This is a genomic window from Rhizobium sp. Pop5 (assembly GCF_024721175.1).
Taxonomy (GTDB): Bacteria; Pseudomonadota; Alphaproteobacteria; order Rhizobiales; family Rhizobiaceae; genus Rhizobium.
This window is the reverse complement of the sequence record NZ_CP099399.1, coordinates 394,674-625,359: the sequence shown is the minus strand read 5'-3', so window position 1 is coordinate 625,359 and position 230,686 is coordinate 394,674. Positions and strand designations below refer to the sequence as shown.

The 230,686-nt window shown below is 60.3% G+C and carries 199 protein-coding genes, 2 tRNA genes and 6 pseudogenes (2 of these 207 only partly in view); 79 read left to right on the top strand and 128 right to left on the bottom strand.

Annotation, left to right across the window (positions count from 1 at the left end):
- The 11 genes from NE852_RS05195 to NE852_RS05145 form a co-directional block, all read right to left on the bottom strand.
- Positions 1-939, bottom strand: the 5' portion of a protein-coding gene (locus NE852_RS05195; protein WP_008529357.1) for a methyl-accepting chemotaxis protein. The gene continues 885 nt to the left of window position 1, outside the view; only the first 939 of its 1,824 coding nucleotides appear in the window; its start codon is at positions 937-939; the stop codon falls past the left edge of the window.
- Between the two features lie 415 nt (positions 940-1,354).
- On the bottom strand, positions 1,355-1,816 hold the full coding sequence (locus NE852_RS05190) for a plant virulence effector HPE1-like domain-containing protein (protein ID WP_008529358.1): 462 nt from the start codon (positions 1,814-1,816) through the stop codon (positions 1,355-1,357).
- Between the two features lie 93 nt (positions 1,817-1,909).
- Positions 1,910-3,193: a phosphoribosylamine--glycine ligase gene (gene purD / locus NE852_RS05185; RefSeq protein WP_258156262.1), complete on the bottom strand. Its 1,284-nt coding sequence runs from the start codon at positions 3,191-3,193 to the stop codon at positions 1,910-1,912.
- A 65-nt stretch (positions 3,194-3,258) separates the two neighbouring features.
- The gene (locus NE852_RS05180; protein WP_258156261.1) at positions 3,259-5,193 is read right to left on the bottom strand and encodes a DUF2207 domain-containing protein; all 1,935 of its coding nucleotides are present in this window, start codon (positions 5,191-5,193) and stop codon (positions 3,259-3,261) included.
- 38 nt (positions 5,194-5,231) lie between these two features.
- Positions 5,232-6,494, bottom strand: a complete 1,263-nt coding sequence (locus NE852_RS05175) for a 3-phosphoshikimate 1-carboxyvinyltransferase (RefSeq protein ID WP_008529368.1) — start codon at positions 6,492-6,494, stop codon at positions 5,232-5,234.
- 90 nt (positions 6,495-6,584) lie between these two features.
- Positions 6,585-7,136, bottom strand: a complete 552-nt coding sequence (locus NE852_RS05170; RefSeq protein ID WP_064837023.1) for a LemA family protein — start codon at positions 7,134-7,136, stop codon at positions 6,585-6,587.
- A gap of 114 nt (positions 7,137-7,250) precedes the next feature.
- Entirely contained in the window at positions 7,251-8,996 is a 1,746-nt protein-coding gene (locus NE852_RS05165; protein WP_008529377.1) for a DUF2207 family protein, read from the bottom strand.
- 174 nt (positions 8,997-9,170) lie between these two features.
- A complete protein-coding gene (locus tag NE852_RS05160) occupies positions 9,171-9,722 on the bottom strand; it encodes an AAA family ATPase (protein WP_008529378.1) in 552 nt (183 codons plus the stop codon).
- Entirely contained in the window at positions 9,719-10,675 is a 957-nt protein-coding gene (locus NE852_RS05155) for a glycine--tRNA ligase subunit alpha (protein ID WP_052034558.1), read from the bottom strand. Before NE852_RS05155 ends, NE852_RS05160 begins: the two co-directional genes overlap by 4 nt.
- Before the next feature lie 96 nt (positions 10,676-10,771).
- Positions 10,772-10,963, bottom strand: coding sequence for a membrane protein (locus NE852_RS05150; RefSeq protein ID WP_008529380.1), 192 nt, complete (start codon positions 10,961-10,963; stop codon positions 10,772-10,774).
- An 18-nt stretch (positions 10,964-10,981) separates the two neighbouring features.
- A complete protein-coding gene (locus NE852_RS05145; RefSeq protein WP_008529381.1) occupies positions 10,982-11,842 on the bottom strand; it encodes a S49 family peptidase in 861 nt (286 codons plus the stop codon).
- Between the two features lie 170 nt (positions 11,843-12,012).
- Between NE852_RS05145 and NE852_RS05140 the strand changes: the two genes are divergently transcribed.
- Positions 12,013-13,353 carry an Nramp family divalent metal transporter gene (locus NE852_RS05140; RefSeq protein WP_008529382.1) on the top strand — a complete coding sequence of 447 codons (1,341 nt, stop codon included), beginning with the start codon at positions 12,013-12,015 and terminating at the stop codon, positions 13,351-13,353.
- Positions 13,354-13,477: 124 nt separating this feature from the next.
- Here NE852_RS05140 and NE852_RS05135 read toward each other — a convergent pair whose 3' ends face one another.
- Entirely contained in the window at positions 13,478-14,248 is a 771-nt protein-coding gene (locus NE852_RS05135; protein ID WP_258156259.1) for a tRNA1(Val) (adenine(37)-N6)-methyltransferase, read from the bottom strand.
- 7 nt (positions 14,249-14,255) lie between these two features.
- Positions 14,256-14,483, bottom strand: a complete 228-nt coding sequence (locus NE852_RS05130) for a DUF2007 domain-containing protein (protein ID WP_008536951.1) — start codon at positions 14,481-14,483, stop codon at positions 14,256-14,258.
- A 108-nt stretch (positions 14,484-14,591) separates the two neighbouring features.
- Here NE852_RS05130 and NE852_RS05125 point away from each other — a divergent pair, with 108 nt between their 5' ends.
- The 4 genes from NE852_RS05125 to moaB all read left to right on the top strand — a co-directional run bounded on the left by NE852_RS05125 (position 14,592) and on the right by moaB (position 19,078).
- Entirely contained in the window at positions 14,592-15,608 is a 1,017-nt protein-coding gene (locus NE852_RS05125) for a polyprenyl synthetase family protein (protein ID WP_258156258.1), read from the top strand.
- Between the two features lie 133 nt (positions 15,609-15,741).
- The gene (locus NE852_RS05120; RefSeq protein ID WP_008529398.1) at positions 15,742-17,574 is read left to right on the top strand and encodes a tetratricopeptide repeat protein; all 1,833 of its coding nucleotides are present in this window, start codon (positions 15,742-15,744) and stop codon (positions 17,572-17,574) included.
- A gap of 56 nt (positions 17,575-17,630) precedes the next feature.
- Entirely contained in the window at positions 17,631-18,527 is an 897-nt protein-coding gene (locus tag NE852_RS05115; protein WP_008529399.1) for a 4-(cytidine 5'-diphospho)-2-C-methyl-D-erythritol kinase, read from the top strand.
- On the top strand, positions 18,527-19,078 hold the full coding sequence (moaB, locus tag NE852_RS05110) for a molybdenum cofactor biosynthesis protein B (protein ID WP_008529400.1): 552 nt from the start codon (positions 18,527-18,529) through the stop codon (positions 19,076-19,078). Before NE852_RS05115 ends, moaB begins: the two co-directional genes overlap by 1 nt.
- 37 nt (positions 19,079-19,115) lie before the next feature.
- Here moaB and NE852_RS05105 read toward each other — a convergent pair whose 3' ends face one another.
- A complete protein-coding gene (locus NE852_RS05105; RefSeq protein WP_258156256.1) occupies positions 19,116-19,430 on the bottom strand; it encodes a hypothetical protein in 315 nt (104 codons plus the stop codon).
- 191 nt (positions 19,431-19,621) lie between these two features.
- Positions 19,622-20,140: a glycosyl transferase gene (locus tag NE852_RS05100; RefSeq protein WP_258156255.1), complete on the bottom strand. Its 519-nt coding sequence runs from the start codon at positions 20,138-20,140 to the stop codon at positions 19,622-19,624.
- A 139-nt stretch (positions 20,141-20,279) separates the two neighbouring features.
- Between NE852_RS05100 and NE852_RS05095 the strand changes: the two genes are divergently transcribed.
- Positions 20,280-21,437, top strand: a complete 1,158-nt coding sequence (locus tag NE852_RS05095; protein ID WP_008529412.1) for a PA0069 family radical SAM protein — start codon at positions 20,280-20,282, stop codon at positions 21,435-21,437.
- Positions 21,438-21,699: 262 nt separating this feature from the next.
- Positions 21,700-22,389, top strand: a complete 690-nt coding sequence (locus NE852_RS05090; RefSeq protein WP_008529415.1) for a ribonuclease HII — start codon at positions 21,700-21,702, stop codon at positions 22,387-22,389.
- A 457-nt stretch (positions 22,390-22,846) separates the two neighbouring features.
- On the opposite strand, the gene NE852_RS05085 is transcribed toward NE852_RS05090, so the two are convergent.
- The 9 genes from NE852_RS05085 to NE852_RS05045 form a co-directional block, all read right to left on the bottom strand.
- On the bottom strand, positions 22,847-23,338 hold the full coding sequence (locus NE852_RS05085) for a F0F1 ATP synthase subunit B (RefSeq protein ID WP_008529417.1): 492 nt from the start codon (positions 23,336-23,338) through the stop codon (positions 22,847-22,849).
- A 3-nt stretch (positions 23,339-23,341) separates the two neighbouring features.
- A complete protein-coding gene (locus tag NE852_RS05080; protein WP_258156253.1) occupies positions 23,342-23,965 on the bottom strand; it encodes a F0F1 ATP synthase subunit B in 624 nt (207 codons plus the stop codon).
- A gap of 78 nt (positions 23,966-24,043) precedes the next feature.
- Positions 24,044-24,271 (bottom strand): F0F1 ATP synthase subunit C, encoded by a 228-nt coding sequence (locus NE852_RS05075; RefSeq protein WP_003588243.1) that lies wholly within the window; start codon positions 24,269-24,271, stop codon positions 24,044-24,046.
- A 67-nt stretch (positions 24,272-24,338) separates the two neighbouring features.
- Positions 24,339-25,091 (bottom strand): F0F1 ATP synthase subunit A, encoded by a 753-nt coding sequence (locus NE852_RS05070; RefSeq protein WP_008529420.1) that lies wholly within the window; start codon positions 25,089-25,091, stop codon positions 24,339-24,341.
- 63 nt (positions 25,092-25,154) lie between these two features.
- Positions 25,155-25,493 carry an AtpZ/AtpI family protein gene (locus NE852_RS05065; RefSeq protein WP_008529423.1) on the bottom strand — a complete coding sequence of 113 codons (339 nt, stop codon included), beginning with the start codon at positions 25,491-25,493 and terminating at the stop codon, positions 25,155-25,157.
- 272 nt (positions 25,494-25,765) lie between these two features.
- Positions 25,766-26,977 carry a cell wall hydrolase gene (locus tag NE852_RS05060; RefSeq protein ID WP_205621957.1) on the bottom strand — a complete coding sequence of 404 codons (1,212 nt, stop codon included), beginning with the start codon at positions 26,975-26,977 and terminating at the stop codon, positions 25,766-25,768.
- 281 nt (positions 26,978-27,258) lie between these two features.
- On the bottom strand, positions 27,259-29,157 hold the full coding sequence (locus tag NE852_RS05055) for a potassium transporter Kup (RefSeq protein WP_258156251.1): 1,899 nt from the start codon (positions 29,155-29,157) through the stop codon (positions 27,259-27,261).
- Positions 29,158-29,175: 18 nt separating this feature from the next.
- Positions 29,176-30,153 carry a magnesium transporter CorA family protein gene (locus tag NE852_RS05050; RefSeq protein WP_258156250.1) on the bottom strand — a complete coding sequence of 326 codons (978 nt, stop codon included), beginning with the start codon at positions 30,151-30,153 and terminating at the stop codon, positions 29,176-29,178.
- Positions 30,154-30,561: 408 nt separating this feature from the next.
- A complete protein-coding gene (locus NE852_RS05045) occupies positions 30,562-31,743 on the bottom strand; it encodes an Mrp/NBP35 family ATP-binding protein (RefSeq protein ID WP_008529437.1) in 1,182 nt (393 codons plus the stop codon).
- Positions 31,744-32,086: 343 nt separating this feature from the next.
- Between NE852_RS05045 and NE852_RS05040 the strand changes: the two genes are divergently transcribed.
- Positions 32,087-32,353 carry a hypothetical protein gene (locus NE852_RS05040; RefSeq protein WP_258156249.1) on the top strand — a complete coding sequence of 89 codons (267 nt, stop codon included), beginning with the start codon at positions 32,087-32,089 and terminating at the stop codon, positions 32,351-32,353.
- Here the strand turns inward: NE852_RS05040 and NE852_RS05035 are convergent.
- From NE852_RS05035 to NE852_RS05025, 3 genes are read right to left on the bottom strand one after another with little or no spacing between them, the layout of a single operon-like run.
- Positions 32,346-33,080 carry an autoinducer binding domain-containing protein gene (locus tag NE852_RS05035; RefSeq protein ID WP_008529441.1) on the bottom strand — a complete coding sequence of 245 codons (735 nt, stop codon included), beginning with the start codon at positions 33,078-33,080 and terminating at the stop codon, positions 32,346-32,348. The genes NE852_RS05040 and NE852_RS05035 overlap by 8 nt on opposite strands.
- A 38-nt stretch (positions 33,081-33,118) precedes the next feature.
- On the bottom strand, positions 33,119-33,289 hold the full coding sequence (locus NE852_RS05030) for a hypothetical protein (RefSeq protein WP_258156248.1): 171 nt from the start codon (positions 33,287-33,289) through the stop codon (positions 33,119-33,121).
- Between the two features lie 37 nt (positions 33,290-33,326).
- Positions 33,327-34,124 (bottom strand): IclR family transcriptional regulator, encoded by a 798-nt coding sequence (locus NE852_RS05025; RefSeq protein ID WP_008529442.1) that lies wholly within the window; start codon positions 34,122-34,124, stop codon positions 33,327-33,329.
- 105 nt (positions 34,125-34,229) lie between these two features.
- Between NE852_RS05025 and NE852_RS05020 the strand changes: the two genes are divergently transcribed.
- From NE852_RS05020 to NE852_RS05000, 5 genes are all read left to right on the top strand, one after another.
- A complete protein-coding gene (locus tag NE852_RS05020; RefSeq protein WP_008529443.1) occupies positions 34,230-34,991 on the top strand; it encodes an SDR family NAD(P)-dependent oxidoreductase in 762 nt (253 codons plus the stop codon).
- Positions 34,991-35,908 (top strand): 2-dehydro-3-deoxygalactonokinase, encoded by a 918-nt coding sequence (locus NE852_RS05015; RefSeq protein ID WP_258156247.1) that lies wholly within the window; start codon positions 34,991-34,993, stop codon positions 35,906-35,908. The genes NE852_RS05020 and NE852_RS05015 overlap by 1 nt, the downstream gene beginning before the upstream one ends.
- 13 nt (positions 35,909-35,921) lie before the next feature.
- A complete protein-coding gene (locus NE852_RS05010) occupies positions 35,922-36,554 on the top strand; it encodes a 2-dehydro-3-deoxy-6-phosphogalactonate aldolase (RefSeq protein ID WP_037172271.1) in 633 nt (210 codons plus the stop codon).
- A 4-nt stretch (positions 36,555-36,558) separates the two neighbouring features.
- A complete protein-coding gene (locus NE852_RS05005; RefSeq protein ID WP_258156246.1) occupies positions 36,559-37,446 on the top strand; it encodes an SMP-30/gluconolactonase/LRE family protein in 888 nt (295 codons plus the stop codon).
- Positions 37,447-37,676: 230 nt separating this feature from the next.
- On the top strand, positions 37,677-38,282 hold the full coding sequence (locus NE852_RS05000) for a PRC-barrel domain-containing protein (RefSeq protein WP_008529455.1): 606 nt from the start codon (positions 37,677-37,679) through the stop codon (positions 38,280-38,282).
- Between the two features lie 83 nt (positions 38,283-38,365).
- Here NE852_RS05000 and NE852_RS04995 read toward each other — a convergent pair whose 3' ends face one another.
- Both NE852_RS04995 and NE852_RS04990 read right to left on the bottom strand, forming a co-directional pair.
- On the bottom strand, positions 38,366-39,730 hold the full coding sequence (locus tag NE852_RS04995) for a bifunctional diguanylate cyclase/phosphodiesterase (RefSeq protein WP_258156245.1): 1,365 nt from the start codon (positions 39,728-39,730) through the stop codon (positions 38,366-38,368).
- Positions 39,731-39,856: 126 nt separating this feature from the next.
- A complete protein-coding gene (locus tag NE852_RS04990; RefSeq protein ID WP_008529459.1) occupies positions 39,857-41,581 on the bottom strand; it encodes a response regulator in 1,725 nt (574 codons plus the stop codon).
- A 255-nt stretch (positions 41,582-41,836) separates the two neighbouring features.
- On the opposite strand from NE852_RS04990, the gene mutL reads away from it, so the two are divergent.
- On the top strand, positions 41,837-43,639 hold the full coding sequence (gene mutL, locus NE852_RS04985) for a DNA mismatch repair endonuclease MutL (protein WP_258156244.1): 1,803 nt from the start codon (positions 41,837-41,839) through the stop codon (positions 43,637-43,639).
- A gap of 67 nt (positions 43,640-43,706) precedes the next feature.
- Positions 43,707-43,937 (top strand): DUF2093 domain-containing protein, encoded by a 231-nt coding sequence (locus NE852_RS04980; protein WP_008529466.1) that lies wholly within the window; start codon positions 43,707-43,709, stop codon positions 43,935-43,937.
- Between the two features lie 120 nt (positions 43,938-44,057).
- Here NE852_RS04980 and NE852_RS04975 read toward each other — a convergent pair whose 3' ends face one another.
- The 3 genes from NE852_RS04975 to NE852_RS04965 all read right to left on the bottom strand — a co-directional run bounded on the left by NE852_RS04975 (position 44,058) and on the right by NE852_RS04965 (position 46,873).
- Positions 44,058-44,975 (bottom strand): sugar ABC transporter substrate-binding protein, encoded by a 918-nt coding sequence (locus NE852_RS04975; RefSeq protein ID WP_008529467.1) that lies wholly within the window; start codon positions 44,973-44,975, stop codon positions 44,058-44,060.
- Between the two features lie 78 nt (positions 44,976-45,053).
- Positions 45,054-45,818, bottom strand: coding sequence for an ATP-binding cassette domain-containing protein (locus tag NE852_RS04970; protein WP_008529468.1), 765 nt, complete (start codon positions 45,816-45,818; stop codon positions 45,054-45,056).
- Complete coding sequence (locus tag NE852_RS04965; RefSeq protein ID WP_205621958.1) at positions 45,815-46,873, bottom strand: ABC transporter permease; 1,059 nt, start codon at positions 46,871-46,873, stop codon at positions 45,815-45,817. The genes NE852_RS04970 and NE852_RS04965 overlap by 4 nt, the downstream gene beginning before the upstream one ends.
- A gap of 99 nt (positions 46,874-46,972) precedes the next feature.
- Here NE852_RS04965 and NE852_RS04960 point away from each other — a divergent pair, with 99 nt between their 5' ends.
- Entirely contained in the window at positions 46,973-47,857 is an 885-nt protein-coding gene (locus tag NE852_RS04960; RefSeq protein WP_008529470.1) for a GntR family transcriptional regulator, read from the top strand.
- 36 nt (positions 47,858-47,893) lie between these two features.
- Here the strand turns inward: NE852_RS04960 and lpxK are convergent, their stop codons facing one another.
- From lpxK to NE852_RS04930, 6 genes are all read right to left on the bottom strand, one after another.
- Positions 47,894-48,955 (bottom strand): tetraacyldisaccharide 4'-kinase, encoded by a 1,062-nt coding sequence (lpxK, locus tag NE852_RS04955; protein ID WP_258156243.1) that lies wholly within the window; start codon positions 48,953-48,955, stop codon positions 47,894-47,896.
- Positions 48,956-49,045: 90 nt separating this feature from the next.
- Positions 49,046-49,768: an HAD family hydrolase gene (locus NE852_RS04950; protein ID WP_008529480.1), complete on the bottom strand. Its 723-nt coding sequence runs from the start codon at positions 49,766-49,768 to the stop codon at positions 49,046-49,048.
- A 17-nt stretch (positions 49,769-49,785) separates the two neighbouring features.
- Positions 49,786-51,099 (bottom strand): lipid IV(A) 3-deoxy-D-manno-octulosonic acid transferase, encoded by a 1,314-nt coding sequence (waaA, locus tag NE852_RS04945; protein WP_008529481.1) that lies wholly within the window; start codon positions 51,097-51,099, stop codon positions 49,786-49,788.
- A 171-nt stretch (positions 51,100-51,270) separates the two neighbouring features.
- Positions 51,271-51,513, bottom strand: coding sequence for a DUF4170 domain-containing protein (locus tag NE852_RS04940; protein WP_008529482.1), 243 nt, complete (start codon positions 51,511-51,513; stop codon positions 51,271-51,273).
- A 63-nt stretch (positions 51,514-51,576) separates the two neighbouring features.
- Complete coding sequence (locus tag NE852_RS04935) at positions 51,577-52,386, bottom strand: 3'(2'),5'-bisphosphate nucleotidase CysQ (RefSeq protein ID WP_008529483.1); 810 nt, start codon at positions 52,384-52,386, stop codon at positions 51,577-51,579.
- 16 nt (positions 52,387-52,402) lie between these two features.
- On the bottom strand, positions 52,403-53,749 hold the full coding sequence (locus NE852_RS04930; RefSeq protein ID WP_008529484.1) for a TldD/PmbA family protein: 1,347 nt from the start codon (positions 53,747-53,749) through the stop codon (positions 52,403-52,405).
- 119 nt (positions 53,750-53,868) lie between these two features.
- Here NE852_RS04930 and NE852_RS04925 point away from each other — a divergent pair, with 119 nt between their 5' ends.
- The 3 genes from NE852_RS04925 to NE852_RS04915 all read left to right on the top strand — a co-directional run bounded on the left by NE852_RS04925 (position 53,869) and on the right by NE852_RS04915 (position 56,648).
- A complete protein-coding gene (locus NE852_RS04925; protein ID WP_008529486.1) occupies positions 53,869-55,680 on the top strand; it encodes a monovalent cation:proton antiporter-2 (CPA2) family protein in 1,812 nt (603 codons plus the stop codon).
- Positions 55,681-55,793: 113 nt separating this feature from the next.
- Complete coding sequence (locus NE852_RS04920; RefSeq protein ID WP_008529488.1) at positions 55,794-56,165, top strand: VOC family protein; 372 nt, start codon at positions 55,794-55,796, stop codon at positions 56,163-56,165.
- Positions 56,166-56,168: 3 nt separating this feature from the next.
- Positions 56,169-56,648 carry an EVE domain-containing protein gene (locus NE852_RS04915; protein WP_008529490.1) on the top strand — a complete coding sequence of 160 codons (480 nt, stop codon included), beginning with the start codon at positions 56,169-56,171 and terminating at the stop codon, positions 56,646-56,648.
- Here NE852_RS04915 and NE852_RS04910 read toward each other — a convergent pair.
- From NE852_RS04910 to NE852_RS04900, 3 genes are read right to left on the bottom strand one after another with little or no spacing between them, the layout of a single operon-like run.
- Entirely contained in the window at positions 56,637-57,518 is an 882-nt protein-coding gene (locus NE852_RS04910; RefSeq protein ID WP_008529492.1) for a patatin-like phospholipase family protein, read from the bottom strand. The two genes, NE852_RS04915 and NE852_RS04910, sit on opposite strands and share 12 nt — an antisense overlap.
- A 14-nt stretch (positions 57,519-57,532) precedes the next feature.
- Positions 57,533-58,093: a 16S rRNA (guanine(966)-N(2))-methyltransferase RsmD gene (rsmD, locus tag NE852_RS04905; protein ID WP_008529494.1), complete on the bottom strand. Its 561-nt coding sequence runs from the start codon at positions 58,091-58,093 to the stop codon at positions 57,533-57,535.
- Complete coding sequence (locus NE852_RS04900; protein WP_258156242.1) at positions 58,074-60,083, bottom strand: pseudouridine synthase; 2,010 nt, start codon at positions 60,081-60,083, stop codon at positions 58,074-58,076. Before NE852_RS04900 ends, rsmD begins: the two co-directional genes overlap by 20 nt.
- Positions 60,084-60,173: 90 nt before the next feature.
- Between NE852_RS04900 and NE852_RS04895 the strand changes: the two genes are divergently transcribed.
- Positions 60,174-60,611, top strand: coding sequence for a nucleoside deaminase (locus NE852_RS04895; RefSeq protein WP_037172284.1), 438 nt, complete (start codon positions 60,174-60,176; stop codon positions 60,609-60,611).
- 48 nt (positions 60,612-60,659) lie between these two features.
- Here NE852_RS04895 and NE852_RS04890 read toward each other — a convergent pair whose 3' ends face one another.
- The gene (locus NE852_RS04890) at positions 60,660-61,289 is read right to left on the bottom strand and encodes a hypothetical protein (protein WP_008529502.1); all 630 of its coding nucleotides are present in this window, start codon (positions 61,287-61,289) and stop codon (positions 60,660-60,662) included.
- Positions 61,290-61,420: 131 nt separating this feature from the next.
- Positions 61,421-64,327, bottom strand: a complete 2,907-nt coding sequence (gene ileS / locus NE852_RS04885; RefSeq protein WP_008529503.1) for an isoleucine--tRNA ligase — start codon at positions 64,325-64,327, stop codon at positions 61,421-61,423.
- Positions 64,328-64,681: 354 nt separating this feature from the next.
- On the opposite strand from ileS, the gene NE852_RS04880 reads away from it, so the two are divergent.
- Together NE852_RS04880 and NE852_RS04875 are read left to right on the top strand one after the other, a co-directional pair.
- Positions 64,682-64,945, top strand: a complete 264-nt coding sequence (locus NE852_RS04880; RefSeq protein ID WP_008529504.1) for a type II toxin-antitoxin system prevent-host-death family antitoxin — start codon at positions 64,682-64,684, stop codon at positions 64,943-64,945.
- A complete protein-coding gene (locus tag NE852_RS04875; RefSeq protein ID WP_008529505.1) occupies positions 64,942-65,400 on the top strand; it encodes a type II toxin-antitoxin system VapC family toxin in 459 nt (152 codons plus the stop codon). Before NE852_RS04880 ends, NE852_RS04875 begins: the two co-directional genes overlap by 4 nt.
- 26 nt (positions 65,401-65,426) lie before the next feature.
- On the opposite strand, the gene NE852_RS04870 is transcribed toward NE852_RS04875, so the two are convergent.
- Together NE852_RS04870 and NE852_RS04865 are read right to left on the bottom strand one after the other, a co-directional pair.
- Positions 65,427-66,410, bottom strand: coding sequence for a bifunctional riboflavin kinase/FAD synthetase (locus NE852_RS04870; RefSeq protein ID WP_008529506.1), 984 nt, complete (start codon positions 66,408-66,410; stop codon positions 65,427-65,429).
- Between the two features lie 14 nt (positions 66,411-66,424).
- Positions 66,425-67,273 (bottom strand): TIGR01459 family HAD-type hydrolase, encoded by an 849-nt coding sequence (locus NE852_RS04865; protein ID WP_008529507.1) that lies wholly within the window; start codon positions 67,271-67,273, stop codon positions 66,425-66,427.
- Positions 67,274-67,601: 328 nt separating this feature from the next.
- Between NE852_RS04865 and groES the strand changes: the two genes are divergently transcribed.
- Complete coding sequence (gene groES / locus NE852_RS04860) at positions 67,602-67,898, top strand: co-chaperone GroES (protein ID WP_004675403.1); 297 nt, start codon at positions 67,602-67,604, stop codon at positions 67,896-67,898.
- A 71-nt stretch (positions 67,899-67,969) separates the two neighbouring features.
- Positions 67,970-69,607 carry a chaperonin GroEL gene (gene groL, locus NE852_RS04855; protein WP_008529514.1) on the top strand — a complete coding sequence of 546 codons (1,638 nt, stop codon included), beginning with the start codon at positions 67,970-67,972 and terminating at the stop codon, positions 69,605-69,607.
- Positions 69,608-69,777: 170 nt separating this feature from the next.
- Here groL and NE852_RS04850 read toward each other — a convergent pair whose 3' ends face one another.
- Together NE852_RS04850 and NE852_RS04845 are read right to left on the bottom strand one after the other, a co-directional pair.
- Positions 69,778-70,200 (bottom strand): DUF4279 domain-containing protein, encoded by a 423-nt coding sequence (locus NE852_RS04850; protein WP_128623565.1) that lies wholly within the window; start codon positions 70,198-70,200, stop codon positions 69,778-69,780.
- Positions 70,201-70,244: 44 nt separating this feature from the next.
- On the bottom strand, positions 70,245-70,589 hold the full coding sequence (locus tag NE852_RS04845; RefSeq protein WP_008529516.1) for a hypothetical protein: 345 nt from the start codon (positions 70,587-70,589) through the stop codon (positions 70,245-70,247).
- A gap of 596 nt (positions 70,590-71,185) precedes the next feature.
- Between NE852_RS04845 and NE852_RS04840 the strand changes: the two genes are divergently transcribed.
- On the top strand, positions 71,186-71,632 hold the full coding sequence (locus NE852_RS04840; RefSeq protein WP_008529520.1) for a hypothetical protein: 447 nt from the start codon (positions 71,186-71,188) through the stop codon (positions 71,630-71,632).
- A gap of 104 nt (positions 71,633-71,736) precedes the next feature.
- Here the strand turns inward: NE852_RS04840 and NE852_RS04835 are convergent, their stop codons facing one another.
- Positions 71,737-72,189 carry a hypothetical protein gene (locus NE852_RS04835; RefSeq protein WP_008529522.1) on the bottom strand — a complete coding sequence of 151 codons (453 nt, stop codon included), beginning with the start codon at positions 72,187-72,189 and terminating at the stop codon, positions 71,737-71,739.
- 146 nt (positions 72,190-72,335) lie between these two features.
- Positions 72,336-73,046: a glutathione S-transferase family protein gene (locus tag NE852_RS04830; RefSeq protein WP_008529524.1), complete on the bottom strand. Its 711-nt coding sequence runs from the start codon at positions 73,044-73,046 to the stop codon at positions 72,336-72,338.
- A gap of 212 nt (positions 73,047-73,258) precedes the next feature.
- Here NE852_RS04830 and NE852_RS04825 point away from each other — a divergent pair, with 212 nt between their 5' ends.
- Complete coding sequence (locus tag NE852_RS04825) at positions 73,259-73,702, top strand: DoxX family protein (protein ID WP_008529526.1); 444 nt, start codon at positions 73,259-73,261, stop codon at positions 73,700-73,702.
- Between the two features lie 78 nt (positions 73,703-73,780).
- Here the strand turns inward: NE852_RS04825 and hisG are convergent, their stop codons facing one another.
- The 3 genes from hisG to hisS all read right to left on the bottom strand — a co-directional run bounded on the left by hisG (position 73,781) and on the right by hisS (position 77,292).
- Entirely contained in the window at positions 73,781-74,476 is a 696-nt protein-coding gene (hisG, locus tag NE852_RS04820) for an ATP phosphoribosyltransferase (protein WP_008529528.1), read from the bottom strand.
- The gene (locus NE852_RS04815) at positions 74,473-75,594 is read right to left on the bottom strand and encodes an ATP phosphoribosyltransferase regulatory subunit (protein WP_008529530.1); all 1,122 of its coding nucleotides are present in this window, start codon (positions 75,592-75,594) and stop codon (positions 74,473-74,475) included. The genes hisG and NE852_RS04815 overlap by 4 nt, the downstream gene beginning before the upstream one ends.
- 174 nt (positions 75,595-75,768) lie before the next feature.
- Positions 75,769-77,292, bottom strand: coding sequence for a histidine--tRNA ligase (gene hisS, locus NE852_RS04810; protein WP_258156240.1), 1,524 nt, complete (start codon positions 77,290-77,292; stop codon positions 75,769-75,771).
- A gap of 129 nt (positions 77,293-77,421) precedes the next feature.
- On the opposite strand from hisS, the gene NE852_RS04805 reads away from it, so the two are divergent.
- The 3 genes from NE852_RS04805 (at position 77,422) to NE852_RS04795 (ending at position 79,044) form a co-directional block, all read left to right on the top strand.
- Entirely contained in the window at positions 77,422-78,183 is a 762-nt protein-coding gene (locus NE852_RS04805; RefSeq protein ID WP_037172291.1) for a hypothetical protein, read from the top strand.
- Positions 78,184-78,240: 57 nt separating this feature from the next.
- Positions 78,241-78,609: a hypothetical protein gene (locus NE852_RS04800; RefSeq protein WP_008529539.1), complete on the top strand. Its 369-nt coding sequence runs from the start codon at positions 78,241-78,243 to the stop codon at positions 78,607-78,609.
- 75 nt (positions 78,610-78,684) lie between these two features.
- On the top strand, positions 78,685-79,044 hold the full coding sequence (locus NE852_RS04795) for a DUF305 domain-containing protein (protein ID WP_008529540.1): 360 nt from the start codon (positions 78,685-78,687) through the stop codon (positions 79,042-79,044).
- A 186-nt stretch (positions 79,045-79,230) separates the two neighbouring features.
- Here NE852_RS04795 and NE852_RS04790 read toward each other — a convergent pair whose 3' ends face one another.
- Entirely contained in the window at positions 79,231-80,280 is a 1,050-nt protein-coding gene (locus tag NE852_RS04790) for an aldo/keto reductase (RefSeq protein ID WP_008529541.1), read from the bottom strand.
- Positions 80,281-80,518: 238 nt separating this feature from the next.
- Between NE852_RS04790 and NE852_RS04785 the strand changes: the two genes are divergently transcribed.
- Positions 80,519-81,223, top strand: coding sequence for an HAD family hydrolase (locus NE852_RS04785; protein ID WP_008529542.1), 705 nt, complete (start codon positions 80,519-80,521; stop codon positions 81,221-81,223).
- Positions 81,224-81,238: 15 nt separating this feature from the next.
- Here NE852_RS04785 and NE852_RS04780 read toward each other — a convergent pair whose 3' ends face one another.
- The gene (locus NE852_RS04780; protein WP_008529543.1) at positions 81,239-81,745 is read right to left on the bottom strand and encodes a hypothetical protein; all 507 of its coding nucleotides are present in this window, start codon (positions 81,743-81,745) and stop codon (positions 81,239-81,241) included.
- Positions 81,742-82,371, bottom strand: a complete 630-nt coding sequence (locus NE852_RS04775) for a DNA-3-methyladenine glycosylase I (RefSeq protein ID WP_258156239.1) — start codon at positions 82,369-82,371, stop codon at positions 81,742-81,744. The genes NE852_RS04780 and NE852_RS04775 overlap by 4 nt, the downstream gene beginning before the upstream one ends.
- Before the next feature lie 227 nt (positions 82,372-82,598).
- On the opposite strand from NE852_RS04775, the gene NE852_RS04770 reads away from it, so the two are divergent.
- The 3 genes from NE852_RS04770 (at position 82,599) to NE852_RS04760 (ending at position 84,971) form a co-directional block, all read left to right on the top strand.
- Positions 82,599-83,348, top strand: coding sequence for a L,D-transpeptidase (locus tag NE852_RS04770; RefSeq protein ID WP_008529550.1), 750 nt, complete (start codon positions 82,599-82,601; stop codon positions 83,346-83,348).
- Positions 83,349-83,483: 135 nt separating this feature from the next.
- Entirely contained in the window at positions 83,484-84,176 is a 693-nt protein-coding gene (locus tag NE852_RS04765; RefSeq protein ID WP_008529552.1) for a L,D-transpeptidase, read from the top strand.
- Positions 84,177-84,296: 120 nt separating this feature from the next.
- A complete protein-coding gene (locus NE852_RS04760) occupies positions 84,297-84,971 on the top strand; it encodes an outer membrane protein (protein WP_008529556.1) in 675 nt (224 codons plus the stop codon).
- Between the two features lie 153 nt (positions 84,972-85,124).
- Here NE852_RS04760 and NE852_RS04755 read toward each other — a convergent pair whose 3' ends face one another.
- The 4 genes from NE852_RS04755 to NE852_RS04740 all read right to left on the bottom strand — a co-directional run bounded on the left by NE852_RS04755 (position 85,125) and on the right by NE852_RS04740 (position 89,964).
- The gene (locus NE852_RS04755) at positions 85,125-85,565 is read right to left on the bottom strand and encodes a hypothetical protein (RefSeq protein WP_008529558.1); all 441 of its coding nucleotides are present in this window, start codon (positions 85,563-85,565) and stop codon (positions 85,125-85,127) included.
- A gap of 45 nt (positions 85,566-85,610) precedes the next feature.
- Positions 85,611-86,921 carry a glycolate oxidase subunit GlcF gene (glcF, locus tag NE852_RS04750; protein WP_008529560.1) on the bottom strand — a complete coding sequence of 437 codons (1,311 nt, stop codon included), beginning with the start codon at positions 86,919-86,921 and terminating at the stop codon, positions 85,611-85,613.
- A gap of 398 nt (positions 86,922-87,319) precedes the next feature.
- Complete coding sequence (gene glcE, locus NE852_RS04745) at positions 87,320-88,528, bottom strand: glycolate oxidase subunit GlcE (RefSeq protein ID WP_037172304.1); 1,209 nt, start codon at positions 88,526-88,528, stop codon at positions 87,320-87,322.
- On the bottom strand, positions 88,525-89,964 hold the full coding sequence (locus tag NE852_RS04740) for an FAD-linked oxidase C-terminal domain-containing protein (protein WP_258156238.1): 1,440 nt from the start codon (positions 89,962-89,964) through the stop codon (positions 88,525-88,527). The genes glcE and NE852_RS04740 overlap by 4 nt, the downstream gene beginning before the upstream one ends.
- Positions 89,965-90,111: 147 nt before the next feature.
- Between NE852_RS04740 and NE852_RS04735 the strand changes: the two genes are divergently transcribed.
- A complete protein-coding gene (locus tag NE852_RS04735) occupies positions 90,112-91,008 on the top strand; it encodes a LysR family transcriptional regulator (protein ID WP_008529569.1) in 897 nt (298 codons plus the stop codon).
- Positions 91,009-91,026: 18 nt separating this feature from the next.
- Here the strand turns inward: NE852_RS04735 and NE852_RS04730 are convergent, their stop codons facing one another.
- Positions 91,027-91,878 (bottom strand): LysR family transcriptional regulator, encoded by an 852-nt coding sequence (locus tag NE852_RS04730; protein ID WP_008529570.1) that lies wholly within the window; start codon positions 91,876-91,878, stop codon positions 91,027-91,029.
- Between the two features lie 147 nt (positions 91,879-92,025).
- Here NE852_RS04730 and NE852_RS04725 point away from each other — a divergent pair, with 147 nt between their 5' ends.
- The gene (locus tag NE852_RS04725) at positions 92,026-93,030 is read left to right on the top strand and encodes a zinc-dependent alcohol dehydrogenase family protein (protein WP_008529571.1); all 1,005 of its coding nucleotides are present in this window, start codon (positions 92,026-92,028) and stop codon (positions 93,028-93,030) included.
- A gap of 3 nt (positions 93,031-93,033) precedes the next feature.
- Here the strand turns inward: NE852_RS04725 and NE852_RS04720 are convergent, their stop codons facing one another.
- A complete protein-coding gene (locus NE852_RS04720; RefSeq protein WP_258156237.1) occupies positions 93,034-94,191 on the bottom strand; it encodes an adenosylhomocysteinase in 1,158 nt (385 codons plus the stop codon).
- 96 nt (positions 94,192-94,287) lie between these two features.
- Positions 94,288-95,166: a LysR substrate-binding domain-containing protein gene (locus tag NE852_RS04715; RefSeq protein WP_008529573.1), complete on the bottom strand. Its 879-nt coding sequence runs from the start codon at positions 95,164-95,166 to the stop codon at positions 94,288-94,290.
- 263 nt (positions 95,167-95,429) lie between these two features.
- Between NE852_RS04715 and NE852_RS04710 the strand changes: the two genes are divergently transcribed.
- The 5 genes from NE852_RS04710 to NE852_RS04690 all read left to right on the top strand — a co-directional run bounded on the left by NE852_RS04710 (position 95,430) and on the right by NE852_RS04690 (position 100,905).
- Positions 95,430-95,960 (top strand): NUDIX hydrolase, encoded by a 531-nt coding sequence (locus NE852_RS04710; RefSeq protein WP_008529575.1) that lies wholly within the window; start codon positions 95,430-95,432, stop codon positions 95,958-95,960.
- A 63-nt stretch (positions 95,961-96,023) separates the two neighbouring features.
- Entirely contained in the window at positions 96,024-97,520 is a 1,497-nt protein-coding gene (locus NE852_RS04705) for an inorganic phosphate transporter (RefSeq protein WP_008529577.1), read from the top strand.
- Between the two features lie 103 nt (positions 97,521-97,623).
- Positions 97,624-98,361: a 16S rRNA (uracil(1498)-N(3))-methyltransferase gene (locus NE852_RS04700; RefSeq protein ID WP_008529578.1), complete on the top strand. Its 738-nt coding sequence runs from the start codon at positions 97,624-97,626 to the stop codon at positions 98,359-98,361.
- Between the two features lie 148 nt (positions 98,362-98,509).
- Positions 98,510-99,883 carry a glutamate--cysteine ligase gene (locus NE852_RS04695; RefSeq protein WP_008529579.1) on the top strand — a complete coding sequence of 458 codons (1,374 nt, stop codon included), beginning with the start codon at positions 98,510-98,512 and terminating at the stop codon, positions 99,881-99,883.
- A 155-nt stretch (positions 99,884-100,038) separates the two neighbouring features.
- Entirely contained in the window at positions 100,039-100,905 is an 867-nt protein-coding gene (locus tag NE852_RS04690) for a DUF937 domain-containing protein (protein WP_258156236.1), read from the top strand.
- Positions 100,906-100,993: 88 nt separating this feature from the next.
- On the opposite strand, the gene NE852_RS04685 is transcribed toward NE852_RS04690, so the two are convergent.
- Positions 100,994-101,296: a DUF1127 domain-containing protein gene (locus NE852_RS04685; protein WP_008529589.1), complete on the bottom strand. Its 303-nt coding sequence runs from the start codon at positions 101,294-101,296 to the stop codon at positions 100,994-100,996.
- Between the two features lie 204 nt (positions 101,297-101,500).
- Between NE852_RS04685 and NE852_RS04680 the strand changes: the two genes are divergently transcribed.
- Entirely contained in the window at positions 101,501-102,457 is a 957-nt protein-coding gene (locus NE852_RS04680) for a LysR substrate-binding domain-containing protein (protein ID WP_258156235.1), read from the top strand.
- A 6-nt stretch (positions 102,458-102,463) separates the two neighbouring features.
- On the opposite strand, the gene NE852_RS04675 is transcribed toward NE852_RS04680, so the two are convergent.
- The 5 genes from NE852_RS04675 to NE852_RS04655 form a co-directional block, all read right to left on the bottom strand.
- The gene (locus NE852_RS04675) at positions 102,464-103,108 is read right to left on the bottom strand and encodes a TetR family transcriptional regulator (protein WP_258156234.1); all 645 of its coding nucleotides are present in this window, start codon (positions 103,106-103,108) and stop codon (positions 102,464-102,466) included.
- Between the two features lie 331 nt (positions 103,109-103,439).
- Positions 103,440-103,856, bottom strand: a complete 417-nt coding sequence (locus tag NE852_RS04670) for an MAPEG family protein (RefSeq protein WP_008529596.1) — start codon at positions 103,854-103,856, stop codon at positions 103,440-103,442.
- A 106-nt stretch (positions 103,857-103,962) separates the two neighbouring features.
- Complete coding sequence (locus NE852_RS04665; RefSeq protein ID WP_008529598.1) at positions 103,963-104,517, bottom strand: hypothetical protein; 555 nt, start codon at positions 104,515-104,517, stop codon at positions 103,963-103,965.
- 2 nt (positions 104,518-104,519) lie between these two features.
- Positions 104,520-106,004, bottom strand: a complete 1,485-nt coding sequence (gene guaB, locus NE852_RS04660; RefSeq protein WP_258156233.1) for an IMP dehydrogenase — start codon at positions 106,002-106,004, stop codon at positions 104,520-104,522.
- Between the two features lie 384 nt (positions 106,005-106,388).
- The gene (locus tag NE852_RS04655; RefSeq protein ID WP_008529603.1) at positions 106,389-107,381 is read right to left on the bottom strand and encodes an MBL fold metallo-hydrolase; all 993 of its coding nucleotides are present in this window, start codon (positions 107,379-107,381) and stop codon (positions 106,389-106,391) included.
- 245 nt (positions 107,382-107,626) lie between these two features.
- Between NE852_RS04655 and NE852_RS04650 the strand changes: the two genes are divergently transcribed.
- Positions 107,627-109,051, top strand: coding sequence for a DHA2 family efflux MFS transporter permease subunit (locus NE852_RS04650; RefSeq protein WP_258156232.1), 1,425 nt, complete (start codon positions 107,627-107,629; stop codon positions 109,049-109,051).
- Positions 109,052-109,059: 8 nt separating this feature from the next.
- Here NE852_RS04650 and NE852_RS04645 read toward each other — a convergent pair whose 3' ends face one another.
- The 3 genes from NE852_RS04645 to NE852_RS04635 are packed head-to-tail and all read right to left on the bottom strand — an operon-like array spanning position 109,060 to position 111,785.
- Positions 109,060-109,443, bottom strand: a complete 384-nt coding sequence (locus tag NE852_RS04645; RefSeq protein ID WP_008529610.1) for a VOC family protein — start codon at positions 109,441-109,443, stop codon at positions 109,060-109,062.
- A gap of 56 nt (positions 109,444-109,499) precedes the next feature.
- Complete coding sequence (locus tag NE852_RS04640; protein ID WP_008529611.1) at positions 109,500-110,219, bottom strand: RlmE family RNA methyltransferase; 720 nt, start codon at positions 110,217-110,219, stop codon at positions 109,500-109,502.
- 9 nt (positions 110,220-110,228) lie between these two features.
- On the bottom strand, positions 110,229-111,785 hold the full coding sequence (locus NE852_RS04635) for a Ppx/GppA phosphatase family protein (protein ID WP_008529612.1): 1,557 nt from the start codon (positions 111,783-111,785) through the stop codon (positions 110,229-110,231).
- A gap of 244 nt (positions 111,786-112,029) precedes the next feature.
- On the opposite strand from NE852_RS04635, the gene NE852_RS04630 reads away from it, so the two are divergent.
- Positions 112,030-112,103, top strand: a tRNA-Gln gene (locus NE852_RS04630).
- A gap of 139 nt (positions 112,104-112,242) precedes the next feature.
- Here NE852_RS04630 and NE852_RS04625 read toward each other — a convergent pair.
- Positions 112,243-112,509 (bottom strand): hypothetical protein, encoded by a 267-nt coding sequence (locus NE852_RS04625; RefSeq protein ID WP_008529616.1) that lies wholly within the window; start codon positions 112,507-112,509, stop codon positions 112,243-112,245.
- A gap of 223 nt (positions 112,510-112,732) precedes the next feature.
- Between NE852_RS04625 and NE852_RS04620 the strand changes: the two genes are divergently transcribed.
- Entirely contained in the window at positions 112,733-114,163 is a 1,431-nt protein-coding gene (locus tag NE852_RS04620) for an MBOAT family protein (protein ID WP_008529617.1), read from the top strand.
- A 4-nt stretch (positions 114,164-114,167) separates the two neighbouring features.
- Positions 114,168-115,400 (top strand): alginate O-acetyltransferase AlgJ, encoded by a 1,233-nt coding sequence (locus NE852_RS04615; RefSeq protein ID WP_008529619.1) that lies wholly within the window; start codon positions 114,168-114,170, stop codon positions 115,398-115,400.
- A 102-nt stretch (positions 115,401-115,502) separates the two neighbouring features.
- Here NE852_RS04615 and NE852_RS04610 read toward each other — a convergent pair whose 3' ends face one another.
- From NE852_RS04610 to NE852_RS04535, 16 genes are all read right to left on the bottom strand, one after another.
- Positions 115,503-116,267: a glycosyltransferase gene (locus NE852_RS04610; RefSeq protein WP_008529622.1), complete on the bottom strand. Its 765-nt coding sequence runs from the start codon at positions 116,265-116,267 to the stop codon at positions 115,503-115,505.
- The gene (locus tag NE852_RS04605; protein ID WP_008529623.1) at positions 116,264-117,364 is read right to left on the bottom strand and encodes a glycosyltransferase family 1 protein; all 1,101 of its coding nucleotides are present in this window, start codon (positions 117,362-117,364) and stop codon (positions 116,264-116,266) included. Before NE852_RS04605 ends, NE852_RS04610 begins: the two co-directional genes overlap by 4 nt.
- Positions 117,348-119,141 carry a capsular biosynthesis protein gene (locus tag NE852_RS04600; protein ID WP_258156231.1) on the bottom strand — a complete coding sequence of 598 codons (1,794 nt, stop codon included), beginning with the start codon at positions 119,139-119,141 and terminating at the stop codon, positions 117,348-117,350. Before NE852_RS04600 ends, NE852_RS04605 begins: the two co-directional genes overlap by 17 nt.
- Before the next feature lie 295 nt (positions 119,142-119,436).
- Positions 119,437-120,357, bottom strand: a complete 921-nt coding sequence (locus NE852_RS04595) for a glycosyltransferase family 2 protein (protein ID WP_008529633.1) — start codon at positions 120,355-120,357, stop codon at positions 119,437-119,439.
- On the bottom strand, positions 120,354-121,049 hold the full coding sequence (locus NE852_RS04590; RefSeq protein ID WP_008529634.1) for a bifunctional 2-polyprenyl-6-hydroxyphenol methylase/3-demethylubiquinol 3-O-methyltransferase UbiG: 696 nt from the start codon (positions 121,047-121,049) through the stop codon (positions 120,354-120,356). Before NE852_RS04590 ends, NE852_RS04595 begins: the two co-directional genes overlap by 4 nt.
- A 13-nt stretch (positions 121,050-121,062) precedes the next feature.
- Complete coding sequence (locus NE852_RS04585) at positions 121,063-122,397, bottom strand: ABC transporter ATP-binding protein (RefSeq protein ID WP_008529635.1); 1,335 nt, start codon at positions 122,395-122,397, stop codon at positions 121,063-121,065.
- A gap of 2 nt (positions 122,398-122,399) precedes the next feature.
- Positions 122,400-123,224, bottom strand: a complete 825-nt coding sequence (locus tag NE852_RS04580; protein WP_008529637.1) for an ABC transporter permease — start codon at positions 123,222-123,224, stop codon at positions 122,400-122,402.
- A 38-nt stretch (positions 123,225-123,262) separates the two neighbouring features.
- A complete protein-coding gene (locus NE852_RS04575) occupies positions 123,263-125,308 on the bottom strand; it encodes an FkbM family methyltransferase (RefSeq protein WP_008529639.1) in 2,046 nt (681 codons plus the stop codon).
- Positions 125,305-126,186 carry a bifunctional 2-polyprenyl-6-hydroxyphenol methylase/3-demethylubiquinol 3-O-methyltransferase UbiG gene (locus NE852_RS04570; RefSeq protein WP_128623567.1) on the bottom strand — a complete coding sequence of 294 codons (882 nt, stop codon included), beginning with the start codon at positions 126,184-126,186 and terminating at the stop codon, positions 125,305-125,307. Before NE852_RS04570 ends, NE852_RS04575 begins: the two co-directional genes overlap by 4 nt.
- Positions 126,183-127,871, bottom strand: a complete 1,689-nt coding sequence (locus NE852_RS04565) for a capsule biosynthesis protein (RefSeq protein ID WP_164841429.1) — start codon at positions 127,869-127,871, stop codon at positions 126,183-126,185. Before NE852_RS04565 ends, NE852_RS04570 begins: the two co-directional genes overlap by 4 nt.
- 10 nt (positions 127,872-127,881) lie before the next feature.
- Positions 127,882-128,853 carry a GDP-mannose 4,6-dehydratase gene (locus NE852_RS04560; protein ID WP_008529644.1) on the bottom strand — a complete coding sequence of 324 codons (972 nt, stop codon included), beginning with the start codon at positions 128,851-128,853 and terminating at the stop codon, positions 127,882-127,884.
- A gap of 110 nt (positions 128,854-128,963) precedes the next feature.
- Positions 128,964-130,886 carry a transketolase C-terminal domain-containing protein gene (locus tag NE852_RS04555; protein WP_037172341.1) on the bottom strand — a complete coding sequence of 641 codons (1,923 nt, stop codon included), beginning with the start codon at positions 130,884-130,886 and terminating at the stop codon, positions 128,964-128,966.
- A 3-nt stretch (positions 130,887-130,889) separates the two neighbouring features.
- Entirely contained in the window at positions 130,890-131,660 is a 771-nt protein-coding gene (locus NE852_RS04550) for an acylneuraminate cytidylyltransferase family protein (protein ID WP_037172343.1), read from the bottom strand.
- 2 nt (positions 131,661-131,662) lie between these two features.
- The gene (locus NE852_RS04545; RefSeq protein WP_008529648.1) at positions 131,663-133,123 is read right to left on the bottom strand and encodes an aldehyde dehydrogenase; all 1,461 of its coding nucleotides are present in this window, start codon (positions 133,121-133,123) and stop codon (positions 131,663-131,665) included.
- Between the two features lie 2 nt (positions 133,124-133,125).
- Positions 133,126-133,938, bottom strand: a complete 813-nt coding sequence (locus NE852_RS04540; protein ID WP_008529650.1) for an SDR family oxidoreductase — start codon at positions 133,936-133,938, stop codon at positions 133,126-133,128.
- A gap of 147 nt (positions 133,939-134,085) precedes the next feature.
- The gene (locus NE852_RS04535) at positions 134,086-135,114 is read right to left on the bottom strand and encodes an N-acetylneuraminate synthase family protein (protein ID WP_008529651.1); all 1,029 of its coding nucleotides are present in this window, start codon (positions 135,112-135,114) and stop codon (positions 134,086-134,088) included.
- Between the two features lie 649 nt (positions 135,115-135,763).
- Here NE852_RS04535 and gmd point away from each other — a divergent pair.
- The 6 genes from gmd (at position 135,764) to rfbA (ending at position 141,426) form a co-directional block, all read left to right on the top strand.
- Positions 135,764-136,846, top strand: a complete 1,083-nt coding sequence (gene gmd, locus NE852_RS04530) for a GDP-mannose 4,6-dehydratase (RefSeq protein WP_008529652.1) — start codon at positions 135,764-135,766, stop codon at positions 136,844-136,846.
- Between the two features lie 4 nt (positions 136,847-136,850).
- Positions 136,851-137,807 (top strand): GDP-L-fucose synthase, encoded by a 957-nt coding sequence (locus NE852_RS04525; RefSeq protein WP_008529653.1) that lies wholly within the window; start codon positions 136,851-136,853, stop codon positions 137,805-137,807.
- 225 nt (positions 137,808-138,032) lie between these two features.
- Complete coding sequence (rfbC, locus tag NE852_RS04520) at positions 138,033-138,599, top strand: dTDP-4-dehydrorhamnose 3,5-epimerase (RefSeq protein WP_008529658.1); 567 nt, start codon at positions 138,033-138,035, stop codon at positions 138,597-138,599.
- Between the two features lie 13 nt (positions 138,600-138,612).
- Positions 138,613-139,668, top strand: a complete 1,056-nt coding sequence (gene rfbB / locus NE852_RS04515) for a dTDP-glucose 4,6-dehydratase (protein ID WP_258156230.1) — start codon at positions 138,613-138,615, stop codon at positions 139,666-139,668.
- A gap of 1 nt (position 139,669) precedes the next feature.
- On the top strand, positions 139,670-140,563 hold the full coding sequence (rfbD, locus tag NE852_RS04510; RefSeq protein ID WP_258156229.1) for a dTDP-4-dehydrorhamnose reductase: 894 nt from the start codon (positions 139,670-139,672) through the stop codon (positions 140,561-140,563).
- Positions 140,560-141,426, top strand: a complete 867-nt coding sequence (rfbA, locus tag NE852_RS04505) for a glucose-1-phosphate thymidylyltransferase RfbA (RefSeq protein ID WP_008529666.1) — start codon at positions 140,560-140,562, stop codon at positions 141,424-141,426. Before rfbD ends, rfbA begins: the two co-directional genes overlap by 4 nt.
- A 21-nt stretch (positions 141,427-141,447) precedes the next feature.
- On the opposite strand, the gene NE852_RS04500 is transcribed toward rfbA, so the two are convergent.
- From NE852_RS04500 to NE852_RS04490, 3 genes are read right to left on the bottom strand one after another with little or no spacing between them, the layout of a single operon-like run.
- Positions 141,448-142,257: an anti-sigma factor gene (locus tag NE852_RS04500; RefSeq protein ID WP_008529667.1), complete on the bottom strand. Its 810-nt coding sequence runs from the start codon at positions 142,255-142,257 to the stop codon at positions 141,448-141,450.
- On the bottom strand, positions 142,254-142,859 hold the full coding sequence (locus tag NE852_RS04495) for an RNA polymerase sigma factor (protein WP_008529668.1): 606 nt from the start codon (positions 142,857-142,859) through the stop codon (positions 142,254-142,256). Before NE852_RS04495 ends, NE852_RS04500 begins: the two co-directional genes overlap by 4 nt.
- Positions 142,860-142,907: 48 nt before the next feature.
- The gene (locus tag NE852_RS04490; RefSeq protein ID WP_008529669.1) at positions 142,908-143,444 is read right to left on the bottom strand and encodes a tetratricopeptide repeat protein; all 537 of its coding nucleotides are present in this window, start codon (positions 143,442-143,444) and stop codon (positions 142,908-142,910) included.
- A 171-nt stretch (positions 143,445-143,615) separates the two neighbouring features.
- Here NE852_RS04490 and NE852_RS04485 point away from each other — a divergent pair, with 171 nt between their 5' ends.
- From NE852_RS04485 to NE852_RS04475, 3 genes are all read left to right on the top strand, one after another.
- Positions 143,616-144,668, top strand: coding sequence for a type III polyketide synthase (locus NE852_RS04485; protein WP_258156228.1), 1,053 nt, complete (start codon positions 143,616-143,618; stop codon positions 144,666-144,668).
- Positions 144,665-145,168 (top strand): isoprenylcysteine carboxyl methyltransferase family protein, encoded by a 504-nt coding sequence (locus NE852_RS04480; RefSeq protein ID WP_037172370.1) that lies wholly within the window; start codon positions 144,665-144,667, stop codon positions 145,166-145,168. Before NE852_RS04485 ends, NE852_RS04480 begins: the two co-directional genes overlap by 4 nt.
- 73 nt (positions 145,169-145,241) lie before the next feature.
- Positions 145,242-146,489, top strand: a complete 1,248-nt coding sequence (locus NE852_RS04475) for an FAD-binding oxidoreductase (protein ID WP_008529676.1) — start codon at positions 145,242-145,244, stop codon at positions 146,487-146,489.
- Here NE852_RS04475 and NE852_RS04470 read toward each other — a convergent pair.
- The 8 genes from NE852_RS04470 to NE852_RS04435 form a co-directional block, all read right to left on the bottom strand.
- Positions 146,479-147,018, bottom strand: a complete 540-nt coding sequence (locus NE852_RS04470) for a gluconokinase (protein WP_008529677.1) — start codon at positions 147,016-147,018, stop codon at positions 146,479-146,481. The two genes, NE852_RS04475 and NE852_RS04470, sit on opposite strands and share 11 nt — an antisense overlap.
- A gap of 31 nt (positions 147,019-147,049) precedes the next feature.
- A complete protein-coding gene (locus NE852_RS04465; RefSeq protein WP_258156227.1) occupies positions 147,050-148,003 on the bottom strand; it encodes a peptide ABC transporter ATP-binding protein in 954 nt (317 codons plus the stop codon).
- Entirely contained in the window at positions 148,000-149,016 is a 1,017-nt protein-coding gene (locus NE852_RS04460; RefSeq protein ID WP_008529685.1) for an ABC transporter ATP-binding protein, read from the bottom strand. Before NE852_RS04460 ends, NE852_RS04465 begins: the two co-directional genes overlap by 4 nt.
- A complete protein-coding gene (locus NE852_RS04455; protein ID WP_008529686.1) occupies positions 149,016-149,906 on the bottom strand; it encodes an ABC transporter permease subunit in 891 nt (296 codons plus the stop codon). Before NE852_RS04455 ends, NE852_RS04460 begins: the two co-directional genes overlap by 1 nt.
- A gap of 9 nt (positions 149,907-149,915) precedes the next feature.
- Positions 149,916-150,920, bottom strand: a complete 1,005-nt coding sequence (locus NE852_RS04450; RefSeq protein WP_008529687.1) for an ABC transporter permease subunit — start codon at positions 150,918-150,920, stop codon at positions 149,916-149,918.
- Positions 150,921-151,007: 87 nt separating this feature from the next.
- Positions 151,008-152,603, bottom strand: a complete 1,596-nt coding sequence (locus tag NE852_RS04445; RefSeq protein WP_008529688.1) for an ABC transporter substrate-binding protein — start codon at positions 152,601-152,603, stop codon at positions 151,008-151,010.
- 338 nt (positions 152,604-152,941) lie between these two features.
- A complete protein-coding gene (rirA, locus tag NE852_RS04440; protein WP_008529689.1) occupies positions 152,942-153,424 on the bottom strand; it encodes an iron-responsive transcriptional regulator RirA in 483 nt (160 codons plus the stop codon).
- A 246-nt stretch (positions 153,425-153,670) separates the two neighbouring features.
- Positions 153,671-155,167, bottom strand: a complete 1,497-nt coding sequence (locus NE852_RS04435) for a CoA-acylating methylmalonate-semialdehyde dehydrogenase (RefSeq protein ID WP_008529698.1) — start codon at positions 155,165-155,167, stop codon at positions 153,671-153,673.
- A gap of 177 nt (positions 155,168-155,344) precedes the next feature.
- Between NE852_RS04435 and NE852_RS04430 the strand changes: the two genes are divergently transcribed.
- On the top strand, positions 155,345-155,659 hold the full coding sequence (locus tag NE852_RS04430) for a putative quinol monooxygenase (RefSeq protein WP_008529699.1): 315 nt from the start codon (positions 155,345-155,347) through the stop codon (positions 155,657-155,659).
- Positions 155,656-156,537: a LysR family transcriptional regulator gene (locus NE852_RS04425; protein WP_008529700.1), complete on the top strand. Its 882-nt coding sequence runs from the start codon at positions 155,656-155,658 to the stop codon at positions 156,535-156,537. The genes NE852_RS04430 and NE852_RS04425 overlap by 4 nt, the downstream gene beginning before the upstream one ends.
- Here the strand turns inward: NE852_RS04425 and NE852_RS04420 are convergent.
- From NE852_RS04420 to NE852_RS04390, 7 genes and pseudogenes are all read right to left on the bottom strand, one after another.
- On the bottom strand, positions 156,534-156,704 hold the full coding sequence (locus tag NE852_RS04420) for a hypothetical protein (RefSeq protein WP_008529701.1): 171 nt from the start codon (positions 156,702-156,704) through the stop codon (positions 156,534-156,536). The two genes, NE852_RS04425 and NE852_RS04420, sit on opposite strands and share 4 nt — an antisense overlap.
- A gap of 48 nt (positions 156,705-156,752) precedes the next feature.
- Positions 156,753-157,190, bottom strand: a complete 438-nt coding sequence (locus NE852_RS04415; protein WP_258156226.1) for a DUF4174 domain-containing protein — start codon at positions 157,188-157,190, stop codon at positions 156,753-156,755.
- Positions 157,191-157,629: 439 nt separating this feature from the next.
- Entirely contained in the window at positions 157,630-158,313 is a 684-nt protein-coding gene (locus NE852_RS04410; RefSeq protein ID WP_037172384.1) for a response regulator transcription factor, read from the bottom strand.
- A 37-nt stretch (positions 158,314-158,350) separates the two neighbouring features.
- Entirely contained in the window at positions 158,351-159,127 is a 777-nt protein-coding gene (fabG, locus tag NE852_RS04405; protein WP_008529710.1) for a 3-oxoacyl-ACP reductase FabG, read from the bottom strand.
- Entirely contained in the window at positions 159,124-160,833 is a 1,710-nt protein-coding gene (locus tag NE852_RS04400; RefSeq protein ID WP_037172385.1) for an acetolactate synthase catalytic subunit, read from the bottom strand. Before NE852_RS04400 ends, fabG begins: the two co-directional genes overlap by 4 nt.
- Before the next feature lie 2 nt (positions 160,834-160,835).
- Positions 160,836-162,197 carry an aspartate aminotransferase family protein gene (locus tag NE852_RS04395; RefSeq protein ID WP_008529714.1) on the bottom strand — a complete coding sequence of 454 codons (1,362 nt, stop codon included), beginning with the start codon at positions 162,195-162,197 and terminating at the stop codon, positions 160,836-160,838.
- Between the two features lie 106 nt (positions 162,198-162,303).
- A pseudogene (locus NE852_RS04390) lies at positions 162,304-163,001 on the bottom strand (GntR family transcriptional regulator).
- A gap of 239 nt (positions 163,002-163,240) precedes the next feature.
- Between NE852_RS04390 and NE852_RS04385 the strand changes: the two are divergent.
- The 4 genes from NE852_RS04385 (at position 163,241) to NE852_RS04370 (ending at position 167,191) form a co-directional block, all read left to right on the top strand.
- Positions 163,241-164,350, top strand: coding sequence for an ABC transporter ATP-binding protein (locus tag NE852_RS04385; protein WP_008529718.1), 1,110 nt, complete (start codon positions 163,241-163,243; stop codon positions 164,348-164,350).
- 1 nt (position 164,351) lies between these two features.
- Positions 164,352-165,260 carry an ABC transporter permease gene (locus NE852_RS04380; protein WP_008529719.1) on the top strand — a complete coding sequence of 303 codons (909 nt, stop codon included), beginning with the start codon at positions 164,352-164,354 and terminating at the stop codon, positions 165,258-165,260.
- 70 nt (positions 165,261-165,330) lie between these two features.
- On the top strand, positions 165,331-166,101 hold the full coding sequence (locus tag NE852_RS04375; protein ID WP_008529720.1) for an ABC transporter permease: 771 nt from the start codon (positions 165,331-165,333) through the stop codon (positions 166,099-166,101).
- 34 nt (positions 166,102-166,135) lie between these two features.
- On the top strand, positions 166,136-167,191 hold the full coding sequence (locus tag NE852_RS04370) for an extracellular solute-binding protein (RefSeq protein WP_258156224.1): 1,056 nt from the start codon (positions 166,136-166,138) through the stop codon (positions 167,189-167,191).
- Between the two features lie 48 nt (positions 167,192-167,239).
- Here the strand turns inward: NE852_RS04370 and NE852_RS04365 are convergent, their stop codons facing one another.
- On the bottom strand, positions 167,240-168,481 hold the full coding sequence (locus NE852_RS04365) for an aminotransferase class I/II-fold pyridoxal phosphate-dependent enzyme (RefSeq protein ID WP_008529726.1): 1,242 nt from the start codon (positions 168,479-168,481) through the stop codon (positions 167,240-167,242).
- A 124-nt stretch (positions 168,482-168,605) separates the two neighbouring features.
- Positions 168,606-169,289 (bottom strand): response regulator transcription factor, encoded by a 684-nt coding sequence (locus NE852_RS04360; RefSeq protein ID WP_008529728.1) that lies wholly within the window; start codon positions 169,287-169,289, stop codon positions 168,606-168,608.
- Positions 169,290-170,020: 731 nt separating this feature from the next.
- Between NE852_RS04360 and NE852_RS04355 the strand changes: the two genes are divergently transcribed.
- Positions 170,021-170,935 carry a nucleotidyltransferase and HEPN domain-containing protein gene (locus NE852_RS04355; protein WP_008529729.1) on the top strand — a complete coding sequence of 305 codons (915 nt, stop codon included), beginning with the start codon at positions 170,021-170,023 and terminating at the stop codon, positions 170,933-170,935.
- A gap of 72 nt (positions 170,936-171,007) precedes the next feature.
- On the opposite strand, the gene traA is transcribed toward NE852_RS04355, so the two are convergent.
- Entirely contained in the window at positions 171,008-175,648 is a 4,641-nt protein-coding gene (traA, locus tag NE852_RS04350; protein WP_258156223.1) for a Ti-type conjugative transfer relaxase TraA, read from the bottom strand.
- Positions 175,649-175,986: 338 nt separating this feature from the next.
- Here traA and NE852_RS04345 point away from each other — a divergent pair.
- Both NE852_RS04345 and NE852_RS04340 read left to right on the top strand, forming a co-directional pair.
- Positions 175,987-176,217, top strand: a pseudogene (locus NE852_RS04345) (nucleotidyltransferase domain-containing protein); the annotation flags it as partial.
- Between the two features lie 334 nt (positions 176,218-176,551).
- Positions 176,552-177,725 (top strand): annotated as a pseudogene (locus NE852_RS04340) (integrase core domain-containing protein).
- Between the two features lie 44 nt (positions 177,726-177,769).
- Here the strand turns inward: NE852_RS04340 and NE852_RS04335 are convergent.
- A tRNA-His gene (locus NE852_RS04335) sits at positions 177,770-177,846 on the bottom strand.
- Positions 177,847-177,977: 131 nt separating this feature from the next.
- Positions 177,978-178,427 carry a phasin gene (locus NE852_RS04330; RefSeq protein ID WP_008536628.1) on the bottom strand — a complete coding sequence of 150 codons (450 nt, stop codon included), beginning with the start codon at positions 178,425-178,427 and terminating at the stop codon, positions 177,978-177,980.
- A 212-nt stretch (positions 178,428-178,639) separates the two neighbouring features.
- Here NE852_RS04330 and NE852_RS04325 point away from each other — a divergent pair, with 212 nt between their 5' ends.
- Positions 178,640-182,461, top strand: a complete 3,822-nt coding sequence (locus tag NE852_RS04325) for a PAS domain-containing sensor histidine kinase (protein ID WP_008536629.1) — start codon at positions 178,640-178,642, stop codon at positions 182,459-182,461.
- A gap of 134 nt (positions 182,462-182,595) precedes the next feature.
- On the opposite strand, the pseudogene NE852_RS04320 reads toward NE852_RS04325, so the two are convergent.
- Positions 182,596-183,356 (bottom strand): annotated as a pseudogene (locus NE852_RS04320) (IS5 family transposase).
- Positions 183,357-183,777: 421 nt separating this feature from the next.
- Between NE852_RS04320 and NE852_RS32710 the strand changes: the two are divergent.
- The 3 genes and pseudogenes from NE852_RS32710 to NE852_RS04305 form a co-directional block, all read left to right on the top strand.
- Positions 183,778-183,981, top strand: a complete 204-nt coding sequence (locus NE852_RS32710) for a hypothetical protein (RefSeq protein ID WP_374991999.1) — start codon at positions 183,778-183,780, stop codon at positions 183,979-183,981.
- Complete coding sequence (gene tnpB / locus NE852_RS04310; RefSeq protein ID WP_008536630.1) at positions 183,978-184,322, top strand: IS66 family insertion sequence element accessory protein TnpB; 345 nt, start codon at positions 183,978-183,980, stop codon at positions 184,320-184,322. The genes NE852_RS32710 and tnpB overlap by 4 nt, the downstream gene beginning before the upstream one ends.
- A gap of 73 nt (positions 184,323-184,395) precedes the next feature.
- Positions 184,396-185,792 (top strand): annotated as a pseudogene (locus NE852_RS04305) (IS66 family transposase); the annotation flags it as partial.
- Between the two features lie 308 nt (positions 185,793-186,100).
- Here NE852_RS04305 and NE852_RS04300 read toward each other — a convergent pair.
- Positions 186,101-187,891, bottom strand: a complete 1,791-nt coding sequence (locus NE852_RS04300) for a recombinase family protein (RefSeq protein ID WP_008536633.1) — start codon at positions 187,889-187,891, stop codon at positions 186,101-186,103.
- Complete coding sequence (locus NE852_RS04295) at positions 187,878-188,057, bottom strand: hypothetical protein (RefSeq protein WP_025393262.1); 180 nt, start codon at positions 188,055-188,057, stop codon at positions 187,878-187,880. The genes NE852_RS04300 and NE852_RS04295 overlap by 14 nt, the downstream gene beginning before the upstream one ends.
- Positions 188,058-188,363: 306 nt before the next feature.
- Between NE852_RS04295 and NE852_RS04290 the strand changes: the two are divergent.
- Positions 188,364-188,573: pseudogene (locus NE852_RS04290) on the top strand (transposase domain-containing protein); the annotation flags it as partial.
- 60 nt (positions 188,574-188,633) lie between these two features.
- Here NE852_RS04290 and NE852_RS04285 read toward each other — a convergent pair.
- From NE852_RS04285 to NE852_RS04270, 4 genes are all read right to left on the bottom strand, one after another.
- A complete protein-coding gene (locus NE852_RS04285; RefSeq protein ID WP_258156222.1) occupies positions 188,634-199,037 on the bottom strand; it encodes a M10 family metallopeptidase C-terminal domain-containing protein in 10,404 nt (3,467 codons plus the stop codon).
- A gap of 115 nt (positions 199,038-199,152) precedes the next feature.
- The gene (locus tag NE852_RS04280; RefSeq protein ID WP_008523529.1) at positions 199,153-200,607 is read right to left on the bottom strand and encodes an HlyD family type I secretion periplasmic adaptor subunit; all 1,455 of its coding nucleotides are present in this window, start codon (positions 200,605-200,607) and stop codon (positions 199,153-199,155) included.
- Entirely contained in the window at positions 200,604-202,751 is a 2,148-nt protein-coding gene (locus NE852_RS04275; protein WP_008523530.1) for a type I secretion system permease/ATPase, read from the bottom strand. The genes NE852_RS04280 and NE852_RS04275 overlap by 4 nt, the downstream gene beginning before the upstream one ends.
- A 386-nt stretch (positions 202,752-203,137) precedes the next feature.
- A complete protein-coding gene (locus NE852_RS04270) occupies positions 203,138-205,090 on the bottom strand; it encodes an acetoacetate--CoA ligase (protein WP_008523531.1) in 1,953 nt (650 codons plus the stop codon).
- Between the two features lie 293 nt (positions 205,091-205,383).
- Here NE852_RS04270 and NE852_RS04265 point away from each other — a divergent pair, with 293 nt between their 5' ends.
- Together NE852_RS04265 and NE852_RS04260 are read left to right on the top strand one after the other, a co-directional pair.
- Positions 205,384-207,273, top strand: coding sequence for an AsmA-like C-terminal region-containing protein (locus NE852_RS04265; protein ID WP_008523532.1), 1,890 nt, complete (start codon positions 205,384-205,386; stop codon positions 207,271-207,273).
- Positions 207,274-207,369: 96 nt separating this feature from the next.
- Entirely contained in the window at positions 207,370-207,588 is a 219-nt protein-coding gene (locus NE852_RS04260) for a hypothetical protein (RefSeq protein ID WP_008523533.1), read from the top strand.
- Position 207,589: 1 nt separating this feature from the next.
- Here the strand turns inward: NE852_RS04260 and NE852_RS04255 are convergent, their stop codons facing one another.
- From NE852_RS04255 to NE852_RS04235, 5 genes are all read right to left on the bottom strand, one after another.
- Complete coding sequence (locus NE852_RS04255; protein ID WP_008523534.1) at positions 207,590-208,408, bottom strand: ABC transporter permease; 819 nt, start codon at positions 208,406-208,408, stop codon at positions 207,590-207,592.
- Between the two features lie 3 nt (positions 208,409-208,411).
- Positions 208,412-209,323 carry an ABC transporter permease subunit gene (locus NE852_RS04250; protein ID WP_008523535.1) on the bottom strand — a complete coding sequence of 304 codons (912 nt, stop codon included), beginning with the start codon at positions 209,321-209,323 and terminating at the stop codon, positions 208,412-208,414.
- A gap of 4 nt (positions 209,324-209,327) precedes the next feature.
- Entirely contained in the window at positions 209,328-210,470 is a 1,143-nt protein-coding gene (locus tag NE852_RS04245; protein WP_258156221.1) for an ABC transporter ATP-binding protein, read from the bottom strand.
- Positions 210,471-210,561: 91 nt separating this feature from the next.
- On the bottom strand, positions 210,562-211,659 hold the full coding sequence (locus NE852_RS04240; RefSeq protein WP_008523540.1) for a polyamine ABC transporter substrate-binding protein: 1,098 nt from the start codon (positions 211,657-211,659) through the stop codon (positions 210,562-210,564).
- A gap of 126 nt (positions 211,660-211,785) precedes the next feature.
- Positions 211,786-213,195 (bottom strand): short-chain fatty acyl-CoA regulator family protein, encoded by a 1,410-nt coding sequence (locus tag NE852_RS04235; protein ID WP_008523542.1) that lies wholly within the window; start codon positions 213,193-213,195, stop codon positions 211,786-211,788.
- Positions 213,196-213,386: 191 nt separating this feature from the next.
- On the opposite strand from NE852_RS04235, the gene aceA reads away from it, so the two are divergent.
- The 3 genes from aceA (at position 213,387) to NE852_RS04220 (ending at position 216,193) form a co-directional block, all read left to right on the top strand.
- On the top strand, positions 213,387-214,676 hold the full coding sequence (aceA, locus tag NE852_RS04230) for an isocitrate lyase (protein ID WP_008523544.1): 1,290 nt from the start codon (positions 213,387-213,389) through the stop codon (positions 214,674-214,676).
- A 21-nt stretch (positions 214,677-214,697) separates the two neighbouring features.
- Positions 214,698-214,934 carry a hypothetical protein gene (locus tag NE852_RS04225; protein WP_008523546.1) on the top strand — a complete coding sequence of 79 codons (237 nt, stop codon included), beginning with the start codon at positions 214,698-214,700 and terminating at the stop codon, positions 214,932-214,934.
- Between the two features lie 155 nt (positions 214,935-215,089).
- Entirely contained in the window at positions 215,090-216,193 is a 1,104-nt protein-coding gene (locus NE852_RS04220; protein WP_008523548.1) for a helix-turn-helix transcriptional regulator, read from the top strand.
- A 3-nt stretch (positions 216,194-216,196) separates the two neighbouring features.
- Here the strand turns inward: NE852_RS04220 and NE852_RS04215 are convergent, their stop codons facing one another.
- The gene (locus NE852_RS04215; RefSeq protein ID WP_258156220.1) at positions 216,197-217,066 is read right to left on the bottom strand and encodes a LysR family transcriptional regulator; all 870 of its coding nucleotides are present in this window, start codon (positions 217,064-217,066) and stop codon (positions 216,197-216,199) included.
- Between the two features lie 89 nt (positions 217,067-217,155).
- Here NE852_RS04215 and NE852_RS04210 point away from each other — a divergent pair, with 89 nt between their 5' ends.
- Positions 217,156-217,392 (top strand): hypothetical protein, encoded by a 237-nt coding sequence (locus NE852_RS04210; RefSeq protein ID WP_128623500.1) that lies wholly within the window; start codon positions 217,156-217,158, stop codon positions 217,390-217,392.
- On the opposite strand, the gene NE852_RS04205 is transcribed toward NE852_RS04210, so the two are convergent.
- The 4 genes from NE852_RS04205 to NE852_RS04190 form a co-directional block, all read right to left on the bottom strand.
- The gene (locus NE852_RS04205; protein WP_258156219.1) at positions 217,365-219,212 is read right to left on the bottom strand and encodes a methyl-accepting chemotaxis protein; all 1,848 of its coding nucleotides are present in this window, start codon (positions 219,210-219,212) and stop codon (positions 217,365-217,367) included. The genes NE852_RS04210 and NE852_RS04205 overlap by 28 nt on opposite strands.
- 177 nt (positions 219,213-219,389) lie before the next feature.
- A complete protein-coding gene (locus NE852_RS04200; protein ID WP_008523580.1) occupies positions 219,390-221,921 on the bottom strand; it encodes a HAMP domain-containing methyl-accepting chemotaxis protein in 2,532 nt (843 codons plus the stop codon).
- Positions 221,922-222,230: 309 nt separating this feature from the next.
- A complete protein-coding gene (locus NE852_RS04195) occupies positions 222,231-222,374 on the bottom strand; it encodes a hypothetical protein (protein WP_008523583.1) in 144 nt (47 codons plus the stop codon).
- A gap of 199 nt (positions 222,375-222,573) precedes the next feature.
- Positions 222,574-223,794 carry an NAD(P)/FAD-dependent oxidoreductase gene (locus NE852_RS04190; RefSeq protein ID WP_258156218.1) on the bottom strand — a complete coding sequence of 407 codons (1,221 nt, stop codon included), beginning with the start codon at positions 223,792-223,794 and terminating at the stop codon, positions 222,574-222,576.
- 88 nt (positions 223,795-223,882) lie between these two features.
- Between NE852_RS04190 and NE852_RS04185 the strand changes: the two genes are divergently transcribed.
- From NE852_RS04185 to edd, 5 genes are all read left to right on the top strand, one after another.
- Positions 223,883-225,319: a glutamine synthetase family protein gene (locus NE852_RS04185; protein ID WP_258156217.1), complete on the top strand. Its 1,437-nt coding sequence runs from the start codon at positions 223,883-223,885 to the stop codon at positions 225,317-225,319.
- Between the two features lie 10 nt (positions 225,320-225,329).
- Positions 225,330-226,628, top strand: a complete 1,299-nt coding sequence (locus NE852_RS04180) for an FAD-binding oxidoreductase (protein WP_037170778.1) — start codon at positions 225,330-225,332, stop codon at positions 226,626-226,628.
- A gap of 135 nt (positions 226,629-226,763) precedes the next feature.
- Entirely contained in the window at positions 226,764-228,239 is a 1,476-nt protein-coding gene (gene zwf / locus NE852_RS04175; RefSeq protein WP_258156216.1) for a glucose-6-phosphate dehydrogenase, read from the top strand.
- Between the two features lie 10 nt (positions 228,240-228,249).
- Entirely contained in the window at positions 228,250-228,948 is a 699-nt protein-coding gene (pgl, locus tag NE852_RS04170) for a 6-phosphogluconolactonase (protein ID WP_008536823.1), read from the top strand.
- Between the two features lie 68 nt (positions 228,949-229,016).
- On the top strand, positions 229,017-230,686 hold the 5' portion of the coding sequence (gene edd / locus NE852_RS04165) for a phosphogluconate dehydratase (RefSeq protein WP_258156215.1). The gene runs 151 nt beyond the window's last position; 1,670 of the gene's 1,821 nt are visible here — the first part of the coding sequence; its start codon is at positions 229,017-229,019; its stop codon lies beyond the right edge, outside the window.

Below are 230,686 nucleotides of genomic sequence, written 5' to 3'. Positions count from 1 at the left end.
GGTGAGATCGCCGCGGGCGATCAATTCCAGCGCCTTGCCAATCGTCGCCACGACGCTGGCTTGGAGCGCTGCTTCGTCCTGCTGTTGGCGCAGGTTGTTTTCGCGCTCGCTTTCGAGCGCCAGCTGCTGGGCCGCCTCGCGATCCGACATCGCATGGCGTTCCCTGATCTTTTCCTGCAATGACTGCGTGGCCTTCGCCATCATACCGACTTCATTGTTCATGCCGGTATGCGGGATGGCAATGGAAACGTCCTCCTCGGAGACAGCCTTGAGCGCCGCATGGACGTTGTTGAGAGGCCTCGATATGCCGCGAATGACGAAATAGGCGGCGGCCATGGCGAGGAAGAACAGAACGATGCTGCCGGAGAGTGCGGTAAGGATCGTGCTGTTCACCTGAGCATCAAGATCGTCCATGTAGACGCCGGTCACGACGACGACCTTCCAGGGATCGAAGGCCTGTGCATAGGCCGTCTTACGAAAATCACCGGCAGGCTGGCCCGGTTTGGCCGTGGAATAATATTCGACGAGACCACCGCCCTGCTGCCCGAGCTTTACCAGCTCTTCGCGGTAGAGCTTGCCTTTGCTGTCCGGCTGGCCTTTGTTGACCTGACCAACTTTCGCGGCATCATAGTGGAACATCATCTGGATATCGTAGCTATAGCCAAAGAAGTAGCCATCGGGGTCGTATTTCATCGCATTGACCGTGGCGTAGGCCTGCTTCTGGGCGTCTTCCAGCTTCATTTCACCTGACGTGACTTTTGCCTGATAAAGCTTGAGAACGGAGACCGCCGACTGAACCTCGGCGCGGAGCATGTCGTAGCGCTCCTGATAAATCGCATTGACCGAGGAGCGGATCTGCAGGGATGTGGCGATGGCAAACGCCACCATCAGGCCAATGACCAGCAATATAAGCTGCTTCGATATCTTTAGATTTTTCATGATTCCTCGCAACGGGAATGGGGCAAGTACATTCCGGTGCGGTCTTCTACCGCCTGTGCGAGCGCGCAAGGAGACGACACGTCTACCACTGCTAAATAACATGCTGCGACCGGCGAGTGAGAATTGATGCCGACCCTATAAGAAAGCTTTAATTTAACTCAAAACGATACGATTTTTCCCTAAAAATCTGGGGGATAAATTAAAGGCAAATCCGCGTTTTTTCACCCGCCGTTCAAACATCGCTCGTTTTCGAGTTCTCAAGCTACCGGGGCGCCTCAAAACGAGAATGCACCCCCGCTTCTCTTCGAGGGTGCATTCGGTCCACCAGAGGTGGAACCCCAAGCGATCGAAACCTTGATCGGGCAGGGGCAGGGAACTTTTGCTGAACCGCTAAACACTTTTGCTGTAATTGCTTCTAAAATCGCAGCTTGAATTCGGAAGCTTCGAGAGCGGCCGGCTGTTCAGCCACGCCTGCCACAACAGGCTTGGCATCACTGCCGATCACAGCCGCGGTCGTCGCGTTCATGTCAATGCCCTCGGCAGGCACGGCCGAGGGCTCGGCAGCAACCAGTGCTTCAGGGGTTGCCTTGCTGACGAAGAGGACGGGCGAGCCGCCCATCCAGCCTTCGGTGCGATAGACCTTCTTTTCGCCGCCGACATCGCGGACCTCGCTTGCCTGGACGACACCGGGCTTCAGCTCCGGCACGGTGTAGTCCTTCTTGGTCACGTCGGCGTGAAGCGGTGGGCAATTGGCGCAGAATTCGGTGACGATGCTGCTGTCAGCCTTGGGGGCAGCCTTGCCGATCACCTCAATAGAGGATGCCATCGCCGAGCCTGCCGTCAGCAGGATTGCCGCACCGAAGAAAATCTGACGCATCAACGCTACTCCGCCTCACTATAAGAGCGGTATAGCGCAGCTTTGTTTCCATCCCGTCAGGGGAAAGGGTAAAAATTTAAAGAACGCGGCACTTTATACTTTGTCCGAGCCCGTTTCGCGCTCGATCGCTCGCCAGCCGATGTCGCGCCGGCAGAAGCCGTTTTCCCACCTTACCCTGTCGAGCAGCGCGTAGGCGCGGTCCTTGGCCTCGGCGACGGTGCCGCCCGTGGCGGTGACATTCAGCACGCGGCCGCCGGTTGCGACCAGCGCGCCGTCCTTCAGGGCCGTGCCGGCATGAAACACCTTCTCGCCCTCGCCTGCCTCAGGCAAGGAGAGGATCGGCGTGTTCTTCTCGTAGGCGGCGGGATAGCCCTCGGAGGCCATGACCACCGTCAGTGCCGGATCGTCGTTCCATTCGGCTTCGACCTGATCCAGGGTGCCGTTTGCCGCAGCCAAAAGCAGAGGCAGAAGATCGCTCTTCAGCCGCATCATCAACACCTGGCATTCGGGATCGCCGAAACGGACATTGTATTCGATAAGTTCCGGCCCCTTCTTCGTGATCATCAGCCCGGCGAAAAAGACGCCGGAGAAGGGGTGGCCGCTCTCGGCCATGCCGCGCATCGTCGGCTCGATGATCTCCTTCATGGTGCGCTCGACCATCTCGGCGGTCATGACGGGCGCCGGCGAATAGGCGCCCATGCCGCCGGTATTGACGCCGGTATCGCCCTCGCCCACCCGCTTGTGGTCCTGGGCGGTTGCGAGCTGCAGTGCGTGCTTTCCATCGCAGAGGCAGAAGAAGCTCGCCTCCTCGCCGTCGAGATAGGCTTCGACGACAACTTCGGCACCGGCCGCGCCAAAGGCCCCCTCGAAGCAGTCATCAACGGCGGCGAGCGCCTCGTCCAGCGTCATCGCCACCGTCACACCCTTGCCGGCGGCAAGGCCGTCGGCCTTGACGACGATCGGCGCACCCTGGGCGCGGATATAGGCTTTCGCCTTCGGCGCATTGTTGAAGCGCTGGTAGGCGCCAGTCGGAATGCCGTAGCGGGCGCAGATATCCTTGGTGAAGCCCTTGGAGCCCTCGAGCTGGGCGGCGGCGGCGGAAGGACCGAAAACCATAAGGCCATCGGCGCGCAGCCGGTCGGCGAGGCCCGCGACCAGCGGCGCCTCAGGGCCGACGACGACGAAATCGATCGCCTTGTCGCTGCAGAAGGCGGCGACCGCTTCGTGATCCTCGATATTCAAGGGCGCAAGGACGGCATGTTCGGCGATGCCGGGATTGCCGGGTGCGGCGTAGAATTCGCTCATCAACGGCGATTGCGCCAGCTTCCAGGCGAGCGCATGCTCGCGTCCGCCCGATCCGATCAACAGAACCTTCATGCGCGACCCTTTCCTTTTCCGTCTGGCGGTTAAGGGCCAAGGGCCGAAAGGTCAAGCGGGAAAGCTTACCAACCCCCGCCTCCGCCGCCTCCACCCCCTCCGCCGGAGGAGCCGCCGCCGGAAAAACCGGAGGATGAACTCGACGGCGGCGGCGAGGGAATCGTCGAGGCGATGGTGGACGCCATCGACGAGGAAAAGCCGCCGATGCGATCGGAGAAGCTGCCGCTGTTGAAATTGCCGGAATACCAAGTGGGCGCATAGGCCGCCGCTGCACCGGCGGCAGCTGCCGCAAGCCATGTTTCGAAGGTACGCGACCAGGGCTTTTCGACGCCGAGCGCTACCGCATAGGGAAGCAGCGTCTCGAAATGCCGTGGCGACATTTCAGGTGCGCCTGCCGTGTTCATCCGGTCCTTCTCGGCAAGAGTGAGATATTGGCGCAGGCCGTCAATGCCATCCATCATCTTGGCGCCGAGCGGGGTCGGCGCACCCATGATGAAGAAATAGAGGATATTCAGCAGCACGATGCCGCCGACAGCAAACAGCATCGGCGTTTCGTGCAGCTCCACCAGCGACGAGGCGAGCGTCAGGACCATGACGGCAAGAATGCTGATGCCGACGAAAACGCCGACCGCCGCGGCGATGACGGCCATGATCTTGCCGAACAGCGACTTGCCGCGATGCAGCGATTTGACCAGGCCGGCAGCGAAGACCGCAACGAAGACCGAGATGGCGATCGGAATCAGCATCAGCGCGATCGTGTCGGGCTCTAGCGAGCCAAAGACAAACAGCGCCACCAGGGCGGCGGCGCTGAGCGCGATGCCGCCGCTGGTATAGCCGAGATTGGAATTGTAATATTTGCCGCGGTGCTCCTTCTCGATCGCCGAGCGGAAGGCTTGGCCGACGGATTTCACCCGCTCGCCATTCGCCTTGTCGATCGTCAGCGTCGAGCCGGCGCCGCCTGCTACCTTCAGCAATTCGGCTTCTCCGGCCTGGAATTTCTCCTTGCCGAACGGCTTGCCGGTGCCGCGGACGATAATCGAATCCTTGAGATCACCGAGCGTCACGAAACCGCGGACCGCAAGATTGAGCGCAGAAGCGGCAAGCGCCGTCCAGCCTCCGCCGGAGAAGCCCTTATTATCGATATAGTTGACCAGCGCCGGTGAAATGCCGTCAGGCGCATCCCAGCGAGGCACGACGACACCGCGGGCCGGATCGCGGCCGACCTTCAGCCATGCGCGCGTGTAGTAGGCGAAGACGAGGACCAGTCCGCCGAAGCCGATGAAATAATTGCGGTTGTCCTTGAACCACCATGTGCTTTCCATATCCGCGCTCGGCGGATCGATGGAACCCTTCGGCATGCGGATCGCAAAGGTCAGGCCCTCATTGGCATCGAGAGGAGCGGTTGTGGAGAAGATCGGGCCGGCGCTCGTCTCGCTGACGCGGGCATTCTTTCCCGTGGCGCCCTGCGGGCCGGTGAAGAAGATCGTCTGCGTGGCGGCAACACCCGACGGCAGCTTCACCGTCGCCGTTGCCGAGCGGATCGGGAAGATCCAGCCATTGCCGGTCACGTTCCAATAGAGTTCGTCGTGATCGTCGAAATAACGGATCTGGCGGTTCGTCCTATAGGTGAAGACATATTGATGATGGCCTGGTGTGACCGTCACATCGGCGGAACCGGCATAGATGCGGATGCCGCCTGATATCGACTCGGTGTGCCAAGGCTCCTCCTCGCCATCCCGCCTGACCGATATCACATCGAAATCGACGCTGCGGCGACGGCCTTCAGCATCGGTGAAATAGAGCGGAAAATCCCGGAAGATACCGTGATTGATCCGGTTGCCTTCGGCATTGACGGTGATCGTTTCCGCCACCGTCATTGCGCCGCTCTTTTCCAGCGTGATATCTGAGGCGAAGCTGTCGATGACTTCGGCTGCAAAAGCCGCCGGCGCGGCAAGCATCAGCATCAGTGCAGCGCAAAATCCGAAAAACCGACGCCCCATCCCTGTCTCCCCGCCGGCAGCCTCAGCCGCGTGTTCCGTCAATCATTGTCCTGATATGTCACGCCGAGCGCTGCGAGCGTCCGCCAATAGGCCGGGAAGGTCTTGCCGACGCAATCGGGATCGAGAATGGTGATGCCGTCGATCTTCAGCCCCGCGAGAGCGAAGCTCATGGCAATGCGATGATCGGCGAAGCTGTCGATCTCCGCCGGCAGACGCTGGCCGACGAGAGCTGGGTCGGAATGAACGATCAGATCGTCACCCACCTCGACGGCCAAGCCTTCGCGGATATTGTTGAGCCCGGTGGACAGGGCGCGGATGCGGTCGCATTCCTTGACGCGCAGGTTGGCTATGCCGACGAAGCGGACCGGCGTCTCGTTGAAGGCGGCAAGTACCGCAATCGTCGGAACGGCGTCCTGCATCTGCGAACCATCGATTTCAGCCGGCAGATGCGGGAACTTCGCGATCGTCTCGTAAGCCTTGGCATCCGGCTGGGTGAAGGCATCGTTCGGCACGCCGAGATCGATCTTGCCATCGCTCAGCACTTCAGCGGCCCAGAGATAAGTCGCGGCAGATGCATCCGGCTCGATAACGAAATCGGCAGCGCGGTAACCGGTCGGCTCGACGCGCCAGGTGACGGGGCTTGTTTTCTCGACCCTGGCGCCGAAAGCCTTCATCGCCGCCGTGGTAAGATCGATATAGCCAAGCGCGCCGATATCCTCGCCAACGAGTTCGATGTCGACCGGACGGTCGCCGCCGGCTGCCATCATGAGCAGCGCCGAGACATATTGGCTGGACAGCCCGCCATCGATCAGGATTCGGTCGGCCTCAAAGCGACCTGTGCCCCTGACGGTGACCGGCGGGCAGCCGGTTTCGGCGGCCACGTCGATGCCGAGCGTGCTCATCGCCTCGACCAGCGGGCCGATCGGTCGTTTGCGCATGTGCTCATCGCCATCGACGATGACGGTGCCGTCGACCAGAGCTGCAGCCGCTGTCAGGAAACGTGTCGCCGTGCCGGCATTGCCGAGGAAGAGCGGCGATTTCGGCGGCAAGAGCTTGCCGCTGCCGGTGACGACGAAGGTGGTGTCGTCGGGCTCGTCGATCGAAACACCCATGGCGCGCAGCGCATCGGCCATGTAGCGCGTATCGTCGCTCTTCAGGGCTCCCGTCAACCGGCTCGTACCCTTGGCAAGGCCGGCGAGCAGCAAGGCGCGGTTGGTGATCGACTTGGAACCCGGCGGCATCGCGCGGCCCGAAAGTGGCTTGCCCGGCGGGATGATCGTGAGTTTGGCTGTGCGTGTCATGCTATGTCTTCCGTCCATGAGGCGCGCCTTATCGGCCGCAGTCTGCCCTTGCTCTTAATGGTTTTCTCGCAAAGGCAAAATGCCGGATCGTCAGAATTTCACGCTGGGAACGGCGCGATCGGCCTCGTTGGTGATCTCGAAATAGTCCCGCTTGGCAAAACCGAACTGGCCGGCGACGAGATTAGAGGGGAAGCTCTCGACCTTGACGTTGAGATCGCGAGCGGCACCATTGTAGTAACGCCGCGCCATCTGCAGCTCGCCTTCCATGGTTTCGAGCGAGGCCTGCAACTCGGCGAAGTTCTGGTTGGCCTTGAGATCGGGATAGGCCTCGGCGAGCGCGATGACCCGGCCGAGCGCCTGGCCGAGCAGCCCTTCCGCCTGCGCCCTGCCGGCGACATCGCCTGCTGGCACGGCCTGCGCCTTGTTGCGGAGCGCAACCACCTCTTCGAGCGTCGACTTCTCATGGGCGGCATAGCCCTTGACCGTCTCGATCAGGTTCGGGATCAGATCGGCGCGGCGCTTGAGCTGCACATCGATGCCCGACCAGGCTTCCTCCGCCATCTGCCGGGAACGAACCAGGCCGTTGTAGATGAAGACGACGTAGAGCGCGATGACGACGATAATTGCGAGTATGACATACATGCAGGCGGGCTCCCCGATTTGATCATCGCACGTTAGTGATTCGGCATAGCAAAGTCATCTTGGCGAAACAATTCTTCAGCGGTTTCGACGAGACTTTGATGGATCTTGCGCTGACTAAGCGGTTATCAGCCAATTTGGAGCATAGACAGTCATCTTTTCGCTTTCTCGCCAAAGATTGAAACGTTCGGTCCAGCGTTGCTCGACATCAAGTGCAACGGCGAATGGCAGATAATTCTCGAAGCATTCGACCGACATTGCCGGGCCGTTTATCTCGCCGCGAAAATAACGTTCCAAACCAAGGATGTAATTGCGGATCTTCCGCTGCTTCGATGTTGGCATGCGCAGAATCGCCAATACCGCGATAATGCCGGCTATATCCAACAAAATAGCCGCCAGATACGGCCGCTGTTCGCTGATCACCCCCGTCCTTCCGACATAGGATAGTGCAAAAACCATAATCGTCGGCAAACCCACAATTAGGCCGACCACCCGCTTGAACCGCTCGAAGCCGTCGGCAGGCAGGGGAAACCGCTCCGGGTGCCGGAACATCGTTAGAACCAGCAAAGGTATCAACAATATCCCGCAGATCGCTGAGGAAAATATAAAAAGGCCGGAAAAACGAGCAACGGCAATGCCGAGAGACAGAATTGAGACCGCGGCCGCAAAGCTCCACCAATCTATGCCTCTGATCTTCCGATATTCCTCAATGACTGTTCTATGCAATTCAACCCTGACATCAGATCGAGCATTTTTAATTCTGCGGCGAGCATCGACAGGCCGCTCCTTTCCAATTCGCGCGAATACCAAACGCGTCGCAGCCGGAAGACCATACCATTTGGCGCGACCCGGCTTGCCCTTCCTGCGCTCGTGCTTTGGCAATAAGTCAGAAGCCTCCGCATCCTCATCGAGGCGGGAAATGCGAAGCACGCGCTTAACTGCGAGCTGGCATACTGACGCCATGAAAGCCGCGTTTGCCGCGTCTGCCTTCCAGTCCCGGAACAGATAGGCTGCCAAAGCCGGGGATATACTTTCTATCATCTTGATATCGACAGCTATCAGTGACGCAGGCAAAAGCCACGAAGGTCGAAATTTGAGGATAACAACCAGACCAACGATCAGCGGCCCTAAAATACTCAGGAATGGAAGAAGGTGATCAGAGAACCACCACTGTACCCGCTTGCCACCCGTTACGGCCACAAAAGTCCCCACAGGATATTCGATCTCGATATCCGGAAGAACCCGGTCTCCCTTGCCTGCCGCAATAGACACCACAAACTCGTCCGGCGCCTGCTGTATGATGTCATAGGATGCAGGTTCATCGCGCGAAGGGCGTAGCGCACCACCGCGCGGCACCTTTAGAGTAAGCGTTTTTTTCGCGCCGTGGTCGTGGACACTGCCCATATAGGCCGGCAGGAAAAGAACCTGGCGAGCGCCTTCCTGACGAACCAGACGACCGAGCCTGTAAGCGATCTGGATCTTTGTGATGCCGGTGAGCAGATCCGCTGGGCAGCCTTTGCAATGCTCCTCGCCGATATAGATCGAATAGCCCGGCACGTTGTTTTCTTTAAAGTAATATTCGTCGGTTCCATCACGCCGGGCGGCAACCAGATCGAAATCCCGCCCATGAACACCGCCTGACGCATCCTTGAAACGTTGAGGAATATCAATGTAAACACCGCCGTAGTTTTTGTCTTTTTTGACTAGGATGTCGAAGCTTTCCGACACAAAGGCGGTGCCGTCTGTAGAAACTTCGATCGTGGTTTTTGCCGACTGAACGGCGAACTCCTTGTCAAAATCGCTGCATGATGTCAGCAGGACAAGCATTGCGCATGAGACAAGCCACGAGGAAAAGCGCAGCATCCCGCTAGGGCAGTTTTCAAATGCGATTTTGAAATAAAAAATGCAGTGCTTCAAAAGACAGACCGAATCTATACCTGATCGAAACAGCGATAAGATAGTGGTCGAGCGGTTCGCGCAAAAGAAGCGCTGTCGCGGAAGCCGTGATTTTTTTCGAGGCGGCTTTTATGGCTGTCGTCAAACACGGAGATGCGCGAGAATTCGGGCCGCCGTCTCTTCCGGCGAAAGCTTCGTCGTATCAATTTCGACGGTGTGTTCAGCCAGTCCTCGCAACAGTTTATAGTTTGCCCGGAGCTGCTGCAGCTTCGCCGTATCCGTCAGCTTGAGCTGCTCGGATCGACCGGGAGAGACGAGGCGCCTGACATTCTCCTCCGGCGCGCAATCGAGGAGAACCGCGATCAGCTCCGCGCCTCTGGCGGCAGCCAGATCGAGATACCAGGAGAACATCGCACTATCCTGCTCATCATCCGAAAGAGCATCGGTAACGACGAAGCTTTCAGCCGGATCGGCGCGCGCGGCATGGTCGAAAACCGCCCGCCGGATCTGCCCGCGCAGCGATGCATGCAGAGGGTTGCTGCGGGCGAAAAGAGCTTCTGCCGGATTGAGCAGCATGTGATTGTCGATGAGCCGCGCGCCGAGCTTTTTCGCCAGCAAACGGCCGACGGTCAGCTTCCCGGTGCCTGGCCAGCCGTTGATGTGGACGATGCGGCTGGCAGGTTTTTGCGTCACGCCGCCTCTTTCGACAAATTAACGCCGCCGGCGTCGGTCAGCAGAAAGGCTTCGCCGCAGGCCTTGGCCAGCGTGCGCACGCGCAGGATATAGCTCTGGCGCTCTGTGACCGAGATGACGCCGCGGGCGTCGAGCAGGTTGAAGACGTGGCTGGCCTTGATGCACTGGTCATAGGCCGGGAAGACGCATTTGTGCAGGCGCTGGTTGGCGTTGTCACCGGGGGCGCCGGCATCGAGCAGCGCCCGGCATTCCTTCTCCGCATCGACGAAATGGCGATGCAGCATCTCGGTATTGGCGAATTCGAAATTATGGCGCGAATATTCCTGCTCGGCCTGCAGGAAGACGTCGCCATAGCTGATCTTCTCGTCGCCCTCGCGGCCGTTGAAATTCAGGTCGTAGACGTTGTCGACGCCCTGAACATACATGGCGAGGCGTTCGAGACCATAGGTCAGTTCGCCTGCAACCGGCGAGCATTCGATGCCGCAGACCTGCTGGAAATAAGTGAATTGCGAGACTTCCATGCCGTCGCACCAGCATTCCCAGCCAAGGCCCCAGGCGCCGAGCGTCGGGCTTTCCCAGTCATCCTCGACGAAACGGATATCGTGCAGCAGAGGATCAAGACCGATCGCAGCCAGCGAGCCGAGATAGAGTTCCTGCAAATTCGGCGGGTTCGGCTTCAGAATGACCTGATACTGGTAATAGTGCTGCAGCCGGTTCGGGTTTTCACCATAGCGCCCGTCGGACGGACGCCGCGACGGCTGGACGTAGGCGGCCTTCCACGGCTTGGGGCCGAGGGCGCGCAGCGTGGTGGCCGGATGGAAAGTGCCGGCGCCGACTTCCATGTCGTAGGGCTGCAGCACCGCGCAACCCTTATCCGCCCAGTAGCTATGCAGGGCCAGGATCAGCGCCTGAAAGGAGCGCTTCGGGTTCATATGGTCGGGGAGAGCTGACATGGGATGGCACCGCTGGCTTGATAGATCGGCGCGACAGGTGCCATGGAGGGCGGCAGGGGTCAAGAGTTTTGCGGCGGTCGGGTGTGCGGCCGATCGCTATTCTTCCTCGCGCTTCAGCCGGTATTCTCCCGTCGCCGGGTCCTTGACGAGCGTGCCGATCGCGCCGGTCTGGCGCTCCTTTTCAGCGCGGCGCGACTTTTCGGAAAGCCTGCGGGCATCGGCGACAAAGCGGCGGTAGAGCCACCAGGCGGAAAAGACCAGGATCAGGATCGTGATAAGTTGCGGCATGGCCTTCTCCTGCTCTCCTTAAAGCCCGAAACGGCTCCACAATGCTCTCTCTTCCGCCGCTTCGACAAGTCCCGTCGCGAGACCGGACGCCGCATTCTCGAGGGAGACCGGCGAGACGCCGGGAATGCGGCGGCCGAGCAGGCCACGGCCGGCGCTGACAAGCTCCAGCTTGGTCTTCTGACCGTAGCGCCTCTTCAACTCCTGGCGCATGTCGCCGAGGCCATCGATAAGGCCGAGTTCGAGGCCACGCGTGCCGCTCCAGAACAGACCAGAAAAAACCGTTGCGTCGTCCTTGAGCTTGCCGGCGCGACGCTCGCGCACCATTGATATGAAGACTTGGTGGATTTCGAGCTGCAGGCTCTTCAGGTACTCGATATCCTTCTCCTTTTCCGGCTGGAAAGGATCGAGGATCACCTTGTTTTCGCCGGCCGTATAGACGCGGCGCTCGACGCCGATCTTCTTCAACAGTTCGGGAAAGCCGAAGCCGCCGGAGACGACGCCGATCGAGCCGACGATCGAGGTGGCGTCGGCGATGATCTCGTCGCCGGCAAGGGCAATCATGTAGCCGCCGGAGGCGGCGACATCCTCGACGAAAACAAGCACTTTCTTCTGCTTTTCGCGGGCGAGCTCACGGATGCGGGTGAAGATCAGGCGCGACTGCACCGGCGAGCCGCCCGGCGAATTGATTGTTATGGCGACCGCCGGCGTGTCTTTCACGGCGAAGGCCTTTTCCAAGACCGGCGCGACATTGGCGAGATTAAGGGTCGGCCGGAACTGACCGCCGCCGCTGATGATCGCCCCCTGCAGCCGGACGACCGGAATGACGATGCCGTCCTTGCGGAACCGTTTCGGCAGCAGCTTTCTCAAGAATCCGGCCATTTCCCATCCTTCGCTTCGGGTCGCACGATCGTCACCCATGTATGCGCTGGAACGACAAACGCAATGGCCGCGTTCTCGAAAACATCGCGATTGATTTTCTTGTTGCGAATGACTTGCATTATCATTCTAATTCGTCATAGTGCACTGACGATAAAACAGGTGGAAATCGTATGGACGTCCTGAATCCCAATGCAAGAAGCGGCTGGCGGCACGAACGCGGAGAGGCATCGCTGTCGGATGTCTACCGCACCGTCGGAACGGGGCGTCCCAGTTCGAAATGGCGTAGGGCGGCTGCCTTCGCCGGACCGGGCTACATGGTTGCTGTCGGCTATATGGACCCCGGCAATTGGGCGACCTCGCTCGCCGGCGGCTCGAAATTCGGCTATGCGCTGCTGACCGTCGCACTGCTTTCCAACCTGATGGCGATCGTGCTGCAATCGCTCTGTGCGCGCCTGGCGATCGCCTCCGGCCGGGATCTTGCGCAGGCCTGCCGCGACGCCTTTCCGAGATATGTTTCGGTGCCGCTCTGGGCCTTCGCCGAGATCGCCATCATCGCCACCGATATCGCCGAGGTGATCGGCACGGCGATCGGCCTCAACCTGCTTTTCGGCATTCCGCTGGAACTCGGCGTGCTGATCACCGCACTCGACGTCTTCGTGGTTCTCCTCCTGCAGAAGCTCGGTTTCCGTTGGGTGGAAGCCTTCATCATCGCGCTGCTCGGCGTCATCGCGGTCTGCTTCGGCGTGCAGATCCTGCTCGCCGACCCACAATGGGGCGCAGTCCTCACCGGCTTCTTCCCGACGACTGAGATCGCCACCAATCCGGAGATGCTCTATCTGGCGCTCGGCATTCTCGGTGCGACCGTGATGCCGCACAATCTCTACCTCCATTCCGGCATCGTGCAGACGCGGGCCTATGGCCACACGGTTCCCGAGAAGAAGGAGGCGCTGACCTATGCCACGATCGACTCGACGGTCGCACTCTGTTTCGCGCTGCTGATCAACGCCTCGATCCTGATCCTGGCCGCCGCCGCCTTCAACGCGCACGGCAAGACCGACGTCGTCGAACTGGGTGACGCCTATTCGCTGCTGTCGCCGCTGCTGGGGCTTGCCATCGCGCCGACGCTCTTCGGCGTCGCGCTGCTCTGCTGCGGCCTCAACTCGACGGTCACGGCGACGCTTGCCGGTCAGATCGTCATGGAAGGCTTCCTGAAGATCAAGCTGAAACCGTGGGTACGCCGGCTGATAACCCGCGCCATCGCCATCGTGCCGGCGGCGATCGTCACCATCTGGTATGGCGACAAGGGCACGGCGGAGTTGTTGATCCTGACACAGGTGGTGCTCAGCCTGCAGCTTTCCTTCGCCGTCTTCCCGCTTGTCATGTTTACCGCCAGCAAGGCCAAGATGGGCGAGCTCGTGGCGCCGCGCTGGCTGAGCGGCGTCGCCTATCTGATCGCGGTTGTGATCGCCGGGCTGAACGTCAAGCTGCTTTTCGACTTCGTGACCGGCTAGAGCAATTCAGGCTAGAGCATGATGCCGAAAAGTGTGAGCGGTTTTCGGGCGACATCATGCTCTAACTCTTTAATTGAGAACAGGATTCAGATTTTAGGCTGAACCGGCCTAAAATCATCCTGTTCTAGAGCCTCGCATAGGCCGCTCGGCCATTGTTGAAATCATCGACGAGAGGGGAGAACTTGTGGCTCCCCTCTTCGTGCATGATGAGGGGGGCGCGCAGCGACAGCCGCGCCCGCGATCCTTTGATACCAGTCACCAGAACGCGGACGGCGTTTTCACCATCACGCGGATGGATGGCGGTAATCTCGAGGCCGCCGAAGCGGCGGCCACAGGCATCGATAATCTCAGCGATCGATTCCGGTCTTGCGATCAACGACAATTGCCCGCCCGGAATCATGATTGCGCCAGCGGTGCGGATCCAGCTTTCGAACAGGCCATCGATCATCGCGTGGGCTTCGGCCTTCAACGCATCCGGCGTGCGCCGGTCGCCTGCGTCGTTGAAGGGCGGGTTCATGATGACGTGATGAAAGCTCTCGTCGAGGAGGCCGGCGTCGTTGCGCGCCTTGGCCGTCAGCGTCACATCGGCCTCGACGACGCTCACGCGGCCCGCGAGATGGGCATTGCCGGGCAGAAGGGTGCTGCGACGGGCATAATCGGCCATCTCGGTCGAGCGCTCGAAGAGCACCACTTGCGCATTGGGAAGGCGCGAAGCGACGGCAAGGCCGGCGGCGCCGGCGCCGGCGCCGAGATCGGCCACCCGGACCGGGCGCGCGTCGGCGACGAGAGCGGCGAGCAGCATCGCATCCATGCCGGCGCGATGGCCCCTGCCCTTCGGCTGTACCAGGTGGAAAGCGCCGCGATGAAAGGCATCGATGGTATCAACACCGGTCATCGGGCCTTCACTTCCTCTCGCGCAGTTCGCCGCCGAGACCGGCGTCGATCAGGATGCGCCGCGCCTGATCGGCCATTTCCTCGTCCACGAGCAGGCGGCGCGGCAGCATGCCGAGCGAGCCCTCCAGCACACTCATTCCCTGGTCGGCAATGAAGCAGTGAATTCCCGCATCTTTCATCAGGCTCTCGGCAAAGGAGAGAAGAACGGGATCGTTGGCACGGATAAGTTCATGCATTTGCCGTCATTTTCCTTCCAATTTCGCCCTGCGCGACAATTCACCCCTTGCCGCGTCCATCGCCCCTTTCTATTGTCAGCTCTAATGAATGAACAGGAGTCCGGGTCGTTGGGCGTGGTCATACCGCTTGAAGAAAGCAAAAACAAACTGGCATCCATAAAGCCATTGGTCGATCTTACCAAGGCCGACATGGAGCGGGTGAACCAGCTCATTCTGTCCAAGGCCGGCTCCGACGTGCAGATGATCCCCGAGGTGGCGAACCATCTGATCTCCTCCGGCGGCAAACGGCTGCGGCCGATGCTGACGCTCGCTGCCGCCTCATTGTTCGACTACAGGGGCGAAAATCACGTCAAACTCGCCACATCGGTCGAGTTCATGCACACGGCAACGCTGCTGCACGACGACGTCGTCGACGAGAGCGACCTTCGCCGCGGCAAATCAACGGCGCGAATGATCTGGGGCAACCAGGCAAGCGTGCTGGTCGGCGACTTCCTGCTTGGCCAGGCATTCCGCATGATGGTCGACGTCGGCTCGCTCGATGCGCTCGACGTCCTGTCCTCCGCCGCCTGCGTGATCGCGGAAGGCGAGGTGCTGCAGCTTTCCGTCGCCAAGAACATGGAGACGACCGAGGATGACTACCTCTCCGTCATCCGTGCGAAGACGGCGGCCCTCTTTGCGGCTGCCGCAGAAGTCGGCCCGATCGTCGCCGAAGCTGGCAGGTCCGGCCGCAACGCGCTCAAATCCTACGGCATGAATCTCGGCCTCGCCTTCCAGCTCGTCGACGACGCGCTCGACTACGGCGGCAAGGCGGCCGATCTCGGCAAGAATGTCGGCGACGATTTCCGCGAGGGCAAGATCACCCTGCCCGTGATCCTCGCCTATCGCCGCGGCACCGAAGACGAGCGCGCCTTCTGGCGCGATGCGATCGAGGCCGGCAACAGCAGCGATGCCAATCTGGAAAAGGCGCTGGGGCTGATCACCAAATACGGCACGCTGAGCGACACGATCGGCCGGGCCGTCCACTATGGCACGATCGCGCGGGATGCGCTTGCGCCGCTCCCCGACACACCGTGGAAATCAGCCCTGATGGAAGTGATCGATTTCTGCATCGAGCGCGTCAACTGATCAAACGTCCTCGATCGCCGGCTGATTTTCTTGCAGCGCCGCTTCAAAAAAGCCATCCTGTTATGAATCAGTGGTCACAACTGGTTTAGCGACCGGCACCATGACCGGAACGCTCTCGAAGAAAGGTTTCCGAATGCGGCAGAGATTTGCCATCCGTCTTCTTACGAGCGCAGCGCTGGCCGCTGTCCTTTCGCTCGGCGTTGCCGGCGGCGTGAGTGCCGAGGATGCGGCCAAGGCCGGCGATGCCGCCAAGGCCGACAGTTTCGATGCCGACAGCGTCAACACCTTCTCCGGCGCCTTCCTTGCCGCGCGCACCGCCGATGTCGATCATGATTACGAAACGGCGATCGAGCTCTACAAGAAGGCGCTGCAGATCGAGCCCGGCAATCCCGAGATCCGCCAGCGGCTGATGATCTCGCTGCTGCTCAACGGCGACATCAAGGACGGCGTCAAATATGCCAACGACCTGAAGGGCGATCCTTCCGTCGAGCGCATCACCACGATCGTGCGCGGCATGGATGCCGTGCGCCGCGGCGACTACAAGACCGCCGAGGCCATCCTGAAATACAAGGGGCCGAATGATCTCGACCGGATGATGAACGACCTGCTGCTCGCCTGGGCCCGCGTCGGCGCCGGCCGCGGCAAGGAAGCCCTCGCCATGGTCGAGAAGATGAAGGGACCGGACTGGTTCCGCATCTTCCAGAATTACAATGCCGGCGCGATCGCCATCGTCACCGGCGACGTGAAATCCGCCCGCCAGCATCTGAACGATGCCGTGCTCGACAAGGAAGGGGGTGCGACGGCGCCCGACACCTTCATGCGCGCGGTGATGGCGCTTGCCCGCCTCGAAGCCACGCAGGGCAACAAGCAGAAGGCGCTCGATGCAGTTTCCGTCGGCGATAACCTGCTGCCGAATTATGCGCCGCTGAACGCGCTGCGCGACAGCATCGAGAAGGATGAGAAGCAGGAGCAGCAGGTCAAGTCGGCCGAAGAAGGAGCCGCAGGCGTGCTCTTCTCTGTCGGCGGCGCGCTGAACCGTGATGGCGCCGAAGACATCGTCTCGCTCTACCTGCAGACGGCCAATGCGCTCGATCCGAACAGCGCCGATACGCTGGTATTGCTCGGCGGCATTGCCGAGAAGCAGAACCAGATGGACCGCGCTATCGCGCTCTACAAGAAAGTGCCTGATAATTCGCCGATGCGGCGCATCTCCGAGCTGCAGCTCGGCCTTGCGCTTGCCCAGGGCGGTAAAGTGGATGAGGCACGCAAGCACCTGCAGGCTCTGATCGCCTCCGACCCGAAGGACATCCGCAGCTACCTCGCCTATGGCAGCGTCTTGTCCGACGCCAAGGACTACGAGGCGATGGCCGCCAACTACGACAAGGCCGTCGAAGTGATTGGCCCCCTTCCCGGCCGTGCCAACTGGAGCGTCTTCTTCCAGCGCGGCATTGCCTATGAGCGGCTGAAAAAGTGGGACCAGGCGGAACCGAACTTCCGCAAGGCGCTGGAGCTCAATCCCGACCAGCCGCAGGTGCTGAATTACCTCGGCTACTCCTGGATCGACATGAACCGGAATCTCGACGAAGGTCTTGGCATGATCAAGAAGGCCGTCGATCTTCGCCCCGACGACGGATACATCATCGATTCGCTCGGCTGGGCCTATTTCCGGCTCAATCGCTTCGACGATGCCGTCGAAGAGCTGGAGCGGGCGGCGCAGATCAAGGCCGGTGACCCGACGATCAATGACCATCTCGGCGACGCCTATTGGCGCGTCGGGCGCAAGCTCGAAGCCGCTTACCAGTGGAACCGGGCGCTGAGCTCCGAGCCCGAGGCCGCGGAAATTCCGAAGATCAAGGACAAGATCGCCAACGGCCTGCCGGCCGCGAGCGACGACGCCAAGGCGGCCGACAAGAAGCAGCCGGACCCGGCACCTGTCACTCCGCCGCCGGCCGACAAGAAATCCTGACGGGCAAGACCATGCCTGAAGAGGGCTTGGCCGGTTCGAGATCAAAGAAATAGAGCATGATGTCGTCCGATCGCTCACACTTGTCGGCATCATGCGCCAGCATCACCGAAGAAGCGCGCGCTAAGATCAACCTTGCCCTGCATGTGACGGGCCAGCGGCCGGATGGCTACCACCTGCTCGACATGTTGGTGACTTTCGCAGCCCATGGCGACCGCCTGAGCTTCGCGTCATCGCAGGCCGATGCGTTCACTTTGTCAGGTCGTTTCGCCGGAACGCTTGCCGGCGACAGCGCTACGAACCTGGTGCTGAAGGCGCGCGACCTGTTGCGCGAAGCGGTCGGCGCGATCGCCCTGCCTGTCCAAATTCACTTGGAAAAGAACCTGCCGATCGCCTCCGGCATCGGCGGCGGCTCGGCCGATGCAGCGGCGACATTGCGCGGGCTGATGCGGCTCTGGGGCGCGACCTTGCCCAAGGAGGCACTCGCCGCGCTCGCGCTGAAGCTCGGCGCCGACGTGCCGATGTGCCTCGAGAGCCGGCCGCTGATTGCCCGCGGCATCGGCGAGGAAATCGAACCCGTAGCCGATCTGCCCGCCTTCGCCATGGTGCTCGCCAATCCGATGAAAGGCGTTTCGACGCCCGACGTTTTCCGCCGGCTGACGACAAAGAACAATCCGGCCCTGGCCCTGCCTCGCACCGGCGACTGGCTTGCGGCGATTGCGGCCGCCCGCAACGACCTGGAGCCGCCGGCGCGTGAACTCGTGCCGGAAATCGGTGAAATCTCTGCGATGTTAGAAACCTGCGGCGCGCTCATGACCCGTATGTCCGGCTCCGGCGCTACCTGCTTCGGGATCTTTGCGAACATGGGTGCCGCACAAGAAGCAGCCGGGACCCTTCACGACAATCGGCCTGACTGGTATTTCCAAGCAACGGAAACGGTTTCGGGAGACGCATAATGGCAGGTCTGGACGAAAAGCGGCCCTTCATCGCCGTCGGTATCGCAATTCTCACGATCTCGGACACCCGCACGGCGGAGACCGACAAATCGGGCGATACGCTGGCGACGCGAATCGCCGAGGCGGGCCATCGGTTGGTCGACCGGGCAATCGTGCCCGACGATCGGGAGAAAATCGCCGCAAAGGTCAAGGCCTGGACCGAACAGGACGGGATCGACGTCGTCATCACGTCGGGCGGCACCGGCTTTACCGGCCGCGATGTGACACCTGAAGCGCTGGAGCCGCTGTTCGAAAAGCGCATGGACGGTTTTTCCGCCGTCTTCCACCGCATCTCCTATGAGAAGATCGGAACAGCGACAATCCAGTCACGCGCCACGGCAGGTGTTGCCAACTCCACGTTCATCTTCGCGTTGCCGGGCTCGCCCGGCGCCTGCCGGGATGCGTGGGACGGCATTCTGAAAGCCCAGCTCGACTATCGACACATGCCATGCAACTTCGTCGAGATCATGCCGCGGCTGGACGAGCATTTGAAACGCGGGGCAGCGAAATAGGCTGCCTGTTTTAGCCGCCGTAGACTGAACAGCGGCACTATGTGGCAATGCCTGGCAGAACTGGCATCGTTTCCCAACTGTCACCCGACATTAGGACGCAACTTATGCCGTGAACATCCGTCACGACGAGCGTCCATGTGCCGCTTTCGGCGGCATAGACCTCAAGAATGGCGCTCTCGTTGATCAACCCGATCGCCGTCAGCTTTTCAGCAAAGTTCTTGTCCAGGAAATTGACGATCTCGGATCGGCCTGCGCAACTGCGCACCATCTGCGATGCTGCCGGATGCGGATGCGCGATCAGCGATATCGGCAATATGACGGCCAGCAGGCCGTAAATCATGCCGCGTACCATGACGCACCTCCTTTCGCCGGAAACCCGGCAGAAGAGGAGATTTCAGCTGACCTGTTCTGCCGTCTACCGGCATTCCATGGCCATCCGTTACGAAGCGAGGCGCTTCGGCGGCGCCATGGGGAAATTATAGCGCGAAATCGTATCGGACGCCATCTTTACGCGCGGCATCTATCGCGCGGCGCGGGCGACAGCTACCGCGCGGCGCGGGCGACCCAGGAGGGAATCAGTTCGCTAGACAGCTTCCGCGGCTTCTGGCCCTTCACGAATTCGGCAAGCGGCATACCGCTTCTGGCCGTGGCAAGCGCCAGCTTCCTCGGCATCAGGAATCCGAGTTCGAGCGGCGGCGCGGCGCGGCCAATGCGCTTGAAAAAGGGCCGACGATAGCCTCTCGATGCCGTAAAGCGCGCGGGCAGCCGATTGAGCGCCACATATTCGGAAATCTCATCGATCCACCCGCCCTGGGGCCTTGCGCCCGGCTCGACGAAGAGCAGCCATTCGCCGCGGGCCGAGCGGACAATATCCTTGATATCCCAGTCAGAATGGAACCGGCAGCCGGCCGCGTCCGCAACTCTCGAGGTGCCATCGCGCGAGCCGTGGTCAAGCACGATCACATCGCTCACCAGCCCCTCCACCGCGCCGGTCACCAGCACCGACAGGGTCTGGGCAAGCTCGGATTCCTGATCATGACATTCGAGAACAACCGTCAACATCGACTATCTATAATGCGCCGCACAAATTTTTTCCAGCAGCGTTTCCCTCATTTTGTTCTTGCATTGTTCTCGTTTTGCCGATAGGAATTTAATCATCAAAACGGGCGAAGGCAACGGTCTTTCGCCACGGGAGAATCCGATGAGAGAGCAGTCCCTGGCAGGGCAGGCCGCATTCGCGCCTGCCAATACGGCAGATATTGCCGATGCGATGATCGTATCTTCCGGTCTCAGGATCGAAGTCGACCGCCGGCGTGGCCGTGGGGCCGGACTGAACCCGACCGGGCGGTTCGAGGCGCAACGGCGGGAGACCTTCGACGACGGCTGGCAGACGCTGGAAGAACTGCCGCCTTTCAAGACCGAAGTGCAGATCGAGAAACCGCGCACGGCGATCACCCGCAACGAATCGCCTGATATTCCCTTCGATCGCTCGATCAATCCCTATCGCGGCTGCGAGCATGGTTGCATCTATTGCTTCGCCAGGCCGACGCACGCCTATATGGGACTATCCGCAGGGCTCGATTTCGAAACCAAGCTATTCGCCAAGCCCGATGCGGCAAAACTGCTGGAACGGGAACTCGCCAAGCCAGGCTACAAGGTGCGGGCGATCGCAATCGGCACCAATACCGACCCTTATCAACCTATCGAGAAGGAATGGCGCGTCATGCGCGGCATTCTCGAGGTCCTGAACAAGGCGAACCACCCGGTGTCGATCGTCACCAAGTCGGCGATGATCCTGCGTGACCTCGACATTCTTCAGGAGATGGCAAGCAAGAACCTGGTGCGCGTCGGCATCTCGGTGACGACGCTCGATCGCAAGCTTGCCCGGGCGATGGAGCCGCGCGCCGCCACGCCGCCGCGGCGGTTGGAAACGATCCATGCGCTGTCTGAAGCAGGCATCCAGACCGCGGTCATGGCCGCCCCGCTGATCCCGGCGCTAAACGACCATGAGCTGGAGCGTATCCTCGAATCGGCGAAGGCCGCCGGCGCCGCAGAGGCGAGCTACGTGATCCTGAGGCTCCCTCTCGAAGTCAGCCCGCTTTTCCGAGACTGGCTGTTGCAGCATTATCCCGATCGCTACCGGCATGTGATGTCGTTGGTCCGTTCGATGCGCGGTGGCAAGGATTACGATGCCGAATTCGGCAAGCGCATGAAAGGCGCAGGCCCCTATGCCTGGCAGATCGCGCGCCGCTTCGAAATGGCGGCCAAACGTTTCGAGCTGACGCGGCGCAGTTTGCCGCTGCGCGACGATCTGTTCGTGCCGCCGGATGGCAGCGGGATACAGCTGTCGCTGCTCTGATTTGCAGGTGCGGTTCGGCTTTTCATCGAAACCCGAACCGCTCCAACTTTTGTTTTCGGCGACTCCGGGGAAACTGCTCTCACTTTTACCTGGAATTGCTTCAAGCTTGCGCATCGGCTTCTCGACAAAACCGCCCTGTTTTCGAGCCCGAGCGCAATTCCCGCGGATGGACCTGACCGCCACCATCCGCCGGACTGTCCCCGGCCGCCGCCCTGATCCGGGGACTTGCGGGAAATCGGGTTGGCGTGCGAGGTTCAGCCGCATGAAACGTCGCACGCCACCCGATTCTCCCCTGCTTTTCGACACGGTTCCGCTCGTGCCGGATTTCAAACTCGAGCTCAAAGCCCGTAAGGCCGGCCATTGGCCGGTCGCCGGCGCCGACGAGGCAGGCCGGGGGCCTCTGGCGGGACCTGTGGTGGCCGCAGCCGTGATCCTCGATCCGAAGCGCATCCCGGAAGGTCTCAACGATTCCAAGCAGCTTTCCGCGCAGAGGCGCGAGGAACTCTTCGTCCAAATTCTCGCGACCGCGACCGTCTCCATCGCCTCCTCAAGCTCCACGCGCATCGACGAGACTGACATTCGCAAGGCGAGCCTCGACGCCATGCGCCGCGCCATCTGCAGCCTCGCCATTCCGGCAAGCTACGTGCTGACGGACGGGCTGGATGTGCCGCCCGGCCTCGATTGCCCCGGACAGGCCGTCGTCAAGGGTGACGCCCGCTCGGTCTCGATCGCCGCCGCCTCGATAGTCGCCAAGGTGACGCGCGACCGGATGATGGCGCGGGCGCATGCCGTCTTTCCCGATTATGGTTTCGCAGCGCATGCGGGCTACGGCACCGCGCAGCACCGCGCCGGCATCGAGAAGCACGGCCCTTGCTCCCTGCACCGGATGAGCTTCAGACCGTTGCGCAAGGGCGAGGAAGGCCCTGAAATGGGCGAACTGATTTCCGAGTAGATCGTCAGAAAGACCGGACATTTGAGAAGCCGGCATGCGCCCTCTGAAAGGCGCGCGAGGAACCGAGGGATCGCGGCATCCCTCTTCTCCCCTCGGGGAGAAGGTGCCGGCAGGCGGAAGAGGGGGCTGCACGGCACATCCCTCAAATAGAACCTGTTTCGCGACAACGCCAACGGCGAGCGCCTGCGCACAGTCGGGAGGATACGGCGTGGCCAAAGCCCGTATATGATTGGAAAGACCAGCTTCGGAGGCCCCCTCATCCGCCTTACGGCACCTTCGCCCCGCTGGGGAGAAGAGGGAATCGAGAGGTCATCGCATGCGCCTTCGGCCTTTTTACGAGTCCGAAGGACGGGGCGTGGTTCGACCTAGGCAAAGATCGAAACGTAAAGAACGACCTTTGCCGAAAAACAAAAAGGCCGGGACATGCCCGGCCTTTTCTCATTCCATTCGATACAGCTCAGTTCAGCCGCGTCTTGACCTGGCCGACGGCGTTGCCGAAGAGCTCAGACTGGACCTTGGCATCGGACTGCTTGGCGAGCACCGTTTCGGCGGCCGCGATCGCCAGATCGACGGCAGCAGAACGAACCGCCTTCATCGCGTCGGCTTCGGCCTGCTTGATCTTCTGCTCGGAGAGCGTCGTGCGGTTGGCGACGAATTCTTCCGTCTTCTTCTTTGCCTCGGCGGTCAGCATTTCGGCTTCGCGCTCGGCGGCCGCAACGATGTGGGCCGCTTCGGCTTCAGCTTCCTTGCGTTTGCGCTGGTATTCGGCAAGCAAGTGCTGGGCCTCCTCGCGCAGGCGCTTGGCTTCGGCCAGATCGTTGCGGATCTGATCGGCGCGGTCGTCGAGCGACTTCGCCATCATGCCCGGAACCTTCAGATAGACGACCAGCGCCAGGAAGAGGACGAGGCCGACAAAGGCGAAGAAAGTGGCGTCAAAGTGAAATTCCATCGATCAAGCCTCCTTCTTGGCGGCAGCGACGGCTGCGGCGATATCTGCCTGGGCGGCGGTGCCACCGATCAGCTGTTCGACGACGGCAGCGGCTGTTTCCTCGGCAATGGTGCCGACGTCAGCGAAAGCCTTTGCCTTGATGTCGGAGATACGGGCTTCGGCAGCCTTGATCTTTTCCGACAGGCTCGCCTCGACAGCGCGCCGGTCCTCTTCGGCCTTGATCTTGGCGGCATCGCGCGCGGCAGCACCGATCGAATGCGACTTGGCGCGGGCAGCGGCCAGTTCACCTTCATAGGTCCGGACTGCGGCGTCGGCTTCCGCCTTCAGGCGGCTTGCCTCTTCCAGGTCCTGGGAAATGCGCGTGTGACGCTGGTCGATGATGGCCCCGATGCGCGGCGCGATGACCTTTTGCATAAGGAGGTAGAAGACGCCGAACGTAATCACCAGCCACAACAGCTGGGAGGCGTAGGTCGTCGAATCGAAGGGCGGGAACGGGCCACGGGCGTGTTCGCCTTCGGCAACGCCGGTCTCGGTATGGACCTCGCCTGCGGCCGGAGCGGCATGCGCATCCGTGCCGGTCGCTGCCGCCGGTGCTTCTTCAGCGTAAGCCGGGGTCACAAAAAACATGCTCACCTCCAGGTGGACTGCAAATGCAAAGGATCACGGCTTGCGGTTCGCAGGCCGTGATCCATCTATCCGCCGATATCAGACGGCGAAGAGGAGGAGGAGAGCGACGAGCAGCGAGAAGATGCCCAGAGCTTCCGTAACGGCGAAGCCGAATACCAGACGGCCGAACTGGCTGTCAGCGGCAGACGGATTGCGCAGAGCGCCGGAGAGGTAGCTGCCGAAGATGTTGCCGAGGCCGAGAGCCGTACCGGCCATACCAAAGCAAGCCAGACCTGCACCGATGAACTTTGCTGCTTCCGCTTCCATGTTGAACTCCTTTGAAATGGTTGTTGCGGCGAATGACTGACGCCCTTTGACGTCGATGTCGTTATCCTTAGTGCCCGCCCGGATGGATCGCGTCGTTGAGGTACATGCAAGTCAGCACCGCAAAGACGTAAGCCTGGAGGAAGGCGACGAGGAACTCGAGACCGGTCAGGGCGACGGTCATGATGAGGGGAAGAACGGCTCCGCCGACACCGACTGCACCGAGGGCTCCAAGCGAGGCGACGAAGCCTGCGAACACCTTCAGTGTGATGTGACCGGCGAGCATGTTGGCGAAAAGACGAACGGAGAGCGAAATCGGACGAGACAGGAACGAAATGATTTCGATCGCAATGACCAGCGGCAGCAGAATGCCCGGCACGCCCGAGGGCACGAAGACATTCAGGAAGTGGAAGCCGTGCTTGTAGAAGCCGTAGACGAGAACCGTGCCGATGACGAGGATCGCCAGCGCGAACGTGACGATGATCTGGCTGGTGATCGTGAAGAAATACGGGAACATGCCGAGAAGGTTCGCCGTCAGCACGAACATGAAGAGCGAGAAGACCAGCGGGAAGAACTTCATTCCCTGCTTGCCCGCGCCTTCCTTCAGCATGCCGGCAATGAATTCATAGGACATTTCCGCGACCGACTGCGAACGACCCGGCACGATGGCGCGGTTCGAGGTCGAGAAATAGAGGAAGCCGGCAGCAACGGCAGCCGAAGCGACCATGAAGAGCGATGCATTGGTGAACGAGAAATCAATTCCGCCGACTTCGATCGGCACAATCTTCTGGATCAGGAACTGATGGGTCGGATCGTTAGACACCGCTTGTTCTCTCTCTTTGGCCCGCAGGACGCGGGATCATTGCACTGGACCGGGAACCGGTCCTTATTTCGTGTCGTCCTTGCCTTCCAAGGGATGGGCCACCACCCCCGCAGAACGCAGCACGTTCAAAACGCCGGCACAGAATCCGAGAAGCAGAAGAACAATCAACCCCCAAGGCGCCGTGCCGACAAAACGGTCGAGGGTATAGCCAAGCAAAGCACCGACGACGATGGCGGCAATGAACTCGCTGGAAAGCTTCATCGCCTGGGCATAACCTTTGCGGCTTACCTCGGCTTGGGCCTCGCTTGCATGTTCCACTCCCGCCTCAGCGCGCTTGGTCGCGAGTTCCGCCCCCAATTGCGCACGGCGCTTTTCAAGACTTTCCTCGCGGTCGTCCGCCATGGATCTCTCCTCGCCTGCCCGTCGCCCGCACTCCCGCTACCCCGGTCATTCGGACCCCGGACGCGAAGGTTGAGAACCTTCCGGCCCGTTCTGAAGTCGCGCGCAACATAGTTTTAGGGATTGGTATAGTCAAGGCGTAGGCGACTTCTGTCCAGCCAGAAAATAATTCCATCGAATCAATAATTTAGGCCGATATTCGACCGATCGCCCAAATTCGATTGAAAGAATCCGCTTTTCCGGGCCTGAAATCGGCTTGGCCCCACACGTTTATCTCAGCTCCAGCCGCCGCCATAGGTGCGGTAGAAGACATGGAGACCGATGCGGCCCACCTTTTCCATGGTCTTTGCCCATTTCGGTCTGACATAGACGGCATGGTAGTGCGTTGCCGAACCAACCTGTGGCAGCCAGATCTTGCCTGATGTCACCGCCATCGCCACATCGCGGGCGACCCGCCAGTGATATTCCGAGTTCACCCGGTCCTTGATGCTGTCGCAGGCGAAGGAAAACTGGCAGCGATTGCGCCAATCCTCGTTCTGATAGACGACGCCGCAGATCGTCTTGGGATAAGCGGGATTACGGACACGGTTGAGAATGACCTGGGCGACGGCCGCCTGGCCCTTCACCGATTCCCCACGCGCTTCGAAATAGATGCCGGAGGCAAGGCACTGCTGCTCGCCGGCGGAAAAGACGCTCGGCGGCAATACGCTTGCGGCCCAGGCATGATCGCGCGGGCCGATCTCTGGGACGAAGCGGCCGCTGTCCTGGTCGGTCAAGATGGAATCAAACGGGGACTGGCGGGCATAGTCGGGTGCCGCCGGCGCATAGGCGGTGGCAAGAACGTCGGCCTTGTTGCTGGTGACGAGGCTTGCGAGCATCGCGGGCACGCCGCGATCCGGCATAGCCGGCTGCTTCCTATAGAATGAAGTGGCGATCTCGATCTCCTTGCCCTGGATCTTCGGCTTGACGAAGGCCGAGCGGTCCTTCAGATCGAAAGTCGGTGTGAAAAGCATCTTCGTGCGCTCGAGGATCGAGCCGGCGGAGAAATCCTTGGGCGGCTGCATCTTCTCGACGGCGACGACGCGGCCTTTCTTCGTGCTGCGGTTGACGCGGTCTTCATCCGGCGTGCCCTCGTGGCCCTTCTCCTTGGCGGTAAAAGCGACCTTGCGGCCATCGGGCAGCACCATGCCGGCATCGGCGGAGATCGAGCCTGTCGTCATCGAATCGGCGAAAGTCAGTTCGGCCTGATGGATCGAGCCGGCCGGAGAATTGGTCAGCACCATGCGCCAGTTCTGGCCCTCGTGATCAAGACCGGCGAGCATGGTCGCGAGATCAGCATGCGAGGCCACGCTTGGGAAGATCAGCCAGCCGGCGAGCCCGAAAATTGCGGGCGATACCCAATTCTCAGGGATAAGACGCAGCTTGCTACGGGAAGGACGCTTTCGACGCAACACGAACTCCGGGCATGGAACGCTGAAACATTCCACTGAAAATCCCGCATTAACCTTGATGTCTGGTTAACAGCCTGTGCCGGAAAGTGACCTTGAGAGTTTTTGGATATTCTAATGTGGGTGATATTTTCGCCAAATGAGGTGTGTCTGGACCCTTGCGAAGGTCCCCTCCCCACAAGGGAGGGGCTGGCCCGGCATTACCGCTCTGCCTCGCAATCATCTCGTAGTCTGCCGATCCAGAGTTTTGCGAGACGGTGCGGCAGGTTAAGCCCCTCCCCTTGTGGAGGGGGTTTGGGGCGGGGTCTTTGCCCCACCCATCAAATAATAACGTGCGAGCCCAATTCCACCACGCGATTGGCCGGCAGACGGAAGTAATCCGAGGGATTGGCGGCGGCGTTGGCGAGCGCGATGTAGAGCCGGTCCTGCCAGTAAGGCATGCCGGACTTGGCGTCCGGCACCAATTTGCGGCGACCGAGATAGAAGGAAGTCGACATGATGTCGAACTTCAGCCCGGTCTTGCGCAGGGTCGCCAAGGCCTGCGAGACGTTCTGCGATTCCATGAAGCCGAAAAGCAGCTCGACGCGGGAGAAGCGCTCGGAAATCTGCTCGACCTTGTAACGGTCGTGGCTTGGGACGCGCGGCTTGTTGACCGTGCGGATCGTCAGGATGACGTTGCGGTCATGCAGCACGTGATTGTGCTTGAGATTGTGCAGCAGGGCGGCGGGCGCGGATTCCGGATCGCTGGTCAGGAAGATCGCGGTGCCGGGAACCTGGGCCGGCGAATGCTCGCTCTTGCGCTCGATCGAGCTGACGAAGGAGGCGAGCGGGATATCGGTGTGGCGGGTCTTCTCCATGAGAATCGCGGTGCCGCGGCGCCAGGTCCACATGATGACGGTAAAAGCCGTGGCAATCAGGATCGGGATATAGCCGCCGTCGTGGATCTTCAGGAGGTTCGCGCCGAGGAAGATCATTTCGAGCACGACCAGCGGAGCGAGCGCGATGATGGCAACCGGCAGCGACCAGTTCCAGCGCGTGCGGACGAATTCGAAGGCCATGATCGAGGTGACGACCATGGCGCCGGTGACGGAGATGCCGTAGGCGGTCGCCAGCGCGTCCGAGGTCTTGAAACTCAGGACCAGGAAGATGACGCCAATGAACAGAACGGCGTTGACCGAAGGCACGAAGATCTGCCCGGTGTTGGTTTCCGAGGTGAAGAGGATTTCCATGCGCGGCAGGAAACCGAGGTTGATGCCTTGGCGCACGAGCGAGAAGGCGCCTGTTATGACAGCCTGGCTCGCGATGATCGTTGCGGCGGTCGCAAGGATGACGACCGGCAGCAGCGCCCATTGCGGATACATTAGATAAAAGGGATCGGACATCGTTTCCGGCTTGCCGAGAACGAGAGCGCCCTGCCCGAGATAGTTCAGCGTCAGTGACGGGAACACCAGCACGAACCAGGCCCACTGGATCGGACGGCGACCGAAATGGCCGAGATCGGCATAAAGCGCTTCCGCCCCCGTCACCGTCAGGAAGACCGCGCCGAGCACGACGACGCCGTAGAAACCCTCATGCAGCAAGAAGCTGACGGCATAATAGGGATTGAAGGCAGCCAGGATGCCGTAGTCGTCGGAGATATGGGAAATGCCGGCGGCGGCCATGACGAGGAACCAGACGGCGGTGATTGGGCCGAAAAACTTCGCAACGGCGCCAGTGCCGCGCGATTGCACGACGAAGAGCAGCGCAAGAATCACCACCGAAATCGGCACGATATATTCCGAGAGGCTGGGGGTGACGAGCTTGAGGCCCTCGACGGCCGACAGCACCGATAGTGCCGGCGTGATCATCGCATCGCCGAGGAAGAGCGCTGCGCCAATCAGGCCGAGCAGCATCAGCAAGGCGGTGTGGCCGTTGGCCGTCTTCATCAGAAGGGCAAGCAGCGACAGCGTGCCGCCCTCGCCCTCGTTATCGGCGCGCAGCAGGAAGAGCACGTATTTGATGGTGACGATGATCGTCAGCGCCCAGATCATCAACGAAATCAGGCTGATGACCTCGAAGCGGGTGAGGCCGTCATGGGCCACGGGCTTCAGCGCCTCGCGAAAAGCGTAGAGCGGGCTCGTACCGATATCACCGTAGACGACGCCGACGGAACCCAGCGCGAGATAAAACAGCTTTCTCGGCGTCATATGGCGTTCGTTCGGATGGCTCTCTTCGGACATGAAGTTGCAACAGGCTCCTCAGAGCCAGCCTTTCCAGCGGAAAAAGAAAAAGGGAATGACGGCGGAGACCACCATCAGGGCCAGCGAATAGGGATAACCCGCGGCCCAGGTCAGTTCCGGCATGACCTGAAAGTTCATGCCATAGATGGAGGCGACCAGTGTCGGCGGCAAGAACACCACCGATGCAATCGAGAAAATCTTGATGATCGAGTTCTGCTCGATGTTGATCAGCCCGAGCGAGGCGTCGAGCAGAAAGGTGATGTTGGCGGCGACGAAGGAAGCGTGCTCCGACAGCGACTGGATATCGCGTGAGACGGTGCGGCAGAGATCTTTCGCCTCGCGGTCCTGCTGGATCGCTGGGGTCGTGTGAAAGAAGGTCAGCAGACGGGAAAGCGAACCGAGGCTGTCGCGCAGCTTGCTGATCGTCCGGTGATGCCCGGCGATATCCCTCAGCTTCTCCTCGAGATAGTTCGAGGGCCGGCGCACCTTCCTCGCCCGGTCGCCGAAGACATGCATCGACAAGATGTCGATGCGCGAGACGGAGACTTCGAGGACCTCGGCGGTGCGGTCGACGATCGTCTCCAGGAGCTTGGAAAGAAGAGCAGCGCCGCTGCGCCAGTTTTCCGGCAGCCGGTGAAGGGCGGCGATGAACAGCGCAAAGGATTTAGGATGGGCGTAGCGGATGGTGACCAGCCGGTTTCCCGCCAGGATGAAGGCGATGTCGGTCAGCATCGGCGCCTCGGTATCGGCCTTCCAGAGAAGCGAGGCCGTCATGAAGACGGCGCCCTTTTCGACATAGAGGCGAGCGGAAGGCTCGATATCCTTGAGGTCGTCGCGGGTCGGAACCTCGATGCCGAGAACCTTCTCGACATAGAGCTCCTCCTCGCGGGTCGGCTCGATCATGTCGATCCATACCACGTCCTCGGGCAAGGACGCACCCTGCGAGAGGTCGCGGATCTCGATCGACCTGCAATTGGAACAGTAAGCGGTGATCACCGGCACGGTCTCCGATGCTCACGCCGCTTCGTGGCCATTGCCCTCTTCATCGAAAGCCTTTCCATGCAGCCGCGAGAGCGGCAACGCGAAGGTCGCTCGTCATCGGTCGAAACGGAAGCGGATCAAGAAAGTTCATACGACTCCGGCAGCATCCAGCCTTTCGGACCGGCATGCGCATTATGCTCCACCGCATCGCAGTTACCAATCCTTCGATCGACAAGACAACTCCGAACTTGCAGGCGGACCGGCCCCTTCGAAACGAAGGCGACCGTCATTGAGCAGCAACGCCATCATGGCGCCGCGGCATATGAAGCAAAGCCGTGAAATAATCAAGACATCTTCCGTGAAGCGCGGCCTTTCACCACGTTTCCCCCACAATTTGGGGTATCGGCGGCAGCGATTCGGCGCCTATTCGAAGATGATCGTCGGCGCGGGCCGTTGCGGCTGGCCGCCGACCTGCTCCCAGACCTTGGCGGCAATGCCGCGATAGATGCCTGCGACGATGCCGTTCGGCTCGGAGGCGACGAGCGGCGTTCCGGCATCGGAGGTTTCGCGGATGTTCATCGTCAGCGGCACCTCGCCGAGAAAGGGCACGCCGATGCGCTCGGCTTCCTTACGGGCACCGCCGTGACCGAAGATATCGTAGCGGGTGCCGGTATCGGGAGCGATGAAATAGCTCATGTTCTCGACGATACCGAGGACCGGCACCTCGACCTTGCGGAACATGTTGAGGCCCTTGCGGGCATCGATCAGAGCGAGATCCTGCGGCGTGGAGACGATAACCGCGCCGGCGAGCGGCACCTGCTGGGCCATGGTCAGCTGCGCGTCGCCGGTGCCGGGCGGCATGTCGACGACGAGGACGTCGAGCTCGCCCCAGGCGACTTCGCGTAGCATCTGCAGCAACGCCGACTGGACCATCGGTCCGCGCCAGATCATCGCCGTCTCCTCATCGACGAGGAAGCCCATCGACATGACCTTGAGGCCGTAATTTTCCATCGGATTGATGATGCGGCCATCGATCTGCGTCGGACGGCCCGATATCTTCAGCAAACGCGGCATGGACGGACCGTAGATATCGGCATCGAGGATGCCGACGCGCAGACCATTGGCCAACAGGCCGAGCGCGAGGTTGACGGCGGTGGTCGACTTGCCAACTCCACCCTTGCCCGATGCGACGGCGATGATGGCACCTATGCCGGGAACACCGATCCTGCCGGCGCGCGGAGACTGCTGCTGGGGTGGGTGCGCGTGGCCGCGATGATCGTGTGAATGATCATGGCCGGCATGGCCGTGGGGCGGGTTCGGTGCCGGGCGCGCGGGAGGCGTGGCTGCGGCCGCCTTCCTGTCCGCCGTCAGCGTCACGAGGGCGCCCTTGACCCCCGGCATTTCCTTTATGACGCGCTCGGCGGCAAGCCGCATCGGCTCCAGCTCCTTGGCGCGCTCGGCCGGAACGGTGATGGAGAAATAGACCTTGCCGTCGGAGATGAAAACGTCGGAAACCATACCGAGCTCGACGATATCGTGCTCGAGATCCGGTCCACGCACGGTCTTCAGCGTTTCGAGAACCTGTTCCTTGGTGACGTCGGCCATTCCATCCTCACTGCTTCTTCTGGCACTGTAGCACTTTAAATCACTGCATAATTTTAGCCTTGATCGATCCCGATCAAGGCTAAAATTATGCAGTAGAGATAGTGGAGACGCACGCCTTCGCCAAACAAAATCATCGGCAGGAAAATCGATTTGCGGGGTGCCAGGAGAGCAGCGGAAAAATCGGCATTCCGTTGCGGCCATCAAGTCCGCCGGGCTTTCGCCCTGATGGCCGCAACGGTCTCCCCTGGAACCGGCGCAATGCGGGCGAACTAGAGTAAGCTGGGAAAAAGGCCAGAAAAAAATGACGGAGAAGCCGGAATCTTGAACAGCTGCGCAATAGGCGGTGCCAAAACGCAACAACCGCTACCGACACCGAAGTACCGGAGAAGCGGCATCGGCGTCGGCAGCGGTGTTTCGGCCGCGCCATTTCCTGGCGCTGGTCATCAAAGTCCCCTCTGGACCTCTGGCAAAGGAGATGCAGAAAGCGTGCCAGATGGAAAATCAGCGTGGAACAGGCCAAACCCGCAAGGAATTGCCCTTTTGCTGGAAAAACCTGCCTATGCGCTGGGCGAACGGCGAAAGCACGCCGCTCCTTTTGCAACTTATTTGATCAGGCCGATCCGCAGCGCCTTGGCGACGGCCTGGGTGCGGTTCACCGTATCGAGCTTCTTGGTGGCGCGGTTAAGGTAGTGATTGACCGTGTGTTCGGACAGCGCAAGGATTTCGGCGATTTCGGCGCTGGTCTTGCCGGCCGCCGTCCAGTTGAGGCAATCGATCTCGCGGTCCGTCAGCGTATCGGTCATGCGCGTGTCGAGATGGCGGATCTCGGCGAGCCTGTCGAAGACATGGATGGCGATATAGCAGAGCTCCCGCATCTCCACGGGGCTGAAGGGTTCGCGGTCGCCGGCAAAGGAGACGGCGCCGCGCAGGCCAGACGGCTCATGCGTCGGGAAATAGGCGCACCGCATCATCTTGAAACGTTCGAACAAGCCGGCGACGAGGGCGGACTTGCCATCGTCTCGCGACCATTCAGACCGCGTCATGTCGTAGAGAAAGGGCCGCGTGGATGTTCTGAGCCGCCGAAGAACGGGACTGTTCACCATCAAGGCCTCCTGGTCGTAGATCGCCAGTAGTTCGGCCGGCCAGCTGGTGATGACCGTGCTGCCCTGAAGATCGTAGGAGGTGATCGGCGGCAGGTTGAGGACCATGAAGGCACGGCAGCGATAGTCCTCCGTCACACGCTTCATGAAACGGAAAATATCGAACTGGGTCTTCAGACCCGCTATTTCCTCGACGTAGTCGTCTTCATTCCGGGATGTTTGCGACAAGGGTGCCATCACATTTCTTCATTTTCGGCGCGGGGCCGGCAAACCGTTCACGAAACCTGCCCTGCGGCCGGCTCGATGCTTCCCGGAATGACGATCGCTGATTGATCAAATGGAATGGGCCTCGGCGTGAAGCGTTCGGCCGGTAAATGGTTGCAGATTTCACGGACTATTTGCAGTTGTGGTGATTCGCCGCCAAATCTCAATATCGCGCTCATCATAAGCATGCTCTGCGATCGCGTCCAGCAAAGAGGCACATCAGCGGCGCGGGCCCAGACGGATACGCATACCCTCCATGATCCTTTCTGCCGCCAGCTGAACTGGAACGGCCCACTGGCGCAGAAGTTCCATCGACAACCGATAGGCCGGACCAGTAATCGAAACACCGCCAACAAAAGTGCGGTCCTCCGACCAGATCGGCGCGGCGATGCAACGGATGCCGGCCTCATGTTCTTCGCGGTCTAAGGCATAACCCAGATCGGCAATCTCGCGGATCTCGACAAGCAGAGTTTCCGCCGAAACATGCGTAGAGGCGGTAAACCGGGTGAAGCTCAAACCGGCCAGCAGATTGGCGAGGCTTTCGGCCGGAAGCCTGGAGAGAGCGGCTTTGCCGACTCCAGTGCAATAACAGGGGGAAGCGTTGCCGATCTGCGAATACATGCGCACCGGCTGGCGGCCTTCGACCTTATCCAGATAGATGATCGAGGAACCCCTGAGAACGCCGAGATGCACGGTCTCGCCGGTCGCCTGCTGCAGCTCGGCGAGGTGCGGTTCGGCTATGAGACGGAATTCGTTGCGCGCCCAGCTGCGCGCGGCGAAATCGAGAAGGCGCAGGCCGGGGGCGTAACGTCCGTCGCCGTCGAGCTCCAGCAACCCTTCCTCCACCAGGTGGCTCAGCTGGCGATGCAGCGTGCCGCGCGGCTGGCCGGCAAGGGAGAGGATATCGGTGAAACGCAACGGGGCGTCCGCATGGGTGACGAGATCGAGCAGAGCCATCAGCTTGCCGAGTGTGCCGGTATCGCGTGTCTGCGCCATCATTCCGACGTCTGAATTCATCGGCTCTCCCGCCCTTGACAGAGAGGGCAGCATAATTCGATAATTCCATATAGTCAAATTATGTTCCAAATAATGGAACTATCGCCGGAGGAAACGGTGACCGCAATGCCAGCAGAATTTCCCGAGTTCAGAGATCGCACCGTGCTCGTGACCGGCGGCGGGTCGGGCATAGGTGCTGCGATCGTCGAAGGTTTTGCCCGGCAGGGCGCCAAGGTCTCCTTCATCGATATCGCAGAGGCCGCAGGCAGCGCGCTTGCCGAGAGGCTGTCACGGGAGACGACGCATCCTGTCTCCTTTCATCATGCCGACCTGCGCGACGTCGGGGCGATCCGTGCTGTGGTCGATCGCGTCGTTGCGGCCTCCGGGCCGATCCGCGTTCTCGTCAACAATGCCGCCTGGGACGACCGCCATGAATTCGACGAGGTGACCGAAGCCTATTGGGACAATAACCAGGCGGTCAACCTGCGGCACGTATTCTTTACGTCGCAAGCGGTGGCGCCGTCGATGCGGGCTGCCGGCGGCGGGGCGATCGTCAATATGTCATCGATCGCCTTCAAGCTGAACATGGGTGGTTTTCCCTCCTATGCGGCCGCCAAGGCAGCTGTCGTCGGGTTGACGAAAAGCATGGCCGGCAGGCTCGGGTCGGAGAATATCCGGGTCAACTGCATCCTTCCCGGCATGGTCGTCACCGAACGGCAGATGCAGCTCTGGCTGACCGAGGAGAGTATCGCGCGCTCGGTGGAGCAGCAGTGTCTGAAAGTCCCACTCACGGCCGATGCGATCGTCGGTCCCTGCCTGTTTCTTGCATCCGACTGCGCGGCTGGAGTGACCGCTCAGTCTCTGATTGTCGATGGAGGCGTTCTGTAATGGCTAATCCCGCTTATGTCGCGGTGGACTGGGGCACCAGCAGCTTCAGGCTCTGGCTGATCGGCAAGGACGGCGGCATCCTTGCCGAGCGCCGCAGCGGCGAAGGCATGACGAGCGCTGCAAAGACCGGCTTTTCCCAAGTGCTTGCCGGCCATCTTGCCGCCGTCGAGGCGCCGGAAAACCTGCCGGTCATCATCTGCGGCATGGCGGGCGCAAGGCAGGGCTGGATCGAGGCCGGTTATATCGACGTGCCGGCATCCCTTGCCTCTATCCTGACCGGGGCCGTGTCCGTGCCCGGGGAAAGCCGCGACATCCGCATTTTGCCGGGCCTTGCCCAGCGGGATATCGCCGCTCCCGACGTCATGCGCGGCGAGGAAACCCAGATTCTCGGCGCGCTTGGCTCCGCAAGCTCCGGAGCGCAGGCGGTCTGCATGCCGGGCACCCATTCGAAATGGGTGCATGTGGTGGACGACAGGGTTACCGGCTTCTCGACCTTCATGACCGGCGAACTTTTCGATGCGGTCAGCAAGCACACGATCCTGTCGCATGCCGTTGCCGGTGCCGAGGAGCAACCGACGGATGCGGCCGCCTTCGAGGCGGCGGTGTCCGCCGCATTCGCGCGCCCGGCGCTTGCCTCAAACCTGCTGTTTACCGCCCGCTCGGGCCAACTGCTGCACGGGATTTCTGCCGCTGCCGCGCAAGCCCGGCTTTCCGGCACGCTGATCGGGCTCGAGATCGCCGGGGCGCTGCAGAATGCGCCAGCCGGCACCGGTATTACGCTCGTCGCCTCCGGGCGCCTGCAAGCGCTCTATGAACAGGCCTTTAGAACTCTCTCCCTTGCCTTCACCGCCATCGACGCCGACGCCGCCGTGCGCCGCGGGCTTTCGGCCGCCGCCGAAGCCATCTGGCCGAACTGAGAAAGCTGACACGATGAACCGTATCCCCTTCCCCGACATGAAGCGCCCGCTGATCGCCATCCTTCGCGGCATCCGGCCTGAAGAGACCGAGAGCGTCGTCGGCGCCCTGATCGAAAACGGCCTGACGGCGATCGAAATCCCGCTGAATTCGCCGGAGCCGTTCAAATCCATCGAGATCGCCGCGAAGATGGCGCCGGCAGAGGTGCTGATCGGCGCCGGCACCGTACTGACGGTCGAGGCGGTCGACAGCCTCAATGCGGCCGGTGGCAAACTGCTCGTCACGCCGAATGTCGAGCCGGAGGTGATCATCCGGGCGCGTGAATACGGCATGGTGACGATGCCTGGTGTCTTTACGCCGACCGAAGCGCTGGCTGCAGCGCGTGCCGGCGCCACGGGCCTCAAATTCTTTCCCGCCAGCGTGCTCGGCCCTTCCGGAATCACCGCGATCCGGGCCATCCTGCCGCCGGAGCTGGTCATCGCCGCCGTCGGCGGTGTGTCGGACAAGAATTTCGCCGATTATACCAAGGCCGGCATCTTCTCCTTCGGCCTCGGCACCAGCATCTACAAACCGGGAATGACCGCGGCAGAGGTTGCCGAGCGCGCCAAGGCGACCATTTACGCCTATGATGCAGCTACGGGAGCGTGAGCGTATGACCGACATCTACGAGTTCGAAGGCAAGACCCTTTGCAACACCAATTCCGTTCTCGGCGAAGGCCCTACCTATGACCCGGACAGCAATACCGTCTGGTGGTTCAACATCTTAGGCAAGGAACTGCATGAGCTCAATCTTTCCTCAGGGCAGAAGAAGGTGCATCCGCTTCCCGTCATGGCAAGCGTGCTGGCCCGTATCGACGCCGGACGGCAGCTGATCGCGACGGAGGAAGGGCTTTTCGTACGCGACGTGGCAAGCGGCAATCTCACTTTCTACGCCGCGCTCGAAAACGACAAGCCGGAAAACCGTTCGAACGACGGCCGCACCCATCCCTCCGGCGCGCTCTGGATCGGCACGATGAGCAAGCGGGCGGAAAACCAGGCCGGCGCCATTTATCATGTCGCCGGCGGCAAGGTGACGAAGATCTTCAACGGCATCAGTATCCCGAATTCCATCTGCTTTTCGCCTGACGGCACGATCGGCTATTATACAGATTCCCGTATCAACCGGCTGATGCGCGTCATGGTCGATCCGCAGACCGGCCTGCCCTCGGGCGAGCCGATCGTGCTCGTTGACAGCATGAACGAGCCCGGCGATATCGACGGCTCAGTGGTCGATGCCGACGGCTATATCTGGAACGCGCGCTGGGGCGCCGGCGTCGTCGACCGCTACAATCCCGATGGCCTGCGCATCTCACGCTACAAGGTTCCGGCCGTCCAGCCCTCCTGCCCCGCCTTCATCGGCGCCAGCGCCGACCGGCTGGCGGTGACCACCGCCTGGGAAGGGCTTGATGAAGATGCGCGTTCGGCGCAGCCCAGCGCCGGCGCACTTCTTGAGCTCGGCATCGAGGTCAAGGGCATATTCGACCCCGTCTACGTGATCTGAACATCCCTTGCCCGTAGCAACGAGAGGCGCTTCAGACTGAGGCGCCTTTCTGCATTTTGCCGCCGGCTTATCGATAAAAGTTCCGTGAGAATCGAGAAATTTTCCGTGTTTTCAGCCGGAACCAATCGGCACACCAGTCATTTCCTCTTCGAACCGGCGCGGCAAGCATGTCCAAAACGGGCCTTGCCGGGTCAGCAATTACTCCAGGGAAATGAAAAGGTAGGTTCGAAATGACAAGCAAACTTCTGACGACCGTTGCCGCTGGCGCTCTGTTTGCCACGGCTTTCGCACCGGCGGCATTCTCGCAGACGGCGCCGAAACCTGCGGATCCCGCCGCTCCGACGCAGGCAGCTCCGGCTGATCCGGCAGCACCCAAGCCGCCGGTAACCCCTGATGTCACCAAGCCCGCGGGCGATGCCGCACAGGCTCCGGCCCCGGCACCGACGGCCGACACGGCTCAGGCCGGCTATTTGACCGAGCAGGCTGCGGACCAGATCAGCGCCAATACCTATATCGGCCAGTCGGTCTATAACGGTAAAAATGAAAGCATCGGCAGCATCAACGACCTGATCCTCAAGAAGGACGGTGGCATCGTTGCTGCGATCGTCGGTGTCGGTGGCTTCCTTGGCATCGGCGAGAAAGACGTCGCCGTTCCAATGGAGAAGATCACCGTCGCCCAGAACACCCAGGACGGCAGCCTCAAGCTGACGACCAGCGAAACAGCCGAATCTCTTAAGGCCGCGCCTGAATTCAAGACGCTGGCCATGCAGGCGGCCGAAAAGGCTCCGGCGCCCGGCACCGATACAACAGCAACCGGCTCGACCACGGCTAAGTAATCCGCGCACGGTAGTATAGCGTAGGCGATGGCGCTCCTAGGGGCGCCATCGCTTTGCTTCATGGAACGGCTCGGGCATCTCGTCTATGCGCTGACGCGCTCGGTCACGGCTGGGTCATAATAGTTTTCGTGCAGGAAGCGCAGCGTGGCGATGCCATCCGCCGGCCGGCCGAAGTGATAGCCCTGCCCCATGCCGCAGCCCAGCGTGCGCAATTTCACGGCTTCAGCATAATCCTCGATTCCCTCGGCGACGACTTCCAATTCCAGGCCCTCGCACATGGCAAGGATCGCCTTGATTATGTGTTCGGAGGCACGGTCGGAATTGATGCGCGAAACGAAGGCACGGTCGATCTTGATCTTGTCGAAAATGAAGTCGCGCAGGCGCCCGAGGCTCGACTGCCCGGTGCCGAAATCGTCAAGCGAAATGCGCACGCCGGCAGCGCGCAGATCGGCGATGATGCGATGAGCGGTATCGGCTGAACCCATCACCGCGGTCTCGGTGATCTCCAGTTCCAAGCGATGCGGATCGAGGCCGACGCGGCCGAGGATCGACAAGACGCTGCTGCTCGTGCCCGGGTCCATCAGCTGCGCCGAAGAAAGATTGAACGACAGGAAGAGGTCGCGCGGCCAGGAAAGCGCGGCTTCTGCAGCCTTGCGCAGCAGCGCCTCCGACAATGCGTCGATGAAGCCGCGCTCTTCGGCAAGCGGCACGAAGACACCGGGGGAAACGAAGCCGAGATCGGGATCGTTCCAGCGGGCAAGCGCCTCGAAACCGACGACCTGATTGTTGGACAAGGAGACGATCGGCTGGAAATGCACGTCGATCGCGTCTGATATGATGGCGTTTCTGAGCGCCTGCTCCAACTGCGTGGCGCGCTTCATTTCTTGCGCGATCTCGCGCGAATAGACGGTAATCTGGCCACGGCCGCGGCGCTTGGAACGGTAGAGCGCGGTTTCGGCGCTCTTCAGCAGTTCCTCGCAATCCTCGCCCGCGAACGGATAGATGGAAAAGCCGAAGGAGGCTGAGAGACGGACGTTGCGGTCGCCGAGATCATAAGGAGCCGACAGCACCTCGCGGATCATCTGGCCGAATTTCTCGGCGCTCGCCCGTTCGAAAATCAGCGGCAGCACGAAGGCGAATTCGTCGCCATCATGGCGGGTGACCAACGCACCATCCGGAATGCAGGCCTTGAGGCGGTGGGCGACCTGGCAAAGGATCTCATCGCCGGCGGCGGAGCCGAACAGATCGTTGATGGGTTTGAAGCTGTCGAGGTTGGCGATGCCGATGGTAAAGGGCGCCGGATCGCTGGCTCGCTCGGCGGATATCTGCAGGACCTTGTCCCGCATGCGGTTACGGTTTCCCAATCCGGTCAACGGATCGGTATAGGCCATTGCCTGCGGCTCATTCTGACTGCCGGTCAAGAAAGCTAATTCCGCCGATTTCATCATCCAAACCCAAGCTTTTCCTCCGCAGCCATGTCAAGAATGACCGGCATGTCTTAACAATTCGATAGTAAATCAGCGGCCGCCACCGTCCGGACGCTCCCAATATCTGGGGAATTGACCGATCACCGACTAGTTGCGTGCCCGCATCATCACCTCTTCAATTAGGTATTTCTGAAATACGGTCTCGATCATATCGGGGCTGACCGGCTTCATGATGACGTCGTCCATGCCGGATTTGAAGCATTCGGCGCGATCGCGCTCGAAGGCCTGGGTTAGCACGCCGATGATCGGGGTGCGGGCCTCGCCTCCGGTTTCCTCCATCTGGCGGATGAGGCGCGCCGCTTCGAAGCCGTTGAAACCCGGCAGGGAAATATCCATCAGCACGATCTGCGGCCTGTGTTCGGCCCACAGGCGCACGGCCTCGTCGCCGGTCGCCGCGATCACGTGACGGTAGCCGAGGCCCTCGAGAATCTGCGAAAAGACGATCTGGTTGATATCGTTGTCCTCGGCGACGAGAACCTCCAGGCTGACTACATCGTCGGAGGTGCTGATCTCCCAATCGCTGTCCGGGCCGGCGCCGCTGCGGCTGTTGCGATTGAAATGGCGGGCGATCTGGAAGGTGAGCTCGTTGGCGATCTGGAAGCCGTCCATGACGAGCGCCGGGATACCGTATTGCTCGGCGAGTTCGAGACAGCGCATGCCCATCTGGTTGTCGATGATCAGGAGGTCAAGCGAAATGCCGGAGGAGGTGGCGATCTCCAGGAACCGCTCCTCCTCGTCCTCGCCGCGCACCGAGCAGGATTCGAAGCCGTATTTCGACAGCGTGCGCAGGGCGGCTGTCTCGGCGGCGAGATCGGCGGTCACCACGAGGATCTTGCGACCGGAGAAATTCTCCGGAACGATCGCTTCCATCGCCGCCGGCTCGCGCCGCCCGACAGGGTTCGGCACCGGCAGATAGGCTCGGCGATAGCTTTGATTGCTTGATGTGGTGATCGCGGACGCCCGGTCGAACTCATCGAGATCCGCGCCGTCGCGCGGCAGATCCTGCATCGTCGATACCAGGAAGTAGCGGCCAGGCTTGCCGATGCGATGCTTGCGGCTGACGATGTCGCGCTCGATGCCGTCGCGGGAGATCTGGCGCTGGCGGGAGATAGACATCTCACCGGTCTCCAGCACATGACGGTCGCTTTCCTCGAAACGAGTGGCGATCTCCGGGGAAAAGAGATCACCGCTCTTGCGGCCGAGCACTTCGTCGGCTGTTGTCTGGTATTTCTCACAGAAGGCGAGGTTTACGGCGACATAGGTGAGGTTGCGGTCCTTGACGAAAAGCGGAAACGGCAGATTGTCGAGGATGTCCTCGGTGAGCTGCACGCGCTCCAGATCCGAGCGCCATTGCTCTTCGCGCTTCTTGTCCTCGGAGATATCGGAAATGACGGTGACGCCGTAGCCGCCCGGCAGCCTGCGTTTGACGAAGCGTACCCAGCTGTCGGTCCCGTGACGCTCGACGGCTTCGAAGCGCTCGCGCCAATGCGAGGCGATTTTCTGCGACAGCCAGTCTTCGCGGCTCAGCGACCCGCCCTTCCTGACGTCATATTGCTGGCGAATGCCGGTGTCGTAGATCGCACCGAGGAAGTCGCGAAGCCTTGTGCCCGGCTTCAGCATTTCGGGCGGCAACGGAAAGAATTCGAGAGTCTGCCGGCTGGCGAAGATCAGATGATCGTTCTTGTCGTAGATGATAAAGGCTGCCGAAAGACTGTCGCACACCACATCGAAAAGTGCCGTCTGAAGATCGGCCTCGGCGGAATTTCCGTCGGTTTCCGATGATGTGTCCGCCTTTTCGAAGCCGGCACTCATTCTGTTGCGTCCCACATCTGTTCGATTTCACAGCTTCCGGAGGTGTGTGATTAGAAATGCCATTTTTATGTTAAAACCGGCTTAACATTACCGCGCCGCGTACCGTCTCAGGTGCGCATAACACGCTGTAACACTTTGAACTGCTGCATAATTTATACAGCGGCGATCCTCAAATTTGGTGGAATTCCCGATCACGGTTGCGGGAAGGCCGATCGCCCCTCTTCCCTCCAGCCCGCGAATCCTCGAAAATAACCCATGACCATCAGACAGCTTTCCGAAACGCTCATCAACCAAATCGCCGCCGGTGAAGTCATCGAGCGGCCGGCGAGCGCTGCCAAGGAATTGATCGAAAACGCGCTCGACGCCGGTGCGACACGCATCGAGATCGCCACGGCAGGCGGCGGCAAGGCGCTGTTGCGCGTCAGCGACAACGGCTCGGGGATGGATGCGGCCGACCTCGAACTGGCGGTCAGGCGCCACTGCACCTCGAAAATTTCCCAGACGCTCGATGATATCCGCACGCTCGGTTTTCGCGGCGAGGCGCTGCCCTCGATCGGCTCCGTCGCCAGGCTCAGTATCGCAAGCCGCAGGCGCGACAGTGCAGGCGGCAACGAGATCGCCGTCACCGGCGGCAAGATCATGCATTTGAGGCCGGCTGCCGCCAATCCGGGGACGATCGTCGAAGTGCGCGACCTGTTTTTCGCCACGCCCGCCCGGCTCAAATTCCTGAAGACGGAAAAGGCCGAGGCAGGCGCCATCACCGAGATCGTCAAGCGGATGGCAATCGCCTTCCCCGCTGTGCGCTTCGTGCTGTCAGGCTCGGACCGCACGACATTGGAATTCCCTGCGACCGGCGACGACCATTTGGCGCGCATGGCGCAAGTGCTCGGCAAGGAATTCCGTGACAACGCCATTGCGCTCGACGCCGAGCGCGAGGAGGTTTCGCTGACCGGATTTGCCGGCGTGCCGACCTTCAATCGCGGCAACTCGGCCCATCAATATGCTTTCGTCAACGGCCGGCCGGTACAGGACAAGCTGATCCTGTCGGCGATCCGCGGCGCCTATGCCGAGACGATCCCATCAGGTCGTTATCCGGTGGCGGTGCTGTCGATTATGCTTGATCCCGCTCTCGTCGACGTCAACGTGCATCCGGCGAAATCCGATGTGCGCTTCCGCGATCCGGGCCTGGTGCGCGGCCTCATCGTCGGCGCGATCCGGGAGGCCTTGGCACGCGACGGCAGCCGGGCGGCGACGACGGGAGCGAGCGACATGCTGCGCTCCTTCCGTCCGGGCTTCCAGCCGAACGCTCCGCGGCCGCAGGCGCCATGGTCGGCCGAGACCTCCCCTTCCCGGCCCTACCAGCAAGCGACGCATTTCGCCGAACGGCCGCAGGCATCCTTCGATGGGCTTTCGACGCCGACGGCGCGGGCCGAACCGCAGTCTTCCACCGCGCCGGCAGCCCCGGAGGCGACCACGCGCTATCCGCTTGGCGCGGCACGGGCGCAGATCCATGCGAACTACATCGTCGCTCAGACTGAAGACGGCCTCGTCATCGTCGACCAGCACGCCGCGCATGAGCGGCTGGTCTTCGAAGCGATGCGCAAGGCGCTGCACTCGAAGCGTCTGGCATCGCAGGTGCTGCTGATCCCCGAGATCATCGACATTCCGGAAGAGGATTGTGACCGGCTGATGCAGCACGCGGCGGAGCTTGCCGAACTCGGCCTGGCGATCGAGCGCTTCGGTCCGGGCGCGATTGCCGTGCGCGAGACACCTGCCATGCTCGGCGAGGTCGATGCAGGCGGCCTCATCCGCCAGCTTGCCGACGAGATTGCCGAATGGGACACGGCATCAGGCCTCTCGGCCAAGCTCGAATATGTGGCGGCGACCATGGCATGCCACGGATCGGTGCGCTCCGGACGGCGGCTGCGGCCGGAAGAAATGAACGCGCTGCTGAGGGAAATGGAAGTAACGCCCGGCTCAGGTCAGTGCAATCACGGTCGGCCAACCTATATCGAACTGAAGCTCAGCGATATCGAACGGCTTTTCGGCAGAAGCTAAAAAAGCTGGAAAAGCAGTCTTTGCGGGAGTATGGCAGAAGGATGACAGCTTTCAGGGAACGGAGCGCATGAATTTGTTCGAAGGGCACGGAAACCGCGAGGCGAAGATCCGGTATCTCGATGGCGATTTCCAGATTCTCTCGCCCGGCTCCTATGTCGTATGCGCGATGACGGGAAAACATGTCCCGCTCGACGAACTGCGCTACTGGAGCGTCGCGCGGCAGGAACCCTATGCCGATGTGATGTCATCGCTCGAAGCCGACAAACGCGCCGGCGTACTGCCGAACCAGCGGCGCTAACGCGCGGCCGCGTCTTTTCAGCCGTCAGCGTGACCCCCGGCCGCCGGGCGCGACGATATCAAACCCGACAGCGAAGTGAGGCTTGCCTCCGTCGTCCACGCGGTCGACGGAGGCAACACGTCACTTGAATTTTGCCATATTCTCGGGCGTCACAAGCGCGGCGCCGGAGTCAATCAAAGACTCAACCGGCTGTCCGCGAATCGATTTTACCAGCGCATCCACACCAAGCTCTGCCATCTTGGTGGGAAACTGGGCCACCGACGCATCCTCGACACCACTCTTCATTGCTTCCTCTTCGCCGCAGCAGAAGTCGAAACCAACCAGCACAATCTTGTCATTGGCAATGCCCGCGTTCTTGATCGCGCGCGCCGCGCCAGCCGCGGGCGGGCCGCAAGCGGCATAAATAGCCTTGAGGTCCGGGTTCTTCGTGAGCAGATCCTCGGCGACACTGATCCCGAGTTCCTCGGTGCAGTTTGTCGCGCCTTTCCCGACCATCTTGACGTCAAGGCCCCCCAACCCTTCGAGCATACCCTTTACACGGTCATCAAGCGCAGGCACGCCGGGCACGCCCTCGAGTATCCCAAGCGTATCGCCTGATTTAAGAACCGTTTTGAGATATTCGCCGGCGATTTTGCCCGCGGCGAAATTATTGGTCGTGGCAAGCGCGGTCCTGCCTTTCCAATCCGGAATGTTGTTGTCCATCAGCACGACCTTGATACCGGCAGCCACCGCCTTGTCCAGCGCAGCGGACACCGTGGGATCGACCGGCGTGAGGGCAATGCCCTGCACGCCTTGCGTCATCATGGATTCGATCTGTGCAATCTGGCCCTCAATGTCTGTTGCGGACGTGCCCTGCCCGTAGATGATTTCGACGCCTGGATTTTTCTTTGCATAATCCTTTGCTGCGTTCTCCATTGTTGCGAAGAACGGTACGGGGAATTTGGTGATAAAGCCGAGCTTCACCGGTTCCTGCGCCAAGGACGGCACTGCGGCGACGGCCAGGAGCGCAAGAGCCCCCAGCAGTAATTGCTGTTTCATGATACACCTCCCATGTTTCGATCGCCCTCCTCCAGAGCGATCTCGTTGTCCGCTGCCCCAACGAAGCAGCGATCTCCGTCAAGCCTCGGCGCCTACAATCATCGCGACAACGTCCTGCTTGTTGGCTTCCGTCGGCTTCAGTTCACCCACCTTGCGGCCTTGTCGCAGCACAACCGCCCGGTCGGCGATTTCGACGACATGCTCCATATTGTGTGTGATGATGATCACGGCATTGCCGTCGGCTTTGAGCTGATTGATAAGGTCAAGCACTTGGCGAGACTCGCGAAGGCCGAGGGCGGCCGTCGGTTCGTCGAGGATCACCAGCTTGCGCGCAAAAACAATGGCGCGCCCGACCGCGATGGCCTGTCGCTGCCCTCCAGACATCAGCGCGACCGGCGCGTCGAACCTCGGCAGCTTCACCTTCAGGCGATCGATGACACTTGCTGCCTGCCGCTTCATCTCGCCCGTGTTGAGGAAGCGGAGCGGACGCGGCAGCCAGGAAGGGAAGGAGATTTCTCGTCCGCAATAGAAATTCTGTACGGGGGTCAGATTGTCGAAGAGCGCCAAATCCTGATAGACGGTCTCAATACCGGCGCGGCGAGCCGCCGCCGTTGAATGGAGCGATACAGCAGCCCCATCCACGAGGATCTCGCCTTCGTCGAGACTGTGCAGCCCACTGATGCATTTGACGAGAGTCGACTTGCCGGCGCCGTTATCGCCCAGGAGAGCGGTTACCTCACCTGCATAGGCATCAAAGCTTACATTTTTCAGGGCATGGATCGCGCCGAAGCGCTTCTGAGCGTTCCGAACCGAAAGTGTCGGGGTGGTGGATGCAGGGTTCATTGCACTCTCGCCGATTGAAGCACGCGCGCCCGCGCCTCGAGATGGTTGCGAAGAACATCGGCCTCGACGGCGATGACGATGACCAGCCCGATCGCGATCATTTGAAAAAACACGTCGACCCCGAGAAGGTTGAGCGCGTTGCGGATGACGCCGATCAGTACAGCGCCGATCAGCGCATGGCCGAGATGACCTCTTCCGCCAAGGAAGCTGGCGCCACCGATAATCACCGCGGCAATGGTGTCGAGTTCCAAAAGATTGCCATAGATTGGCGAGGCGGCGGCGGTCCGCCCTGCGAGCAGCACCGCGCCGGCACCTGCACAAAAGCCGGAGATGATGTAAGTGGCGAGCAAAACGCCCTTTACCGGTATACCCATGCTTCTGGCGGCATTCGGCGAGCCGCCGACCGCGTAGATCCATCGGCCAAAGACCATCGACTTCGTCAGGATCAGAAAAAGAAGTCCGAGCAGCGCAACCACAAAGAAGGAATTGGGCACGCCGAGCGTCGTACCGCCGCCGATCGCACTGACTGCATCGGGCATCCCGCGCATGGTGGTGTGGCCGGGGGCCAATGTAAGGGCCAGGCCGCGGCAGATGCTCAAGGTCGCAAGCGTAATAATGAAAGGGTGCGGCAGCCGGCCATGGACAAACACCACGCCGTTGACCGCGCCGACAGCAGCGCCCGCAAGCAGCATGGCTATGATGACGACGATTGAGGAATCGACCTGCTGGTAGACGAGTCCGCCAATGACCGTCGAGAGCGCAAGATTCGAGCCTACGGACAGGTCGATCCCGCGCGTCAGGATAACGAGCTGCTGTCCCATGGCCACAACAGCAATGACCGCTGTCTGCGCCAGGATGTTGCTCAGATTAACAGGCTTTAGAAAAGCCGGCGTGATCAAACTGACGACGGCGATGAGCATGATGAGTATCAATAGAGGACCCAGGCTCAACAGCTTCAGTCCAAACGTGATGCCGGATTGTCTCGGATGGAAGGTTGCATCTTGCGAACCCCCAGGCCGGGACGAATTCTGAGGCAGAATCCCAGAGTCTTCCAAATTCCCCTAGCCTCCCCCGTTTTTTATACATAAGAAACATGTGATAAACATGCGTCAACTTGTTTTTTATGGATACAAAATCATACCGGGAGTTGTGCCGTGAGAACGGATACGACCTTTAAGCGGGCCTTCAATGATATGATCGATATCCTTCAAACGCTCGATCTTGGGCAGGAGTTGCCGTCAGAAAACGCACTGCGCGCCCAGCTTGGCGTGAGCAGAACGACGGTGCGCAAGGTGCTAGCGGGGATGTCCGCGCGTGGGATCATCGCATCTGAAGCGCACAGGAGGATCATGCGGGAGCAGCCGCGGCAGATAGAGCGCTATCCGAAGGAAGAAACCTTAGCAATTTCCGAACAGGTCGAGACGAATTTCATGGAATGGATGCTGCGCGACAACGCTTGTCCGGGCACGGAAATCAACGAGGCGGAATTGGCCAGGAGATTCGGCGTCGCGACAACGATCGTGCGTGAATTTCTCAATCGGTTTCAGCGATATGGGCTGATCGAGAAGCGTCAGAACGCAGGCTGGGTTTTTAAAGGGTTCACAGCGAGTTTCGCACTCGAACTGTTCGAGATCAGAGAGATGTTCGAAGTGCGCTCTGCACGGCTGTTCGCCACTCTACCTGACGGCTCGCCGGTCTGGAAGCAGGTCAGCGCTATACGGGCGGCGCATTTGGAACTGCTCACGGATATTGACGCCCGGTTTCAGGATTTCTCGGAGCTGGACAGCCGATTCCACCGGCTGATTGCGGCGGTCGCGCCAAACCGTTTTATCGAGAGCTTCCAAGATGTGATCGCCATAGTCTTCCACTATCACTATCAGTGGAACAAGCGCGACGAACGGGCGCGGAATGAGGTCGCCATTCGGGAACATCTCGCGCTGATCGAAGCCCTCGAAAGCCGCAATATCGCCTTGATCGATCGCGCTTGCCGGTCGCATCTGACCTCGGCCCGCGAAACTTTGCTTCGCTCGATCGTGTAACAGCGCTGCATTGCAAAGATATTCTGCAGCAGCCTGTCAGAGCGGTTCTTTCGCTTCAACCCCGGTCTTGATCTCCCGCAGCCGCCGTTCGCGGCAGGCAACGATCGCCCGGTCGATGATGAGGTTCGGTGCGAGGTGATCCTCGAACACCATGTCGACTTCGATCACATGGCTCTTTTCGGCAAGCTGCTGCGCCTTGCCGTGATGGCCGGAGAGGCGGACGAAATCCTTGGAGGTGGTGACGATCAGGAGACCCTGACGCTCCGCAGTCGTCAGGATGTCGTCGATCTCTTCCTCGGTCAGGTGCTCGTGGTCGCCGAAGGTTTTGGCGACCGCGATTTCGGCGCCGCGCGATTGGACGGTGCGGAAGAATTTCGAAGGATCGGCGATGCCCGCAAAGGCAAGCACCTTGATGCCGGCAAGGGTATTGTCGCCACGCACCTTCAGCATTGCGGTGAAATAGGGTTTTGCCGCGCGCGCCGCGATGCGGACGATCCTGTCGGCGGCATTGCCGTCGCCGACCTTCAGCAGCGCCGTCGCATAACGCAGCTGCTGGCGGATCGGCGCGCGGACCGGGCCGCCCGGCACGATATGGCCATTGCCGAGGCCGCGCGTCGCATCGATGACAAGCAGAGCATAGTCGATTGCAAGGCGCGCACTCTGGAAACCGTCGTCCATGATGATGAGATCGGCGCCCTCCGCCACCAGGCGCTGCGCGCCTTCGACGCGCCTTCGGGAAATCACCGTCAGCGCCTCCTGCGCAAGCAGCAACGGTTCGTCGCCGACGGCCACAGCCCGATGATGACCGGGATCGACCACCGTCGTCACATCGAGCGAGCCGCCATAGCCCCGGCTGAGAAAACCGGGCTTCAGCCCCTTCGCCTTGGCGGCGCGGGCGATCGCCAGAGCCGTCGGCGTCTTGCCGGCGCCGCCGACGGTGAAGTTGCCGACGCAGATAACCGGAATGGGAACGGAGGCGCGGCGCGCATAGGCCATACGGTGGCCGGCGATGCGGCCGTAGAGAAAGGAAAGCGGCAACAGCAGCCAGGCCCGCCAATCGGCTTTCCTCCACCAGAACGGCGGCGCTTCTGAGATCATTTGCCGTCCTGCTCCCTGCCCGGCGAAAAATTTCCGTTTTCCCGACCGGATTGAGAGGTCAAAATCGATGAAAACGCAAGCCCTTACCGGTCAGGCGGGCTGCAGGTCCGGCAGCAGCGTCTCAATGGCGGTGATATCGTCGAGCACATGGTCGGCCGCGGCGGCAAGCGAATCCCGCGAGCCGGTACCCGTCAGCACGGCGATCCTGAGCCCCGCGCCCGCATTCAGCCCCATGTGAAGATCGTGGTTGTTGTCGCCGACCATCGCGACCTCCTCCGGCGAGAGGCCGGTCGCGGCACAGAAGCCAAGCAGCATTCCCGGCTCCGGCTTGGTGCCGAAACCGCTGTCATAACCGGCGACATAGTCGATATAGCCAGCAAAACCGAAACGTTCCGCCGTCTGGCGGATCGAGCGTTCATTGTCGCTGGAGGCGACGCCGAGCTTGAAGCCTCGCCGGTGCAGCCGGCCGAAAAAACCAGCGAGATCGGTCACCGGCACGGAAAATTGGGCGGCGCTGGAAAAGAGCTCGTCGAGGCGGATCGTCAGTTCGTCGACATCGACCATCGAGCCCGCGCCCACGAGACCTTCGGCGATCTGGCGGGTATTGCCGGCGGCAAGCAGGCTGTCGGGAACGATGTGGCCGGTCAGCGGATCCATGCCGCAGGCGGAAAGCAGCCGGTCGGCAAGAGCCTGATCCCCTTTGGCGGCGATGCGGGCAAGCTCCCGGTTCACCGGCAGCCAGCTTTCGTCATAATCGAGCAGCGTGCCGTCCTTGTCGAAGAGAATGCCTTTGATACTACCCGCCGCTGCCAAATTGCGTCTCCTCAGACCTAGGCCACGGTCTTCGGCAATAGCCGCGCCTTGACCGTCAGGGGATTGATATAGGGTTCCAGTCCCTTTACCGTCGCCGTCAAAGCCCCGCGCATGTCGTGTACGCTGGAGATGCCGGCCTCGATCATCTTGCGACGGGCTTCGTCGTTGGTCAGCAGGTAATGCACGCCCTTGGCCAGCATTTCGGTATCGCGCACCATACGGGCGCTGCCGCTGCGGGCCAGTTTCTGATAGGCCTCGCGGAAATTCTGGACGTTGCCCCCGGAGAGGATGGCGCAGCCGAGCATGGCCGGCTCCAGCGGATTTTGACCGCCTTCGGCAAAAAGCGAGCGGCCGACGAAAGCGATTTCCGTCAGTCTCAAATAGAGGCCCATTTCGCCGATCGTATCACCGAGGAATATATCGACATCGGCGGACAAGATATCGTCGCGGGTGCGGCGGGCGACCTTCAGCCCGTGCTTGACAAGAGCAGCCTCGATCTCGTCGCTACGCTCGGGATGGCGCGGCACGATGATCGTCAGTTGGCGATCTCGCTCCTTGAGGGCGCGATGAACGATGGCGGCGGCATTCTCCTCGCCGTCGAAAGTCGAGATCGCCGCCCAGGTCTTGCGATCGCCGATTTGCTTCTTGTAGCGGGCAAGGACACCGCTGTCATAAGGCGGCGCGTCGGTGTCGACCTTCAGATTGCCCGATGTGATGACCGGAACCGCGCCGAGATCGCGAAAACGTTCGGCATCGACATCCGATTGGGCGATGACGAGGGCGAGATTCTCGAACAAGGCTTCGGCGATCGACGGGCGGCGGCGCCAGCGGGCGAAAGAGCGGTCCGACATGCGGGCATTGATCAGGATCTGCGGAATACGACGGCGGCCGAGCTCGAGCACCGTTGCCGGCCAGATCTCGGATTCGGCGATGATGGCGCAATCGGGCTGCCAATATTCGAGGAAACGGCTGACGGAGGGTTTCAGGTCGAGCGGCACATACTGATGGATTGCTTCCTGGCCGAGGCGCTCGGCGGCAAGCCTGGCCGACGTGATGGTACCGGTCGTCAGGATGACATGGATATCGCGACGGCGGATTTCGCGGATCAGCGGGATGACGGCGTTGGTTTCGCCCACGCTTGCAGCGTGAAACCAGACGAGCGGTCCCTGCGGCCGGTTGGCGCTCGGATAGCCGAAGCGTTCCAGCCGGCGCCCCCGATCTTCCTTGCCTTTGGCCGTGCGGTAGGTGAGATAGAGGCCGACGATGGGCGAAGCTACGGTTCCCGCCAGACGATATGCGCTCAGACCGAACCGCGCCATCCGGGAGCTCATTGCGCCAGCCTCCGATCAAAAGCGATCGACATCAAACCCCATTCCCCAATCATCGTTGCGGCCGGAATGACCGATTATTTTGTTCAGAATGCGTCAAACGATCCGATCGACGGGGCCTCGATGCACGAAATCCCCGCTCGACGAGCGGTTGGCCGGCGGCAGGTGCCAGGATCAGTTGCCCTTGACCTGCGGATCGAGCAGACGATGCATGTGGACGATGAAATAGCGCATATGCGCGTTGTCGACCGTCTGCTGCGCCTTCGCCTTCCAGGCTGTCAGCGCCGTAGCATAATCGGGGAAAATACCGACGATATCGAGACCGTTCAGATCACGGAACTGGACGTCATCGAGGCTTTCCAGTTCGCCGCCAAAAACGAGATGCAAAAGCTGCTTCTTGTCACCGGAGTCAGTCATTTTCTTGTTCTCTTTCTGCCTATTCTCCTCCGCCACCTCATCTGCGGGATTTTGACGAAAACGTCAACTGTCTCGTCGTCCCGCGAAGGCTGCGAGGAACTCACTGAGGCGCGGCGCGGGCGCCGCGCAAAGGACCTTGTGGGTGACATCAGGTCGATTGTAGAGGATCGGGCTGCCGGCGAGATCGACAAGACTGCCACCGGCGCAGGCGAGGATCAGATCGGCGGCGGCGAGATCCCAATCATGCGAATTGCCCTTGACGAAGGTGCCTTCCAGCCGGCCGTCCGCCACCATGGCGATGCGATAGGCGAGCGAGGGAACGTGTTTGTGGCGTATGACCCGATCGCGAAACTCCGGCGGAAAGGTTTTCAGCAGGTCTTCGCCAATCGCAATGCGGCTCGTCTCCTCCGGCCCGGCGTCGGAGACCGTGAAGGGCGACCCGTTTTTCAGCGCCACACCGCCCTCGACAGCTTCATAAAGCTCTTCCAGCGCCGGTGCATAAAGCACGCCGGCGACCGGCCGGCCGCGATGAACGACCGCGACGCTGACGCACCAGACTTTCTGGCCGCCAAGGAAGGCGCGCGTGCCGTCGATCGGATCGACGATGAACAGCGTCTCGCGCGAGAGCCGGTCGGCATCATCTTCGGTTTCCTCAGACAGCCAGCCATAATCCGGGCGGGCCTTGCGCAGGATCGTTTCCAGCGTCTTGTTGGCTGCGAAATCGGCGGCGCTGACGGGGGAGCGGTCTTCATTCTTCCACCAGACCTCGGGAGACTGGTTGAAGAAGCCAAAAGCGACTGCGCCCGCCTCTTTCGCGGCATCGGCGATCAATGCGAGATCGCTCTGCCAGCGGGCATTTTCACTATCGCTCATTCCCATCAATCCGTTCTCAACGCCCCGCGAGCGTCATGCCTTCGATGGCGAAGGTAGGAGCCGCGACGCCGAACTTGCGGTCGATGTCGTTTGCCAGCGTCAGGCGCATGAACATGTCTTTGAGGTTCGAGGCGATCGTCACCTCGGAAACCGGGAAGGTAAGTTCGCCATTCTCGATCCAGAAGCCGGTGGCGCCGCGGCTGTATTCGCCGGTGATCATGTTGACGCCATGGCCAATCAATTCGGTGACATAAAAACCATTGCCGACGCTGCGGATCAGCTCCTCAGGCGAGATCTCGCCGGGTTCCAGGGCAAGGTTGGTGGAGGAAGGCGAGACTGCGGTGCCGCCGCGCACGCCACGGCCATTGGTCTCGAGGCCGAGTTCACGACCAGTCGAAGTCGAAAGGAACCAATGCTTCAGAACACCGTCCTCGATCATGACAAGCCGCTCGCCCGACACGCCCTCGCCGTCGAAGGGCCGCGAGGAAGGACCGCGCACGATCAACGGATCGTCTGATATCGACAGACCCGATTTCAGCACTTGCTGGCCCATCTTGTCACGCAGGAAGCTGGTCTTGCGCGCGACGGCAGCGCCATTGATCGCGCCGGCGATATGACCGACGAAACCGCGCGCGACGCGCGGGTCGAAGATCACCGTGACGTTCTTGCCCGTCGGCACCTGGCGCGGATTGATGCGTTTGACAACCCGCTCACCGGCGCGGCGGCCGATTTCGGAGGGATCGTCGAGCTCGCCATAGTAGAGGCGGCTATCGAAATCATAGTCGCGCTCCATGCCGGTGCCTTCGCCCGCGATAACGCTGACGGAATGACCGAAACGGGACGCCATGTAGCTGCCCGCAAAACCGTGCGAGGTGGCAAGAACGAGGCCGCCCATGCCGGCCGACGCGCCAGCGCCCGAGGAATTGGTGACACCTTCGACCGCAAGCGCCGCCGCTTCGGCGGCGAGAGCGGCCTCGCGCAGCATCTCGGAGGAGACTTCCGTCGTGTCGAGCAATTGCAGGTCGGGATAGGATTTCGAAAGGTTCGCCTCATCCGCCAGGCAGGCGAAAGGGTCTTCCGGGGAAACCTTCGCCATGGCGACGGCGCGCTCTGCAAGCGCCTGAAGGTCGAAGCCCGGATTGGCCGAAACGCTGGCGACCCGCTTGCCGATGAAGACCCGCAGCGAAAAATCGTCGCTTTCGGAGGATTCCGTGCCCTCGACCTTGCCGAGGCGCACGCTGACCGATTGCGAGCGCGACCGGACGACCACGGCATCGGCGGCATCGGCCCCGGCCTTCCTTGCCAGATCGATCAATTGACTTGCGCGGGAAAGAAGTGTCGAGGAATCGATTTCAGAGGACATGATTTGGCCTTTCCTTCGGCTTCCATTTATTGTGCACTCTCCCAGGCATCAAGGCCGCCGCCGCCGATTCTTTGTCGGGGCTGCCCCGCATCCTCTCCGCCGTCGAAAGAAATTGCAGCATGTCAGCGCCCAATGCCCTTTTTTCCGAAACGATCCTGCTGCTCGGCGGAGCGGTGGTCGCCGCTCCTATCTTCAAGAAGCTCGGGCTCGGCACGGTGCTCGGCTATCTCGCCGCCGGCATCGTCATCGGCCCGATCTTCCACGGCATCACCGACGGCGAACAGATCCTCAACGTCGCCGAGCTCGGTGTCGTCTTCCTGCTCTTCATCATCGGGCTGGAACTGAAGCCCAGCCGCCTCTGGCAGATGCGGCGCGACATCTTCGGTCTCGGCACGGCGCAAGTGGTGGTAACCGGGCTGGCGCTGACCGCGCTTGCCTGGTTTTCCCAAGTCCTCGACTGGCGCGGCAGCATCGTCGCCGGATTTGGCCTGGCGCTCTCTTCGACGGCCTTCGCCATGCAGATCCTGGAGGGCGACGGCGACGTCAACACCAAATATGGCCAGCGCTCCTTCTCGATGCTCTTGTTCCAGGACTTGGCGATCGTGCCGTTGCTGGCGCTGATCACCGTTCTCGACGGCGGTAAGGGGAGCAACGCGCCGCTCACCGATTTCGCCGTCGCGGTCGGCGCGGTCGCGGCGATGATCGTCATGGGGCGCTACCTGCTGACGCCGCTCTTCCAGGTCATCGCCCGGACCGGCGCGCGCGAGGCGATGATCGCCGCCGCCCTCTTCGTGGTGATGGGATCGGCGAGCCTGATGCAGCTTGCCGGGCTTTCGATGGCGATGGGCGCCTTCCTCTCCGGCGTCATGCTGGCCGAATCCTCCTACAGGCACGAACTTGAGGCGGATATCGAGCCCTTCCGTGGCGTGCTGCTCGCCATTTTCTTCATCGCCGTCGGCCTGTCGCTCGAGCTTGATGTCCTCGTCGACAACGCGCTCTTCGTCATCGTCGCCGTGCCGATCGTCATGGCCGTCAAGGCGATCATCATCTACGGCCTCTGCCGGATCTCGGGCTCGCCGCACAATGACGCGATCCGGATTGCTTTCCTGCTGCCGCAGGGCGGCGAATTCGGCTTCGTGCTGTTTACGACGGCAAGCGTCGTCGGGCTGATGTCGACGAGCACGGCGTCGCTGCTGGTCGCAATCGTCACTCTTTCGATGGCGCTGACGCCGATCGGGGCGGCGCTTTCGAAGCGGCTGCTCAACAGCGACGAACGGGAGGAGCTGGACGAGGATTTCGAAGGCGCCGGCGCCGACGTGCTGATGGTCGGCTTTTCACGCTTCGGCCAGATCGCCGCCCAGATCCTGCTTGCCGGCGGGCGCAGCGTCACCGTCATCGATTTTTCGGCGGACCGCATCCGACAGGCCTCCTCTTTCGGCTTCCGCATCTATTTCGGCGACGGCGCCCGCAAGGACGTGCTGCGCTCGGCGGGCATCGATCGGGCGAAGATCGTGCTCGTCTGCACGCAGAAAAAAGAAATCACCGACAAGGTGGTCGAACTGGTGCAGGCCGACTATCCGCACACCACGCTCTACGTACGCTCCTACGACCGCATCCACTCGATCGAACTGCGCAACAAGGGGGTCGATTACGAGCTGCGTGAAACGCTGGAATCGGGCCTGCTCTTTGGGCGGCGGACGCTGGAAGCGCTCGGCGTTTCCGAGGTGGACGCCTACGAAATCGGCGAGGATATCCGCAAGCGCGACGAGGCGCGTCTCGTGCTGCAGGTTTCCGAAGGGCTGCAGGCCGGGCGCGACATGCTATTTTCCCATCCTGTCCGCCCCGAACCGCTGGTCAAGCCGAAACGCGCCGCCGATCCTTTCGAGGACGATCCGCTGGCCGGAACCGTGGATGCGACGGCGGACGCATAAATCAACTTCGGGAAGTGCGAAGCGTGAGCGGATCGAAAGCGGAAAAGCTACTGCCAGAATCTGTCAGCATGTCTCTGTAGAGATCGTCCTGTCCAACAAACAGGAGAACTACCGTGATCGACAGCAACAGCATTCTACTTTTCGTAACCGACGCGACGAAGAGCGCCAGCTTCTATAGCCAACTGCTCGGGCAGGACCCCGTCGATGCCAGCCCGACCTTCGCCATGTTCATCCTGCCTTCGGGTCTGGCGCTCGGACTGTGGGGCAAGGCCGGCGTTGAGCCGGCACCGGCTGCAATGGGCGGGGGCTGCGACGTCGGCTTCAGGGTTGCGACAACGGAGATGGTCGATGAACTTCATGCCGAATGGCAAGGCAAGGGCGCGACCGTCCTTTTGCCGCCGACCAACCTTGATTTCGGCCGTAGCTTTGTTGCAGCCGATCCCGACGGGCATCGCCTGCGCGTCTACAACGTGGCAGAGGGCTGAAACATGTCCCGCAGCTGGATCGCCGTTGCATCAGCAAATCATGTTCGCATCGGGCGCGAAGCGGGGTTCATGCAGGTCTGTCATGGCAAGGCCGCTCCGCTTAAGCGAAGCGCGCCTGGCGACCGCGTGATCTATTATTCGCCGACCGAAACATTTGGCGGCAAGGATCGTCTGCAGGCGTTCACGGCAATTGGCGTGGTCGAGGAAACGCAGGCATATCAGGTAGAAACTCACCCCGGTTTTCGCCCCTGGAGGCGAGATGTCGCTTGGTGGCGGGCCGTGGAAACACCGATCCGGCCGCTCCTCGACCGGCTGTCTTTCACGAGCGATCGGGCAAACTGGGGCTATCGACTGCGCTTTGGTCTCTTCGAAATCGACGATGACGATGGCGACCTCATAGCCGAAGCCATGCTCAGCGAACCGCGCATGCGTGTCGCCCGGAAGTCTATAACGGTTCCCGTGCAAGGTACCTTAGCGCTTTAGTCGCGCTTCGATCTCGCGGTCGAGGGCGAATTTCAGGTCATCCTTGACGCCGACCGACATGGCGAGCACTTCGCGGGCCTTCAGAAAATCCATGACGCCGGTGCGGCCGACCGTCGGGCGCAGGAAGATCTGCGGCTGGCGAAGTTTCAGCTTGAGCGTGATCGCCGTCTGCATCATCAGCTGACCGGAGCCGAAGATGCTCTCCATGCGGTTCGGAATATGCGTGCCGTCGCCTTCCGGTGCGCCGACGACATCGATGCCGACGACGATGTCGGCGAGATCCATGAGGGGTTCATAGGGCACCGGATTGCTGATGCCGCCGTCGATCATCACCCGGCCGCGCAGGCGCACCGGCATGAAGACGGCGGGGATAGCCGAAGAAGCCGCCAGCGCGGGAAACAGCTCGCCCTCTTCGATGATGACTTCGCTCTGCCCGTAATAATCCGTCGTGATGACCTTCATCGGGACCAGCAGATCCTCAAAGCGAGCCGGAAGCTCGGACGGCAGGAAGGCCTTGAGGATACGCTCCAGATTGAACTGGCCGATGCGGATGCCCTTGGCCACCGCATCACGCACCGTTGCCGGCCGCAGGCCCCAGATGCGGGCGACGACGGCCGTCTTGTTGCCGACGGTCGCCAGCGCATGTTCACGAATTTCAGCGCCAGACATGCCGGCCGCCATACCGGCTCCCATGATCGCGCCGATCGACGAGCCCGCGATCGCCACCGGCCGGATGCCGAGTTCGTCCAGCGTCTCGATGACATGTATATGGGAAAGCCCGCGCGCGCCGCCGCCGCCAAAGGCAACCGCGACCGTCGGGAGATCGCTGATCGCAGGCAATTTCGGACTGATGATCTCTGCCTGCTGCACGCCCGCCCCCGCGCTTATTGCGGCTGATATCGGAAGAAATGCACCCTCGTATCCCCAAAGATGCGGCTTTCGAGGAAAACATAGGAAGGATGGACCGAAACGACAACGTCGGCACGCTCTTCGAGCACCGCGATCGCTCCCGGCCGCAGCCAGCCGCCAACGGCGGCCGCAGCCATCGCCTTCTCGCCGAGCCCCTTGCCATAGGGCGGGTCGGCAAAAAGCACGTCGAAGGGTTCGAGATTGCCGACGCTGCCGAGATCGGTCGCATCGCGGCGCAGCATGCGCGTGCGGCCGTGCAGGCCGAGCGCATCGATGTTTTCCCAGAGCAGCGCCCTGCCCTCGACGCTGTTTTCGACGAAGAGCGCATGGCGACAGCCGCGGGAGACGGCTTCAAGGCCGACGGCCCCGGTTCCGGCGAAAAGGTCGAGGATCCGGGTGCCGTCGACGCATTCCGGATAGGCATGGCTCAGAATATTGAACAGGCTCTCGCGCGTCCGATCGGCAGTCGGCCGGATATCGTTGGATTTTGGCACGGCGAGAGGCCGTCCGCGAAACTCACCGCCGACGATCCGCACCGCGCGTCATTCCTTTTCCTTTCGCACCACCTCTGGACGGCCCGCCCGCAGGCCTGTCGCCACCCGGCCTGTCACCCGTCGGCTTACCGGAAAATTTCTTGGGCCCGCCCGGCTTGCCCGCAAAGCCCTTGCCGCGGGGCTTGTCACCCGAAGGCTTGTCGCCGAAGGATCTCTCGCCACGCGGGCGTTCGGAACGGCCCTCGCCGGCAAAGCTTCTGGCGGCGCGGGGACGTTCATCGCCCTCCTCGCGCGGCTTGCGATCGCCGCGCGGCTTGTTGCCGAACGGCCGGTCACCACGCGAAGGACGATCACCGAAAGGCCGGTCGCCACGCGGACGCTCCGAACGAGCCTCACCGGTAGAGGCTCTTGCGGCACGGGGACGCTCGTCACCATCCGCACGCGGCCTGCGATCGCCGCGCGGCTTGTCGCCGAAGGGGCGATCTCCGCGGGAGGGACGATCGCCGAAAGGCCGGTCGCCGCGCGGACGCTCCGAACGGGCTTCGCCGGCGGAGCTTCTGGTGCGCGGGCGTTCGTCACCGCCTTCGCGGGGGCGGCGTTCGCCGCGCGCCGGGCGGTCGCCAAAACCGCGATCTTCACGGGCGGGGCGATCACCGAAAGAGCGCTTGCGACCTGAGCCTTCGCCCTCATCCTTGCGACGGGGCGGCTCGCTCGAGCGAATCCATTCGCCATCCTCTTCGCGCACACGGTTTATCAGCGTGCGCGGCCGATCTTCGATGCGGTCGAAAGCGGCGCTCTTTGCCGGCGCCTGCTCGCCGCGCCGGCGTGCGGTCTGCGCATTCTTGGCGGCTTTCGCGGCCGCCTTTTCACCGAGCGGCCGGGCGCCCGGCGCCATCCAGACATTGACGCTGCGGCGCTGGCCGAGCGGCTGGGCGTGCTTCGGCTTCTCGTCATCCCGGCGACCGCCGTCACGGCGATCGTCATCCCTGCGCCCCCCGCCATGGCGGTCGTCGCGCTTGGTGTCGAGGCGGCTCAGCGCCCGTTCGCGCTTGTCCTCGTCGCGGCGGGGACGCTCGCGCTTCTCAGCCACTGCGGGCTCTGCCTCATCCTCGGCGGCGACAGCCGGTGCATTGTAGATCGGCGCGTCGAAATTCGCCTTGGCTTCCTCGATCAGGCGCGGGCCGAGCTGATCGCGCAGCGTGCGGCCACGCACCTCGATGACATGGCCTTCCGGCAGGTCGCCGAGCTGGAACGGACCATAGGAAATGCGGATCAGCCGATTGACGTCGAGACCGAGCGCACCGAGCACGTTCTTGATTTCGCGGTTCTTGCCTTCTCGAAGGCCCATGGTAATCCAGACGTTCGAGCCCTGAGTACGGTCGAGCGTCGCCTCGATCGAGCCATAGAGCACACCGTCGACGGCGATGCCGTCCTTCAGCTTGTCGAGCGCCTCCTGATCGATCTCGCCATGGGCGCGGACACGGTAGCGTCTCAGCCAGCCGGTCGCAGGCAGCTCGAGCGCACGGGCGAGGCCGCCGTCATTGGTGAGCAGCAGCAGGCCTTCGGTGTTGATGTCGAGGCGACCGATCGACATCACACGCGGCAGTTCTTCCGGCAGGTTATCGAAAACGGTTCGCCGGCCTTCCGGATCGGCATTGGTGGTCACGAGGCCCGCGGGCTTGTGATAAAGCCACAGCCTGGTGCGCTCGATGCCGCGGATCGGCACGCCGTCGACCTCGATGCGGTCGGCAAGCGTCACGTTGACGACGGGGGTTTCGAGAACCATGCCGTTCAGCGTCACGCGGCCTTCCATGATCATGCGTTCGATATCGCGGCGCGAGGCGACGCCGGCGCGCGCCATCACCTTGGAGATGCGTTCAGCCTTGGCCTCGCCATCGGTCTCGGCCGCAGTCGGGCGCGCAGCGGCAGCCTTTGCCGGCTTCGCACTGCCCGCCTTGGGACCGGCTTTCGCCCTGTCATCCCGTGAAAAGGGCTTTGCGCCCGGGCGTTTTGGCTTGTCTTTGGATGTCATTTGTTGTTTGCCTGCCTTTTGGGCCTGTCTATCAGGTCACGCATCTGCGGTTAAGTGGAAATTCTTGCGATCGTGAAGACAAATCGTTTCATGGAGATGGCGCTTGAAGAGGCCCGCGCTGCCGAAGAGCGCGGGGAGGTGCCGATCGGCGCCGTCGTCGTGGTCGACGATATTGCCGTCTCACGTGCCGGAAATCGCACGCGCGAGCTTAAAGACGTCACAGCGCACGCCGAAATCGTCGCCATCCGGCTGGCCTGCGAAACGCTCGGCCAGGAGCGTCTTACTGGCGCCGATATCTACGTGACGCTAGAGCCTTGCACCATGTGCGCGGCAGCCATCTCCTTTGCGCGTATCCGGCGGCTCTATTACGGCGCCGAAGACCCGAAAGGCGGGGCCGTCGACAACGGCGTGCGATTCTATGCGCAGCCGACCTGCCATCACGTGCCGGAGGTCTATTCCGGTTTCAACGAGGTTCAGTCTGCGGACATGCTGAGAAGGTTCTTTTCGCAACGGAGAGAGGAGCCGTAGTCCCCAGCGTCTGTGCGCGGCCTCATGACCGCGCGCTGAGAAAAGCTGCTACTGCAGGAAGCTCCACCAATGATTGCCGGAATTGGCGATCGCGGCATCCTTCTTGCGCTTCTTCTGCTTCTTGAGCTCGGGTTCGCCGAGATCGTCGAGCTTTGCCGGATCGTCGACGGTGCGGTAACCGGTCGGCGGATCGGAGATCGAGCGGCGCTGATCGACATAGGAGCCCTTCTGCAGGGCGCGCGCTTCGCGATAGGCCTGGGTCTGGGCTTCCGTCGTCCGACGGCCGCCTTCGATTGCGGAGCTGGCAAGCGGCGAACGGTAGTTGGGGTTGTTCTCGTTGGCGTCGGCTTCTCCAACCAGGCGAGAGCGGGTATCCTCCGGCGATTCAACCCACTGCGGATTGTCCTTGTTGGCGATCGTCTGCTGCGGCGCCACGAGGGTCTCTCTCTGCCCCTCGGCCGGCATCACCAGCGTCGGGCGTGGCGTATACTTGACGCCCTTGTTCTTCGGGTCCGGTCCGGTCAGCGACACCGACTGGCCGAGGTCGTCGGTCAACTGCTCCATGGCGGTCTTGTCTGTGCCGTAGGTTGGGCTGCTGGCGCAGCTGGACACCAAGGAGCATCCCGCCACGACAACAGACAGGCAGGCGCCCATACGGAACCAATGCGTTGCGAACATGAAAACCCTTCCAGCCACCGGTGCAATCGTCGCCCAACCGGACAACCGTCCCCCTGACGCAAAAATCCGGCCATTTTCAGGCAGCTTTTACCGGATGAACGCCGTAAAGGCAATTCACCCGGTAAATATCTTCAGGCCTGGATGCCGAGTTCGCGCAACGCCGCAGCATCACGCGCCGAAACATCCGGATATTCCGGATCGGAACCGACATCGGTGGTGATGCGCCAGGAACGGGCGCATTTTACGCCTTCGGCGAGCTTGGGAACGACCGCGACTTCCGGCACCTCAGACAGACGGAAGGCGTCGGCCGGGCCGGCGCTCGTCTCGATGGTGATGCCAGAGGTGATGCAGACTTCGCTGAAATCCTGACCCTCGAGCGCCTTGCGCAATTCCGCATCGGCGACATGGACGATGGGGGCCGCCTCCAGCGACGAGCCGATACGCTTGTCCTTGCGCTCAATTTCGAGCGCGCCGGTGACGACGCTGCGGATCGCGCGGATCTTCTTCCACTTTTCGGCCAGCGCGTCGTTGCGCCATTCCTTGGCGACCGGGGCGAACTGCTCAAGATGCACCGAGACGGCCGAGGGATTGCGCGAGAGCCATGCCTCTTCCGTCGTGAAGGGGAGCATCGGCGCAAGCCAGGTCACCATGCAGTCGAAGATCATGCGGATGACATAGAGCGCCGAACGGCGGCGAAGGCTGGAGGGCGCATCGCAGTAGAGCGCATCCTTGCGGACGTCAAAGTAGAAGGCCGAAAGCTCGACATTGGCAAAATCGATCAGTGCACGGGCGATCTTCTTGAAGTCGAAGGCGTCGTAGTTCTCCCGCACGAGCTGATCGAGCTCGGAGAGGCGATGCAGCATCAGCTGCTCCAGCTCCGGCAGATCGGCAAGCGCGATGACCTCGCCCTTGTCGTGCGCCAGCGTGCCCAGCATCCAGCGGATGGTGTTGCGCAGCTTACGATAGGCATCGACATTCGTCTGGATGATCGTCTTGCCGACGCGCAGGTCATCCGCATAGTCAGAGGTCATGACCCAGAGACGCAGGATATCGGCGCCGGCATCCTTCATCACTTCCTGAGGTGCCGTGACGTTGCCCTTCGACTTCGACATCTTCTCGCCCTTCTCGTCCATGGTGAAGCCATGGGTGAGGACGGTGTCGTAAGGAGCGCGGCCACGCGTCGCCGCCGATTCCAGGAGCGAGGAATGGAACCAGCCGCGATGCTGGTCAGAGCCCTCGAGATAGAGATCGGCCGGCCATTTCAGGTCGGGGCGGTCCTCCAGCGTGAAGGTATGGGTCGAGCCCGAGTCGAACCAGACGTCGAGAATATCCATGACCTGCGACCAATTGGCCGGATCATGCTCGTTGCCGAGGAACCGTTCCTTGGCGCCTTCGGCAAACCAGGCATCGGCGCCTTCGGCATCGAAAGCATCGAGGATGCGCTGGTTGACGGCATCGTCCTTGAGAACCTCGCCATGCTCGTCGACGAAGACGCAGATCGGCACGCCCCAGGCTCGCTGGCGGGACAGCACCCAGTCCGGGCGCTGCTCGATCATGGCGCGCAGACGGTTCTGGCCGGCAGCCGGCACAAAACGCGTGTCGTCGATCGCGCTCAGCGCACGGGCGCGCAGCGTCGTTCCGTCGGGCAGCGTCTTGTCCATATAGACGAACCACTGCGGCGTGTTGCGGAAAATGACCGGCTTCTTGGAGCGCCAGGAATGCGGATACTGGTGCTTCAGACGGCCACGGGCAAAGAGCGCGTTGCGCTCGATCAGCGCCTTGATGACGCGGTCGTTGGCATCGCCCTTCTTGCCGTTGTCGTCGATGACGCGCGCCCCTTCCAGGCCGGGAGCGTCCGATGTGTAGAAGCCGCCGTCGTCGACCGGGAACGGGATCTTGGTCTCGATACCACGCGCCTCGATCTCACGGGCATGCGCCATCCAGACGTCAAAGTCCTCGCGGCCATGGCTCGGTGCGGTGTGCACGAAACCGGTACCGGCATCGTCGGTGACGTGATCGCCGTCCAGCAGCGGTACGGCGAACTCGTAACCGTCTCCGAGACCTTTGAGCGGATGCGCGCAGGTGATCCCGGCGAGTTCAGCAGCCGTGACATCGGCGAGACGCTTGTACTGCAGCTTTGCCTTGGCGAAGGACTCCTCAGCCAGCTTGTCGGCAAAGATCAGCTTTTCACCCGGGCGTGGGCCGAAATCGTTCTCGGCGGCCGTCACTTCGTAAAGGCCGTAGGCAACGCGCGAGGAATAGGCAATCGCCCGGTTGCCAGGGATCGTCCAGGGCGTGGTGGTCCAGATGACGATGAAGGCGTCCTTGAGCGCGTCTGAGCCCTTCGCGACCGGGAATTTCACCCAGATCGTGTCGCTCTCATAGTCGTGATACTCGACTTCGGCTTCCGCCAGCGCGGTGCGCTCGACGACCGACCACATGATCGGCTTGGAGCCGCGATAAAGCTGGCCGCTCTTGGCGATCTTCAGGAGTTCGCCGGCGATCCGGCTTTCCGCGTGGAAGTTCATCGTCAGGTACGGGTTTTCGAAATCGCCAACGATGCCGAGGCGCTGGAACTCGCCGCCTTGGACAGCGATCCACTTTTCGGCATAGGCGCGGCACTCGCGGCGGAATTCGATCATCGCCGACGGCTCGGTCAGGTCAGGCTTGGCCTTGCCCTTGGCGCGATAGTTTTCCTCCTCGATCTTCCATTCGATCGGCAGGCCGTGGCAATCCCAGCCGGGCACGTAATTGGCGTCGTAGCCGCGCATCTGGAACGAGCGGTTGATGACGTCCTTGAGGATCTTGTTCAGCGCATGGCCGATATGGATGTTGCCGTTGGCATAGGGCGGGCCGTCGTGCAGGACGAATTTTTCGCGGCCGGCGGCAGAGGCGCGCAGCTTCTTGTAGAGATCCATCTGCTGCCAGCGGGCGACGAGTTCCGGCTCCTTCTGCGGCAGGCCGGCGCGCATCGGGAAATCCGTTTCAGGCAGGTAGAGGGTCTTCGAGTAGTCGATCTTTTCGGCTGTTTCGGTCATGTGTGACAATCGTTTCTGGCGGCCCAGGAAGGGCGCAACGGACATGAAAATAGGTGGCGGCGGAAGCGCCTGCTCGCAAGCGCCGAAATCCCGGACCTCCCGGCCGCTTAGCGCGCGCGGAAGGCCGGGCCGATAATTCGTATCGTGATCGCCAGCCGAAATTTCGTCATAGCGCCGGTTCATAGGCGTTTTTACAGGGAAAAGGAAGAGAAGAATTCGCAGGCGAGCAATCGGCATCGATGACCGGAACTGCCGCCGGCGCCCGCCCTCGTCGAAGAACCGAAGGGCTGGAAAACGCTTGCGGTCTGCGCTATGATCTGACTATCTGACCAGTCTCCATTCAGGATCCAAGGCATGAGAAAAGTCATAGAGCAAAGCTGGAAGCTCGAGGACGCCAAGGCGCGCTTCAGCGAGGTGGTGCGCCGCGCCCGCAGCGAAGGGCCACAACGGGTCACTGTTCGCGGCAAAGACAGCGTCGTGATCATCAGCGTCGAGGAGCTCGAGCAGTTGATCAAGGCCGAACCGAAGAAGCCTTTGGTCGACTTCATGGAGAGCCTTGCCCTTAAGGAACTCGACATCGAACGGGAGAGAGATTACGGCCGGGATGTCGAGCTGTGATCGGATGGCTGCTCGACACGAATGTCATTGCAGCGCTGATCAATCCGAATGGCGCACCCTCCGTCAAATCCTGGGCTGCCGCTCAGGATGAGGAGCAGATGTTCATCAGCGTCCTCACTCTGGCGGAATATGACAAAGGCATCGAAAATCTGCCTGAAGACGACCAGAACCGCTATCGCTATATAGCTGCGCGCGATGCTCTGGAGGAGCGGTTCTCCCAGCGTATTCTCTCGTTGAGCGACAAGGCCGTCAGGCATTGGGGTTCTGTTTCAGGGCGCGTAAAACTGCGAACCGGACACACGCCGCCGGTCATCGACACGATGTTGGCCGTCACTGCAATCGAGCACAATCTCTATTTGGCCACGCGGAATGTCAAGGATAAGCGCTTCTCCGGCGCAGCAGTTTTCGATCCATGGACCAACGATCCGGATCAATTTCCGCTGCGCCGGAAATAATCGAAGTCAGCCACATCAACGGTGGCTCAGGAAAAGCAGAGCTTCCGATCGAGTTCGCCGAGCGGCACGACACCCGCCAGCAGCGCCCTCGCCTCTTCCTCGTCGCGCTTGATCTGGGCGACGAGCGGATCGAGACCGTCGAATTTCAGCTCGGGCCTGAGATAGCCGAAGAAGGACACGGCGCAGAGCTGGCCGTAGAGATCGCCGCCGAAGTCGAAAAGATAGGTTTCCAGCAACGGCGCGCCGTTTTCCGTGACCGTCGGGCGGCGGCCATAGCTTGCGACGGCATCATGGAGCGTTCCGTCCTGGAGGCGGAAGCGGACGGCATAGATGCCGGCGGCGAGTTCGGCTTCCGGCGGCAGGCGCATGTTGGCTGTGGGAAAACCGAGCTGCCGGCCGAGCTTTTCGCCGTCGATTACTTCGGCCTCGACAGTATAGCGGTAACCCAGCATGCCGGCGACTTCGCTGACATTGCCGTCCTTCAGGAGCGCACGGATGTGGCTCGAAGAAACCACGTCGGCGTTTTCGTCACGGAAAGCGTCGATCAGGGTGACGCCGAAGCCATAGGTCTGGCCGGCATTCATGAGGAAGGCCGGACCGCCCTCGCGGCCGCGGCCGAAATGGAAATCAACGCCGGTGACGACTTCGGAAGCGCCGAGCCAGTCTTTCAGGATCGAATGGATGAAATCCTCGGCCGAGCGCTGCGAGAATTCGTAGTCGAAAGGATATTCGATGACGGCATTGAAACCGAGCGTTTCCAGGATCCGGGCCTTGAGGGGCGCCGGCGTCAGGCGGAAGACCGGCGTCTGCGGCCGGAAGACCGTGCGCGGATGCGGCTCGAAGGTCAATACCAGGGCGGGAATGCCGCGCGCTTTGGAAATTTCCAGCGCGCGGTTCAGCACTGACTGGTGGCCGCGGTGTACGCCGTCGAAATTGCCGATGGCGATCACCCCGCCTCTGAGATGGGCGGGCAAGGGATCCCGGGTTTCATTGCGGTGGAAGACGGTCATCGGCTGGCTTCTCTTTATGCAAGGCGCGGCATCCACCACCTCGGCGTCGCCTTTTCGCGTTCGAGATAGGCGTTGAGGATTGCCTCGTCGGTCTCGCCGTTGAGGGTGTATTCCTTGGCGTGGATACCCCCGCTGATGTAGAGAAGGTCGAGCCCGTAATTCAAGGCGCCGCGCACATCCGTCGGCATGCCGTCGCCGATCGCCAGCACACGCTCGGTCGGGAAATCGCCGCGAAGCTCGCGGGCGGCCGCAAGCGTCGCCTCGTAGATCGGCCGGTGCGGCTTGCCTGCGATGCGGCTCTTGCCGCCGAGCTGCTCGTAATAGGCGGCCATGGCGCCGGCGCAGGGGATGATGCGGTGGCCGCGCTCGACGACGAGGTCGGGATTGGCGCAGATCATCGGCACATCACGCGCCTGGAAATCCAGAAGCATGTCGGTGTAATCCTCCGGCTTCTCGGTCTCATCATCGAAGAAGCCGGTGCAGACGAGCGACTGCGCTTCGCCTGCCGGTCGACGCTCGACGCCAATGCCTTCGAGAAGCGCCTTGTCGCGCTCGGGACCGAGCAGAAAGACCGTCTTCGGCCCTTCGGCAATCAGCCCGCGCGTGACGTCACCCGACGTAACGATCCGGTCATAGGTGCTGTCGGGAACGCCGATGTGACGCAGCTGCTCGACCACCTGCCAGGAAAGGCGCGGAGAATTGGTGATCAGCACGACCGCCAGACCACTCTTGCGCGCCGCCTGAAGGGCCGCTGCGGCCTTCGGGAACGGATCAACGCCATTGTGAACGACGCCCCAGACGTCGCAGAGCACCACATCATAGTGATCTGTGATTTCCGAGAAGGTTTCTATCCGCCTGGCCATTCCGATTTCCCGATTTGCTTCAGTCACCGGTGACATTGCAAAGGCGCAACGCGATGGCAAGGCATTTTCTTCGCTGCCGGCAATGCGAAGCTCTTGAACCGCAATCCGACAAGCAGGGATATCGGCCGCGGCACGGTTTCAGTCGGAATCTCCGATAATTCGCCGCCTCTTCACAATTCCGGCACAAAAATTCGTGATTGCTCTCATTGACTCCTCTCGGAGCCATCCCTAAATGCTCGAGCGCTAGCACTCACTATAGAGGAGTGCTAACACTTATCCATGTGGACCGCTCCGGTCCGCGAATGTCATTCGATCGAGGGATTAGACAATGGCAAGCACCAATTTCCGTCCGCTTCACGACCGCGTCGTCGTTCGTCGCGTCGAGTCCGAAGAGAAGACCAAAGGCGGCATCATCATTCCCGATACCGCCAAGGAAAAGCCCCAGGAAGGCGAAATCGTCGCCGTCGGCTCCGGCGCTCGTGACGAGTCCGGCAAGGTCGTCGCGCTCGACGTCAAGGCTGGCGACCGCGTCCTGTTCGGCAAGTGGTCCGGCACCGAAGTCAAGATCAACGGCGAAGACCTTCTGATCATGAAGGAAGCCGACATCATGGGCATCATCGGCTGATCGGCCGACCCGCTTTCCCGAAATGACTGACGGGCTTTTGCCCGAACAAATCGAATTCAGGAGTCACAAACATGGCAGCTAAAGAAATCAAGTTTGGCCGCACCGCGCGCGAAAAGATGCTGCGCGGCGTCGACATTCTCGCCGATGCAGTGAAGGTCACGCTCGGCCCGAAGGGCCGTAACGTCATCATCGACAAGTCCTTCGGTGCGCCGCGCATCACCAAGGACGGCGTTTCGGTCGCCAAGGAAATCGAACTCGAAGACAAGTTCGAAAACATGGGCGCCCAGATGGTCCGCGAAGTTGCTTCGAAGACCAACGACATCGCTGGCGACGGCACGACGACCGCAACCGTTCTTGCCCAGGCGATCGTTCGCGAAGGCGCCAAGGCCGTTGCCGCCGGCATGAACCCCATGGACCTGAAGCGCGGCATCGATCTCGCCGTTGCCGAAGTCGTCAAGGATCTCCAGGCCAAGGCCAAGAAGATCAACACCTCGGAAGAAGTCGCCCAGGTCGGCACGATCTCCGCAAACGGCGAGCGTCAGGTCGGTCTCGACATTGCCGAAGCCATGCAGAAGGTCGGCAACGAAGGCGTCATCACGGTTGAAGAAGCCAAGACCGCCGAAACCGAACTCGAAGTCGTCGAAGGCATGCAGTTCGACCGCGGCTACCTCAGCCCCTACTTCGTGACCAACCCGGAAAAGATGATCGCCGATCTCGAAGACGTCTTCATTCTCCTCCACGAGAAGAAGCTTTCGAACCTGCAGTCGATGCTCCCGGTTCTCGAAGCCGTCGTCCAGACCGGCAAGCCGCTCCTCATCATCGCTGAAGACGTCGAAGGCGAAGCTCTTGCTACGCTCGTCGTCAACAAGCTGCGCGGCGGCCTCAAGATCGCAGCCGTCAAGGCTCCTGGCTTCGGCGACCGCCGCAAGGCCATGCTGGAAGACATCGCCATCCTGACCGGCGGCACCGTCATCTCCGAAGATCTCGGCATCAAGCTCGAAAGCGTCACGCTCGACATGCTCGGCCGTGCCAAGAAGGTTTCGATCTCCAAGGAAAACACCACGATCGTCGACGGTTCGGGCGCCAAGTCCGACATCGAAGGCCGTGTTGCCCAGATCAAGGCTCAGATCGAAGAAACCACCTCCGACTACGACCGCGAGAAGCTGCAGGAACGCCTTGCCAAGCTCGCCGGCGGCGTTGCCGTCATCCGCGTCGGCGGCTCGACGGAAGTCGAAGTGAAGGAAAAGAAGGACCGCATCGACGACGCCCTCAACGCGACGCGCGCTGCCGTTCAGGAAGGCATCGTACCGGGCGGCGGCGTTGCCCTGCTCCGTTCTTCCGTCAAGATCACCTCCAAGGGTATCAACGACGACCAGGAAGCCGGCATCAACATCGTTCGTCGCGCTCTGCAGGCTCCGGCTCGCCAGATCGCTGAAAACGCTGGCGACGAAGCTTCGATCGTCATCGGCAAGATCCTCGACAAGGATCAGGACAACTGGGGTTACAACGCCCAGACCGGCGAATATGGCGACATGATCGGCATGGGTATCATCGACCCGGTTAAGGTCGTTCGCACCGCCCTTCAGGATGCCGCTTCCGTTGCATCGCTGCTGATCACCACCGAAGCCATGATCGCCGAACTGCCGAAGAAGGACGCTCCGGCTATGCCGGGCGGCATGGGCGGCATGGGTGGAATGGACATGATGTGATAGGCGAAAGCCTTCACTGACTACCCATTCCGGCATCCGGAATAGGAAGGGCGGCCCACGGGTCGCCCTTTTCTTTGGCGGCCAGTCTTTTATCCCGAACGCTTGCCCTTCGCCGACAGCCTCCGTTCGGCGTTCTAATTCAGCTCTGGAAATCTGTGAGGAACCGAACTTCAATCTTCATCCACTGACACCGTCAATTGTATATCTAGACCGGCGTCCGATACTGATGCGATATCCGTGTTGTGGAGCTTTACCGTATATCCCGCATCCGACATATCTCGACTGATACATACGAAAATGTCCGCATAACCACTTTCTATGCCTGGTAATGATAGGACACCTGGAAAATTCCTTCCGAGCGCATTTACGAGTCTATTTAGCGCTTCACTCACATCGTAATTTGAAAGCGCAGCCGATAGCGTCCACATACCTGTTCGTGCACGCGCTGTCGCACCACTGGCTAAAGATCTTTCCTCGCCAGCTTTCCACTGCGCCTCAGGATTGACACCCAGGAACTGCGTCACGCTGGCCGGATCAAGATTGTCACCGTGGAAATATACGGAAACTGATCCAATCACTTTCGATTTCGTCATCTGGGTTTCCGATCACTTCGCCGGCTGGATTGACAATACTGCGTTTAGCCTAAGGTTTGATTTCTCGATGCCTGGAGGGAGTTCTTCTTGATCCTCGGAAAACCGACCACGGAAAGAAATGCCTTTAGGGCGTTCTGCGCTACGGGTCTGATACGCATTGCGCATCCTGACTGAATATATTCAGCCTCACTTTGGAAGTGACGCGTCTCATTGCTGATCCCTTCCAACATCCGACCGAGCGCATCTACAGCTACCTTCTCCTCTTCCGTGATCACGCCGTTTAGCGTCACCACCGAAGCCATGATCGCCGAACTGCCGAAAAAGGACGCTCCGGCTATACCGGGCGGCATGGGCGGTATGGACGTGATGTGATAGGCCAAAGCCTGCACTGACGATCATTCCGGCATCCGGAACAGGAAGGGCGGCCCTTGAGGTCGCCCTTTTTCTTTACCGAAAGCGATTCGATCCCTTGCGCGCGATTTTATGGCGTCAGCTGCCTTTTCCTGTCGGCAAGCTTTTGTGAGGCTTGCGTCGCCGCGCATTTCTTAGCCTGCGAACGGATGCAGGAGATCACGGTGTGGCGGCAGGTTTACCAGCCGATCCTGGAGCGGAAACGTTTGCAACGCGCAGAAAAGATGGTTTCCGGGACCGGTTCCTACGACATAATCCAGAAATGCGGGCTTCTCATGAGAGGGCGCTAATCTTAACGCCCCCTTAAAAAGCCGTTGCCGTTTGTTCAAAAGTTCTTATAAATCCGCGCTGTAATTGAGGCGTGCCCGGCGATAATATTCTTCATTTGACGAAGCCGGAACGCGAACGACCATGCGAGAACATTCGGCTTCGAAAGTTTCCGGTTTCGGCGGCTCGATGGCTGGTTGCGATCGTCAGATGCAAGCGCGGGCATCATGCCCGCGGCTCTATGATCCTGTTTCTTTGTGTTTGCCGAGCGTGCGGCGGAGGAGCCGCATCCGAACTGGGGAACGCCTTGTTTAAGATTGCCAAAGCCAAAGCAGCCGCACCCTTGATGCGCAGCTCGCTGAACGACAACAATCAGAACCATGAGATGCTGGCGCAGTTTTCCGTTTCCGAAGCCTGGAACGGAGATTTTTCGAGCGGTTTGATCCGTCTCGGCGAATGGAGCGCGATGCTGCACGGCCTCTCGGCACCGGAATGCGGACTGCTGAGCTTGGTACGCTGTTACGACACCAGGGATCGCAGCCGCGTGCTGGAACTCTTCGAGCAGGCGGCGACGCTCTGCTCTTCCTTCTGTTTTTCAACGACGATCATCATGCCGAACGGCCTCCGGCAGCCGCTCTTCTGCATGGGCGAGTCGAACGGGCTCGAGCAAAAATACAGCGGCAGCATGTCCGGCGTCTTCATCTTTCCGCGCTTCAAGCTCGAAGGCACAAGCCAGATCACAAGCCGGCGATAGAAGCACCCAACTGATGTGGAGGATCAGCGCGGCAGATTGATAGCGAGCCAACAGACATCGTATAGCGTAGTAGGCGTCTCGATGGGATGAAGAGCTACCGACTACTACAGCTCACCGCCGACCCATAGTCGCGACGGGGGCCTCTCGATAAGCGCCGGGTTGCCCACGCGCACTGACCGTGCCCTTCGCAGCAAGCCTTTCCTTGCCCTGGTGTATCGCTGACAAAACAGCGCACCGAATTCGGCTTGGGCCTCGCCAGCCTCAACGCAAATAGCATCCCATTTACGCCCTTCAAGCGTGATGAAGCCGTCCCAAGCTATCGCATACATCGTTATCGCCTCAGTCGACGCGACACTATTCTTGGCGGCTTGAACACCATCTTCGAGCCTGTCCGTGGCAAAGCGGGAGAGCTTTTTTTGACCCTCTGGGCCCACTAGCATTGTAAAAGGAATAAGCGGACCCCCGCCATTTTCAATACTTGCGAAGCCGTGGTCAATGGCAAGAAAGAAAAAGTCAGCGAAGGCTTGGGATGGACTGAAGTTGTTCATGTTCTGCATTCCGGGCTTCTGTGTCGGCTGACAAGATTTTTAAAGCTCTCTCCTTGATGACGCGAAACGCGAAACAGTAAAATTTTATTGATTCAACATTTTTGTTAGTGGCCGCTCGCGAGGGCGGCCTTTCGCATTTTTCGACGTACTATGCGTTACTCCGGCTTGACCGGAATGTTGAGGCCCCTGGCGCTTGCCGGGCGGGCGATGCAGCGCTCCAGCCAATCCGAAACGGCGGGAAATTTCGCATATTCGAGAATCTCGCGGCCGCCATAGAAGATGTCGGCGCCGCGAACCCAGGTGAAGGTGGTGATATCGGCGATCGTGTAGAGATCGCCCATGATCCACTGGCGACCTTTCAGCCTGCCTTCGAGGACGCCGAGCAGGCGTTTGGATTCGTCGCGATAGCGCTCCACCGGATAGGAGTTGTTGGCGACCTTATCGGCGGCGAACTTGTGGAAATGCCCGAACTGACCGAACATCGGGCCAATGCCCGCCATCTGGAAAAACACCCATTGGATGCATTCATAGCGGCCGGCGGCATCGGCAGGGATCAGCTTGCCTGTCTTCTCCGCGAGATAAAGCAGGATTGCACCGGATTCGAAAAGGCCGATCGGTTTTCCGTCCGGCCCATTCGGATCGATGATCGCCGGGATGCGGCCGTTCGGGTTGAGAGATTCGAATTCCGGCGACTTCTGCTCGTTGGCGGCGAAGGAAACATAATGCGGCTCATAGGCGAGCCCGAGTTCTTCGAGGGCGACCGAAACCTTCACGCCGTTCGGCGTCTGCAGGGAATAGAGCTGGATGATATCGGGGTTTTTCGCCGGCCAGCGTTTCGTGATCGGAAATGCGGAAAGATCTGCCATCGGATTCTCCATGTTATCAGCCGACCATATGAGACAGGACTCGGCCAAGGCAAGCCACGGCTGATGCAACGTCGTTTCATATTATTGAACGAAGCGTCTGCTTCCGTTTATCTTTCCATAACGGCAGAAAAAGGCGAGATAGAAGGCATCAGAGGTCCAACCGGTGCCGGGGCACCAAGATCTCCAGAGCCATTCAAACGGAGACAACGTCCATGTCGAACGCCAACAATGTCATCATCCTGATCGCCCGCATCCTTCTTTCCTTCATGTTTATCTTCGCCGGCTTCGGCAAGGTCACCGATCCGGCTTCCACCGCCGGCATGATCGCCGGCGCCGGCCTTCCGGCCTCCACCGCGCTCACCTATCTCGCCGGTCTCTTCGAACTCGCAACCGGCATTGCCGTGCTCGTCGGCTTCCAGGTCCGCATCGTCGGCTGGCTGCTTGCCGCCTTCTGCGTCTTCACCGGCTTCGTCTTCCACTTCTCGCCGATCAACGTTCCGGATTTCCCGGCTGCCGCAAACGCCTGGCTCAGCGGCCTGAACTTCGTCAACTTCCTGAAGAACATCACGCTCGCCGGCGCCTACATCATGCTCGCAACCAATGGCGCAGGCGCCTACTCGCTCGACGCCCGCCGTGGTGCCTACGCAGCCGCCTGACAGCAGTCGATATCCTCCCAGACATGCAAAACCCGCCGTCATCCGACGGCGGGTTCTTTTATGCCTCAATGACCGGGATCAGAGGGCGGCGCGTACCGCCTCGATGATCGCCTGCACGGTCGGCTCGGCCGCATGGCTCTCCTTGCGGGCGCGCACGAGGCAGGCCTGCGAATGCAGGATGACGCCGTCCTGCAGCACCTTCAAATGGTTGGCGCGCAGCGTCGAGCCGGTGGAGGTGATATCGACGATGATATCGGCCGAACCGGAAGCAGGAGCGCCTTCGGTCGCGCCGAGGCTTTCGACGATGCGATAAAGCTGGATGCCGTGCTGGCTCGAAAAGAACTGCTGGGTCAGCCGCCAGTATTTGGTGGCGATGGCGAGGCGCCGGCCGTGGCGTGCGCGGAAATCGGCGGCGACATCGCCGAGATCGGCCATCGTCTCGACATCGAGCCAGATTTCAGGCACGGCAACGACGACATCGGCATGGCCGAAGCCGAGGCGAGCGCAGAATTCGACGCGCTTGTCGACTTCGGCAAAACCTTCCCGCATCAGATCTTCACCGGTGACACCGAAATCAACGGTGCCGTTGCCGAGTTCGCGGGAGATTTCAGAAGCCGAGAGGAAGGCGATCTCGACATCGTCCCAGCCTTCGACACGGCCGCGATAGGACCGGTCGTTGCCGACGGCCGTTATCGGCATGCCGGCGCGCTCGAAGATCGCCGAGGCGTCGTCCTTCATCCGGCCCTTGGAAGGAAGCGCGATCGTGACGGTCATGCGGCAGCCCTTTCGGTTTCGATGCGGTCGAGCCAGAAGGAGAAGCCGACGGCCGGAATGCGATCCGTCGCACCAAGGAAAGTGAGCAGCCGGTCGAAGCGGCCGCCGCCGGCCAGAACCGCGGCCGAGCCCTCCACCGTTACCTCGAAGACGAGGCCGGTATAATAATCGAGAGGCCGTCCGAAGGCGGCGCGGTAACTTAGGCCGGAAAGATCGACACCCGCATTCGCAAGCGCTGCGACGCGGCCGTTGAAGCGGGAAAGCGCGTTGCCGAGTTTCAGACCGGCGGCATCGGCAAAGCCGGCAAGGGCCGCAGAAGCGTTGACGAGCGGCACGTCGAGCGACAGGAACTCTTCCAAGACATGGAAGGCCGCGTCATCCAGGCGCGTTTCGGAGAGGATGAGCTTTTCCTTGAGCCTGCGGGCGATCTCCAGCGGCGAGCGGCTGGCATTGGTCGAGTAGCCCGTTGCCTGCATCTCCTGCTCGAGATGGGCGACCAGCGCCTGTTCATCGCCTGAGGCAACAATCCTGGCGATATCATCGTCGAGCCCGGTGACGAATTGTGGGCTGACGAGGCTCGCAAGCAGCGCCTCCAGCTGCGTCATGTTGCCGAAGGCATGGATCAGGCGCTTCTGCCAGCCGAGCGGCAGGCCGAGAGCCTGAACGACAGCCTCGAACACTGCCTGATCGCCAAGCGTCACCGACAGGCGCCGGCCCGGCAGCAGGCGGGCGAGAATGCCGGTGGCGTCGCCGATGGCGCGGGCGTCGGCGGTTGCGATGTTGATGTCACCCAGATCCTCGATGCCGGCCTGGTAGAATTCATTGGCGCCGTCACGGCGCTGACGGAAAACTTCGCCGAGATAGGCATAACGCTTCGGCGTGCCCGTCGCGGTTTCGATATGGCGCAGACAGACGGGAATGGTGAATTCGGGCCGCAGGCAGAGGCTGGCGCCGGTTTCGCTCTCCGTCATGAAGATACGCCGGCGCAGATCCTCGCCGGCGATATCGAGGAAGGGCTCGGCCGGCTGAATGACCGGCGTGTCGATGCGCTCGGCGTTGCGCGCGGCAAATTCAGCAAGTAGGTCGTTTGAGAATTCGGGGAGGTTGATCAGGGGCATTGGGCTGCTCCTGGGACAAAACTCCTCCCCAACCCCTCCCCACAAGGGGGAGGGACTAACTCGGAGCACGCATCCGGGGAAATCAGAATCGTTGTCGATGAAGCGATCGCCGGATTAGGCAGGGCGGCGCCACTCGGAGCCCCTCCCCCTTGTGGGGAGGGGTTAGGGAGGGGTCTACTGCGCATTGCCAGCCCTCTTCCGATCCTCCGCCTGCGCGGCAAGAATTTCCCTCACCTTCGCCACAAGATCGGCCTCCGGCACCGTCTCCTGCGCGACACGCGCTTCGCGCCAGCTGGCATTGTCCTCGATTTCGCCGGAGAGCCGCTTGCCTTCGATCAGGTCCTTGATCTGCACGACGCCCTCTGCGCGCTCGTCGCCGCCCTGGATGATGGCGACGGGGCAGCCGCGGCGGTCGGCATATTTCAGCTGGTTGCCGAATTTCTTCCAGTTGCCCTGGAACATCTCGGCGCGAATGCCGGCGGCGCGCAGTTCCTGCGTCATCTTCTGATAGCGGCCCATCGCCTCGACGTCGCCGTCCATCACGGTGACCAGCACCGGCTCGATGACTTCGCTCGCGCCGAGCTTGCCGAGGTTCTTCAGCGCCGTCATCAGCCGCGAGACGCCGATCGAAAAGCCGGTTGCCGGAACCGGCTGGCCCATGAAACGGGAAACGAGGCCATCGTAACGCCCGCCGCCGCCGACCGAACCGAAGACGACTTTCTCGCCCTTCTCATTGGTCACGTCGAAGAGAAGCTCGGCCTCATAGACCGGGCCGGTATAATATTCGAGGCCACGCACGACCGAGGGGTCGATCTTGATGCGGTCGGCGCTGTAACCGGCGCTCGTGACGAGCGCCCCGATGAAATTCAGCTCCTCGACGCCTTCGACACCCTTGGAGGTTCCGGCGACAAGTTCGGCAAGGCTTGCTGCACTTTCGGCATAATTCTTGATCCCGACAAAGAACAGCACCTTGTCGATCTGCTCCTGGTTGAGACCGGCACCCTTGGTGAAGTCACCGGATTCATCTTTACGGCCGGAACCTAAGAGCAGCGAGACACCGTCCGGCCCGAACTTGTCGAGCTTATCGATAGCGCGCAGCACGTTGAGCCGCTGACCCGCCTTGTCGTCGCCGCCGAGACCAATCGCCTCCAGCACGCCGTCGAGAACCTTGCGGTTGTTGACGCGGATGACGTAGTCGCCGCGCTTGATGCCGAGGGCTTCGAGAGTGTCGGCCATCATCATGCACATTTCCGCGTCCGCCTGAACGCCCGGCGCGCCCACCGTATCGGCATCGAACTGCATGAACTGGCGGAAGCGGCCCGGGCCTGGTTTCTCGTTGCGGAAAACGTAGCCGGCGCGATAGGTGCGGTAGGGAAGCTGGATCTCGTTGAAATTTTCGGCGACATGACGGGCGAGCGGCGCCGTCAGGTCATAGCGCAGCGACATCCATTGCTCGTCATCGTCCTGCAGCGAAAAGACGCCTTCGTTCGGCCGGTCGCTGTCGGGCAGGAACTTGCCCAGCGCATCGGTATATTCGAACAGCGGCGTTTCGACAGGATCGAAACCATAATGCTCATAGACTTCCCTGATCTTTGCCGTCATCTCGTTGACGGCGCGGATATCGCCGGCCGCACGGTCGACGAAGCCGCGCGGCAGGCGGGCCTTGAGCTTTTGCGGTTTCTTCTGCTTGTCGTTCATTTCCGGGAATTCCGCTGACTGTGACAGTGGCGGTTTCCTAACCGATCGGGCGGGGAGCGGCAAGGGCGAAGGGTCTTGATGCGGCTGCGAGAATCGATTGAACGAAGGAGCTCCATCAGAAATGCGGATATGCCCATGATCGCTGAAGCGCTTCTCTATGCCGCAACCTTGCCGTTGACCGGCAAGCCGCATCGAAAGTTCATCCGCTATTCCGTCAATCTCTGGTCGCGGGCCGGGCGTTGCGCGCGCGATTGGGCCGAACATGAGGAGAGGAGCCGGAATGCGATCCGCGCGGCGAGCGCCGATCTCCGCCAGAAGCGGACGGCGGTCGTGCTCGGCTCCGGCCTGTTGCGGGATGTGCCGATCGAGGAACTGGCGAGAGACTTCGACACCGTCGTTCTGGTCGATCTCGTCCACCTCGCCTCGGTGCGCCTGTGGCTTGCCGCCAAGGGCTATCGCAATGTCCGGCTGATCGAGCGCGATCTTTCCGGTTACGACGACCTTGCGGCCGGCGCAGGGCCGGAGCCGCTCGGCTTCCTGCGCAGCGTGCCCTATTTGGACTTCGTGGTTTCGGCCAATCTCCTGTCGCAGATCGGCCGCGGCGTGAAACGGCGTTACGAGGCCGATGCCGGCCGGATGCCGCCGGATACGGTCGAACGACTGATTGCGGCGCATCTGGCGGGGCTTTCCGGGCTTGCCTGTCGCAGCTGCCTGGTGACCGACATCGCCTATGCCGTCATCGACCGCAACGGCAGAACGCATGAGGAGGCCGACCTGCTGCACGGCATTTCACCACCACCGGCAAAAGCGGCGTGGACATGGCCGGTCGCGCCGCTCGGCGAGGAAAGCAAGGAATACCGGATAGAACACAAGGTCGTTGCGGTGTGGTGACCAGGATGTGACCGCCGGTCGGCTTGGCTTGCATCAGGCATTCGCCTATAAGGCGGTATGCGCACGCTCGCCCTCATCACGATGGTTTTCAGCTGGCTGGTCTACAGCGCCATGTCCGCATGGGCTGGCTGTCCGACCTGCGCATCGATGAATGCGCCGGCTGCGCCTATGGCCGGCACCATGCAGCATGCGATGGCAGGCATGGATATGCCCGAGCCGGCGGGCAAGGCCAACCGCTTGAAGGACCCCTGCGCCGCCGGTGGCGCCGCACATATGCCGCTATGCGCAGCCTGTCTGCTGCTGCCGCCAACAGTTTTGGCTACAACAGGTGCAAAGGCTGTTTTCGCCTATCCTGCCCCGGCGCTTGCCCGCGCCCTCGATGACAATAGGCCTGCTCCACAGGCACCCCCTCCCCGACTGGCCTGACACTGCATTCCCTACGCAGAATGGGCGGCTTCGGCTGCCTGGAAACTCTATTGTCAGACAGAGGAAGGAACTCTCATGTCTTTGAAAATCATCGCCCTTACCGCAATGCTTGCCGCTTTTGCCGCCCCCGCTTTTGCCGAAGACAAGCCCATGGATATGAGCAAGCCGATGGGTAACCACGACGCTGCCAGCCAGGCCTTCAGCAAGGCGAACGACAAAATGCACAAGGATATGATGATCGAGTATAGCGGCGATGCCGACGTGGATTTCGTCCGCGGCATGATCCCGCACCATCAGGGCGCGATCGACATGGCCAAGGTCGAGCTTCAATACGGCCAGGATCCCAAAATCCGCAAGCTCGCCGAGGGCGTCATCAAGGCGCAGGAAGCCGAGATCAAGGAGATGAATGCCTGGCTCAAGGCGCACGGCAAGTAGCCGAGCGTTCTTGACTGCCGATAAAGTCGGCCACTCCTCTTTCGTCATGCTCGGCCTTGTCCCGAGCATCTGCATCAGGCGCAGCAGATCCTCGGCACAAGGCCGAGGATGACGCCGAGTAAAGAGTGAGGCTTGCAAAAGGTGAACGCCAGAAATATCCGGCGTTCACCAGATTTCACGTTGATTTCAGCCCTTTGGCTCGAAATCGGCGGGGCGGCGGCCGGCGCCTTGCCGTGACAGCATCCAGCCCGGATATTCCGGCGCAAGCTCGCTCACCTCGTCGAGCCTCTTCATATCGCCCTCATCGAGCTTCAGCTTGACGGCCGCGAGGTTCTGGTCGAGCTGGTCGACGCGCTTGGCGCCGATGATGACCGACGTGACGAAAGGCTTGGCGAGGATATAGGCGAGCGCGACGGTGGCGATGCTGACGCCGTGCTTTTCAGCAATCTCGCGCATGACGGCGACGCAGGCCCAGGCCTTGTCCTTGTCGACCGGCGGAAAGTCGAAGTTGGCGCGGCGACCCTCGCCGTTGCCGGGCGCGCCGGGGCCGTATTTACCCGAGAGCAGACCGCCGGCGAGCGGCGACCAGACCATCAGGCCGAGCTTCTCCTCCTGCATCATCGGCACGATGTCGCGTTCGAGATCGCGGCCGGCGATGGAATAATAGGCCTGCACGCTCTCGAAACGGGCAAAGCCGCGACGTTCGGACAGGCCGAGCGCCTTGGAAATGCGCCACGCCTGCCAGTTGGAGACGCCGATATAGCGCACGAGGCCACGGGAAACGAGATCGTCGAAGGCGCGCAGCGTCTCTTCGATCGGCGTTACCGTATCGGTGGCGTGGATCTGGTAGAGGTCGATATGATCGGTCTGCAGGCGCTTCAGACTCGCCTCGACAGAATCCATGATGTGGCCGCGCGAAGCGCCGCGGTCGTTCGGCTTGTCACCCATGACGCCATAGACCTTGGTGGCAATGACGACGTCCTTGCGCGGCACATCGAGGTTCTTCAGTGCCTGGCCGAGCAGCCTTTCGGATTCGCCGAAGGAGTAGACGTCGGCCGTGTCGATGAAATTGACGCCAGAGCCGAGCGAGCGCTCGACGATCCGGTCGGCGGCATTCTGGTCGACGTCGGCGATGGCGCCCCAGAGGTTGCCTTGCGTGGCTTCGCCGAAAGTCATGGTGCCGAGGCAGATTTCCGAGACGAAAAGTCCCGTATTTCCGAGTTGATTGTAACGCATGATCAAAAATTCCCTTGTGTCTGCCGCAAGAGGGGCTTGCGAACTGCCGAACTTCATTTTTTGATTATTGGCCTGCGCGTGACAGGCACAGCCGTAGCTGGCTGCAGGGTGAGGCAACCTCGATGTAGTGCGGCGGCGGAGCTTTTCAACGCTGCAACTTTGCCGCAGTGTGAGGGAGCGCCCTTGTCTCGACACAGGCGGCCGATAGATTGCCGGCCCTATTTCAAGAGGTGCGCTTATGGCGACGCGTCCACTGACCACGATCGGCTTCGATGCTGACGACACGCTCTGGCAGAACGAACAATATTACCGACTGACGGAAGAGCATTTCACCCGACTGCTTGCCGATTTCGCCGAAGGACCGAAGATTTCAGAGCGGCTGCTGGAGGCCGAGAAACGCAATCTTCGCCATTACGGCTTCGGCATCAAAGGCTTCACGCTGTCCATGGTCGAAACCGCGATCGAAATCACCGAGGGCAAGGTCCCTGCAAGCGTCATTGCGAAGATCCTCGACACCGGCCGCGATCTTCTCAACCATCCGGTCGAGACCATGCCGCATGTGCGCGACACGCTGGAAGCGCTGGCCGGCAAATACCTGCTTGTCATGATCACCAAGGGCGATCTTTTCGATCAGGAGCGCAAGCTCGCCCAATCCGGGCTCGGCGACTTCTTCGATGCCGTCGAGATCGTCTCCGACAAGACGGCGGTCACCTACCGCCGCATCTTCGCCAAGGTCGGCGACGGACCGGAGCGGGCGATGATGGTCGGCAATTCGCTGAAATCGGACATCGTGCCGGCAATCGCCGCCGGCAGCTACGGCGTCTTCGTGCCGCACGAACTGACCTGGGTGCTGGAACATGTCGACGAGCCGAGAGAAGCGCCTCGTTTCCGCAAGATCGAACATCTTGGTGAATTGCGCGGCCTGATCGACCAGCTCGCCTAGGCGAGCTGCCCCGCTTCATTGCGGCTTTGCAGGCGCCTTCGGAAAGAGCGACGGGCGTTCCGCCTCGGCCGGCTTTTGCGGCTGCTGTTGGGCGGCCGCCAAGGGCTCGATCAGGATGCTGAAGGGAGCGCCGAGGCCACGGCGCGGCGAGACCTTGGAATAATAGGGACGCAGCAGCCAGGTCGTATTTTCCTTGACCGTCGTCTCGAAGCTCATGCCATCCTCGTCGGTGCCGAAGAAGGCCTCGTCATCCGGTTTCGAAAGGTCGAAGATCGCCAGGAAGGCGAATTTGCTCTTGGTGGCAAAGCTGATCTTCAGGTGCTGTCCGGCGCGCACCGGCAGCGTATAGACGTGGCTGTTACCGAATTTCGTCCAGCCCTTGAGCTGCATGGTGACAGCGGGGAACTGCAGTTTCTCCAGCTTCTCGCCGGGATCGAGCTGTGGCGCCTGCGCCATGGCGGATGCCGTCAGGAGGAGCAGCGCGGCGGCTGTGATCAACGTTCTCACGGTCATATCTTTCATGGGCGAACCAAGGCGGCGCGCATCGCCTCGACCTCGGGCCGGCAGTAGCAGCCCTCGATGTGGTCGTTGACGAGGCCCATCGCCTGCATGAAGGCATAAACTGTAGTCGGGCCGACAAAGGTCCAGCCGCGTTTCTTCAGATCCTTGGAAATGACCACAGACGTCGGCGTCGTCGGATTGGCGACGATATGATCGCGGTCGACCACAGCAGGCCGTTCGTTGTGGCCGGGTTCGTGGCGCCAGAAATAACGGGCGAGCGAGCCGAATTCGTCACGGAGTTCGATCGCGCGCCTGCCATTGTTGATCGTGGAGACGATCTTGCCGCGATGGCGGATAATGCCGGCATCGGCAAGGCAGCGGGCGATATCCTCTTCACCGAAGAGAGCGACCTTTTCGAAGTCGAAGCCTGAGAAGGCGGCGCGGAAGTTCTCCCGCTTGCGCAGGATGGTCAGCCAGGAAAGGCCCGACTGGAAGCCCTCGAGGCAGATCTTCTCGAAAAGGCGGATATCGTCCGTGACGGGGCGGCCCCATTCCTCGTCGTGATATCTCATATAATCGGGCAGATTGGCGTGCCAGTGGCAGCGGCTCCTGCCGTCCTCGCCGATGATGATGCCTGTCGCGCTCATGTCCGTTTCATTCTCCGGGTTCCGTTTCCTCTCCGGTCACGATTTCCGGCTTTACCATTTGCAAACCGTCTTTCCAAACCGAACGGTAACCCTGACGAAGAGTTTATCCGGTCGGTCGGCTTTTCATGATTCGATCTTTACCATTCGCTGGCGGAAAGGGTGGCAGCGTCTTTGCGGGCGGAGATGTTCCGCCAGCCATTTTCGGTCATTTGTAGAGAGTTCGTCCGATGATGAAACAGCTTGTCCTTGCCGCAGCCCTCGTCGGCATCTTCTCCACGACGGCCATTGCGGACGACCGCTACGCCACCCGTCCGCCTGTCGTGCTCAGCCCCGATCTGACCGCGCCATGGATCAACCAGCTCGGCGGCGGCGCGATTCGTCCCGTCGTCTACCAGCGTCCGGTCGTCCAGCCGCAGCAGCGCGGCCTCTTCCAGCGCCGCATCATCCGCCAGGCGCCGCAGGTTTCACCGCAGACCGTTTCGGCGATCAATCCCGGCATACCGGCGATCCGCCATCCGATCGAGCCGCAATTCCTGCCGCAGATGGTCGATTACGACACCCAGGAAAAGCCGGGCACGATCGTCATCGATACCAATAACCGCTTTCTCTATCTGGTGATGGAAGGCGGCAAGGCGCGGCGCTACGGCGTCGGCGTCGGCAAGCCCGGCTTCGAATGGGCAGGCGTCCACAAGATCACCCGCAAGACGGAATGGCCGGACTGGACGCCGCCTTCCGAGATGATCAGCCGCGAAGCCGCCAAGGGCCATTATCTGCCAGCCCGCATGGACGGCGGCATGGAAAACCCGCTCGGCGCGCGGGCCATGTATCTCGGCTCGACGCTCTATCGCATCCACGGCACCAATGCGCCCTGGTCGATCGGCAGCGCCGTTTCCTCCGGCTGCATCCGCCTGCGCAACGAAGACGTCGTCGACCTCTATGATCGCGTCAGCGTCGGGACCCGCGTCATCGTCATGTAACGACGGCGCTGTATTTCGGGAGCCGCAAGAACAGGCGGCTCCTTTCCCCAAAAAAGCTGTATCCGTTAGCACCGATCTTGAATCAGGCAGAAGTTCATGTAGCTTCGAGCGGATTTTGCTTGAGGGGAATCGACCATGATCAAATTGATGCCAGGTCTGGCTGCGGCCGGACTTGTCCTGTCCCTGATGTCTGCGTCCGCCTTTGCCGCACCCGCCGGCTCCACTCCTGACAACGCCCAGCGCCCGGCGCAGATTGTGCGTGTGGCGCAGATGCCGAAATATGTGAAGCCGGAGTTCAAGCGCAAGAAAGTGCGCCTGGTAACGACGGAAGTAGCCGGCACCGTCATCATCGATACCAACAACAAGTATCTCTACCTCGTCGAAGGCAACAACCGGGCCACTCGCTACGGCATCGGCGTCGGCCGCGACGGCTTTGGCTGGTCGGGTGTCGTCAAGATCGGCCGGAAGGCCGAATGGCCGGACTGGACGCCGCCGTCCGAGATGCGCCGCCGCGAAGCCGCCAAGGGGCACATCATCCCCGCTTTCCAGGAGGGCGGCGAGGACAATCCGCTCGGCGCGCGCGCCATGTATCTCTACCAGGGCGGCCGCGACACCATCTTCCGCATCCACGGCACCAACCAGCCCTGGACGATCGGCCTCAACATGTCCTCCGGCTGCATCCGGATGATGAATGAGGACGTGACGCATCTTTACGATCGCGCGCCCGTTGGCACCAAGGTGATCGTTATCGGCCCTGGCAACAAGCAGGGCAAAGTTGCCTTCGAGGACAAAGGCATCGACGTGCTGCGCACGCTATTTGGCGGCTGAGCAACACCCGAGAAAAAATTGAAGGCACGTTTTGTCGTGCCTTTTATTTGCCTTAGACATTACGGCCGAAAGCTGGCACACCTGCCTCAGAGTCGACATATTTGAAATACGGGGTATTCAATGGTCCATGCGCTTCGCTCTTCCGCTTCCCTGCTTGCGGGCATCGCGTTTTTCACGATCTGTTCAGCGGCTTCCGCATCGGCGGAAGATCTGCAGTTCTCCATTTACGGCGGCTACCAGACCGCGCCGCATAGCGGCGTCGATCTTTCCGACGGCACGCATTTCACCGCCGGCTGGGAAGGCAAGTCCTTCGGAAGCCCGCCTTATTATGGCGGCCGCGTGACCTGGTGGCTGGAGAACTTCAATAAACCGAACTGGGGTATCTCGCTCGACTACACCCATGACAAGGTCTATGCCGACGACGATACGCTCGAAAAGACCGGCTGGTCGCATTTCGAATTCACCGATGGCCTGAACCTGCTCACCGTGAACGGTCTCTATCGTTTCCAGGATCCGACCCGCCGCTGGACGCCCTATCTCGGCGCCGGTATCGGCGTGAACATTCCGCACGTCGAAGTGATTCGCCCCGAGGGCAAGACCTGGGCTTATGAATTCGGCGGCGTGACGCTGCAGGCCCAGGCCGGCGTCGACTTCAAGGTGACCGACCGCTGGTCGACCTTCGTCGAATACAAGGGCACCTATTCGCGCGTCGACGTTCCGATCGACAGCGGCGTGGACCTGAAGACCAACATCTTCACGAATGCCGTCAACGTCGGCGTATCGTTCCACTGGTAATAGAATGATAGACATAAAGCGCCGCGCATCCGATGGGACGCGCGGCGCTTTATTATTTTTGAATTCCGATCTCGGGATGGCCCGCCGCAGCGCCGTACGCCCTCTTGGAGCATGTCGCGCAAAGGACGCCGTCGCAGTTGAACCGCTGTGGCGTTATTTCGTACCGCAGCTGACCTTGCCCTTGGCGGCGTAAGGTTGGCTGCCGCCTTCGATCGTCAGGGAATAGGTACCGCTGAAATTTGCCGTGGCCTTGCCGCGCTCGCCGGCGACCACCACCAGATCCAGCGTTACGCCATTGGTATCGTCGCCACCGGGATCGAAGACCTCCAGGAGCAGCTCGCCGTCGCGTGACCAGTGGTTGGTCAGATGCCGCGATTCGAAAACACGTTTTCCGAATATCGCCGACTGGCTCTCATCCTTGACGGCCAAGGCGCCGCGGAAATGGTTGAGCCGATGGCCGCCATTGCCTTCGAAACCGCTTTCGAGGGTGAAGCGTGTTTCCTTGTCATCGGCGGAACAGAATAAATGACTATCCGCATGGGCAGTGCCCGCCGCGCCGAGCAGTCCCGCAAGCACAATCATTCCGCGCCACATCGCCCAAATCTCCCGAGAGCGGCCCCGACGGGGGCCTCACAGGCTTCAGACTAACGGCAAACCTGTTAATTTTTCCGGCACAGCGCCGCCGTAAGCCCAGTCGAGAAGCTCGACCGTATGCAGGATCGGAATGCCGGTGCCGGTGGCGATCTGGGTGATGCAGCCGATATTGCCGGTAGCGATGATATCGGCCTTGGTGGCCTCGATGTTCTTCACCTTGCGCGCCTTCAGCGCGGCCGAGATCTCCGGCTGCATGATGTTGTAGGTGCCGGCGGAGCCGCAGCAGAGGTGGCCCTCGGCAGGATCGCGCACCGTAAAGCCCGCCGCCTTCAGCAATTGCTTCGGCGCCAGCGTGATCCGCTGTCCGTGCTGCATGGAACAGGCGGAATGATAGGCGACGGTGATGCCCTTCGGCATATGCGAGGGCAGGTCGAGCGTCGCGAGATATTCGGTGATGTCCCTGGCAAGCGCCGAGACCCTGGCCGCTTTGGCGGCATAGGCAGGATCGAGGCGCAGCATGTGGCCGTAATCCTTTATCGTCGTGCCGCAACCCGAGGCGGTGATGATGATCGCGTCGAGGCCGTTACCCTCGATCTCGCGCGTCCAGATATCGACATTGGTGCGCGCGCTGGCGAGCGCCTGTTCGGCGCGGCCCATGTGATGGACGAGCGATCCGCAGCAAACCTCGCCTTCGGGAACCACGACCTCGACGCCGAGCCGGGTCAGCAGCCGGATCGCCGCCGTGTTGATGGCGGGATCGAGCACCGGCTGGGCGCAGCCGGTGAGGATCGCCACGCGGCCGCGCCGTTCGGCCTCAGGCGGGTGCGTGCCGGGTTTTGCGAAATCCGGGGCGGCAGGCACGCGGCGCGGCGCGAGCGTCAGCATGGCGGCGAAGGGTTTCAGCGCACCGCCGCGCATCAGGCCGGCGAAGGGCCGGCCGAGACGGGCGAGCTTGAGCGCCAGGCGGAAACGGCCAGGATAGGGAAGCACGGCGGCAAGGACGGCGCGCGTGAGCCGGTTCATGAACGGGCGCTTGTAGGTGTTTTCGATATGGGCGCGAGCGTGATCGACCAGATGCATGTAGTCGACGCCCGAGGGACAGGTGGTGACGCAGGCGAGGCAGGAGAGGCACCGGTCGATGTGTGTGACGACCTCGGCATCGGCGGCACGACCGTTTTCCAGCATGTCCTTGATCAGGTAGATGCGGCCGCGCGGGCTGTCGAGTTCATTGCCGAGCGTCACATAGGTGGGACAGGTGGCTGTGCAGAAACCACAGTGAACGCATTTGCGCAGGATCTGCTCGGATTCGGCGACATGGGGGTCGAGAAGCTGGGTCGGGGTGAAGTTGGTTTGCACGCTTGATGCTCCGAGTAGCTATCGAACACTCCGAGTGTGTGTCGCGAGAATGATATAGTGTTTGTCCTGGTAACTCGGAATGGCGTCGCTAAGCGCTTCAATGCCCACTTGAGTGACTTTCACTTGATTTCTGCACGCTTGGCATCTTGCCAAAGAGAGCTGCTTTTTCGCCAACAAAACCCGCATATCCGGAGTTAGCGGAGGCCAGCCCTTCATGCCGATCATCATTCCGTCGGTGAAAAATCTGGCTATATACCAGAGCAACGCCATTTGCCGACGTTTGGCGGGCGGATGCACTATGGGAAGCGGTATCCAGCTATTGAGACGCTCTTTTTCCCGTCTGCGCTGACTAACCTGACTCTTCCACGGATCTCTAACAGGCCCAGCAATTCTGCCCATCAGCGGTGCTCCAGCATCTTCCCCGGATTGAATATGCCGGCCGGATCGAACTTCTCCTTCACCCGCCGCGACAACATCGCCACCGCCTCGGGCTCCGGATGGAAGGCTGCCGTGACCGCCCTCGCCTGCTGTGAAGCGCGGATCAGCGTCGCATGGCCGCCACCGAGCGCCTTGATGAAGCGGCGGACAAGCTCGGCTTCGGGGCCTGCCTCCATGCGCATCCAGACAAGGCCGCCCTGCCAATCATAGAAGGCGTCCACGCCAGCTTCCAGACGCAGGGCCGCGACCAGCTGATGGCCGGTGCCGGGGGCGACCGAGACGCGCCAGACCGGCCGAAGAGTGCCGTCGGCGTAAGGCAGCACGTCCCGGATTTCCTGCCAGAGCCTGTGGCTTTCAAGCTCCTCCAACCGCGTCACCGTAGCGAAGGAGGACATCGCCGCCGCAAGCTTTTCAATGCGCACGTCGACCGAGCCCGGAAGACCCTCGATACGCAAGACTGTCGCCTCGCCTTCCGGCAGCTTGCCGCCAAGAAATTTCCACGTCACCGTCAGCGGCAGATGGGCGGCCCCCGAGACCTCGACCGGCAGCGCCATCGCCGCCGCCATGGCGCCTGCCGCTTCGGCATCGTTGAGGCTGGAGAGAACCACCGTCTGCTCCGTCTTCGGCCTCGGCGGCACGCGGAAAGTCACCTCGGTGAGGAAACCCAGCGTGCCATGCGAGCCGGCGATCAGCTTGACGAGATCGAGGCCAGTCACATTCTTCATCACCCGGCCGCCGGCCTTGATGACCTCCCCCCTGCCGTTGACGAAGCGCACGCCAAGCAGGCTGTCACGAGCAGCGCCCGCGACGAGGCGGCGCGGGCCGGAAACATTGGCAGCAAAGACGCCGCCGATGGTCGGCTCGCCCGACCTGCCCATGACTGGGCGATGATCCATCGGCTCGAAGGCGAGCATCTGACCGTTCTCCTGAAGTGCCGCCTCGACCTCGGCAAGCGGCGTACCCGATCGAACGGTCATCACCATCTCGCCGGGATTATAGGCGACGATGCCGGAAAGCCTGGTCGATCGCAGCCGGTCTTCCGATGCAACCGCATTGCCGAAACCGGAACGGGTATCTCCGCCGCAGATCGCGAGCGGCCGTCCAGTCTCCGCATGGGCGCGGACGATCGCCGCCGCCTGTTCCTCGCTGGTCGGCATCAGATCGATCATGCGGCCGGTCGCCCTTCGAGCGGGAAGACCTTCGACGGGTTGAGGATCCAGCCGGGATCGAAGGCGGCGCGCGCTGCCATCTGTTGGGCGAGATCGGCTTCGGAATATTGGTGCCGCATTAGGTCGCGCTTTTCGATGCCAACGCCATGTTCGCCGGTCAGGCAGCCGCCGGCATCGACGCAGAGCTTCAGGATTTCGTTGCCGGCGGCTTCCGCGCGGGCGGCATCTTCGGGATCATTGGCGTTGAAGAGGATCAGCGGATGCATGTTGCCGTCGCCGGCGTGGAAAACGTTGGCGACACGCAGTCCGTAGTGATCGACGATCTCGGCGGTTCTCTTCAGTACGTGGGACAGTTGGCTGAGCGGCACGGTGCCGTCCATGCAGATATAGTCGGCGATGCGGCCGGTGGCGCCGAAGGCGGATTTGCGGCCCTTCCAGATCAGCGCCGCCTCCGTCGCCGACTGGCATTCACGCACGGTTTTCACCCCGCGCCGCCGGGCGATCTCGACGATGTCCTTCAGCGTGGCGTCCATCTCGGCTTCCGAACCTTCGACCTCGACGATCAGCACCGCCCCGACATCGAGGGGATAACCGGCATGGGCGAAGGCCTCGCAGATCTCGATTGCCGGCTTGTCCATGAATTCGATCGCAACGGGAATGATGCCGGCGGCAATGACATCGGCAACGCAGGCGCCGGCCTCTTCCGACGTTTCGAAACCGAAGAGCACAGGGCGCGCGCCTTCCGGCTTGGCGATCAGCCGCACCGTTGCCTCGGTGACGATGCCGAGCTGGCCTTCGTGGCCGCAGACAAGACCGAGCAGGTCGTAACCCGCCGCATCCAGCGCCTTGCCGCCGAGCTCGATCACCGAGCCGTCGACCAGCACCATTCTGACGCCGAGCAGATTGTTGGTCGTCACGCCATATTTCAGACAGTGGGCGCCGCCGGAATTCATGCCGACATTGCCGCCGATGGTGCAGGCGAGCTGTGAACTCGGGTCAGGCGCATAGAAAAAACCGTCCGCGGAAACGGACTCGGAAATATTGAGATTGGTGACGCCGGCTTGAACAACGGCGACGCGGTTTGGCAGGTCGATTTCGAGGATGCTGTTCATCTTCGACAGGCCGAGCACGACGGCATCCTCCTGCGGAATGGCGCCGCCGGAAAGCGAGGTGCCGGCGCCACGCGGCACGACGGGAATGCCATAGCGATGGCAATAACGCATGATCGCCGAGACCTCGGCCGTCGTGCGCGGAAGAGCGACGGCGAGCGGGAGGCGGCGGTAGGAGACGAAGGCATCGGTCTCGAACGGCACCAGTTCGCGCGCCTCGTGGACCAGGCATTCCGGCGGCAGGAGGTCGGTCAGATCGGCAACAATCTGAGCGCGGCGCGCCAGGACATCGGCGCGGGGCTCAAGAAACGGAATGGCGTCGGACATAGCGTTCTCCCTGGCCCTGATGACGGAAAATAATAGCAGGAAGAGGCCTGCAAACCTCCCTGCCGCCGATAATCGGCTTAGCACTTTCCCGATAGCGGCGCAAATGCTAAGCACTTATGCCTAAAGGGGAAAAAGTCGCGGAACCGCATGACCAATCTGGGTGATCTCGAAATCTTCGCCAAGGTCGTCTCGACGGGAAGCATGTCGCTCGCCGGGCGTGCACTGGGCTTTTCCCCCGCCGTCATCTCCAAAAGGATCAAGCGGCTGGAGGACCGGCTCGGCACGCGGCTTCTGCAGCGCACGACACGGCAGATCTCGCTGACGGAGGCGGGGCAAGGCTTTTACGACCGCGTTCTCGGCATTCTCGCCGGCTTGGAAGAGGCGGAATTCTATATTTCCGGCCGCTCGGCGCAGATGCACGGCACGCTGAAGATTTCGGCGCCGACCTCCTTCGGACGCATGCATATCGCGCCGCATCTGAAAGCGTTCATGGCGGCGCATCCGGCGCTTGCCATCAACCTGGTGCTGACCGACGAATTCTCCGATATCGTCGGCGGTGGCTTCGATCTGGCCATCCGCATCGCGGAGCTAACCGATTCAAGCCTCGTCGCCCGCCGACTGGCGCCGGTGCGCCGGCTGCTCTGCGCTTCGCCGGATTATCTTGCCGCGCACGGCGAGCCCAGTGATATCGACGATCTGAAACACCACCGCTGCCTTCCCGCGCACAACAACGATACCTGGCGCCTCAACGGACCGGACGGCGCGCGCAGCCTCAGGCCGGAGGGCATGCTGATTACCAATTCGAGCGAGGTGATCCGCGAGGCGGTGATCGCCGGCCTCGGCATCGCACTGCGTTCCACCTGGGATATCGGCGAAGAGCTCAAGGCCGGCCGGCTGGTGCAGGTGCTGCCGGCCTACGAGGGCTCGCACAATGTCGCGCTGTCGGCGGTCTATCCCAGCCGGCAGTTCCTGCCGGCGAAAGTGCGGCTGTTCATCGACTATCTGGCAGAGCTTTACGGTCCGATCCCCTATTGGGAGCGGTAGGGGCAGACGTCGACCGATTCAGTGCGCCAGCCTCTCGATGACGAGATCCAGCAGGGCTCGCAGCCGCGCTAGGCGCTTCATATCGCGGTGATAGCCGACCCAGGTGTCCCGGCCGGGCGGCGCTTCGCCGAGATCGACCAGTTCGATGGCCGCAAGGGAATCGCCGAGTGGCCGCGGCAGGACGGCAAGTCCGGCTCCGCTGGCGCAGAGCGTGGCCTGCACATCGCGGTTGTTGCTGCGCATGACGATTTCGGCCTGTGGCAGCATGCGTTTCAACCAGCCGACATCCGGGATGTCGCCGAAAGCCTCATCCATGGTGACGAGACGGGCTCCGGCTCCGCCACCCGCCCGCGGATGCGGCGCGCGGCGGCTGATATAAAGGCCGTATTCGATATGGATGAGCTTGCGCGATATGACTTCCGTCTCCGTGAAGGGCGCGATGCGAAAGACGAGATCGGCTTCGCGCCGCGACAGGCTGAGAAGTCGGCTGTCAGTCAATAGTTCGACCACGACCTTCGGATAGGTCAGCGAGAATTCCGCCAGCACTGGCGAAAGCACATGCGCGCCAAACCAGTCGGATGAGGACAGCCTGAGGAACCCATCGAGCTGACGACTGCCGCCGGCAAGCGCGCGCTCCATAGCCAGCGCTTCCTCCTCGATACGCTCGGCGGCGGCAAGCACGGACGCACCTTCGTCGGTCAGCACAAAGCCATCGGCGGTCCGCTGAAAAAGCGTCTGTCCGAGAGAGACCTCGAGGGCGCGCAAGCGCCGGCCCATCGTCGGCTGCGTCAGGCCCAGGCTGCGCGCCGCGGCCCCCAACGTGCCGAAGCGCGCGATCGCCAGAAACAGTTTCAGGTCACTCCATTCCATCGTCGTATCTTCCAAACAAAAATGCATGGATTTCAGTTATTATCTTTTGTTTTCATTCGAAATTCAATGAACCATCTTTCTTTCAGGACAAACGATCATTGCAGGCGCTCCATAACAGGCGCGGCAATGCGAACATTGGAGAGTTCCATGTCTGCACAATCAACGATGAAAGCGCTGCTGGCGGAATCGCCGAAATCGCTACTGCGCATCGCCGATATTGCCAAGCCGGTGCCTGGCGAGGGCCAGATCCTGGTGCGCAACAGGGCAAGCGGCATCAATCCGCTCGATACCAAGATCCGGGCCGGCAAAGCCGCCCATGCCCGTCATCCCCTTCCCGCCATTCTCGGCATCGATATGGCGGGTGTTGTCGAAGAAATCGGAATAGGCGTCAGCGGCTTCCGACGCGGCGACGAGGTCTACGGCATGACCGGAGGGGTCGGCGGCATTCAGGGATCGCTTGCAGAATTCGCTGCCGTCGATGCAGCATTGCTTGCGCCAAAGCCGCACAATCTTTCGATGCGCGAGGCAGCCGCCCTGCCGCTGATCTCAATCACCGCATGGGAAGGGCTGGTCGATCGCGCCCTGGTCAAGGCCGGCCAAAAGGTTCTCGTGCTCGGCGGCGGCGGTGTCGGCCATATCGTCGCGCAGATCGCCAAGGCTGCCGGCGCCGAGGTCTATGTCGTCGATGGCGCCTCGAAGGCAGCTTATCTCAGCAGTCTGGGTGCTGCGCCGATCGATCATGCGGCGGAAACGGTGGAGGCCTATGTCGGCAGATATACCGGCGGCAAGGGTTTCGACCTGGTCTATGACACGATCGGCGGGCAAGGGCTCGACACGGCGTTTCAGGCCGTCAAACGGTTCGGCCACGTCGTAAGCTGCCTCGGCTGGGGAAACCATGCACTGGCCCCACTTTCCTTCAAGGCCGCGAGCTATTCCGGCGTCTTCACGCTGTTGCCGCTCCTGACCGGCGAGGGACGCGTCCATCACGGCGAAATCATGCGGGAGATGACGAAACTTATCGAAGCTGGCAAGGTGATGCCGAAGCTCGACCCGCGCCGCTTCACCCTTGCCGATGTCGACACGGCGCATCAACTGCTCGAAAATCGGCAGGCAGATGGGAAGCTCGTCGTCGAGGTTGAATCTAAGGACTAGAAATTAACGCGCCAGATCGAGATAGGCACTCGCCACCATCGCATCGATATCTCTTGGCACAGGCACAATGCAGGAATCGGCGCCGGCCTCGCCTCTGGCGACACGTTCCAGGCAGCGGGCCTGGAGCGTGAAACCGAGATCCATCGATTCGGCCGTATTGCCGAGCGGCCGCGGGCCGGCGAGATTGGCCATGTGACCCCCGCCGAGCACGTGGAAGGAGCTGTTGTCCTTGAGGTGGAAAGTCTCGATATGATCGGCCTCGTAGCGGTCGAGGCCGGTGACATCGGGATGGCGGCGGAAGGCCTCCATATCAATTTCGTGGGGGAAATGGCCGCCATTCATCAGGATCGCGCCGTCCTTGATGAGCGGCAGGTCGGCGGCCGTCACGATACCGGCGAAACCGGTGACGGTGACGATGATATCGGCCGAACGGATCGCCTCGTCGCGCAGCGGTGTGACAAAACCGTCGAGATGGGCTTCGAGCGTCGTCACCGGATCGATATCGACGACGCTGACGGTGGAGAAGGCGTTGCGGAAACAGGCTGCCGTGCCCTTGCCGCAGGCGCCGTAACCGAACACCGTCACCCGCTTGCCGTTGGTGGATCGGTTGGTGAATCGCAGGTAGCTTTCGAACAGGCTCTGGCCGACGGCATGCCTGTTTTCGGCAAACTGCTTGATCGGGCTGTCATTGATGACGAGGATCGGCATGTTCAGGCGCTCGCGCAGCGGCAACAGCCGGGTGCGGCCCGAGGTGGTTTCCTCGGTGCCGCCGCGGAGATTGGCATACGGCTTTTCCGCCGCGATGGCGAAGAGATCGCCGCCATTGTCGAGCAGCAGGTCCGGCTTTTCGGCAAGGACTGCTTCGAGGCTTTGATGATGAGCGGCAGGATCGGTCGTCTGCGTGGCGAAGACCGTGATGCCCTGCGAGCGCAGGAACTCCACTGTCGACGGCTGGGTGCTGTTGAGATTGCCGGTGCAGACGAGGCGTGCGCCGCCGGCGCGCAAAGTCATCAGCAGCGCCACGGTCTTCGGTTCAAGATGGATGCCGGTTCCGATCGATAGGCCCTCGAAGGGACATGTGCGCTCGAATTCGGCCGCCGTCGCCTTAAGCAGCCGACAGCTGCCGCCGATCCAGTCGATGCGGGTCGTGGTCTTTTCCATCAAATATTCCCTATTTGCGTATGGTTCTGTTTTAGCGGAGCAACAGGGCTGCGAATATGGAAGTAATTCTGGCGAAGGAGCAGAAAAACTGCCGTTTCAGGCCGCTGTCCCGCAACGAAGCAGCCAGCCGGACAGAGCCACAAAGGCCGGCCGTTTCGCATCCAGCGTGCGGCAGCAGAGGCTGTAGCCTAACGGCCGGGAGATGAAGCCGTAGGGCGCGACCAGATCTCCGCGTTCAAGATCGCCTCCGATCGAGGCGCGTGGCGCAAGAGCGATGCCGAGCCCCGAGCGGGCAGCAGCCAGCGCCAACAGCAGATCCTCGAATTCCTGGATGCGGGAAAAGACGACGGGCGGCGTGCCGCTTTCGGCGAACCATTCGTCCCAGAGCTTCGGAACGCTGCGGCTGGCGAGCATCGTCAGCGCGCCCATCTCCTTAGGGGCCTTGGATAGCGTCGCGGCAAGAGCCGGCGTCGCGACCGGGCCGAACTCGTCCTCCATGAAACGCAGGGCGGTGATGCCGGCGGCCGGCCTGTATTCGCCGCCCATAATTACAGCGTCCAAATCTGGGTGCATTTGCAGCGGCTCGACCACGGTCATTGGCACGATATCGACCGTCATATCGCCGAGGCTTGCCTGCATATCCGCGACGCGCGGCATCAGCCACCAGACCGCGAAAGCCGAGGGCACGCCGAGCCGGATGCGGCCGGGCACGGTGCCTTCAAGCTCCAAAGCGGCACGCTGCAGGATGTCAAAAGCCGCGCCTGCGGCGGCGGCGAAAGCGCTGGCCTGCACGGTCGGGACCAGCTTGCGGCCGTCACGCGCAAAGAGCTTGCGGCCGACGTGATTCTCCAGCGTGGCGATCTGCTGGCGCACGGCGCCGCGCACCACATTCAGCTCTTCGGCAGCCTTCAAAATGCTGCCATGACGGCAGACGGCTTCGAAGGCGCGGATGGCATTGAGCGGGGGAAGACGCATGGCTACCACATTCAAAAAACACGGTGGATCACTTGATCTTGCCATTGAACGAAAGGCAAGGTCACGCCATATTGTACAGCTGTGCAACGTGACGCATTCGAAACAGGATGTGACGGATTTTCCAAGCCCGCCCCGGCTTGATTACCCTATCACATCGATCAAATCGCGTTTCTGGATCGTCTGCGGCTTTGGATTGCGTAAGCTTTTCGTGATACACGTATATGAGTGATTCCTAACGACCACTTTTAAAGGTGACCCGATAATTGACTCTTCTCGCCCGCCTGGCATCCGATGTGCAACTGATGTTTCGGCGGCCGCCGCGACAGCAATATGGTGCGGTCTGCTACCGGGTAAAGAAGAAGAGCGGTGAAATCGAGGTTCTCCTTATGACGAGTCGCGACACCGGCCGCTGGGTCATTCCCAAGGGTTGGCCGATGAACGGGAAGTGTGCTCATGAGGTCGCCATGCAGGAAGCTCTCGAGGAAGCCGGCGTCCGCGGCACGATCGAGACGGAAACGCTTGGCGCTTACAGTTATCCGAAACTATTGCGCGACGGGGTGCAGGTGATCTGCAAGGTGCAGGTCTATGCGCTTGAAGTCACCGGCATGGCGAAGAACTTCAAGGAAAAGGGCGAGCGCACCATCGAATGGGTCTCACTCGATGAGGCAGCCAGCCGTGTGCGCGAACCAGAGCTTCGCGGCCTCCTTCTTGCCTTCAAGCGAAAGATGGTCGACCGGCTTTCGGCCAAGGCGGCGAAAGAAATTCCGGCGGCAAAGCAAATTTCAGCGAAATGAATCCTGCCATCTTGCACTGCTAGAAAAGCAGCGTAGAAGCAGATTCATTCCCTGGGATATAGAATGCCGCCACGTCCCGCAGTTCTCACGAAACGCACGCTCGACAAAGATCTCGAGAAGCTCACTCGTGCCGAGGACGTGACGAAACATGTCTTGCGACCGCTGGTAGCGCCCGGTCTCGGGCTGATTTTCGTCGGTCTCGCCATGCTCTTTGCCGGCGTCTACGTGTTCGACCGGCCGGGAGCAGTGCTTGTCGTCGCGGCGGCCGCCCTTGCCGGCTACATGGCGATGAATATCGGCGCCAATGACGTGACCAACAATGTCGGCGCGGCCGTCGGCGCGCGCGCCATGACGATGGGTCAGGCGCTCGTCATGGCCGCGATTTTCGAGGTTTTGGGCGCCACGGTCGCCGGCGGCGATGTGGTCAAGACGATTTCCTCCGACATCGTCGACACGGTCCAGGTGCCGCAGGTCGAGCTCGGCTGGATCATGATGGCGGCGCTGATGGCAGCGGCGCTGTGGATCAACCTCGCCACCTGGATGAACGCGCCGGTTTCCACCACGCATGCGATCGTCGGTGCGGTGATCGGCGCCGGCATTGGTGCTGTCGGGCCGGAACCGGTGAACTGGCGCGTTATGCTGGAAATCACCGCGAGTTGGATTACGTCGCCGCTGATCGGCGGGCTGATCGCCGCGGGCCTTCTCTATTTCGTCAAGACCCTCATCGTCTATCGCGACGACAAGATTGCAGCGGCGCGACACTGGGTTCCGGTTCTGGTCGGAGTGATGGCCGGCGGCTTCATGGCTTATATGGTGCTGCAACTGTCACCCCACGGCCGGTTTTCCTCTTTCACGATCATCCTCGTCGGGATCGGCATCGGCCTGGTGAGCTGGCTTGTCGCCCGCCCGCTCGTCCTTGCCCAAGCGCGAGATCTCGAAAACCGCAACAGCTCGCTACGCCCCCTGTTCCGTCTGCCGCTGATCGGCTCCGCGGCACTGCTTTCCTTCGCGCATGGCGCAAACGACGTTTCGAATGCAGTCGGTCCGCTTTCGGCGATCGTGCATTCGGTCGGTATCGGCGGCGACGCCGTCGGTCATCCGCCGCTCTGGGTGATGCTGATCGGCGCCTTCGGCATCTCCGTCGGCCTGCTGCTTTTCGGGCCGCGCCTCATTCGCCTGGTCGGCGAGGAGATCACCAAGCTCAATCCGATGCGCGCTTATTGCGTCGCGCTATCGACCGCCTTCACCGTCATCGTCGCCTCCTGGCTCGGCCTGCCGGTCAGCACGACCCATATCGCCGTCGGCTCCGTCTTCGGCGTCGGCTTCTTCCGCGAGTGGTATACCCGCCATTCCAAGCGACGCATCGCCTATATCAGGCGCAAGGCCGAGAGCTTTGATATCGACGAACCGGAAGAGCCCAATATCCACGAGACGCGGCGGCGTTATCTGGTGCGCCGCTCGCATTTCATGACGATCGTCGCCGCCTGGATCGTCACTGTGCCGGTTTCAGGAGTGCTTGCGGCGATGATTTATTGGGTTATGTTCGCGCTCTTCGTCTAAAGCGCGTCGTGCCGCGCTTTAGGTCTCTATTTTCCAGCATGCCTTTCTCGCAAAACCGCTGCACACTTTTGCGAGACATGCTTCAAGGCCCCGAGTTTTTCGAATGCGCGCCAATTTCCGCATGCAACGGCTTTTCGTCGACGCCCCGCTTTCCAGCGGCGCCGCCGTGGAGGCGAATGCCGATCAGTTCAACTATCTCGCCAATGTGCTGAGGCTGGAGGACGGCGCTGAGATCCTGCTCTTCAACGGCCGCGACGGCGAGTGGAAGGCGACCCTTTCGTTCCCCACGCGCAAGCGCATCCAGCTGACGGCAACCGAGCAGACACGGCCACAGCCGGCACCTTGCGATCTGCATTATCTCTTCGCGCCGCTCAAGGTCGGCCGCCTGGATTATCTCGTGCAGAAGGCGGTCGAAATGGGCGCGGGCCTGCTGCAGCCGGTTATGACCCAGCATGTGCAGGGCAAGATCACCAATCTCGACAAGCTGCGCGCCAATGTCGTCGAGGCGGCGGAGCAATGCGGCGTTCTCGGCATTCCTGAGGTAGCCGAGCCGATGAAGCTTTCCGACCTGCTCGACCGCTGGCCGAGCGAGCGGCGCATCATCTATTGCGACGAGGGCGATGCCGGCCAAAACCCGCTACCGGTGTTGTCTGCAATCCAGGAAAGGCATCTTGCTCTGCTCGTCGGGCCGGAGGGCGGCTTTTCGGAGGAAGAACGGGCGCGGCTTCGAAGCCTCGATTTCGTCACCGCCATTCCGCTCGGACCACGCATCCTGAGAGCCGATACGGCGGCCGTCGCGGCGCTCGCGGTGGTCCAGGCGGCGATCGGCGACTGGACGTGAATGAGAAATCGGGTTGACACGGAAATCGCTGTTAATTTTTTGATGCGTCGTTGAAACAATTTCACTTGCAACAGACGTGGCTTGGGTCCTAATCACCTTCCAATTGCCCGGCCCCCTTGGGCGCCTCTTTTAAATACAGGTACCCCGCATGGCCCGCGACACCACCGACCAGACGCCGCTCTCTTCGGTCCAGGAATTGACCGACTATCTCGCCGCGGGCAACAAGCCGAGCGAGCGCTTCCGGATCGGCACCGAACACGAGAAATTCGCCTTCTTCCGCGCCGACAACAGCCCGGTTCCCTATTTCGGCGATGCCAGCATTTCGGCCCTGCTGACCGGCCTGCAGAAGAAATGCGGCTGGGAACCGATCATGGACGGCGGCAACATCATCGGCCTGGCCGAACAGAGCGGCATGGGCGCGATCTCGATCGAGCCCGGCGGCCAGTTTGAACTCTCCGGCGCGCCGCTGGAGACGATCCACGAGACCTGCAAGGAATCGAACCAGCATCTGGCGACACTGCGCGAAATCGCCGAGCCGATGGGCATCCGCTTCCTCGGCATCGGCGGCAGTCCGAAATGGACCTATGCGGAAACGCCGCAGATGCCGAAATCACGCTACGAGATCATGACCCGCTATATGCCGAAGGTCGGCACCAAGGGTCTCGACATGATGTACCGCACCTGCACGATCCAGGTGAACCTCGACTTCTCCTCGGAAGCCGATATGCGCAAGAAAATGCGCGTCTCGATGAAGCTGCAATCGCTGGCGACCGCTCTCTTTGCATCCTCGCCCTTCACCGAGGGCAAGCCGAACGGGCTGCTCTCCTGGCGCGGCGATATCTGGCGCGATGTCGACAACCGGCGCGCCGGCCTGCTCGATTTCACTTTCCGCGACGATTTCGGCTTCCACGACTATACCGAATGGGCGCTCGACGTGCCGATGTATTTCATCGTCCGCGACGGCCACTACCATGACTGTACGCATGTCACCTTCCGCCAGTTCATGAACGGCGCCTTGAAGGGCGAGGTTGCCGATCCGGCGCCGACGATGGGCGATTGGACGAACCATCTTTCCACGCTCTTCCCCGACGTGCGGCTAAAGCGTTTCCTCGAAATGCGCGGCGCCGACGGTGGGCCGTGGCGGCGCATCTGCGCGCTTCCGGCCTTCTGGGTCGGGTTGCTCTACGAGGATGCCGCGCTCGAGGCCGCCGACAACTTGACGAAGGACTGGAGCTTTGCCGAGGTCGGCGCGTTGCGCAATGCCGTTCCCGCGGAGGGATTGAAGGCTGAGTTTCGCGGGCATCCGCTCTTCGACCTGGCGCGCGAGGTGGTCGGCATATCAAGGGCCGGCCTCAAGGCGCGAGGCAAGCTTAACAAGGAGGGCCAGGACGAGAGCATCTTCCTGGCGCCGCTTGAGGAAGTACTCGCCAAAAAGGCGACGCTCGCCGAGGATCTGCTGGCTCTCTACAATGGCCGCTGGAAGGGCTCCGTCGAGCCGGTCTTCGAGGACTATCAGTACTGAACCTGCCCCAGGTTCCTCTTGCACATGCGAGGGAAATATCGGTGCGCAATTTTGCCGGAATCGCTTTAAGCTCTTCTGGCAAAAAGCCGTTTGCGTATTACCATTTCCGGATATAGTGACGTTACACGCGTCACGACTCGGGGAAAGGGACTTCCATGCTGCCACTCTTCGACATGATGATGCAGGCGCAGAACGGCGCGGCGTTGGAGGCGGTCGCCCGCCAATACAACCTGGCGCAGGAACAGGCGACGAAGGCGATGGCAGCGCTGATGCCCGCCTTTTCCGCCGGCCTGAAACGCAGCACGAGCAATCCTTATGATTTCGTCGGGCTGATGCAGGCTGTGGCCTCCGGCAACTATGCGCGATATTTCGAGGATATGAGCCGGGCCTTCACGCCGGAGGGCATTTCGGACGGCAACAATATCCTTGCCCAGCTTTTCGGCTCGAAGGAGGTCTCGCGCGCGGTCGCCGCCCAGGCCGCGCAGATGACCGGCATCGGCCAGGACATCTACAAGCAGATGCTGCCGGTGCTCGCCGATACGCTGATGGGCGGGCTCTTCAAGCAGACGACCGGCCAGATGGCCTCCCCCGTCAATCCCTTCGTCAACACGGCGATGGGCGAAACGATCCAGAAATGGCTTGAGAGTACCGGCTTTGCGCCGAAGCCGAAGGCAGCCCCAGAGCCCAGCATCTTCGACAATCCCTTCACCCAGGCGATGCAGCTGATGTTTTCGGTACCGAAGCCGGAACCGACGCCTCAGCCGAACCCCTTCCTCGACAACCCCTTTGCCAAGGCCTTCCAGGAAATGATGGCAGGCCTCGGTCAGCAGCCGGCGGCCCAGCAACCGGTATCGAAGCCGCCGGAGGCGCCGAAGGAAGAGGCGAAGGTCAATGCCGACAGCTACGCCCAGATGCTGAACGCCATGTTCGACAGCGGGCTCGAAGTACAGAAGAGCTACCAGAAGAGCCTGGAAGCGATCTTCGAAACCTACCGGCCGAAGCCGCCTGAAACCAAGGCATAAAAAAACCCGGAGATGGCTTGGGAAAAGCCGATCACCGGGTCAAGAGGCAGGGCTATTGGCTATCACCCTGCGGGGAAACTCGATGCCCCTAATCCTCGTAGGGGCTGAAGAGCGATGAGAGACGCCAGCGATTGCGCGCCGAGCGCGTCAGATGTTCCGACGGGTCCTCGAAAAAGGTCGACGCCAGGAACGCGGAGGTGAGATCGGCCCGGGTAAGGCCGATATCCCTCAGTTGCGTGTCGCTCAGATCATGCAGCCTATTGATCTCCATACGATTGCGGAACACGCGAAAGATGGAGGCCAGCGGCATGAGGGCTGCCACCAGACGCTGGGTAAACGTCGGCGTAAGCTTGCCGCAGTCGAGTTCTATTGTTCGGTCTGTCGTGTGCATCGAACTCTCCTTTCTTTCGGGCACGCAACAACCCACCCCTCCCGCGAGGTCGTGCGGGAAGGAGCAAGGCTGAATTCGGCTCGGACAGGCAGGGTGTCTGTCCTTCACTTTGCTTGATTTGCATCCCGAAGATGCCTAAGACCTATTGATCAGTCCAACGAATGTTTCTAATGATTATCATCAGCTATCTTTATGGGTGAAGCCATGTCCGCGCCTCTTGATCTCGACCAGTTGCAGACTTTCATCGCCATCGTCGATTCCGGCAGCTTCACCAAGGCCGCCGACAAGGTCTACAAGACCCAATCGGCCGTCTCCATGCAGATGCGCCGCCTCGAGGAACGCATCGGCAAGCAGCTGTTCATCAAGGACGGGCGCGGCAACCGCCTGACGGTCGAGGGCGAGAAGCTGCTCAATTACGCCCGGCGCATTATCCGCCTCAACAACGAGGCGATCGCCGCCTTCGACGACAATAGGCTGGAGGGGACGCTGCGCATCGGTACGCCCGATGACTACGCCGACCGCTACATGCCCGAAATCATCGGACGCTTCGCCAAGACGCATCCGAATGTCGAACTCTACATCGTCTGCGAGCCTTCGGTGGATCTTGCCGAGCGCATGCACAAGGGCGAGCTCGATATCGCTCTCGTTACCCATAACCCGCGCGAGCGCATGTCGGATGTGGTGAGAACCGAGCCGCTCTGCTGGGTCGGGTCGGCCAACCATCCGATCCGCGACGACGCGCCCGTGCCGCTCGCCGTCGGCCGGCGCGATTGCCAATGGCGCCAGCTCGCCTGTTCGGCGCTCGACGCGGTCGGCCGCGAACACCAGATCCTGTTCACCAGCTGGTCCTGCACCGTCGTTGCCGCCGCCGTGCTCGCCGGCATGGCGGTTTCGGTGATGCCGGAATCGGCGTTGCGGACGGGTATGAAGGTGCTGAGCCAGGCGGACGGCTTCCCGGCGCTGCCGCCGGTGCAGATCGGCATCATGAAGCGGCCGGGCGTTTCGATTTCGCTCATGAATGCGATCACCGCCCACATCACCGCCTGCCTCGACAACATTACCCCTGCCGTCGTCGACGACAATCTGGAGGCAGACGTCAAATCCGCCCAGGCGCGGCTTTACCCGCGGCTGAAGGCCGCCAACATGGTGCCGAGCTGGTAAGGGTTTTCAGGCGGCAGCATTCTGGCCGGTCACGGCGAAAAGGGAACCGCGGATGACGCGCTTCCACTCGTCGAGCATGCGCCGCGCCAAGGTCTCTTCGCTGACGGCGGCAAGCCGGATGACGGCGCCGATCAGGTGGCTGAACAGGTAGGTGCGCGCGTACATTTCTTCGTCGCAAAGGTCGGGCGCCAGGCCGCGAACGGCGTCATGGAAAATGCCGGCGACACGACCGCTATGCTCGATGTTCAGCTGTAGCAGATCCTGATCCATCTCCGTGCCCATCCAGACGCCGAGATAGACAGGATCGTTACGGTAGGATTCGTAGTACCAGTCGATCACGGCGCAGACGCGGTCGAGCGCCTGATCGAGCGATCGCACATCGTCAAACATCGCCGCCGTCTTCGCCTGGATCGCCGAGGCGTGCTGGTCGAACAGGGCTTTGACGATCGCAGCCTTCTCCGGGAAATATTGATAGACCGAACCGATCGGCACCTTGGCGGCGACGGCGAGCTCCGTCATCCGCATGGCGCTGACGCCTTTTTTAGCGATGATCCTGGCGGCGGCGGCGAGAATGAGGTCCAGCCTCTGGATGCTGCGCTCCTGCTTCGGCTTTCTGCGCAGGCCTATGCGATCCATGCTTTCGGCGCCCATATCGTTCCCATTCTTATCATTTTTTTTCGCGACGAAAGCGATCTGCCACCGGCGCATCGAGCCGATATGACATGCAGGTCTTCATCAGCCGTAAATGGAAACACTCGCATTTTAACGATCGGCTAAAGCGTATGAAATCGTACCTTCAAAGCATATCCTGCTAATTGATCCAGTATCTGACAGACCTGAAATAGTTGTAATACTCCTCAAAGAAGAAAAGGGTGCTGAAGTCGCGACTGCCGAGTGGCGCCACCAAAGCGCCAGGTCACACGCTTCGCGGTAATACCTTGAATTTGTCCACAGCTACGGACGATGAGACTTCGCGATAGCGTCAGCTCATCGCCATCCAACCGGCAAGCCACACCCACATGGCGGCAAGCACGAGGTAGCCGGCACCAAAGATGGGGCTGCGGTAGCGCATGTCGTTGCTGGTAACGTGGACTGCGGCATGGGCATAACGCAAGGCGACGAAGAGCCAGGCGAGACCGAGGGCGACGACATTATCGGCCTCGGTCACATAGAGAAGAACGCAGCAGGCGTAGAAAAGCACAGGCAGTTCGAACTGGTTGGCGAGGCAGTTCTTGACGACCAGGCTTTCGGCCGGCTCGTCGCGATTTTCACGATAATCCGATTTCGCGATGCGGCCGGCGCGGACCATTTTTGCGCGCCGCATGCCAAGAAGAGCATAAAGACCATAGACCAGGGCCACATGGGCAACGAGTGGCCAGAAAATTTGAAAGTCGGTCATATGGCCGCGTCCCTTTCCACTTTTGCAGTCGCGGCGAGCAGTAGCCGAAACGGCAACCGGATACTAGCGCGGCGTGAGAGCGCAGAGGCAGGCGAGGAGGATGCCGTTAGTCTTCGCGCGGACGGAGCCAGCGGGCGATGGCAAGCCGGGCGATGACGATGAAGCAGATGGCGAGGCTTGCGAATTTCAGCCGGGTCATCCACGGCAGCAAATGCGTTGCAAGAGCGGCCGACGTGCTATCGCCGAAGGCAATAAGGCTCGATATGTTCTCGCCATAGTCGGCGATGCCGTAGATGAAAGGCAGCAGGTAGACCGCCTTGGCGACGAGCGGGTGCAGCGAGCGGCCGAACCATGAGCCGACAGGACCAAGCTTGACGAAGGCGAGAAACAGCAGGGCTGTCAGCAATGCCGGAAAGATGAGCTCCGGCCCGAAATACATGGCGCGCAGCAGCTTCGTCGCCGTCTCGTTTTCATCGAGCAGCTTCTGCATGTGGAAGACGGCCGATTCGTCGTAACCGGCGAAATAGGTGTCGAGCACCGCCTGTCCGGTTTCGTGCTTGAACGGAACGACAAAGCCGAAGGTCGTCCAGGCGAGTACGGCAAGACAAAGGGCTGCGAGCAGCGCGACGACCCAAAGGGGTATCCCGCTGCCCACCTTCATGGTCAGAGGCCGGCGCCCGGATAGTTCGGGCTTTCGCGGGTGATCGTGACGTCATGTGCATGGCTTTCGCGAAGGCCGGCGCCCGAGATGCGCACGAAGGTGGCCCGCTCCTGGAAATCCTTCAGGTCCTTGCCGCCGACATAACCCATGGCGGCCTTGAGGCCGCCCGCGAGCTGATGGACGACGGCCGAGACCGGTCCCTTGTACGGCACCTGGCCTTCGATGCCTTCCGGCACGAGCTTCAGCGTGTCGCGCACCTCCGCCTGGAAATAGCGGTCGGCCGAGCCGCGGGCCATAGCGCCGACGGAGCCCATACCGCGATAGGCCTTGAAGGAACGGCCCTGGTAGAGATAGACCTCGCCCGGGCTCTCGTCGGTGCCGGCCAGCAGCGAGCCGATCATGACGGCCGAGGCGCCGGCGGCGATCGCCTTGGCAAGGTCGCCGGAGAATTTGATGCCGCCATCGGCGATGACGGGCACGCCCTGATCCTGCGCGGCCTGGACCGCAGACATGATGGCCGCGAGCTGGGGAACGCCGACGCCGGCGACGATGCGCGTCGTGCAGATCGAACCCGGGCCGATGCCGACCTTGACGGCATCCGCACCGGCATCGATCAACGCCCTGGTGCCGTCATAGGTGGCGACGTTGCCGGCCATGATCCTGACCGAGTTGGAAAGCTTCTTGACGCGGGTGACGGCATCGAGAACGCGCTGCGAATGGCCATGGGCAGTATCGACGACCAGAAGGTCGACGCCGGCCTCGATCAGGCGCTCGGCGCGTTCGAAGCCGTCATCGCCGACGCTGATGGCGGCGGCGGCGCGAAGCCGTCCCTGCGCATCCTTGGAAGCGTTCGGGTTCAGCTGCGACTTCTCGATATCCTTGACGGTGATGAGGCCGACGCAGCGCCCTTCCGGATCGACCACCAGCAGCTTTTCGATACGGTGCGAATGCAGGAGGCGCTTGGCTTCCTGCTGATCGACGCTCTCCTTGACGGTGACCAGATTATCCTTGGTCATCAGTTCGTGGATCTTCTGCTCCGGATCGGAAGCAAAACGGACGTCGCGGTTGGTGAGAATACCGACAAGGCGGCCGGACTTTTCGACGACGGGAATGCCCGAGATACCGTGCGATTTCATCAGGGCGAGCGCTTCGGCGAGCTTTGCCTCAGGGCCAATGGTAACCGGATTGACGACCATGCCGCTTTCGAACTTCTTCACCTGGCGGACCTCTTCGGCCTGCTCGACCGGCGTCAGGTTGCGGTGGATGACGCCGAGGCCGCCGGCCTGGGCCATGGCGATCGCCAGCCGGCTTTCGGTGACGGTATCCATGGCCGAAGAGAGAATCGGGATGTTGAGATCGAAATCTTTGGCGATGCGGGTGGAGATGTTCGTCTGGCCGGGCATGACCTCGGAATGTCCGGGCTGCAACAGCACGTCGTCGAAGGTAAGCGCGTCCGCGCCGGTTGCCGTTTCAATGATGCGTGCCATGGCCAAATTCCTTCATGTAAGAAAATGCAAACCCGGTCCGGAAACGAATCGTCCGCCCCGGCGGTGTGCATGAGTTGCTTGGAAGTTGGCGAGGGCTGGTAACACGTCTATGACAGGAAGGAAATAGCAAAAAGCCCGGCAGGTGCGCCGGGCTCGTCATGGGTGCCATGCGTCTACTGCATCGGGGCGAAAATCGGAGTCGATTTCGGAAAGCACGATGCGAGGATTGACAGTGTTACAGCGTCCTTTGCGCGTCTGATAAGACACACGGCGCGGTAAAGCGTATCGCGTCCAACTTGGTTCATGCAATGCGCTTTGGGTCTCTGTTTTTACGCATGTCGTTATCCCGAAACCGCAGCACACTTCCGGGCGACATGCGACAGCTCAGATGTCGAACTGATAGGTCTTCGGCACGAAGCGATAGCCACCTTCTTGCCTCTCTATGAAGCCGACCGCCGGAAACGGCATGTGGTAGCCTAGAAAAGCGATCTTGTCGGTGGCGATCATGTCGAAAACCTTGCGGCGCGTCGCCGCCGCCTGCGCCTTGTCCATATCAAAACGGACCTCCCAGTCCGGACGCAGCAGCGACAGGACATAGTGGTTGGCCGTATCGCCTGTTACCATGAGGCGCTTTCCCTCCGATTCGACATGGAACACCATATGCCCGGGGCTGTGACCGGCTGCCAGCATTGCCGTGATGCCGGGCGCGACACTCTCCCCATCCTTGATGAAGGTGGCTTTTTCGACGAGCGGCGCGACATTGGCAAGCACAGCCTTGTGACCCGCCTCGGCGGGCGTGCCCTCTCGCCTCTTGTCCGACCAGAAATCATATTCGGCCTGGCCGATGGCATAGCGGGCATTTCTGAAGGCAGGCGCACCGTTTTCCATCAAGCCGCCGATATGATCGCCATGCAGGTGGGTCAGCGCCACGATGGTGACGTCGTCGGCCGAATATCCGGCGGCTTTCAGACCCTCAATGAGTTTTCCAGTGCCGCGGGGACGGCCGTTCTCGCCGAAGCCGGTATCGACGAGAATGACATCCGAGCCGGTATCGATGAGGGCCGGCGCATAGCCGTTCGCAAGCTTGTCAGACGGCAGGAAGCTTGCGGCCAGCAGCGCCTTGACCGTTTCAGGATCCTGATTGGTGCCGTAGGTTTCATAGGGTTTTTCGGAGACGTTGATGCCGTCGCGCACGACGGTAAATTTATAGGAACCGAGCTTGAACTGATTGATCTCTGGCAAATGCGTCACATTCATATTTCTACGTTCTCCAGTCGCGGCCGCTTCGGCCTTATCTCTCAAAATTGCCGGCGCCACCAACAGTCCGAGGCCTGCGGCAAAAAGCGTGCGCCGCTTCATTCTGGTCGAGCTCGCCATATATCTCTTCTCCCATGACAGCGGATATATCGCCCCGAGGCTCCAATGACCTCTGCCTCGGATTTCCTAACCAGGCAGAGTCAACATAAGCCAATTTTGGCAGGCGACGTTGTCGGACAAGCCGTCTCACGCAGACGTGAAGCGAACGTGGCGTCGAAGCGGATTTGAGCATTGGCAGGGCACTGAAGTGGGGCTAAACAGCACGGGCCTTCCCAGCTCAATCGCGCCCATCAAGGCTCCCTCCTATGAATCGCATCGTCCCACTGATCCTCGCCGTCGCTCTCTTCATGGAACAGATGGACTCCACCGTGATCTCGACGGCGCTGCCGGCGATCGCCAGGGATCTCAATGTGGGGCCGATCACGCTGAAGCTGGCTCTGACCTCCTATATGGTGGCCTTGGCGGTGTTCATTCCGGTCAGCGGCTGGATGGCCGATCGGTTTGGCGCCAAGAAGATCTTCCGTCTTGCCATCGCAGTCTTCGTCATCGGCTCGATTTTATGCGCCGCCTCGTCCAGTCTCGTCGAATTCGTCTTCGCCCGCTTCCTGCAGGGCATGGGCGGCGCGATGATGACGCCGGTCGGTCGTCTCGTCCTGGTGCGCACGACGCAGCGCAGCGACCTCGTCTCGGCGATGGCGCTGCTCACCATCCCGGCGCTCGTCGGCCCGCTCACCGGCCCACCGCTCGGCGGCTTCATCACCACCTATTTCAGCTGGCACTGGATCTTCCTGATCAATGTGCCGGTCGGTATCATCGGCATCTGGCTTGCGACGATCTTTTTACCGGAGGTGGAGGCGACCGCGCCGCCGAAGCTCGATTTCACCGGCTTCGTGCTGACTTCGCTTTCGGCGGCCGGCGTCGTTTTCGGCCTGTCGGTGGTGAGCCTCCCGGCCCTGCCCCCGATCATCGGCGTCACGGCCACCTTGATTGGTCTCATCTGCGGCTTTCTCTATGTGCGTCATGCGAAGCGCCACCCGGCGCCGATCCTCAACCTCAAGCTCTTCAGGAACCCGACATTCCGAGCCTCCACGGTCGGCGGCACGCTGTTCCGCATCTGCGTCGGCGCCATGCCGTTTCTGACGCCGTTGATGCTGCAGCTCGGTTTCGGACTGACGCCGTTTCAATCCGGCCTCATCACCTTTGCCGGCGCGATCGGAGCGATCACCACGAAGTTCATGGCAAAGCGTGTTTTCGCAGCCGCCGGCTTCCGCACGACGCTTCTCGGCGCTGCCATGGTGACGACCCTCGTGACCGTCATCACCGGCCTGTTCACGCCCTCGACTCCGCATCTCGTCATCATCGGCGTGCTGCTTCTCGGCGGATTTTCCCGCTCTTTCATGTTTACCGGCGTCAATGCGCTCGCCTTCGCCGATATCGATGATGCGCAAGCCAGCCAGGCGACATCGATGAGCTCGGTGATGCAGCAGATCAGCCTGGCGCTCGGCGTCGCGGTCGCCGCCGCAATCCTGGAAACCTCGATCTATTTCCGCGGCGAGGCGCTTGATGTCGCCGATTTCCATCTTGCCTTCTTCATCGTCGCCGGACTGACCGTCATCGCGACCATTCCTTTCGTCAGGATGGACCGAAATGCCGGCGCGCTCGTTTCCGGCCATCGCTCGCGGCGGATGGCGACATCGTCGATCGAGGCCGAACAGCCGGTGGTGAAATAGAGCTCGGATTATTCGGGACTTTCGCAGACGGCACTGAGCTTGTTGCCGTCGAGATCGCGCACATAGGCGGCATAGAAATGCGCATGATAGGGGCGCAGGCCCGGCCCGCCTTCATCCACAGCGCCGGCTGCGATCGCCGCCGCATGGAATGCATCGACCGCCGCCCGCGTTTCGGCGGCCAACGCGACCATTGCGCCGTTACCCGCGCTCGCCCGGCGGCGATTGAACGGGGTCACCACCCAGAAACGGCAGCGTGTATCGCCGTCGGCGGAATAGCCGATTTCCTCCTCCGAATAATGCTGGCGGCGATAGCCGAGCGCAGACAGTACGGCATCATAAAAATGCCCTGCGCGGTAAAGGTCGTTGGTTCCGATCGTCACGTAAAGAAGCATTGGATCAGCTGTTCAACTCCGGGATCGCCCATCATCGGACAGGACCGGCCCGAAGATCAAGCCTCCTCTGTCTGCTCGTCGGTCTTTCGCCCTTTGAAGCCCTTGGCGAGCAGGAACATCTCGACCGATTCGGCGCGTGAGGAATTCGGCTTGACGTGGACGACCTGGCGGAAATTCTGCTTCAGCATGGCGAGCAGGTCTCGCTCCGTGCCGCCCTGGAAGGTCTTGGTGAGGAAATGTCCGCCCTCCCCCAATACCTCAATGGCGAAATGGGCCGCCACCTCGCAGAGATGCATGGTGCGCAGGTGGTCGGTGCGGTGGTGGCCGGTGGTCGGGGCCGCCATGTCCGATATGACGAGATCGGGCGTGCCGCCGACGGCTTCCATCAGCTTTTCCGGCGCGGTCGGATCAAGGAAATCGAGCTGCAGGATCTTCACGCCGGGAAGCTGGGCCATTTCGAGGAAATCGATCGCGGCCACACGGATATCCTCATCCGTCGAACCGGTGACCTTGGCGGCAATCTGCGACCAGCTACCGGGAGCCGCCCCGAGATCGATAATGCGCTTGGCGCCACGCAGGATATGATATTTCTCATCGATCTCCAGCAGCTTGAAGGCAGCGCGGGCGCGATAACCTTCAAGTTGGGCGCGCTGCACATAGGGGTCGTTGATATGGCGTTGCAGCCATTGGCGGGAAGAAGCCTTCATCTTCTTGTTCTTGACGCGCTGGCCGAGCTTTCGGCCGGTGCGGTTTCCCGCGATCGGTGCCTTGGTCATGGCTTCTCCCTATCTAGCACGCTGGCCGCGGCGGTTGCGGTTACGCCGCCACACGCCGTCATCGGCCATCATGTCTGTCAGCAGGCCTTCCCTCAAGCCGCGATCGGCAACGCGCATGCGTGGGCTCGGCCAGCGGCGGCGGATCGCCTCGAGGATGGCGCAGCCGGCAAGCACCAGATCGGCCCGATCCGGACCGATGCAGGGATTGGCGGCCCGGCTTGCAAAATCCCAGGAAAGCAATTTGGCCTGCATGGCGGAAACCTCGCCATCGGAAAGCCAGATGCCATCGACCTTGCGCCGGTCATAACGCGGCAGGTCGAGATGGACGCCGGCAAGCGTCGTCACCGTGCCCGACGTGCCGATCAGGTGAAAATCGCCGGTCTGGGCGATTTCGATCTCGGGGCAATCGAAGCGCCCGAGCATGCCTTCGACCTCGCTCACCATCCCTTCGAAAACCTCCGGCGTAACGTCCCGCCCGCCATGACGCTCCGACAGCGTCACGACGCCGACCGGCAGCGAGGTCCAATGGGTGATGTGATTGGCGAGGCGACTGAAACGGTTGTCGCCGATGCGGATAACGGCGATCTCCGACGAACCACCGCCGATATCGAAGAGCACGACCGAGCGCGTCTCACGTCCGACCAGCGACGAGCAGCCGGAGACGGCAAGCCGCGCTTCGGTCTCCCGATCGATGATCTCAAGCGCAAGCCCCGTTTCGGCGACGACCCGGCCAAGGAATTCCTCGCCATTGACCGCCTGGCGGCAGGCTTCGGTGGCGATCAGCCGCATGCGGCGGATCTCACGGTTCCCAAGCTTGGAGGCGCAGATCCTCAACGCCTCGATTGCCCGGTCCATCGCCTCGTCGGACAGCCGGCCGCTTGCCGCAAGGCCTTCACCGAGGCGCACGATGCGGGAAAAAGCATCGACGACGCGGAATTGCCCCGGACGGGTCGGCTGAGCGATCAACAGGCGGCAATTGTTGGTGCCGAGGTCGAGAGCGGCGTAGAGCTCGTCCGGCCATACGTGCTCGCGATCTCCCTCGCGCCCGGGACGCGCATCGCTATCCCCGCGGCCCTTGCGGCTGGCGATTGCGCCATTCTGCGCCTCGCGCGGCTCGGTGCTGCGCGCTGTCTCTTCCGCGCGGCCTTCCTGCTGCGTCGCGCCGGAAGGCTTTCCCGGTATCAACGGCCGGCCCTGAAGACCGCGTTTGCCGCGATGTTTGCGGCGATTGCGCCGGCTCGGCGCCGAATCGCTGTCGGGCCGGGCGGCGTGACCTGCCGCTCCGGTCTGTTCGGTGGCATGAGGGTGAAGTGAGCCGTCCTGCGCAGCACCTTGGCCGCCGCGGCGACGGCGCTTACGCTTGCGGGCCGGATTCCCGGGTGCTTCTTCTAGCGGGCGCGCAGGCTGTCCGGCAGTGCCGGAAAGCTCTTGCGAAGCGGGATGAGCCGCGTTGCGGGATTGCCCGCCGCGCTTGCCCTTGCGGCGCCTGGACTTCTTGCCATCCCTGCGCCCTGCCGCCGACGCCCCGTCAAATTGCGGCTTAACGCCGCCTTCGGGGTCTTCCACGTTCGTTTTCCATCGCGCCGCGCAAGTCCCAAAGGGTATGCAGCAGGCGCTCATTTGATTTTTGCGTTGCGGCAAGAATATCAGCGCCCGCCGAAATCGCCAAATTCTTTTTTGAACAAGGGAGTTGGGCGCCGCTTGCATCTGTCCTCGCCTTGAAGGATTTTTTTCAAAACAGGTATTTGCATTCCCCCGGCTTTTGTTTATAAGCGCCGCACACCAGCCGACCGCCCGCCGGTTCGCTTGCTGGGGAATAGTTCAATGGTAGAACAGCGGACTCTGACTCCGTCGATCTTGGTTCGAATCCAGGTTCCCCAGCCAATTTTCCCTAGATGCGCTACTCGCTGCCGGGCGCGAACCCCTAGTCAGCGGCCCGGCAGTTGGAGCTATTACTGCCGGTATCTTCAACAATGGCCTTCTCCAGTTGTTGTGGGTCTCTGCGCTCAGCCGGAGGGCTGCCTCAGTGCGTTTCTGGTATACCAATCTGTAGCGCCTGGTCGGCGCGGCGGGGCTTGACACTGTCGCCGGTACGGGTGTTGCCGAGATCGGCGACCACCTTTGGCCTCTGCCTTTTCGGATCATACATGCTGAAGAAGTAGACCGTGCCGCCGCGCTCGTGGATCGGCTGCATAGTCTGGCCTGTCTCATTAAAGGCTGTCGCAAGCATGCTAGCCAGCCAGCGAGGGTCGACAAAAGACGTACCGGCCTCGTCCAGCACTGCTTCCATGCCTTCGACTTGAGACTCGGCAAGAGAGCCGGCGAACAGCGACGTGCGATACTCGCATAAAAATGCGCTCGTTCATGGGTACTCTTTGGATTGTTGAAGGGTGGCGGTTGTGGTGCGCCGTGATTGACACACCGCCCGATTATTCATGATGCCGATATTCGAAGGTTTATTGACCGCTGCGGTTGTCCCAGGATATTAGGCGACAGCTAACACGGACACGCAGATGCTGTTCTCATCCCCGGTATTTTTGAGTTTCTTCCTGCCGCTCGTCGTTGCCACGTACTTTCTCTTGCCCTTTCGCAGCATCTCCCTGCTACTCTTGAGCCTGGCGTTTTATGCCTGGGGCGAGCCAAGATTGGTTTGGCTTCTCATCGGGGTAATTGTCACCAACTACCTGTTGGGGATTCTCATTGACAGGAGCTCCGAGGGATGGCGGCGGCGTTGGCTCATCGTCGGACTGACCGCCAATGTGCTTGTCCTGGTCGTGTTCAAATATTCAGATTTCATCGCCGCGAATTTGAATGCCGCAATTGCTCCTATGGGGCTTGCCCTTCTTACGCCGCTGCACATCCCGCTTCCACTTGGCGTGTCTTTCTTCACATTTCAGGCGATTAGCTATCTGGTCGATATCTACCGCGGCGAAGTACGGCCGGAGAGGAACCTGATCCGCATGGGCGTATTCAAGGCCTTCTTCCCGCAGCTCATTGCCGGGCCTATTGTTCGGTACAAGGAAATCGCCGGAGACCTCAGGGATCGATCCGTTAAAGTCGAGAGTTTCTCCGCCGGGGTTGAACGGTTCGTCATTGGGCTGGCCAAAAAGCTGCTGATCGCAGACCCGTTGTCCATTCCAGTCGATTATATCTTCAGCACGCCGACCGGCGATCTCAGCAGTCCGACTGCATGGATCGGCCTCGCATCGTTCGGGCTGCAGATCTATTTCGATTTCTCCGCCTATTCGGACATGGCGATCGGGCTTGCCCTGATGTTCGGCTTTCGCTTCCCCGAAAACTTCAACATGCCCTATACCGCTATCAGCGTTCAGGATTTCTGGCGACGTTGGCATATGACGTTATCGAGATGGTTTCGCGACTATCTCTACATCCCCTTGGGCGGCAACAGGTGTGGGCCGCTGCGGACCAGCCTCAACCTTTGGATCGTTTTCGCGACTACCGGGTTTTGGCACGGCGCTAACTGGACTTATTTGATTTGGGGCCTGTGGCACGGCGCTCTACTGACGCTTGAGCGCACAAAATTTGGACGGCTTATGGAAGGTTGGCCTATCCTTCTTCGCAAGATCTATACCATTGCGGCAGTTCTTCTCGGCTGGGTGTGGTTCCGCGCAACGAGCGTGGACCACGCAACGGGCTATTTGTCTGCACTGTTTTTTGGCGGCATCCATGATGCACCCGCCGATATCCTGCGGCTTTACAATCCCTTTCTTCTCGCGGTCTTTTGCGTGGGCTCTGCGCTGGCACTTGGCACCTACCCCGCCACCGCCAGGATCTTTGGATCCCGCCAGTTATCCGGTGGTGTCTTAATTGCCAACTCGCTTCAGGAAGCCACAAGAATGCTGGCGCTTGTCGCGATCGCCGCCGCTGCTCTCGCGGCTTCGGCTGCGAGTACTCTCCAGGCCTTCCTCTATTTCAGGTTCTGAGCTAATGCAGCAAGACGCGTCTCAAGCCTTCGCCGTCGACCGGCCCAATGCGTCCGCCACTTCGGCTTATCGTTTAGTCCTGAAACTGTTGTTGCCCATTCTTTTACTCGGTGCTTTGAGCCTAAACGGTGCTCTCACGTTAATTGGATGGCAGGCACCATCCATCGTCGACGAAAACCGGGAAATGGCGAAGCGCCCCGAGTGGCAAGGGAATGTCAATTCTTACGTCCGCGGCCTCGACGCTTGGCTGACGGACAACTTCGCTTTCCGAAAGCCTCTTGTGGCCGCTTTCAATCAACTGCTCTACTCCGACTTCAGATCCACCCTTGCTCCCAACGTTGTCGTGGGGTCTGGTCCATGGATCTTTGGCGCTGAGTTCGACGGTCAGCGCTCGGTTGCCCCGCGCCGGCTCAGCGACGAATACATAGCCAAGGTCAAGCAGGCCCTCATTGAACGAAAACGTTGGCTCGATAAGCGCGGCATTCACATGCTCGTTCTCTTCATGCCGACAAAGTCGGCGATCTACGGCAACAGATACATGCCAAGGGCATGGCATTTTGATGAGGACTTGCCGACTGAATCGGAGCAGATTTATGAGGCACTTGAGAACACAATGCCTGAGAGCATAGTTCCTGTTCGCCAGGCAATCATGAAAGCTTCCGAGAAATCCGAGCTCTATTACCACACGGACCCGCACGCGACTCAGCATGGATCATTTGTAGCCTTTGAACAGATTGCCGCTCACATCCAAAAGTATTTCCCGGCGATCGCCCCGTCGCCATACCCGCCCTACACGCTGAAGGTCGATTATTATCAACCCACCGCGTTTGGCAAGATGATGGGTTTGCCTTTCCGTGACGAAAGTTGGGTCCCAGTGCCGAACGGCGAGTATCGGTTCACATCACCGGCGCCGCCCGAATGGGCAAAGCTGCTGCCCCTAGGTAGCCGCTTGGCGTATTACGAGAACAGCCACGTGCAGAAGGTCAAAGTGGCGTTGATGGGAGACTCATTCACAAATCGGATGGCCGCGATCTTTGGCGAGGTTTTCAGCCAGACTGCCACAATCAACTTGAACAACGTTTCCGATGATCCGTCAGACAAATTTCCGGCCGCTTTTCTCGACGCCTATCGCCCAGATTTTGCCGTTTTCCTCTATGTAGAATCACGACTAACTGAATGTACCGGCTGCGGCGCGTTTCCCGTCACGAACCCGGACAACGTTCGATCAGGCGAATAGGAATCACACCGCGCCACTCGGCGTATTCAAAAATTCAAAACCGCCGAAGCTCTAATCCCGACCACACCGCCCCGGATCAACCGTAACCACCGTGCCCGGTCGTCAGAGGTCGAGGTTCAAGCGTCCGGTGATTTTGCTTATGTTTGGCCTGCGGCCGAGATGCTTTGCGAAGTACCGCATCATGCTAGAAACATGCCATCGCATATACTTCAGGTTAGTGTGGCTTGTGCGGCGAGCATCATGGACCACGGAGGTTGTCGGCTGCAGAATGACTTTCCAGCCTGCTTTCCAAAGCCTCGCACAGATGTCAACATCCTCGTAGTAGAGGAAGAAGCCTTCGTCAAACCCGCCGACTTCCGCGAAGGCTTCGGACCGAAAAAGCATGAACATGCCAGCAGTCCAATCAACCGCTGAAGGCCGGTTCAGATCTATCGGAAACCTCCCGTCACTCCTGCCCAACGCCTTCCGGAGAAGACCAAAGGGGGTAGGAAAGTATCGAGCACTGTCTTCAACGGTTCCCTCGGGATTAAGTATGAGAGGGGCCACAACGCCGACCCTGGGATCACTCATCGCCGCTTTTAGGTGACCAAATGGATCCGCCTGAAGCCGGATGTCAGGGTTGGCGACGCAGAACAAACCACTGTCGCAATGCCGGAATGCCTGGTTGTGATTTGCCGCGAAGCCCTTAGGAGAAGGATTTTCGATCTGCAGGAGCGGATACTGTCTATCGCGAATTGGAAATTCTTCCGGAATGTTTTTGGTCAGGACAACATTGTGCCCGGAACACCGACGTTCTAGATCGTTCAGCAGCGGATTTGCAATCTTCCCCTGTCCGTGGCTCACGATAGACACGCATATATCGCTCATGCTCGCTTCAACACTTCCAGGGTTTCCAATGTCACTTGTGCCGTGCGTTCCCAAGAGAATGATTTTGCCCGCTCGCGGCCTTGGAGGGAAAGGAAGCTAAGCAGCTCCGGTTCCGTCAGCAACCTCACTAGTCCGTCATGAATGGCATCCACATTCGTTGGATCGACAAGGATGGCCGCGCCTTCAGCGATCTCCCCGGTAGCGCCGGTATCACCGGTCAATACAGGTATTCCGCGCGCCATAGCTTCAACCACAGGCAAACCAAATCCCTCGTAGAGTGATGGATATACGAGGGCCTTGGTTCCTTGCATAAGCTCTGCCAGCGCGGAATCACTGACCTGTCCCAGTACGTCTATGGTACTGTTTGTCTTAAGGCTTTGTACCAATTCGCTCACCATCCATCCCGTGGCGCCGACGACGACAAGCCGCGTGCTGCCCCGCGTGGCGTCATCGAGCATTTGCCAGGCGCTGAGCAATCGTGAAAGATTCTTTCGTGGTTCTAAAGTTCCGACGAAGAGCAGGTAGTCGCCTGAGGTGCATTGGTCGCGGGGGGCCGGCGTAGCCGGGCCCAGTTCGCGTGCGGCCAGCGGCGTGACGGTAGTTTTTCCCTTGCTCTTTGGAATGATCCGTTCCAGGTCTGTTTCTGTCGTCCGTGATACCACAAAGACGGCCTGCGCTTTTTCCACTGAGCGTTGCATAATTGCGGGAAAGTAAAAGCGCTTTAAGCGCTGGTGGACCTCCGGGAACAGTTGAAAAGTTAAGTCATGTATTGTAACGGCCATTGGCCGTTGCGAGGCTACCGGCAAAACGAATGCAGTCCCCCAATGCACATCGATTTTAAGCCGGCGTATATGCCACGGCATCACTAGTTGCTGCCAGATCACTCTAATATGGCGGTTGTTAGGTGCACGGACGAAACGAAACCGATGGTCCAACCCGGCTTCCGAACAGAGCAAAACGGCCTTCTCACTCGCGAAGATCGTGAATTCGTGGTTGATAGAATTATTTCGGCTCCAGCGCGACAAGATCTCGACGAGATAGACTGACGTTCCAGTCTTCGAGCTGCCCAACCCGGTTGCGTCAATGCTGATTCTCACGTCGTTCTCCGGCCTGTGATTCCCCCATGAGGTCCTCTGCGGGGTAGATGAAGGGTGTCGCCGCCATAATGCCGTTGCAAACGATGTCAAGCCCGGCCGACATACCGGGTGCAAGGTCGTTCAAACTATCTATATGGACGGCGAATGGCGGCCAGCCCTTTCGCTCTTTAATGCAACTAAGAGGCACCATACGGCGAAAGAAAAAGTGATAAGCATATTTCTGCGCCCGTGCGATCGTTACTTCATCCAGCTTTTTGCGCAGTGGCAGCATATCAAGCAAGCGCAGGTAATTTTCTTCCGAGGTTGCATCCATCGTAACACCCTTGCCACGGATCCAGGCCTCACCAGCGACGATGACCGGTATTCCGCTAGCCGAAAGCTCGACGCCCATTTTTGTACCATAGATCAGAACGGCGTCGCAGTGAGACATGGCCACGTAGGTGCTTGCTTTGCTCTCGGGCGGGATAATGAAAATGTTGGGCGGCAGCTTAGGAAACCGGCGTCGAATTTCGTCGACAGCGGGCTGCCGGGATGGAAGCGTCCCTGTGAGCTCGGCCGGATGAACTCTTATCAGCAACTGCAGGTCGGGCCGCTTCTCGAAATAGGCGACCGTCTTCATCAACCAATCGACCATATTCGGAAAGGCGTTTGCCTTGTAATGCAGTTGCGCATCCCAAATCACGTTGGTGAGCAACCCGATAGTTGGACGTTGGAAATCAATGCCGAGCTCATTCTGAATCGAACGGGCATCGAATTCTGGCTGACTATGAAACTTCACCCAGTCCTGCTCGCCAATCCATCTGCTACGGAGATACTGCGAGATTTGCTGCTGCTGCACGTCGGTCCAGGTCATATCCTCCCACGACGATACCGGTTCGGTCATCAATCCATGATGATAGGTTTCATGATGATTGAAGATGAAGCATCCCCGTCTGTAGGCTGGATGCCAAGTCACTACTCGCACGCCGAGGTGTCGAGCTGTTTCCGATATGATGCCCTGGGGAACGTATATTCCATGATTCAACACCACGACGTCGTAGTGACCTTCGGCAAGCAGGCGACGCGTCGCATAATAAGTCAGAAGCGCCGATTCCAGATAACGCCTAAGGATAGGTTCGGCTCCGGGCACCGTCTCAAGGTCGCCTCTTGAAAAAAAACGAAGAGCGCCCGCGGCCGCGTGCTCCCCGATAGGAATGCCGTCCTCCGTATATGCTGCGATTTCGCTATACTGCATCTGCATTGAAATCGTCTTCGCCCTGGAGCGATCGGTGTCGGTCAGTTTCGAATTGAGCCCGATCGCGTTGAGGCCAGCTCGGTTAAGCATTTCAGCCGATGGTTGGTAGCATGTCAGACAGCGGTCTTTTGGACCATGCTTGGCGAGCCTGTCGACGTCAGAATACCAACTGATCTCGCACATCATGCAGGCGGGCAGAGCCGCGTCGCATAGCAAGAAGTCAACATCGACGCCACGAACCGCCAATGCCATTCCAAGCAGGCTTTCCATCGTCATCGATGGCAGGTGTCCGGCGGTGCCTGTTGCAATCAGAACACGCTTGCCGTTGATCAAAGGGGAGCGCACCTGTTCGAGCTTGGATTGGGAATGCCATACTGTCCAGTCTGGCAGGCCGCCCTGGCGCGCACGCCATCTCACATATGCGAGATGAAAGCTGCGGTACCAACTGCTCCGAAACAGTCGGCTCCGGATGCCGCGCAAATCCGAGTTGAACAGTCTGGCAACCGCCGTAGGGAAGATATCAATTTTCACTGTCTTCTTCATTCATTCACCAGACCGGCATCCGTGCCACTCGCGGACTTTCGCCGAACCTACTATGCCGCGAAAAGGAACGTGCCCATGCTTTCTAGTCTCTTTGCCGCGATCCGTGGTCCCATGCAAACCCAAAGAGGCGCTAAACATCGTCGGACAATGTTCGACCCGCAATCACTGCACAAATTGATTTTCTTTGCCGAAGCTGTCGAATAGGCTCACGCACCCAGCGCGAGACCTGCTCACGGGAAATAATAAAAATCGTTCGGTCGCGGGATCTGTCGCTTTTCAACTGAGACAACGGTCCTTAGCCGTCCTCTCTTTTGAATTCCCCTGTAATACGTTGGCGCCCAACAGGGATTTTCTGAACCAAATGATATGACTTATTCCAAGTCAAAACTGGATCCATAAAACTTATATATTTAGCCGTTGTGACGTTGAGAAGATCTCTCGCCAATGCGCTGCTTCGCATTGAGGCTCGTGCAAAAAAGAAACGCCCGACTCGTTTCATAACGCCGCGGAATTTCGAAGCTGCCTTGCTGCTTTTCATCGATTCAGTGGAATAGCGGCTTAGGTAGAGCTCCTTGGCGCGCGCGTGGCGCTCCCTAATCCATTGGCGGTTTTCCGATTTTGGATCTTCATTCCAGTTTCTATAGTGTAGCAGAGCGACTTCACGAGTATAGACTATCTTGTAGCCCGAGAAGAGAACCTCTGCGGTTAGCGCAGGATCTATACCATAGTCACGAAATTCCTCGGAGAAGCCGCCAACTTCCTTGAGCACCGATGTGGGAAGCATCCCCTGATTGACATTGAGAATGCCGGCCGGAGAAATTCCTCCAATGTAGGGAGTACCGAGGAACGGTCCTTGCACGTCTCTCGTCTTCAACGCGACCATACCTATACGCGAATCGCGTTCCAGAATCTTTAACGCACGGTCTAATCCGGCCGCGGTAACCTCGTTGTCGTCGCTCAACCAGCAGACATAGGGGGTGTCCACGATCTCGAATACGTCGTTATAGGCCTTCGCTTGGCCGAGCTTCTCGCCAACCAGGATAGGTATGATCGTCTCAGACGCAATGGATCGAAGGTATTCGATTGTACCGTCGGTAGAACCCGCATCAGTCACGTAGATCTTTGTAGACGCTGTCGTTTCACGAATGATACTTTCCACGCATCGCATGAGTTGATCGAGGCGGTTGTAGGTTCCAAGTACGACAGAAAGCTTCATCGTGAATAGTCTATTTTCGGCGTTGCAGGTTCGGACTCTAAAATAAAGTCAGGCAGCGAGAGCGCAACATTCTTTGCGACCATGAAGACTTCGCGACGGTGTCGTCGCTCGAGACTGTCTGTAAAATCGTCATGTTGCACTACGCCCGTATATCTATGCACCGAGGTAAAACCCGCCACATAAAGCATTTTCACGAGCGCACGCCTTGATGGAATGACAGCGTGAAACTTTAGGCCCTGCGTTTGATTCTGCCCTTCGGACACCAGCACGAGATTGTTACCCTCGCCGGGTGCAATCTGTGTTTCAATAAACAAATATTGAGCCGTAATGCGATGGAGATTTCGGATCGCAGCGAAGGGATTTTCAAGATGATAAAGAAGGCCAAAACAAAAGACCAATTCCGCCGGCTGGAGGTCCTGGACTGCGTTTGGGTTCGTAATATCCTGAGTTATAAACTTCCCTTTGGGAACCCTGGCCGCGGCTGCCACGACAAGCTCATCGCGACCATCCAAGCCCAGCACGTCCAAACCCCGCTTGACCAATCGTTCAGAAAACCACCCAGGCCCGCAGCCGACATCAATGCAGCGGTCGAGGCGGGGCAAACGGTCTAATACAGCTTCCGCCATTGCCCAGCGGGCGCGATTGATTTCTATATAATAAGGTTCATCGAAGAACGTCACAGAGTTCGACATAGTAGATCAATACCTATCGTTCGACATCGTTTACCGACCAATCCAACAGTGGCCTGACAGGCCCAGGAAACTGCCGCGGCATCAGTCCTCGTGCGGATTTCTCACCAATAGCTGCTTCCACGACGTGAAAGGACAAATATCTCTCCAGCGCAAAGTAGCGTTTAAACGGCGCCTCCTTTGGACTGAAGACGGTAAGGCTTACCGAATAGGTTCCAATGTTGAACAAATGAGCTGGCATCCATACCGTCGCCCTTACTCGGGTCGGGCGCGTCTTCTCAAAGTCGGCGATATCCGTGCTTGGGTGCGTGGCAACGAACGCCAGCGTACCCAAAGGACAATAGACATGGATTGCCGGTGCGTAGAAACCTGGGCCATTAACGTCGTAGGTTAGCTCTACGCCAACCTGCTCGGCAACAGAAACCAATGTCGCCTTGCTTCCGAGAGAATTTATGATCCTGGCTGAAACCGGCTCAGCCTCATCTAGGTGCTGCGTAGTTTCGTGGGCGAAGGCGGAGCCGGTTGACTCGATCTCGACGGGCTGGTGCTGGTCGTCTGCCCCGCTGAGCCTATCACCGCTTGATACAAGAGTTCGTTCAGAGCGAACCTTCAATACTTCCTCAACATAGGCCTCAGTCACTTCGCGCGTATCGCCGTCCATCCGCAGTTTCCCACGGTCGATCCAGAGGCATCGGGTGCAATAGCGCAGAACCGAATCCATGCTGTGCGAGACAAAGAAAAGTGTCTTGCCTTGTGATGTCAACTCATCCACGCGTTCAAGACACTTCTGCTGGAACGACATATCACCCACCGCGAGCACTTCGTCCAAAAGTAGGATGTCGGGCTCGAGATGAGCAGCTACTGAGAATGCCAGCCGCATGCGCATCCCGCTGCTATAGTGCTTGATCGGGGTATCGATGAACCGGCCGATCTCGGAGAACGCGACAATCTGATCAAACCGCTGCGTTATAAGGCTTCGGCTCATGCCGTACAGCGAGGCGTTTAAATAGATGTTTTCACGCCCGGTAAGATTATCATTGAAACCGGTTCCAACCTCCAGCAGCGACGCCAAGCTTCCCCGAATTCGCACCTCACCGGCTGTCGGATAGGAAACCCGAGACATTATCTTCAGGAGCGTGGACTTCCCAGCGCCGTTCTTCCCGATAACGCCAACTCTCTGACCGGCCGGAACGGAAAAATTCACATCCTGCAGCGCCCAGAACTTACTGGAATCGTCTTCGCCGAAGAGCAACTTATGAGCAAGTCGCTGCCACTTCCCACCCTTAATGCCAGCGTTCTCAATCGAGTAGCACTTGCTGAGACCTTTAACTTCAACTGCAAGCTCAGACAAATTTACAACCTATCAACAAAGTGGCGCTCCATGTGCTGAAACGCAATGAAACCAATCAGACCGACGGTGACACTGACCATCGCCGCTATCGCCCAGTCAAAAAGTGGAAAAGGCCAATCGGCAAAAAGGCACGCGCGAAAGGCGCCTAACGTTCCCACCATTGGATTGAAAGCGTAGAGCGTCTGGAAATCCGCTGGGATCATCCCTGGCGCGTAAATAACAGGAGAAACAAAGAGCCCCACATAAAGAGCGAACCCCAGGAAGCGCTCCCAATCATTGCTCTGCAAGCCCAACGCCGCAAACAGACAGCCAAGCCCGAAAATGAGAATAGTGAACTGCAGGATGAAGATCGGCAACAGCAGAATCTTCAGTCCCGGATAGCCCCCATAGTACAGCATCATCAGCACTAATGGCACCGCATTGAGCGAGAATATCACCACATTCGTAATAATGTCGGAGATGGGAACGATTACTTTCGGGAAATAGATCTTCTTTACGATATCAGCTTCGCGCCGGATTGAACCGGCGGTTTGCATCACTGCCTCCGTAAACATGAACCAGAGAACAAGCCCCGAATAAACATATAAAGGATAAGGTATCGAGACCCCGGTCTTTGCGTCCGAAAGATGCCTGAACAAAGTGAACAAAATTACCATAAGCACGGGGCGGAAGACCGGCCAGATGAATGCTAGATACTGCTGATCGAATTCCGATTTGAGTTGCCTGCTGATCATCGAATAGATGAGAGAGCGGCATTCCCAAAGCTCCCTGACGCTGAACTGCGCGAGAAGCTTAGGCGGGCGTATGATAATTTCGTTGTTGGACACTCTATTCTCGCTATTGTGAACGTTGCTATACGGCCAACCTAACCTCGCTTGGAAAGGGTGTTGATAAGCTCCAAAGCGTACGTTCTGAATATTTGCTGAGCATTGCGCCGATTACGCAATCTTTCGAGGAGCCTGAACACCGGCGGTTCCTTGAAGGGGAAATAGTTCCGACGTGCTGACGTGATTTGTGTGTCAAATCTCTTCAGCTTCGAAGAACCTTCCTTTATAAAGAAGTAGTTGCCGTTAAGCAGCCCTCGGAAAATCGCCTTTGCATTCGGCAGTTTCAGGAACTCATCCTGCTTCGCTGACAGGTGGCGGCAGGTATAGCCACTCTTGAAGAGCCGTGCAAGCAGCAGAAACATTTCGTCGTGCTTTGACCGCGGCAGGTTCTTGTGTGTCAGTTCCAGCATGATCAAAGGCTGAAATTTTTCGATCGTTTGCATGGCACCTTCGAGAACCTCCGGTTCGTGGCCTTCGACGTCTATCTTGATCGCATCGACACTTGTCAGACCGTTTTCCGCAACGACCCAATCAATCGTGTGGACGGGGAGAGTAACCTCACCAAATTGGCGCGCGCGACCGGTGTCGCTCATTCCGCTCAAGCTTGGTTCAGAAGACAAGCTGAAACTGGTCGTCCCGTTATAGCCTCCGATACAGTAGTCGAACACGCGAACTTTATCCGAAAGTGAATTCAACTGGATATTTTCCGAAAGAAGTTTTAGCGAACGAGCGTCAGGCTCGAACGAATACACCTTCCCCTTTCCACCAAGGGCCAGACCGCTGGCTATGGTATAAAGGCCAATATTCGCTCCGATATCTAAGATGACATCGGCCGGTCTGATTGCGCCAAGGAACGCCAGCAGGTCTTGGACCTCGGTCATGGCGCCATAGTAGAAATCGCATCCCATGCGATCTCCCAAGTTTACATAGTATTTTGCGCCGCCAGAAGCCTTGATGATCCGTCTGTCTAGGACCCCCGTCGGATGTATCTGCTCCCGGAGGTTGCGGAGTTTGCGGGAATAGAATGCGTCAAAACGAGCCGATGTCTGCGCTTCGGGTATGAGCCGGTGCAATTCGGCCAGGATCCCCTCATTCATACTAATGTTAACGGGATCGAAGACGAAGTCGTTCAGACGTTCCTGATCTGCCACCCAAATTGCATGGCTTCTAGCCAGGCCGTAGTGGGCAGCATTACCCAGCTGTTGTACGTTCAGGCTGCGAAGACGTTCCCAGTCCTGATCCGGGGATACGAGGAGCGCGGTCATGGGCGTCCCCCCTAGCTCGTTGTCCTTAACGGTTTCTAGGAATATCCCGTTGACACCATCCTCAATGTAATCCGTCATCGTCGGCTGCTTCACCGAAAGTACAGTACAGCCACGCGCCATAGCCTCAAGAAAAGAGAGGCCAACACCTTCAACGGGTCGCGGCGCTATCACGATATTAGCACCGCGAACGAACTTGTCGGCTTCCGACGGGTCATCGAAGAACGGAACCTCTACAACCGGAATATCGACCGGAATGTCGCGTGCTTGGTATCCCCGCCCCTCTGGGACGCCCGGATCCAGCCGAGGCTTGAAGTACAGTGTCTTTACATCTAGTTCCTTGCAAATCTTGGCAAGGACATCCGGCTTCACTAGGCCCACTCTGTTCCAGTAGTAAAGGACGTTGCCATCGGACCAGCTGGTCTCGCTATCCTCCGGTACATCGGGGACATATTGAACCTCAAGTACCCGAAGCCCCGCCTTCCTAGCGGCTATGGTGATTGATGGACTGTAGGAGATAATCTTGTAGTGCTTGGGAAGCCTTGCCCATTGCGTGTCATTCATCAGCATCACATTATTCCACATGGGAATCCAGATGATGCGAGCATGTGGGTACTTCTTAAAATGATGATCTGGCGGCCGTTTTTGGCAGAAAATGAACGCGGACTCGGAGTCGATGTCTTTCCACTCCTCGCGGATCGACTTACCATCCCAGACAACCTCCACCACATCAGAATGGCCGCGGAGGTAGTTGACGAATATGCGATGGAATGCCGGACTGGATGTTTTATGCCACTCAAGCATGTAGATGTATGTTGTCATATTCGCCTCAGATGCAGACACACCACCGCCTCAGCGGCAGCAAGATTTGAAAAGCGGGCATCGGCGTCTTTCGAATGGACGTCGAAGTAGACGGCGTCTGCAGACGTCTGCCTCGTAGATAACTGCCAGCCCCTTGGCCCATGCCGATAGATGTTTTCCGTAATTAGCTGACAGCCGGTGCTCGCGATAAGACTGTCCACCATCGCACCGTCAAAAACTTGTAGCCACCCATGATTCTTATATTTGCCGAATGGAATAGTAATATAGAGATTGCCGTTGACCCTTAGGACGCGCGCCAGCTCGGAGGCAACTTTCAAATAGTCATCAGCATTGTTTTCCCGGAAAATATCGTTACTGGTATAGAGTTGCGTATTGTCCATTCCCACATGCTCAATCGTGGAAATGCATATGGCGTTGTCAAAGGATTCGCTGGTACAGGGAACCTCGCGCAGGTCGGCTTGCACCCGATCCACCGACCGCGCGTTTAGATCGAAAGTCATGTCCTTGGCATCAAGAGCAATGAGGGTCACCGAGCTCTCCCCGGAGATTCGTTCTCTTGCTGCTGGATATTTGAAGAAAGCGCATCCGGCGTCGAGAACGCTGTCGCCCCGCCCTAGACGCGACGCGACCCACGGCAATTCAACGACTCTTTCATCAATTTTAAATCCAAAGTCGTCGGGTAGCGGCAAGGAATTTTCAAAAGCGCCGAGTAAATCGGGCGATTTGAGTACACTTGTTACGAGCGCACTCCGGTGTTTAGAATAACCGGCTGACCACGGGATGCGTCCACCCTGCTCATACGAATTGGGCCTCACTCTTGCCGCAGCCTCGCGGGCTGTGGGGCGTACCAACTTTGCTAACTTAGCCAGAAGCCTCATTGAACCTCCGCAGGGTAGATAAACGGCGTTCGCCGAAGAATCCCATCACAAATAACGTCTAATCCACGATCACCGCCTGGCAACAAGGTCTCGGAGGTCGACGGCTCGACCTTGTATGGCGGCGATGCCTTATCCTCTTTGACAAAGTCGATTGGGATAAAGCGCCGGAAAAAGAAGTGATAGGCATATTTCCGCGCCCGGATGACTTGCGCCTCGTTCATACGTGAATCCAAGGGGAGCTTTTCGAGTAACCGCCGATAGCTTTCAGGAGTATCCGCATCGAGTGTCAAGCCCTTGTTTCGTATCCATGCCTCTCCTGCAACGACGACAGGGATGCCTTTCGCTGTCATCTCAACACCGGTCTTGGTGCCGTAGATGATGACAGCATTCGAACCTTCGCAAAGGGAGTAAGTGCTCGCTTGGCTTTCAGGCGGGATGACAAATACATTCGCCGGAAGTTCCGGAAACAGCTTCCGTATTTCTTCGACCAGCGGCTGCTTAGACGGAATCGCACCCCGCATCTCAGCAGGATGAATTCTGATGGCCAACTGAAGATCAGGCCGCGTGCTGAAATAAGCTATCGTTGCCTGGAGCCATTCCAGCATATCTTTGAAGGCATTGGCTTTATAATGCAACTGAGCGTCCCAGAATACGTTGGTCAATGCCGCGACGACTGGTTTGGTGAAATCGATACCAATTTCGTCCTCTATGGCTTTTAGTGAGTGCTGAGGTTGATCGTGAAACCAGATCCAGTCACTCGTTCCATACCAGCGGCTCTTCAAATATTCGTCGAGCTCTTTGTCCAGTTCCCCTTCGAGTGAGATATTCTCCCAAACGGACGTAGGTTCCTCAATAAGCGTGTGATGGTAAGTGTCGTCATGCGAAAATATGAAGCACTTGCTTTTGTACGCAACATTCCAAGTGACAATGCGAACTGCGTTGCCTCGCGCAACGTCGGAGATCACTCCGTGTGGGACGTAGATCCCATGATTGTAGACAGCCACCGTCGGCTGCAGCGCATTGATCACTGATTGAGTGACCTCTTGCGTAACAAGGGCAGCTTCGAGGTAGCGCCTCAAGACCGCCTCACCTTCCCGCGTTGGTGGTAGGTGGCCTCGGGAAAAAAATCGAAGGGCGCCTGATAGGGCGTGCTGTCCGACATTGACCCCCGCGTGCATGTAGTCCGGTATCTCGCCGACATCAATCATATTAGCGAGATCGCGCAGTTCGCGGGCCCTGCTCGAGGAAAGATGATCGCTATATCGGATGACCGGAAGGCCAAGTGGTTCGAGAAGCTTTGCACCTCTTTTAATACAGCCAGGGCAGACTTTTTCCTTCATCTTATAGTCTGTGACGATGTCGACGCTCTCGATCTTGCCTTGATGAACCTGCAGGCAGGTAGGCATCTGCGCGTCGCAAACCAAATAGTGCACACGGGCTCCGCGAAGCGTCAGTGCAATTCCCAGGAGGCTTTCAACCAACACACCGGCATAGAAGCCACTGACCGTTGTAGCGATCAGAACAACGTCGCCCTTCTTTGTTTCGGTCAGCGCGCGTTTCCAAAGCTTCGTCGTGACGACGAGATGCGGCCAGCCAAGTTCGCCGTCAGGGCCTGAGTCGCTGCGTGCGGTATGACTAAGACGGCTGAGATATCGGCGAGAGCGAGAGAGAAAACGTGTGATCATGTATGCGAACTCACTGTGATGCAGACGAAAGCTCGTGAGACACGAGCCGATCGATGATGTCATCCAGACTCAACTTCGAAGTCCAGCCCAATTGCGCTCTCGCTTTTGCGGGGTTGGCGTGGCCTTCTGCAATGTCTGAGGGGCGCCTGAACTCAGCAGACGTTTCCACATGTTCTTTCCATTTCAACCCAAGTCGGCGAAACGTCTTGTCCAGAAACTCTTCGAGGCTATGGCTTTGACCTGTCGCGATTACATAGTCGTCAGGGATGTCTTGCTGAAGCATTAGCCACATAGCTTGAACATACTCAGGTGCCCAGCCCCAGTCTCTTGTAATGTCTATGTTGCCAAGCCTCAGTTTTTGTTTCGAACCTCGGGAAATTTTGCAAGCTGTAGAGACAATCTTCTTTGTGACAAAGCGCTCGGGCCGGAATGGTGATTCATGGTTGAACAGTATGCCTGTGCATGCAAACTGCCCGTAGGACTCCCGGTAGTTGGCTACCTCCCACTGAGCAGCAGCCTTGGCCACTGCGTAAGGGCTGCGGGGACGAAAAGGCGTGTTCTCATCAGCCGGATGTCCGCCGGTATTGCCGAAACATTCGCTCGAACCCGCATTATAAAAGCGCGTATCCAGGCCGAGGAATCGGATGGCTTCCAGGATATGCAAAGTTCCGAAAACGATACTCTCCATCGTTTCGACCGGTTGCTCAAAAGACAAGCCGACAGAACTCTGTCCCGCGAGGTTGTAAATCTCATGGGGGTGGGATCGAGATAACGTCTGGAGCACGCTTCGAAAATCCGTTGGCGCCATGGAGACGAGTTTTAAGCGATCCCTTAGTTCAAGTCGCTCAAGATTGCGAAACGATGCCGTCGCTGCGTCTCGCGAGGTGCCTATAACCTCGTAGCCCTCACGCAGTAACAGATCAGCCAAAAGCGTGCCGTCTTGCCCGGAGATGCCGCAAATCAGAGCTTTTTTTGAAGTCATTCAAACCAATCCGCGAGCGGTGCAGCAAACCCACACCCTGTGTCACCCGTTTAATTTTCCCGATCGACCGCGCCTGCGACGGTGGCAGATGAGCGAACTACGACGATAAGCTATGACCCTGCCTTGGTCGATATTGCCGCGACAGCCACAGCGATGGCTATTGCATCGAGGCCCAATGCGTCAAGAACCTGGGCATTTGTCCCACTGGGAGGGATATCACCTACGCCCAAGCAAATTACCGGCACGCTACAGCCCGTCTGCACCATCGCCCTGGCAATTGCATCACCCTGTCCGCCTACCAGATAATGATTGTCAAGCGAGACTACCGCACTGCATCCTGAAACTGCCGATCGCAGCCATTTCGCGTCTACGTGATTGAGCCAGGGCAAATTGATGACTCTGGCACTGACACCGTGCTTTTCAGCGAGCATTTTTGAGGCGGCGATCGCATTGCTCAGGAGCACCGGGCCGTAAGCGATGATGGCGACGTCTTCACCTTCTGTGAGAGTGAGACCCCGGCCTTTTATTGGCCGATAGTCGGCCGGAAGTGAGTACGGGACTTCCCAAGGTACTGATATCAGCCGGATGTAGCTGCTGCCAGGCGCTTCGTTCACGCACCAATCCAAAAGCAGACCGACCTCCGCATCGCAAGACGGCTCTACCAGCGCCATCCCAGGCATGGCTGCCAGCGCCGAGATATCTCGAACGGATTGATGCGAGTGCCCCGGGCCGCCGGGAACGACACCTGCAAGAGAGCCGACATAGATGATCTTCGTCTTTTCCGTGGCGTTGTTGTAGATCTGCTCATTTGGCCGCGTTGACAGGAAGCACGCGAATGAGTGGACGATCGGCAGCAAGCCGTTCAGCGCCATGCCGCCGGCTGTGGAAACCATATCCTGTTCGGCGATACCGCATTCGATAAATCGATCGGGAAACTGCTCGCGGAATGGGATGAGGCCGGTATCCAGCACCAGGTCTGCGTCAAGGGCAACGAGGTTCGAATGCTTCTCAGCCTGTGCGATCAGAGCCTTGCTGTAGGCGGCAACGAGGCGCTGAGCCTTTTCCGACGGGGCCGCGGATGCGGGCCGTTCCAGCGTTTCAAACTCCAGCCCGGTGATACCGGCGCCGCTCAGATTGGCTTGCAGACGATCCATGATTTCCTGCGCGGCAGCGCGGTAGCTACTCGCATCAGGCGCGCCGCTGTGGAAGCGGTACATGGCCACGTCGGAATCCAGCGACGTATGCTCCATGAAGGAGACGCCCTTGCCCTTGACGGTATCGGCAACGATAACCTTCGGACGCGGGTCGTCTTGGATGGAGTTCAACGTGGCGGCAAAAGCAGCAATATCGTTTCCGTCACAGCGAGCGACACACCATCCAAACGCCCCGAGCTTTGCCTCAAGGTCACCAAGATCAGACACGTTCTTCACGAAAGTGTCTGACTGCAGCTTGTTGTGATCGATGATGACCGTAATCTCCTGCAGCCCAAAATTGGCTGCCGAGACCAGGGATTCCCAGAACTGGCCTTCTTGAAGCTCGCCGTCGCCCGTCATCACGAAGATGCGCCCCACGCGGTTGTTCATCCTGTTCGCAATCACCATGCCCTTGGCCTTGGAGACACCCATGCCGAGCGAGCCGGTATTTGTCACCATCCCCGGGGTGCCAACATCGGGATGGCCCGGCAGACCATCTATCTGGCGAAGTTTGTGGATAAGTTCGAAATCGAGCTTACCGGCGCCAATCAGTGCCGCGTAGTAGCCTGGCGCATCGTGTCCCTTGGAGCTGAAATAGACGTCATCGCCCGTCATTTCTTCGAGAAGAAGCCAGCTAACGATATCGAGACTGCTGAAACTACTACCGATATGACCGGAGCCGGCGCGACCGATCATGTAGAGAGCATTCAGACGGCACATATCAGAAAAGAGAGCGGCTCTCTGTTCGCGAGAGGTATTAATCGCACGTACCCGCTGAAACTCCTTATACGGCAGGTAGTAAAGGGTGCCTTCTACCGCTTGTCCTACGAGATCGCCCACGACTTACTCCGGTCTATTCAATAGGTTATAGGGGTTGATTGAGATATTTGGAAGAGCTGCCGATCGCGTCGCCAGCAGTCGCTCTGCCATCCACCAGTCTTCCGGTTCGTTGATATCGAAGCCTTCGTATCCCTGGCTGACGAATGGAATGATTGACTCGCCCGCAATACTGTTGCTTTCGAGCGGGACGCGTGACCAAGCAATCTCGAGGCTGGCATCCTGTGCATAGACCTCGGGCAGAGCAGCATACTGGCTGCTATGCCATGGGGTCGTGCCAATGCTAAATGGGATTAGAGGGAGCATCCTGTTCTCACGTATGACCCACATCTTTCCCGGATGCTGTTTGCATTTTTCGATGGCGCGAAGGGAATCTGCTCTTGGGTCCGCCATGAAGCACTGCCATGCACGCTGGATTGTCTCTGGAAGACGAAACGGGCTCGTAGGGCGCAAGATGCTGAATACGTCGAACTCGCGTCCCTCGGCACGGAGCTGATCCAACATCCAAACCACCCATTCGATGTCCGGAGACTTGTCGGAAGAGATTTCCGCCGCACGCAAAAACGGCACTTCGGCGCCATAATGGCGGGCGATGTCCGCATAGATCTCGCTGTCTGTTGCGCAGATAACGGCATCAAAAACACCGCTGTCGATCGCAGCGCGGATCGAATAGGCGATCATGGGGTGTTCGGCCAGAGGCCGGATATTCTTGTTAGGTACGCGCTTCGAACCAGAGCGCGCAGGAATAAAAGCAACAGAGCGCGGCTTCGTCGTCATGATCAGAGCATTCCCGTGCGGACCAGGAAGGAGATGTTTTTCAGTTCCGAATACACATCAAGTGCCTCGACCCCAGGCTCGCGCGTGCCATTCCCAGACGATCCAAAGCCTCCGAACGGCATGTGCGGCTCGCTTCCGTAAGTGCCCATATTGACGTTCGCGACGCCGGCCCTGACCCTTTGAGCAAACCACATCGCACGATCGACGTTGCTGGTGTGCACAGCAGCGGTCAATCCGTATTCTGTGGCATTTGCCACGTCCAAAGCCTCCGACATGCTGTCAACAGGGTGAAGTGTTGTCACCGGACCGAAGACTTCCTTGCAGCTGAGCTCCGAGGTGGTAGCAAGACCATCGATGACAGTGGGTTCGACGTAGTAGCCAGCGGCCAACTCCGGTGCGTCCGGTGCGCGTCCCCCACAAAGCACCTGGCCGCCCTGCCCCTTTGCGCGCTCGATGGCGGAAAGCACAGACTGTTGCTGACGAAGGCTAACGAGCGGTCCGAGATCGCATCCGGCGGCAACGCCGAGCGTGAGGCCTTTGGCCTTGGCGGCCAATCGGCTCCGAAACTCGTCGTAGACGGATCTAAAAACCAGCATGCGGCTCCCGGCGGCGCAGCGTTGGCCGGCATTGCTGAAGGCCGACAACGCCGCCCAGTGCACCGCCTGATCGAGATCTGCGTCGTCACAGACAACAAAGGGGTTCTTGCCGCCCAGTTCAAGAGAAACACGGGCGAGTCGCCTACCGGCGACTTCCGCAATCCTGCGGCCTACTCCGGTTGAGCCTGTGAAGCTGATGATGCCGACCCGTTCGTCTGTGACCAACGTCGAGCCAGCCGGCTCGCCGCGTCCATGCACGACGTTGAATACGCCGTCAGGCAACCCTGCCTCCTTAGTCAATTCGGCAAAGAGCTGAGCGATGCGTGGTGAATCTTCGGCGGCCTTTAGGACCACTGTATTGCCGCAGATAAGTGCCGGAAAAGTCTTCCATGCGATGTTGGCGATCGGCGTATTTGCCGGCACGATCAGGCCAGCTACGCCACGAGGCTGGCGCACGGTGTGGCTATATTTGCCGGGCGTGCCTGAGGTGAGCGACCGGGCGTATAGGCGCATACCCTCGCCCGCGAAATATTCCGCCTGCATGATCGCTCCGCCGGTCTCGCCTTTGGCGTCCTGGGGAGGCTTGCCGGTTTCAACCGCAATGCATTCCGCCAGCTCATCGGAACGCCGCTTCATCAGGGCGACGATATCCATCAGAATCTGGCCGCGCTTTACGGGTGTAAGCTCCGCCCACGCTGGGAACGCCGAACGCGCTGTGGTTATCGCTTGCTCAACATCATCCTGCGAAGAGTCAGCCACGTGATAAAGGAGTTCGCCACTGTGCGGATTGAATTTCTCAAGCCATCCTTCGCTCGAGGCGTGGCTGGCCTGGCCGTTGATCCAATTGAGAATGCGAAGCGTCGTCATGTTCAGATTGCCGTCCAGCCGCCGTCGATGATGAGATTAGAGCCCGTCATATATTGGGATGCAGGGCTCGCCAAGAATAACATAGCGCCGTTGTATTCATCGACGCTCGCCATACGACCGATAGGGATCCGGCTGCAGTAAACATCGAGGAAGTCGGGTTCCTGGCTGTTAAAGACGCCCGCGATCGTCAGCGAGTTTACGCGCACGTTGCGCTTCGCCCAATAAGTCGCCAAGTATCGCGTCAGATTCAGGATACCGGATTTCGATGCTGAATAGGCTACGGGCTTGAAGAACACCTCTCCGCGCTTTCGGCGATATTCGTAGAGGCTCTGGTCGGGAGAAACGAGCCCATAAATGGAAGCAACGTTGATGATTGATCCCTTGCCGGCATTGGCCATCTCGGCCCCGAATACCTGGCATGAGAGATAGACGCCCTTGAGGTTCACGTCGATAACCTTGTCCCAAGACGCTTCCGGGTAGTCTTCGAACGGCCCGTTTTCCTCGGGCGGGGCGGAAGGCGGAGAATCGATAGCGGCATTGTTGATGAGAACGGTGGGGGTACCGAATCTACCGGTCACGTCATGAAGCGCCTCCTCCAATGACGCCTTCTTGGTCACATCCGCCGAACAAAACATGAAATTGTCGGGGTATTCGTCCTGCATCGCGAAGCTGCCGGCAGAGGGGCGGAGATCAAGGCCAACAACGCGCGCACTGCGCGCCAGAAAAGCCTTGGCGTACTCGCCGCCCAGTTGGCCGGAAACACCGGTTACAAGGACGATGTCGCCACTCACGTCAAAAAGTCCATCGACATTCATGATTGCCACCTCGTCTCGATGCAGGCCTGACCGGCGGAGAGCGATTGGGCGCCGCTCTCCTTACCCGATCTGCCAACCCCTGGGTTTTTCGGGGAGGTTCCGTATCGAGGCTCGCTGCGTATCCCCTCGAAGCCTCGGAACGGAAGCTCAGCCGAAATCGGAGTATTGAATGGGCTCACCCTTTGCAATATCCCGCTTCACCGTTTTTCCGAGAACCGTGTTGCTCTCCCGCACAGGGATGAAATGAGTATTGAAAATGCGGCCCGAAAGCTTATCCATGGTCAACTCTTCGCCGACGCGAATGTCCGAATATGCGATGATCGACTTGCCCAGCTTTTTGAACACTCTTTCGTTGCCGATCTCGTCCGCCGGCTTCTGAGGCATCATCGCGCGGACGCGTTTGATGTCACGCACGAACTTGCGGAAGCCGTCTGGCTCCAGTGCAAAGCTGTGGTCGGTGCCTTTCCAGGCACGGTTGAGGGTAACGTGCTTTTCGAACACGCGCGCGCCCTTCATGTAGGCAATCGGGCCTGACAACGTCCCGTTGAAGTGATCGGACGAGCCGACGATACAATCCGGAAACTCCTTGATGAGAACCTCAATATTGTCCAGCCCAAGGCGGTTGTACTCGCACGGGTATTCGGAGACGCAGTGCAGGATGGCCAACTGATCGTGATGCTTCAACACTACCTCGACGCTGGACCGAATCTGTTCGATCTTGCCGCCGCCAATGCTCATGACAACGGGCTTACCTAGTTTCGCGATTCGATTGAGGAAGGGAAGGTTGCCAAGATCGAACGAAGCCACTTTCAACAGGTCGACATCAATCTGCTGAAGAATCTCGAGACTTGGCTCGTCGAAGGGTGTCGACATGAACTTCACGCCGTGCTTTTCGCAATCAGCCTTCAGAATAGGCAACCATTCCGGCTTTAGCTCGAGCTTCTCTCGATGAGCGCCATAGGTTTCTGCAAAAGCATTTTCGCTATCATAGCCAGCCGCATAAGCATCCTCCGAAAAAAGGTACCTATTGTTGCGCGTCTGAAACTTGATCGCATCCGCGCCTTCGAATGCATAAATTCGAATATATTCCCGGGCGATATCCAGGTCTCCCTGATGATTTTGGCCCACTTCGGCAATCACGAAGGGCGATTCTTCGAGAACATCTTTGCGAAACATTTTAACCTCTGTCGTTGGATTCTTCTGCAGCCAGCAATTTCGTTGGTCTGGGAGGATGCCCAGGCGGCACGCAGCGTCAATTTCCTATGCTTCTCTCGGCCACCGGGGCGTCAGTTGCAACCTGTGTTTTAAGTTTGGCCGCCGAGTAAGGCCGGATAGTCCCTTCTATTAATCACACCATTTGGAGCGCCGCTACCGTTCGAAACAGCAAACCGCCATCTGAGATCAATGGCTTTGGCCCGTCCGACACGCGGGTAGGAAAGCTGGCAAAAAGCCTAGATCAAGCTCGGCATCAGCCAATAGCGGCGGCTCGCAGAAATGACAAGCCGTTTCGTAACGTTTTACTCATGTGATTCTGCGTGTCCAGGTTTGGGAAGGCCCGACACGACAGGAGCAAAAAATTTTCACCTACCGCGCCGCATTAAAGACGCCGGTGTCGACCTCGATCGTGTGGCCGTCGGAAACTCAGTGAACAAGCCGTAGTTGCGTCGCAAAGCGCGCAGATCATCAAACAGTAGAACGATCCGCTCAAAAAATGGTCCAGCCCAACCTGTTCGTGCTGCCCGAAGGTTGTTCATTTACAATTCGCAGATGCGCGGATACAACGCCCAGCAATTCGAAAGACAATCTACCTTGAGAGACATGTGACATGAAAAGAGCCCTCATCACAGGGATCACGGGCCAGGACGGCTCCTATCTTGCAGAGCTTCTCATCGAGAAGGGATATGAGGTACACGGCATCAAGCGCCGCACGTCCCTCTTCAATACTGACCGTATCGACCACCTCTACCAGGACCCACACGACACCAACCGCAGGCTTGTGCTGCACTACGGGGACATGACGGATTCATCGAGCCTCGTTCGCATCATCCAGCAGGTCCAGCCCGACGAGATCTATAACCTCGCGGCGCAGTCGCATGTCGCCGTCTCATTCGAAGAGCCGGAATATACGGCGAATTCCGACGCGCTCGGCGCGCTGCGCATCCTCGAGGCGATCCGCATTCTCGGCCTTGAGAAGAAGACGCGTTTCTACCAGGCGTCCACTTCCGAACTCTACGGCCTGGTGCAGGAAATCCCGCAACGCGAAACGACCCCTTTCTATCCGCGCTCGCCGTACGCTGTCGCCAAACTCTACGCCTACTGGATCACGGTTAACTATCGGGAAGCCTATGGTTTTTATGCCTGCAACGGCATCCTCTTCAACCACGAGAGCCCCGTGCGTGGCGAGACCTTTGTGACGCGCAAGATCACCCGTGCAATGGCGCGTATCAAGCTTGGCCTTCAGGAATGCCTCTATCTCGGCAACCTGGACGCAAAGCGTGACTGGGGGCATGCCAAAGACTATGTTGAGATGCAATGGCTGATGCTGCAGCAGGACGAGCCGGAGGATTTCGTCATCGCCACTGGCGTGCAGTACAGCGTCCGCGAATTCGTTGACGCCGCGGCGCATGAGATTGGGCTTCCAATCTCATGGAAGGGATCAGGCGCCGAGGAAAAAGGCTACGACGAGAACGGCCGCTGCATCGTCGCGGTCGACCCCCGATACTTCCGTCCCACAGAGGTCGAGACTCTGCTGGGCGATCCGTCGAAGGCGAAGGAAAAGCTCGGCTGGGAACCAAGGATAACCTTTAAGCAGCTTGTTAAGGAAATGATGCGCGAGGATCTTAAGTCCGCAGAGCGGGACGAACTCGTGAAACGCCACGGCTTCTCCGCATACGATTATCACGAGTGATCCGATGAACAGAGACGTGAAGATCTATGTTGCAGGCCATCGAGGCATGGTGGGGTCGGCCATTGTCCGGAGGCTGAAGGCTGGCGGCTACACGAACATCGTCACCAGAAGCCACGCCGAGCTGGATCTCGTCAATCAGGCGGCCGTTGCCGAATTCATGAAGGCGGAGCGGCCGGACTACATCTTCATGGCCGCGGCAAGGGTTGGCGGCATCCATGCAAATAACGTTTATCGTGCCGAGTTCCTCTACCAGAATCTGATGATCGAGACGAATGTTGTTAATGCCGCCTGGCAGGCTGGTGTGGAACGCATGCTTTTTCTTGGCTCGAGTTGCATCTACCCACGCGACTGCCCTCAGCCCATTCGAGAGGAGTATTTGCTGACTGGCCCGCTGGAGCCGACGAACGAGCCTTATGCGATCGCCAAGATAGCGGGGGTCAAGCTCTGCGAGAGCTACAATCGGCAATATGGAACCCGCTATGTCTCGGGGATGCCGACTAATCTGTACGGGCCGAATGACAACTATGATTTGGACAGTAGCCATGTGATGCCGGCCCTGATCAGAAAGGTCCATGAGGCCAAGGTTCGTGGTGATCGGCAACTGGTCGTCTGGGGGTCCGGTCGGCCGATGCGCGAGTTCCTCTATGTCGATGATATGGCTGACGCTTGTGTATTTTTGATGGAAAGCGACGTCAGCGAAGGGCTCATCAATGTCGGGACGGGCGAAGACATCACCATCCGAGAACTTGCCGAGACAATCATGAGGGTCGTCGGCTTCAAGGGTGAGATTGTTTATGATCAGACGAAACCAGACGGAACGCCGCGTAAGCTGATGAGTGTTGACCGTTTGGCGGCACTTGGGTGGAGGGCCACCACATCACTTAGCGATGGCATTACGCAGGCATATGCAGATTTTGTGTCCTGGTCGTTGCTTCCCAGGGCAATTGAATCTCTTGACTAAATAACTTCGACACCGCAATCGAGAGATGTTCCATCATCCGCGAACCAGCGCGGGTACACAAGCTGAGCGTCATTCGTTCTAGCTGCCCGCGCCGAGAATTGAAGCTGGATGAATTGCGTGCCATCTTCATAATAGACGAAGAGAACGCGAAAATCGTTAAGGAGACCTAATAACGAGCCGTATCGAGTTATAGGTCGTGAGCCGGCGATATAGCCTGATGTAAGGATGTACGCGTTGAATCTTGAACAACTCGAGATCGGGGATGTTAAAAGGATCACTCCCGCCAGATTTGGCGACTCAAGGGGCTATTTCAGCGAAGTCTTCAAAGATTCCTGGTTCCGCGCAAATGTGGCCGATGTTACTTTCGTACAGGACAATGAATCCCTTTCAGCGCAACCGGGAACCGTCCGGGGATTGCATTTTCAATTGCCTCCCATCGCACAGGGCAAACTCGTGCGCTGCCTTCGTGGCGCGCTCCTGGATGTGGCCGTCGATATCAGACATAGCTCTCCAACCTACGGAAAATGGGTCTCGGCAGAACTGTCGCCGGAGAACGGCGCACAGCTTTGGGTTCCGACCGGATTTGCGCATGGGTTCATCACACTGCAGCCCGATACGATCATCAGTTACAAGGTGACCGCTCCCTATAGCGCGGAGCATGACCGCGGGGTGCGGTGGGACGATCCCGCCATAGGAATTCGGTGGCCGCTGATGGATGCCTATGTCCTTTCCGATAAGGACAACAAGCAGCCGCTGCTTACCGAACTTCTCCCATATTTTCAATTTTCATAAAGCGGAGAGCCTCATGCGTGTTCTTGTGACGGGTGGCGCTGGCTTCATCGGCTCGGCATTGGTGCGCTATCTCGTCAGCGACATCGGCGCTGAAGTCCTCAATATCGATAAGCTGACCTATGCCGGCAATCTCGCTTCCCTGAAGTCGATCGAGAATGCTCCCAACTACAGGTTTCTCAAAGCGGACATTTGCGACAGAAGCGCAGTCTCGAACGCTTTCCAGGAGTTTCGTCCCGACTACGTCATGCATCTGGCGGCGGAAAGCCACGTCGATCGCTCGATTACCGGCGCGGCAGATTTTATTGAAACGAATATAAACGGCACCTTCAGAATGTTGGAGGCCGCTCGGCAATATTGGCAGGACCTTCCGGCGGATGAAAAGGCGGCCTTCAGGATGCTGCATGTGTCTACCGACGAAGTCTATGGTTCTCTCGGTGAAGTCGGGTCGTTTGCCGAGACGACGCCTTACGATCCGTCCTCTCCTTATTCCGCATCCAAGGCGGCCAGCGATCACCTGGCAATGGCGTGGGAGCGGACTTACGGCCTGCCGGTGATCATTTCTAACTGTTCGAACAATTACGGTCCGTTTCATTTCCCGGAAAAGCTCATTCCTCTCATCATATTGAATGCGCTGGAACGGAAGTCATTGCCCGTCTACGGAAGCGGCTCCAACGTTCGCGACTGGCTCTATGTCGACGACCACGCACGAGCGCTCTGGCTGATCGTCCGGCGAGGCCGTCTCGGCGAAAAATACAATGTCGGCGGGCGCAACGCACGGCGAAACATCGAGGTCGTCGAGCGCGTCTGCGCGATCATGGATGAATTACGGCCGGGACACGCACCGCATAGCGATCTTATAAGCTACGTTATCGATCGGCCGGGACACGATGCCCGCTACGCTATCGATGCGACCAAGCTCGAGACCGAACTCGGCTGGAGCGCGCTGGAGAATTTCGACAGCGGCATTCGCAAGACCGTCGAGTGGTATCTGGAAAATGCATGGTGGTGGCAGCCGCTGCGTTCGGGCGTGTATGGCGGTGAGCGACTTGGCATGTTGAAAAAGGGATGAGATGCGCATCGCGGTAACAGGCAAGAGCGGCCAGGTAACTTCGGCTTTGCAGGCGCTGAAGGTGCCGGGTGTAGAGGTCATCCCCGTAGGAAGGCCGGAGTTGGATTTGCTCAATCCTTCGATGGTGAGCGAAACGATTGCCAGGACCAAGCCTGACGTCGTTGTCTCGGCGGCGGCCTACACTGCCGTCGATAAGGCTGAAAGAGACGAGGCGTCAGCTTTCGCCATCAATCGGGACGGCGCAAAAGCCATCGCTGCTGCGACTGCCGAACTCTCCCTTCCCATCATCCATCTTTCGACCGATTATGTTTTCGACGGAGACAAGTCAGGCCCTTATATCGAGAGCGACCCGGTTGGACCGGTCTCCGTCTACGGCAGATCGAAGCTCGAGGGCGAACATGCCGTTGCCGCAGCGAATGAAAACCATGCGATCCTGCGGACGGCCTGGGTTTATTCAACGTGTGGCCATAACTTCCTGAAAACCATGCTCAGGCTTGCGCAGACGCGAGAGGAGTTGAGCGTTGTGAGTGATCAACTGGGTTGCCCGACCTCAGCCAACGACATCGCTGAGGCTATCGTCAAAATCGCAGCCAGGCTATTAAGCGACTCCAGCCCAGACTTGCGCGGCGTTTTTCATCTGGCCGGCAGCGGCGAAACGAACTGGGCCGAGTTCGCGCGATATATATTTTCCATTCTTGAGGAAAAGACCGGCAGGCGTGTCACTGTCAAGGACATTGCAACCGCTGACTACCCTACAGCCGCCAAACGGCCGGCCAATTCTCGATTGTGCTGCGATAAGTTGAAGCGTCTTTATGGCGTCAGCATGCCGGAGTGGCAGGGATCAACGCAAGCTGCCGTGACGAAGCTCTTGGAAGAGCCGAAGGAGACCACATGAAAGGTATCGTGCTTGCGGGGGGGAGCGGCAGCCGCCTGCACCCGATGACTTATTCTGTCTCAAAGCAGTTGCTTCCGGTCTATGACAAGCCAATGATCTATTACCCGCTGACGACCTTGATGCTGGCAGGCATACGGGAAGTCCTGATCATCTCCACCCCCCACGATTTGCCGCTTTTTCAGCGATTGCTTGGTGATGGCAGTGAATGGGGCATGTCGCTGAGCTACGCCGTGCAGCCGAGTCCCGATGGATTGGCCCAAGCCTACATTATCGGCGCAGACTTCGTAGCGGGCGGACCATCCTGCCTCATCCTCGGAGACAATATCTACTTCGGCCACGGCCTGCCCGAACTGCTTGAAGAGGCTGTGTCTAAAGGCGACGGCGCGACCATATTTGTCTATCACGTTAACGATCCCGAACGCTACGGCGTCGTCGAATTCGGCAGCGATATGACTGCAATTTCGATTGATGAAAAACCGGCGACGCCGAAATCGCGCTGGGCTGTCACCGGTCTTTATTTTTACGATGCAGACGTCGTGGACATAGCAGCCAAATTGAAGCCGTCATCGCGTGGGGAATATGAAATTACCGACGTCAACAAAACCTATCTGGAGCGCGGGAAACTGCGTGTCTCGATGATGGGCCGCGGATACGCCTGGCTGGATACAGGCACTCCCGAAAGCCTGCTCGAAGCCGGCGAGTTCGTGCGCACGCTTGAAAAACGCCAGGGCTTCAAAATTGCCTGCCCGGAGGAAATTGCGCTCGCAAAGGGCTTCATAACGAAGCCGGATTTCGCCAGAATTGCTGCGAAAGCGGGTAAAGGGGATTATGGCCAATATCTGCGCGGTCTGTTGGACGAATAGTCGCGACTGCCGAGCAAAGGGTCAGGCTGAAAGCCTGCTTCGGACGTTCTCCGCCAGTTCCTGCACCCGGTCAGCCGGGATGCGGCCAATCAGCATGAAGGCGTGCGTCGCGTTCGACCAGTAGACGACGTTCATACCCTTGCGGTTTTCGAGGTCCGGCGCATTGGGCCCCGCATCCGACATGACGATGCAGAGCGCCACCGGGCCGGTTTCAGGGTCGAGATAGGCGATCTGGGCGAGCGGTTTACCGTCATATTGCAGCAGCAGCGCGCGTTTGAAATCGATGCCGGGAAGTGAGACGGCTTCCGGGGAGAGCGATAGGCCGAGCTTTTCGTCGAGGCTGGCGAGTTGGGCGGCTTGGATTTCCCTCCCGGGCACGGGGCCGGTGAGCGTTTCCGGAGTGTAGAGCGAGATATATTCGGCGACCACGGCACGCCATTCGCTGTTTTCGTCCTTTGCCGAAAAGCCTCTGCCGATACCGATGCCGATGACGGCGCGGTCGATGGCGATGCCGGCGACGAGCGAGGCGGCGAGCGCGCCGAGGAAGCGGCGGCGGGTTGCGACTGGTGGTACGGAAGCGGATTTTGCGCTCTTCTGCTCGGGAATGGCGGCGAGCATTCTCTCCAGCTTCTCGCGCGGGGCTTCGGACAGCAGCGGGGCGAACGCCTGCGCAAACGGCAGGTTGGCGCGGGCAAGGAATTCTAGGCGTTCGGCGACGCCTTCGTCTTCGGTGATGAGCGCTTCGATGCGCGCGGCCTCTTCGGCGGTCAGTTCGCCGTCGATGAAGGCGGTCAGGTCCTCGTCTGAGGGAATGGTGTGTTTCGTGTTCATTGCCGTTCCCCTTCCGATCCGGCGCCTGAGAGCTTGGCGCGGGCAGCCGCGAGCCGGCTCATCACGGTTCCGATCGGGATATCCAGTATGCCTGCAACCTCGCGATAGGAAAGTCCTTCCACATAGGCGAGGAAAACCGCTGTCCTTTGCGCCTCGGGTAGTGCACTCACCTGCTTCAGCACCTGCCCCGCCATCACATGCGTTTCGGTATTGTGGGCGCCGTCGAAGGTCAGCGTCTCCCCCGCATCGACGAACCCTTGGCCCTGGCGAACGCGCCGCGAACGAACCTCGTTCAGCCAGATCGAATGCAGGATCGAAAAGAGCCAGCGATCGAGCCGGGTGCCGGGCACGAATTGATCGGACCGCTCCAGCGCTCGAAGGCAGGTCGCCTGCACCAGGTCGTCGGCAACATCGCGCTGATGCGAGAGAACGAGACCATAACGCCAGAGCCGCGCCAGATTTTCCGTCAGGCCGCTCCTGATATCCGCTTCGCTCGCGATGGCCGCCTCCGCCGGTCTTGCGTCTTTTGGAATCGCCGGGCGAACCGGCGATTCTATCCTCGCGTGACTATAGGCAGGAAATGTGGTGTGCGCGACCGACATTCGGATGTGCCTTTCCCTGGTTCCGTCTTCCTGCCCGTGTCCTACCGATCAGATCTTCGACGGGTCGAGAATTGCCTCGTTCAGATCCTGATATTCCTCGCAGGTGGTGCCGCAGATCGTCTTGATCGTATTCAACTGGTCCTTGGCGAGGTCGAGCTGGCCCTTGATGACATAGGCTTCGCCAAGATATTCGCGGACCTTGGCGTATTGCGGATCGATCTTCACCGACTTGAGGTAATAGGAAATGCCTTCGTCGGTGCGGCCGAGCTTGCGTGTGGCGTAACCACGATAGTTCAGCACTTCGGCCGTGTTCTGGTCCTTGACCGTGTCGAGCATGGCAAGCGCTTCTTCATAGCGACCGTCCTTGGCCAGCGAATAGGCATAATCGGTACGGTTCTCGTCGGAGACGTTCGCGCTCTGCTGCTTGACGCACTTCTTGGTCTTCTGATCGTAGATCTCGCCCTTCTTGCAGGTCGGCATGGTGCTGCTGTCATTGCCGGCCGCAAAGACCGGGCCGGAGAAAAGAGAAGCGGCAAGGCAGCCGCCGATAAGGATGGAGGCGATGCGGACTGTCGTGAGCGTCATGGGAAAACTCCTCTAGAAGTGACGTTGCGAGGAGAAAACACCGCTGCATCGGGCTTTATTCGGCAGCCGCTCTATTTTCTTCATCACAGCTTCGTGAAGCGACCCAGATCGAATAAATCATCGACACTGCGTGTTCTCAGTCGTTGCGCCGGGAACGACAAGGAGAATTCAGTGACCGATACCGTAAAACTCGTCAGCCTCGCCGTCGCCGCACCCGAACATGTCATTTTCCAAAGTCAGGCAGCCGAAGCCTCGGCCCGGCTGTTTGCCAATCGTTTCGAGGATTTCCGTCATCTTGCCCGCGTCTTCGACAGCGCCGGCATTGAAAAACGCCATGCGGCGCGACCGCTTGCCTGGTTCGACGAGCCGCATGGCTGGCAGGACCGGATGCAGGCCTATGGAGAGGTGGCGGGTGCGTTGTTCGTCGAGACCGCCACCTCCGCACTTCGTCAGGCAAGGCTTGAAGCCGGCGATGTCGATTGTGTCGTTACGGTTTCGTCCACGGGCTTCACGACGCCGAGCCTCGATGCGCAGCTTGCCCGGCGAATGGGCTTCAGGGCCGATATCGAGCGTGTGCCGGTCTTCGGGCTTGGATGTGCCGCCGGTGTCTCCGGCTTTGCGATCGCCTCGCGGCTGGCGCGCAGCCGCCCGGGCGCCGTCGTGCTGTTCGTCTCGATCGAACTCTGCACGCTTGCCTTCCGGCTGGACGAATTGACGCGGCCAAACATCATCGCCACAGCGCTTTTCGGCGATGGCGCTGCGGCTTGCGTGCTTCGCGCGGGGGGCGATGGGCTGGCCGAAGTGGAATCGACCGGAGAGCATCTCTTTCCCGACACGCTCGATATCATGGGCTGGAAGATCGATGACGGCGGTTTCGGCATCGTGCTGGCGCAATCGCTGCCCCCCTTTGCCGAACGGGAGCTCGGGCCGGCCGTTACGGGCATTCTGGCGCGAAACGGATTGAAGGTGGGGGATATCGGCCGCTTCATCTGCCATCCCGGCGGCATGAAGGTCCTCGCCGCAATGGAGAGCGCGCTTTCGCTGGTGCCGGGCACGCTCGATCATGAACGTGCCGTGCTTGCCGACTACGGCAACATGTCCTCGCCGACGATCCTGTTCGTGCTGGAGCGGGCAATCCGGGCCGGATTGCCGGAACGTGCGGCGATGATCGCCATGGGGCCGGGCTTTACGGCGAGCTGCGTCACGCTCCGGAGGGGCGCATGATGTGGCCGTCGATCGCGCTCCTTTCATTCGTGACGCTGCAGCGCCTGGGCGAACTCGTGCTCGCCCGGCGCAACACTGCCGCCCTTCTTGCCAGAGGCGCCAGAGAAGTCGCGCCGGAGCACTACCCCTTCATGGTGGCGCTGCATGCGGGCTGGATCATCGGCCTGTGGTTGCTGGCGCCCGGCAGACCGGTCGCGATCCTCTGGTTTGTCGTGTTCATGGGCCTGCAGGGGCTGCGGCTCTGGGTACTGGCGACGCTGAGGGACCGCTGGACAACGCGCATCATCATTCTGCCCGGCGCGCCGCTCATCAGGTCCGGCCCCTATCGCCTCCTGCGGCATCCGAACTATGCGATCGTCATCGGCGAGATCGCCGCCCTTCCTCTCGCCTTTGGCCTGCCGCTTTACGCGGTCGTCTTCTCGCTTCTCAACGCCTGTGTTCTTTACATCCGGGTGAAGGCCGAAAATGCCGCACTGGAAAGCGCAATGATTTTGAAATGAATGCAATTTTTCGTTTGCGCGCCAATATCGGCACGGGCATTTTCAGCCGACAGCAAAGCGGAATTCAGGGAAAATGACGAAGAACGCAATCGTGCTCGGCGCCGGCATTGTCGGGGTTTCCACGGCCATCCATCTTCAGCTGCGCGGCCGGCAGGTGACGCTGATCGACCGCAAGGATCCAGGCAACGAGACCTCCTACGGCAATGCCGGGCTGATCCAGCGGGAAGGTGTCGCGCCTTACGGCTTTCCCCAACAGCTCGGGCTTTTGCTGCGTTATGCCCTGAACAACCGCATCGATGCGCATTATCACCTCAGCACCCTGCCGAGCCAGATCGCCTTTCTCGCCCGCTATTGGTGGAACTCCAATGCCCGACGCCACGCCATCATCACCCGCGCCTACGCGCCGCTGATCGAAAATTCGATTGCGGAACACAAGGATCTGATCGAGGCGTCGCAAGCGCAAGCGCTGATCCGCAAGGACGGCTGGATCAAGCTTTTCCGGACGCAGGCGAAGCGTGACGAGGCTCTCTCGGAGGCCACACTTTGGCGCAACGAGTTCGGTGTGGACTACGACAGCCTGACTGCGGGCGATATCGCCCGCATGGAGCCCGATCTTACCGGTGATTTTGCCGGCGGCATCCGCTGGCGCGATCCCTGGTCGGTACTCGACCCGCACGCGCTGACATCGGCTTATCGCCGCTATTTCGAAAGCCTGGGCGGCCGGTTCGTCACAGGAGACGCCGCCTCGTTCGGTCAGTTCGGTTCCGGCTGGAAAATCATGACCGGGGAAGGCCCGCTCGAGGCGGATGATGCGGTGATCGCGCTCGGTCCCTGGGCGGCGGTCGCCACCCGACGACTCGGCTATTCCTTCCCGCTCGGGGTCAAGCGCGGCTATCACATGCATTATGCCCCCGAGGGCAATGCCGTGCTCAACAACTGGACGCTCGATGCCGAACGCGGCTATTTGCTGGCGCCGATGAGCCGCGGCATCCGTCTGACGACGGGAGCGGAGTTCGCGACGCTGGATGCGCCGAAGACGCCGGTCCAGCTCGATCGCGCCGAAGCCGTGGCCCGCACGATCTTCCCGCTCGGCAAAAGGCTCGATCCCGAACCCTGGATGGGCGCGCGTCCCTGCACGCCCGACATGATGCCGATTATCGGCAAGGCGCCGCGCCACCAGGGCCTGTGGTTCGCCTTCGGCCATGCCCATCACGGGCTGACACTCGGACCGGTGACCGGCCGCGTGCTTGCGGAGCTTGTCACCGGCGAGACGCCGTTCATCGATATTGCGGCCTATTCGCCGGAGCGTTTCAAGCCGTGACGCCGAACTCCGCGAGGTCTCTGAGGGCCGTCGCGGTGATGCCTTCCATCGTATCGTCGATGTCGACGGTGACGACGCCTTGTTCGCGCGTGGGCACCTCGAGTGTCGCCAGTTGGCTTTCGAGCAGCGAGGTCGGCATGAAATGTCCTTTGCGCTCGCCCATGCGGCGCGTCAGCAGGGCCTTGGAACCTTCGAGATAGACGAAGAAGAGAGTGCCGCCGGTAGCAGCCCGCAGCCTGTCGCGGTAGATGCGCTTCAGCGCCGAGCATGAAACGATGATGCCCTCGCCCTTCGCCAGCGAGGCCTTCATTTCCTCGCCGATGCGGTCGAGCCAGGGCATCCGGTCCTCATCGGTCAGCGGAATGCCCTTCGACATCTTCTCGACATTGGAAGCCGGGTGAAGCGCATCGCCTTCGACGAAATGCAGATGAAGCGCTTCGGCGAGCTTTTCGCCGACGGAGGATTTGCCACAGCCGCTCACCCCCATGACGATGATCGCATGGGGTTTGTTCATCCGCATATCCGGCATGCTTCCTCTCCCGGGCCCTACGGCTTCCCGCTCAGTCGAGCGGGAAGTGACAGGCATATTGTTGTGCGCCTTCTCCCCTTAGTTCGGGAGAAACCTGGCGGCAATAGTCCTGCGCCTTCCAGCAGCGCGGATTGAAGTGGCAGCCCGACGGCGGCTTCAAAGGCGAGGGCAGCTCTCCCTGCAGGCGGATGCGGTTCTTCGCGCGTTCGGGATCGGCGATTGGCGTCGCCGACAGCAAGGCTGCGGTATAGGGGTGGCGCGGCCTTGCAAAGACCTCGGCGGCAGGGCCGGTTTCGACGGGGCGGCCGAGATACATCACCATTACCTCGTCGGCGATGTGATGGACGACGGAGAGGCCGTGCGAGATGAAGAGATAAGCCAGCCCCATCTCCTTCTGCAGGTCCATCAGCAAGTTCAGCACTTGCGCCTGGATCGACAGATCGAGGGCCGAAACCGGTTCGTCGAGCACCAGCACCTTCGGCCGCAGCATCAGTGCGCGGGCGATAGCGATACGCTGGCGCTGGCCGCCGGAGAACATGTGGGGATAGCGGCCGTGATGTTCCGGACGCAGGCCGACGCGGGCCATCATCTCCTCGACCTTGCGGCGGCGGGAGCCAGCATCGAGATCGGTGTTGATCTTCAGCGGCTCATCGAGGATGGTGCCGACCTTCTGGCGCGGATTGAGCGAACCGTAAGGGTTCTGGAAAACGATCTGCACCTGGCTGCGCAGACTGCGATCGCCGATCCGGGCGGGCTTGCCGTCGATCAGCAGTTCTCCGGCCGTCGGATCCTCGATCATCGTGACCAGGCGGGCGAGCGTCGACTTGCCGCAGCCGGATTCGCCAACGACGGCGAGCGTCTTGCCGGAATGGAGGCTGAAGCTGACGCCGTTCAGCGCCTTGACGGTCGCATCCGCTTTGAAGAGACCGCGGTTGACGGTGTAGAAACGGGCGAGATCCCTGCCCTCGAGAACAGCGCCCGTCATACCAGATCTCCTGCAGTTTGAACGGCCATGACGCCGGGATGCCCGAGCGGCTTGCCGTCCTTCAAAGGATAGTTGCATAGCGCCAGGCCAAGCTCCGGGCCTTGACGGACGACGCCGCGTTCGCATTCGACCGTTCCGTAGCCGCAGCGCGGCGCGAAAAGACAGCCTGTCGGGCGGCCGTGCTGGCCGGGAACAACGCCGGCGATCGAGGGAAGACGGTGGCCGACTTCCGCGCGTTCCGGCAGGGCGGCAAGCAACGCTGCCGTATACGGATGATGCGGATCGCGAAACAGCGCCTTGACCGGCTGCTCCTCGACCTTCTGGCCGGCATATTGCACCTGCACACGCTCGGCGGTTTCGGCGACAACACCCATGTCATGAGTGATCAGCACCAGCGCCATGCCCTGCTCTTTCTGCAGGCGGACGAGCAAATCGAGGATCTGCGCCTGGATCGTCACGTCGAGCGCGGTGGTCGGCTCGTCGGCGATCAGGAGCTTCGGATTGCAGGCGAGCGCCATGGCGATCATGACGCGCTGGCTCATGCCGCCCGACATCTGGTGCGGGAAGTTCGACAGGCGGTCTTCGGGCGCCGGAATGCCAACGAGATTGAGGAGCTCGATCGAGCGTTCGCGGCGTTCCTTGCGATTGAGGCCCATATGGACGCGCAGCGTCTCGCCGAGCTGGAAGCCGACCGTGAAGCACGGATTGAGGCTCGACATCGGCTCCTGGAAGATCATCGCCATGTCCTTGCCGACGATCTTGCGGCGCTGGCGGGCGGAAATGCCGCGCAGATCCTGGCCGTCGAACTGCATGCGGTCGGCAGTGATTTTGGCCGTCCACGGCAGAAGGCCCATCAGGGCCAGCATGGCGACGGATTTACCCGAGCCGGATTCGCCGACGACCGAGAGGATTTCACCCTTGTCGCAGGTAAGCGATACGCCATCGACAGCGCGGAAGAGACCGGATGATGTCTGGAATTCGACGGTCAGATTTTCGATTTCGAGAAGTGCCATCACGACCTCTTCAGCTTGGGGTCAAGCGCATCGCGCAGGCCGTCGCCCATCAGATTGATGGCGAGAACGGTCACGAGGATGGCAAGACCCGGGAATGTTACGACCCACCAGGCGCGCGAGATGAACTCACGGGATTCGGCGAGCATCGTACCCCATTCGGGTGTCGGCGGCTGGGCGCCCATGCCGAGGAAGCCGAGGGCGGCGGCATCGAGGATCGCCGCCGAGAAGGCGAGCGTCGCCTGGACGATGAGCGGCCCGAGACAGTTCGGCAGGATCGTCTTGAACATCAAACGCAGCGTGCCGGCACCGGCAACGCGCGAGGCAATCACATATTCCTTCTCACGCTCGGTTATGACCGAGGCGCGCGTCAACCGCACGAAATGCGGCTGGTTGACCAGCGAAATCGCAATCATCGCATTGGTGAGACCTGGGCCTAGCACCGCCACCAGCACGAGCGCCAGCAGCAGCGACGGGAAAGCCAGGATGATGTCCATCAGGCGCATGATCGCCGTATCGATCCTGCCGCGGAAATAGCCCGCGACGAGGCCGATCAGCACGCCGCATATGACAGAAAGCGTGACGACGACGACGCCGATGAAGAGAGAGAAACGCGCGCCATAGATCAGGCGCGAGAGAATGTCGCGGCCGACGGCATCCGTTCCGAGCGGGAAGGATGCGCTGCCGCCCTCCATCCAGGCCGGCACCGCGAGCAGCACCGCGCGGTTCTGCTCGTTCGGCGCATGCGGCGCAAAGAACGGCGCGAAGACTGCGACGACCAGAATGATGGCGAAAACGACGAGGCCGATGACGGCGCCTTTGTTGCGCGAGAAATAATGCCAGAACTCCGCAAGAGCGGATGGCTGGCCGGTTTTAACGGTGACCGTGCTCATGGACCGCTCCTAGTGACGAATACGCGGATTGATGAAGCCGTAGGTAACATCAACAATCAGATTGACGATCATGATGACGCCGGCGATCAGCAGAAGGCCGCCCTGGACCACGGCATAGTCGCGCTTGAACACCGAATCGACCATCCATTTGCCGATGCCTGGCCAGGAGAAGATCGTCTCGGTAAGAATGGCGCCGGCAAGCAGAACGCCGATCTGCAGGCCGATCGTGGTGACAACGGGGATCATCGCATTGCGCAGCGCATGCACGCCGACAACGCGCAGGGGTTTCAGCCCTTTCGAACGGGCGGTGCGGACATAATCCTCACCCAGGACCTCGAGCATCGCCGAGCGGGTCTGACGCGCGATGACGGCAAGCGGAATGGTCGCCAGCACGATCGTCGGCAGGATGAGATAGCTGACGGCCGAGGCGAAGGCTCCCTTCTGGCCCGACAGCAGGCTGTCGATCAGCATGAATCCGGTAACCGGCTTGAAGAAATACATCAGCGAGATGCGGCCGGAAACCGGTGTCCAGCCGAGATAGCCGGAGAAGAAGATGATGAGCAGCAGGCCCCACCAGAAGATCGGCATGGAATAACCGATGAGGGCGACACCCATGACACTCTGATCGAACCACGTGCCTCGCTTGACGGCCGCAAAGACGCCAGCGGGCACACCAAGACAGACGGCAAGGATGATGGCGCAGAACGAAAGCTCCAGCGTTGCCGGGAACAATGTGAAGAACTCACCGAGAACCGGCCGCTTGGTGACGATCGAGGTGCCGAGATCGCCGTGCAGCACTTTAACGAGATAGTCGAAATACTGCACATAGACGGGCCGGTCGAAGCCGAGATCGTGCATGATCTGGGCGTGACGTTCCGGCGCCATGACGCGCTCACCCGACAGAAGCATGACCGGGTCGCCGGGAATCAGGCGGATGAACGAGAAGGCTATCAGTGAAACGCCGAGGAACGTCGGGATCAGTACCGCGAGACGGCCGATGAAAAAACGCAACATAGCAGGTTTTCCAATAGTTTCCGGCGGTCAGGGGGACCTGACCGCCGGCCGCACCCGGCGTTAACCGGGCAGTTTACAGATTTTTTATTATTCGGAAATGTCCACACCGTCGAAACGGTGAATTCCGAGCGGATCCATGAAGAAGCCCGAGACCTTCTTGCTCATCGGAACGAAGACCAGCGAGTGGTCGAGCGTGTTCCAGGGCGCCTCCTTCTTGAAGATCAGCTGGGCCTGCTCATAGGCCTTCGTGCGTTCGGCAACGTCGGCCGTTTCCTTGGCCTTCGTCATCAGATCGTCGAATTCCTTGTTGCACCACTGAGCGCGGTTGTTGCCGCCGACAGCGTCGCAGCCAAGCAACGTATCCATGAAGTTGTCAGGGTCGCCGTTGTCGCCGGTCCAGCCGAGGATGACGGCACCGTCGCGCTTCTTGTCGGACGAGAGCTTCAGATATTCGGCCCATTCATGGGTGACGATCTCCGCATCGACACCGACCTTGGCCAAGTCGGCCTGCATCAATTCTGCGGCGCGACGCGCGTTCAGCATGTACGGACGCGAAACCGGCATCGCCCAGATCTTCATCTTCAGACCCTTGACGCCTGCATCCGCCAGCATCTTCTTCGACGCTTCGGGATCGTACTTGTCGTCGACGACGGCGTCGTTATACGACCACATGGTCGGCGGGATCGGGTTCTTGGCAACGGCCGCGGCACCCTGGAAGACGGCATCGACGATCGCCTGCTTGTTGATCGCCATGTTCAGCGCCTTGCGGACTTCGGCCTTGTCGAAAGGAGCGATCAAGGTGTTGTAGGCGAGGTACGAGACGTTCAGGCCGGCCTGCTCCTGAACGACCAGATTTCCGTCCTTCTTCAGTTCGGCGACGTCAGCCGCATTCGGATAAGGGATGAGGTGGCATTCGCCGGCCTTCAGCTTCTGGGCGCGCACGGCGGCGTCAGAGGTGATGGCGAAAACCAGATCGTCGATCTTTTCCTTGCCCTTGAAATAGGTTTCGTTCGCCTTGTAGCGGATGACGGCATCCGGCTGGTAGGCGACGAAGGTGAACGGGCCGGTACCGAGCGGCTGCTGGTTCATCTGCGCCATCTTGCCGTCGGCGGCGAGCTTGTCGGCATATTCCTTGGAAATGATCGAGGCGAAGTCCATGGCGAGGTCGGCGAGGAACGGCGCCTCCGGGTGGTTGAGCGTGAACTTGACCGTCAGGTCATCGACCTTCTCGACCGACTTGATCAGGTCGGGGAAGCCCATGCCGGCTGCATATTCGTAGGAGCCGCCCTCGACATACTTATTCCACGGATTGTCAGCCTTGAGCTGGCGCTCGAAGGAGAAGATGACGTCGTCGGCGTTGAAATCGCGCGACGGCGTGAAGAAGTCGGTGGTCTGGAACTTGACGCCGGGATGAAGCTTGAAGGTGTATTCCTTGCCATCGGCCGAAACGCTCCAGCTGTCGGCCAGACCCGGTTCGATCTCGGTGCCGCCATGCTTGAATTCGACGAGGCGGCTATAGACCGTGCGCGACGAGGCGTCGAAGGTCGTGCCTGCCGTGTAGAGGCTCGGGTCGAAGCCTTCCGGCGAACCCTCGGAGCAATAAACAAGGGTCTTGGACCAGGCCGACGTTGCCATGACCGAAATCAGGGCCGTCGCTGCCAGCATGACAGAGATCTTTTTCATAATATTGTTTCCCGGTTGTTCTTTTTTGATGTTTGGAGACCGTAGATTGGCATCCCGATCGACGGTCGATGGAACGACATTTATCTACTGAAAGCAACGGGCTACGGAGAAAATTTTTCCAGCTGGACAATTTTAGAAATTTTCGGTCAAAAATTGGCCTCACTTGGAAATATTCGCACAAAAACAGCCAGAATTTTGTCGCATTTGGTATATTTGCCCCTCCCTGGGCGACACGTAATCGTCACTTTCCCGCATTGCCAAGAGGGGCAAAACACGACAAAAGAAAAACCGCGATTGCCGGGGCAATCGCGGTTTTACAAGTCTATCCTGGTCTTACTTCAGGCCGCGGGAGCGACAACCGCGGGTTTGCGGTATTCCTTCTCGCCGGTGAGCCCGAGAAGGAAGTTGATCTGCGGACGCGCCTTGACGAGGTCGTCGATCGTATATTCCGAAAGCACGCCGAAAAAGGCGTTCAGCGCCTTGCGCAGGGCGGAGTTCAGGCCGCAGCTGTCGACCAGCGGACATTCGACCATGCCGTCGTCTTCGAAGCATTCGGCCATGGCGAAACTGTCTTCCGTCACGCGCACGACATCGAAAAGAGTGATCTCGGCCGCCGGCTTACCCAAGCGCACGCCGCCGTTGCGACCGCGCACGGTCTCGACGAGGCCCGCCTTGTTGAGCGGCTGAAGAATCTTGAAAAGAAAGAGCTCCGAGACGCCATAGGCCTTGGCGATTTCCGGAATCCGGCTCAGGTGCCCCTCGTTGGCGGCACAATACATCAACATGCGAACCGCGTAGTTCGTCTGCTTCGTCAACCGCATGCCGATCTCCTGACTCGTGCCTGTTCAGACCTATATAGGCGGTTTGATAGTTTTGAACAATTCCAAAATATGAAATTTGCATTCAGCTTATGAGGCCATTTGCCGCGACGCCATTGCGCTCCCCAAAAGCGATATTCGCAGGCCGACAACCAAGCCGAATACCAGCGGGTGGAAATCATCAGCTCAATCGAAATCGGGGGCCAGAAGGCCCCCGAGTCATTGATCGCAGATCGGATGTCTTAAAGATCACTTCATCGTCGGCATGACGAATTCCGCGCCGCTCTTGATGCCGGAGGGCCAGCGGGCGGTGACGGTCTTGGTCTTCGTCCAGAACTTGATCGAATCCGTGCCGTGCTGGTTGAGGTCGCCGAAGCTCGATGCCTTCCAGCCGCCGAAGGAGTGATAGGCGAGCGGAACCGGGATCGGAACGTTGATGCCGATCATGCCGATATTGATACGCGAGGCGAAATCGCGGGCGGCATCGCCGTCGCGGGTGTAGATGGCGACGCCGTTACCATATTCGTGCTTCATCGGCAGCGACAGCGCTTCCTCGTAGTTCTGGGCGCGTACGACGGAGAGGACAGGTCCGAAGATTTCGGTCTTGTAAATGTCCATCTCGGGCGTGACATGGTCGAACAGGCAGCCGCCGACGAAATAGCCGTCTTCATAGCCCTGAAGCTTGAAATCGCGGCCGTCGACGACAAGCTTGGCACCTTCCTCGACGCCGCGGTCGATGAGGCCGCGCACGCGGGTGTAGGCTTCCTTGGTGACGAGCGGGCCCATATCGGCCTTGTCGTCGGTGTAAGGGCCGATGCGCAGAGATTCGATCTTCGGCGTCAGCTTTTCGACGAGGCGGTTTGCGGTCTCTTCACCGACCGGAACGGCAACCGAGATCGCCATGCAGCGTTCGCCGGCCGAACCGTAGCCTGCGCCCATCAGTGCGTTGACGGCCTGATCCATATCGGCGTCCGGCATGATGATCATGTGGTTCTTGGCGCCGCCGAAGCACTGGGCGCGCTTGCCGTTCATCGCCGCCGTGCCATAGACGTAGCGAGCGATCGGCGTGGAACCGACGAAAGAGACGGCGCCGATATCGGGATCGGTGAGGATCGCGTCGACCGCACCCTTGTCGCCGTTGACAACGTTGAGGATGCCCGCCGGCAGGCCGGCCTCGATCATCAGTTCGCCGAGACGGATCGGCAGGGAGGGATCACGCTCGGAGGGCTTCAGGATGAAGGCGTTGCCGCAGGCAATCGCTGGCGCAAACATCCACATCGGGATCATGCCCGGGAAGTTGAAAGGCGTGATGCCGGCGCCGATGCCGACCGGCTGGCGGATCGAATACATGTCGATCGCAGGACCAGCGCCTTCAGTGAATTCACCCTTGGCGAGATGCGGGATGCCGCAGACGAATTCGCAGACTTCCAGGCCGCGGATGACGTCGCCCTTGGCGTCTTCGATGGTCTTGCCGTGTTCCCTGGAAATCAGTTCGGCAAGCTCGTCCATGTGCGTGTTCAGGAGTTCGACGAACTTGAAGAAGACACGGGCGCGGCGCTGCGGATTGGTGGCAGCCCATTTCGGCTGCGCAGCCTTGGCGTTTTCGACCGCGGCGCGCAACTCCTCGACGCTTGCGAGTGCGACCGTCGCCTGCACTTCGCCGGTTGCCGGATTGTAGACGTTGCTCACGCGGCCGCTGGTGCCGGCAACATGCTTGCCGCCGATGAAATGACCGATCTCACGCATGGGATGCTCCTCCTGTTTTTGGGATGCTCCACAATCGCACTTCAATTTGCACAAATCAATGCGCTGAAATAAGTAACTGTTGTGCGCAGATTATAGCTCTGCCATTGTGTCGAGCATTGCTGCCTGCAAATTTGGCACGGCCCGCGGACAAGTCAAATCCCAACGAGAGGTCAACCGATGAACCGGAAAACCGTCGTCAGAATGGCTGAGCTGGAGATCGATCCGGACAGGCTGGAAACCTATCGTGTATTGCTCAGCGAGGAAATCGAGGCATCCGTTGCGCTGGAAGACGGCGTGCTTTCGCTGAGCGCCGTTTCCATCAGGGACAAGCCAAACCGCATCCGTATTCTTGAGGTCTACGCCGATCAGGAGGCCTATGAGGCCCATCTGCAGGCACCGCATTTCCTGAAGTACAAGAAGGGGACGGCGGGCATGGTGACATCGCTGACGCTGATCGAGGTCGATCCGATCGCAATGCGTGCGAAGCCATGAACTGGGACGATGTTCGCATTTTCCTTGCCGTCGCCCGCACCGGGCAGATTCTCGCCGCCTCGAAGCGGCTTGGGCTCAATCATGCCACGCTCTCGCGTCGGCTGACGTCGCTGGAAGAGGCGCTGAAGACGCGGCTTTTCGTCCGCCGCACGAATGGCTGCGAGCTGACGGCCGAAGGCGAAGTGTTCCTGGCATCCGCAGAGCGGATGGAAACGGAAATGCTCGCCGTGCAGGCGAGCCTCGGCCATACCGACACAGCCATTGCCGGAACCGTGCGCGTCGGCGCGCCTGATGGCTTCGGCGTTTCCTTTCTGGCGCCGCGCATGGGCAGGCTGATCGAACGCCATCCCGAGCTGAAGATCCAGCTCGTCCCGGTGCCGCGCTCCTTCTCGCTTTCGCAGCGCGAGGCCGATATCGCCATAACGCTGGAACGGCCCGAACAGGGCCGGCTCGTGTCCTCCAAGCTCACCGATTATACGCTCGGTCTCTATGCCTCACGCGACTATCTCGCCTCCCACGGCACACCCGGCGATATCGACGCGTTGAAGGTGCATCCGCGCATCGGCTATGTCGAAGACCTGATCTTCACCGCCTCGCTGAATTTCTCCGGCGAGGTGATGCGCAGTTGGGATGCGAGCTTCGAGATTTCGACGTCGATCGGTCAGACGGAGGCCGTCCGGTCAGGCGCCGGCATCGGCATCCTGCACGATTACATCGCCCGACAATATCCGGAGCTTCAGCGCATCCTGCCCGGCATTTCCATCCGGCGCGCCTACTGGACAACCTATCACGAAACGGCGCGCGACCTTCTGCGCGTCAGAAGCGTTGCCGACTTCCTGCAGGAACTGGTCAGCGCCGAACGGCACATCTTTCTCTAGGAGGTGGTGGAAACGTGCTTGGGCGGCCCGTCGTTCTCATCGGGATTTGGAAGCGGCGCTTCGTCGGGAAGCCGGTCCGGCTCCGGCTCCTTGATCGGCGGCACCGGCTTCCAGCCGGGCGCGGGCATTGGCGGCTGATCGGGAATGGGTTCGTTGGGCACGGACATGACCGCCTCCCTTTCGTAATGTCGTTCTGAAAGCGATGTTCGCCCGCTCTATTTGTCGGGCTTCACCGATTCGGCAGCGCGCATCGGCATGCTGTCGATGATGGCGAAGAGCTCGCCGCTCGCGATCGGCTCGCTGGCCTTGAGCTTGACCGTGCCGTCCTTGCCGAGGAGGAAGGCCACGAATTCGCCCGCCTCGGGCGCCTCCATGTCACGGCGGATCGCTTCACCGTCGAGACCGTCAGCCGCGCCGAAGAGCGACCGGACATTCTTCCCCGCCACCTTCAGCACCACCATATCACGCTCATCGAGCGCGTTCCGATCGGCGAGCAGCTGATTTTCCTGGCGGGCAGCGCGGGCATTCTCTTTGTCGGCAAAAAGGATGAAGACGCGGTTCTTCCATTGGAAGGCTGCGAGGCTTTTGGCCGGCGAATAGGCGCTGTTGGTCTCGTCGATCTTGGTCGCGCCGTAGAGAAGGGTTTTCGACATGCTCATTCTCCCGTCAATAGGAAGAACGGTCCGGGCGCGGCATGGGTTCCATCGAAATGGAGGGAAACGGCAAGCCACTCCTCGAGTCCTTCAGCGACCCGTCAGGACCTTGTTGCATAGAAGCCTCATTTTTTGCTGAATTAATCAACGCCTATTAGATCGACGTCTCGGCCGCAATTGAGCCTGAAAATCTGGCATCTGACCCACGAAAATTGGCAGAATGCTTGTCTCGATAGCCGCTGGCTTGCCAGTCGCGCCGCTGTCGCCAAAGACGGCGCGCATAATCGACCAGCAGAATGCTTGAGGCGGCGGCCATCTGAAATGGTATTGGCCGGCTCATAATTCCGCTTAGGCCGCAAATTGCGCAGCCGGCGGATTCTATTTCGAAGTGCGACTGAGAGATCGGATGGGAACGAGGCCAAATCGGCTGCTACGGATATTAATATGAGCTGTAAGCGCCGTGATGTTCAAGAGTGTAACCGGAGCCGTACACTGCACGAATCCGCAGGTTGCCGAATCCCGCAAACGCCCTTCGCAGCCGACCTATATGGACGTCGACCGTCCGGTTCCCCACTACGTGCGGATTGGGCCAAACGGCCTCCAGGAGTTGCTTACGGGTGCTGATCTGACCGTGTCGTTCCAGTAGGAACTTGAAGATTCGGAGTTCCAAAGGTGCAAGGATTACTCTCTTGCCAGAAACGACTACAGCGTGCGGTTCGAACTCGAACTCAGAAGGGACGGCGAAACCAGGCAGGACCACAGCTTCCGGCCGCGGCTTTATCCCGTGCAAAAAGGCGACAAGCTTTGACGGCGACAGAGGACGCATGATGCATTCGTCGAGCCCGGCCTTGATCAACTGCAGGTGCTGTGCGCGCATATCCCCGCCGATCAGTGCACCCACGGAGGCACCGGTATCCTTCAATAGCGCACATAAGCGGCCAATATCACTCGGCCAGCTTACACAATCCAGGAGAACTGCTGAAATGTCTGCCGACCCGCAGGCCTCCACAACATCGCCTTCACTTGCACCGAGGCGAGCCTCGTAGCCTTCACTACGCAGAATATACGCAAGCAGCAGATAGAGCTCAGCGTCCTGTGAGCAAACCAGGATTACAGGAGTCACGTCGACTACCCTTTGTCGTTCGATAAAGCGCCACCCCTCAACTCGGTGCGAACTCGCCGCCGTTGACATCTACGATGGCTCCGTTGACGAACCTGGCATCTTCAGACGCCAGGAACGCGATCACGGCGGCGACATCGTCAGGATCACCCAGCCGGCCAGCCGGAATACGAGTGAGAGCGTCGAGGTTGGTTTCACTTTCTGGGGATCCAGTTAGTGGCGTCAGGATGCGGCCCGGCGCCACGACATTTGATGTTATGCCATAGCGGCCATATTGAGAGACGAGGACGCGGGAAAAACCTGAAAGTGCGGCTTTTGACGCCACATAGCTCGGACCGGCGATCCGTGGTCTTGTCCGGCCTGCAATGGATCCAACCAATATAATCCGCCCACAACCTCTTTCCTTCATGGTGGGCAGAACGGCCCGGCAACACAACATTGTGCCCGTCAAGTTGACGGTGAGCACGTCGTTCCACTCTTCAAGGCCAAGGTCGGCAACGTTAAGTGGTCCCTCGGGACCTTTCGGCGATATCCCCGCGCTGCAGACGAGGATTCCAGGTGCGCCCCAGACATTCGCGACGTCTCCGAAAAACTGTTCGACAGCCGCTGGGTCACGGAGATCGACCTGTCTCGCCAGCGAGCGCTGTGGTCCAAAAGCTTCGGCAAGCGCGGACTGAGCGGCCATGACGCTTGCCGCGCCATGGCTGAAGACGGCAACCCGATGGCCGGCCTTGAGCAGACGAAATGCCGTGGCAAGACCGATCCCGGTGGTGCCTCCGCTGATGACCGCAACATGCGGGCTGCAGTCGGCGCTCATGCGGCTCGATCCATTGCAGCAAACAGCGATAGCGGTGGATGGGCGCCAGGGTCTGTCATGACCTCGATCAGCAGAGGCCCTTCTCCGGAGAGACCGCGTTCGAGGTAACGAGGAAGATCGGCGGGATCGGAAATGCGAACTGCCGGGCAGCCGCAGGCTTCCGCAATTTTCTGATGGTCCACATCCGCAAAGCTGCAGGCCGTTGTGAACTTGCCGAACTTGGCGGTTTCGGCGTCACGCTGAAAGCCAAGGATGCCGTTGTTCAACACGATGACAAGGATGGGCAGCTTGCTTCGCACCATTGTCTCCAACTCCGCCCAGCTATGCGCAAAGCCACCGTCCCCGACGATCGTAACGACCGGCTTGTCGGGCTCCGCCACTTTCGCGCCGAGCGCAAGCGGCAGGCCCCACCCGAGACCTGCAAGGCCCCGCGGCAAGAGAAAGCGCATTCCGGGCGAAAGCGCCCGCAACTGGCCGGCGACCCACATCGAGGAATAGCTCGCATCGGCAACAACGGTCGTATCCGCCGTCATCAACTGTTGCAGCTCGAACATGATCCGCTCTGGGCGGATCGGACTGGCATCCGATCGCGCAACGGATTGCCGTTCTGTCTCAAACGCGCGCCAGAACTCAGCGATCCGGACAGTCAATTGATCACGCTTCGATGTGCGGTAGGAGAGATCGCGTCCGGCGAGCTCGCTTCGAAGCGCCCGAATAGTTTCGGCAGCATCGCCCGCCAACCTGACAGCCTCGTATGTACGACCGATTTCCGCGGGATCGACATCAATATGGATAACTGACGCAGACCGGGGGATTTGACGCCAACTATCGGTGCCATTCTGATTGGTTCGCGTCCCGACCAGAATGACAAGATCAGCTTCTTCGACAAGCGCGACGCTGTGCCGCCCAAGCGATCTCGGTCCAACGAGTGCGCCGAGAACGCCACCTGACAGCGGATGGTGTTCGTCGACCGCACCTTTGCCCATATTGGTGGTGACAACGGGAAGCGATGCCTCGTCCTGCAGCGCCGAAAGTTCGCCAGCGGCACGGCTTGCATGAACGCCGCCTCCCGCGATGATGATGGGAGCGTGAGCTGCCGCGATCATCGAGGCTGCGCGCTCGACGTCGTCATTGCGCGGGCGCAGCCGATCGAGCGGCCAGTGACCCAAGGCAGCCTCGCGCCGAAATGGTGAAGGCGCGATCTGCTCTCGCAACAGGTCGGCGGGAAGCAGGAGAGCGACCGGCCCGGGCCGGCCCGAGGTTGCCGCCGTGAAGGCCGCATCGACGTAGTCGTCGATCCGTTCCGCAACGATCACCTTGCGTACCCACTTCGTGCAGGATTGGAATAGTGCAAAATGGTCGAGTTCCTGGAATGCGTTGCGGTCGGCCTGATCTCGTTCAACGTCCTGGACAAGCGCGACAATCGGTACGCTGGCTTTGAGCGCCTCGGCCAGCGGCGGAACGAGAAGCGTTGCGGCGGGTCCGTTTTGCGCTGCGACGACGCCGACCCTTCCGGACAGGCGCGCATAGCCATCAGCCATGGTGCCGCCCATGTTTTCCTGGCGGTAGGCGACCTGGCGGATGCCGATTGCTTCGGCCGCAAGGATAAGCGCCGAAGGCAGGCTCTGAGCGAAGATATGGGTGACGTCGTGCCTCTTGAGAGAATGAGCGATACGCTCAGCGACGGTGAAAACATCAGTTGCCATGATCATATGCCTGCTTCTGTTGGGTTTGCTTCGAGGATTGAAAGGAACTCGGCGAAGGCTGCGATGACCGCATCACCGTCAGCCTTCGTCATTGCCGTTGAAAGGCACGCAGCGGCTCCATTGGGCAGCAGGATGCCGCAATCGAGGAAATGCCTGGATAGGCGAGCCATCAGGTCGGCCTCCTCCCGCTCGAGATAGGCCTCGCGGAAGTCCTTTGGTTCCTTGGCTTTCGGGTGAATGCGAAACAAAGATGCGGCTCCCGTTACGCTAAAGGCTGCGTCGTGACGCTCGATCTCGTTTCGAAGACCCGCCCGGATGCTATTGCCAAGGCGTTCGAGCGAGTCGAACGCGCCCTCCGTCATCGCCTCCATTGCGACCCGGCCCGCGACCATCGACACCGGATTTGCCGAAAACGTGCCGCCTTGGGGAAGTAGCGGCTTGCCGCTGTCGCTCGCAAAGACCCGCATGACCTCTTCGCGCCCACCAATTGCCCCGACCGGAAACCCTCCCCCGATGATCTTCCCTGCCGCGATCAGGTCGGGCTGCAGACCGTAGCGGGCCGAAGCCCCCGCATAGGACTGCCGCAGATTGAGGACTTCGTCGGCGACGACGAGGATCCCATATTGTTTGGCGATCGCCCCGACGGCGGCCAGGAAGCTCGGCTCCGGCGCAATCAGCCCGGCACGGCTCGGCATCGGATCAATAAGGATGCAGGCCAGTGCAGGGGCTGCCGACGCAATACGACGCTCGAGATCGGCGACGTCATTGAAGCGGATAACGGTCACCTCCTCACCGACCGAGGGCGGCATCCCACGATAGGCGGGTATAGCTGACGATCGCTGCGGGTCGCTCCAGATAGCCGGCGACAGCGCCTGTCCCGTTTCCGCCCAGTCGTACGCGCCGTGATAGGCGCCTTCGATGCGTGCAACGCCTGGCCGGCAGGTGAATGCTCGGGCGGCCTTGATTGCAAACATCACAGCCTCCGTCCCACTGTTGACGAAGCGAATATGCTCGACTGCAGGAATGCGTTCGATCAACAGCTCGGCCAGTGTGATCTCGTGCTCGGTGGGATTGGAGAAACACGTGCCGCGATGCAGCAGATCTGCAACCGCGTCGGCAACGGGAAGAAAGCCGTGGCCGTGGATCAGCGTCGTGAAATTATTGTTTAGGTCGAGGAGCCGATTGCCGTCGACGTCGAGGAGGTAGGCGCCCTCCCCGCGCGAAATGTAGAGCGGGCTGGGTTCGTGATCGACGGTGACCCGTGTGATCCCGGTCGGAAATACCCGCCGCCCCCTTTTGAAAAAATGTTCGGACCGCGACCGGGGATATCCCCGGCCGGTTCGCGATAAATCTGGGTGAAACATTCGCTCTTCTCCGGCCAACGCGGGTCGCGGCGCAACCCTTCATAATTTTGTTATAGCAAAAATCATGAACTCGAAGAAGTTGCAACAAAAAAATCCAGCGAAGATGCTATTGCTGGTCGAGACGCTCCTTCGCGGCTTTCTTCAAGCGCCGGTAGCCGTCGCGGATATCGTTTTCCATCGCGGCACGCACGGCAGACGGGTCTTTATCGACAAGCCCCTCTATCGCGGCCATGTGATTGTGGACTCCATGTTTGGCCTCCGCAAACTCAGGATAGAGGTTATGGAAAGAGGCTCCGACCCTCAACCACAACGCCTCAATCGTTGAAAGGAGATGCGGCATCTGACAGAGCCGATAGATCGTAAAGTGGAACTCCTTATTGTCGTGAAGCGCGTCGGCATAGCGCTTTTCATCAAGTGCCAGCGTTATTTTCTCTTGCAAGCATAACAACTTATCGATCGTCCCTTCCGTCGCGCGAAGCGCCCCTTCTCGGTCGCCAGCCCCTCAAGCGCAAGCCGCATCTGCGTGACTTCGTAAAGTGCGGCGAGATCGAGGTGCGGAACGATGACGGTTTTAGGACCCGACATGACAAGCGCACCCTCGAAAACCAGGCGATTGATTGCCTCGCGCGCCGGTGTGGCGCCAACATTCAGCAATTCGGCCACCGAGCGGATCGGCAGCTTGTGACCAGGCTTGTAAGTTCCGCGCGTGAGAAGCTCCTTGATGGAGGAGTAGGCGAAGTCGCTCAGGCGCCCGACCTGGGGTTCGGACGCCTTCGTTTCCTCATTAGTTGTATTTTCGTTCAATTTTGACCCCCACGCGTTGACTTCTTCATATTTTTGTTGCAACAAAAATATGAACGACGAAAACTCGCGTCACGATGTGACAGCATAACGTCGTTGTTAATATCAGCATCGGCTTGGCCGCGAAAGGCCACGCCAGAAATGCCTATCGGTCCTTGGCTACGCTCTGAGGCCTGGCACCGCAGCAGCGGGCCGGGAGGTTCCAACACGTTCAACACACGCGAATGAAGGGAGATATTATTTTGATTGGCGCGCCTGTTTTCATCGATCGCATAGGCAAGGCCTACGGCAGCCAGATTGCCGTAGGAGCGGTAACCTTGGATATTCCGGCCGGCGAATTCCTGTCGATCCTCGGCCCATCCGGATCAGGCAAGACGACGCTTCTAACAATGATCGCCGGCTTCGAAACCCCTTCTGCCGGACGCATCATCATTGGCGGTCGCGATGTCACGACGGTGTCGCCCAACCGCCGCAACATCGGGATGGTCTTCCAGCGCTACGCCTTGTTCCCGCATCTGACCGTCGCTGAAAACATCGCCTTTCCTTTGAAGATGCGCGGCATACGCAAGAACCTCAGAGCCGAACGCGTCGGCCGGGCGCTCGACCTCGTCCAACTCCCCGACTACGCCAGGCGCTATCCCCACGAACTCTCCGGCGGCCAGCAGCAACGGGTGGCTGTTGCCCGAGCAATTGTCTTCGAACCACCTGTTCTTTTGATGGATGAGCCGCTCGGGGCGCTGGACAAGAAGCTGCGCGAATCCATGCAGCTCGAGATCAAGCAGCTGCAGCAGCGTCTCGGCGCGACGGTCATCTATGTCACCCACGATCAGGAGGAGGCGTTGACGATGTCCGACCGGATCGCCGTTATGGCAAGGGGGCAACTCGCACAACTCGGAACCCCGGCGGAGATTTACCGCAAGCCGCAGAGTGCATTCGTTGCGGATTTCATCGGCAAGATGAACTTCCTGAGCGGAGAGTTCCTGGGCGAAACCGCCGGCAGCCAGACGATCAGACTGGGTGACGACCTGGTCATTGATACGCCGGGCGCTGTCCCGGGTCTCAATGGTTCGGCAAGAGTCGGCGATCGTATTCGTCTTGCGCTGCGGCCTGAGCGCCTCGGCCTTGCGGCGCGCGGGGCAGGCGGAAAGAACGCCCTTCCCGGCCGCGTCGAAACCTCGGTCTTTGCAGGCTCCTTCGACCTTCATCTCGTTCGCGCTGATTTCGGGAGAAAGGAGATTATTCAAGTTCAGACCCCCGCAGATGGGATGAGAGCGCCCTTTGCAGCGGGCACACTCGTGGATGTCGTTGCCGAGCGCGATGGCCTGCGGCTCTTTGCAGACACGGAGGCGTGAGATGACCATGGCCGCCGACAATCTCACCCATGCACCGACCCCTGCGGCAAGCTGGCTATTTTCCCGCTCGTCCCGGCGTTATTCGCACGCGCTGACGCTCCTGCTGATCGCCCCGCTGACACTCCTATTGGCAGCAGGCTTCATCTACCCGATCGGTCGGCTTGTCTCTTTGAGCTTCATGGCGCCGGAATTCACATTCAAATATTACGGGCGGATTGTTACGGAGCCGCTTTACCTGGACGTTCTGGTTCGCACGTTGCAAACGGGTGCAATCGTCACGGTGGCAAGCCTGCTGCTCGGATATCCGGTCGCCTTTCTCATGGCGCGCGCTGAGGGCAAGACCGCAATGATCGTCGCAGCGGCGGTGTTCGTGCCGCTGTGGACGTCGGTGCTGGTGCGATCTTACGCCTGGATCGTGCTCCTGCAGCGAAACGGCATCATCAATGGCATGTTGATGGAAAGCGGCCTCGTTACCGGCCCTTTGAAGCTCCTCTACACCGAAGGCGCCGTCATCCTTGCGATGACGCATGTCCTGATGCCCTTCATGATCCTGCCGATCTGCAATGCTCTTCGCACTATTCCGGCGGAATATAACCAGGCCGCCCGCAATCTCGGCGCCGGCCCGGTAGCCGCCTTCATGCGCGTGACCTTGCCGCTCAGCCTGCCTGGAATTTTTGCCGGGTGCGTCATGTGCTTCATTCTGGCGATCGGTTTTTACATCACGCCGGCACTCGTAGGCGGCCCAGGGGCATTGATGATGGCAACCCTGATCGGTCAGCAAACCACCGTCCTGCTTGACTGGCCGTTTGCCGCCGCGCTTGCGACGGTCCTTCTGACCACGACGCTCGTCTTTGTCCTTGTGTTCCGCAAGGCGCTATCCCTCAGCAAAGGAATGAACAGTGTCAACTGAGCCCGTAGCCGTAGCGCCATTCGCCGCCTCTCGAGTCAACAGCAACCACCGGCCTTATGGCAAGGCAATCTTGCGGCTTGTCGGGGGATTCCTGATTGGCGCAATCCTGTTCTTCCTGGTGCTGCCGACGCTGCTCGTGATCCCGATTTCGTTGAATGATGGCAGCTACATACAATTCCCACCGAAGGGCCTGACGCTTCGCTGGTATAGCGAATTTCTGTCAGATCCGGACTGGCGCGCAGCGACGATCTTCAGCTTGAAGATTGCGCTATCGACAACGATTGCTTCAACGGCCATTGGAACCATGGCCGCTGTCGGGCTCGTTCGCGGCAATCTGCCGGGAAGGGCTTTCCTGCAGGCCTTGTCGCTCGGGCCAATGATCGTCCCCCATGTGGTCTTTGGCGTTGCCCTTTATCTGATTTTTTCGCCGCTCGGCCTGACGGGCAATTTTGCCGGATTCCTCATCGCACACACCGTGCTTTCGGTCCCCTACGTGATCATCACCGTATCGGCAGCGCTCGAGCGCTTCGACCCAGCGCTTGAACTTGCCGCCCTGAATTGCGGTGCAAGCCGGGGCCGCGCCTTCTTCAGCATCGTGCTTCCAAACATTGCGCCGGCGGTCGCGGCCGCCTCGGTCTTTGCGTTTCTCGCGTCTTTCGATGAGGCAACGGTCGCATTCTTCATTTCCGATACCGGCGGCAAAACGATCAGCCGCAAGATGTTCGAGGACATCGACTTCAATCTCACCCCGGTCATCGCCGTGGTTTCGACGCTGCTCGTCGCGGTATCGCTGGTCCTCATGGGGTCCATCCATCTCCTTACCGGCCGCGGGGAGGATTGACGTGGCCACATTCATCCGGACAGAGGAACACGCGATGAAAAAGCAACCCAACATCAAGCCTTTGCTGCTTGCAGCTTGCCTCATGCTGACTGCGGGAGCGGTGCATGGCGAGGAACAGGTGGTCATTGCCACGACTGGTGGCGCCTACGATGCGGCGCTTCGAAAATTCTGGTTCGAGCCGTTCACTGAAGCGACCGGTATCAAGGTTGTTTCGGTAGCCGCAACAAATGCGGAGATGCGGGCGAAAGCCTCGGCCATGGTCAAGACCGGCAATGTGACCTGGGACCTTTATCCGGACGGCGAGATCCAGGCGAGCGCTGAAACGCATCGGCTGACGTCTGAAGACCTCGCCGAATTTTGCAAGCCTTTCCACGGCCGGCCAGACCTCGTCGAGGATGCCTGTGTCAGTGCCGGGGCCAGGCTTTTTTCGACCGCAACGCTTATGGCCTACGACCCAACCGGCTTCAGCCGAGGAAATCCGTCGAGCTGGGCCGACATGTGGGATCAGACGAAATTTCCTGGCGGCCGGTCGTTTCCAAACTTCGACGATCCGTGGCGGGTCATGGCGGCCGCGCTGCTGGCCGATGGTGTGCCGCGCGACAAGCTTTTTCCGCTTGACGTCGACCGCGCGCTCAAAAAGCTCGACGAGATCCGTCCCGCGATATCGCTTTGGTGGAAGACCGGTGACCAAAGCGTCCAAGGTTTTCGCAATGGCGACTACAGCATCGGGCAGATCTGGCTGACACGTGCAAATACCCTGAAGGCTGAAGGCCGCCAGATCGCCTGGTCCAAGCAGGCTTCTTTCCTCGTCGGTGATCGGTTGACCGTCATCAAGAACGCGCCGAACCGCGTAAACGCGTTGAAGCTGGTCGGCTACTGGCTTGATCATCCTGAGGCTCAGGCAAAAGTCTGCGTGGAACTCCTCTGCACGCCGCCCAGTCGCAAGGCGATCGAATTGATGTCGCCGGCAGCACGTGCGGCGCTGCCGAGCGACGATGATATCAGGAACTACATCGTCATTCCGGATGCCAGATGGATCAATGAAAATGCCGCGATGATGCTCGAGCGCTGGAATGCCTGGATCCGATGAACGACCGTTCCCGGGCGGGATGCCGCCCGGGAACACGAAGACCGATCGTTAGCCCTTCAGAGCACGATTGATGGCAGCGGCGACCGCGCGCACTTCCGCGGCCGTGTGGCTGGCTGTCGGGCATATCCGTAGCCCTGCCCTCCCCTTGGCGACCGTCGGGAAGAAAATGGCCGATGTATAGTAGCCGGCATCGAGCACCACTCTCGCGGCACCGATTGCCGCAAGTTCGTCGCCGACGACGACAGTCCGGATAGGTAGTCTGGACCCCGCCTGTGCGGTAGGCACCAGTTCGTCGAAGAGAGAAATGTATTCGGCGAGCGCCCTTTGCCGCACGCCGAGTTCCGGTGTGCGATGAATCGCTTGGGAGGCGAGAGCAGCACCAATCGCTGCAACATTGATCGAGGCCGAAAAGGCATGTGCAAGAGCAAAGCGGCGAAAGATCTCTTCCTGGAAGGCCGTTGCGAGCATAAGCATGCCGCCTGAAGCGCCAAACCCCTTGCCGAGCGAGGCTGCGATAATTGTACGTTCGCCAAGACCCTCGGGCATCTGCGAGCGGGCAAAGCCCTCGCCCCTTTCTCCGAAGATCGAGATGCCGTGAGCATCATCGATATAAAGGAAAAGGCCATATCGCTCCTGAAGTTCGCGCAACTCCTTGATCGGCGCGCAACCGCCCATGGAATAGACGCCATCGCAAATATAAGCGACCGTCTCATTCTGACGGCAGATGTCTTCAAGCGCCTGAATATCGTTGTGTCCTATGGTGCGGACCTCGCATTCTTCGGCAACAACGGGCTTGTTGAAGGCAAGCGTTGCATGAGCGAGGCGGTCGAACACCATCACGGGTTTCTTGCCGCCGGTCAGGACTCCGGACGCGATCAGTGGAAGTGCGCTCAGGTTGGCCGCAAGCACGGTCGTGTAGGTAATCACCCTCGCCCCGAAGAGATCAGAGAGAGCATCCTCGAGGTCTCCGAGGACTGCAAAATTGAGCCGTGTGCGGGCGCAGGACCAATGGAGCGTTCCGTAGCGCCGAACAGTCTCGATTGCGCCCTCGATGATCAAGGGATGATTGTCAAGCCCGAGATAGGAGCAGCGCACGAAGTCGACAACTCGCTCCGATCGATGCTCTGAAACTGGCAGCCCCACCGCTCGACCGTCGGACGGCTGGACATAGAGTGCCATCAAGCCGTCAAGATGGGCTGCGGCAAAGTGAGGACCTGCATGTCTGATCAAACTGGCGGTATTCCTGTGAGAAATCGTGGGCGACCCGGCGCCCGAAGCGGCCTCTTGCATGTTGCTCTCCCAAACATTGGATGGGCTGCACGCTAACCGAGAGACTTTCATTTATACAACGAAGACGGCGGCAAGTTTTAGAAAAGTTTCGGTGAAGATGTGAACGTCACGATGTTCATATGCTTCAAGCGATGTCGATCGCATATCCCACCTTTGGCACCGTCCGAATCACATCGCGGCCAAGAGCACGCCTCAATGCACGCCGGAGGCGGCCGATATGAACATCCACCGTCCGCGGCTCAACGAATGCATTCTTCGGCCAAGCGGCGCCTATCAGTTCAGCGCGACTGAGGACGCGCCCCGCGTCGCCCATCAGAGCGCTCAGGAGATGAAAATCGATCGGGCTGAGATTGACCGGCGCACCCCGTACCAGGACGCGCCGGCCGCCAGCGTCCAACTTCATGTCGTCGAATATTGCAACGGGGCGGCTCGTTCTTTCACTGGAAGAGTTACCTATTGCACCGTGTAGGTAAGACAGTAGTCGCGCCGGCCGCATCGGCCTTGAAAAGCTTTCATCGACATTCGCCTTCAAGATGTCGAGATAGGCAGCTTTCTCGGCAACGAGCGCGATGAGCGTGACGTCGCTGGCACGCCCCCTTTCCCTCAGATCGGACGCGATGTCAGCGAGAATCGGCGAACCCGGCTGGCAGTCGACGATGATGGCTGCAGCATCACGGTCCTCGGCGGTCGCAACGGCCTCGCTCGGAATGTCAACGAGCATTGTTCTGTATCCGGCTTCCTTCAAGATGTGTTCGAGCATCAAATAATAATCTGCATCTCGGGATACGATCGCCAGGAGTTCGCTCATCGGCTCTCTCCGGCAAGTACGACCCTTACTGCAGTTATTTTTGATACGACAAAATTTTCACGAAAACGCCTCATCCCGATCAGAACCTCACATATTCCTCCTGCAAAGCCGGCAAAGAATTGCCGATGCGCTCTCAAAACAGGTATTTTTATAGCTTGCCTTTCGGTTTTGTTACAACATAATGTTGAGATTGCGAAGAGCTTCGCGCCTAAGCACATATTTTGCCAGGGACGGCACGCGAGCGTGGCCCACTCGATGGGATCGACGTCCGGCATAATTTGATGACCTGTTTCCGGACGGTGACGGGGTTTTATAATGCGCGAAATATTCGAGAGGCTCTCACCCGGCTGCCCGGTAGCCGCATCTGATTTTTGGAAAGAAGGAGATATCGAGGATACAAGTGCTGCTGCACGATCGCTTTATGGAGCACATGCAAAAACAGCTGTTGCCTGGTGCGCTCTCTGCGCGCGCTTCGACGGGCGCTCGGGTGACTTCAGCTTTTGGGTGCGGGTTTTCCAACATCTGGATCTCGAAGAGACCAGGCAGGCCTAGACCAAAAGCGAACACAAGGAGACTTTGAACACCGCCAAGTCCTCGTCGCGCTCTTATGAAAGCGACGACCGTCGGCACCGCTGATCCACGGATCGTGATACACGCCCTGATCGCAGGGGACTGGTTTTCTTGAAATACGATGACTACAACGGATCTGCTATGAGAGACGACCGTCGCCGATGAAATCCAGCCTCGACCATTTGCCCGAACGCAAACAGCGCGAGCTTGCCCGCGTTGTCGATATCCTGCACGAGGAGTTTCAGGACGCACTGAAAGATAGCTCGGCCGATTTCAAGAAAATGGGGCGGATTCTCAAGATCATCCTGTTTGGGTCATACGCTCGTGGCGACTGGGTCGACGAACAGCACACGCTCAAAGGCTATCGTTCCGACTATGATCTGCTGGTAATTGTCAATAACCGGAAACTATCGGACGTCGCCACCTATTGGTACAAAGCGGTCGACCGCTTTCTCCATGATCGCGGCATCAATACGCCAGTCAGCTTCATTGTTCACTCGCGGCGGGAGGTCAACACGGCACTTCACGAGGGGCAATACTTCTTCTCTGATATCCGCCGCGAGGGGATCGTCCTCTACGAGCTCGATGATGAAGCGCTACCCGAACCAAAACCACGCTCCAAGTCCGAAGAATACCGCATCGCCAGGGAGCATTTTGAAAGCCGCTTTCCCGTCTCACTGGGATCTCTTGACACCTCTCGCTATTCGCTGAGCAAAGGAAGGTACAACGAATCTGCTTTTCTCCTGCATCAGGCGATCGAACACGCTTATTCTACGCTTCTTCTGACTGTGACGAATTACGGGCCGCCATCACATAGTCTCACTTTCCTACGTAAGCTGGCGGAAGGTCGTGACCGTCGGCTTATTGATGCCTGGCCGCGAGACCAGCAGCGCTATCGTGCGTGGTTCAATACGATCAACGAGGCCTACGTGAAGGCGCGTTACTCGAAGCATTTCGACGTGAGCAAAGAGGCGCTGCAATGGATAGCTGCGCAAACAGCCGAACTACATGTGCTCGTTGACATAGTGTGCAAGGAACATCTCGTCGCACTTCGAAAGGACACCGACGACATCTGATCCGGCTTGGCCTTTTTGCGACCATAGTCGCCCAGACGAGCCGGCTCCGGAAGCTGACAGTTGCCCCATCGTTTAAAGATCGATCACTCGACCGCGATTGACGGCACGCTGGTGTCGTTCCGAGATGAGCTCCTGACTGTTTTCCTGACGGTCGGTGTGCTGCAGGACTTTCAGCTTCTCGTGCATCGCTGCGAAGGCCGGCCGGTGCGCCGGCGGCACGCGATTGATGAGATCCTTTTCGCCGCGGACAATGGCATTGCGCCCGAAGCGCTGATCGAGCGCTTTGCTGACGTCGGCGAACTCTCGGCGAATACTCGGATCCAGAGGAGTCGCAGAGACATTTCGTTTGCGTCCATCCGTTTTCGCTTCCGCCGTCAGCCGCAGCAGGACCTCTTCCGCAGCCCTCGACAGACTGGGAATTGCGACCGCCATGCGGCGGCGCTCTTCGGCGATAACCAGGCGTTCGGCATCAAGTACATTCACGTAGGCCGAACCGAGCGACCGCAGCAGGCGAGCAGCGGCGTCGGACACGGCCTGCATCGCCTCCTTCCGCTCCCGACCGGAAGCGAGCAGCCGGTCTACGAGGCGATTGGAGCCGCGTAGCGCACCGTAGGCGGCGGGATCATTGGTCACTGCGGCGGCGATACGGTCGGCGGCAAAGCCTTTGACGAGCAGCTCTTCGATCTTGTCGACAGCGCCGGCCGGATCGCGCCAGATCGTTCGTGCGACGGCGGCCAGCGCCGCTCGCTGCTGGCGATAAAGAGGGCCGGCGAGAGCGCGAGATCTTGCCTCGTCGTCGACCGAAGTCTTGAACTCGGTGACGGCGGCGAGCATGGGTGGCACGGTGACGTTCTCCCTGCCTGACTCCATTGCGGGAACGGCACTGGCGCCGGCAACGATCTTCGAACGATCCCGCCGCTCGGCAAGATGCTGCTCCTCGGCGAAGCGCTTCACGGCCTCGAACAGCCGGATCAACTTCTCGCGTCTGCTGCTCTCGAGGTCTTCCGGCATACGCTCGGCCATATTGCGTTCGGCGACCGCATCGGCCTTCGAGCTGAAGCCACGCCACCCGAAGCGTTCCGTCAGGGCCTCGCTGACGGCCTTGATCTCCTGCACGACGGCCCGGTCCTCCGCGGCAAACACGAAGGCGGTCTTGTAGGCATCGTCACCACCTTGCCTGCGCACCGCCTCGATCTCGACCAGGCGCTTCAGCGCCGTTCTGGAAAGCCCCGGGATCGACAATGACATATGCGCACGGCGTTGTTGCTCGCGGCTTTCGAACCGCGCGGCGTTTCTGCGGAACTCCGTCGCATGGGCGCGGGCGAGTGGCAGCAGCTCCGGCAATGCCGCGGTCGCGACGTTGCGCTCATCGCGGGCGGCCCGCCCGTCGATGATAAGCTCGGAACCCCGCAGGCGACCGAGCCGATCAGGTGCTGCAGCAAGATCGTCGGCAAGCTTGCGGGGTTCGACGCGCATATTCGATGCCAGGGCGTTCAGGGCGACAAGCGCCGCATCCGGGTCACGATAGATCTTTTCGAGAAGCGGCTGCAGGATCGCCTCCCGCTCCTTCCAGGCGGGCGAGGCAAGCTGTGCCCGTCGCGCATCTTCTTCCACGCTCCTGGCGAAGACGGTGGTGGGCGCGATCAGATATCGCCCGCGGCCGGTATCGTCGCCCGAGACCGTTTTCGTTTCGCTGCGCACTTCATTGTAGGAGACATGTCGTTCCCGCTCGATCGCAAAGCCGAGCGCAACGCTCGCCCTTTCCCAAAGCTTCGCCACCTGCTCCCTCTTTGCGGCAATCCACGCCAACTGCCGTCCAACGCCCTCCTCCATCCCGGCTGCAGCCAGGGCGAGATGATCAAGCCCGCGACGCCTGGCGAAGTCTTGCGCCTGCGCCCGGTACCCGGCCTCGCTCTCAAAATCGAGTGTCGTCGTCTTGGCGCCGGAGCGCGACAGGCGCTCCACCAGCGGTTTGAACAGTTCCGGCCGATGGCTTTCCTGCTCGAGGCGCTGCTGGCGGCCTTCGGCGGTCTCGACCCGCTTGGCCGTCCAGACGTTGCGGTCGACTTCTCTTTCCTCGAAGCGCTTCTGCCCGGTTTTCCCATCGACGATGGGAATCTGGACCTTCACCCGCTCCACGCCGTCCTTGCGCAGGGTCACCGTGTCGCCCGCGGAAACGCCACCCTCATCGAGCGCCTTCGGCAGGCTCACGCCCCAGAGACGATGGACGCTTCCGTCGTCGGTCTTCACGTCGGCATAAGGGCTATCGTCGGCATCCTCATCATTCGGCCGGAACTTGGCTTCTCCTGTTTCCACAAGCTCGCCGGTGACGCCGGCAGCATGATCGACATGCGGCTTGCGCTCCCATTCCGGCCTCGCTTCAAAGTCTTCCCTTGCGGCATAGAGATCGGCCCGGTCGCGATGCCGGGTCATCGACACATAGGTCAGGTGCTGGTCCATCATGCCGGTCGCCAGCACGAAAGTACGATCGACGGTGACGCCTTGCGACTTATGGATCGTCGCGGCATAGCCGTGATCGACATTGCCATAGCTCGCCTCGCTGATGACGACGTCGCGGCCATCGTTCAGGCGCACCGAAAGCAATGGATCGCCGCGCTTGTCACCGGTGGAGATCACCGTGCCGAGCATGCCGTTCTTGACATATTGTGGGCCCAAATGCCTGGCGCGCGGCTCGAGGAACCGGGCGTTTTCCAGAAAGATGATGCGGTCGCCGGCAGCAAATTCACGCGGTCCACGGGCCGTCTGGAATTTCCGGGCGTCGGTCAGCGCGCCCGCGTCCATCATCACCTTGCGCAGGGATTCATTGAGACGCTTCACGTCATCGTTGGTGTGGGCGAGCACGAGAAGCTCGTCACCGCGAAGACGGCCATCATTGCCTGCCGCAACCGAGTCCTGGATCGCCTGCCGGCGCGCCGCAGTCCAGTCGCCGACAATCCGCCCGATAATGTCCTCCCGTGTCTCTGCCTCGACCAGATGACCCTGCTGGGCATAGGCGTCGAGGCCTTTGCCGGTCTCGCCGCGCGCAAAGAGCCGCGAAGCTTCCCGTGCCCACGTTGCACGCTGGCGGCGCACGCCGGATAGCTCGGCAAACCCGATCCGTTCGCTGATCGCCCGAAACGCAGCGCCCGCCTGGATCGGCTGCAGTTGCATAGCGTCGCCGACGAGGACGACTTTTGCACCAGCGTCTTCGGCGACCTTCAGCACGCGCGCCATCTGTTGCGACGACACCATACCGGCTTCGTCGACGACAAGGACGTTGCCACGTTCGAGCAGGTCGCGCCCGCCGGCCCATGCCAGTTCCAAGGACGCCAGCGTGCGAGACCTAATGCCGGAACTGTCTTCCAGCCCCTCGGCCGCTTTCCCGGAAAGGGCTGCGCCGATCACCCGCCGGCCCTCGCTTTCCCATGCCACCCGTGCCGCGGCAAGCAGGGTCGACTTGCCGGCGCCGGCGAGACCGACGACGGCGGCAATGCCACTCTCACCTGTGACATGACGGATGGCATCGACCTGTTCCGCATCGAGCTTAAGGGCTTTTTGCGGATCGCCGGTCTCGACGCTCTTAATGGCGGCCTCGACATGGCGAACCGAAACGCCAAAGCCGATACGCTTCGAGAGGATCTGCGCCGACTGCACCATGTCATATTCGATGCGAAGGATCTCGCGCGTGGTGAAGATGGCGGGTTCTGCGGCCTTGCCGGTTTCTGCATCGGCCTGCTGCGGCTTCAGCATGACCAGTTCGTCCGAGGCCATCAGCCGCGCGCGGATATTGCCGAAGTCGGCGGGATCATCGACATAGCGGTGCAGTGCCTTGGCGATGTCGCGCTCGTCGAAGGTGGAGCGTTCGTTCGAAAGCTGCTTCAGCAGCAGCGCGGGCTCGGCCAGCAGCCGGTCGGCCATCTCCTGCCGACGGGCAAGATCGGCCGGCGCAAAATAAAGCTCCTTGCCCTTGCCCGAAAGCGCTGCCCTCCCCGGGCCAACATGCTTCTGCGCGATGCCATCGAGGCCCTGCTCGGCATAGGAGCGTCCGTCCAGCCTGATCTCGTGACCGGCCAGCGCCAGATGCCGGTTGGCTGTCTCCGCCCAGGCGATCTTCCAGACCTTCATCGTTTCCCTGTCGCCGGCCCAGACCCTATTGACAATTCTCCCGTTCGGACTGTCGGGCGTGACGACACGCAAGGGCTTCCCGTCTTCCCCCATGATCGTCACCCGCTTCCGGCCAAACCCCTCCTCCGCCAGTGGCCTCAACGTCGTCATTACATGGGCATGGGGATTGCCGTCCTTGTCATGGTAGACCCAATCAACCACCATGCCCCTCGCTGTGAGATTGTCCCGAACGTATTCGCGCACCAGTGCAATATTCTCCGCCCGCGTCAGTTCCTCCGGCAGGGCGATGATCAGCTCGCGGGCAAGCTGCGCGTTTCCCAGCGTCTCGAAGGCCTCCACAGCATTCCACAGCGCTTCGCTCGCACTAGCAACGGAAAGGCCGTCGATCGCCTCATGAAGCCAATTCGGAACGCAGTCCGGAAGGGCCAACTCCTCATGCACCAGGTCGGTAGCCCCGCCCCGATAGCTGAAGGAGGCGCCGACCTGTTCATCCATCATCCGGGTGCGATGACGATAGGCGGCGGCGGAAATGATACTGCGTCCCGCGCCCCTGCTGATCACTTGCGCTCTGACGAACATGATCGCCAAATGAGATCTCCGAACTCTTCAACTAAGCCCCACCAGCGAACTTGTCGCTACGGAAGCAGACCAGGCTGAAAGTTTGACGCCGTATCCCGACCGTGTCTCCAAGCCGTTTTGGCACCAGGCCCCTATTCGATCGCGAAGATAAGCGCTTTAACTGATTTATTCAAGATAGTATAATCAAGAAAGCCGCTTTCGCGCTTGTTGGTCTGCCGACGAGAGAAATTGCGCAGGAACAAGCGCTCCTTGTGCCAATTCCCGACGCTTTTCATGACCCACAGGAGGTTGCCAATTGGATGAGACGGAGGGCAAAACTGATGTAGAGTGATGCAAAATCGCCAGTGGACAGTGCGTTGAAAGAGGGCACGGTAGAATTGCAAGAAGCGAGGCAGGATCCTAAAGATCATCCTGTTCGGATCCTACGCTAGGGGCGGCTGGTAACCCTTCACCATGAAGGGTCACCGATCGGATTTCGATCTCCTGATCATCGTCAACAACCGCATGCTCTGTGAGTTCGCCGAAGGCTAATCCACGACAAGTCGATCGAAACGCCCGTAAGCTTCATCGCCCATACCACGCAATTGCGGATCTCGCTGCAGCTATTCGAGTTATTGAGGTTGATGCGCCGAAACTTCGCCACCGGAGGCGTAGGTACCGGTCGGGGCGCGGCGCAAATAGCCCTCGATATGTTGCAAGCTAGTCAGGGGCGCGACTTCGGGTGTCATTCCATGTGAAAGCTCGCGCTTTTCGCCGAACACCGCAGCGTCGGTGCAGGTATCTTCCGAAATGACGTTGGCGACAACGGTTTGCTTGAGAGCGAGTTGCCGCTGTTATGTCCGACCTGGGAGATAGGTGACGTTTTGTACCGGAGACATGGGTAACACTTTTTGCTTTTGGCAGGAGGTGTTGATGCCGTGGGGAGAGACTTCGGTTATGGAGGAACGTCTGCGATTTGTTGCCCGTCTGCTTGAGGGCGAAGGGATGAGCGATGTGCGCCGGGAGTTCGGCATTTCGCGCAAGACCGGCTACAAGATATTCAACCGATACAAGGATGATGGCCTGGAGGCTCTGACGGATCGGTCGCGTCGTCCGGTTCGTCATGCCAACCAGTTGCCAGGCCAGGTCGAAGCATTGATCGTGTCGTCCAAGAAGGACAAGCCGCACCGGGGTGCGCGCAAGATCAGAGAGCTTCTGATCCGCAAACTCGCCGGCGACGTGCGCATCCCTTCGACAAGTACGGTGCACGCCATTCTCGATCGCTACGGGCTGGTCGCCCATGCCCGCAAGCGCCATCGCAACAAGGCGGAAGGGACTGTGCTGTCGCAGGCGCTGGCTCCCAACGATCTGTGGTGTGTCGATTTCAAGGGCGAGTTCAAGCTGGACAATGGCCGATATTGTTACCCGCTGACGGTGACCGATCAGGCTTCGCGCTACCTTCTGACGTGCGAAGCCCTTGAATCAAACAAGGAGCTTCCCGTCTTCGAGGCCTTTCGCCGGCTGTTTGCCGAGCGCAATCCGCAGCGACAACGGCGTTCCCTTCGCCAGTCCGAACGGCCTCTACAATCTGTCGAAGCTCTCCGTCTGGTGGCTCAGGCTCGGTATCGCCATCGAGCGCATCAAGCCGGGCCATCCGCAGCAGAACGGTCGGCACGAACGCATGCATCTGACGCTCAAGAAGGAAGCTACCCGACCACCGGGAATGAACATGCTCCAGCAACAAGCCCGTTTCGACGATTTTCTGAGCGAATTCAATACAGAGCGGCCACATGAAGCCCTCGAGATGAGGACGCCGGCGGACATCTATTCAGCCTCGACACGCTTATACACAGGTCTGCCGGAGATCGACTATCCCTTCCACGACAGAGATGCACTCGTCACCAGTTGCGGCCGCATCTGCATGCATCGCAAGAAGATCAACATCTCGATCGTCATGGCAGGACAGAGGCTTGGAATAAAAGAGGTCGACGACGGCATTTGGCTGGTCAGCTTCATGCGCTATGATCTCGGTTATATCGACCTGGAACAGAGAAGCTTGCAAACCATCGACAACCCGTTCGGCACGCGGTTGTCACCTATGTCTTAGGTACGAAGTGTTACCTATGTCTTCGGTATGGACAATTAGAAGAATGGTACGGTTGGGGGGTCTCGAACCTCCGACCTCAGGTGCCACAAACCTGCGCTCTAACCAACTGAGCTACAACCGCATAAATCGCGCCGGGCGCGATGGGGGTCACATACGAGGACTTGGCGATGAATTCAAGCCCCAATTTCCTCGCCAATATACAAAAAGGCTGGACGCGGGGTCCAGCCTTTTGTCGCTGAATGGTAAAACCGATCAGGCCTTCTTGAAGGAGGCCATGGCCTTTTCGGCGGCGTCCTTGGAGGGCTTGGCAAGCTTTTCGGCCACCTGCTTGGTGGTTTCCTGGATCGACTTCGCCTGCTCGACGGCGAGTTCGGCCTGCTTGCGCAGGAAGGAGGTCTGCAGTTCGAAGAATTCGGCTGCGGACTTGACGCCGAGCAGTGCTTCCATGTGTGAGAGCGAGCTCTCGGCGTTGACGCGCAGAACGTCAATCGCCTTCAGGCCGAGTTCGACGGTGCCAGCCTGTGCCGTCTGGACGGTGGCTTCGAGCGTCTTGCCGGCTTCCTCGCCAGCGCTCTTCAGCTTGGCATAGGCATCCTTGGACTGCTGTGCGCCTTTTTCGGCGAAGTCACGGAAGGATTCCGCGAGCTTGGACGGGTCGAAAGAAGCAATTGAAAAAACGTCATCGGTCTTTATGGTAGCCATGGTCGCATTCCTTTGGGCTGAGGCAAACGATGCCTTGGATTGTTGGATGACGTCTATATAGAGCATCTTATTGTGCATTGCAACATTTTTTGTGCGACGCACAAGTCGTTAACCTTTCCGGCCGAAAGAACCCTGCTGTTCTGGACCGGCTTGCGCCCTGCAGTTATTAATAAGCCGTTAATTAAAGAGGCCGACAGCGACAAGGTTCGATCATGCCCGCAGTCCAATATCCGTTCATCGACATTGCCGTGCATGCGCGGGTTCGAGAACGCTTTTCACGCGGCGAGGCGATGGTGTTGTTTTCGGCCGATCTCGGCCGTCTGCTCTGGGCAAACGGCGCGGGTGCGGAGCTTTTCGGCCATTCGGCGGTCTATGACCTGCTCGACCAGGGCGTCGACCGGGCCGACATCACTTTCCGTCAGCTGGAGACGGCCGCACGCCAGCTCACAGATATCGGCGACAGCCGCACCTTGATGATCCGCGTCGCCAAAGGCTTTCAGCGCGTGCAGGTGCAGGCAGCCGCCGAGCTGATCCGGCTCTCCCAGGGCGAGCAGGCCATCCTCTTTTCGGTGCCGGTCTCGACAAAACCGCTTGCACCAGGCGCCTCCGCGGCTCAGATGCTGCAGGGTTTGGACGATCCCGACACACACATGGCTGTCATCGGCGCCAATGGCGAGGTCATCGCGGCCTCGCCGGGCTTTGCCTCGCTCGCCATCTCCGGTGAGACGGCAAAGACGCTGATCAATCTTGCCGGCGCGCATCCCGACCGGTTGGTCAAGCGCCCCGTCGCCACCGGCAGAGGCTATCTTCCGGCGGCAGTCGGCAAGCTCAGCGACGAGCCGGCGCTCAATCTGCTCTTTGCCGTCGAAACGGTGCTCGGCCATCTCGACCCGATCGATGCGGCCGCGCACGAAACCATCGATTCGCCTGTGCCGGAGGCAGCCGAGGCGCTTACACGGGAAGAACACCCGACGCAAGCCGAGGCGCCTCAGGACGAACCCGTCGCCGCGACAGGCTTCACCGACATCATCGACGCGGTTTCCGGGATCGAAGAGGTCGAGGAGACGCTTGAGGAAATCGCCGGGCAAAGCGAACAGCCGGCCGAAACCGCCATAGCATCCGCAGACGAAGCAATAGAAGGGATGCAGCCTGGCGGGCACGAGGAGTCGGAGAGCCGCACCGAGGTCATCGACACCAACGCGGATGAGGTCCATGAGCCGGCTGTGCTCATCGAGGAAAGCGAAACTTCCGCGCCTGAGACGGTGGAAGCGGCCGAGACGGCGGAGCCGCCGGTCGGCACAACCGAGACATATATCAAAGAAGCATCGGAAGCGGTCTTCGAAGAACCCGCCGTCATCACGCCAACGGCTCCCGAAACCGCCCCTGCCCCGCAGCCCGCGGCGGAGCCCGGCTTCGTCTTCAGGCCGAACAGCCGCGCCACGCGCTTTGTCTGGAAGATCGACGCCGAGGGCAGGTTCAACGAGGTCAGCCACGAATTTGCCGAGGCCGTCGGTCCGCACGCCTCGGACGTCATCGGCTCCGCCTTCGGCGATATCGCCGCCCTCTTCAATCTCGATCCCGACGGCAAGCTTGCCGAAGCGCTCGCCCGCCGCGACACATGGTCGGGCAAGACGATCCTTTGGCCGGTCGAAGGCACCAGCCTCGTCGTTCCGGTCGATCTCGCGGCACTGCCGACCTATACCCGCAACCGCGACTTCGACGGTTTCCGCGGCTTCGGCGTCGTCCGGCTTTCCGATGCGCAGGAAGATCCGCTGGCGCTCGGCCTGACGCTCGGCCCGGATGGCGTCGGCCATGATACGGCAAGCCTCGGCCCGATCGAGGACATGTCCCACGAAGCGGAAGCCGCGCCCGAAGAAGCGCCAGCCGAAACGATTGCAGCAGACGAGATCGAGGACCAGGCGCTCGCAGCAACCCAACCCGAGACCGAAGAGCAGGTATCGGAAGGGATTGCCGCAGAAGCCGCCTTCGAAACGGCCGCGGAGGAACCGGCGAGCAATGCTGATGCCGAGGAGGCCGCCGCCGAGCCGGCCGCCAGCCCCGCGGAAGAGCCGCCGGCACTGCGCATTTCGGAGACCCCTAATCGCCGTTTCACCGACAAGGTCGTGCAACTTCACAGCGGCGGCGCCGGATTGACGGCCGCCGAGCAGGCCAATTTCCGCGAGATCGCCAAACGTCTCGAAGCATTCGGCGCGCGCCAGGAGGAGCCCGCCGCGCCGGCGGCTGATGGAAACACCTCGGAACCGGCGGGTTTCGAGGATGCCTCCGCGGCCGAGGAACCCCGGTCCGAAACAGCCCTTGCCGACAAAAGCGAGACGCCCTTCGTCGAGGAGACCGCGCCCCAGGAGGCGATCTTCGAGAATGCCGTCGAGACAGAGCGCGACGACGATGCCGAGGAGCCGGCGATCACTGTCGAAGACGAAGCGACGGAGGGACTTGAGGAGACCGTCAGCCAGATCGAGGTTCTCACAAGCTTCATTCCACCGCGCGTCAAGATGACAGATGGCCTTTCGGCAGGAACCGTCGATCAGCTGCCTGTCGCCGTACTTATCCATGTCGGCGATTCGCTGCTTCACGCCAATCCCGAATTCATGCGGCTGACGGGCTATGCTTCGCTCGATGCACTGCGCGAAGTGGGCGGCATCGAAGCCCTGCTGCAGCGTCGCGAACTTGAGGAAAAGGCGGCCGGCTCCGGCACCATGATGCTGGTCAAGGCCGATGATACGTTGGCGCCGGTGACCGCGCGGCTGCAGTCGGTGCGTTGGGAAGACGCAAATGCCCTGATGCTGGCGCTGATGCCGGTGGAAGGCAAGGAAGACAGCCGCAGTGAACCAAGCCGTTCCGAGGCCCGGCCCGAAACGCGTCCCGAGCGGATGGTCGAGAAGGTCGCCAAGCTTCAGGTCGAAGTGGAAGAATTGCGCTCGATCCTGGAAACGGCGACCGACGGCGTCGTCGTCATCGGCACGGAAGGCGATATCCGCTCGATGAACCGATCGGCCAGCGCGCTTTTCAATTACGACGAACAGGAGACGCGCGGCAAACCCTTCGTGATGCTGTTTGCCCATGAGAGCCAGAAGGCGGTGCTGGATTATCTGAATGGTCTTTCCGGACATGGCGTCGCCAGCGTGCTGAACGACGGGCGCGAAGTGATCGGTCGCGAAGCCGCCGGTGGCTTCGTGCCGCTGTTCATGACGATGGGCCGGCTTACCTCCTCCAACGGCTATTGCGCCGTCATCCGCGATATCACCCAGTGGAAGCGCACCGAGGACGAACTGCGCAACGCCAAGGGCGCGGCCGAAACCGCCAATGCCCACAAGACTGATTTCCTCGCCCGCGTCAGCCATGAGATCCGCACGCCGCTCAACGCCATCATCGGCTTTTCCGACATGATGGCGGGCGAGCGCTTCGGGCCGATCGGCCATCCGCGCTACATCGAATATGCCAACGACATCGGCCGCTCCGGCAGGCATGTCCTCGATATCGTCAACGACCTGCTCGATATCTCCAAGATCGAGGCGGGCGAGATGGATCTCGATTTTGCCGCCGTCGGCCTCAACGAGGCGGTCTCGGAGGCCGTGGCGCTGGTGCAGCCGCAGGCGAACGGCCAGCGCGTCATCATCCGCACCGCGCTGTCGCATTCGGTGCCTGATGTCGTGGCGGATCTGCGCTCGATCAAGCAGATCGCCCTCAATATTCTGTCGAACGCCATCCGCTTCACCCCATCGGGCGGGCAGATCGTCGTTTCCACCTCCTATGAAGCGAACGGCAGCGTCGTATTGAGGGTCCGCGACACTGGCGTCGGCATGACGCGCAGCGAACTCGACCAGGCAATGAAGCCATTCCGGCAAGTTTCCTCGACCCAATCGCGCCATCGCGGCGACGGCACAGGCCTCGGCCTGCCGCTGACGAAGGCAATGGTGGATGCCAACCGGGCGACTTTCTCGATCAATTCGGCGCCGAACGAAGGCACGCTCGTCGAAATCACCTTCCCGTCACAGCGCGTACTGGCCGGCTGATCGCTAGAACAGTATGATTTTAGGCCCGACCCGGCCTGAAATCTGAATCCTGTTCTAAATTAAACACTTAGAGCATGATGTCATGAGCAAACCGCTCACACTTTTCGGCATCGTGCTCTAGGAATTGTGGACACTTACCTGAGCCATTGGATTGTTGCGGCCAGAGCGATCATGGCTCGTTAGTTTCTCACGGTTTTTCCCGTATCGCGTGGCGATGCGCCGAACCTGTCTGAACTTTGAGAAGCAGCACTCGACCAGATGTCGTTGGGCGTAGAGTTGCTTGTCGAGCGGATATTTCAGGGGGCGAGACGGGTTGTTCGGGATGACGGCTTTCGCGCCCTTGGTCGCGATGGTCTTCCGGAGTCGGTCACTTTCGTAGGCTGTATCGGCCATGACGACTTCGGCGGGAAGCTCTTCGATCAAAGCCTCGGCTTGCGGTGCATCGCCTTTTTGACCGGCGGTGAGCACGAAGCGCACAGGGCATCCGAGACCGCGTACCGCCAGATGGATTTTGGTGCTCATGCCGCCGCGAGAACGACCAAGGGCTTGATCTTCAGCCCCTTTTTTGCGCCCGAAGCATGCTGGTGAGCACGGATAATGTGCTGTCGACGATCAGGTATTCGAAGTCGCTATCATCTGACATCGCCTCGAAGAGACGCCACCAGACACCTTTTTGGCTCCAGCGGCTGAAGCGGCGAAACACGCTATTCCAATCGCCGAATGCGTCCGGCAGATCGCGCCAGGGCGAGCCTGTTCGCACGATCCACAACACTGTTTCAACGAACATGCGATTGTCCCGGCCCGAGGAACCACGCGTGCGATCATCACCGATGATGTGTCGCGACATCCGCTCGCATTGGTCGTCACGAAGAATAAGACGATCAAGAACACCCATGGCCTCCAAAAGGCAGCTTTGAATCACATCAGCAACAGTTTGGGAATCCTAGAGTCCACACTTCCTAGGGTCTCCATCGTCTCAGATCTCGCGACCAAGGGCCTCGAACTAGGAACGGCGCGTGACGCATGCTGATGCACGCCGTCACGATAACAGAACTTTGGCTACTCCTCCTCAGCGTAAGCGGTGCATTGACCCCGTCTGGCGATAGCAAGGCATCGCGCTTATTCATGTGAGCTCAGGGAATGAGCTTGGTATGAATTGCGATGTCTGAAGCTATGTCCGAACATAGAACGTTCCATATGATCGAAGCCGTTGCGGGTCGCCTGGAGGGCGCGCCGCGAGAGGTTCGACGCTGGTCAGATGAGTTCAAGGCTCAGGCGGTAGCCGAAAGCTGGAGCCGGGTGCGAGCGTTTCGGCGGTGGCAAGGCGCATAGGGATCGACCCCTCGCAGTTGTTCACATGGCGGCGCAATGCCCGACTGAAAGCGGAGGCTGTTGTTAATACGGCTCGGGGCGAAAGCTCTACCGCGGACATCATGATCGGCGACGCAGTGATCCGCGTGAATGTCGGGATCGACGAGGCCCATCTCGTCAGGTTGATCCGCGCGGTGCGGTCTGCATGATCCCCGCTGGTGCGAAGGTTTTTTTGGCCAGTCATCCCGTCGATTTCCGCAAAGGTCCAGATAGCCTTTTGGCGCGGGTGCGTGATGCTGGAAGCGACCCCTTCAATGGCTCGCTCTACGTTTTCCGCGCCAAAAGAGCAGACAGAATAAAGATCGCCTGGTGGGATGGCTCAGGCGTCTGCCTGTATTCGAAGCGGCTCGAAAAAAATCAGTTCGTCTGGCCGAAGATCGGTCCGGCCCGCGTGCAGCTCAATCACGCGCAACTGCTCGCACTCGTTGATGGCATGGACTGGAAACGGGTCCGCTCGGCTACGGTGAAACGACCGGAATTTGTTGGGTAAAGCCCTGCGGCAGAGTGAATCAGGCGGCTGAAACTGAGGGAAAATCTCGCCGAAATATGCTCTACATAAGGGCATGACACCAGCCGATCTCGAGCTCCGGATGATATCGATGCGCTGAAAGCCATGGTCCTGGCGATGGCCGCAAAGGCCGCGCGCGCCGATGTCCTGGAGGACGAAGTTGCTGATCTGAAGGCCCGTAATGCGGACGCAGACGAACAGATCGCCAAGCTGAAGCTGGTCCTCAAGGCCTTCAATCGATACCGGTATGGTCGCCGCTCGGAAAAGCAGGGCACGACCATTGACGCGGATCTCGACGAGCAAGGCGCGTTTGTCTTCGAAGAAATCGACACCGGCATCGCGGCGATCGAAGCGCTGGTTGCCAAGGGCCGAAATCCAGTCGCAGCAAAGCGTGCGACGCGCCCGCGCAAGGGCTTCCCCCCGCACCTGGAGCGGGTCCATGAGGTCATCGAGCCGGACGAACTGCCCGAACACGCTGGCAAACAGAAGGTCCTGATCGGGGAAGATACCTCCGAGCGGCTTGATGTCATTCCGCCGAAGTTCCGGGTGATCGTCACCCATCGCCCGAAGTATGCCTTCAAGAACGAAGACGGCGTGATCCAGGCCTCAGCCCCGGCGCATATCGTCGAAAGCGGCATTCCGACGGAAGCGCCGCTCGCCTATATCGCGGTCTCCAAATATGGCGACGGGTTGCCGCTCTATCGACAGGAGGCGATCTTCCTGCGCGACCATGTCGAAGTCGACCGCGGCATCATGGCGCGGTGGATGGGGAAGCTTGGGTTCGAACTCGAGAATCTCGCGGACTACACCTTCAGCCAGATCAAAAGAGGCGAACGAATATTCGCCGACGAGACGACGTTGCCGACACTTGTCCCTGGATCGGGGTCGGCAAAGACAGCGTACCTATGGGCGTACGCCCGGGACGATCGACCATTCGGCGGGAGCGTTCCGCCGATGGTGGCTTACCGTTTTGAAGACAGTCGATCCGGCGATTGTGTCGCTCGGCATCTCGAAGGCTATCGCGGCATCCTGCAGATCGACGGGTACACTGCCTATAACCGTGTTGCTCGACCTGAGCGCGGAAACGACGGCGCTCTTTTGGCGGGGTGCTGGGCGCATGGTCGCCGTCGGTTTTACGAGCTGCACGCAAACGACAGTTCCAAGGTGGCAACGGCGACAATCGAAAAGATGGGCGCACTTTGGTCGATCGAGGAAAAGGTGCGTGGACAAAGCCCCGATGTTCGCGTTGCCGCCCGTCAGGGCGCCTCCGCTGCAGTCGTTGCCGATCTCTACAAACTCTGGCAGGACACGCTGCCCCGCATCTCTGGAAAATCAAAGCTCGCCGAGGCAATTCGCTATGCCCTTAATCGGCGGGAAGCCTTCGAACAGTTCCTCCATGACAGGCGCATCGAGATAGACTCCAACATTCTTGAGCGTGCCATCCGGCCTCAGGCCGGACCTGAGTCATTGTGCACTCCTTCTCTAAGTGTCTGTAAACATTGGAAGCGTCTCCGTGTCAGTTGTGCGACACGGGCGGCCCTTTCGGGCTATAGCGGCTTGGACCGTCGCCGAAGCCAGGTCGCTGGCGCGGATTTGATACGGCGCGCCGGGAACCACCTGCTCGGCAGACAGCACGTTCGTCTTGATCAGGTGGCGTATTCGGTGGTTCGTCACGCCCAAGACCGTCGCAGCCTCTGTCATGGTCAGCCATTCGCCGTCCTTGTCCGCTGATTTGTACGCGTGGATTGCGCGAACGCGCCTCACAGAAGCGACACGGTGCGCAGTCCGGTTTTTCCTTGCCCCGTGGGCATGCCCATTCGATTAAGCGATGCGGCGATATGTTCATCGGACCAGCGTCCAGCCATGCTGCGCATCACCGCCAAAGCATCCTCGGTGGTGGCACAGCCGTGTTCGCCGCTCTGAGGCTTGCGCACTCTCAGTTCCGAATGCTGGCCGCCTTTCCAGTGGATCGTCATCACCACGTCGCGCACCGCATCGTCAACATCGACAACAATGTCGGCGATCAACGTACGTAAGAGCTGCTGGCGCACACGCATGCTCACATCGGGCGAATCCCAGGCGGCCTGTAGATTGTCTGCAAGGTTGGCAAAGGTGCCCGGATCAACCTCGATGGTTGAAGGACTTTCGGCAGGCTTGCGCACTTCCAGATCACGCACGCGGCGTAGCGCAGGTTCCCAATTCTTCTCAAGCTGCGCGGCTATGAGACGGTTGTCGGGATCGCATGCTGCGTAGCGGCGCTCGGCAAGGCTGGCCTCATAGCGAGCCTGTTGTAGCTCCAAGTCGTGAATGTGGCGCTGGTCTTCTTGGCGCTCTCGGTGCATCCGCTCTGCTTCAAAGGTCGCTTCGATCGCTAACGGTTCTACCGCGCGCAACAACTCGCGCGCAACCGCCGCATCGACCTTCGGGCCACCGAACGTCATGCATCGGCGCAAGCCCATCATCAGATTCTGCTTGTCGCAGCGATAGACAGGACTATTTGGATTGCCCGTATAGGCAACACTCAGCCGCCGCCCACACCGTCCGCAGGTTAGGAGACCCGATAATAGCGCTTTGCCACCGCGGCCCGATTTGGTCCCGCCCGAGCGGCCATAATTATTGAGCGCCAGTTGCTGTTGGTTGCGCTCGTATTCGTCCCAACTGATGTAACCTTCGTGATGGTCCCGGATCATCACCTCCCAGGTGCCGACCGGCTTGCCGTGCCCGTAACTGCGCCGCGCGCGTCCATTGATGATGGCAGTCCGCTTCTCGCTCTTCCCATAGACATAGACGCCGGCGTAGAAAGGGCTTTTGAGGATGCCGATCACATTGCGATAACGGACAGGCTTCCATACGAAGTTGGTCATGCGCCCTTCATCCGACGGCCGCGGGAAGTGAATCTGATCTTTCGTCATCGACAGAAGCACCTGACGCGCACTTCCAAGCTCGTGGAAGCGGGCGAATATGGATCGGATCACCTCTTGCAGACGCAGATCGGGGTCCAGCCCAAGCCCCGCCTCCCGATGCCATATGTAACCGAACGGCACAGAAAGGCGCAATTCACCACGCCGCGCTTTCGATCTGGCGGCATCGAGCATGCGGGCTCTCAGCACGCCTAGTTCGAACTCGCTGATACTACCCTTCATCCCGAGCAGAAGACGATCATTGGGCCGACATGGATTGTAGACACCGTCATGGTCTATGACGCGGGCTTCAACGAGGCCGCATAGTTCAAGCAGATGGTGCCAGTCGCGGCCGTTACGTGCGAGCCGTGAGGCGTCGAAGCATAAAACGGCACCAACTTTGCCGGCGCACAGCAGGGCGACGAGACGATCGAAGCCGGGGCGTGCAACAGTTCCGCTGGCAGAGCGCCCAAGGTCATCGTCGATGACCTCAACATCGAGAAAGCCGCGCTGTCGTGCGACGTCAACAAGATCATACTGTCGTCGCTGGCTTTCCAGATTGGTCATCACCTGTGACTGAGTGGACTGCCGAACATAAACGACTGCCTTGCGTTCAAGCAGCGCAGTCGGAATCAGATCAGTGCTGGTCATCGTTGAGCTCCTCGACGGCCAGACCGGCCGCCTGCATCAGCAGGCAAGCCAGTGTTGATATCGCCTTCTTGCGATCCTTGTCGCTTAGTCCGTCGAGCGTCCGGGTTTTGAATATCAGGTCGAGCTGCCGGCCCGACGCCGGCACCAGCGTGTTGCGGGATCTCATCCTCTTCCTCCTGAGTGATTCTATGTTCACCTCGGAAGAGTGCCGCCTTCGCACCGCCTGAGACCAGTCTGTACAGTTCGATCAGCGCCGCAAGATCGACGCGTGCCGCTCCCAGGGTCATGCCGCTGCAAACCACAGGATCAATCATCCACCCCGAAATCGCGATCACGACACCTGTCGGCCCCGAAACCTTCAAAAACCGACCTGTCGCTCGTTCTTCGACGCGCCGAACAAACACCTTTTGGCCGAAATACGGATGCCAGCGATAATGAACCTCGACTTCGTCGCCGACATGGGCAGAATGAACGGGGGCTTGCAATTGTTCGGAAGAATAGCCTATTTGCCGGAAATGCCGGCGGCGGAAGGACTTGGGCCACGCTCTCTACGCTCATCCAGTCCGCCAAGATGAACGAAATCGATCCGCTGGCCTGGCTGACGCAGACGCTTCAGCGTATCGCCGCAGGTTGGCCATCAAGCGATCTCGACGCTCTGATGCCTTGGAACTTCAAGAAGTAACGGCCTCACGTCACCGCTTACTCCTCAGCAGGTGCTGAACCAGCAAAGTGCACGCGAGGATCACGCAAACAGAAAGTCTCCTGACTGGAGGCTTGATACGGCCACGTTCTTCAACGTTATGGTGTTGTCAATATCGGCTGTAACGATTGTATCGCTGCCAGACTGACTGGATGCAGCAAGAAGCGAAGCCCAATCCGCGAAAATGCTGTGATCGATCCTGATCGTGTCGTGTGCGGCGCCGGTTGCCATGAAGTCTATGATTATATCGTGGCCCCAGTTCGGCAAATAAACGAAGAAGTCTGCTGCCGCTCCACCAGTCAGGATATCATTGCCGGCGCCACCTGTTAGCGTGTCGGAGCTATTGCTGCCGACGATAATGTTGTCAAGATTGTTACCGGTTCCGGTAAACGCCCCCGTGCCGAAGGAGATGAGGTTCTCGGCATTGGCGCCAAGCGTATAGGCGCTCAGGTTCGTCCAGACCGTGTCGGTTCCTTCGTTGGCGTTCTCGACGACGGCGTCGCCGACATTGTCGACGACATAGGTGTCGTCGCCCACGCCACCGATCAGGCTGTCGGCGCCAAACCCGCCATTCAGCACGTCATTGCCGGCGCCGCCGGTGATAACGTTGTCGAGCGCATTGCCGGTGCCCGTGAAGCCGGCAGATCCCGTGTAGGTCAGGTTCTCGACATTGGTCAGCGCGGCGATCGAGTAGGCTGCAAGCGCCGTCCGCAATTCGTCGGTGCCGCCGCCCGCCGCCTCGACGATCGCGTCGCCCGCATTGTCGACCACATAGATGTCGTTGCCCGCGCCACCGATCAGCGTGTCACTGCCGGCGCCGCCGTCCAAAAGATCGTTGCCAGCGCCGCCAGTCAAGACGTTGTTCAGCCCATTGCCGGTTCCGGCAAACGCCCCGGTGCCGAAGTAGGTGAGATTCTCGGCATTGGCGCCAAGCGTATAGGCGCTCAGGTTCGCCCAGACCGTATCGGTTCCTTCGGCGGCGTTCTCGACGACGGCGTCGCCGACATTGTCGACGACATAGGCGTCGTCACCCGCTCCACCGATCAGACTGTCGGCGCCCGCCTTTCCGTCCAGAATGTCCGCACCTGACCCACCCGTGATCGTGTTGGCGAGGCTATTGCCGGTTCCGTTAAACGCCCCCGTGCCGAAGAAGATGAGGTTCTCGGCATTGGCGCCAAGCGTATAGGCGCTCAGGTTCGTCCAGACCGTGTCGGTTCCTTCGTTGGCGTTCTCGACGACGGCGTCGCCGACATTGTCGACGACATAGGTGTCGTCGCCCACGCCACCGATCAGGCTGTCGGCGCCAAACCCGCCATTCAGCACGTCATTGCCGGCGCCGCCGGTGATAACGTTGTCGAGCGCATTGCCGGTGCCCGTGAAGCCGGCAGATCCCGTGTAGGTCAGGTTCTCGACATTGGTCAGCGCGGCGATCGAGTAGGCTGCAAGCGCCGTCCGCAATTCGTCGGTGCCGCCGCCCGCCGCCTCGACGATCGCGTCGCCCGCATTGTCGACCACATAGATGTCGTTGCCCGCGCCACCGATCAGCGTGTCACTGCCGGCGCCGCCGTCCAAAAGATCGTTGCCAGCGCCGCCAGTCAAGACGTTGTTCAGCCCATTGCCGGTTCCGGTAAACGCCCCGGTGCCGAAGTAGGTGAGATTCTCGGCATTGGCGCCGAGCGTATAGGTGCTCAGGTTCGCCCAGACCGTATCGGTTCCTTCGGCGGCGTTCTCGACGACGACGTCGCCGACATTGTCGACGACATAGGCGTCGTCGCCCGCTCCACCGATCAGACTGTCGGCGCCCGCCTTTCCGTCCAGAATGTCCGCACCTGACCCACCCGTGATCGTGTTGGCTAGGCTATTGCCGGTTCCGGCAAAGGCTGCCGTGCCGATATAGGCGAGGTTCTCGACATTGGCGCCGAGCGTATAGCTTGCCAGTGCCGTGCGAACCGTGTCGATACCCTCGTCGGCATTCTCGACGACGACGTCACCGGTGGAGATGACATAGGTGTCGTCACCCGCTCCGCCCTTCAGCGTGTCGATCCCCGCTCCGCCGGTCAGGACGTTGTTCAGCCCATTACCGGTTCCGGTAAACGCCCCCGTGCCGAAGGAGATGAGGTTCTCGGCATTGGCGCCAAGCGTATAGGCGCTCAGGTTCGTCCAGACCGTGTCGGTTCCTTCGTTGGCGTTCTCGACGACGGCGTCGCCGACATTGTCGACGACATAGGTGTCGTCGCCCACGCCACCGATCAGGCTGTCGGCGCCAAACCCGCCATTCAGCACGTCATTGCCGGCGCCGCCGGTGATAACGTTGTCGAGCGCATTGCCGGTGCCCGTGAAGCTGGCAGATCCCGTGTAGCTCAGGTTCTCGACATTGGTCAGCGCGGTGATCGAGTAGGCTGCAAGCGCCGTCCGCAATTCGTCGGTGCCGCCGCCCGCCGCCTCGACGATCGCGTCGCCCGCATTGTCGACCACATAGATGTCGTTGCCCGCGCCACCGATCAGCGTGTCACTGCCGGCGCCGCCGTCCAAAAGATCGTTGCCAGCGCCGCCAGTCAAGACGTTGTTCAGCCCATTGCCGGTTCCGGCAAACGCCCCGGTGCCGAAGTAGGTGAGATTCTCGGCATTGGCGCCAAGCGTATAGGCGCTCAGGTTCGCCCAGACCGTATCGGTTCCTTCGGCGGCATTCTCGACGACGGCGTCGCCGACATTGTCGACGACATAGGCGTCGTCACCCGCTCCACCGATCAGACTGTCGGCGCCCGCCTTTCCGTCCAGAATGTCCGCACCTGACCCACCCGTGATCGTGTTGGCGAGGCTATTGCCGGTTCCGTTAAACGCCCCCGTGCCGAAGAAGATGAGGTTCTCGGCATTGGCGCCAAGCGTATAGGCGCTCAGGTTCGTCCAGACCGTGTCGGTTCCTTCGTTGGCGTTCTCGACGACGGCGTCGCCGACATTGTCGACGACATAGGTGTCGTCGCCCACGCCACCGATCAGGCTGTCGGCGCCAAACCCGCCATTCAGCACGTCATTGCCGGCGCCGCCGGTGATAACGTTGTCGAGCGCATTGCCGGTGCCCGTGAAGCCGGCAGATCCCGTGTAGCTCAGGTTCTCGACATTGGTCAGCGCGGCGATCGAGTAGGCTGCAAGCGCCGTCCGCAATTCGTCGGTGCCGCCGCCCGCCGCCTCGACGATCGCGTCGCCCGCATTGTCGACCACATAGATGTCGTTGCCCGCGCCACCGATCAGCGTGTCACTGCCGGCGCCGCCGTCCAAAAGATCGTTGCCAGCGCCGCCAGTCAAGACGTTGTTCAGCCCATTGCCGGTTCCGGCAAACGCCCCGGTGCCGAAGTAGGTGAGATTCTCGGCATTGGCGCCAAGCGTGTAGGCGCTCAGGGTCGTCCAGACCGTGTCGGTTCCTTCGGCGGCATTCTCGACGACGGCGTCGCCGACATTGTCGACGACATAGGCGTCGTCACCCGCTCCACCGATCAGACTGTCGGCGCCCGCCTTTCCGTCCAGAATGTCCGCACCTGACCCACCCGTGATCGTGTTGGCTAGGCTATTGCCGGTTCCGGCAAAGGCTGCCGTGCCGATATAGGCGAGGTTCTCGACATTGGCGCCGAGCGTATAGCTTGCCAGTGCCGTGCGAACCGTGTCGATACCCTCGTCGGCATTCTCGACGACGACGTCACCGGTGGAGATGACATAGGTGTCGTCACCCGCTCCGCCCTTCAGCGTGTCGATCCCCGCTCCGCCGGTCAGGACGTTGTTCAGCCCATTACCGGTTCCGGTAAACGCCCCCGTGCCGAAGGAGATGAGGTTCTCGGCATTGGCGCCAAGCGTATAGGCGCTCAGGTTCGTCCAGACCGTGTCGGTTCCTTCGTTGGCGTTCTCGACGACGGCGTCGCCGACATTGTCGACGACATAGGTGTCGTCGCCCACGCCACCGATCAGGCTGTCGGCGCCAAACCCGCCATTCAGCACGTCATTGCCGGCGCCGCCGGTGATAACGTTGTCGAGCGCATTGCCGGTGCCCGTGAAGCTGGCAGATCCCGTGTAGGTCAGGTTCTCGACATTGGTCAGCGCGGTGATCGAGTAGGCTGCAAGCGCCGTCCGCAATTCGTCGGTGCCGCCGCCCGCCGCCTCGACGATCGCGTCGCCCGCATTGTCGACCACATAGATGTCGTTGCCCGCGCCACCGATCAGCGTGTCACTGCCGGCGCCGCCGTCCAAAAGATCGTTGCCAGCGCCGCCAGTCAAGACGTTGTTCAGCCCATTGCCGGTTCCGGCAAACGCCCCGGTGCCGAAGTAGGTGAGATTCTCGGCATTGGCGCCAAGCGTATAGGCGCTCAGGTTCGCCCAGACCGTGTCGGTTCCTTCGGCGGCGTTCTCGACGACGGCGTCGCCGACATTGTCGACGACATAGGCGTCGTCACCCGCTCCACCGATCAGACTGTCGGCGCCCGCCTTTCCGTCCAGAATGTCCGCACCTGACCCACCCGTGATCGTGTTGGCGAGGCTATTGCCGGTTCCGTTAAACGCCCCCGTGCCGAAGAAGATGAGGTTCTCGGCATTGGCGCCAAGCGTATAGGCGCTCAGGTTCGTCCAGACCGTGTCGGTTCCTTCGTTGGCGTTCTCGACGACGGCGTCGCCGACATTGTCGACGACATAGGTGTCGTCGCCCACTCCACCGATCAGGCTGTCGGCGCCAAACCCGCCATTCAGCACGTCATTGCCGGCGCCGCCGGTGATAACGTTGTCGAGCGCATTGCCGGTGCCCGTGAAGTCGGCAGATCCCGTGTAGGTCAGGTTCTCGACATTGGTCAGCGCGGCGATCGAGTAGGCTGCAAGCGCCGTCCGCAATTCGTCGGTGCCGCCGCCCGCCGCCTCGACGATCGCGTCGCCCGCATTGTCGACCACATAGATGTCGTTGCCCGCGCCACCGATCAGCGTGTCACTGCCGGCGCCGCCGTCCAAAAGATCGTTGCCAGCGCCGCCAGTCAAGACGTTGTTCAGCCCATTGCCGGTTCCGGTAAACGCCCCGGTGCCGAAGTAGGTGAGATTCTCGGCATTGGCGCCGAGCGTATAGGTGCTCAGGTTCGCCCAGACCGTATCGGTTCCTTCGGCGGCGTTCTCGACGACGACGTCGCCGACATTGTCGACGACATAGGCGTCGTCGCCCGCTCCACCGATCAGACTGTCGGCGCCCGCCTTTCCGTCCAGAATGTCCGCACCTGACCCACCCGTGATCGTGTTGGCTAGGCTATTGCCGGTTCCGGCAAAGGCTGCCGTGCCGATATAGGCGAGGTTCTCGACATTGGCGCCGAGCGTATAGCTTGCCAGTGCCGTGCGAACCGTGTCGATACCCTCGTCGGCATTCTCGACGACGACGTCACCGGTGGAGATGACATAGGTGTCGTCACCCGCTCCGCCCTTCAGCGTGTCGATCCCCGCTCCGCCGGTCAGGACGTTGTTCAGCCCATTACCGGTTCCGGTAAACGCCCCCGTGCCGAAGGAGATGAGGTTCTCGGCATTGGCGCCAAGCGTATAGGCGCTCAGGTTCGTCCAGACCGTGTCGGTTCCTTCGTTGGCGTTCTCGACGACGGCGTCGCCGACATTGTCGACGACATAGGTGTCGTCGCCCACGCCACCGATCAGGCTGTCGGCGCCAAACCCGCCATTCAGCACGTCATTGCCGGCGCCGCCGGTGATAACGTTGTCGAGCGCATTGCCGGTGCCCGTGAAGCTGGCAGATCCCGTGTAGCTCAGGTTCTCGACATTGGTCAGCGCGGTGATCGAGTAGGCTGCAAGCGCCGTCCGCAATTCGTCGGTGCCGCCGCCCGCCGCCTCGACGATCGCGTCGCCCGCATTGTCGACCACATAGATGTCGTTGCCCGCGCCACCGATCAGCGTGTCACTGCCGGCGCCGCCGTCCAAAAGATCGTTGCCAGCGCCGCCAGTCAAGACGTTGTTCAGCCCATTGCCGGTTCCGGCAAACGCCCCGGTGCCGAAGTAGGTGAGATTCTCGGCATTGGCGCCAAGCGTATAGGCGCTCAGGTTCGCCCAGACCGTGTCGGTTCCTTCGGCGGCGTTCTCGACGACGGCGTCGCCGACATTGTCGACGACATAGGCGTCGTCACCCGCTCCACCGATCAGACTGTCGGCGCCCGCCTTTCCGTCCAGAATGTCCGCACCTGACCCACCCGTGATCGTGTTGGCGAGGCTATTGCCGGTTCCGTTAAACGCCCCCGTGCCGAAGAAGATGAGGTTCTCGGCATTGGCGCCAAGCGTATAGGCGCTCAGGTTCGTCCAGACCGTGTCGGTTCCTTCGTTGGCGTTCTCGACGACGGCGTCGCCGACATTGTCGACGACATAGGTGTCGTCGCCCACGCCACCGATCAGGCTGTCGGCGCCAAACCCGCCATTCAGCACGTCATTGCCGGCGCCGCCGGTGATAACGTTGTCGAGCGCATTGCCGGTGCCCGTGAAGCCGGCAGATCCCGTGTAGCTCAGGTTCTCGACATTGGTCAGCGCGGCGATCGAGTAGGCTGCAAGCGCCGTCCGCAATTCGTCGGTGCCGCCGCCCGCCGCCTCGACGATCGCGTCGCCCGCATTGTCGACCACATAGATGTCGTTGCCCGCGCCACCGATCAGCGTGTCACTGCCGGCGCCGCCGTCCAAAAGATCGTTGCCAGCGCCGCCAGTCAAGACGTTGTTCAGCCCATTGCCGGTTCCGGCAAACGCCCCGGTGCCGAAGTAGGTGAGATTCTCGGCATTGGCGCCAAGCGTGTAGGCGCTCAGGGTCGTCCAGACCGTGTCGGTTCCTTCGGCGGCATTCTCGACGACGGCGTCGCCGACATTGTCGACGACATAGGCGTCGTCACCCGCTCCACCGATCAGACTGTCGGCGCCCGCCTTTCCGTCCAGAATGTCCGCACCTGACCCACCCGTGATCGTGTTGGCTAGGCTATTGCCGGTTCCGGCAAAGGCTGCCGTGCCGATATAGGCGAGGTTCTCGACATTGGCGCCGAGCGTATAGCTTGCCAGTGCCGTGCGAACCGTGTCGATACCCTCGTCGGCATTCTCGACGACGACGTCACCGGTGGAGATGACATAGGTGTCGTCACCCGCTCCGCCCTTCAGCGTGTCGATCCCCGCTCCGCCGGTCAGGACGTTGTTCAGCCCATTACCGGTTCCGGTAAACGCCCCCGTGCCGAAGGAGATGAGGTTCTCGGCATTGGCGCCAAGCGTATAGGCGCTCAGGTTCGTCCAGACCGTGTCGGTTCCTTCGGCGGCGTTCTCGACGACGGCGTCGCCGACATTGTCGACGACATAGGTGTCGTCGCCCACGCCACCGATCAGACTGTCGGCGCCAAACCCGCCATTCAGCACATCATTGCCGGCGCCGCCGGTGATAACGTTGTCGAGCGCATTGCCGGTGCCCGTGAAGCCGGCAGATCCCGTGTAGCTCAGGTTCTCGACATTGGTCAGCGCGGTGATCGAGTAGGCTGCAAGCGCCGTCCGCAATTCATCGGTGCCGCCGCCCGCCGCCTCGACGATCGCGTCGCCCGCATTGTCGACCACATAGATGTCGTTGCCCGCGCCACCGATCAGCGTGTCACTGCCGGCGCCGCCGTCCAAAAGATCGTTGCCAGCGCCGCCAGTCAAGACGTTGTTCAGCCCATTGCCGGTTCCGGCAAACGCCCCGGTGCCGAAGTAGGTGAGATTCTCGGCATTGGCGCCAAGCGTGTAGGCGCTCAGGGTCGTCCAGACCGTGTCGGTTCCTTCGGCGGCATTCTCGACGACGGCGTCGCCGACATTGTCGACGACATAGGCGTCGTCACCCGCTCCACCGATCAGACTGTCGGCGCCCGCCTTTCCGTCCAGAATGTCCGCACCTGACCCACCCGTGATCGTGTTGGCGAGGCTATTGCCGGTTCCGTTAAACGCCCCCGTGCCGAAGGAGATGAGGTTCTCGGCATTGGCGCCAAGCGTATAGGCGCTCAGGTTCGTCCAGACCGTGTCGGTTCCTTCGTTGGCGTTCTCGACGACGGCGTCGCCGACATTGTCGACGACATAGGTGTCGTCGCCCACGCCACCGATCAGGCTATCGGCGCCAAACCCGCCATTCAGCACGTCATTGCCGGCGCCGCCGGTGATAACGTTGTCGAGCGCATTGCCGGTGCCCGTGAAGCCGGCAGATCCCGTGTAGGTCAGGTTCTCGACATTGTTGCTGAGCGTATAGTTTGCCAGTGCCGTGCGAACCGTGTCGATACCCTCGTTGGCATTCTCGACGACGACGTCACCGGTGGAGATGACATAGGTGTCGTCACCCGCTCCGCCCTTCAGCGTGTCACTGCCGGCGCCGCCGTCCAAAAGATCGTTGCCGGCGCCGCCGGTGATCGTATTGGCAAGCCCATTGCCGGTTCCGGCAAACGCCCCGGTGCCAAAGTAGGTGAGATTCTCGGCATTGGCGCCAAGCGTGTAGGCGCTCAGGGTCGTCCAGACCGTGTCGGTTCCTTCGGCGGCATTCTCGACGACGGCGTCGCCGACATTGTCGACGACATAGGCGTCGTCACCCGCTCCACCGATCAGACTGTCGGCGCCCGCCTTTCCGTCCAGAATGTCCGCACCTGACCCACCCGTGATCGTGTTGGCGAGGCTATTGCCGGTTCCGTTAAACGCCCCCGTGCCGAAGGAGATGAGGTTCTCGGCATTGGCGCCAAGCGTATAGGCGCTCAGGTTCGTCCAGACCGTGTCGGTTCCTTCGGCGGCGTTCTCGACGACGGCGTCGCCGACATTGTCGACGACATAGGTGTCGTCGCCCACGCCACCGATCAGACTGTCGGCGCCAAACCCGCCATTCAGCACATCATTGCCGGCGCCGCCGGTGATAACGTTGTCGAGCGCATTGCCGGTGCCCGTGAAGCCGGCAGATCCCGTGTAGCTCAGGTTCTCGACATTGTTGCTGAGCGTATAGCTTGAAAGCGCCGTCCGGACTGTATCCGTCCCCTGGTTCGCAACCTCGAACACAAAATCAAAGCTATTGTCGACCACATAGATGTCGTTACCGGCACCGCCGATCAATGTGTCACTGCCGGCGCCACCGTCCAGCAGATCGTTGCCGGCGCCGCCGGTGATCCTGTTGGCAAGCGCATTGCCAGTGCCGGTGAAGCTGGCGGATCCCGTATAGGTCAGGTTCTCGACATTCGCAATATTCGTCAAGGCATAGGAAGAAAGCGACGTATTGATCAGATCGGTGCCTTGATTCAGTCCTTCGGTGACCACGTCGCCCAGATCATCGACAATATAGGTGTCGTTGCCCGTTCCGCCGATCAATGTGTCATTGCCAGAACCGCCAGAAAGCGAATCATCTCCGGCATTGCCCCAGAGCGTATTGTCCGCCTCGTTGCCGATAATCGTATCGTTGCCGGAGCCGCCCTGAGCATTCTCAATCAACGATGCAACATTATCTTGATAAAGAAGGGCGTTGAAAATGTTGCCGCGGGCATAACCATTATTCGGACCTCCTCCCAGGTCGGCCAACTGGCTCTGGGAAAAGACCGAGTATCCTCCTGCTCGCAAATCGATCTTGAGGGCAGTAGTATAAGCGCTCAAATCATAGGTATCGATACCGCCGCCATCCCAGATTGTCGCGAAGATGCGGTTGGCATCGGGCGTGATGGCGGCCACCCCGTTGACATAGGTGATGCCCTGGTTCGGATTCCACTTATAGACGGTATCGCCACTGTTCGTGGTGTAGTCCGCACCATACATTTCCTGCAGGGCGGCGATGTCGAGCATCATGAAGGTTTGTGGCGCGCCATCATGCTCATACTTGTACCCACTCAAATTGTCTCCGACATATGTGTGGTAGGTCATGATCGTATATTCGAGCGAGTCGTAGGCGCTCGGAACGACCCTGGGATTGTGCACGAAATCCGGTTCGTGAGCATGCTTCAGCCCGAGAGCATGACCCAGCTCGTGCGCCACGGTTTGGCCCGCATAGTTGCCGAACCCCGGGAAGCGAAGATCATCCTCGGTGCCGGCATATTCCGTGCCAAACCACACATCGCCCGCCGCCTCGCCTTGATCTGGAGTATAGGCCCATGCTGTCGGAGGTAGCCACGATTCAGCGAACCGCACCGTTGCGGTACCCGCGCTGCCGGCCTCAAAGTTGGCGTTCGTGAACCCCTCGACGGAGAAGCCGTCATTTGCCGCATTCCCATAGGACTGCTCCATAAAGAACAAAGCGAGAGACTGCTGTTGAGACGAAATTGAAGAAAATTGATAGTCTTTCTCGCCACTATAGGCATAGGATTCCGAGGTAGTGGGAAACGCATAGGTTATAGTTCCGTTCCAGGCAGTGCCGCTGAAGAGCCCGTCAACTTTCAGATCGCCAGTCAAGCTGACGTTCTTCGTCGAAGTAATAAGGTTCGTCATAAAATCCCCGTTTGCCTATTCCATTCGGCCGTAAAGCCCGTTCCCTCTGCTCCATAAAAATGGAAAATTCAACCAAAAGCTTCATTTCTATTCAGTAAGTTTTTGATTTTGGCAACTATCGCTCACGAAGCGCTTCCTCCGCGACCTCGACCAAAGGCGAAAAGACATATTCCAGCATTCTCCGCTCGCCCGTTCGCACTTCCGCAATTGCTGCCATGCCGGCACTTAACTTGACGTTACGGCCGTCTGCTGAAATCTGGTCAGTGTCCAGGCTCAACGTGACCGGGAAAACCAGGTTCTGCATTCTTTCGGCGCCGCCGAACGTTGTCTCCGCCTGCCTTGCCGCAGGGTCGCCCTCGCGGCGTGCGGCGTCGGGTTCGGGGATCGCATCTGCCGCAATTTTTGTGACATGAGCAGGGATCGTTCCGTAACGGGTGAAGGGAAAGGCTTCGAGCTTGACGACAGCGTCCTGCCCGATCTTGATGAAGCCGATATCCTTGTTCAAAGCGTAGACTTCGAGCTCCAACACGCTCCCCTCAGGCACGACACGCATCACATCCTGGCCGACGGTCACCACTTGACCCACGCTGGTAATCGAAGACGCCTGCACCGTGCCGTCTATCGGACTGCGCAAGGTCATCTGCTCTCGAACATTCCTGGCTTTTGCTAGCCGCTGCTCCAGTTCTTCGACCCGACGCTCCGCGTCGCCGAGCCGTCCGAGTTGATCGCTCAGGAACGTTCGTGTCAGCTTGTCCTTCTCCCTCGCGAAGACCTCGATGCCGGCCACGGCATCCGCGAGGTGGCCCTCCTGCACGGCAAGCTGTGTCGCCTGCTCTTTCGATGTTTCGGTGGCATCGATCACACTCGCCATCGTGCCGGCTTCCTTCGAAGCCAACGCGCTGCGCATCGCCACGCGCTCCTTCAGGGTCTCAACCAGCGAGTTTTGGGCCGCAACCGTCACGACCAGACGATCGCGTTCCACTTCCTTCTGGTGCTTTTGAGCATCGAGCGACGCAGCCGCGGCCAGGAATTGCTCGAGGTCGCCTCGCAGGATGCCTTCCTCACGACGACGCAATTCATCGGGCGCGTCTGCGTCCCAGGAGATCGTCGGCGGCTGGTCGCTCTCCTGAAACCGAACATAGTCGACCGCGGCTTTTCGGCGTCGGACTTCGGCTCTCACGGATGCCAGGCCTTTTGCTGCGTCTGTCTCATCAGCAATGGCATCAGTCGGGTCAAGTTCGAGCAGGATATCGCCGCTTTTGACGGGCGTGCCATTCGGCGGCGGAAGCGCCTTCACCTTACCCGTCAACAGTGGCTGAACAACTTTGACACGGCCCGTCGGCTGAATTTTGCCTTGTGCGGCCGCAATGATGTCGATGCGGCCGATATAAGACCAGATCAACGCCGTCGTGACGAAGCCGCAAATGATCAAGATCAGCGCCATTCGCACCGGCGAGGGGGGCGTCTCCAGAATTTCGAGCGCCGGCGCCAGAAACTCGTGGTCGGATCGCGCCAGCGGGCGCAAGGGAAGGCCAGCATAACGCGCAGCTTTGGCGGCTTTACTTTTCACGCGGCGCCTCTGTCATTCTGCAAGGCCCAAAGTCGCGCATAGAGCCCCTCCGGGCGCTTGAGCAGATCGTCATGGCTGCCGACTTCAACTATACGTCCGCCAGCCATGCCGATGATCCGGTTGCAAGGCCGCACAGCGGCGAGCCGATGCGCGATGATGATGACCGTTCTGCCGGCGGCGATCTGGCGCATGTTGGTTTGCACGACGCGCTCGCTTTCATAGTCGAGGGCGCTGGTCGCTTCATCGAAAATCAGGATCGGGGGAGCGGTGGCAAGCGCACGGGCAATGGCGATCCGCTGACGCTGGCCACCGGACAGGTTCGCGCCGCGCTCTTCGATCATCGTGTCGTAGCCGTGCGGCATTCGCAAAATGAATTCATCTGCCCCGGCGAGCTTGGCGACCGCAATAACCTGAGCGCGCTGCATCGCTGGGTTTGAGAACGCGATATTGTCGTGGATCGTCCGGTTGAACAGCAGGTTCTCCTGGAGAACGACGCCAATGTGGCTTCGAAGCCAGGCGGGATCGAGCTGGGAGAGATCCATGCCGTCAAGAAGGACCTGCCCCTCTTCGGGGATATAAAGACGCTGCACCAGTTTCGCGAGCGTCGACTTCCCAGAGCCCGAGGTTCCGACGATACCGATGACCTCTCCCGGCTTTATTTCGAGCGATATGTTTTTCAGGACCTCCGGCGAGCCGGGCCGATAACGGAAGGTGATGTTTCGAAAATCGATTTTTCCCTTTGGTGCAGGCAACGACAACCGCGCGGCTGGCTGACGCTCTGTCGGGGTGTTCAGGATGTCGCCGAGCCTATCGACCGAGATCTGCACCTGCTGGAAATCCTGCCAGAGTTGAGACAGCCTCAAGATCGGCTGGGTGACCTGGCCGGCAATCATGTTGAAGGCGACGAGAGAACCAACGGAAAGCTCGCCTTCGATGACCGCCCTCGCACCGAAAAGAAGAAGGGCGGCCGTAGAAAGCTTGCTCACATATTGAATGGCGTTTTGCCCGCCGACGCCAAGCAATGTCGTATCGAAGGCTGTTCGCACGTAAGCTGCGAGCTTCTCCTCCCACTGCGCCTGCATCACCGGCTCTACCGCGGCGGACTTTACCGTGTGGATACCGACGATGGCTTCGACGAGGAACTGCTGGCTTGCCGCGCCCCGATTGAACTTCTCCTTGATGAATTCGCGCAGTGGCGGTCGCACCACGCTTCCGATCAGGATGTAGATCGGGATGGCGGCGATGACGATCAGCGTCAAGCTCCAGGAATAAGCGAAAAGAACCGCGATGAAGACAAATGTGAACACGACATCGAGGGCCGAAAACAGTCCCTGTCCGGTCAGGAATGCGCGAATGGTTTCAAGTTCGCGAACGCGGGCGACAGTCTGGCCGGCAGACCGCGTCTCGAAATACTCCAGTGGCAGCCGCAGCAGATGATGGAACAGGCGTTGGCCGAGCTCGACGTCGATCCGGTTCGTCGTGTGAGCCAGTGCATAGGCTCTCAGATATTGGAGCATGACATCGAAGAGGCCGACGATCGCGATACCGGCAACAAGCACAAATAGCGTCGAATAACCCTTATGCGTCAGCACCTTGTCGACCACAACCTGAAAGAACAAAGGCGTGATGAGCGCAAAGATCTGCACAAACAGCGAGGCGAGCAATACATGCGCAAGCGGCTTTCGATAACGCCAGATCGATGGAAGAAACCATTTGAATCCGAACTCTCGCGGATCGGACCCTTCGCCCCTTATACGCCGCCCCACGAGAATAACGCGCGCGTCGATTTCGGCCAATATATCGGACCGAGCAATTTCGCGATCAACGCGCGTTATCGGATCGACAAGTCTGTACTTACCGGATGGATTCAACCCGGCGAATACATGAAAGGTTCCGCTGCGCACTTTGACGATGGCGGGGACTGGCATGGTTCGAAGCCGTTGCTCCGTGACCTTCTCCACGACACGCGCCTTGAGTCCGATAATCTTGGCAGCTCTCTGAATATCAACGGCTTCGGACGAGCGCCCCTTCAGCGCCAGGTCGTGCTGCAGTAGAGCCGGGTCGGCAGCAATTCGATAGAACGCAGCGATGCCACAGAGCGCACGAAGACCGGAGTCCAGGTGCTGCGAAATGACGCCATCCATACGTGGAACTATTCCCCCTAAGCTGCGGATTTATCGCGATTGCGGACCTGCTGCGGCTGTTTGCCGAGGTGTAGCCGACGCAGAGGTATGGCACCATGGGGATGTCTGTTCTTCCTACATTTTTAAGTTGGTGTGGCTAATAAGCAGCAAATTCAACGTCAGTAGGGAAACATAAAGAAAAGGCAGCCAGGAGGCTGCCTTAAAAATTGGTGCTGTTCAACAAAAGCTCAGTCGATCAACGTCATGTTGTAAGCCCGAAGGCTTCAGGCCGCCTCGTTCAAGTGCGGCCCCCAAGGTTGACTTCACATTTGACAAACCTTTCTTAACGAAAGGTTTCCATGACAGAAGATTGATAGATGGTGAAAGCTTGTAGTTTACGGTTCCTATCAATCCTTCAATTCGCTTAGTCCGGCGAAGAGCCGTAGCGCCTCGGGATTGGCGAGCGCTTCCTGGTTCTTCACCGGCCTGTTGTGAACGACCTCGCGCACGGCAAGCTCGACGATCTTGCCGGATTTGGTGCGGGGAATATCGGCAACCGCGATGACCTTTGCCGGCACATGCCGCGGCGAGGCGCCGGTGCGAATCCGTGTCTTGATCGCCTTGACGAGATCCTCGGTCAGCGTCACGCCGGGCGCCAGGCGGACGAAGAGGATGACGCGCACGTCGTCGTCCCAGTCCTGACCGATGCATAGCGCCTCGGCCACTTCCTCCATCTGCTCCACCTGATTGTAGATCTCGGCCGTGCCGATGCGCACACCGCCGGGATTGAGCGTCGCATCCGAACGGCCGTGGATGATCAGGCCGCCATGCTCGGTCCATTCGGCGAAATCGCCGTGGCACCAGACATTGTCGAATCGGTCGAAATAGGCGGCGCGATATTTGGCGCCGTCGGGATCGTTCCAGAACATCACCGGCATAGAGGGGAAGGCCTTGGTGCAGACGAGCTCGCCCTTCTCTCCCCGCACCGGATTGCCGTCATCGTTCCAGACGTCGACCGCAAGACCGAGGCCAGGTCCCTGGATCTCGCCGCGCCAGACAGGCTGCAGCGGATTGCCGAGCACGAAGCAGGAGACGATGTCGGTTCCGCCCGATATCGAGGCGAGCTGCACATCTTCCTTGATGCCCTCATAGACGAAGGTGAAACCCTCGGGCGACAGCGGCGAACCGGTTGATGTCATCAACCGGAGGCTGGAGAGATCGTGGCTGGCGCGCGGCTTCAGGCCGCCCTTGCGCACCGCGTCGATATACTTCGCCGAAGTGCCGAAGATCGCGAATTTTTCGGCCTCGGCATAGTCGAACAGCACGTTGCCGTCAGGCGCGAAGGGCGAGCCGTCGAACAGGCAGAGCGTGGCGCCGCTGGCAAGTCCGCTGACCAGCCAGTTCCACATCATCCAGCCGCAGGTGGTGAAATAGAACAGCTTCTCGCCCGCCTCCAGGCCGCAATGCAGCCGTTGCTCCTTGAGATGCTGCAGCAGCGTGCCGCCGGCCGAATGCACGATGCATTTCGGCACGCCCGTCGTTCCCGACGAGAAGAGGATGTAGAGCGGATGGGAGAAGGCAAGCCGTGTGAACTCGACTTCCCCCGACTCATAAGGTGCGACGAAAGCTTCAAGCGTCGAAGCGCCGGGCGTTTTGCCCGCCACGGCCTCGGCGTCGCCGGCATAGTGGACGATGACCGTCGGGACGCCCAGGCTCTTTGCGACCGTGGCGACCTTGGCGCCAACATCCTGCAGCTTGCCGGAATACCAATAGGCATCGCAGGCGATAAAGAGCCGGGGAGCGATCTGGCCGAAGCGGTCGAGCACGCCCTGCTCGCCGAAATCGGGAGAGCAGGACGACCATATGGCGCCGATCGAGGCGGCGGCGAGCATGGCCGCAACAGTCTCCGGCATGTTCGGCATCATGGCGGCGATGCGGTCGCCTTCAGAGATGCCTTGCGCCTTGAAGGCCTGCTGCAGTTTCGAGACGAGCGCGCGCAGCCGGTCCCACGACCAGCGGTCCTCAGCCTTGTCCTCGCCGCGAAAGATGATGGCATCGGCCTCGCCGCGGCCCGACAGCAGGTTCTCGGCAAAGTTCAGCGTCGCATCCGGAAAGAAGCGCGCCTCCAGCATGCGATCGCCGTTGACGAGTACCTCTGCACCGCGCTCTCCCTTCACGCCGCAGAAATCCCAGACGGCCGACCAGAAGCTCTCCCGCTCGGCGACCGACCATGCATGCAGATCCTCGAAGCCTGCGAGAGAAAGCCCGAAATCGGCGTTGCAGCGCTCCATGAAAGCATGGATCGGGCTTTTTGCGACGGCGGCCTCCGAGGGCACCCAAAGCGGTCTGTTATCCTGCATTTAATCCTCCTCCCAATGCCGTTCTTATATCATGCTGCATTGCATTATAAAGTGCGGAACCGCCTCGATCCGGCACCTTAAGCGGCCCTCATCAAAGGGTCCTTGATTTATGCCTATCGCTGTCCCAAATCCGCTACGCATTTTTGGGCGGTGCGGGGATGAAAATGTTACAACCTCCCTTGCGCGTCTGAAAAGACGCGCGGCACTGTAGGACATTTGCATATGCCTGATATTTCCTATATCCGGCGAAATCAGCGCATAACGGCATAACCGGCTGATGACCGGCGGAGATCATGGGTACGTCAAGACATCGCAGGTGGCGGAGGAAGATCGGACCCGTTTCGCGCTGGCTGCCGGCTTTTGCCCGTCTTTCGACCGTTTTTCTCCTGATCGCGCTCGGACTTTTCGTGGCCCTCAGGGTCGCCGCCCCCTATCTCATCTCGACCGGCTTCGTGCGCTCCGGCATCGAGGACGCGCTGTCGAAATGGACGGGCTATCATGCCGAGATCAAGGGTACCCCGGTTCTCGAATTCTGGCCGACGCCGCGCATCACGCTGAACCAGGTCACCATCCGCCAGCCGCGCGAAAACGGCGACAAGCTGCTCGGCAGCATCGAAAGCCTGTCGGCCGATTTCAGCCTGATCGATGCGCTGAGAGGGCGCGCAAGCTTCCACGAGTTTCACCTGCTGCGTCCCGGCCTTGCGCTGACGCGGGATGAAAAAGGATTGATCGACTGGAGTTATGCCGGGCTGCTTGCCCGCGCGATCAGCGGCGTACGCTACGAAAACGGTGCGGAGGTGCTCGATCCCGATCTCGATGCCGAGATCGGCGCGGTGACTGTCGAGGACGGTGCGCTTGTGGTCACCGACATCAGAACCGGCAATATCTATCATTTCGACAGCGTCACGGCCGACATCGCCTGGCCGCGACTTTCCGGTGCGATCTCGGCGGTCGTCATCGCCCGCATCAACGGGCAGGACCTGAAAGTCGATTTCGCTTCGCGCCAGCCGCTGCTCGCCTTTGCCGGCAGGAATGCCGAAACGCGGACATCGCTCACATCCAATCTGCTGACCGCACATTTCCAGGGAATTGCGAGCATCGCCAGCATTTCCGCCCTTTCCGGCAACATCACCGCCACTATTCCCGACGTGCCGGCGCTGCTGGCCTGGTCGGGCAAATCGATCCCCGGCATCGGGACGCTGAAAAGCGCCTCGGTGGAATCCGACATCATGTCGTCCGGCAGCGGGCTGCGCTTCAACAATCTCAGCCTGTCGCTCAACGACGCGAGCGCCACCGGGGTGATGGACCTTTCCACCCAAATCGGCAAACGACCGAAGATCGGCGGGACGCTCGCCTTCGACGAAATGAACCTCAAGCCGTTCCTCGATGCATTCGCGCTCAGGCTCGCCGCCGGAGAGGCAGGGGAAATCTCCGCCGGCATGAGTGAGCCGCTGCAACTGCTCGACGTCGATGTCAGGCTTTCGGCGCGACGCGCGCAGATGGGTCTTTTCGAGCTTTCCGATGTCGGCGCCAGTATGATCGTTGCCGGCGGCGAGGCGAAATTCGACATTGGCGACAGCCAGTTCGAAGGCGGTGAGATGACCGCGCATCTGGAGGCGACAAAGCGTGACTTCGACGGCGGCGGCAAGCTGCAGCTGTCGATCCGTGATGCCGACTTCGCTGCCCTTGCCGAGCGCCTGCACCTCACGGGACCGCTGCCGCTTGCGACAGGATCGCTCGATCTCGACCTGCAGTCCTCGAAGGCGATCTGGACGGCCGGTCTCGGCGACGTCACCGGCAAGCTGCATTTCTGGACCAAGGAAGGCACGATCCCCGGCATCGATGCGGGAACGTTGCGGACCCAGGCAGCCGAAAAGCCGTTCTTTCCGTTGAGCGCGGCGGCAAACGGCGCCTTCAGCTTCGACCGGCTCAACCTTCAGGCCGATTTCGCCAACGGTTCCGCCGAAATCCGCGACGCTCATATTACCGGCGCGACGCAGACGCTGACGCTTTCCGGCGTAATCACCTATCAATCGAACGGGCTGGCGCTTTCCGGATCGCTGGAAGCGACCGATCCGGCCAAGGTAGCCGAGCTGCCGCCTCTGCCGTTCTTCGTCGGCGGCTCATGGCCGAACCCGGTGATTTCACCGGTTCCGCTGCTCAACGCACCGGCGAAACCTTAATTTAGAGCCCACTGCGGTTCAGTGACCTTTCGCGGACGGTCTCTGGCCATTGAGACCGTCCGCCAGACCATGCGTTCATTAGAACGGAGGGTGCTGGTGAAGATCTTCGATGGTGACCCAGCGCTGACCGGTGAATTCGTTGATGGCCGTTTTGCCTCCAAAGCGGCCGTAACCGGAACCCTTGCCCCCGCCGAAGTGCGTCTGCGCCTCGTAAAGCGCGCCACGATTTTCAGAATTGCTTATCGCGCTTTAGGTCTCCGGTTTTCCGCAGGCCATCTTCCGAAAGCCGCTCACGCTTTTCGGCTTCATGCCTAGCCTAAGCGGTCGCCGCCGCGGCTCGCTCATCGCGCTCGCGCTGCACTTCGCGGCGCTTGGTGACGACAGATGCGCAGATGACGCCTATCGCCACGATCCCGATCAGGATGGTGCAGACCGCATTGATCTCCGGCGTCACACCGAGGCGCACCTGGCTGTAGATTCTCATCGGCAGCGTGGTGGCGCCCGGTCCCGAGGTGAAACTGGCGATCACCAGATCATCGAGCGACAGGGTGAAGGCCAGAATCCAGCCGGAAAGCACGGCAGGCGAGATGATCGGCAGGGTGATCTCGAAAAAGGTGCGCACCGGCGGCGCGCCGAGATCCTGCGCCGCTTCCTCGATGGACTGGTCGAAGCTCAACAGGCGCGACTGCACGACGACGGCGACGAAGCACATGGTCAGCGTCGTATGCGCGAGCGTGATCGTCCAGAAGCCGCGATCGAGGCCGATGGCGACGAAGAGCAGAAGCAATGACAGGCCGGTGATGACCTCCGGCATGACGAGGGGCGCGTAGACCATGCCTGAAAACAGCATGCGGCCGCGAAAGCGGGTGTAGCGCACCAGGGTGATCGCCGCCATCGTGCCGAGGATCGTCGCGAATGTCGCCGACAGCAGACCGACACGGACCGTCACCCAGGCCGCATCGAGCAGCGCCTGATTGGAGAGCAGCGAGACATACCATTTGGTCGAGAAGCCGCCCCAGACGGTGACGAGCTTCGATTCATTGAAGGAGAAGATCACCAGAAGCACGATCGGCAGATAAAGGAAGGCGAAGCCGAGCGTGACGGAGACGATATTGAAACGGGTCCATTTCAGCATGGCTTATTTCCCCCGCTCTTCGGCTTTGGCCTGGACGTTCTGGAAGAAGACGATCGGGATCACGAGTATGAGAAGCAGGATGGTCGCCACCGCCGAGGAGACCGGCCAGTCGCGATTGGAATTGAATTCGTTCCACAGCGTCTTGCCGATCATCAGCGTCTGCGAGCCGCCGAGCAGATCGGGAATGACGAATTCGCCGACGGCCGGAATGAAGACCAGCATGCAGCCGGCCACCACGCCAGGGATCGACAGCGGGAAGGTGACGCGCCAGAAGGCCTGGATCGGCGTGCAGCCAAGATCCTGCGCCGCTTCGATCAGCGTGCCGTCCATCTTTTCGAGCGCCGAATAGAGCGGCAGCACCATGAAGGGCAGATAGGAATAGACGATGCCGATATAGACGGCGGTATTGGTGTTGAGGATGATCAGCGGCGCGTCGATGAGGTGCAGCGATTGCAGCAACTGGTTGAACAGGCCCTCGGGCTTCAGGATGGCGATCCAGGCGTAGACACGGATCAGGAAGCTCGTCCAGAAGGGCAGGATGACCAGCATCACTAGCGTCGGGCGAATGTTGCGGGGCGCCTGCGCCATGCCGTAGGCGATCGGATAGGCGATCAGAAGCGTCAGGAAGGTGGAGATCGCGGCGATCACCACGCTTGAGATATAGGCTTTGAAATAGAGCGGATCGTCGGTCAGGTAGCCGTAATTGTCGAGCGAGAAGGCCGACACCTTGTCCCAGAAACCACTCAAGCCGTCGGCGAGAGCGAAGACCGGCTCGTAGGGTGGCATGGCGATCGCCGTCGCCGATAGCGAGATGCGGAAGACGATGAAGAACGGCGCCAGGAAAAAGAGCAGCAGCCAGGCATAGGGAATGATGATGACGAGGCGGTTATAGAAGCGTGAAGCGAAGGTTCCCATGGTCTCAACCCTTCAGCAGCACGCCGCTGTCCTCGTCGAAGGAGACCCAGACTTCCTGATCGTAGGTGAAGGGGTCGTCGACGGTGCGTTGTGCGTTGAGGGAAGAGGCCTTGACGACATTGCCGTTCGGCAGCCTGACGTGGAAGACCGTCATGTCGCCGAGGTAACCGATGTCCCAGAGCTCACCCTTGGCGGCATTGGTCGAAGCATTTGCGGGTGCAGCGCTCGTTACGCGGAGCTTTTCCGGGCGGATGGCAAAACCGAGCGGAGAACCGATGGCCGGTGCTTCGGCGCAAGTCGTGCGGACCGTGAAGCCGCTATCGACGGAAATCTCCACCGCGCCATTTGAGGCCGTAGTCACCTTGCCGTCGAAGATGTTCACATCACCGATGAAATCCGCAACAAAGCGGGAATTCGGCGCCTCGTAGATCTCGGCCGGCGTGGCGACCTGCACAACCTTGCCATGGCTCATGACGGCGATGCGGTCGGCCATTGTCATGGCTTCTTCCTGGTCGTGCGTGACGACGACGAAGGTCAAGCCCAGGCTTTGCTGCAGGTCCATCAGTTCGAACTGGGTTTCCTCGCGCAGCTTCTTGTCGAGCGCGCCGAGCGGCTCATCGAGCAGCAGCACCTTCGGGCGCTTGGCGAGAGAACGAGCAAGCGCGACGCGCTGGCGCTGACCGCCGGAAAGCTGGTTGGGCTTGCGGGAAGCAAACTGTTCGAGCTTGACGAGCTTCAGCATCTGCGCGACGCGCTCGGCTATCTCGTGCTTCGGCATGCCATCCTGCCTGAGGCCAAAGGCAATGTTCTTCTCGACCGTCATATGCGGGAAAAGAGCGTAGGACTGGAACATCATGTTAACAGGCCGCTTGTAGGGCGGCGTGCCCGAAAGATCGGTCCCATCGAGAATAACTTCGCCCGACGTCGGCTGTTCGAAACCGGCGAGCATGCGCAGGAGCGTGGACTTGCCGCAGCCGGATGCGCCGAGCAGCGCGAAGAACTCGCGGTGATAGATATTCAGCGACAGATCATTGACGGCGGTAAAATCGCCGAAGCGCTTGGTGACACTCTTAAAGGCAATGAACGGTTTTGCGGACGGATCGGACCAGGGTGCGAAGGCGCGGCGGATATTGCCAAGAGATTTCATATTATTCCCCGAGAATATAAGGTTTCGGCCGGCCTCCACCCGGGCCGGGAATTGAAAGGCCCGGACGTCTCCGTCCGGGCCGAAATCTTGATTACTGGCCGGTGACGACCTTGGTCCAGATTCGCGTCACCAGACGTTGCGTCTTCGGATCGAGCGGCGGCACCGTAAAGAGCTTGGCCATGATCTCCGGCGTCGGATAAATCGCCGTGTCGTCGATCACGTCCTTGTTGAGAAACTGCTGCGAGGCCTTGTTGCCGTTGGCGTAGAAGACAAAGTTGGATGCCTTGGCAGCGACTTCAGGCTTCATCATGTAGTTGATGAATGCATGCGCCTCTTCGACATGCGGCGCATCCTTCGGAATGCCGAAGACATCGAAGAAGATCTGCGCACCCTGGTTCGGAACCGAATAATCGACATTTACGCCGGCCTTTGCCTCGGCCGCGCGGTCCCGCGCCTGGAAGACGTCGCCCGAAAAGCCGAGCGCGATGCAAATATCGCCGTTGGCGAGCGCGCTGATATATTCAGAGGAGTGGAACTTGCGAACGAAGGGACGAACGGCGAGCAGCACCTCCTGCGCCTTGTTCAGGTCATCCGGCTTCTTGCTGTTCGGATCGAGGCCGAGATAGGCAAGAACGGACGGAATGACGTCTGTCGGCGAATCCAGCATATAGATGCCGCAATCCTTGAGCTTTGCAGCCTTTGCCGGATCGAAAAGCGCGTCCCAGTTCGGCTTTTCGTCCGTGCCGAGTGCGGCCTTCACCTTGTCGACGTTAAAGCCGATGCCGGTCGTGCCCCACATGTAGTCGACGGAATATTCGTTGCCCGGATCGAAGGTGGCGACACCCTTCGTCACGACGTCCCACATATTCGACAGGTTCGGCAGCTTGGACTTGTCGAGCTTCTGATAGACGCCGGCCGCGATCTGGCGCTGCATGAAGGACACTGTGGGAACGACGACGTCGTAACCCGTGCCGCCGGCAAGCAGCTTGGTTTCCAGAGTCTCGTTCGAATCGAAGGTGTCGTAGACGACCTTGATGCCGGTTTCCTTGGTGAAATCCTCGAGAATGGAACTGTCGATATAATCCGACCAGTTATAGACGTTGACCACGCGATCCTGCGCGAAGGCCGGAGCGGCGGCAAGGAGTGCCGTGACGGCGACCGCCGTCACGCTTAGGATGGTTGACCTCATGACTTCTCCTGTTTGTTCAAAGATTCCGCACCCCCGGACATCTTTTCCCTCTGGTTTTTCCCGCAGACTAAGAAGGAATTTCGCAGCCCACAAGCGCAAAATCCTGCGTCATCAACGATTTCACAATCACTGGAAGTCGAAGGCGCTGAGCCCCGCCACCATCTCGTCGAGCGCCAGCGGCCTCGTCACCGGCGGCTCGGCGCGGGAAAGGCAGCCGCGCCGCTCGCAGAGGCGACAGGCCGGGCCGATCGCCACCGGATCGAGCGCCGTCGCCTGCCCGTAGACCAGGCTCTCGCCAAGGGCCGCGTCGCAGCCGATCAGGATCGCCGTGCGCCTCACCCTTTCGCCGAATTCGACGCTCGGCCCCTCCAGAGTGCGCGCGATCGTCAGGAAGGATGCGCCATCCGGCATGACCACCGTCTCGGCAAGGATCTGGCCCGGCTGCAGGAAGGCGGCGTGAAGGTTGAGCTTCGGACAGCCGCCGCCGAAACGGGCATGCGGAAAACCCTGGGCGCCCGCCCTGCGCAGCCGATGTCCGGCGGCATCGATCTCGATCAGAAAGAAGGGGATCGCGGCCGCCCCCGGGCGTTGCAGCATGGCAAGACGCGCGGCGGCATGGCCGAAGGAAACGCCGAAGCGCGCGCGAAGAATATCGATATCGTAACGCGTCGATTTCGCCGCCGAGAGAAAAGCGTCGTAGGGCATTGCGAGCGCCAGCGCGGCGATGCGGGCAAGCTCGAAACGGGCGATACGGCGCGCCTCGGCGGAGGAAAGCGAGAGATCGTCGAGTTCGGCATTGATGGCCGGCAGCAGCGCGAGCATCGCGGTCTCAATGGCGATCTCATGCGCGCGGTCGGCCTGCGACAGGCGTTCCGAGATGAAAAGCCGCATCGAATGACGATCGAAACGCCGGCGCAGATCCGGCATGACATGGACCGGGAGCACACGCACGGCGATGCCGCGCTCGGCGCGCAGCCAGTCCTTGAGCCCGGCGGCAAGATCGGTGCCGCCGGAAAGCGTCGCGGCAAAGGCTTCGGCCGCCGTCTCCATCCGCGCGAAATAAGCGGATCGGCGCTCCAGCGCCTCGCGCGCCTCATCCAGCGGCAAACGGCCGGCAGCAACAGGCGCATGCCCTTCGGCGGCCATCAGCGCCGTCAGGTCGGAAAGCCTTGCCGCCTGCTCGCGATAGGCGCGATAGAGCTTGATCATACCGCTCGCGGCATTGGGGGCCGCCTCGGCGACCTCAACCAGTTCCTGATCGCCCGGCAATTCGCCCAACAGCAGCGGATCGGCAAAGACTTCCTTGAGCTGGTCTAGACTGCCGCCGGTCTGGTCCCGCAACTCCTCGAGGTCAACCCTGTAAACGGCCGCGAGTTTGAGCAGAAGCTGCACCGTCAGCGGCCGCTGGTTGCGCTCGATGAGGTTCAGGTAAGAGGGCGAAATTTCCAGCGCCTCGGCCATGGCGGTCTGCGTCAGCGCCAGCGCGTTGCGGATGCGCCTGACTTTCGGGCCTGCGAATATCTTGCGTTCCGCCATGTCACACCTTTGACAACGGAAGGAGGGGGATATTTACAATTTATTACAAATTCACAGCTTTCCCCTGTCAATCCTCGTCATCTTAACCCCTTTCTGGGCCGGAAATCAAAGGTTTTCCTGGCCATATCGAGGAATATTGTCAATCTTGTCATGCATCCACTTTTGCATAGGACCTCAGCGAGGAGAGCAGCATGACCGATTTTTACAAACTGGTTCCAAACGCACCGGCGAGCCGTTTTGACGGCATCGAAAGGCCCTACTCGGCCGAGGATGTGCAACGGCTCAGAGGATCGGTGGCGCTGCGCCATACGCTGGCCGAAATGGGAGCGGACCGGTTGTGGCGGCTTCTGCATCAGGAGGATTTCGTCAACGCGCTTGGCGCGCTTTCCGGCAACCAGGCCATGCAGATGGTGCGCGCCGGACTGAAGGCGATCTATCTCTCCGGATGGCAGGTGGCAGCCGACGCCAATACGGCGTCCGCCATGTATCCCGACCAATCCCTCTATCCCGCCAATGCCGGGCCGGAACTTGCCAAGCGCATCAACCGCACGCTCCAGCGCGCCGATCAGATCGAGACATCGGAAGGCCAAGGCCTTTCCGTCGACAGCTGGTTCGCGCCAATCGTCGCCGATGCGGAAGCAGGCTTCGGCGGACCGCTCAACGCCTTCGAGATCATGAAGGCCTATATCGAAGCGGGTGCGGCGGGCGTTCATTTCGAAGACCAGCTGGCCTCGGAGAAGAAATGCGGCCATCTCGGCGGCAAGGTGCTGATCCCGACGGCTGCCCATATCCGCAATCTCGACGCCGCCCGGCTTGCCGCCGACGTCATGGGTGTTGCGACGCTCGTCATCGCCCGCACCGATGCGGAAGCGGCAAAGCTCCTGACTTCCGATATCGACGAGCGCGACCAGCCCTTTGTCGATTATGATGCCGGGCGCACGGTCGAAGGCTTCTACCAGGTCAGAAACGGCATCGAACCCTGTATCGCGCGCGCCGTCGCCTACGCGTCGCATTGCGATCTGATCTGGTGCGAGACCTCAAAGCCGGATCTCGATCAGGCGCGGCGCTTTGCCGAAGGCGTGCATAAGGTCCATCCCGGCAAGCTGCTCGCCTATAATTGCTCGCCGTCCTTCAATTGGAAGAAGAACCTCGACGAGGCGACGATCGCAAAGTTCCAGCGCGAACTCGGCGCGATGGGCTACAAATTCCAGTTCATCACGCTCGCCGGCTTCCACCAGCTGAATTACGGCATGTACGAACTGGCGCGCGGCTACCGGCAGCGGCAGATGTCAGCCTATTCCGAGCTGCAGCAGGCGGAATTCGCCGCCGAGGTCAACGGCTACACCGCCACCAAACATCAGCGCGAGGTCGGCACCGGCTATTTCGACGCCGTGTCTCTCGCCATCACCGGTGGCCGGTCTTCGACCACGGCAATGCATGATTCCACCGAACATGCGCAGTTCAAACCGGCTGCGGAATAACCCGAAGAGGAGGAGAAGACCATGGCATCCATCGCACGCGTCAGAGAACGGGCCGAGGAACAGGCAAGCAGCATGAGCGAGGATCAGCAGACGACGATCCGCATGCTCGCCAACGACCTGCACCGGCTGAACCAATCAGTCATGAAAGCCGTCGAGGCCGGCGTCTCGGTGGAGCTGGTGCGCTCAGCCCGCCATCACGGCGGCGACGGTAACTGGGGCGATCTGCTCATTCCTGTCGTCGTTACCCATCGACATTGACGAAAGACGGCCGACGGCGTCGGCCGTTCTTCGGTCAGAGTGCCCGCGCGTCGCAGGAGATGCGCGGGCGTCCTGCTATCCCGCAGTCACATTTGCCGCAATTGTCACCGCCGCGAAGTCGAGCCATAATGGGCCATCTTCGAACGGAATTGCCAATGTCCGGCGCCCCGCATCCCAGACTCGAAGCCTTGACCGATCTGATCTACGCCGCGCTCTTCGGCGAGACGACATGGCAGGCTTTTCTCGATGCGCTGAACGAGACAATGCCGGACGCGAAATCCACGTTGTTCTTCCATGATTCCATCGCGCGCACCGGCGGTCTTTCTCTCGCCTCCGGCATTCAGGATGCGGAAGTCGATGCCTATAACCGCTACTATGCGAGGATCAATCCCTGGATGCCCAAGGCTGCCGTCCGGCCGGTCGGCCTTGGCGTCATCGCCGAACAGATGCTGCCGCGCAGCGATCTCCTCAAGACCGAATTCTACAACGACTACATCCGAGCGATCGGCTGCGAAAGCAGCGTCGGCGTCACCATCATGCGGGAGAACGGCCGGTCCTTCAACCTGTCGACCCTGACCTCCTCGGCCGATCCCGAGCGCAATCGGGCGAATGCCGACCTGCTGAGCGATCTCGCGCCGCATCTCAAACGCGCCTTCGATTTCATTCGGCGCGATCGTCGCGATTATGAGAACGATGAAATCGGACTGGCGCTCTTCGATGCCATCGGCGTCGGCATCGTTTATCTCCGCGAAGACCGGCAGATCCGCTCGTTCAACAAGGCCGCGGAACGCATGCTTGCCGAGGGTGTCGGGCTCGGCATCAGCGGGTCCGGGCGGATCGTCATCGGCGATGCTGCGCTGGGCGCCCAGCTCGACATGCTGAACCACCATCATGTGTCGGCGAGCACGCCGCCTTCGTCGATGCTCGTCAAGACGAAAGACGGCAGCGTCAAATGCACTGTCGTCAGGCTGCAATCCGATTTCATCACCGCCTTCCTGGAAGGACCGACGATAGCGCTCATCATCGAGCGGACAGGCCCGGCGCTGAGGGCAGATATCAATGAAACGCTGGCGCGCAACAAACAGCTGACGGCGGCCGAGATGCGCATCGCCTCTGCGATCGCCGACGGGCTTTCGCTGCGGGAGGCGGCCACGACACATGACGTCAGCTATGAGACGGCCCGCTCGCACCTCAAAAACATCTACTCCAAGCTCGGGGTCAACAGCCAGGTGGCGCTGGTGCGCCGGCTGATGCCTTAAATCCTAAGCACGACTCGGCCGTTTGCCAGCGAAGAGATCGGCATAACTCCTGATGAGCTTGGTCATGCGGTCGGCGACCGTCCGGATTTCCGGACGATGACGGTCCTCGGCATTCATGACGATCCATTGCCGGTGGCGCAATTCCGGCAGCTCGCCGCCCTGCCGCTGCAATTCCGGATGGAGATCGCCGACGAAGCAGGGAAGTATGGTCTTGCCGGCGCCGGCGCGCACCAGATCCGGCAGCGAACGCGGCCGGTTGACCGTAGCGATGATCCCTGCCGCGGCGTTTGCGTGCGGCCAGCGCAGATAGGCCGATATCGCCTCCTCCTCGGCGACCGCAATCCAGCGCTCGTCGGCCTCGGCGGCATTGCGCCTGGCATAGACCGCGTAGGCCACCTCTCCGAGCAGACGGGCCGCTAGATTGGCCTCCTCCGGCTCGAAGGCGCGAATGCCGATATCGCTCTCGCGATAGGCAAGACTTGCACGCGCCTCGCCGATGGTGAGTGAAATGGCGAACGTGTCACCCGGCATGCGGATCGCGGCGAAATTCTCCGTCAGCAGCCATGCGACCCAGGTGCCGGCGGCGATCCTGACGGTCGCGCCGCCCTCGCCGGATTGCCGCCACGCCTCCACCTTGCGGGCGGCGGCTTCCATCTCCTGAAGATGATCGAGCAGCGCCTGACCGTCCTGCGTCAGGCGATATCCGGTCTGGCTGCGCGAAAACAGCGCACGGCCGATCTCCTGCTCGAGATCGAGCATCCGCCGGCCGACGGTCGCGGGGCTCAATCCGCTTGCGCTACTTGCCCCGGTTAAGCCGCCGAGCCGCGCGACCTGCAGGAAGAGCTGATAGGAATCCCAATTCGCGTTTTTCATTGATGAAAAACATAGTGGGTTTCTGCCCGTTTATGAAGAGAAATTCGATGCCTAGATCAGTGATGCCTTCTACAGGAAAGGACATCACCATGATCGACATCATCACCATAGCCGGCATCCAAGGATTTCGGCACTACCATCCGCGACGCGGCTGCAAAACGGACGAGGACAAGTTCTATGCCGAGTTTGGAAACAGCCGCCTCATTCGCTTCGGTGGCTGGCTAGCGTCCCTTGATCTCGGTCTGGGAAGGCGAGGCAAAGCCGAGGCGCAATCCCCCAGTAGCTGTAACTGCGGGGCTCACGCGGCTTTTCTGCTTCCGAGATGAGAAGGGGCGGAACCGGCGACGATGCGGAAGCGCTCGATCAGCGTCATCAGCGTATCGGCCTCGCCGGCGAGCAGGCGGCTTGCCTGCGTCGTCTCGGCGACCATCGAGGCGTTCTTCTGGGTCATCTGGTCCATGGCGTTGACCGAGCCGTTGACCTCCTGCAATGCTGCCGATTGATCCCGGCTGGCGGTGGCGATGGTCTCGACATGGCCGCTGATCGCGATGATCTCATGGCTGATCGAGGCAAGGACGCTGCCGGTCTTCTGGACCAGCTCTGAACCTGCGGTCACCTCGCGGCCCGAGGTTTCGATGAGCGACTTGATCTCACGCGCGGCGTCGGCCGAACGCTGGGCGAGTTCGCGAACCTCCTGGGCGACGACGGCAAAGCCCTTGCCCGCCTCGCCCGCGCGTGCAGCCTCGATACCGGCGTTCAGCGCCAGGAGATTGGTTTGGAAAGCGATGTCGTCGATGACCTCGATGATCTGCTCGATGCGCTGCGAAGCTTGTTCGATACGCTCCATGGCAGCGACGGCATCGCCGACCACGGCGCCGGAATTGTCGGCCGTACGTTTGGTCGCGGCCACCACATTGTTCGCCTCACGGGCACGTTCCGCGGACGAGCGCACCGTCACGGTGATCTCTTCAACGGCGGCCGCGGTCTCTTCGAGGCTGGCGGCCTGTGCCTCGGTGCGCTTGGAAAGCTCGCCGGCAGAGGTGGAGACGGCACTGCTGTTGCGCTGGATCGTCGAGGCGCTGTCGCGAATAGCGGTGAGCGTATCCTGCAGCCGCAGGAGGGATGCATTGAAATCGACGCGTAACTGCTCGAGCCTGCCGACGAAGGGTGTGCCGATCGTCTGCGAGACATCGCCCTGCGACAGGCGCCCGAGGCCGGCCGCAAGCTGGTTAACGGCAAAATCGATCTGGCTGTCGAGCGAGCGCTTGTCGGCATCGTTCCTGGCGCGTTCTGCATCGCTCGAAGCACGCTGTTCGGCCGCCTGCGTCTCCAGGTCGCGCCGCGCGCGGGCGCTGTCACGGAAAAGCGCCAGGGCCCGGCCGATGTCGCCGAATTCATTCTTCTTCCCGACACAGGGGATCGCTCCCTCCAGATCGCCCGAGGAAATCGAGTGGACGCTCGCGGTCAGCGCCTGCAAGGGTTTCACCGACCGACGGATCGCATAGAAGGCGAGAACGCCGACGATGAGCATGACGACGAGGCCGGCGCCGAGAACCAGCATCTGCAGCCGATCCATGTGCTGGTAATAGACCTCCATCGGAATACCGATGAAGAGAATGCCGACATTGGCGCTTGATGCGCTCTTGACGGGGAAATAGCCGGTCATGAACTTGCGGCCGAACAGGTCTGCCGGACCATAGTAAGCCTCGCCCCTGGCGAGAACCGGTTGGGCGGGATGATCGGCTGCAAGCTTCGTGCCGACGGCGCGGTCGCCGTTTTCCTTCTTGACGTTTGTGGAGATGCGGACGTAGTCGCCGCCCTGCTTCTGGAAGATGGTCGCAACACCCGCGATCGACTGCGCAGTCCGATCGACCAGCGAATGATCGGCAAGTGTTGGAATGGCGTCTTCCGTGATCGTGGAGAGCTGGTTCTCCTTCAGCTCGATCCTCGCAGCCTGATCGGCAGCCCCATAGAGGACGGCCATGGCGCGGGTGGCGTCCTTCGCGTCGGAGACGGCCCCATCCATGACATAGCGGCTGAGATTGTAGTAGGTCACGCCAACGATGGCGGCCGTGCTGATCGCCAGCAGAAACAGCGTGATCGCAACGATCTGGCGTACGATCGACGAAGAGAAAAGGCGCAGCATCAAAACCCCCGGGAGATAAACCGAGGTTAAATTAGACGAAAAGCGTTAAGGAAAACGTTCCGTAAACATGGCTGCCGGAGATATTAATCCTTTTCGTTTCGGACGTTTTCCGTTTTCTGCACGATAAACAAACGGCCCCGACGGGGCCGTTTGAATAAGGACGGGATCGTTTGGCGATCAGGCGGCGCGGTAGACCTGCGCTTGGGTCGCTTCGCCGTCGATCTTGAACTGCTGGATGAGACGGCGCAGCGAATCCGCTTCGTCGGCCAGTTCGCGGCTGGCGGCGGTCGTCTCCTCCACCATCGCGGCGTTCTGCTGCGTCATCTGGTCCATCTGGTTGACGGTCGCGTTGACGCTCTGCAGTGCATTGGACTGGTCGTGGCTGGCGCGGGCGATCATCTCGACATGCTGGCTGATCGTGACGATCTGAGCGCTGATCTTGGCAAGCACGGTGCCGGTTTCCTGCACGAACTGCGATCCGGAGCTGACCTCGTTGGTCGACTTGTTGATCAGGCCCTTGATCTCCTGTGCCGCTGCTGCCGAGCGCTGGGCCAGTTCGCGCACTTCCATGGCGACGACCGCAAAGCCCTTGCCGGCTTCGCCGGCGCGCGCCGCCTCGATGCCGGCGTTCAGCGCCAGCAGGTTGGTCTGGAAGGCGATCTCGTCGATGACGCCGATGATCTGCTCGATCTGGCGCGCGGCCTCCTCGATACGGCCCATCGCGTCGATCGCGTTGCTGACGACGACGGCGGAATCGTCGGCGCTGCGCTTGGCCTGACGGACGATCTGGTCGGCATCCTTGGCGCGTTCGGCCGACGAGCGGACCGTGACGGTGATCTCATCGACGGCGGCCGCGGTCTCTTCGAGCGAGGCAGCCTGCTGTTCGGTGCGCTTGGAGAGGTCCTCGGCCGACTGGGCCATCTGGTTGCCGTTGCCCTGGATCAGTTCGACGTTGTCGCGGATCTGGCTCATCGTCGCCTGCAGGCGCATCATCGAACCGTTGAAATCCTGACGCAGCTGTTCGAGGCGGCCGATAAAGGGCGTTTCGATCGTCGTCGAGATATCCCCCTGCGACATGCGCTCGAGGCCGGCGGCAAGCTGATTGACCGCGAATTCGATCTGACGGTCCATCTCGCGCTTTTCGGCATCGTTGCGCTGGCGCTCGTGTTCGGCGGCGGCGCGTTCCTCGTCGCTCTGCTCCTCGATGCGGATCTTCGAGATGGCATTTTCCTTGAAGATGCCGAGCGCACGCGCCATGTCGCCGATTTCGTCGTAACGCTGCTCGCCGGAGATGCTGGTGTCCAGCGCGCCTTCGGCGATGCGGCGCATCGCACCGGTGATCTGGCTGATCGGACGCTGCAGCGTCAGCACCAGGGCGATGCCGCCGAGGATCGACAGGAGAATACCGAGACCGGTGGTCAGCACGGAGATGCTGTTTGCCTGGGTGCGTTCGGTGCCGGCCGTCTGCTTCTGCAGCTCGGCGAAATCGGTGAGTTTCGTCCAGATCTGATCGAGTTCCTGGCGGGCGGCGGCATAGGCCGTGACGCGCTCGCCGATCGTATCGACGATCTTCGAACCGCCGCCGGAGATAGCGTCGAGCGCCGGCTGGATCGCGTCTGATATGCCTTCGGCAAAGCCCATGCCCTTGGCACTGGTGGCCAGCACCTGCATATCCTTGCTCAGCGTGCCCGTCTGCTGCTGCAGGCGAACGAGATTGTCCTTGCTTGAGTTGGCGAGGAAATCGGAAAGGACGATCTGCAGCGAGTAGACCGAATTTTCGAGGCGCCGGGTATCCTGGAGAACGGAGTTGGTCTGGCCGATGCGGCCCTCGAGTTCAGCGAAACTCTGCGTCGCCTGACGCATCATCTGCGTCGCGGTCAGCTGCGTATAGGTCGAGGTCTGCCGGAAGCGCGAAACGAGGCGGCCGAGTTCGGTGATGTTGTCATCGGTCGGGCTGGGCATCTGGGCGATCGCCTTGATGCCGTCGATGGTCGCTGCCAGCGCGTCGATGACGTTCTTCTGGTTGGCCGGAACCGAAATGGCGATCAAGCGCTGCGACTTGATGATCGCGGGCATCTGTTCGTTGATGTAGGCGATCTTGTCCTGCGGCGTCTGCGGCTTGGCGTAGCCGCTGGCCACGGTGCCGAAGAAATCGCCGCCCTTCAGCAGGCGGTCGGCCGTGCGAAGGGTGACGGTCGCGGCGCCTTCGTCGCTCTGGAGCGCGGTCTGCAATTCCTCGGCCTGGTAGGAAACCGTGAAACGGGTGCTGATCAGGCTCTTCTGCGCCGCATCGATCTGCTCATGCAAGGCCTGCTCCTGTTCATGCAGAGCCCAGAGCTTGTCGACTACGCCCGAAATGTCCTTGGTGCGGCTCGAAGCTTCGGCAAGGCTGTCGCGGCCGGCAGCCTCTTCTCCGACCTGGTTCAGCGTCGCGTCGAGCACGCCTTGCTGGGTCTTCAGATCTGCGAGCAGCTTGTCACGAGCCTGAGGGCTGGTGATGCGCAGGAAGTCGTCCATCGAACCGTAAAGATCCTTGAAGCCGCTCAGCGATTGCAGCACGCTGTTGGAGATTTCCATGCGGCCCTGCAGAAGCCCCGAAGCGTAGAGCCCCGTCAAGCCCACGGCCGAAATGGTGACCACGAAGGGCAGAACGAAGATCAGGACCTTCGTCTTGATCCTGAAGCGGGAAAGAATCTTGTCAATCAACATTGCGTTCCGGGCCTTTCATACACCACTCCTCCCGCCGGCGGCCACATGGCGCCAGCCGGGTGCACATCGAGCTGTTCTTAACGACACTGGGAAACCCGGAGGCCAGGCGGCAGTCATTGCCCATTCATTTCCAACAACTTGGAGATGCCCAAATATTCGCGGGCAATTGTGTCAGATTAGATATTAATTTTCGGATAAGCGGTGATCGCGGGTTAAGCCAAGACGGTGAAATAGTTGCAAATTGTCAGACTGAGCGCCGCGATGCGGCCATCGCGTCCGTCAAGCCTGGTCACAGTCCTCGCGAAAGGATCAGATGAAGTGCGATAGCAGCAGCGCGAGGCTGGCGGCGGTGGCGCCGGCGGCAAGCATCAGATAACGCAGGGCGACCATCCTGGAATTCGGCTTTGCCTGCGCAATTGCAATGGCACGGGCGCGTCGTGTGTTTCTGGTCATGCTCGAAACCTCACTTCTGTCTGACACAACAATCCAACAAAACGGCTTGCCGGTAAAGCTTAATCTAGGAAGAGCTTTGCTAACCGCCAATTGAGACAGGATGGCGCACCTCTCTTAAGAAGTCTTGAATCACTATTGCTAATATATGTCGCCTTGAGACTTATGAGCGCGCTCCTGAAGGGGACGGCGACAGGGAACTTCAGGCGCATTCGCCCGCGGCAAATCCCGATGCCCATGCCCATTGGAAATTATAGCCGCCGAGCCAGCCCGTGACGTCGACGCATTCGCCGATGAAATAGAGGCCGGGTACGGCTTTTGCCTCCATGCTGCGGGAGTCGAGCGCCGCTGTATCGATGCCGCCGAGCGTCACTTCGGCGGTGCGGTAGCCTTCCGAGCCCGAAGGCTTGATCGACCAACTCTGCGCGGCGGCGGCAAGGCGCAGCAGCGCCTTGTCGGGCAAGTCGGCCATGTTGCCGGCGATTTTTTCGCGTTCCGCGAGAAACTGTGCCAGCCGCTTTGGCAGTATCTCGCCGAGTGCGGTCTGCGGCGACTGGCGGCCGTTACGCTGCTTTGCCGTCTTCAGATGCGCCGCGATCTCGATATCCGGTTCGATCGCGACGACGATCTCGTCGCCTTCGCGCCAGTAGGAGGAAATCTGCAGGATGGCAGGTCCGCTCAGCCCCCGATGGGTGAAGAGCAGAGCCTCTCGGAACGCGGTCCTGCCATGGCGGATTTCGGCCGGAGCGGAAATGCCGGCGAGCGGCGCGATGCTTTCGAGCAGGCCGGGATCGAGCGTCAGCGGCACCAGGCCGGGGCGGGTTTCGAGCACGGCCAGGCCGAACTGCTCGGCGAGGCGATAGGCAAAGCCGGTGGCGCCCATTTTCGGGATCGACTTGCCGCCGGTCGCGACGATCAGCGACGATGCTTCATAGTGACCTTCACCCGTCGATACCAGGAAACCGGCTCCGGTCTTTTCGACGCCTGTTATCTCGGTGCCGAGATGCAGCATCGCGCCGGCTGCGCGCATCTCATCCAGCAGCATGCGGATGATGTCCTTGGCGCTATCGTCGCAGAAAAGCTGGCCCAGCGTCTTTTCGTGCCAGGCAATGCCGTAGCGATCGACCATGGCGATGAAGTCTGCGGGCGTGAAGCGGGCGAGCGCGGACTTGCAGAAATGCGGATTGGCCGAAAGGAAGCTCTTCGGTCCCGCATGGATATTGGTGAAATTGCAGCGCCCGCCGCCGGAGATGCGGATCTTTTCGCCGGGCGCCCTTGCGTGATCGAGGACCACGACGGAGCGGCCGCGCTTTCCCGCGCGAATGGCCGCCATCATGCCAGCCGCCCCGGCGCCGATGACGATGACGTCGCTTTTGCGCTGCAAACCCGTTTCCCCGATGAAAATCGCGTCTTCTTTTTCCATCAAAGGACGAAAGTCAACGTTCTCAACCCCTCGCCAATTGGCAAAGTCTGGTTATGATGGCGTCAAGATCAACGCAAACCGGTGTGTCATGTCCCCAAAAAAGACGACGCTGAAGCCTGCCAGAAACGTACCCGCCTCTACGAAGACTCCCCCGGACCCCGGATCCCTGCGCGGCGTTGCGAACTGGAAGGAAGCGTCACAGTGGCTGCGCGCCAGGGGCATCGAAGACATTGAATGCATCACGCCGGACCTTGCCGGCGTTCCGCGCGGCAAGATGATGCCGAGCTCGAAATTCACCTCGAATACCTCGCTGGCCCTGCCTTCGGCGATCTACCGGCATACGATTTCAGGCGAGTATCCCGACGAGACGGAAAGCTTCCGCTACGAGCCGCGCGACAGCGACCTGAAGTTGATGCCCGACCTTTCGACGCTTTCGGTCGTGCCATGGGAGAGCGACCCGACGGCGCAGGTGATCTGCGACATCGTCGATTCGGACGGCGGAGAAGTGCCCTATACGCCGCGCAACGTCTTGAAGCGCATTATGAGCCTCTATCATGACCGCGGCTGGAAGCCGATCGTGGCGCCCGAGATCGAATTTTACCTTGTCGCCAAGAACGACGATCCAGACTATCCGCTGCATCCGCCGAAAGGCCGGTCCGGCCGTTCGATCCTCGGCGGCCAGGGCTATTCGATCGCCGGCATCAACGAATTCGACGAACTGATCGACGACATCTATCATTTCTCGGAGAAGCAGGGCCTGGAGATCGATACGCTGATCCACGAGGAGGGACCGGCGCAACTCGAGATCAACCTGCGTCACGGTAATCCGATCGAGCTTGCTGACCAAGTGTTCCTGTTCAAGCGCACAATCCGCGAGGCGGCGCTGAAACACGATATCTACGCGACATTCATGGCCAAGCCGATGCAGGGCCAGCCGGGTTCGGCGATGCATATCCACCAGTCAGTGGTTAATATCGAGACCGGCAAGAACGTCTTCTCCAATGCGGATGGATCGGCCTCGAAGGAATTCTTCCATTTCATCGGTGGCATGCAGAAATTCGTGCCGAGCGCGATGGCGATGCTTGCGCCCTACGTGAACTCCTACCGGCGCCTGCAGCCTGATATGTCCTGCCCCGTCAACAATGCTTGGGGCTACGACAACAGAACGACCGCCTTCCGCGTTCCGGTTTCCGATCCGCAGGCGCGGCGCGTGGAAAACCGTCTGCCGAGCTCGGACGCCAACCCTTATCTGGCGCTCGCCGCCTCGCTTGCCTCCGGTCTGCTCGGCATCATGAAGCAGATCGAGCCGACGGCGCCGACCGAGGATTCGGCCAACGAAGGCTCGATCGACCTGCCTCGCGGCCTCCTGGAAGCAGTGGCGCTGCTGGAGGACGAGCCTGCCTTCGAGGAGATTTTCGGCGCGCAGTTCATCGGCCTTTACGCGGGCGTCAAGCGCGGTGAGTTCGAGACTTTCATGCAGGTGATCAGCCCTTGGGAGCGGGAATTCCTTCTGCTCAACGTGTGAGGGGACTGTCATGGCATCGAAAGAGATGTGGCAGAGCCCGATCGCGCCGGGACTATCCTGGTATCAGGCAACCGTCGGCGAGCGGCCCACCTATCCCGCTCTCGACGGATCGAGAACATGCGACGTCGCCATCATCGGCGGCGGATATACCGGGCTGCAGGCCGCCTATAATCTTGCCAAATCAGGCGTCTCGGTGGTCTTGATCGAGGCCTGCCGCGTCGGCGACGGGGCGTCCGGGCGCAATGGCGGCCAGCTCGGCACCGGCCAGCGGTGGTGGCCGGAAGAGCTCGAAAAAGAGATCGGCTACGAACGGTCCAAGGCGCTGTTCGATCTTGCCGAAGCGGCCAAGGGTCATCTCATCGAATTCGCCCGCGAACACCAGATCGAGATCGACTACGTGCCCGGCCAGCTCAATGTCGCGCACAAGGCGAGCTACAAACGCGACTATCAGGAAAATGCCGAGATCGCCGCGTTGCGCTACGGCTATCCGCACATCAGCTTCATGGACGAGAGGGAAACGCAGGAAAGGCTCGGTTCGAAGCGTTTCCATTGCGGGGTGCGCGATGTCGGCACCGGCCATATCCATCCGCTGAAGCTGCTGGTCGGGCTTGCTCGCGTCGCCGCCAATGCCGGCGCCGCCATCTGCGAGATGACCAGGGCAAAGGCGGTGCGCCAGGGCGGCGGCAAGGTGACGATCGAAACCGAAAAGGGCACGATCACCGCCGACCGAGCGCTGATCGCCTGCAACGGTTACATCGGCAACCTCGAACCGGTGACGGCAAGTCATGTCATGCCGATCCGTTCCTTCATCGGCGCCACAGTCCCGCTCGACGGACATCCCGATGTGCTGCCGGGGTGCGAGGCTGTGGCCGATTCGCGCTTCGTCGTGCGCTATTTCCGCAAATTCGGCGACGGCCGCCTGCTGTTTGGCGGACGCGAGGCCTATACGTCGGACAATCCGAAGGACATTTCGCAGCATATCCGCCGGCAGATCGCCGAGATCTATCCGGCGCTGCAGAATATCGAAATCACCCATGCCTGGGGCGGCAGCGTCGGCATCACCATGCCGCGCCAGCCCTTCGTGCGCGAGGTCATGCCCGGTGTGACTTCGATCGGCGGTTATTCCGGCCATGGCGTCATGCTGTCAAACTACTGTGGCAAGCTCTACGCGGAAGCGGTGCTTGGAAAATCCGGCGATCTCGATCTCTTCAAATCGCTCGATATTCCCGCCTTTCCCGGCGGCGCGCGAATGCGGGCGCCGTTGCTTTTCCTTGCCTTGTCGTGGTTTGCGCTTCGCGACAAGTTTTAGTCCGATTGCGGATTTCCTCTTCCGGAAATTCGCTCTAAAACCGGTGCCCGAGAGATTCATTGCACTGCACACTGGCTTTTTTAAATCGATTAGATTAAAAGGGCCGTCAACCAAGCCTGATTGAGAGACAAGCTCATGAGCAGCCAGATCATTCCTGTTGAGCCTTTTGATTACGTCGTCTTCGGCGGCAGTGGCGACCTTGCCGAACGCAAGTTGCTGCCTGCCCTCTATCATCGCCAGATCGAAGGCCAGTTCGGCGAACCGACCCGCGTGATCGGCGCCTCGCGCAGCCCGCTGACGGATGAGGAATACCGCAAATTTGCCCGCGATGCGCTGAAGGAACACCTCAAGAAGGGCGAATACGACGACAAGGAAGTGGAGAAGTTCTGCGCCCGCCTCTACTACGTCTCGGTTGATGCCCGCGCCGACAGCGGCTGGGATCAGCTGAAGAAGCTGCTCGACGAAGGCAAGGACCGTGTGCGCGCCTTTTATCTCGCCGTGGCACCCGGCATCTTCGGCGATATCTCGCAGAAGATCCACGAACACAAGCTGATCACCAAGTCGACCCGCATCGTCGTCGAAAAGCCGATCGGCCGCGACCTCGCTTCGGCGTTGCAGCTCAACGATACGATCGGCCGCGTCTTCAAGGAAGAGCAGATCTTCCGCATCGATCACTATCTCGGCAAGGAAACGGTGCAGAACCTGATGGCGCTGCGCTTTGCCAACGCGCTCTACGAGCCACTGTGGAACGCCAATTACATCGACCACGTGCAGATCACGGTGGCTGAATCGGTCGGCCTCGAAGGCCGCGCCGGCTATTACGATACCGCCGGCGCTCTGCGCGACATGGTGCAGAACCACATCCTGCAGCTGCTCTGCCTGACGGCGATGGAAGTGCCCTCGTCGATGGATTCGGAAGCCGTGCGCGACGAGAAGCTGAAGGTGCTGCGTGCGCTGAAGCCGCTCGATGCTTCCAACGTTGAGCAGGCGACGGTCCGCGGTCAATACCGCGCCGGCGCATCCGGCAGCGGGCCGGTCAAGGGCTACCTCGAAGAGCTCGAAGGGGGCGTCTCGAACACCGAAACCTTCGTCGCCATCAAGGCCGAGATCAACAACTGGCGCTGGGCGGGCGTTCCCTTCTACATCAGAACCGGCAAGCGCCTTGCCGGGCGCATGTCGGAGATCGTCATCACCTTCAAGCCGATCCCGCATGCGATCTTCGACCAGGCGGCCGGGCGCATCGTCGCCAACCAGCTGATCATCCGCCTGCAGCCGGATGAGGGCGTCAAGCAGTCGCTGATGATCAAGGATCCCGGCCCGGGCGGCATGCGCCTGCGCAACGTTTCGCTCGACATGAGCTTCGCCCAGGCCTTCAACGTCCGCAATCCCGACGCCTACGAGCGCCTGCTGATGGACGTGATCCGCTCCAACCAGACCCTGTTCATGCGCCGCGACGAAGTCGAAGCCGCATGGAAATGGGTCGACCCGATCCTCAAGGGGTGGGAAACGACCGGCCAGCAGGTGCAGGGCTATACGGCCGGCACCTGGGGTCCGAGCCAGGCCATCGCGCTGATCGAGCGTGACGGCCGCACCTGGCATGACGATATCTAGGAGGAAATCGATGACATCGAACCTGCATTCCTTCGCCAGCGCAGCAGACCTCGCCGATGGCCTCGCCAACAAGGTCGCCAACACGCTTTCGGCAGCGATTGCCGCCCGCGGAACGGCATCCATCGCCGTTTCCGGCGGCTCCACGCCGAAGGTCTTCTTCCAGGTGCTGTCGACACGCGACATCGCCTGGGACAAGGTGACGATCACGCTCGTCGACGAACGCTTCGTTCCGGCCGACAATGCGCGCTCGAACCACCTGCTTGTCGATGCCAATCTCTTGCAGAACAAGGCGAAGGCGGCGCGTTTCGTACCGCTTTACCAGCCCGCGGCTTCCGTTGAGGAGGCGGCACGGCTTGCAACGGTAAAAAGCGCCGAGATCGGCATTCCTTTCGACGTGGTCATCCTCGGCATGGGCGGTGACGGCCACACGGCATCGTTCTTTCCCGGCGGTAGCAATCTTGCCGAGGCGCTTGACGCATCGACGCCGCGCGGCATCATCACCATGGAGGCAGAAGGGGCCGGCGAGCCGCGCCTGACCTTCACCTTCTCCAGTCTTGAGGATGCCGCACTCCTGGTTCTCCATATTGAGGGCGAAGGCAAAAAAGACGTTCTCGCCAAGGCGGAAGGCAGCGGTGACGAGGCAGAAATGCCGATCCGCGCGGTTCTGCGCCGGGCCACTTCCCCGGTCGAGATTTACTGGGCTCCCTGATATGGCCTGACAGGCCGGCGGAACCCGCGAACAAACAGAGACGAACCAGAACAAGGCAGGGATTTTCCATGTCCGCTCACGCACGCATTGCTGCGATCACGAACCGCATTGTCGAACGCTCGAAGCCGACCCGCGAGCGCTATCTGGAACGCCTGCGCGCCGCAGCATCCAAGGGCGTGCAACGCTCTGTCCTCGGCTGCGCCAACCTCGCCCACGGTTTTGCGGTCTGTTCCCCCGCCGAGAAGGACGCGCTTGCCGGCGACCGTATCGCCAATCTCGGCATCATCACCGCCTATAACGACATGCTCTCGGCTCACCAGCCGTTCGAGACCTATCCTGCGATCATCCGCGAGGCTGCCGCTCAGGCTGGCGGCGTCGCCCAGGTGGCAGGCGGCGTGCCTGCCATGTGCGATGGCGTCACTCAGGGACAGCCGGGCATGGAGCTGTCGCTCTTCTCGCGCGACCTGATCGCCATGGCCGCCGGCGTCGGCCTGTCGCACAACATGTTCGATGCCGCCCTCTTCCTCGGCGTCTGCGACAAGATCGTGCCGGGCCTCGTGATCGCCGCACTCTCCTTCGGGCACCTGCCGTCGATCTTCGTGCCGGCCGGCCCGATGACATCGGGCCTGGCAAACGACGAGAAGTCGCGCGTGCGCCAGCTCTTCGCCGAGGGCAAGGTCGGCCGCGACGAGCTCCTGGAGGCGGAATCGAAATCCTATCACGGCCCGGGCACCTGCACCTTCTACGGCACTGCCAATTCCAACCAGATGCTGATGGAGATCATGGGCTTCCATATGCCGGGCTCCTCCTTCATCAATCCCGGCACGCCGCTGCGCGAAGCGCTGACGCGCGAAGCCGCCAAGCGGGCGCTGGCGATCACCGCGCTCGGCAACGAATTTACGCCGGCAGGCGAGATGATTGACGAGCGTTCGGTCGTCAACGGCGTCGTCGGCCTGCATGCGACCGGCGGCTCCACCAACCATACGCTGCACCTCGTCGCCATGGCGCGGGCAGCCGGCATCCAGCTCACCTGGCAGGACATTGCCGAGCTTTCGGAGATCGTGCCGCTGCTTGCCCGCGTCTATCCGAACGGACTTGCCGACGTGAACCATTTCCAGGCCGCCGGCGGCATGGGCTTCCTCATCAAGGAACTCTTGAAGCACGGTCTGGTGCATGACGACGTGCGCACCGTCTTCGGCCAGGGTCTCGAAGCCTATACGGTCGATGCCCAGCTCGGTGAAAACGGCGCCGTCGTGCGCCAGCGCTCGCCGGAAAAGAGCCACGATCCGAAGGTTCTCTCCAGCATCGAGACGCCCTTCCAGGCGAATGGTGGGTTGAAGATGTTGCGCGGCAACCTCGGCAAGGCCGTCATCAAGATTTCCGCCGTCAAGCCGGAACGCCACGTCATCGAGGCGCCGGCGATCGTCTTCCACAGCCAGCAGGAACTGCAAGACGCTTTCAAGGAGGGCAAGCTCAACCGCGATTTCGTCGCCGTCGTGCGTTTCCAGGGCCCGAAGGCGAACGGCATGCCGGAACTGCACAAGCTGACACCGCCGCTCGGCGTTTTGCAGGATCGCGGCTTCCGCGTGGCGCTGCTGACCGACGGGCGCATGTCCGGCGCATCCGGCAAGGTGCCGGCGGCGATCCACGTCACGCCCGAGGCAGTCGACGGCGGCCCGATCGCCCGTATCAAGGACGGCGACATCATTCGCCTGGACGCGATCAAGGGCACGCTCGA

Coding starts and splice junctions, on each gene's coding strand:
- NE852_RS05170 (WP_064837023.1), bottom strand. CDS start 7,136: ATGTATGTCATACTCGCAATTATCGTCGTCATCGCGCTCTACGTCGTC.
- NE852_RS04400 (WP_037172385.1), bottom strand. CDS start 160,833: ATGGCAACTGATGTTTTCACCGTCGCTGAGCGTATCGCTCATTCTCTC.
- NE852_RS04825 (WP_008529526.1), top strand. CDS start 73,259: ATGTCGAACGCCAACAATGTCATCATCCTGATCGCCCGCATCCTTCTT.
- hisS (WP_258156240.1), bottom strand. CDS start 77,292: ATGAACGACAAGCAGAAGAAACCGCAAAAGCTCAAGGCCCGCCTGCCG.
- NE852_RS04640 (WP_008529611.1), bottom strand. CDS start 110,219: ATGACCAAGGCACCGATCGCGGGAAACCGCACCGGCCGAAAGCTCGGC.
- NE852_RS04735 (WP_008529569.1), top strand. CDS start 90,112: ATGACCAATCTGGGTGATCTCGAAATCTTCGCCAAGGTCGTCTCGACG.
- NE852_RS04475 (WP_008529676.1), top strand. CDS start 145,242: ATGACGAAGAACGCAATCGTGCTCGGCGCCGGCATTGTCGGGGTTTCC.
- rirA (WP_008529689.1), bottom strand. CDS start 153,424: ATGCGGTTGACGAAGCAGACGAACTACGCGGTTCGCATGTTGATGTAT.
- NE852_RS04465 (WP_258156227.1), bottom strand. CDS start 148,003: ATGACGGGCGCTGTTCTCGAGGGCAGGGATCTCGCCCGTTTCTACACC.
- NE852_RS04220 (WP_008523548.1), top strand. CDS start 215,090: ATGTCCGGCGCCCCGCATCCCAGACTCGAAGCCTTGACCGATCTGATC.
- NE852_RS04715 (WP_008529573.1), bottom strand. CDS start 95,166: ATGCGTCTTCCCCCGCTCAATGCCATCCGCGCCTTCGAAGCCGTCTGC.
- NE852_RS05150 (WP_008529380.1), bottom strand. CDS start 10,963: ATGCCGCAACTTATCACGATCCTGATCCTGGTCTTTTCCGCCTGGTGG.
- NE852_RS04645 (WP_008529610.1), bottom strand. CDS start 109,443: ATGCTTCTTTACGTGACGATCGGAACCAACGACCTTTACCGCGCAGGG.
- NE852_RS05180 (WP_258156261.1), bottom strand. CDS start 5,193: ATGGGGCGTCGGTTTTTCGGATTTTGCGCTGCACTGATGCTGATGCTT.
- NE852_RS05105 (WP_258156256.1), bottom strand. CDS start 19,430: ATGGTACGCGGCATGATTTACGGCCTGCTGGCCGTCATATTGCCGATA.
- NE852_RS04980 (WP_008529466.1), top strand. CDS start 43,707: ATGAATTTGTTCGAAGGGCACGGAAACCGCGAGGCGAAGATCCGGTAT.
- NE852_RS04570 (WP_128623567.1), bottom strand. CDS start 126,186: ATGAGGCTTCTGGCTAAGTTAGCAAAGTTGGTACGCCCCACAGCCCGC.
- NE852_RS04185 (WP_258156217.1), top strand. CDS start 223,883: ATGTCCCCAAAAAAGACGACGCTGAAGCCTGCCAGAAACGTACCCGCC.
- NE852_RS05075 (WP_003588243.1), bottom strand. CDS start 24,271: ATGGAAGCGGAAGCAGCAAAGTTCATCGGTGCAGGTCTGGCTTGCTTT.
- glcE (WP_037172304.1), bottom strand. CDS start 88,528: ATGATCGATCTGATGCCGACCAGCGAGGAACAGGCGGCGGCGATCGTC.
- NE852_RS04420 (WP_008529701.1), bottom strand. CDS start 156,704: ATGTCCGTGCCCAACGAACCCATTCCCGATCAGCCGCCAATGCCCGCG.
- NE852_RS04435 (WP_008529698.1), bottom strand. CDS start 155,167: ATGCGTGAGATCGGTCATTTCATCGGCGGCAAGCATGTTGCCGGCACC.
- NE852_RS04330 (WP_008536628.1), bottom strand. CDS start 178,427: ATGGCTACCATAAAGACCGATGACGTTTTTTCAATTGCTTCTTTCGAC.
- NE852_RS04325 (WP_008536629.1), top strand. CDS start 178,640: ATGCCCGCAGTCCAATATCCGTTCATCGACATTGCCGTGCATGCGCGG.
- NE852_RS05130 (WP_008536951.1), bottom strand. CDS start 14,483: ATGCATGAACTTATCCGTGCCAACGATCCCGTTCTTCTCTCCTTTGCC.
- NE852_RS05005 (WP_258156246.1), top strand. CDS start 36,559: ATGACCGACATCTACGAGTTCGAAGGCAAGACCCTTTGCAACACCAAT.
- NE852_RS05030 (WP_258156248.1), bottom strand. CDS start 33,289: ATGATGAGCGCGATATTGAGATTTGGCGGCGAATCACCACAACTGCAA.
- NE852_RS04380 (WP_008529719.1), top strand. CDS start 164,352: ATGACCATGGCCGCCGACAATCTCACCCATGCACCGACCCCTGCGGCA.
- NE852_RS04545 (WP_008529648.1), bottom strand. CDS start 133,123: ATGACGACGCTTCGCATTCTCAATTGGATCAACGGCCAGGCCAGCCAC.
- rfbB (WP_258156230.1), top strand. CDS start 138,613: ATGCGTGTTCTTGTGACGGGTGGCGCTGGCTTCATCGGCTCGGCATTG.
- NE852_RS04460 (WP_008529685.1), bottom strand. CDS start 149,016: ATGGCACTTCTCGAAATCGAAAATCTGACCGTCGAATTCCAGACATCA.
- NE852_RS04925 (WP_008529486.1), top strand. CDS start 53,869: ATGTCAGCGCCCAATGCCCTTTTTTCCGAAACGATCCTGCTGCTCGGC.
- NE852_RS04815 (WP_008529530.1), bottom strand. CDS start 75,594: ATGCCCCTGATCAACCTCCCCGAATTCTCAAACGACCTACTTGCTGAA.
- rfbD (WP_258156229.1), top strand. CDS start 139,670: ATGCGCATCGCGGTAACAGGCAAGAGCGGCCAGGTAACTTCGGCTTTG.
- pgl (WP_008536823.1), top strand. CDS start 228,250: ATGACATCGAACCTGCATTCCTTCGCCAGCGCAGCAGACCTCGCCGAT.
- NE852_RS04835 (WP_008529522.1), bottom strand. CDS start 72,189: ATGCAGAACATGAACAACTTCAGTCCATCCCAAGCCTTCGCTGACTTT.
- NE852_RS05115 (WP_008529399.1), top strand. CDS start 17,631: ATGATGTCGTCCGATCGCTCACACTTGTCGGCATCATGCGCCAGCATC.
- NE852_RS04785 (WP_008529542.1), top strand. CDS start 80,519: ATGGCGACGCGTCCACTGACCACGATCGGCTTCGATGCTGACGACACG.
- NE852_RS04620 (WP_008529617.1), top strand. CDS start 112,733: ATGCTGTTCTCATCCCCGGTATTTTTGAGTTTCTTCCTGCCGCTCGTC.
- NE852_RS04225 (WP_008523546.1), top strand. CDS start 214,698: ATGGCATCCATCGCACGCGTCAGAGAACGGGCCGAGGAACAGGCAAGC.
- NE852_RS04865 (WP_008529507.1), bottom strand. CDS start 67,273: ATGGCCAGGCGGATAGAAACCTTCTCGGAAATCACAGATCACTATGAT.
- fabG (WP_008529710.1), bottom strand. CDS start 159,127: ATGAGCGCCGACTGCAGCCCGCATGTTGCGGTCATCAGCGGAGGCACC.
- NE852_RS04355 (WP_008529729.1), top strand. CDS start 170,021: ATGAAATCCAGCCTCGACCATTTGCCCGAACGCAAACAGCGCGAGCTT.
- NE852_RS04490 (WP_008529669.1), bottom strand. CDS start 143,444: ATGACGCTCACGACAGTCCGCATCGCCTCCATCCTTATCGGCGGCTGC.
- NE852_RS04725 (WP_008529571.1), top strand. CDS start 92,026: ATGTCTGCACAATCAACGATGAAAGCGCTGCTGGCGGAATCGCCGAAA.
- NE852_RS04900 (WP_258156242.1), bottom strand. CDS start 60,083: ATGACATCCAAAGACAAGCCAAAACGCCCGGGCGCAAAGCCCTTTTCA.
- NE852_RS04720 (WP_258156237.1), bottom strand. CDS start 94,191: ATGGAAAAGACCACGACCCGCATCGACTGGATCGGCGGCAGCTGTCGG.
- NE852_RS04470 (WP_008529677.1), bottom strand. CDS start 147,018: ATGCCGGATATGCGGATGAACAAACCCCATGCGATCATCGTCATGGGG.
- NE852_RS04540 (WP_008529650.1), bottom strand. CDS start 133,938: ATGAATGTCGATGGACTTTTTGACGTGAGTGGCGACATCGTCCTTGTA.
- NE852_RS04370 (WP_258156224.1), top strand. CDS start 166,136: ATGAAAAAGCAACCCAACATCAAGCCTTTGCTGCTTGCAGCTTGCCTC.
- NE852_RS04930 (WP_008529484.1), bottom strand. CDS start 53,749: ATGTCCTCTGAAATCGATTCCTCGACACTTCTTTCCCGCGCAAGTCAA.
- NE852_RS04890 (WP_008529502.1), bottom strand. CDS start 61,289: ATGTTCGCAACGCATTGGTTCCGTATGGGCGCCTGCCTGTCTGTTGTC.
- NE852_RS04850 (WP_128623565.1), bottom strand. CDS start 70,200: ATGACGAAATCGAAAGTGATTGGATCAGTTTCCGTATATTTCCACGGT.
- NE852_RS05015 (WP_258156247.1), top strand. CDS start 34,991: ATGGCTAATCCCGCTTATGTCGCGGTGGACTGGGGCACCAGCAGCTTC.
- NE852_RS04265 (WP_008523532.1), top strand. CDS start 205,384: ATGGGTACGTCAAGACATCGCAGGTGGCGGAGGAAGATCGGACCCGTT.
- NE852_RS04795 (WP_008529540.1), top strand. CDS start 78,685: ATGTCTTTGAAAATCATCGCCCTTACCGCAATGCTTGCCGCTTTTGCC.
- NE852_RS05000 (WP_008529455.1), top strand. CDS start 37,677: ATGACAAGCAAACTTCTGACGACCGTTGCCGCTGGCGCTCTGTTTGCC.
- NE852_RS04595 (WP_008529633.1), bottom strand. CDS start 120,357: ATGAAGCTTTCTGTCGTACTTGGAACCTACAACCGCCTCGATCAACTC.
- NE852_RS04195 (WP_008523583.1), bottom strand. CDS start 222,374: ATGACCAGAAACACACGACGCGCCCGTGCCATTGCAATTGCGCAGGCA.
- NE852_RS04210 (WP_128623500.1), top strand. CDS start 217,156: ATGATCGACATCATCACCATAGCCGGCATCCAAGGATTTCGGCACTAC.
- NE852_RS04445 (WP_008529688.1), bottom strand. CDS start 152,603: ATGAAAAAGATCTCTGTCATGCTGGCAGCGACGGCCCTGATTTCGGTC.
- zwf (WP_258156216.1), top strand. CDS start 226,764: ATGAGCAGCCAGATCATTCCTGTTGAGCCTTTTGATTACGTCGTCTTC.
- NE852_RS04300 (WP_008536633.1), bottom strand. CDS start 187,891: ATGACCAGCACTGATCTGATTCCGACTGCGCTGCTTGAACGCAAGGCA.
- NE852_RS04495 (WP_008529668.1), bottom strand. CDS start 142,859: ATGTCGGTCGCGCACACCACATTTCCTGCCTATAGTCACGCGAGGATA.
- groL (WP_008529514.1), top strand. CDS start 67,970: ATGGCAGCTAAAGAAATCAAGTTTGGCCGCACCGCGCGCGAAAAGATG.
- NE852_RS04680 (WP_258156235.1), top strand. CDS start 101,501: ATGTCCGCGCCTCTTGATCTCGACCAGTTGCAGACTTTCATCGCCATC.
- NE852_RS04615 (WP_008529619.1), top strand. CDS start 114,168: ATGCAGCAAGACGCGTCTCAAGCCTTCGCCGTCGACCGGCCCAATGCG.
- NE852_RS04870 (WP_008529506.1), bottom strand. CDS start 66,410: ATGACCGTCTTCCACCGCAATGAAACCCGGGATCCCTTGCCCGCCCAT.
- tnpB (WP_008536630.1), top strand. CDS start 183,978: ATGATCCCCGCTGGTGCGAAGGTTTTTTTGGCCAGTCATCCCGTCGAT.
- NE852_RS04590 (WP_008529634.1), bottom strand. CDS start 121,049: ATGTCGAACTCTGTGACGTTCTTCGATGAACCTTATTATATAGAAATC.
- NE852_RS04425 (WP_008529700.1), top strand. CDS start 155,656: ATGAACTGGGACGATGTTCGCATTTTCCTTGCCGTCGCCCGCACCGGG.
- NE852_RS04705 (WP_008529577.1), top strand. CDS start 96,024: ATGCCGCCACGTCCCGCAGTTCTCACGAAACGCACGCTCGACAAAGAT.
- NE852_RS04205 (WP_258156219.1), bottom strand. CDS start 219,212: ATGCTGCGCCTTTTCTCTTCGTCGATCGTACGCCAGATCGTTGCGATC.
- NE852_RS04365 (WP_008529726.1), bottom strand. CDS start 168,481: ATGCAAGAGGCCGCTTCGGGCGCCGGGTCGCCCACGATTTCTCACAGG.
- NE852_RS05100 (WP_258156255.1), bottom strand. CDS start 20,140: ATGTTGACGGTTGTTCTCGAATGTCATGATCAGGAATCCGAGCTTGCC.
- NE852_RS04535 (WP_008529651.1), bottom strand. CDS start 135,114: ATGTTTCGCAAAGATGTTCTCGAAGAATCGCCCTTCGTGATTGCCGAA.
- mutL (WP_258156244.1), top strand. CDS start 41,837: ATGACCATCAGACAGCTTTCCGAAACGCTCATCAACCAAATCGCCGCC.
- NE852_RS04450 (WP_008529687.1), bottom strand. CDS start 150,920: ATGTTGCGTTTTTTCATCGGCCGTCTCGCGGTACTGATCCCGACGTTC.
- NE852_RS04625 (WP_008529616.1), bottom strand. CDS start 112,509: ATGGAAGCAGTGCTGGACGAGGCCGGTACGTCTTTTGTCGACCCTCGC.
- NE852_RS05140 (WP_008529382.1), top strand. CDS start 12,013: ATGGACGTCCTGAATCCCAATGCAAGAAGCGGCTGGCGGCACGAACGC.
- NE852_RS05035 (WP_008529441.1), bottom strand. CDS start 33,080: ATGGCACCCTTGTCGCAAACATCCCGGAATGAAGACGACTACGTCGAG.
- NE852_RS04995 (WP_258156245.1), bottom strand. CDS start 39,730: ATGATGAAATCGGCGGAATTAGCTTTCTTGACCGGCAGTCAGAATGAG.
- NE852_RS04760 (WP_008529556.1), top strand. CDS start 84,297: ATGGTCCATGCGCTTCGCTCTTCCGCTTCCCTGCTTGCGGGCATCGCG.
- gmd (WP_008529652.1), top strand. CDS start 135,764: ATGAAAAGAGCCCTCATCACAGGGATCACGGGCCAGGACGGCTCCTAT.
- NE852_RS04235 (WP_008523542.1), bottom strand. CDS start 213,195: ATGGCGGAACGCAAGATATTCGCAGGCCCGAAAGTCAGGCGCATCCGC.
- NE852_RS04285 (WP_258156222.1), bottom strand. CDS start 199,037: ATGACGAACCTTATTACTTCGACGAAGAACGTCAGCTTGACTGGCGAT.
- NE852_RS05190 (WP_008529358.1), bottom strand. CDS start 1,816: ATGCGTCAGATTTTCTTCGGTGCGGCAATCCTGCTGACGGCAGGCTCG.
- waaA (WP_008529481.1), bottom strand. CDS start 51,099: ATGAGCTCCCGGATGGCGCGGTTCGGTCTGAGCGCATATCGTCTGGCG.
- NE852_RS05020 (WP_008529443.1), top strand. CDS start 34,230: ATGCCAGCAGAATTTCCCGAGTTCAGAGATCGCACCGTGCTCGTGACC.
- rfbC (WP_008529658.1), top strand. CDS start 138,033: ATGTACGCGTTGAATCTTGAACAACTCGAGATCGGGGATGTTAAAAGG.
- NE852_RS05145 (WP_008529381.1), bottom strand. CDS start 11,842: ATGGCCGGATTCTTGAGAAAGCTGCTGCCGAAACGGTTCCGCAAGGAC.
- NE852_RS04935 (WP_008529483.1), bottom strand. CDS start 52,386: ATGAGCGATAGTGAAAATGCCCGCTGGCAGAGCGATCTCGCATTGATC.
- NE852_RS05095 (WP_008529412.1), top strand. CDS start 20,280: ATGAGAGAGCAGTCCCTGGCAGGGCAGGCCGCATTCGCGCCTGCCAAT.
- NE852_RS04740 (WP_258156238.1), bottom strand. CDS start 89,964: ATGTCCGACGCCATTCCGTTTCTTGAGCCCCGCGCCGATGTCCTGGCG.
- NE852_RS04180 (WP_037170778.1), top strand. CDS start 225,330: ATGGCATCGAAAGAGATGTGGCAGAGCCCGATCGCGCCGGGACTATCC.
- NE852_RS04775 (WP_258156239.1), bottom strand. CDS start 82,371: ATGAGCGCGACAGGCATCATCATCGGCGAGGACGGCAGGAGCCGCTGC.
- NE852_RS04430 (WP_008529699.1), top strand. CDS start 155,345: ATGAACCGGAAAACCGTCGTCAGAATGGCTGAGCTGGAGATCGATCCG.
- NE852_RS05085 (WP_008529417.1), bottom strand. CDS start 23,338: ATGGAATTTCACTTTGACGCCACTTTCTTCGCCTTTGTCGGCCTCGTC.
- NE852_RS04480 (WP_037172370.1), top strand. CDS start 144,665: ATGATGTGGCCGTCGATCGCGCTCCTTTCATTCGTGACGCTGCAGCGC.
- NE852_RS05155 (WP_052034558.1), bottom strand. CDS start 10,675: ATGTCAGCTCTCCCCGACCATATGAACCCGAAGCGCTCCTTTCAGGCG.
- moaB (WP_008529400.1), top strand. CDS start 18,527: ATGGCAGGTCTGGACGAAAAGCGGCCCTTCATCGCCGTCGGTATCGCA.
- NE852_RS04770 (WP_008529550.1), top strand. CDS start 82,599: ATGATGAAACAGCTTGTCCTTGCCGCAGCCCTCGTCGGCATCTTCTCC.
- NE852_RS04415 (WP_258156226.1), bottom strand. CDS start 157,190: ATGTCGAAAACCCTTCTCTACGGCGCGACCAAGATCGACGAGACCAAC.
- NE852_RS04940 (WP_008529482.1), bottom strand. CDS start 51,513: ATGACTGACTCCGGTGACAAGAAGCAGCTTTTGCATCTCGTTTTTGGC.
- NE852_RS04600 (WP_258156231.1), bottom strand. CDS start 119,141: ATGAAGAAGACAGTGAAAATTGATATCTTCCCTACGGCGGTTGCCAGA.
- NE852_RS04805 (WP_037172291.1), top strand. CDS start 77,422: ATGCCCATGATCGCTGAAGCGCTTCTCTATGCCGCAACCTTGCCGTTG.
- NE852_RS04800 (WP_008529539.1), top strand. CDS start 78,241: ATGCGCACGCTCGCCCTCATCACGATGGTTTTCAGCTGGCTGGTCTAC.
- NE852_RS05135 (WP_258156259.1), bottom strand. CDS start 14,248: ATGACCGGTGTTGATACCATCGATGCCTTTCATCGCGGCGCTTTCCAC.
- NE852_RS04670 (WP_008529596.1), bottom strand. CDS start 103,856: ATGACCGACTTTCAAATTTTCTGGCCACTCGTTGCCCATGTGGCCCTG.
- NE852_RS05025 (WP_008529442.1), bottom strand. CDS start 34,124: ATGAATTCAGACGTCGGAATGATGGCGCAGACACGCGATACCGGCACA.
- NE852_RS05010 (WP_037172271.1), top strand. CDS start 35,922: ATGAACCGTATCCCCTTCCCCGACATGAAGCGCCCGCTGATCGCCATC.
- NE852_RS04255 (WP_008523534.1), bottom strand. CDS start 208,408: ATGCTGAAATGGACCCGTTTCAATATCGTCTCCGTCACGCTCGGCTTC.
- NE852_RS04915 (WP_008529490.1), top strand. CDS start 56,169: ATGTCCCGCAGCTGGATCGCCGTTGCATCAGCAAATCATGTTCGCATC.
- NE852_RS04685 (WP_008529589.1), bottom strand. CDS start 101,296: ATGCACACGACAGACCGAACAATAGAACTCGACTGCGGCAAGCTTACG.
- NE852_RS04990 (WP_008529459.1), bottom strand. CDS start 41,581: ATGAGTGCCGGCTTCGAAAAGGCGGACACATCATCGGAAACCGACGGA.
- NE852_RS04215 (WP_258156220.1), bottom strand. CDS start 217,066: ATGAAAAACGCGAATTGGGATTCCTATCAGCTCTTCCTGCAGGTCGCG.
- groES (WP_004675403.1), top strand. CDS start 67,602: ATGGCAAGCACCAATTTCCGTCCGCTTCACGACCGCGTCGTCGTTCGT.
- NE852_RS05055 (WP_258156251.1), bottom strand. CDS start 29,157: ATGTCCGAAGAGAGCCATCCGAACGAACGCCATATGACGCCGAGAAAG.
- NE852_RS04675 (WP_258156234.1), bottom strand. CDS start 103,108: ATGGGCGCCGAAAGCATGGATCGCATAGGCCTGCGCAGAAAGCCGAAG.
- NE852_RS05080 (WP_258156253.1), bottom strand. CDS start 23,965: ATGTTTTTTGTGACCCCGGCTTACGCTGAAGAAGCACCGGCGGCAGCG.
- NE852_RS04690 (WP_258156236.1), top strand. CDS start 100,039: ATGCTGCCACTCTTCGACATGATGATGCAGGCGCAGAACGGCGCGGCG.
- NE852_RS04700 (WP_008529578.1), top strand. CDS start 97,624: ATGCGCGCCAATTTCCGCATGCAACGGCTTTTCGTCGACGCCCCGCTT.
- NE852_RS04970 (WP_008529468.1), bottom strand. CDS start 45,818: ATGAACCCTGCATCCACCACCCCGACACTTTCGGTTCGGAACGCTCAG.
- NE852_RS04695 (WP_008529579.1), top strand. CDS start 98,510: ATGGCCCGCGACACCACCGACCAGACGCCGCTCTCTTCGGTCCAGGAA.
- NE852_RS04560 (WP_008529644.1), bottom strand. CDS start 128,853: ATGACTTCAAAAAAAGCTCTGATTTGCGGCATCTCCGGGCAAGACGGC.
- NE852_RS04730 (WP_008529570.1), bottom strand. CDS start 91,878: ATGGAATGGAGTGACCTGAAACTGTTTCTGGCGATCGCGCGCTTCGGC.
- NE852_RS04665 (WP_008529598.1), bottom strand. CDS start 104,517: ATGAAGGTGGGCAGCGGGATACCCCTTTGGGTCGTCGCGCTGCTCGCA.
- NE852_RS05165 (WP_008529377.1), bottom strand. CDS start 8,996: ATGCTGCGCTTTTCCTCGTGGCTTGTCTCATGCGCAATGCTTGTCCTG.
- purD (WP_258156262.1), bottom strand. CDS start 3,193: ATGAAGGTTCTGTTGATCGGATCGGGCGGACGCGAGCATGCGCTCGCC.
- NE852_RS04200 (WP_008523580.1), bottom strand. CDS start 221,921: ATGTTGATTGACAAGATTCTTTCCCGCTTCAGGATCAAGACGAAGGTC.
- NE852_RS04565 (WP_164841429.1), bottom strand. CDS start 127,871: ATGATCACACGTTTTCTCTCTCGCTCTCGCCGATATCTCAGCCGTCTT.
- NE852_RS04550 (WP_037172343.1), bottom strand. CDS start 131,660: ATGACGACGAAGCCGCGCTCTGTTGCTTTTATTCCTGCGCGCTCTGGT.
- NE852_RS05175 (WP_008529368.1), bottom strand. CDS start 6,494: ATGACACGCACAGCCAAACTCACGATCATCCCGCCGGGCAAGCCACTT.
- ileS (WP_008529503.1), bottom strand. CDS start 64,327: ATGACCGAAACAGCCGAAAAGATCGACTACTCGAAGACCCTCTACCTG.
- NE852_RS04880 (WP_008529504.1), top strand. CDS start 64,682: ATGAGAAAAGTCATAGAGCAAAGCTGGAAGCTCGAGGACGCCAAGGCG.
- NE852_RS04765 (WP_008529552.1), top strand. CDS start 83,484: ATGATCAAATTGATGCCAGGTCTGGCTGCGGCCGGACTTGTCCTGTCC.
- NE852_RS05045 (WP_008529437.1), bottom strand. CDS start 31,743: ATGGCCGACGTCACCAAGGAACAGGTTCTCGAAACGCTGAAGACCGTG.
- NE852_RS04250 (WP_008523535.1), bottom strand. CDS start 209,323: ATGGGAACCTTCGCTTCACGCTTCTATAACCGCCTCGTCATCATCATT.
- NE852_RS05065 (WP_008529423.1), bottom strand. CDS start 25,493: ATGGCGGACGACCGCGAGGAAAGTCTTGAAAAGCGCCGTGCGCAATTG.
- NE852_RS04610 (WP_008529622.1), bottom strand. CDS start 116,267: ATGAGCGATATATGCGTGTCTATCGTGAGCCACGGACAGGGGAAGATT.
- NE852_RS04190 (WP_258156218.1), bottom strand. CDS start 223,794: ATGGAAAAAGAAGACGCGATTTTCATCGGGGAAACGGGTTTGCAGCGC.
- lpxK (WP_258156243.1), bottom strand. CDS start 48,955: ATGATCTCAGAAGCGCCGCCGTTCTGGTGGAGGAAAGCCGATTGGCGG.
- NE852_RS04275 (WP_008523530.1), bottom strand. CDS start 202,751: ATGGATGGCGTCATTTCGCAGCACCTGGACTCCGGTCTTCGTGCGCTC.
- aceA (WP_008523544.1), top strand. CDS start 213,387: ATGACCGATTTTTACAAACTGGTTCCAAACGCACCGGCGAGCCGTTTT.
- NE852_RS04295 (WP_025393262.1), bottom strand. CDS start 188,057: ATGAGATCCCGCAACACGCTGGTGCCGGCGTCGGGCCGGCAGCTCGAC.
- NE852_RS05090 (WP_008529415.1), top strand. CDS start 21,700: ATGAAACGTCGCACGCCACCCGATTCTCCCCTGCTTTTCGACACGGTT.
- NE852_RS04780 (WP_008529543.1), bottom strand. CDS start 81,745: ATGAAAGATATGACCGTGAGAACGTTGATCACAGCCGCCGCGCTGCTC.
- NE852_RS04575 (WP_008529639.1), bottom strand. CDS start 125,308: ATGACAACATACATCTACATGCTTGAGTGGCATAAAACATCCAGTCCG.
- NE852_RS04525 (WP_008529653.1), top strand. CDS start 136,851: ATGAACAGAGACGTGAAGATCTATGTTGCAGGCCATCGAGGCATGGTG.
- NE852_RS04240 (WP_008523540.1), bottom strand. CDS start 211,659: ATGAGGTCAACCATCCTAAGCGTGACGGCGGTCGCCGTCACGGCACTC.
- NE852_RS04500 (WP_008529667.1), bottom strand. CDS start 142,257: ATGAACACGAAACACACCATTCCCTCAGACGAGGACCTGACCGCCTTC.
- NE852_RS04830 (WP_008529524.1), bottom strand. CDS start 73,046: ATGGCAGATCTTTCCGCATTTCCGATCACGAAACGCTGGCCGGCGAAA.
- NE852_RS04650 (WP_258156232.1), top strand. CDS start 107,627: ATGAATCGCATCGTCCCACTGATCCTCGCCGTCGCTCTCTTCATGGAA.
- NE852_RS04455 (WP_008529686.1), bottom strand. CDS start 149,906: ATGAGCACGGTCACCGTTAAAACCGGCCAGCCATCCGCTCTTGCGGAG.
- NE852_RS04360 (WP_008529728.1), bottom strand. CDS start 169,289: ATGAGCGAACTCCTGGCGATCGTATCCCGAGATGCAGATTATTATTTG.
- hisG (WP_008529528.1), bottom strand. CDS start 74,476: ATGACCGTCACGATCGCGCTTCCTTCCAAGGGCCGGATGAAGGACGAC.
- NE852_RS04655 (WP_008529603.1), bottom strand. CDS start 107,381: ATGGCGAGCTCGACCAGAATGAAGCGGCGCACGCTTTTTGCCGCAGGC.
- NE852_RS04975 (WP_008529467.1), bottom strand. CDS start 44,975: ATGAAACAGCAATTACTGCTGGGGGCTCTTGCGCTCCTGGCCGTCGCC.
- NE852_RS04270 (WP_008523531.1), bottom strand. CDS start 205,090: ATGCAGGATAACAGACCGCTTTGGGTGCCCTCGGAGGCCGCCGTCGCA.
- NE852_RS05120 (WP_008529398.1), top strand. CDS start 15,742: ATGCGGCAGAGATTTGCCATCCGTCTTCTTACGAGCGCAGCGCTGGCC.
- NE852_RS04395 (WP_008529714.1), bottom strand. CDS start 162,197: ATGTTTCACCCAGATTTATCGCGAACCGGCCGGGGATATCCCCGGTCG.
- NE852_RS04895 (WP_037172284.1), top strand. CDS start 60,174: ATGGAGATGGCGCTTGAAGAGGCCCGCGCTGCCGAAGAGCGCGGGGAG.
- rfbA (WP_008529666.1), top strand. CDS start 140,560: ATGAAAGGTATCGTGCTTGCGGGGGGGAGCGGCAGCCGCCTGCACCCG.
- NE852_RS04245 (WP_258156221.1), bottom strand. CDS start 210,470: ATGAAATCTCTTGGCAATATCCGCCGCGCCTTCGCACCCTGGTCCGAT.
- NE852_RS04755 (WP_008529558.1), bottom strand. CDS start 85,565: ATGTGGCGCGGAATGATTGTGCTTGCGGGACTGCTCGGCGCGGCGGGC.
- guaB (WP_258156233.1), bottom strand. CDS start 106,004: ATGGCACGCATCATTGAAACGGCAACCGGCGCGGACGCGCTTACCTTC.
- NE852_RS04790 (WP_008529541.1), bottom strand. CDS start 80,280: ATGCGTTACAATCAACTCGGAAATACGGGACTTTTCGTCTCGGAAATC.